At 69.2% G+C, this 230,686-nt stretch carries 201 protein-coding genes, 8 tRNA genes and 2 pseudogenes (1 of these 211 cut by a window edge); 81 read left to right on the top strand and 130 right to left on the bottom strand.

Features of this window, described 5'->3' with window-relative positions; genetic code table 11:
- On the bottom strand, positions 1-422 hold the start of the coding sequence (dinB, locus tag ABEU20_RS01055) for a DNA polymerase IV (protein WP_420162551.1). It extends 841 nt beyond the left edge of the window; 422 of the gene's 1,263 nt are visible here — the first part of the coding sequence; its start codon is at positions 420-422; its stop codon lies off the left edge, out of view.
- Between the two features lie 102 nt (positions 423-524).
- On the opposite strand from dinB, the gene ABEU20_RS01050 reads away from it, so the two are divergent.
- Positions 525-1,346 carry a DUF1542 domain-containing protein gene (locus tag ABEU20_RS01050; protein ID WP_420162550.1) on the top strand — a complete coding sequence of 274 codons (822 nt, stop codon included), beginning with the start codon at positions 525-527 and terminating at the stop codon, positions 1,344-1,346.
- Here the strand turns inward: ABEU20_RS01050 and ABEU20_RS01045 are convergent.
- From ABEU20_RS01045 to ABEU20_RS01035, 3 genes are all read right to left on the bottom strand, one after another.
- Positions 1,343-2,140 carry an Fpg/Nei family DNA glycosylase gene (locus tag ABEU20_RS01045; RefSeq protein ID WP_420162549.1) on the bottom strand — a complete coding sequence of 266 codons (798 nt, stop codon included), beginning with the start codon at positions 2,138-2,140 and terminating at the stop codon, positions 1,343-1,345. The genes ABEU20_RS01050 and ABEU20_RS01045 overlap by 4 nt on opposite strands.
- A 19-nt stretch (positions 2,141-2,159) precedes the next feature.
- Positions 2,160-2,642, bottom strand: a complete 483-nt coding sequence (locus tag ABEU20_RS01040; RefSeq protein ID WP_031936551.1) for a ribose-5-phosphate isomerase — start codon at positions 2,640-2,642, stop codon at positions 2,160-2,162.
- 78 nt (positions 2,643-2,720) lie between these two features.
- Positions 2,721-3,362: a mycothiol-dependent nitroreductase Rv2466c family protein gene (locus ABEU20_RS01035; protein WP_420163115.1), complete on the bottom strand. Its 642-nt coding sequence runs from the start codon at positions 3,360-3,362 to the stop codon at positions 2,721-2,723.
- A 120-nt stretch (positions 3,363-3,482) separates the two neighbouring features.
- On the opposite strand from ABEU20_RS01035, the gene ABEU20_RS01030 reads away from it, so the two are divergent.
- Positions 3,483-4,763: an NAD(P)/FAD-dependent oxidoreductase gene (locus ABEU20_RS01030; protein ID WP_420162548.1), complete on the top strand. Its 1,281-nt coding sequence runs from the start codon at positions 3,483-3,485 to the stop codon at positions 4,761-4,763.
- 131 nt (positions 4,764-4,894) lie between these two features.
- The gene (pepN, locus tag ABEU20_RS01025; RefSeq protein ID WP_420162547.1) at positions 4,895-7,480 is read left to right on the top strand and encodes an aminopeptidase N; all 2,586 of its coding nucleotides are present in this window, start codon (positions 4,895-4,897) and stop codon (positions 7,478-7,480) included.
- Positions 7,481-7,553: 73 nt separating this feature from the next.
- On the opposite strand, the gene ABEU20_RS01020 is transcribed toward pepN, so the two are convergent.
- From ABEU20_RS01020 to ABEU20_RS01010, 3 genes are all read right to left on the bottom strand, one after another.
- Entirely contained in the window at positions 7,554-8,030 is a 477-nt protein-coding gene (locus ABEU20_RS01020) for a DUF5130 domain-containing protein (RefSeq protein WP_420162546.1), read from the bottom strand.
- Complete coding sequence (ctaJ, locus tag ABEU20_RS01015) at positions 8,017-8,265, bottom strand: aa3-type cytochrome oxidase subunit CtaJ (RefSeq protein WP_225021625.1); 249 nt, start codon at positions 8,263-8,265, stop codon at positions 8,017-8,019. The genes ABEU20_RS01020 and ctaJ overlap by 14 nt, the downstream gene beginning before the upstream one ends.
- A gap of 61 nt (positions 8,266-8,326) precedes the next feature.
- Positions 8,327-8,992 (bottom strand): HNH endonuclease, encoded by a 666-nt coding sequence (locus ABEU20_RS01010; protein WP_420162545.1) that lies wholly within the window; start codon positions 8,990-8,992, stop codon positions 8,327-8,329.
- A 154-nt stretch (positions 8,993-9,146) separates the two neighbouring features.
- Here ABEU20_RS01010 and ABEU20_RS01005 point away from each other — a divergent pair, with 154 nt between their 5' ends.
- The 12 genes from ABEU20_RS01005 to ABEU20_RS00950 all read left to right on the top strand — a co-directional run bounded on the left by ABEU20_RS01005 (position 9,147) and on the right by ABEU20_RS00950 (position 22,067).
- On the top strand, positions 9,147-9,566 hold the full coding sequence (locus ABEU20_RS01005) for a globin (protein ID WP_420162544.1): 420 nt from the start codon (positions 9,147-9,149) through the stop codon (positions 9,564-9,566).
- A 61-nt stretch (positions 9,567-9,627) separates the two neighbouring features.
- Positions 9,628-11,232, top strand: coding sequence for a glycoside hydrolase family 13 protein (locus tag ABEU20_RS01000; protein ID WP_420162543.1), 1,605 nt, complete (start codon positions 9,628-9,630; stop codon positions 11,230-11,232).
- 134 nt (positions 11,233-11,366) lie between these two features.
- Positions 11,367-13,058: an FAD-binding protein gene (locus tag ABEU20_RS00995; protein WP_420162542.1), complete on the top strand. Its 1,692-nt coding sequence runs from the start codon at positions 11,367-11,369 to the stop codon at positions 13,056-13,058.
- A gap of 28 nt (positions 13,059-13,086) precedes the next feature.
- Complete coding sequence (locus tag ABEU20_RS00990; RefSeq protein ID WP_420162541.1) at positions 13,087-13,860, top strand: glucose 1-dehydrogenase; 774 nt, start codon at positions 13,087-13,089, stop codon at positions 13,858-13,860.
- Between the two features lie 6 nt (positions 13,861-13,866).
- Entirely contained in the window at positions 13,867-15,003 is a 1,137-nt protein-coding gene (locus ABEU20_RS00985; RefSeq protein ID WP_420162540.1) for an esterase-like activity of phytase family protein, read from the top strand.
- A 92-nt stretch (positions 15,004-15,095) separates the two neighbouring features.
- The gene (locus ABEU20_RS00980) at positions 15,096-15,809 is read left to right on the top strand and encodes an IclR family transcriptional regulator (RefSeq protein WP_420162539.1); all 714 of its coding nucleotides are present in this window, start codon (positions 15,096-15,098) and stop codon (positions 15,807-15,809) included.
- Positions 15,810-16,037: 228 nt separating this feature from the next.
- A complete protein-coding gene (mhpA, locus tag ABEU20_RS00975) occupies positions 16,038-17,762 on the top strand; it encodes a bifunctional 3-(3-hydroxy-phenyl)propionate/3-hydroxycinnamic acid hydroxylase MhpA (RefSeq protein ID WP_420162538.1) in 1,725 nt (574 codons plus the stop codon).
- An 11-nt stretch (positions 17,763-17,773) separates the two neighbouring features.
- Positions 17,774-18,637, top strand: coding sequence for an alpha/beta fold hydrolase (locus tag ABEU20_RS00970; RefSeq protein WP_420162537.1), 864 nt, complete (start codon positions 17,774-17,776; stop codon positions 18,635-18,637).
- A 16-nt stretch (positions 18,638-18,653) separates the two neighbouring features.
- The gene (locus tag ABEU20_RS00965) at positions 18,654-19,613 is read left to right on the top strand and encodes a 3-carboxyethylcatechol 2,3-dioxygenase (protein ID WP_420162536.1); all 960 of its coding nucleotides are present in this window, start codon (positions 18,654-18,656) and stop codon (positions 19,611-19,613) included.
- Between the two features lie 31 nt (positions 19,614-19,644).
- Complete coding sequence (locus ABEU20_RS00960) at positions 19,645-20,877, top strand: cytochrome P450 (protein WP_420162535.1); 1,233 nt, start codon at positions 19,645-19,647, stop codon at positions 20,875-20,877.
- Positions 20,878-20,879: 2 nt separating this feature from the next.
- A complete protein-coding gene (locus ABEU20_RS00955) occupies positions 20,880-21,461 on the top strand; it encodes a TetR/AcrR family transcriptional regulator (protein WP_420162534.1) in 582 nt (193 codons plus the stop codon).
- 84 nt (positions 21,462-21,545) lie between these two features.
- Positions 21,546-22,067: an FAS1-like dehydratase domain-containing protein gene (locus tag ABEU20_RS00950; protein ID WP_420162533.1), complete on the top strand. Its 522-nt coding sequence runs from the start codon at positions 21,546-21,548 to the stop codon at positions 22,065-22,067.
- Positions 22,068-22,074: 7 nt separating this feature from the next.
- On the opposite strand, the gene ABEU20_RS00945 is transcribed toward ABEU20_RS00950, so the two are convergent.
- From ABEU20_RS00945 to ettA, 5 genes are all read right to left on the bottom strand, one after another.
- Positions 22,075-22,755, bottom strand: coding sequence for a hypothetical protein (locus ABEU20_RS00945; protein ID WP_420162532.1), 681 nt, complete (start codon positions 22,753-22,755; stop codon positions 22,075-22,077).
- The gene (locus ABEU20_RS00940; RefSeq protein ID WP_420162531.1) at positions 22,748-23,215 is read right to left on the bottom strand and encodes an acyl-CoA thioesterase; all 468 of its coding nucleotides are present in this window, start codon (positions 23,213-23,215) and stop codon (positions 22,748-22,750) included. The genes ABEU20_RS00945 and ABEU20_RS00940 overlap by 8 nt, the downstream gene beginning before the upstream one ends.
- Positions 23,212-28,077: an NAD-glutamate dehydrogenase gene (locus ABEU20_RS00935; RefSeq protein WP_420162530.1), complete on the bottom strand. Its 4,866-nt coding sequence runs from the start codon at positions 28,075-28,077 to the stop codon at positions 23,212-23,214. The genes ABEU20_RS00940 and ABEU20_RS00935 overlap by 4 nt, the downstream gene beginning before the upstream one ends.
- A gap of 110 nt (positions 28,078-28,187) precedes the next feature.
- Entirely contained in the window at positions 28,188-28,610 is a 423-nt protein-coding gene (locus tag ABEU20_RS00930) for an acyl-CoA thioesterase (RefSeq protein ID WP_420162529.1), read from the bottom strand.
- A 4-nt stretch (positions 28,611-28,614) separates the two neighbouring features.
- Complete coding sequence (gene ettA / locus ABEU20_RS00925; protein WP_348604803.1) at positions 28,615-30,294, bottom strand: energy-dependent translational throttle protein EttA; 1,680 nt, start codon at positions 30,292-30,294, stop codon at positions 28,615-28,617.
- A gap of 128 nt (positions 30,295-30,422) precedes the next feature.
- Between ettA and ABEU20_RS00920 the strand changes: the two genes are divergently transcribed.
- The 3 genes from ABEU20_RS00920 to ABEU20_RS00910 all read left to right on the top strand — a co-directional run bounded on the left by ABEU20_RS00920 (position 30,423) and on the right by ABEU20_RS00910 (position 34,117).
- Entirely contained in the window at positions 30,423-30,974 is a 552-nt protein-coding gene (locus ABEU20_RS00920) for a TetR/AcrR family transcriptional regulator (RefSeq protein WP_420162528.1), read from the top strand.
- A 199-nt stretch (positions 30,975-31,173) separates the two neighbouring features.
- Positions 31,174-32,769, top strand: a complete 1,596-nt coding sequence (locus tag ABEU20_RS00915; protein WP_456300322.1) for a GMC oxidoreductase — start codon at positions 31,174-31,176, stop codon at positions 32,767-32,769.
- A 37-nt stretch (positions 32,770-32,806) separates the two neighbouring features.
- Complete coding sequence (locus tag ABEU20_RS00910; protein ID WP_420162527.1) at positions 32,807-34,117, top strand: lipase family protein; 1,311 nt, start codon at positions 32,807-32,809, stop codon at positions 34,115-34,117.
- A 30-nt stretch (positions 34,118-34,147) separates the two neighbouring features.
- Here ABEU20_RS00910 and ABEU20_RS00905 read toward each other — a convergent pair whose 3' ends face one another.
- The 12 genes from ABEU20_RS00905 to ABEU20_RS00850 all read right to left on the bottom strand — a co-directional run bounded on the left by ABEU20_RS00905 (position 34,148) and on the right by ABEU20_RS00850 (position 47,426).
- On the bottom strand, positions 34,148-35,290 hold the full coding sequence (locus ABEU20_RS00905) for an alpha/beta hydrolase family protein (protein ID WP_420162526.1): 1,143 nt from the start codon (positions 35,288-35,290) through the stop codon (positions 34,148-34,150).
- A 100-nt stretch (positions 35,291-35,390) separates the two neighbouring features.
- Positions 35,391-35,867, bottom strand: a complete 477-nt coding sequence (gene ssb / locus ABEU20_RS00900) for a single-stranded DNA-binding protein (RefSeq protein WP_420162525.1) — start codon at positions 35,865-35,867, stop codon at positions 35,391-35,393.
- Between the two features lie 193 nt (positions 35,868-36,060).
- The gene (locus ABEU20_RS00895) at positions 36,061-38,091 is read right to left on the bottom strand and encodes a cytochrome c oxidase assembly protein (protein WP_420162524.1); all 2,031 of its coding nucleotides are present in this window, start codon (positions 38,089-38,091) and stop codon (positions 36,061-36,063) included.
- Positions 38,092-38,161: 70 nt separating this feature from the next.
- Positions 38,162-39,379 carry a vWA domain-containing protein gene (locus ABEU20_RS00890; protein ID WP_420162523.1) on the bottom strand — a complete coding sequence of 406 codons (1,218 nt, stop codon included), beginning with the start codon at positions 39,377-39,379 and terminating at the stop codon, positions 38,162-38,164.
- Positions 39,376-40,035: an SRPBCC family protein gene (locus ABEU20_RS00885; RefSeq protein WP_420162522.1), complete on the bottom strand. Its 660-nt coding sequence runs from the start codon at positions 40,033-40,035 to the stop codon at positions 39,376-39,378. Before ABEU20_RS00885 ends, ABEU20_RS00890 begins: the two co-directional genes overlap by 4 nt.
- Positions 40,036-40,045: 10 nt before the next feature.
- A complete protein-coding gene (locus tag ABEU20_RS00880; RefSeq protein ID WP_420162521.1) occupies positions 40,046-40,945 on the bottom strand; it encodes an AAA family ATPase in 900 nt (299 codons plus the stop codon).
- Positions 40,942-41,532, bottom strand: coding sequence for a nucleotidyltransferase family protein (locus ABEU20_RS00875; protein WP_420162520.1), 591 nt, complete (start codon positions 41,530-41,532; stop codon positions 40,942-40,944). Before ABEU20_RS00875 ends, ABEU20_RS00880 begins: the two co-directional genes overlap by 4 nt.
- On the bottom strand, positions 41,523-42,404 hold the full coding sequence (locus tag ABEU20_RS00870) for an XdhC family protein (RefSeq protein WP_420162519.1): 882 nt from the start codon (positions 42,402-42,404) through the stop codon (positions 41,523-41,525). Before ABEU20_RS00870 ends, ABEU20_RS00875 begins: the two co-directional genes overlap by 10 nt.
- A 13-nt stretch (positions 42,405-42,417) precedes the next feature.
- On the bottom strand, positions 42,418-44,814 hold the full coding sequence (locus tag ABEU20_RS00865) for an aerobic carbon-monoxide dehydrogenase large subunit (RefSeq protein ID WP_420162518.1): 2,397 nt from the start codon (positions 44,812-44,814) through the stop codon (positions 42,418-42,420).
- Positions 44,811-45,308, bottom strand: a complete 498-nt coding sequence (locus ABEU20_RS00860; RefSeq protein ID WP_420162517.1) for a (2Fe-2S)-binding protein — start codon at positions 45,306-45,308, stop codon at positions 44,811-44,813. Before ABEU20_RS00860 ends, ABEU20_RS00865 begins: the two co-directional genes overlap by 4 nt.
- Before the next feature lies 1 nt (position 45,309).
- Positions 45,310-46,194 (bottom strand): FAD binding domain-containing protein, encoded by an 885-nt coding sequence (locus tag ABEU20_RS00855; protein ID WP_420162516.1) that lies wholly within the window; start codon positions 46,192-46,194, stop codon positions 45,310-45,312.
- Positions 46,195-46,301: 107 nt separating this feature from the next.
- Positions 46,302-47,426 carry an XdhC family protein gene (locus ABEU20_RS00850; protein WP_420162515.1) on the bottom strand — a complete coding sequence of 375 codons (1,125 nt, stop codon included), beginning with the start codon at positions 47,424-47,426 and terminating at the stop codon, positions 46,302-46,304.
- An 88-nt stretch (positions 47,427-47,514) separates the two neighbouring features.
- Here ABEU20_RS00850 and ABEU20_RS00845 point away from each other — a divergent pair, with 88 nt between their 5' ends.
- Together ABEU20_RS00845 and ABEU20_RS00840 are read left to right on the top strand one after the other, a co-directional pair.
- On the top strand, positions 47,515-48,471 hold the full coding sequence (locus ABEU20_RS00845) for a LysR family transcriptional regulator (RefSeq protein WP_420162514.1): 957 nt from the start codon (positions 47,515-47,517) through the stop codon (positions 48,469-48,471).
- A gap of 48 nt (positions 48,472-48,519) precedes the next feature.
- Positions 48,520-48,596, top strand: a tRNA-Arg gene (locus ABEU20_RS00840).
- 8 nt (positions 48,597-48,604) lie between these two features.
- Here the strand turns inward: ABEU20_RS00840 and ABEU20_RS00835 are convergent.
- Together ABEU20_RS00835 and ABEU20_RS00830 are read right to left on the bottom strand one after the other, a co-directional pair.
- Positions 48,605-49,566 (bottom strand): annotated as a pseudogene (locus ABEU20_RS00835) (esterase/lipase family protein).
- Positions 49,567-49,703: 137 nt separating this feature from the next.
- On the bottom strand, positions 49,704-51,119 hold the full coding sequence (locus ABEU20_RS00830) for a DUF4185 domain-containing protein (RefSeq protein ID WP_420162513.1): 1,416 nt from the start codon (positions 51,117-51,119) through the stop codon (positions 49,704-49,706).
- A 355-nt stretch (positions 51,120-51,474) separates the two neighbouring features.
- Here ABEU20_RS00830 and gdhA point away from each other — a divergent pair, with 355 nt between their 5' ends.
- Complete coding sequence (gene gdhA, locus ABEU20_RS00825) at positions 51,475-52,818, top strand: NADP-specific glutamate dehydrogenase (RefSeq protein ID WP_420163113.1); 1,344 nt, start codon at positions 51,475-51,477, stop codon at positions 52,816-52,818.
- Between the two features lie 67 nt (positions 52,819-52,885).
- Here gdhA and ABEU20_RS00820 read toward each other — a convergent pair whose 3' ends face one another.
- The 3 genes from ABEU20_RS00820 to ABEU20_RS00810 are packed head-to-tail and all read right to left on the bottom strand — an operon-like array spanning position 52,886 to position 55,416.
- Positions 52,886-53,098, bottom strand: coding sequence for a hypothetical protein (locus tag ABEU20_RS00820; RefSeq protein WP_420163112.1), 213 nt, complete (start codon positions 53,096-53,098; stop codon positions 52,886-52,888).
- A gap of 14 nt (positions 53,099-53,112) precedes the next feature.
- Positions 53,113-54,297: a fatty acid desaturase family protein gene (locus ABEU20_RS00815; protein ID WP_420162512.1), complete on the bottom strand. Its 1,185-nt coding sequence runs from the start codon at positions 54,295-54,297 to the stop codon at positions 53,113-53,115.
- Positions 54,298-54,330: 33 nt separating this feature from the next.
- Positions 54,331-55,416 carry a ferredoxin reductase gene (locus tag ABEU20_RS00810; RefSeq protein ID WP_420162511.1) on the bottom strand — a complete coding sequence of 362 codons (1,086 nt, stop codon included), beginning with the start codon at positions 55,414-55,416 and terminating at the stop codon, positions 54,331-54,333.
- Between the two features lie 151 nt (positions 55,417-55,567).
- On the opposite strand from ABEU20_RS00810, the gene ABEU20_RS00805 reads away from it, so the two are divergent.
- Positions 55,568-56,197, top strand: coding sequence for a TetR family transcriptional regulator (locus ABEU20_RS00805; protein WP_420162510.1), 630 nt, complete (start codon positions 55,568-55,570; stop codon positions 56,195-56,197).
- A gap of 21 nt (positions 56,198-56,218) precedes the next feature.
- The gene (locus tag ABEU20_RS00800; protein ID WP_420162509.1) at positions 56,219-57,064 is read left to right on the top strand and encodes an alpha/beta fold hydrolase; all 846 of its coding nucleotides are present in this window, start codon (positions 56,219-56,221) and stop codon (positions 57,062-57,064) included.
- Positions 57,065-57,071: 7 nt separating this feature from the next.
- On the opposite strand, the gene ABEU20_RS00795 is transcribed toward ABEU20_RS00800, so the two are convergent.
- Positions 57,072-57,641 carry a TetR/AcrR family transcriptional regulator gene (locus ABEU20_RS00795; RefSeq protein ID WP_420162508.1) on the bottom strand — a complete coding sequence of 190 codons (570 nt, stop codon included), beginning with the start codon at positions 57,639-57,641 and terminating at the stop codon, positions 57,072-57,074.
- A gap of 91 nt (positions 57,642-57,732) precedes the next feature.
- Between ABEU20_RS00795 and ABEU20_RS00790 the strand changes: the two genes are divergently transcribed.
- The gene (locus tag ABEU20_RS00790) at positions 57,733-58,560 is read left to right on the top strand and encodes an acyl-CoA thioesterase (RefSeq protein ID WP_420162507.1); all 828 of its coding nucleotides are present in this window, start codon (positions 57,733-57,735) and stop codon (positions 58,558-58,560) included.
- A 61-nt stretch (positions 58,561-58,621) separates the two neighbouring features.
- On the opposite strand, the gene ABEU20_RS00785 is transcribed toward ABEU20_RS00790, so the two are convergent.
- Positions 58,622-60,496 carry an MFS transporter gene (locus ABEU20_RS00785; RefSeq protein ID WP_420162506.1) on the bottom strand — a complete coding sequence of 625 codons (1,875 nt, stop codon included), beginning with the start codon at positions 60,494-60,496 and terminating at the stop codon, positions 58,622-58,624.
- A 50-nt stretch (positions 60,497-60,546) separates the two neighbouring features.
- Here ABEU20_RS00785 and ABEU20_RS00780 point away from each other — a divergent pair, with 50 nt between their 5' ends.
- From ABEU20_RS00780 to ABEU20_RS00750, 7 genes are all read left to right on the top strand, one after another.
- Positions 60,547-62,235 carry a sodium:solute symporter family protein gene (locus ABEU20_RS00780; protein WP_420162505.1) on the top strand — a complete coding sequence of 563 codons (1,689 nt, stop codon included), beginning with the start codon at positions 60,547-60,549 and terminating at the stop codon, positions 62,233-62,235.
- A gap of 31 nt (positions 62,236-62,266) precedes the next feature.
- Complete coding sequence (locus ABEU20_RS00775) at positions 62,267-62,398, top strand: putative transporter small subunit (RefSeq protein WP_420162504.1); 132 nt, start codon at positions 62,267-62,269, stop codon at positions 62,396-62,398.
- A 100-nt stretch (positions 62,399-62,498) separates the two neighbouring features.
- Positions 62,499-63,053 carry a PadR family transcriptional regulator gene (locus tag ABEU20_RS00770; RefSeq protein WP_420162503.1) on the top strand — a complete coding sequence of 185 codons (555 nt, stop codon included), beginning with the start codon at positions 62,499-62,501 and terminating at the stop codon, positions 63,051-63,053.
- Between the two features lie 19 nt (positions 63,054-63,072).
- Positions 63,073-65,103 carry an FAD-dependent oxidoreductase gene (locus ABEU20_RS00765; protein ID WP_420162502.1) on the top strand — a complete coding sequence of 677 codons (2,031 nt, stop codon included), beginning with the start codon at positions 63,073-63,075 and terminating at the stop codon, positions 65,101-65,103.
- 45 nt (positions 65,104-65,148) lie between these two features.
- Positions 65,149-65,952, top strand: a complete 804-nt coding sequence (cmrA, locus tag ABEU20_RS00760; protein WP_420162501.1) for a mycolate reductase — start codon at positions 65,149-65,151, stop codon at positions 65,950-65,952.
- 139 nt (positions 65,953-66,091) lie between these two features.
- On the top strand, positions 66,092-67,435 hold the full coding sequence (gene lysA / locus ABEU20_RS00755) for a diaminopimelate decarboxylase (RefSeq protein WP_420162500.1): 1,344 nt from the start codon (positions 66,092-66,094) through the stop codon (positions 67,433-67,435).
- A 97-nt stretch (positions 67,436-67,532) separates the two neighbouring features.
- Positions 67,533-68,651, top strand: a complete 1,119-nt coding sequence (locus ABEU20_RS00750; protein ID WP_420162499.1) for an NDMA-dependent alcohol dehydrogenase — start codon at positions 67,533-67,535, stop codon at positions 68,649-68,651.
- A 19-nt stretch (positions 68,652-68,670) separates the two neighbouring features.
- On the opposite strand, the gene ABEU20_RS00745 is transcribed toward ABEU20_RS00750, so the two are convergent.
- Positions 68,671-70,278 (bottom strand): helicase HerA-like domain-containing protein, encoded by a 1,608-nt coding sequence (locus ABEU20_RS00745; protein WP_420162498.1) that lies wholly within the window; start codon positions 70,276-70,278, stop codon positions 68,671-68,673.
- An 83-nt stretch (positions 70,279-70,361) separates the two neighbouring features.
- Here ABEU20_RS00745 and orn point away from each other — a divergent pair, with 83 nt between their 5' ends.
- Complete coding sequence (gene orn, locus ABEU20_RS00740; RefSeq protein ID WP_420162497.1) at positions 70,362-70,961, top strand: oligoribonuclease; 600 nt, start codon at positions 70,362-70,364, stop codon at positions 70,959-70,961.
- Positions 70,962-71,044: 83 nt separating this feature from the next.
- A tRNA-His gene (locus ABEU20_RS00735) sits at positions 71,045-71,117 on the top strand.
- 636 nt (positions 71,118-71,753) lie between these two features.
- Here the strand turns inward: ABEU20_RS00735 and ABEU20_RS00730 are convergent.
- Positions 71,754-71,981 (bottom strand): hypothetical protein, encoded by a 228-nt coding sequence (locus tag ABEU20_RS00730; protein WP_420162496.1) that lies wholly within the window; start codon positions 71,979-71,981, stop codon positions 71,754-71,756.
- A gap of 52 nt (positions 71,982-72,033) precedes the next feature.
- A complete protein-coding gene (locus tag ABEU20_RS00725; RefSeq protein WP_420162495.1) occupies positions 72,034-73,278 on the bottom strand; it encodes a L,D-transpeptidase in 1,245 nt (414 codons plus the stop codon).
- Between the two features lie 273 nt (positions 73,279-73,551).
- Between ABEU20_RS00725 and ABEU20_RS00720 the strand changes: the two genes are divergently transcribed.
- Together ABEU20_RS00720 and ABEU20_RS00715 are read left to right on the top strand one after the other, a co-directional pair.
- Positions 73,552-73,624: transfer RNA gene (locus tag ABEU20_RS00720), tRNA-Lys, on the top strand.
- A gap of 40 nt (positions 73,625-73,664) precedes the next feature.
- A tRNA-Lys gene (locus tag ABEU20_RS00715) sits at positions 73,665-73,737 on the top strand.
- A 150-nt stretch (positions 73,738-73,887) separates the two neighbouring features.
- Here the strand turns inward: ABEU20_RS00715 and ABEU20_RS00710 are convergent.
- A complete protein-coding gene (locus ABEU20_RS00710) occupies positions 73,888-74,109 on the bottom strand; it encodes a DUF3618 domain-containing protein (RefSeq protein WP_013416562.1) in 222 nt (73 codons plus the stop codon).
- 144 nt (positions 74,110-74,253) lie between these two features.
- On the opposite strand from ABEU20_RS00710, the gene bcp reads away from it, so the two are divergent.
- Positions 74,254-74,724, top strand: coding sequence for a thioredoxin-dependent thiol peroxidase (gene bcp, locus ABEU20_RS00705; protein WP_420162494.1), 471 nt, complete (start codon positions 74,254-74,256; stop codon positions 74,722-74,724).
- A gap of 12 nt (positions 74,725-74,736) precedes the next feature.
- Here the strand turns inward: bcp and ABEU20_RS00700 are convergent, their stop codons facing one another.
- The 3 genes from ABEU20_RS00700 to ABEU20_RS00690 all read right to left on the bottom strand — a co-directional run bounded on the left by ABEU20_RS00700 (position 74,737) and on the right by ABEU20_RS00690 (position 78,643).
- Positions 74,737-76,104, bottom strand: coding sequence for a dipeptidase (locus ABEU20_RS00700; RefSeq protein ID WP_420162493.1), 1,368 nt, complete (start codon positions 76,102-76,104; stop codon positions 74,737-74,739).
- 81 nt (positions 76,105-76,185) lie between these two features.
- On the bottom strand, positions 76,186-77,880 hold the full coding sequence (locus ABEU20_RS00695; RefSeq protein ID WP_420162492.1) for a DEAD/DEAH box helicase: 1,695 nt from the start codon (positions 77,878-77,880) through the stop codon (positions 76,186-76,188).
- Position 77,881: 1 nt separating this feature from the next.
- A complete protein-coding gene (locus ABEU20_RS00690; protein ID WP_420162491.1) occupies positions 77,882-78,643 on the bottom strand; it encodes a TetR/AcrR family transcriptional regulator in 762 nt (253 codons plus the stop codon).
- Between the two features lie 111 nt (positions 78,644-78,754).
- On the opposite strand from ABEU20_RS00690, the gene ABEU20_RS00685 reads away from it, so the two are divergent.
- From ABEU20_RS00685 to ABEU20_RS00675, 3 genes are all read left to right on the top strand, one after another.
- The gene (locus ABEU20_RS00685) at positions 78,755-79,708 is read left to right on the top strand and encodes an ATP-binding cassette domain-containing protein (RefSeq protein WP_420162490.1); all 954 of its coding nucleotides are present in this window, start codon (positions 78,755-78,757) and stop codon (positions 79,706-79,708) included.
- A complete protein-coding gene (locus ABEU20_RS00680) occupies positions 79,705-80,490 on the top strand; it encodes an ABC transporter permease (RefSeq protein ID WP_420162489.1) in 786 nt (261 codons plus the stop codon). The genes ABEU20_RS00685 and ABEU20_RS00680 overlap by 4 nt, the downstream gene beginning before the upstream one ends.
- A 107-nt stretch (positions 80,491-80,597) precedes the next feature.
- Complete coding sequence (locus ABEU20_RS00675; protein ID WP_420163111.1) at positions 80,598-81,251, top strand: TetR/AcrR family transcriptional regulator; 654 nt, start codon at positions 80,598-80,600, stop codon at positions 81,249-81,251.
- A gap of 104 nt (positions 81,252-81,355) precedes the next feature.
- Here the strand turns inward: ABEU20_RS00675 and acpS are convergent, their stop codons facing one another.
- A complete protein-coding gene (acpS, locus tag ABEU20_RS00670; protein ID WP_420162488.1) occupies positions 81,356-81,769 on the bottom strand; it encodes a holo-ACP synthase AcpS in 414 nt (137 codons plus the stop codon).
- Positions 81,769-91,071 (bottom strand): fatty acid synthase subunit beta domain-containing protein, encoded by a 9,303-nt coding sequence (locus tag ABEU20_RS00665; protein ID WP_420162487.1) that lies wholly within the window; start codon positions 91,069-91,071, stop codon positions 81,769-81,771. The genes acpS and ABEU20_RS00665 overlap by 1 nt, the downstream gene beginning before the upstream one ends.
- Before the next feature lie 435 nt (positions 91,072-91,506).
- Between ABEU20_RS00665 and ABEU20_RS00660 the strand changes: the two genes are divergently transcribed.
- Positions 91,507-92,172, top strand: coding sequence for a hypothetical protein (locus ABEU20_RS00660; RefSeq protein WP_420162486.1), 666 nt, complete (start codon positions 91,507-91,509; stop codon positions 92,170-92,172).
- A 77-nt stretch (positions 92,173-92,249) separates the two neighbouring features.
- Positions 92,250-92,334: transfer RNA gene (locus ABEU20_RS00655), tRNA-Leu, on the top strand.
- Between the two features lie 21 nt (positions 92,335-92,355).
- On the opposite strand, the gene ABEU20_RS00650 is transcribed toward ABEU20_RS00655, so the two are convergent.
- A complete protein-coding gene (locus tag ABEU20_RS00650; protein WP_420162485.1) occupies positions 92,356-92,964 on the bottom strand; it encodes a TetR family transcriptional regulator in 609 nt (202 codons plus the stop codon).
- A 73-nt stretch (positions 92,965-93,037) separates the two neighbouring features.
- On the opposite strand from ABEU20_RS00650, the gene ABEU20_RS00645 reads away from it, so the two are divergent.
- Positions 93,038-93,973, top strand: a complete 936-nt coding sequence (locus ABEU20_RS00645; protein ID WP_420162484.1) for an aldo/keto reductase — start codon at positions 93,038-93,040, stop codon at positions 93,971-93,973.
- Between the two features lie 36 nt (positions 93,974-94,009).
- Here the strand turns inward: ABEU20_RS00645 and ABEU20_RS00640 are convergent, their stop codons facing one another.
- Positions 94,010-94,519 carry a hypothetical protein gene (locus tag ABEU20_RS00640; RefSeq protein WP_420162483.1) on the bottom strand — a complete coding sequence of 170 codons (510 nt, stop codon included), beginning with the start codon at positions 94,517-94,519 and terminating at the stop codon, positions 94,010-94,012.
- 27 nt (positions 94,520-94,546) lie between these two features.
- On the opposite strand from ABEU20_RS00640, the gene ABEU20_RS00635 reads away from it, so the two are divergent.
- Positions 94,547-95,254 (top strand): hypothetical protein, encoded by a 708-nt coding sequence (locus ABEU20_RS00635; protein ID WP_420162482.1) that lies wholly within the window; start codon positions 94,547-94,549, stop codon positions 95,252-95,254.
- Positions 95,255-95,275: 21 nt separating this feature from the next.
- Here ABEU20_RS00635 and yidC read toward each other — a convergent pair whose 3' ends face one another.
- Together yidC and ABEU20_RS00625 are read right to left on the bottom strand one after the other, a co-directional pair.
- Positions 95,276-96,226, bottom strand: coding sequence for a membrane protein insertase YidC (gene yidC / locus ABEU20_RS00630; protein WP_420162481.1), 951 nt, complete (start codon positions 96,224-96,226; stop codon positions 95,276-95,278).
- A 124-nt stretch (positions 96,227-96,350) separates the two neighbouring features.
- Positions 96,351-96,671 (bottom strand): DUF6412 domain-containing protein, encoded by a 321-nt coding sequence (locus ABEU20_RS00625; RefSeq protein WP_420162480.1) that lies wholly within the window; start codon positions 96,669-96,671, stop codon positions 96,351-96,353.
- Between the two features lie 156 nt (positions 96,672-96,827).
- Between ABEU20_RS00625 and ABEU20_RS00620 the strand changes: the two genes are divergently transcribed.
- Complete coding sequence (locus tag ABEU20_RS00620; protein WP_420162479.1) at positions 96,828-97,820, top strand: ester cyclase; 993 nt, start codon at positions 96,828-96,830, stop codon at positions 97,818-97,820.
- 1 nt (position 97,821) lies between these two features.
- Here ABEU20_RS00620 and ABEU20_RS00615 read toward each other — a convergent pair whose 3' ends face one another.
- From ABEU20_RS00615 to ABEU20_RS00565, 11 genes are all read right to left on the bottom strand, one after another.
- Complete coding sequence (locus tag ABEU20_RS00615) at positions 97,822-99,051, bottom strand: winged helix DNA-binding domain-containing protein (protein ID WP_420162478.1); 1,230 nt, start codon at positions 99,049-99,051, stop codon at positions 97,822-97,824.
- Positions 99,052-99,121: 70 nt separating this feature from the next.
- Entirely contained in the window at positions 99,122-100,978 is a 1,857-nt protein-coding gene (locus tag ABEU20_RS00610) for a lipase family protein (RefSeq protein ID WP_420162477.1), read from the bottom strand.
- Positions 100,979-101,106: 128 nt separating this feature from the next.
- Positions 101,107-102,201 carry an amidohydrolase family protein gene (locus ABEU20_RS00605; protein ID WP_420162476.1) on the bottom strand — a complete coding sequence of 365 codons (1,095 nt, stop codon included), beginning with the start codon at positions 102,199-102,201 and terminating at the stop codon, positions 101,107-101,109.
- Positions 102,202-102,207: 6 nt separating this feature from the next.
- Entirely contained in the window at positions 102,208-103,788 is a 1,581-nt protein-coding gene (ffh, locus tag ABEU20_RS00600; RefSeq protein WP_420162475.1) for a signal recognition particle protein, read from the bottom strand.
- Positions 103,789-103,910: 122 nt separating this feature from the next.
- Complete coding sequence (locus ABEU20_RS00595; RefSeq protein ID WP_420162474.1) at positions 103,911-106,448, bottom strand: [protein-PII] uridylyltransferase; 2,538 nt, start codon at positions 106,446-106,448, stop codon at positions 103,911-103,913.
- Positions 106,438-106,776: a P-II family nitrogen regulator gene (locus tag ABEU20_RS00590; protein ID WP_005512103.1), complete on the bottom strand. Its 339-nt coding sequence runs from the start codon at positions 106,774-106,776 to the stop codon at positions 106,438-106,440. Before ABEU20_RS00590 ends, ABEU20_RS00595 begins: the two co-directional genes overlap by 11 nt.
- Positions 106,777-106,779: 3 nt before the next feature.
- Positions 106,780-108,105: an ammonium transporter gene (locus ABEU20_RS00585; RefSeq protein WP_420163110.1), complete on the bottom strand. Its 1,326-nt coding sequence runs from the start codon at positions 108,103-108,105 to the stop codon at positions 106,780-106,782.
- A gap of 290 nt (positions 108,106-108,395) precedes the next feature.
- Positions 108,396-109,850, bottom strand: a complete 1,455-nt coding sequence (ftsY, locus tag ABEU20_RS00580; RefSeq protein WP_420162473.1) for a signal recognition particle-docking protein FtsY — start codon at positions 109,848-109,850, stop codon at positions 108,396-108,398.
- A gap of 116 nt (positions 109,851-109,966) precedes the next feature.
- Positions 109,967-110,500 carry a glutathione peroxidase gene (locus tag ABEU20_RS00575; RefSeq protein WP_420162472.1) on the bottom strand — a complete coding sequence of 178 codons (534 nt, stop codon included), beginning with the start codon at positions 110,498-110,500 and terminating at the stop codon, positions 109,967-109,969.
- 67 nt (positions 110,501-110,567) lie between these two features.
- Positions 110,568-114,170 carry a chromosome segregation protein SMC gene (smc, locus tag ABEU20_RS00570; RefSeq protein WP_420162471.1) on the bottom strand — a complete coding sequence of 1,201 codons (3,603 nt, stop codon included), beginning with the start codon at positions 114,168-114,170 and terminating at the stop codon, positions 110,568-110,570.
- A gap of 22 nt (positions 114,171-114,192) precedes the next feature.
- The gene (locus ABEU20_RS00565; RefSeq protein ID WP_420162470.1) at positions 114,193-114,474 is read right to left on the bottom strand and encodes an acylphosphatase; all 282 of its coding nucleotides are present in this window, start codon (positions 114,472-114,474) and stop codon (positions 114,193-114,195) included.
- Between the two features lie 414 nt (positions 114,475-114,888).
- Between ABEU20_RS00565 and ABEU20_RS00560 the strand changes: the two genes are divergently transcribed.
- Positions 114,889-116,190 (top strand): HNH endonuclease signature motif containing protein, encoded by a 1,302-nt coding sequence (locus tag ABEU20_RS00560; RefSeq protein ID WP_420162469.1) that lies wholly within the window; start codon positions 114,889-114,891, stop codon positions 116,188-116,190.
- A 71-nt stretch (positions 116,191-116,261) separates the two neighbouring features.
- On the opposite strand, the gene ABEU20_RS00555 is transcribed toward ABEU20_RS00560, so the two are convergent.
- From ABEU20_RS00555 to ABEU20_RS00515, 9 genes and pseudogenes are all read right to left on the bottom strand, one after another.
- Positions 116,262-116,696, bottom strand: coding sequence for an OsmC family protein (locus ABEU20_RS00555; RefSeq protein ID WP_420162468.1), 435 nt, complete (start codon positions 116,694-116,696; stop codon positions 116,262-116,264).
- Positions 116,689-118,131, bottom strand: coding sequence for an alanine/glycine:cation symporter family protein (locus tag ABEU20_RS00550; RefSeq protein WP_420162467.1), 1,443 nt, complete (start codon positions 118,129-118,131; stop codon positions 116,689-116,691). Before ABEU20_RS00550 ends, ABEU20_RS00555 begins: the two co-directional genes overlap by 8 nt.
- Before the next feature lie 58 nt (positions 118,132-118,189).
- Positions 118,190-118,870, bottom strand: coding sequence for a response regulator (locus tag ABEU20_RS00545; RefSeq protein WP_420162466.1), 681 nt, complete (start codon positions 118,868-118,870; stop codon positions 118,190-118,192).
- A complete protein-coding gene (locus ABEU20_RS00540; RefSeq protein ID WP_420162465.1) occupies positions 118,867-121,407 on the bottom strand; it encodes a sensor histidine kinase in 2,541 nt (846 codons plus the stop codon). Before ABEU20_RS00540 ends, ABEU20_RS00545 begins: the two co-directional genes overlap by 4 nt.
- 7 nt (positions 121,408-121,414) lie before the next feature.
- Positions 121,415-122,065, bottom strand: coding sequence for a potassium-transporting ATPase subunit C (locus ABEU20_RS00535; protein ID WP_420162464.1), 651 nt, complete (start codon positions 122,063-122,065; stop codon positions 121,415-121,417).
- 7 nt (positions 122,066-122,072) lie between these two features.
- The gene (kdpB, locus tag ABEU20_RS00530) at positions 122,073-124,199 is read right to left on the bottom strand and encodes a potassium-transporting ATPase subunit KdpB (protein ID WP_420162463.1); all 2,127 of its coding nucleotides are present in this window, start codon (positions 124,197-124,199) and stop codon (positions 122,073-122,075) included.
- Positions 124,196-125,896 carry a potassium-transporting ATPase subunit KdpA gene (gene kdpA / locus ABEU20_RS00525; protein ID WP_420162462.1) on the bottom strand — a complete coding sequence of 567 codons (1,701 nt, stop codon included), beginning with the start codon at positions 125,894-125,896 and terminating at the stop codon, positions 124,196-124,198. The genes kdpB and kdpA overlap by 4 nt, the downstream gene beginning before the upstream one ends.
- 20 nt (positions 125,897-125,916) lie before the next feature.
- Complete coding sequence (kdpF, locus tag ABEU20_RS00520) at positions 125,917-126,015, bottom strand: K(+)-transporting ATPase subunit F (protein ID WP_420162461.1); 99 nt, start codon at positions 126,013-126,015, stop codon at positions 125,917-125,919.
- Between the two features lie 346 nt (positions 126,016-126,361).
- Positions 126,362-127,002, bottom strand: a pseudogene (locus ABEU20_RS00515) (pyridoxamine 5'-phosphate oxidase family protein).
- Positions 127,003-127,081: 79 nt separating this feature from the next.
- Here ABEU20_RS00515 and pdxR point away from each other — a divergent pair.
- The gene (gene pdxR / locus ABEU20_RS00510) at positions 127,082-128,554 is read left to right on the top strand and encodes a MocR-like pyridoxine biosynthesis transcription factor PdxR (RefSeq protein ID WP_420162460.1); all 1,473 of its coding nucleotides are present in this window, start codon (positions 127,082-127,084) and stop codon (positions 128,552-128,554) included.
- On the opposite strand, the gene mutM is transcribed toward pdxR, so the two are convergent.
- The 10 genes from mutM to ABEU20_RS00460 all read right to left on the bottom strand — a co-directional run bounded on the left by mutM (position 128,490) and on the right by ABEU20_RS00460 (position 140,614).
- Complete coding sequence (gene mutM, locus ABEU20_RS00505; protein WP_420162459.1) at positions 128,490-129,356, bottom strand: bifunctional DNA-formamidopyrimidine glycosylase/DNA-(apurinic or apyrimidinic site) lyase; 867 nt, start codon at positions 129,354-129,356, stop codon at positions 128,490-128,492. The two genes, pdxR and mutM, sit on opposite strands and share 65 nt — an antisense overlap.
- A gap of 24 nt (positions 129,357-129,380) precedes the next feature.
- A complete protein-coding gene (gene rnc / locus ABEU20_RS00500) occupies positions 129,381-130,160 on the bottom strand; it encodes a ribonuclease III (RefSeq protein ID WP_420162458.1) in 780 nt (259 codons plus the stop codon).
- Positions 130,161-130,176: 16 nt separating this feature from the next.
- Positions 130,177-130,359 (bottom strand): 50S ribosomal protein L32, encoded by a 183-nt coding sequence (rpmF, locus tag ABEU20_RS00495; RefSeq protein ID WP_081880878.1) that lies wholly within the window; start codon positions 130,357-130,359, stop codon positions 130,177-130,179.
- 2 nt (positions 130,360-130,361) lie between these two features.
- Positions 130,362-130,979, bottom strand: a complete 618-nt coding sequence (locus ABEU20_RS00490) for a YceD family protein (RefSeq protein WP_420163109.1) — start codon at positions 130,977-130,979, stop codon at positions 130,362-130,364.
- 127 nt (positions 130,980-131,106) lie between these two features.
- Positions 131,107-131,862 (bottom strand): DivIVA domain-containing protein, encoded by a 756-nt coding sequence (locus tag ABEU20_RS00485; RefSeq protein ID WP_420162457.1) that lies wholly within the window; start codon positions 131,860-131,862, stop codon positions 131,107-131,109.
- A 116-nt stretch (positions 131,863-131,978) separates the two neighbouring features.
- A complete protein-coding gene (gene coaD / locus ABEU20_RS00480) occupies positions 131,979-132,473 on the bottom strand; it encodes a pantetheine-phosphate adenylyltransferase (protein WP_420162456.1) in 495 nt (164 codons plus the stop codon).
- Complete coding sequence (rsmD, locus tag ABEU20_RS00475) at positions 132,470-133,036, bottom strand: 16S rRNA (guanine(966)-N(2))-methyltransferase RsmD (RefSeq protein ID WP_420162455.1); 567 nt, start codon at positions 133,034-133,036, stop codon at positions 132,470-132,472. The genes coaD and rsmD overlap by 4 nt, the downstream gene beginning before the upstream one ends.
- 27 nt (positions 133,037-133,063) lie before the next feature.
- Positions 133,064-136,471, bottom strand: a complete 3,408-nt coding sequence (locus tag ABEU20_RS00470) for a pyruvate carboxylase (protein WP_420162454.1) — start codon at positions 136,469-136,471, stop codon at positions 133,064-133,066.
- Positions 136,472-136,668: 197 nt separating this feature from the next.
- Positions 136,669-138,924: an ATP-dependent DNA helicase RecG gene (gene recG / locus ABEU20_RS00465; RefSeq protein ID WP_420162453.1), complete on the bottom strand. Its 2,256-nt coding sequence runs from the start codon at positions 138,922-138,924 to the stop codon at positions 136,669-136,671.
- A gap of 40 nt (positions 138,925-138,964) precedes the next feature.
- A complete protein-coding gene (locus ABEU20_RS00460) occupies positions 138,965-140,614 on the bottom strand; it encodes a DAK2 domain-containing protein (RefSeq protein ID WP_420162452.1) in 1,650 nt (549 codons plus the stop codon).
- A gap of 313 nt (positions 140,615-140,927) precedes the next feature.
- Here ABEU20_RS00460 and rpmB point away from each other — a divergent pair, with 313 nt between their 5' ends.
- Together rpmB and ABEU20_RS00450 are read left to right on the top strand one after the other, a co-directional pair.
- Positions 140,928-141,119 (top strand): 50S ribosomal protein L28, encoded by a 192-nt coding sequence (gene rpmB / locus ABEU20_RS00455; RefSeq protein WP_005519049.1) that lies wholly within the window; start codon positions 140,928-140,930, stop codon positions 141,117-141,119.
- A 168-nt stretch (positions 141,120-141,287) separates the two neighbouring features.
- A complete protein-coding gene (locus ABEU20_RS00450; protein WP_420162451.1) occupies positions 141,288-142,082 on the top strand; it encodes an enoyl-CoA hydratase-related protein in 795 nt (264 codons plus the stop codon).
- Positions 142,083-142,279: 197 nt separating this feature from the next.
- Here ABEU20_RS00450 and ABEU20_RS00445 read toward each other — a convergent pair whose 3' ends face one another.
- The 3 genes from ABEU20_RS00445 to ABEU20_RS00435 are packed head-to-tail and all read right to left on the bottom strand — an operon-like array spanning position 142,280 to position 144,510.
- Positions 142,280-142,957 carry a uracil-DNA glycosylase gene (locus tag ABEU20_RS00445; RefSeq protein WP_420162450.1) on the bottom strand — a complete coding sequence of 226 codons (678 nt, stop codon included), beginning with the start codon at positions 142,955-142,957 and terminating at the stop codon, positions 142,280-142,282.
- Entirely contained in the window at positions 142,957-143,478 is a 522-nt protein-coding gene (locus ABEU20_RS00440) for a gamma carbonic anhydrase family protein (RefSeq protein ID WP_420162449.1), read from the bottom strand. Before ABEU20_RS00440 ends, ABEU20_RS00445 begins: the two co-directional genes overlap by 1 nt.
- A 9-nt stretch (positions 143,479-143,487) precedes the next feature.
- Positions 143,488-144,510 carry a thiamine-phosphate kinase gene (locus tag ABEU20_RS00435; protein WP_420163108.1) on the bottom strand — a complete coding sequence of 341 codons (1,023 nt, stop codon included), beginning with the start codon at positions 144,508-144,510 and terminating at the stop codon, positions 143,488-143,490.
- A gap of 179 nt (positions 144,511-144,689) precedes the next feature.
- On the opposite strand from ABEU20_RS00435, the gene ABEU20_RS00430 reads away from it, so the two are divergent.
- Positions 144,690-144,938: an Lrp/AsnC ligand binding domain-containing protein gene (locus ABEU20_RS00430; protein ID WP_420162448.1), complete on the top strand. Its 249-nt coding sequence runs from the start codon at positions 144,690-144,692 to the stop codon at positions 144,936-144,938.
- Positions 144,939-144,940: 2 nt separating this feature from the next.
- Positions 144,941-145,528 carry a DUF3515 domain-containing protein gene (locus ABEU20_RS00425; protein WP_420162447.1) on the top strand — a complete coding sequence of 196 codons (588 nt, stop codon included), beginning with the start codon at positions 144,941-144,943 and terminating at the stop codon, positions 145,526-145,528.
- Positions 145,529-145,571: 43 nt separating this feature from the next.
- Here ABEU20_RS00425 and ABEU20_RS00420 read toward each other — a convergent pair whose 3' ends face one another.
- Complete coding sequence (locus ABEU20_RS00420) at positions 145,572-146,678, bottom strand: D-alanine--D-alanine ligase family protein (RefSeq protein WP_420162446.1); 1,107 nt, start codon at positions 146,676-146,678, stop codon at positions 145,572-145,574.
- Between the two features lie 81 nt (positions 146,679-146,759).
- A complete protein-coding gene (locus tag ABEU20_RS00415) occupies positions 146,760-147,758 on the bottom strand; it encodes an NAD(P)H-dependent glycerol-3-phosphate dehydrogenase (RefSeq protein WP_420162445.1) in 999 nt (332 codons plus the stop codon).
- Between the two features lie 155 nt (positions 147,759-147,913).
- Here ABEU20_RS00415 and cofC point away from each other — a divergent pair, with 155 nt between their 5' ends.
- The 3 genes from cofC to ABEU20_RS00400 all read left to right on the top strand — a co-directional run bounded on the left by cofC (position 147,914) and on the right by ABEU20_RS00400 (position 151,904).
- Complete coding sequence (cofC, locus tag ABEU20_RS00410) at positions 147,914-148,627, top strand: 2-phospho-L-lactate guanylyltransferase (protein WP_420162444.1); 714 nt, start codon at positions 147,914-147,916, stop codon at positions 148,625-148,627.
- Between the two features lie 60 nt (positions 148,628-148,687).
- A complete protein-coding gene (locus ABEU20_RS00405) occupies positions 148,688-150,910 on the top strand; it encodes an RNA degradosome polyphosphate kinase (RefSeq protein ID WP_420162443.1) in 2,223 nt (740 codons plus the stop codon).
- Between the two features lie 61 nt (positions 150,911-150,971).
- The gene (locus ABEU20_RS00400; protein ID WP_420162442.1) at positions 150,972-151,904 is read left to right on the top strand and encodes an NUDIX hydrolase; all 933 of its coding nucleotides are present in this window, start codon (positions 150,972-150,974) and stop codon (positions 151,902-151,904) included.
- A gap of 86 nt (positions 151,905-151,990) precedes the next feature.
- On the opposite strand, the gene ABEU20_RS00395 is transcribed toward ABEU20_RS00400, so the two are convergent.
- The 3 genes from ABEU20_RS00395 to leuC form a co-directional block, all read right to left on the bottom strand.
- Entirely contained in the window at positions 151,991-152,719 is a 729-nt protein-coding gene (locus ABEU20_RS00395; protein ID WP_420162441.1) for an HU family DNA-binding protein, read from the bottom strand.
- 156 nt (positions 152,720-152,875) lie between these two features.
- On the bottom strand, positions 152,876-153,487 hold the full coding sequence (gene leuD, locus ABEU20_RS00390) for a 3-isopropylmalate dehydratase small subunit (protein ID WP_420162440.1): 612 nt from the start codon (positions 153,485-153,487) through the stop codon (positions 152,876-152,878).
- Between the two features lie 26 nt (positions 153,488-153,513).
- Entirely contained in the window at positions 153,514-154,947 is a 1,434-nt protein-coding gene (gene leuC, locus ABEU20_RS00385; protein ID WP_420162439.1) for a 3-isopropylmalate dehydratase large subunit, read from the bottom strand.
- 119 nt (positions 154,948-155,066) lie between these two features.
- Between leuC and ABEU20_RS00380 the strand changes: the two genes are divergently transcribed.
- The 3 genes from ABEU20_RS00380 to ABEU20_RS00370 all read left to right on the top strand — a co-directional run bounded on the left by ABEU20_RS00380 (position 155,067) and on the right by ABEU20_RS00370 (position 156,624).
- Positions 155,067-155,768, top strand: a complete 702-nt coding sequence (locus ABEU20_RS00380; RefSeq protein WP_225021912.1) for an IclR family transcriptional regulator — start codon at positions 155,067-155,069, stop codon at positions 155,766-155,768.
- A 91-nt stretch (positions 155,769-155,859) separates the two neighbouring features.
- On the top strand, positions 155,860-156,357 hold the full coding sequence (locus ABEU20_RS00375; protein WP_420162438.1) for a pyridoxamine 5'-phosphate oxidase family protein: 498 nt from the start codon (positions 155,860-155,862) through the stop codon (positions 156,355-156,357).
- A gap of 99 nt (positions 156,358-156,456) precedes the next feature.
- A complete protein-coding gene (locus tag ABEU20_RS00370; RefSeq protein ID WP_420162437.1) occupies positions 156,457-156,624 on the top strand; it encodes a DUF5302 domain-containing protein in 168 nt (55 codons plus the stop codon).
- 82 nt (positions 156,625-156,706) lie between these two features.
- On the opposite strand, the gene ABEU20_RS00365 is transcribed toward ABEU20_RS00370, so the two are convergent.
- From ABEU20_RS00365 to ABEU20_RS00345, 5 genes are all read right to left on the bottom strand, one after another.
- Positions 156,707-156,779, bottom strand: a tRNA-Glu gene (locus ABEU20_RS00365).
- A gap of 67 nt (positions 156,780-156,846) precedes the next feature.
- A tRNA-Glu gene (locus tag ABEU20_RS00360) sits at positions 156,847-156,922 on the bottom strand.
- A gap of 119 nt (positions 156,923-157,041) precedes the next feature.
- A tRNA-Gln gene (locus ABEU20_RS00355) sits at positions 157,042-157,113 on the bottom strand.
- Positions 157,114-157,302: 189 nt separating this feature from the next.
- Positions 157,303-158,775 carry a glutamate--tRNA ligase gene (gene gltX, locus ABEU20_RS00350; protein ID WP_420162436.1) on the bottom strand — a complete coding sequence of 491 codons (1,473 nt, stop codon included), beginning with the start codon at positions 158,773-158,775 and terminating at the stop codon, positions 157,303-157,305.
- An 81-nt stretch (positions 158,776-158,856) separates the two neighbouring features.
- Positions 158,857-159,630, bottom strand: coding sequence for a fumarylacetoacetate hydrolase family protein (locus ABEU20_RS00345; protein WP_420162435.1), 774 nt, complete (start codon positions 159,628-159,630; stop codon positions 158,857-158,859).
- A gap of 127 nt (positions 159,631-159,757) precedes the next feature.
- On the opposite strand from ABEU20_RS00345, the gene ABEU20_RS00340 reads away from it, so the two are divergent.
- Complete coding sequence (locus tag ABEU20_RS00340) at positions 159,758-160,960, top strand: MFS transporter (protein WP_420162434.1); 1,203 nt, start codon at positions 159,758-159,760, stop codon at positions 160,958-160,960.
- A 62-nt stretch (positions 160,961-161,022) separates the two neighbouring features.
- Here ABEU20_RS00340 and ABEU20_RS00335 read toward each other — a convergent pair whose 3' ends face one another.
- From ABEU20_RS00335 to ABEU20_RS00315, 5 genes are all read right to left on the bottom strand, one after another.
- Positions 161,023-162,036: a 3-isopropylmalate dehydrogenase gene (locus tag ABEU20_RS00335; RefSeq protein ID WP_420162433.1), complete on the bottom strand. Its 1,014-nt coding sequence runs from the start codon at positions 162,034-162,036 to the stop codon at positions 161,023-161,025.
- A gap of 114 nt (positions 162,037-162,150) precedes the next feature.
- Entirely contained in the window at positions 162,151-163,743 is a 1,593-nt protein-coding gene (gene serA, locus ABEU20_RS00330; RefSeq protein ID WP_420162432.1) for a phosphoglycerate dehydrogenase, read from the bottom strand.
- Positions 163,744-164,008: 265 nt separating this feature from the next.
- Positions 164,009-165,010 carry a ketol-acid reductoisomerase gene (gene ilvC, locus ABEU20_RS00325; protein WP_206612274.1) on the bottom strand — a complete coding sequence of 334 codons (1,002 nt, stop codon included), beginning with the start codon at positions 165,008-165,010 and terminating at the stop codon, positions 164,009-164,011.
- Positions 165,011-165,086: 76 nt separating this feature from the next.
- The gene (gene ilvN / locus ABEU20_RS00320) at positions 165,087-165,590 is read right to left on the bottom strand and encodes an acetolactate synthase small subunit (RefSeq protein ID WP_420162431.1); all 504 of its coding nucleotides are present in this window, start codon (positions 165,588-165,590) and stop codon (positions 165,087-165,089) included.
- Positions 165,587-167,536: an acetolactate synthase large subunit gene (locus tag ABEU20_RS00315; RefSeq protein WP_420162430.1), complete on the bottom strand. Its 1,950-nt coding sequence runs from the start codon at positions 167,534-167,536 to the stop codon at positions 165,587-165,589. Before ABEU20_RS00315 ends, ilvN begins: the two co-directional genes overlap by 4 nt.
- Before the next feature lie 285 nt (positions 167,537-167,821).
- On the opposite strand from ABEU20_RS00315, the gene ABEU20_RS00310 reads away from it, so the two are divergent.
- Positions 167,822-168,325 (top strand): PH domain-containing protein, encoded by a 504-nt coding sequence (locus ABEU20_RS00310; RefSeq protein WP_420163107.1) that lies wholly within the window; start codon positions 167,822-167,824, stop codon positions 168,323-168,325.
- Positions 168,326-168,512: 187 nt separating this feature from the next.
- On the top strand, positions 168,513-170,354 hold the full coding sequence (gene ilvD / locus ABEU20_RS00305) for a dihydroxy-acid dehydratase (RefSeq protein WP_420162429.1): 1,842 nt from the start codon (positions 168,513-168,515) through the stop codon (positions 170,352-170,354).
- Between the two features lie 80 nt (positions 170,355-170,434).
- Here the strand turns inward: ilvD and ABEU20_RS00300 are convergent, their stop codons facing one another.
- Positions 170,435-171,349, bottom strand: a complete 915-nt coding sequence (locus ABEU20_RS00300; protein WP_420162428.1) for a DoxX family protein — start codon at positions 171,347-171,349, stop codon at positions 170,435-170,437.
- Positions 171,350-171,460: 111 nt separating this feature from the next.
- Here ABEU20_RS00300 and ABEU20_RS00295 point away from each other — a divergent pair, with 111 nt between their 5' ends.
- Positions 171,461-172,606: a PQQ-dependent sugar dehydrogenase gene (locus ABEU20_RS00295; RefSeq protein WP_420162427.1), complete on the top strand. Its 1,146-nt coding sequence runs from the start codon at positions 171,461-171,463 to the stop codon at positions 172,604-172,606.
- Between the two features lie 3 nt (positions 172,607-172,609).
- Here ABEU20_RS00295 and ABEU20_RS00290 read toward each other — a convergent pair whose 3' ends face one another.
- The 5 genes from ABEU20_RS00290 to ABEU20_RS00270 all read right to left on the bottom strand — a co-directional run bounded on the left by ABEU20_RS00290 (position 172,610) and on the right by ABEU20_RS00270 (position 178,294).
- Positions 172,610-173,818: a cation:proton antiporter gene (locus ABEU20_RS00290; RefSeq protein ID WP_420162426.1), complete on the bottom strand. Its 1,209-nt coding sequence runs from the start codon at positions 173,816-173,818 to the stop codon at positions 172,610-172,612.
- An 11-nt stretch (positions 173,819-173,829) separates the two neighbouring features.
- A complete protein-coding gene (gene gatB / locus ABEU20_RS00285; protein WP_420162425.1) occupies positions 173,830-175,341 on the bottom strand; it encodes an Asp-tRNA(Asn)/Glu-tRNA(Gln) amidotransferase subunit GatB in 1,512 nt (503 codons plus the stop codon).
- A 22-nt stretch (positions 175,342-175,363) separates the two neighbouring features.
- Positions 175,364-176,395 (bottom strand): ATP-dependent 6-phosphofructokinase, encoded by a 1,032-nt coding sequence (locus tag ABEU20_RS00280; RefSeq protein WP_420162424.1) that lies wholly within the window; start codon positions 176,393-176,395, stop codon positions 175,364-175,366.
- Positions 176,396-176,476: 81 nt separating this feature from the next.
- Positions 176,477-177,139, bottom strand: a complete 663-nt coding sequence (locus ABEU20_RS00275; RefSeq protein WP_420162423.1) for a response regulator — start codon at positions 177,137-177,139, stop codon at positions 176,477-176,479.
- 9 nt (positions 177,140-177,148) lie between these two features.
- Complete coding sequence (locus ABEU20_RS00270) at positions 177,149-178,294, bottom strand: sensor histidine kinase (RefSeq protein WP_420163106.1); 1,146 nt, start codon at positions 178,292-178,294, stop codon at positions 177,149-177,151.
- A gap of 205 nt (positions 178,295-178,499) precedes the next feature.
- Between ABEU20_RS00270 and ABEU20_RS00265 the strand changes: the two genes are divergently transcribed.
- The 3 genes from ABEU20_RS00265 to ABEU20_RS00255 are packed head-to-tail and all read left to right on the top strand — an operon-like array spanning position 178,500 to position 181,024.
- Positions 178,500-179,108 carry a hypothetical protein gene (locus ABEU20_RS00265; protein WP_420162422.1) on the top strand — a complete coding sequence of 203 codons (609 nt, stop codon included), beginning with the start codon at positions 178,500-178,502 and terminating at the stop codon, positions 179,106-179,108.
- Entirely contained in the window at positions 179,105-180,454 is a 1,350-nt protein-coding gene (locus tag ABEU20_RS00260; protein WP_420162421.1) for an alpha/beta-hydrolase family protein, read from the top strand. The genes ABEU20_RS00265 and ABEU20_RS00260 overlap by 4 nt, the downstream gene beginning before the upstream one ends.
- Before the next feature lie 45 nt (positions 180,455-180,499).
- Positions 180,500-181,024 (top strand): mycothiol transferase, encoded by a 525-nt coding sequence (locus tag ABEU20_RS00255; RefSeq protein WP_420162420.1) that lies wholly within the window; start codon positions 180,500-180,502, stop codon positions 181,022-181,024.
- Between the two features lie 88 nt (positions 181,025-181,112).
- Here the strand turns inward: ABEU20_RS00255 and gatA are convergent, their stop codons facing one another.
- Together gatA and gatC are read right to left on the bottom strand one after the other, a co-directional pair.
- A complete protein-coding gene (gene gatA, locus ABEU20_RS00250; protein ID WP_420162419.1) occupies positions 181,113-182,597 on the bottom strand; it encodes an Asp-tRNA(Asn)/Glu-tRNA(Gln) amidotransferase subunit GatA in 1,485 nt (494 codons plus the stop codon).
- Positions 182,594-182,893 (bottom strand): Asp-tRNA(Asn)/Glu-tRNA(Gln) amidotransferase subunit GatC, encoded by a 300-nt coding sequence (gene gatC / locus ABEU20_RS00245; protein ID WP_225021965.1) that lies wholly within the window; start codon positions 182,891-182,893, stop codon positions 182,594-182,596. Before gatC ends, gatA begins: the two co-directional genes overlap by 4 nt.
- Positions 182,894-183,079: 186 nt before the next feature.
- Between gatC and ABEU20_RS00240 the strand changes: the two genes are divergently transcribed.
- Positions 183,080-183,730 carry an ACT domain-containing protein gene (locus ABEU20_RS00240; protein WP_420163105.1) on the top strand — a complete coding sequence of 217 codons (651 nt, stop codon included), beginning with the start codon at positions 183,080-183,082 and terminating at the stop codon, positions 183,728-183,730.
- A gap of 10 nt (positions 183,731-183,740) precedes the next feature.
- Here the strand turns inward: ABEU20_RS00240 and ABEU20_RS00235 are convergent, their stop codons facing one another.
- The 7 genes from ABEU20_RS00235 to ABEU20_RS00205 all read right to left on the bottom strand — a co-directional run bounded on the left by ABEU20_RS00235 (position 183,741) and on the right by ABEU20_RS00205 (position 191,776).
- Positions 183,741-184,229 (bottom strand): GNAT family N-acetyltransferase, encoded by a 489-nt coding sequence (locus tag ABEU20_RS00235; RefSeq protein WP_420162418.1) that lies wholly within the window; start codon positions 184,227-184,229, stop codon positions 183,741-183,743.
- 344 nt (positions 184,230-184,573) lie between these two features.
- Positions 184,574-186,634 (bottom strand): NAD-dependent DNA ligase LigA, encoded by a 2,061-nt coding sequence (ligA, locus tag ABEU20_RS00230; RefSeq protein WP_420163104.1) that lies wholly within the window; start codon positions 186,632-186,634, stop codon positions 184,574-184,576.
- Positions 186,635-186,732: 98 nt separating this feature from the next.
- Positions 186,733-187,764, bottom strand: coding sequence for a methionine synthase (locus tag ABEU20_RS00225; protein WP_420162417.1), 1,032 nt, complete (start codon positions 187,762-187,764; stop codon positions 186,733-186,735).
- A complete protein-coding gene (gene mnmA, locus ABEU20_RS00220; protein ID WP_420162416.1) occupies positions 187,761-188,849 on the bottom strand; it encodes a tRNA 2-thiouridine(34) synthase MnmA in 1,089 nt (362 codons plus the stop codon). Before mnmA ends, ABEU20_RS00225 begins: the two co-directional genes overlap by 4 nt.
- Positions 188,850-190,067, bottom strand: coding sequence for a cysteine desulfurase family protein (locus ABEU20_RS00215; protein ID WP_420162415.1), 1,218 nt, complete (start codon positions 190,065-190,067; stop codon positions 188,850-188,852).
- Between the two features lie 54 nt (positions 190,068-190,121).
- Positions 190,122-190,919, bottom strand: a complete 798-nt coding sequence (locus ABEU20_RS00210; RefSeq protein WP_420162414.1) for a lysophospholipid acyltransferase family protein — start codon at positions 190,917-190,919, stop codon at positions 190,122-190,124.
- 41 nt (positions 190,920-190,960) lie between these two features.
- Positions 190,961-191,776 (bottom strand): GNAT family N-acetyltransferase, encoded by an 816-nt coding sequence (locus ABEU20_RS00205; RefSeq protein ID WP_420162413.1) that lies wholly within the window; start codon positions 191,774-191,776, stop codon positions 190,961-190,963.
- A gap of 219 nt (positions 191,777-191,995) precedes the next feature.
- On the opposite strand from ABEU20_RS00205, the gene ABEU20_RS00200 reads away from it, so the two are divergent.
- Complete coding sequence (locus ABEU20_RS00200) at positions 191,996-192,952, top strand: hypothetical protein (RefSeq protein ID WP_420162412.1); 957 nt, start codon at positions 191,996-191,998, stop codon at positions 192,950-192,952.
- A 141-nt stretch (positions 192,953-193,093) separates the two neighbouring features.
- Here ABEU20_RS00200 and ABEU20_RS00195 read toward each other — a convergent pair whose 3' ends face one another.
- Positions 193,094-194,050 (bottom strand): electron transfer flavoprotein subunit alpha/FixB family protein, encoded by a 957-nt coding sequence (locus ABEU20_RS00195; protein ID WP_420162411.1) that lies wholly within the window; start codon positions 194,048-194,050, stop codon positions 193,094-193,096.
- Positions 194,051-194,095: 45 nt separating this feature from the next.
- The gene (locus tag ABEU20_RS00190; RefSeq protein WP_420162410.1) at positions 194,096-194,896 is read right to left on the bottom strand and encodes an electron transfer flavoprotein subunit beta/FixA family protein; all 801 of its coding nucleotides are present in this window, start codon (positions 194,894-194,896) and stop codon (positions 194,096-194,098) included.
- A gap of 240 nt (positions 194,897-195,136) precedes the next feature.
- Here ABEU20_RS00190 and ABEU20_RS00185 point away from each other — a divergent pair, with 240 nt between their 5' ends.
- Genes ABEU20_RS00185 through ABEU20_RS00175 form a run of 3 tightly spaced genes read left to right on the top strand, consistent with a single transcriptional unit; the run spans position 195,137 to position 198,776 of the window.
- The gene (locus ABEU20_RS00185) at positions 195,137-195,952 is read left to right on the top strand and encodes a class I SAM-dependent methyltransferase (RefSeq protein ID WP_420162409.1); all 816 of its coding nucleotides are present in this window, start codon (positions 195,137-195,139) and stop codon (positions 195,950-195,952) included.
- 41 nt (positions 195,953-195,993) lie between these two features.
- Positions 195,994-197,532 carry a 1,4-alpha-glucan branching protein domain-containing protein gene (locus ABEU20_RS00180; protein WP_420163103.1) on the top strand — a complete coding sequence of 513 codons (1,539 nt, stop codon included), beginning with the start codon at positions 195,994-195,996 and terminating at the stop codon, positions 197,530-197,532.
- Positions 197,532-198,776 (top strand): glycosyltransferase family 4 protein, encoded by a 1,245-nt coding sequence (locus ABEU20_RS00175; protein WP_420162408.1) that lies wholly within the window; start codon positions 197,532-197,534, stop codon positions 198,774-198,776. Before ABEU20_RS00180 ends, ABEU20_RS00175 begins: the two co-directional genes overlap by 1 nt.
- A 23-nt stretch (positions 198,777-198,799) precedes the next feature.
- Here ABEU20_RS00175 and ABEU20_RS00170 read toward each other — a convergent pair whose 3' ends face one another.
- The 3 genes from ABEU20_RS00170 to ald form a co-directional block, all read right to left on the bottom strand.
- Positions 198,800-199,585, bottom strand: coding sequence for an acyltransferase (locus ABEU20_RS00170; protein ID WP_420162407.1), 786 nt, complete (start codon positions 199,583-199,585; stop codon positions 198,800-198,802).
- Between the two features lie 52 nt (positions 199,586-199,637).
- Positions 199,638-200,117: a hypothetical protein gene (locus ABEU20_RS00165; protein ID WP_420162406.1), complete on the bottom strand. Its 480-nt coding sequence runs from the start codon at positions 200,115-200,117 to the stop codon at positions 199,638-199,640.
- A 113-nt stretch (positions 200,118-200,230) separates the two neighbouring features.
- Positions 200,231-201,355, bottom strand: a complete 1,125-nt coding sequence (gene ald / locus ABEU20_RS00160) for an alanine dehydrogenase (protein WP_420162405.1) — start codon at positions 201,353-201,355, stop codon at positions 200,231-200,233.
- A gap of 127 nt (positions 201,356-201,482) precedes the next feature.
- Here ald and ABEU20_RS00155 point away from each other — a divergent pair, with 127 nt between their 5' ends.
- A complete protein-coding gene (locus ABEU20_RS00155; RefSeq protein ID WP_420162404.1) occupies positions 201,483-202,790 on the top strand; it encodes an outer membrane protein assembly factor BamB family protein in 1,308 nt (435 codons plus the stop codon).
- Positions 202,791-202,793: 3 nt separating this feature from the next.
- On the opposite strand, the gene ABEU20_RS00150 is transcribed toward ABEU20_RS00155, so the two are convergent.
- The 8 genes from ABEU20_RS00150 to ctaD form a co-directional block, all read right to left on the bottom strand.
- Positions 202,794-203,951, bottom strand: a complete 1,158-nt coding sequence (locus ABEU20_RS00150; RefSeq protein ID WP_420162403.1) for a THUMP-like domain-containing protein — start codon at positions 203,949-203,951, stop codon at positions 202,794-202,796.
- A 17-nt stretch (positions 203,952-203,968) separates the two neighbouring features.
- Positions 203,969-204,943: a class I SAM-dependent methyltransferase gene (locus ABEU20_RS00145; protein WP_420162402.1), complete on the bottom strand. Its 975-nt coding sequence runs from the start codon at positions 204,941-204,943 to the stop codon at positions 203,969-203,971.
- A 140-nt stretch (positions 204,944-205,083) separates the two neighbouring features.
- Positions 205,084-205,863, bottom strand: coding sequence for an enoyl-CoA hydratase/isomerase family protein (locus ABEU20_RS00140; protein ID WP_420162401.1), 780 nt, complete (start codon positions 205,861-205,863; stop codon positions 205,084-205,086).
- A gap of 9 nt (positions 205,864-205,872) precedes the next feature.
- On the bottom strand, positions 205,873-206,691 hold the full coding sequence (locus tag ABEU20_RS00135) for an NUDIX hydrolase (RefSeq protein ID WP_420163102.1): 819 nt from the start codon (positions 206,689-206,691) through the stop codon (positions 205,873-205,875).
- A 147-nt stretch (positions 206,692-206,838) separates the two neighbouring features.
- Positions 206,839-207,669, bottom strand: a complete 831-nt coding sequence (locus ABEU20_RS00130) for an ABC transporter ATP-binding protein (protein ID WP_420162400.1) — start codon at positions 207,667-207,669, stop codon at positions 206,839-206,841.
- 59 nt (positions 207,670-207,728) lie between these two features.
- Positions 207,729-208,478 carry an aminoacyl-tRNA hydrolase gene (locus ABEU20_RS00125; protein WP_420162399.1) on the bottom strand — a complete coding sequence of 250 codons (750 nt, stop codon included), beginning with the start codon at positions 208,476-208,478 and terminating at the stop codon, positions 207,729-207,731.
- Positions 208,475-209,701 carry a phosphoserine phosphatase SerB gene (serB, locus tag ABEU20_RS00120; RefSeq protein WP_420162398.1) on the bottom strand — a complete coding sequence of 409 codons (1,227 nt, stop codon included), beginning with the start codon at positions 209,699-209,701 and terminating at the stop codon, positions 208,475-208,477. The genes ABEU20_RS00125 and serB overlap by 4 nt, the downstream gene beginning before the upstream one ends.
- Before the next feature lie 144 nt (positions 209,702-209,845).
- Positions 209,846-211,582, bottom strand: a complete 1,737-nt coding sequence (gene ctaD, locus ABEU20_RS00115; RefSeq protein ID WP_420162397.1) for an aa3-type cytochrome oxidase subunit I — start codon at positions 211,580-211,582, stop codon at positions 209,846-209,848.
- Positions 211,583-212,004: 422 nt separating this feature from the next.
- Here ctaD and ABEU20_RS00110 point away from each other — a divergent pair, with 422 nt between their 5' ends.
- Genes ABEU20_RS00110 through ABEU20_RS00100 form a run of 3 tightly spaced genes read left to right on the top strand, consistent with a single transcriptional unit; the run spans position 212,005 to position 214,490 of the window.
- A complete protein-coding gene (locus ABEU20_RS00110) occupies positions 212,005-212,949 on the top strand; it encodes an ABC transporter substrate-binding protein (protein WP_420163101.1) in 945 nt (314 codons plus the stop codon).
- A 47-nt stretch (positions 212,950-212,996) separates the two neighbouring features.
- Positions 212,997-214,004 carry an ABC transporter substrate-binding protein gene (locus ABEU20_RS00105; RefSeq protein ID WP_420162396.1) on the top strand — a complete coding sequence of 336 codons (1,008 nt, stop codon included), beginning with the start codon at positions 212,997-212,999 and terminating at the stop codon, positions 214,002-214,004.
- A gap of 9 nt (positions 214,005-214,013) precedes the next feature.
- Positions 214,014-214,490, top strand: coding sequence for an NUDIX hydrolase (locus tag ABEU20_RS00100; RefSeq protein ID WP_420162395.1), 477 nt, complete (start codon positions 214,014-214,016; stop codon positions 214,488-214,490).
- Between the two features lie 22 nt (positions 214,491-214,512).
- Here ABEU20_RS00100 and ABEU20_RS00095 read toward each other — a convergent pair whose 3' ends face one another.
- The 5 genes from ABEU20_RS00095 to nrdH form a co-directional block, all read right to left on the bottom strand.
- Positions 214,513-214,899 (bottom strand): VOC family protein, encoded by a 387-nt coding sequence (locus tag ABEU20_RS00095; protein ID WP_420162394.1) that lies wholly within the window; start codon positions 214,897-214,899, stop codon positions 214,513-214,515.
- Positions 214,900-215,113: 214 nt separating this feature from the next.
- A complete protein-coding gene (gene nrdF, locus ABEU20_RS00090; RefSeq protein ID WP_420162393.1) occupies positions 215,114-216,121 on the bottom strand; it encodes a class 1b ribonucleoside-diphosphate reductase subunit beta in 1,008 nt (335 codons plus the stop codon).
- Between the two features lie 46 nt (positions 216,122-216,167).
- Positions 216,168-218,354 (bottom strand): class 1b ribonucleoside-diphosphate reductase subunit alpha, encoded by a 2,187-nt coding sequence (gene nrdE / locus ABEU20_RS00085; protein ID WP_420162392.1) that lies wholly within the window; start codon positions 218,352-218,354, stop codon positions 216,168-216,170.
- Positions 218,312-218,770, bottom strand: coding sequence for a class Ib ribonucleoside-diphosphate reductase assembly flavoprotein NrdI (gene nrdI, locus ABEU20_RS00080; RefSeq protein ID WP_420162391.1), 459 nt, complete (start codon positions 218,768-218,770; stop codon positions 218,312-218,314). Before nrdI ends, nrdE begins: the two co-directional genes overlap by 43 nt.
- A gap of 55 nt (positions 218,771-218,825) precedes the next feature.
- A complete protein-coding gene (nrdH, locus tag ABEU20_RS00075) occupies positions 218,826-219,059 on the bottom strand; it encodes a glutaredoxin-like protein NrdH (protein WP_420162390.1) in 234 nt (77 codons plus the stop codon).
- A 621-nt stretch (positions 219,060-219,680) separates the two neighbouring features.
- Here nrdH and ABEU20_RS00070 point away from each other — a divergent pair.
- A complete protein-coding gene (locus tag ABEU20_RS00070) occupies positions 219,681-220,508 on the top strand; it encodes a siderophore-interacting protein (RefSeq protein WP_420163100.1) in 828 nt (275 codons plus the stop codon).
- A gap of 79 nt (positions 220,509-220,587) precedes the next feature.
- Here the strand turns inward: ABEU20_RS00070 and ABEU20_RS00065 are convergent, their stop codons facing one another.
- The gene (locus tag ABEU20_RS00065) at positions 220,588-221,151 is read right to left on the bottom strand and encodes an NADPH-dependent FMN reductase (RefSeq protein ID WP_420162389.1); all 564 of its coding nucleotides are present in this window, start codon (positions 221,149-221,151) and stop codon (positions 220,588-220,590) included.
- A gap of 96 nt (positions 221,152-221,247) precedes the next feature.
- Here ABEU20_RS00065 and ABEU20_RS00060 point away from each other — a divergent pair, with 96 nt between their 5' ends.
- Together ABEU20_RS00060 and ABEU20_RS00055 are read left to right on the top strand one after the other, a co-directional pair.
- On the top strand, positions 221,248-221,871 hold the full coding sequence (locus tag ABEU20_RS00060; protein ID WP_420162388.1) for a TetR/AcrR family transcriptional regulator: 624 nt from the start codon (positions 221,248-221,250) through the stop codon (positions 221,869-221,871).
- Between the two features lie 9 nt (positions 221,872-221,880).
- The gene (locus ABEU20_RS00055) at positions 221,881-222,693 is read left to right on the top strand and encodes an META domain-containing protein (RefSeq protein ID WP_420162387.1); all 813 of its coding nucleotides are present in this window, start codon (positions 221,881-221,883) and stop codon (positions 222,691-222,693) included.
- 12 nt (positions 222,694-222,705) lie between these two features.
- Here ABEU20_RS00055 and ABEU20_RS00050 read toward each other — a convergent pair whose 3' ends face one another.
- A complete protein-coding gene (locus ABEU20_RS00050; protein WP_420162386.1) occupies positions 222,706-223,260 on the bottom strand; it encodes a nucleosidase in 555 nt (184 codons plus the stop codon).
- Positions 223,261-223,365: 105 nt separating this feature from the next.
- Here ABEU20_RS00050 and nadE point away from each other — a divergent pair, with 105 nt between their 5' ends.
- A complete protein-coding gene (nadE, locus tag ABEU20_RS00045; RefSeq protein WP_420162385.1) occupies positions 223,366-224,211 on the top strand; it encodes an ammonia-dependent NAD(+) synthetase in 846 nt (281 codons plus the stop codon).
- Between the two features lie 30 nt (positions 224,212-224,241).
- The gene (locus tag ABEU20_RS00040; RefSeq protein ID WP_420162384.1) at positions 224,242-225,009 is read left to right on the top strand and encodes an SDR family oxidoreductase; all 768 of its coding nucleotides are present in this window, start codon (positions 224,242-224,244) and stop codon (positions 225,007-225,009) included.
- 6 nt (positions 225,010-225,015) lie between these two features.
- On the opposite strand, the gene ABEU20_RS00035 is transcribed toward ABEU20_RS00040, so the two are convergent.
- Together ABEU20_RS00035 and moaA are read right to left on the bottom strand one after the other, a co-directional pair.
- Positions 225,016-225,276 (bottom strand): MoaD/ThiS family protein, encoded by a 261-nt coding sequence (locus tag ABEU20_RS00035; protein WP_420163099.1) that lies wholly within the window; start codon positions 225,274-225,276, stop codon positions 225,016-225,018.
- 1 nt (position 225,277) lies between these two features.
- Positions 225,278-226,354: a GTP 3',8-cyclase MoaA gene (moaA, locus tag ABEU20_RS00030; protein ID WP_420162383.1), complete on the bottom strand. Its 1,077-nt coding sequence runs from the start codon at positions 226,352-226,354 to the stop codon at positions 225,278-225,280.
- 73 nt (positions 226,355-226,427) lie between these two features.
- Here moaA and ABEU20_RS00025 point away from each other — a divergent pair, with 73 nt between their 5' ends.
- From ABEU20_RS00025 to ABEU20_RS00015, 3 genes are read left to right on the top strand one after another with little or no spacing between them, the layout of a single operon-like run.
- Complete coding sequence (locus tag ABEU20_RS00025; protein ID WP_420162382.1) at positions 226,428-227,624, top strand: molybdopterin molybdotransferase MoeA; 1,197 nt, start codon at positions 226,428-226,430, stop codon at positions 227,622-227,624.
- 14 nt (positions 227,625-227,638) lie between these two features.
- Positions 227,639-228,634 (top strand): bifunctional molybdenum cofactor biosynthesis protein MoaC/MoaB, encoded by a 996-nt coding sequence (gene moaCB, locus ABEU20_RS00020; RefSeq protein WP_420163098.1) that lies wholly within the window; start codon positions 227,639-227,641, stop codon positions 228,632-228,634.
- On the top strand, positions 228,627-229,040 hold the full coding sequence (locus tag ABEU20_RS00015) for a molybdenum cofactor biosynthesis protein MoaE (RefSeq protein ID WP_420162381.1): 414 nt from the start codon (positions 228,627-228,629) through the stop codon (positions 229,038-229,040). Before moaCB ends, ABEU20_RS00015 begins: the two co-directional genes overlap by 8 nt.
- 101 nt (positions 229,041-229,141) lie before the next feature.
- Here ABEU20_RS00015 and ABEU20_RS00010 read toward each other — a convergent pair whose 3' ends face one another.
- On the bottom strand, positions 229,142-229,315 hold the full coding sequence (locus tag ABEU20_RS00010) for a hypothetical protein (RefSeq protein ID WP_420163151.1): 174 nt from the start codon (positions 229,313-229,315) through the stop codon (positions 229,142-229,144).
- On the opposite strand from ABEU20_RS00010, the gene ABEU20_RS00005 reads away from it, so the two are divergent.
- Positions 229,278-230,686, top strand: a 1,409-nt coding sequence (locus ABEU20_RS00005) for a DEAD/DEAH box helicase (RefSeq protein WP_420162380.1), incomplete at its 3' end; no start/stop codon positions are given. The two genes, ABEU20_RS00010 and ABEU20_RS00005, sit on opposite strands and share 38 nt — an antisense overlap.

The raw sequence follows: 230,686 nt of genomic DNA, 5'->3' as shown, positions 1-230,686 counted from the left end.
CGGCGCAATTGTGCCGCGATGCGCGTCGGGCTCCCGGAGATCTTCCGGAGCCCGCCGACATCGAGGAAGGCCTCGTCGATGGAGATGCCCTCGACGAGAGGCGTCGTCTGGCGGAACACCTCGAAGACCGCCCTACTGGCCTCCGCGTAGGCGGACATCCGGGGCGGCACGACGATCGCGTCCGGGCACAGTCGCCGTGCCAGCGCGCCGCTGCTGGCGGTACGGACGCCACACGCCTTGGCCTCGTAGCTGGCGGCGAGGACGACTCCCCCACCGACGATGACCGGCCGCCCGCGCAGTCGCGGGTCGTCGCGCTGTTCGACCGACGCATAGAACGCATCGAGATCGGCATGCAGGATCGACGCCTCGAAACCCTGCGGGTTCTCGGGCCCGGATGCAGCACCGACGTCGGACACGAACATATGTTCGCATCGACCACCGACAGGAATTCGTGTCCGAGTCGCGCGACACCCGGTCCCGGTATCCTGGAGGTTGTCCGATTTGTCGCCTCCGGAAGGCACCCCGTGGAACTCCTTCTCATCGTCGCCGTACTCGGCGCCGTCGTATTTCTGGTCATGAAGAGCCAGAACAAGAACAAGGGCCACTCGGCGAACCAACTCGAAGACGCCAAGGCGGATGCACGCCAGGCGATCGAGCGGTTGGGTGGCCAGGTCTACAACCTCGTCGGCAGCGACGAGGCCTCCAAGCAGGCGCTCGCCGACGCGTCCGAGCGCTACACCGCCGCCGGCTCCCAGATCGAGCAGGCCACCACCCCGGTGCAGGCGCGTCTCGCGAAGCAGACCGCGCTCGAGGGCCTGTACTACATCCGCGCCGCGCGCACGGCGATGGGCATGGACCCGGGTCCCGAGGTGCCGAGCATCGACGGCCAGAAGGCGGCCGGTTCGGTCACCGAGGACCGCGAGGTGGAGTTCGAGGGCCGTCAGGTGTCGGCCTCGCCGAACCCGTCCGCCCGCACGCCCAACTACTACCCGGGCGGTCGCGTCGCCGGACGTCCGGTTCCGGCGGGCTGGTACTCGGAGCCGTGGTGGAAGCCCGCGCTCGTCGCCGGCGCGTGGGGCATCGGTTCGATGTTCCTGTTCTCGGCGATGTTCTCGGGTATGGCTGGAGTGCCGTACGACGCGCAGGCGTTCGAGGACGGTGCCGGTGACGGCTCCGATGCCGGCGGCGACGCAGGCGGAGACGCTGGTGCCGACGGCGGCGACGGCGACTTCGGCGGCGGCGATACGGAGTTCGGCGCGGACGGTGGGGACTGGGGCGGCGACTTCGGTGGAGGAGATTTCGGCGGAGGCGACTTCGGCGGCGGAATGGACTTTGGCGACTTCTAGTCCGGCTGGCAGCCGGGGCACCAGAACAGGTTGCGCCCCTTCATGACAGCGTGAGCGATCGGCGTGCCGCAGACGCGGCACGCCGATCCTGCTCTGCGGTAGGTGTAGGTGCGCGGCCGATCCTTCGCGTACGCCGGGTCCCCGTGATCGTCTTCGGGCCGCACGACGTGCATCTTGCCGCGGCGCACCCCGATGTTCATGAGGTGGACGAGGTCGGCCCACATCGCGTCGAACTCGCCGCGGCCGACCTTCTTCCCGGGCCGGTCCGGATGGATGTTGTGCCGGAACAGGATCTCTGCGCGATAGACGTTGCCGACGCCGGCGAGCACCGCCTGATCCATGAGCAGCGCGCCGATCGGAGTCTGCGACTTCGAGATCCGCGCCCACGCGCGGTCGGGGTCGGCGTCCGTGCGGAGCGGATCCGGGCCGAGCCGGGCCTCGATCGCCGCGACCTGCGGCGGGTGCAGCACCTCACAGGCCGTCGGCCCCCGCAGATCGGCGCCGTACTCCGTCCCGACCATGCGCATCCGGACCTGGCCGACCGGCGCCTGCAGCGGCACCTCGGCCTCGGTGAACTTCCCGTAGAGGCCGAGGTGGACGTGCACCACCAGACCGTTCTCGTAGTGGTGCCACAGGTGCTTGCCCCACGCGTCGGAACGCACGAGGACGCGGCCGTCGATCAGGGCCGCGTCCTCGGCGAAACGTCCTTGCGGGCTGGACACCCGCACCGGCGATCCCGCGAACCGTCGTTGATGCAGACGCGCGAGACGGTGCAGGGTGTGTCCCTCGGGCAAGGTGGTCTACCGGTGTCCGTCAGGCCTCGGGAGCTGCGGGCACAGCGGGTGCGACGCCGGTCTTCTCGTACTCGGCGAGAATGTCGATGCGGCGCTGGTGACGCTCCTCGTCGGACCACTCGGTGGCCAGGAACGCGTCGACGATCGCGAGCGTCTCCTCGAGCGAGTGCATGCGGCCGCCGATGCCGATGAGCTGAGCATTGTTGTGCTGACGTGCGAGCTGCGCGGTCTCGACGCTCCACGCCAGCGCGCAACGGGCGCCGGGAACCTTGTTCGCGGCGATCTGCTCGCCGTTGCCGCTGCCGCCGAGGACGAGGCCGAGGCTGCCCGGGTCGGCGACGACGCGGCGCGCCGCCTCGATGCAGAACGCCGGGTAGTCGTCGACGGCGTCGTAGACGTGTGCACCGCAGTCGATGGCCTCGTGGCCGTTCGCGGTGAGGTGTTCGATGATCTGGTTCTTGCGTTCGAAGCCGGCGTGGTCGGCACCCAGGTATACGCGCATGGTCTTAATTCTGACAGGCCACATCGTCGCGGCGCCCCGCGGGGACGCCGCGACGGGTGTCGCGTGCGGCCGGAGACCTCAGTCGAACTGCGGGTCTTCCGTGCGGGTGCGCTTGAGCTCGAAGAAGTGCGGGTACGACGCCAGCGCGACGGTGCCGTCCCACACCCGGCCGGCGTCCTCGCCGCGCGGGATGCGGGACAGGACGGGGCCGAAGAACGCGGTGCCGTTGACGTGGATGGTCGGGGTGCCGACGTCGTCGCCGACCTTGTCCATGCCGGCGTGGTGGCTGCGGCGCAGTTCGGCGTCGTACTCGTCGGTGTCGGCGGCCGCGGCCAGCTCCGCCGGCAGGCCCAGTTCCGCGAGGGCCTCGACCACCACGTTCGTCAGGTCCTGATCGCCGCCGTTGTGGATGCGGGTGCCCATCGCGGTGTACAGCGGCAGCAGGATCTCGTCACCGCGCTGCTGCGCCGCGGCCATGAGGACCCGCACCGGGCCCCACGCCTGGGCCATCCGCTCGCGGTACTCCTCGGGCAGTTCCCGGCCCTCGTTGAGGACGGCGAGGCTCATGACGTGGAAGTTGGCCTCGATGTCGCGGACCCTCGTGACCTCGAGGATCCAGCGCGAGGTGATCCAGCACCAGGGGCACAGCGGATCGAACCAGAAATCGACGGTGTCCGTCGCGTCGTCGGCGCCGGGGGTGGTCTGTGCGCTCACTCGCATCTCCTTGTCCGGGGTGCGGCGACGTCCACGCAGCACCTCTCGGTTCAAGAGAACCACGACGACGCGTGAATGCTTCCCGAGCACGCCGAGACCCGGTTAGGGTCGGATGCGGACAGCGAAATGACAGATCCAGTCGCGACACTGGAACGGAGCATTCACGTGACTTCCCCCGAGCCATCGCAGCGCACCTTCGTCATCGTCGGCGGCGGCCTCGCCGGTGCCAAGCTCGCAGAATCCTTGAGAGCCAGGGATTTCGACGGCACCGTCGTGCTCCTGAGCGCCGAGGACCATCTGCCGTACGAGCGACCACCGCTCTCCAAGGAACACGTCGCGGGCAAGAAGGCCCTGCCGGACTTCACGGTGCAGAACGGCGACTGGTACCGCGACCATCACGTGGATCTGCGCCTGGGCACCAGCGCGGAGGCGATCGACCGCGACAATCGACGCGTCGTGCTGCCCGACGGTTCCACGCTCGGCTACGACAAACTCGCGCTCGCGACCGGATCCCGCTCCCGCCGCCCACCGATCCCCGGCGCGGACGCCACCGGGGTGCACTACCTGCGCACGATCGACGAGTCGGACGCGTTGATCGCCGCGTTGACCCCGGGATCGCGCCTGGTGATCGTGGGCGCCGGGTGGATCGGGCTCGAAATCGCCTCGGGCGCTCGGGGCAAGGACGTGGCGGTGACGATCGTCGAGGCGGCAGAGCTGCCACTGCTCGCGGCCCTCGGCCGGGAGATGGGCGCGGTGTTCGCGGACCTGCATCGCGAACACGGCGTCGATTTCCGGTTCGGCACGAAGGTCGAGGAGATCACGGTCTCGGACGGTCACGCCGACGGTGTGCGCCTGGGCGACGGGACCGTGCTGCCCGCCGACGCGGTGCTGGTGGCGGTGGGCGCGCAGCCCAACATCGAGATCGCCGAGGCCGCGGGGCTTTCCGTGGACGGCGGTGTACTGGTGGACGGCACCCTGACGACCAGTGATCCGCACATCGTCGCGGTCGGCGACATCGCAGCGCAACAGCATCCGCTGCTGGCCGCGCGGATTCGCGTCGAACACTGGGCGAACGCCCTCAACCAGCCCGCGATCGCAGCCGCGACGATGCTTGGTCATCCCGTCGAATTCACGAATCTGCCCTACTTCTTCACCGATCAGTACGACCTCGGGATGGAGTACGTGGGTTGGGCGCCCGAGTACTCGAAGGTGGTCACCCGCGGCGACGTCGGCGGCCGCGAGTTCCTGGCGTTCTGGCTCGACGAGGAGAACCGCGTCCTCGCGGGGATGAACGTCAACATCTGGGACGTCACCGACGACATCAAGGCACTGGTCGCCTTCTCCGGCCCGGTCGACCCGGATCGCCTCGCCGACCCCGCCGTTCCCCTCCCCGATCTCCTCCCCTGACCCTCGCGTTTTGCGCACTTGTCGCGCGCCGCGGCCCCACACCACCGCGACAAGTGCGCAAATCGCGAGAGAGGTGGAATGCGTGATGGGATAGCAGGAAGTGTTCGTCCACCCGTGATGAGGAGTTCTCCGTGGCCCCACCGAATCTGACCCGCACTCAGGCCGCCGAACGGTCGGCGGCGGTCGCGGTCGACAACTACCGCATCGACCTCGATCTCACGGACGGCTCCGGGCGTCCGGGCGAGACCACCTTCCGGTCCCGGACCACCGTGACGTTCCGGGCCACGGCGGGGGCGTCCACGTTCATCGACATCATCGCCGCCACAGTGCATTCCGCGGTCCTCAACGGCACACCGATCGACGTGTCGTCGTACGACGAGTCCACCGGCATCGCGCTCGACGGCCTGGCCGAGGCGAACGAGCTGGTGGTCGACGCGGACTGCATGTACACCAATACCGGTGAGGGCCTGCACCGGTTCGTCGACCCGACGGACGACGCGGTGTACCTGTACTCCCAGTTCGAGACGGCGGACGCCAAGCGAATGTTCGCCTGTTTCGATCAGCCGGACCTCAAAGCCACCTTCGACATCTCGGTCACCGCGCCCGAGGACTGGGCGGTCGTCTCGAACGCCGAGACCGTGCAGACGCTGGCGGCCACCCCGGGACGGCACGTCTTCCGGACGACGCCGCGCATGAGCACGTATCTGGTGGCGCTGATCGCCGGACCGTACGCGCAGTGGACCGACTTCTACACCGACGAGCACGGCACCATCCCGCTCGGCATCTACTGCCGCGCCTCACTCGCCCCGCACATGGACGCCGACCGCTTGTTCACCGAGACCAAGCAGGGATTCGGCTTCTATCACCGCAACTTCGGGATGCCGTACGCGTTCGGAAAGTACGACCAGCTGTTCGTGCCGGAGTTCAACGCGGGCGCGATGGAGAACGCGGGCGCGGTGACGTTCCTCGAGGACTACGTGTTCCGGTCCAAGGTGACCCGCTACTCGTACGAGCGTCGCGCCGAGACGGTGCTGCACGAGATGGCGCACATGTGGTTCGGCGACCTCGTCACGATGCGGTGGTGGGACGATCTGTGGCTCAACGAGTCGTTCGCGACGTTCGCGTCGGTGCTCTGCCAGAGCGAGGCCACCGAGTACACCAACGCGTGGACGACGTTCGCGAACGTCGAGAAGTCGTGGGCGTACCGACAGGACCAGTTGCCGTCGACGCATCCGATCGCCGCCGACATCCCCGACCTGGCCGCGGTCGAGGTCAACTTCGACGGCATCACGTACGCCAAGGGCGCGAGCGTGCTCAAGCAGCTCGTCGCGTACGTGGGCCAGGAGCCGTTCATGGCGGGCCTGCGCGACTATTTCGCCGAGCATGCGTTCGGCAACGCCACGTTCGACGACCTGCTGCGGGCGCTGGAGAAGGCGTCCGGCCGCGACCTGTCGAGCTGGGGCGCGCAGTGGCTCAAGACCACCGGCCTGAACATCCTGCGCCCGGATTTCCAGATCGAGCCCGACGGCACCTTCCGGAACTTCGCCGTGCTGCAGGACGGCGCCGAGCCGGGTGCCGGCGAGACCCGCGTACACCGGCTCGCGGTCGGCGTCTACGACGACGACCCGGCCACCGGCAAGCTCGTCCGCACGCACCGCGTCGAGCTGGACATCGAGGGCGCGAGCACCGACGTCCCCGAACTTGTCGGCGTGCCGCGCGGCAAGCTCATCCTCGTCAACGACGACGACCTCACCTACTGCTCGCTGCGCCTGGATCGGGATTCGCTCGACACCCTCGTCGGCCGCATCGGCGACATCGCCGAACCGCTCCCTCGCACCCTGGCGTGGTCGGCGGCGTGGGAGATGACCCGCCAGGCCGAGATGCGGGCCCGCGACTTCGTCAGCCTCGTGCAGCGCGGCATCGGCGCCGAAACGGAGGTGGGCGTCGTGCAGCGACTGCTGCTCCAGGCGCAGACGGCGCTGTCCGCGTACGCGGAGCCCGGCTGGGCCGACGCGTTCGGCTGGCCCGCGTTCGCGGACCGGCTGCTCGAGCTGGCTCGCGAGGCCGAGGGCGGCTCCGATCACCAGTTGGCGTTCGTCAACGCGCTGACCGGCTCCCAGCTGTCGGCCTGGCACACCGAGATCCTGCAGGAACTGCTCGACACCACCGATCCGGCGACCGTGGGCCTGGCCGGTCTGGTGGTCGACACCGATTTGCGCTGGCGGCTCGTGCACGCACTCGCCGCGGCCGGCGAGATCGACGCCGACGGCCCCGCGACGCCCGTCATCGACGCCGAGGCCCAGCGGGATCCGACCGCGGCGGGCGCGCGTCAGGCGGCGTCCGCGGCCGCGGCCCGCCCGCAGGCTGCCGTCAAGGAGCAGGCGTGGACGACGGTGACGGGCGACGACACCGTCCCCAACATCACCGCGCGCGCGGTGATCGGCGGCATCGTGGCGCCCGGACAGTCGCAGCTGCTCGAGCCGTACGTGGCGCGCTACTTCGCCGAGATCCCGGCGGTGTGGGAGCGGCGGTCGAGCGAGGTGGCGCAGACCGTCGTCGTCGGGCTGTACCCGTCGTGGTCGATCACCGAGCAGTCGGTGGCCGCCGCGGACGCGTTCCTGGCGGGCGAGCATCCGCCGGCGCTGCGTCGCCTGGTCGTCGAGGGCTGCGCCGGGATCGTCCGGTCGCTGAAGGCCCGTGCTTTCGACGCCACCTGAGAAGGTCTGCAAACGCCGGTGACCCGGTGCCGTGCGGCACCGGGTCACCGGGGGTGGAGCGTGAGTGCAGGGACTACTTGGCGGCGATCGCCGCGCTCATCACCCGCAGCGCGGAGACGAGACCGTCGACGAGGTCGCCCTCGCCGAAGGACGCGAGCGCGGCGGTGACGCCGAGCTGGGCGACCCGGTCCGTGACCCGGTTCTGCACGGCCCGGCCGCCGCGGATCTCGATCGTCCGCTGGTTGGGCGAGACCGCGATGAGGACCGAACGCTCGGCCTCGGGGGTGTGCGGGAAGACCGCGTCGGCGCCGATGGCGGGGTTCTCGCCGAGGTCGCCGACGTAGATGTTGAATCGCACCTTGGTGGAGCGGGTCGCATCCGTGAGCGCGTCGTCGAGGCGCACCAACTGGTCGGTCGTGAAGGGCAGAAGGTCGTCGAACGCCTCGCCGATGCGGTGCACGCCGGAGAGGCGTCCGCTGGTCGTCACTACGGTGCCGACCGGCAGATCTGCCGGGGCCACCGAGGTCTGGATAACGTCACCACTTGCCACTTGCCGAACCTCCGATCACGTCTGCACCCGCGGCGTGCGCCGCGTGATGACCGTGCGTGGTCACCTCGTCGACGGCGCTCCACAGGACCGGCTGATGGGTCCAGCGCTCGCCGAGGCGGTACTCGGTCGGCACGAAGCCGGGCGACTTCTTGGTCATGAAGGACAGACCCGCGACGATCGCGATCACCAGGACGGGTATCCCTACGAATATCAGCACTGTCTCGAGAATGCTCACGACGCAAACCGTAGCCGAGTCCTGCCGAAATGGAAGCGTCGGGGCCGAATCGAGTCCCGGCTCAGGCGGCGCCCTCGCCGAGATACGGTAGCCACGTCGGATGCAGCTCGGTGGTGCTGGACAGCAGCCTCCAGTGCGGACCCGACGGGGGCACGAGCGCTGTGCGGAGCGTCCACCCCAGTTCCGCGAGCAGTCTGTCCGCTTTGCGGTGATTGCACGGCGCGCAGCACGCGACGCAGTTCTCCCACGAATGGCCGCCGCCGCGACTGCGCGGCACGACGTGATCGATCGTCTCTGCCTTGTCGCCGCAGTATCCGCAGCGGAAGCGGTCGCGGTGCATGAGCGCCGCCCGGGTCATCGGAACCCGGGAGCGATACGGCACCCGGACGTAGTTGCGGAGGCGGATCACCGACGGCACCTGCAGAGAGGATCCCTCGGAGTGGATCACCGGACCGTGCGGATCCTCGTGGACGGCGTCGGCCTTGTCGCAGACCATCAGTACGACGGCTCGGCGTGCGGGCAACGCGGTCAGTGGTTCGAATGTGGCATTGAGCAGCAGCACGCGGCGCTTGTTCCAGCCCGGCTGCGGGCTCCGGCCCGGCAGAACGAGCCCGGACACGCCGGGCTCGGGAATGACATGCAGCGGAAAAGCCCCCGACGTGCGATTACCCCGCACATCAGTGGGCACGAGTTGTCGATGCGCTCGCGCGCCCTGTCGGTGTGCCATGCGACCTCCGCGAAGACTGACCCAAGTTGACCACGGATGATGCGGTCACGCACACCCATTTCCGTGAAAAAGTTGCTGCACGATCGGTGAACGCGGGGTGCCGGGCACCACACCGCGACCGGGCTCGGGCACCTTCACTGCGAGAACGGGCACAATGGGACACGCCATGACTGACACGAACCCCACGACGCAGCAGACCTTCTACGACGCGGTCGGCGGAGCCGAGACGTTCCGCAAGCTCACCGCCCGGTTCTACGAGGAGGTGGCGAAGGACGAGATCGTCCGGCCGCTGTACCCCGAGGAGGACCTCGGGCCGGCGGAGCGCCGTATGCGCATGTTCCTCGAGCAGTACTGGGGCGGCCCGCGCACGTACTCGGAGGAGCGCGGGCACCCGCGCCTGCGGATGCGGCACAACCCGTTCAAGATCGGCCCGATCGAGCGGGACGCCTGGCTGCGCTGCATGCACGTCGCGATCGCGTCCATCGACGAGCAGACTCTCGACGAACCCCATCGCCGCGCTCTCGTCGACTACATGGAGATGGCGGCGGCATCGATGGTGAACTCGCCGATCTAGGACGGCGACACAAGCGCATACGCGCGCTCCCGACGCCACCGATGCGGCACTATGAATCACTGTGACCACCGGTGAGGATCAGTCCGCCGCACACGAACCGGCCGATTCGCGTTCCTGGTGGACGAATGCCGTCTTCTACCAGGTCTATCCGAGGTCCTTCTCCGATTCCAACGGTGACGGCGTCGGCGATCTGGGTGGTGTGATCGACCGCCTGGGTTACCTCGAACTGCTCGGGGTGGACGCGATCTGGCTCAGCCCGGTGATGCGTTCCCCGATGGCCGACCACGGCTACGACGTCTCCGACCCGCGGGACATCGATCCACTGTTCGGCGACCTCGCGACGATGGACACGTTGATCACCGAGGCGCACGCTCGCGGTATCCGGGTCACGATGGATCTGGTCCCGAACCACACGAGCGATCAGCACCCGTGGTTCCGGGAGGCGCTCGCCGCCGGCCCCGGCAGCCGCGCCCGCGAGCGTTATCTCTTCCGGGACGGCCGCGGGCCGGGCGGCACGGAGCCACCGAACAACTGGCCGAGTGTGTTCGGAGGCCCGGCCTGGACGCGGGTGACGGAACCCGACGGCTCCCCCGGCCAGTGGTACCTGCACATCTTCGCCGCCGAGCAACCCGACCTGAACTGGGACGACCCCGAGGTGTTCGACGACCTCGAGCAGACGCTGCGATTCTGGCTGCACCGCGGCGTCGACGGCTTCCGGATCGACGTCGCGCACGGTATGGCGAAGCCGGAGGGCCTGCCCGACCACCATTGGGACACCAACGCGCTGCTGCGCAACGAGGACGACGACCCGCGGTTCGACAATCCGGCGGTGCACGAGATCCACCGCGGCATCCGCCGGGTCGTGAACGAGTACCCGCACGCGATGTCGGTCGGCGAGATCTGGGTGCGCGACAACGCACGGTTCGGCGAGTACATCCGTCCGGACGAGCTCCACCTCGGCTTCAACTTCCGCCTCGCCGAGACACCGTTCGAGGCCGACGCGGTGCGGGCCGCGATCGAGAATTCGCTCGACGCCGTCGCCCGAGTCGGTGGGACGCCCACGTGGACGCTGTCGAATCACGACGTCGAGCGTGAGGTCACCCGATACGGCGAAGGCGGCCGAGGGACTGCCCGTGCACGCGCCATGGCGCTCGTCGAACTCGCGCTACCTGGGGCGGCGTTCGTCTACAACGGCGCCGAACTGGGCCTGCCGAACGTCGCCCTTCCCGATACTGCTCTGCAGGACCCGGTGTGGGAACGGTCGGGGCATACCGAACGCGGCCGGGACGGGTGCCGGGTACCGCTGCCGTGGGAGGGGACACGACCGCCGTTCGGATTCTCGACGGAACCCGACACGTGGTTGCCGATCCCGGCGAACTGGGCACACCTGACCGTCGAATCACAGCTCGAGGACGTCGGTTCGACGCTGTCGCTGTACCGCGCAGCCCTCGAGCTGCGGACCACTCTCCAGGAGTGCTCCGGCGACGAAATCGATTGGTACGGAAGCCCTCCGGGATGCTTCGCCTTCCGTCGCCGGGGCGGGCTCATCTGCGTCCTCAACGCGACCGACGGCTCGATCCAGCTGCCGCCGGAGACCGTCGTGCTGTCGAGCCTGCCGCTCGCCGACGGACTGCTCCCCGCCGATTCGGCAGCCTGGCTGGTGTGACCGCCCGTCCTCCCGCCCAGCGGGAGAGACGATGTCGCCGCCCTTCACGCGCTTCCTAGGGTCATGGACGCGACGCGACCGGGCACACCTGCCTCGGGTCGTCGTCTCCCCCACGCACCCCGAGGAGTTCCGCGATGCCCGCGACCGAACCCAACCAGACCGAGCAGTCCGCCGAATCCCAGTGGGACCACGAGGTGGACCTGCTCGTCGTCGGCAGCGGTGCGGGTGGCTTCACTGCCGCTCTCGCCGGCGCGGCAGAGGGCCTGGAAACCCTGCTCATCGAGAAGGCCGACGTCTACGGCGGCGCCACCGCACTGTCCGGCGGCGGCGTGTGGGTACCGAACAATCCGCTGCTGGTCCGCGAGGGGCTGGGCGATTCCCGCGCGGACGTCCGCCGCTACCTCGATGCCATCCTCGGCGACCGGGTTCCGTCGGCCAACATCGACGCGTTCATCGACGAGGGCCCCACAACCCTGGTGTTCCTCGAGACGTCGAGCCCGCACATGCGATTCCAGTGGTGCACAGGCTATTCCGACTACCACCCCGAGCAGCCCGGCGGCCGCCCCGCCGGCCGGACCATCGAGCCGCTGCCGGTGGATCTGAAGAAGCTGGGCGCGGACGAGTCGCTGCTGCGCCCCGCGGCGCTGGCGACGCCTCCGGGATTGTTCATCACGTCCAAGGACTTCGTGCAGCTCAACATGGTGATGCGCACGTGGAAGGCCAAGTTCACGGCCCTCAAGACGGGGTTCAACGCCGTCAAGTCGATCCTGTTGCGCCGCCACATGGACACCCTCGGCCGCGCCCTGATCGCCCGGCTTCGACTGGCACTGAAGGATGCCGGCGTGCCGTTGTGGCTGAACACCCCGATGCAGTCCCTCGTCACCGACGAGTCGGGTGCCGTGATCGGCCTCGTCGCCGAGCGCGCCGGTCGCACCGTCCGGATCCGTGCACGACGTGGTGTTCTGCTCGCCACCGGCGGCTTCGAGTTCAACCAGGACATGCGCAAGCAGTATCTGCCCGAGGGCGGCCGCGACAACTTCAGTGCGGCGTCGAAGCACAACACCGGCGATGGCATCGTCGCGGGCCAGAACGTGGGCGCCGCAGTCGATCTCATGGACGACGCATGGTGGATGCCGTCGTTCCAGCGACCCGACGGCGTCGTTCAGGTGATGGTCGCCGAGCGCTCCGTTCCGCGCTCGATCATCGTCGATCAGCACGGCAAGCGGTTCACGAACGAGGCGGCGCCGTATGTGACGTTCGTGCACGACCAATTGGCCGGTGGTCACGAGCCCACATGGTTCGTGTTCGACGAGCGCGCGAAGAAGCGTTACCCGATCGGCGGCATCATGCCGGGCCAGAAGTTCCCCTCGGCGTGGATCGACGGCGGCCTGATCGTCGTCGCCGACACCATCGAGGAACTCGCCGGCAAAATCGACGTCCCGGCCGCCGGGCTCACCGAAACTCTCTCCCGCTTCAACGGATTCGCCCGAAACGGACGCGACGCCGACTTCCTTCGCGGTGAGAGCGCGTACGACAACTACTACGGCGACCCGAGCCTGCCGCACCCCACACTGGACGTGATCGACACCGCGCCGTACTACGCGCTGCGGATGCGCGCGGGCGACCTGGGCACCAAGGGCGGACTGGTGTACAACGAGAACGGTCAGGTCCTGCGCGCGGACGGCTCCGTGATCGACGGCCTCTACGCCACCGGCAACACGTCGGCGGCGGTCATGGGGAACGACTACGCAGGTGCGGGCGCCACCATCGGACCCGCGATGGTCTTCGGCTACATCGGCGCCCGCCACGCCGCCCGAGGCAAGTGACGATTCGAATCACTGGAAGGTGAGCCACATGAGTGAATCCGCAATGCTGTCCGACAAGGTCGTTCTCGTCACGGGCGGCGCCCGCGGCCTGGGTGCCGCGTTCGCGCGCCGCATCGTCGACGGCGGCGGCAAGGTGGTGATCGCCGACGTCCTGGACGACGACGGCCGCGCCACCGCCGCCGAATTGGGCGACGCCGCCCGCTACGTCCACCTCGACGTCACCGACGCCGACGCGTGGCGGTCGGCGGTGGAGTTCGCGGTCGCCGAGTTCGGTGCTCTGACGGGCCTGGTGAACAACGCCGGCGTATCGACCGGCCAGTACATCGAGCACGAACCGGTCGAGCACTTCCGCCAGGTACTCGAGATCAATCTCGTCGGTGTCTTCAACGGCCTGCAGGCGGTCATCGCGCCGATGCGCGCCGCGGGCGGCGGGTCGATCGTGAACATCTCGTCCGCCGCCGGGCTGATGGGGCTCGCGCTCACCGCGGGCTACGGCGCCTCGAAGTGGGGCGTGCGCGGACTGACGAAGATCGCCGCCGTCGAACTCGGCACGGACCGGATCCGGGTCAACTCGGTCCACCCGGGCATGACCTACACCCCGATGACTGCGGGTGTCGGCATCCAGCAGGGCGAGGGCAACTACCCCAACACCCCGATGGGCCGGGTCGGCGAGGCGGACGAGATCGCCGGCGCGGTGACCTATCTGCTGTCGGATGCGGCGTCGTACGTCACGGGCGCCGAGATCGCGGTCGACGGTGGCTGGACCGCCGGGCCGACCGTGAAATACGTGATGGGACAGTAGGAAACGATGGCCACTGCGCAGCTGCTCACGGCCGGCGCGGTGGCACTCGCGGGACTGACCGGACTCCTCCCCGGCACCGGATCGCTCGGTGCCGGGTCAGTGGAGGTCGGCTCGCTCGCGAGTGCCACGCCCCCGCCCCGCGTCGACTACGTCAACGCGATCACCTTGCCCACCGATCTCGAATTCGGCGGATCCCGCGTGGGCGGGCTGTCGGGCATCGACTACGACCGAGCCTCGGGCGAGTTCGTCGCCATCAGCGACAATCGGGGCGAGCAGGGTCCGGTCCGCCTGTACACGCTCGGACTCCCGCTCGACAACGGCCGTCTCGCCACCGCACGCTTCGACGAGGTCGTGCACCTGCGGGACACCGACGACGCGCCGTATGCGCCGCGGACCGCTGACACCGAGTCCGTTCGATGGCTGCCGGGTCGTGCCGGCTACGTCTACACCAGCGAGGGCGAGGCCAAGGTCGCCCGGCCCGGCTTCATTCGTGAGGCCTCCCCCGACGGCGGCTTCGTCCGGGACGTGCCCTTGCCGGACCACTTCACGCCGCGCCTCGACCGGGACGGGGCACTGGTGTCGGGCATCCGCGACAACCTCGGCTTCGAGGCGATGACGTTGTCGCACGCCGGCTCCCGGGTGACGGCGGTGTCGGAGAACGCCCTGGCCCAGGACGGCCCGGCCGCGTCACTCGACGGGACGTCACCATCGCGACTGGTGATCCTCGACCGCGCGTCGGGCGCCGACCTCGGCGAGTACGTCTACCCGGTGGACCCGGTGCCGGCAGGTGGCCTGGCCCAGGCCACCGGTGTCGCCGAGATCCTCGCGGCCGACGACGACTCGTACCTCACGCTCGAGCGGACGATGATTCCCGGTCAGGGGTTCACCGGCAAGATCTACTGGACGACCACCGACGGCGCCGACGACGTCAGTGGCACGCCCGCGCTGACCGGCAGCGAGCGACCGATGCGCAAGGAACTCCTGTTCGACTTCGGCACGGTCACCCCGGACTCCGACTGCATCGAGGGCATCACGTGGGGGCCCCGACTGCCCGACGGATCGCGGTCGCTGGTCGTGGTCGCCGACGACAATTTCGGCCTCGCGGGACGCACCACCTTCCACCTGCTGTCGGTGTCGCGCTGACGTCACGTCGACCGGTTGCGGCGATCGTGCAGTCGATCGCCGCGACCCCACGCATGTGCACATTGCGCACACCGCGCGGCATAGGGTGAGTCGTGGCCACCTCCGATCCCCCACCGCAGACCACATCGACACCCACCCGCGCCGCCGGCACCCAGACGCTCGCGCGGGGGCTGGTCGCACTGGAGTTGGTCGCGAACTCCGCCGGCGGGCTGACCATCCAGGACGTCGCCGATCGGCTGGGCGTGCACCGCAGCATCGCAACCCGCCTGCTGGCCACCATCGCCGACCGCCGGCTCATCAGCCGCGGACCGGACGGCCGCTATCGTGCGGCCGGCGGACTGGCCGCCCTCGGCCGCGAGGTCTACTCCGGCCTGCGTGAAGTCGCGACGCCACTGATGCAGAACCTCGCGGACCGACTCGGTGCGAGTGTCGCGCTGTTCGTGGCCGAGGCCGAGGACGCCGTCGCCGTGGTCGTGACGGAGCCCGCGAACTCCACTGTGCGGGTTTCCTTCCGGCAGGGCGGCCGGCATCCCCTCGACCGTGGCGCAGCCGGATATGCGCTGCTCACCGCGCTCCCCCCGCGCCCCGGCGAGGATCCTCGCGTCACCGAAGGGCGCCGCACGGGTTACGTGATCAGCTTCGCTGAGGTCGAACCGGGCTACTGGGGGCTCGGCGTCCCCCTGTCGCACGTGGAGAACGAACCGGCAGCCTGCCTGACGATCATCAGCGCCTCGAAGGAACTCATCGAGGGCGCCGTCGACGCGACCCTCGACGCCGTCGCCCAGCTCCGCGAATACACCTCGTGATCTGACGTCAGCCTCGGGCACCGCGCCCGATTCCCGCACACGAAACCCGCACCGAGACCGCTCGGTGCGGGTTTCGTGCGTGTCGCCGCGGAACGGCCGGGCGTGCGCCACTTGCGGCGGGCGGCGTGCCCGTGTTCACATAGTGACTACGAACGTGCAACTAACGGTCATGGTCGCGCGCTCAGCGCACACACGACTCAGGGCCGGCGCAGCCGCAGTGAGGAACCCATGGACACCACCCACCACGACAGCGACGTGATCATCGTCGGCGCCGGGCCCGTCGGTCTGATGCTCGCGAACATCCTCGGCATGTACGGCCGGTCGGTCACCGTGCTCGAGGCCCTCGACGACCTCATCGACTACCCCCGTGGCGTCGGACTCGACGACGAGTCCTTCCGGACCATCCAGACCGTCGACCTGGTCGACACCGTGCGCCCGCACACCAATCCGCAGCACATCATGCGACTGGTCAACGGCGCCGGGAAGGTGATCCTGGTGAACAACCCGCAGACCGTCGAGTTCGGCTGGGAGCGCAAGCACGGATTCATCCAACCGGAAGTGGATCACGCACTGCACGAAGGGCTCTCGCGGTTCGATACCGTGCAGGTGCGGTTCGGCCACCACGTCGAGACGGTCGAGGAGGACGCCGACTCGGTCACGGCGACCGCCCGCGTCACCGGCCCCGACGGCACGGTCGAGGAGCACCGGTTCCGCGCCCGCTACCTGGTGGGTTGCGAGGGCGGAAAATCGCCGACCCGCAAGCGCCTGGGCGTCACCTTCGAGGGTGAATCCCCCTCGACGCGTTGGCTCGTCGTGGACGTGAACAACGATCCGCTCGGTACCCCGAACGTGTTCCTCGGCGCCGACCCCCGGCGCCCCTACGTCTCGATCGGTCTGCCGCACGCGGTGCGGCGCTGGGAGTTCATGCTTCGCGACGGCGAAACGGAGGAACAGGTCACCGACCCCGACTTCGTGAACCAGCTTCTCGCCGAGCATGTTCCGGATCCGTCGAAGCTCGAGTTCATTCGCCGACGGGTGTTCACCCATCACGGCCGGGTCGCGTCGAGCTTCCGCAAGGGACGTCAGATCGTCGCCGGCGACGCCGCGCACCTGATGCCGGTATGGATGGGCCAGGGCTGGAACTCCGGCATGCGCGACGCGACGAATCTCGGCTGGAAACTGACGACGGTGCTGTCCGGCCAGGCCGGCGACGCCCTGCTCGACACCTATACAGACGAGCGCAAGGACCACGCGCAGGCGATGGTCGACCTGTCGCTGACCTTCGGCAGATTCATCAAGATCACCAACCCGGCCGCCGCCGCGCTGCGCGACGCGGCATCGTCCGCGCTGAACCTCTTCCCCCAGGTCAAGAGTTATTTCGCGGACATGCGGTTCAAGCCGATGCCGCGCTACACCCGCGGGGTGCTCGCCGATCCCACGACGCAGGCGTCCGGCCGGGCCACGGCCCGCCTGACCAGCCGGCTGGTCCCGGTCCGAACCGCGAACAGCACGGTGTCCCCCGTGGGGGTGCAGTTCCCGCAGCCGCGGGTGACCACCCGGGGCGCCGCCGACATCCTGCTCGACGACGCGATCGGCAACTGGTGGTCGGTGCTGGTGTGGGGCAACAATCCCCGCGACCTGCTCCCCCAGGAGTCGCTCGACAAGCTCGACGCACTGGGCGCCCGGCTGGTCGCGATGGTTCCGGAGACCCAGCGCGAGTGGGCCGAGAAGTACATGGACGACGGCGTCGTCGTCCTCGGCGATCACACCGGCCGGCTGAAGAAGTGGTTCGACGACCGCCCCACGCCGATCGTCTTCCTGCGCCCGGACCGTTTCGTCGCCGGCGCCTGCCTGGCTCAGCACGCTCCCGCCACCCTGGACGCCATCCTGGCAGCGATGTCGTTCACCGGCCGCCCCGCGGCGGTCACCGCCCAGCCGTCGCTCGCCCACTGAAGGAGATCTCCATGTCCGTCCCGACCCCCGCCTACACGACCGACGCCTTCTTCGGCCTCGAGGACAGGTGGCTACCGACCGCCGAGGGCGAGCTGACCCACTACCACGACCTCGGCGAGGGCACCCCGATCCTGTTCCTCCACGGCTCCGGCACCGGTGTCACCGCCGCCGCCAACTGGTGGCTCAACCTCCCCGAGTTGAGCCGCCACGGCCGCTGCATCGCCATCGACTCGATCGGCTACGGACAGACCGTCGTCGCCGGCGGCACCGCGTACGGCATCAAGGAATGGGTCCGCCACGCCGTCCGCGTCCTCGACGCCCTCGGCATCGACAAGACCTGGATCGTCGGCAACTCCCTCGGCGGCTGGCTCGCCTTCCAGTTCGCGATCGACTACCCCCAGCGGCTACTCGGCATCGTCTCGATGGGCACCGGCGGCGCCACGCTCACCGGAGCACTTGCCGCGCACTCGAATCCGAACCTCACCGAAGACGGCATCCGCAAGACCCTCGAGATGTTCGTGGTCGACACGTCGCTGGTGACCGACGAACTGGTGTCGCTGCGCTACCAGTCGGCCCTCAACGACACGGCATCCGATCGGCTCGCCGACGTCGTCGCGGCCCGCGACCGGGACCGGCACGCGCTGCCGCTGGACTTCGACGTCCTCGCCCGCCTCGACGTCCCGGTGCTGCTGATCCACGGCGTCCAGGACGTCGTCATCCCCGTCTCGCGCACGTGGGATCTGCTGAACGTGATCCCACACGCCGACGCCCACATCTTCAGCCAGTGCGGCCACTGGTCACAGGTCGAGCGCGCATCCGAGTTCAACGAGGTCGTCGGCAGCTACCTGGCCCACCACGCCGACACCGAGCGCTGACGAAAGGAGAATCGTCATGACACAGGCCCTGCTGTGCATGTCCCACAGCCCGCTGCTCGACCACGCCGACCCGCCCGCCGACGTCGTGGCGTCGGTGCAGGGCGCGTTTGGGCACGCCCGCAACTTCGTCCGGCACTTCGATCCGGACCTGGTCGTGAACTTCGGCCCGGATCACTTCAACGGGTTCTTCTACGACCTGATGCCGCCGTTCTGCCTCGGTTACCGCGCGCACGGCACCGGCGACTACGACTCGTTCGCCGGTGACCTCGACGTCCCGGAGGACATCGCCGAGGACCTCGCGCAGTTCGTCATCGACCGCGGCATCGACCTGGCCATCTCCCGGCGCATGGAGGTCGACCACGGCGCCGTGCAGCCGATGGAGCTCCTGCACGACGGCGACGCCGCCGCCCGGCCGGTGCTGCCGATCTTCGTGAATTCCGTCGCCCGGCCGTTCGTCCCGATGTCCCGCGTGCGGGCGTTCGGACAGGCCGTCGGCGAGTACTTCCGCACCACCGACCGCCGCGTCCTGTTCCTCGGCTCCGGCGGCCTCTCCCACGATCCCCCGGTACCCCAGTACGCGACGGCCACCGACGCGCAGCGCGAGTTTCTCACCGCGGGAAGACATCCCACAGCGGAGGCGCGCGCAGCGCGCCAAGCGAACACGATCGCCACCGCGCGCCGGTTCGCGGCCGGCGAGGCCGACATCATGGACCTCAACCCCGACTGGGACCGCGCGTTCCTCGAGGTGTGCCGGTCCGGACGCGTCGAGGACTTCGACCGCTACACCGCCGACGACATGGACGCCGTCGCCGGACACTCCTCACACGAGGTCCGCACCTGGGTGGCCGCCTACTCGGCGCTGCACGCGTGCGGCGACTACGACGTGACCTACGAGTTCTACCGGCCGATCCGGGAGTACATCGCGGGCTTCGCGGTCACCACCGCGGTTCCGCGCCGACCCTCGCCCCGGGGTTGACAACTTCGGTGATCTGTCTCACAGTCGAGACATGACGACGACGATGTCAGGCAAGGCGTCCTACGTTCCCCGCTCCGGCGAGTCGTGGCGGGATCCGTGGGGCATGTACGCCGCGCTGCGCGATCACGACCCCGTGCACCACGTCGTGCCCGACGGTTCCCCCCAGGACGACTTCTGGGTACTCACCCGGCACGAGGACGTGTACACCGCGGCGCGCGATGCCGAGACGTTCTCGTCGGCCGAGGGCCTGACGATGACGTACGGCGAACTCGACAAGATCGGCCTGCGCGACAATCCACCGCTCGTCATGCTCGACCCGCCGGTGCACACGCAGTTCCGTCGCCTCGTCGCGCGCGGTTTCACACCGCGCCAGGTCGAGGCCGTCGAACCCGAGGTGCGCCGGTTCGTCGTCGAACGACTCGAGGGGCTGCGCGCCGCCGGCGAGGGCGACATCGTCACCGCTCTGTTCAAGCCGCTGCCGAGCATGGTCGTGGCCCACTATCTGGGTGTGCCGCCGGAGGACCGCGGCCGGTTCGACGGCTGGACCGACGCGATCGTCGCCGCGAACGCGACCGGCGATCCGCTCGCGGCCCAGACCGCAGTGGTCGAGCTCATGACGTACTTCGGTGGGCTGATCGAACGACGGAAAGCCGAGACCGAGTCCGGCAATGCCGGCGACGACACCATCTCGCACCTCGTCGCCGCGGGCATCGGCGCGGACGGCGACGTCTCCGGCCTGCTCTCGATCCTCGGGTTCGCGTTCACCATGGTGACGGGTGGCAACGACACGACCACCGGAATGCTCGGCGGTGCAGTGCAACTGCTGACACAGCGCCGCGATCAGCGGGACCTGCTGCTCGCCGACCCGGGACTGATTCCGGGGGCCATCGAGGAACTCCTGCGACTCACCTCGCCGGTGCAGGGCTTGGCACGGACCACCACGTGCGACGTCACGATCGACGACGTCACCATTCCCGCGGGTCGCAAGGTGCTGCTGGTGTACGGGTCCGCGAACCGCGATCCGCGCGCGTTCGGCGAGAACTCCGAGGAACTGGATGTGCGACGGAACCCGAAGCAGATCATGACGTTCAGCCACGGCAACCACCACTGCCTCGGCGCCGCGGCCGCACGCATGCAGGCCCGGGTCGCGCTCGAGGAACTGCTCGCCCGCTGCCCCGAGTTCGAGGTCGACATCGACGGCGTCGAGTACGCCGCCGGCAACTACGTCCGGCGTCCCACGCACGTCCCGTTCCGCGCCGGATGACCATGTCCACCAGCACATCCGGCTCCTGGCTCAGCGACGAACGCAGCGAGGCAGCCGCCGAGAGGATCCTCGACGCGGCCGCCGAACTGTTCGTCGTGCGCGGGGTCGCGTCGACCGGCATGGCCGACGTCGCGAAGGCGGCCGGATGCTCGCGCGCGACGCTGTACCGCTATTTCGACAACCGCCGCGCCCTGCACCGGGCGTTCGTGCACCGGGAGGCCCGTCGGCTCGGCGACCGCGTCGCGGCCGCCGTCGCTCCGATCACCGACCCCCGCGAGCGGGTGACCGAGGCGGTCCTGCTGGCGGTCCGTCAAGTGCGCTCGGCGCCCACGCTCGCCGCGTGGTTCGGTCTCGGCGACGCGGGCCTGGCGTCGGAGCTCGCGAGCACGTCGGAGGTGATCGAGGTGGTCGGCACCGCGTTCCTCGCCGACATCTGGCACGCCGACGACGTCGAGGTCTCCCGCCGCGCGCGATGGTCGGTGCGGGCGATCGTCTCGCTGCTCACCGTGCCGGGCGTCGACGACGCCGACGAGCGCGCGATGGTCGAACAGTTCCTGGTGCCGGTGCTGCTGCCACCCCCGTGAGGCCGAACACTGTAACGCTCCACCTCGCACCGGCGGATACACGAACGGAAAGTCGGTCGGGGACTCGAGGGAGCACACATGTCCATGGGCACACGGAACACCACCCGTCAGGGATCGATCACCGGGGTGATCCAGCCGGGTCTGGTGCTCCGGTCGTCGGACGTCTACGTCGTCGGACGGGAGAAGGTGCGCGAGTTCGCCCGCGGCATCCTCGCGATGGATCCGGCGCATCACGACGTCGACGCCGCCCGGCAGGCCGGGTACGCGGACATCGTCGCCCCGCCCACCTTCACCGCGGTGGTGACGGCGACGCTGATCCGGGACATGCTGACCGATCCGGACTCCGGGATCGACCTGAGCAGGCAGACGCCGATCCACGTGAACGAGAAGATCACCCTCGCAGCGCCGATCCTGGCCGGTGACGCCCTCACCGCAGCACTGGCCGTCACCGGCGTCAGCGAGCGGGGCGGCGCCGTCTTCCTCGACACCGAGACCACCCTGCGCACCGCGGCGGGCGAGCTGCGGTCGACGGTGCTGTCGTCGATCCTGCTCACCCCCAACAGCGAGCCGGTCAGCCCCGAACCGGAACTGGCCGCCGTCCGGTGATCCGGGCCTACGCCGGGAACAGCGGGATGGCGGCCGCGCGGCGGGCGTAGACCGCGCCGAAACGAGCATCGAGGCGCAGCCACGACGCCGTGGCCCGCACCCGCACGATCTCGCTCGCGGCGATCGCGTCGAGGTCGGTGTCCGCGGTGGCCGGTCGGCCGTCGGCCAGTGGCACGAAGCCCATTCCGGTGAGTGCGAACACCGTTCGCATCGACACCGCGACGTCGGTACCGCCGCCCGCCACCTCGAGCACCTTCTGGTCGAGCAGCGACGTCGGCGGGCCCTGCGCGCTGCCGTGTTCCTTGGCCAGCGCCGCGCCGCGCTGCGCCAGCCCCAGCAGGACCCGGGCCGGCACGTCGTCCACGTGGACGAAGCCGGATTCCGGGGGCAGGGCGCCGCGCCACGCCGAGTCCATCGCGAAGCCGGGATCGATGTCGGCGGAGCTTCCACCCAGTGCCTGCAGCAGCACGTCGCCGGCCGCGGTGGTGTCCGCCGGGCGAACCTCGCCCGCCACCACCCGGGTCGCCAGGGCGTCGAATCCCGTTGGCGCCCACACCGCCACGCGGCCGTCACCTCTGCGCTTCAACCGGATGACGGCGGCCTCGTCGAGTCGGATGGCCCGCCCGACGAACACCGCGAGGTCCGCGCGATCGGCCGAGGAGGGAATGGTGAGAACCCGCTCAAGCACGCTTCCACAGCTCCAGGTAGCCGCGCTCCGCCGGCGTCAGCCGCCGCAGCCGCTGCGTGCCGATGTCGAATGCCGCTATCTGGGTCGACGCGACGATCGACGGCAACGTCGACGGCGCCGCTCCCCCGGGCCGCACCTCGTACGCGATCGTGAAGTCCACGGCCCGGATCTGCTCCACCCACATCAGCACGTCGAGCGGGCTGTCCTCGTGGCGGAGTTGTCCGCGGTAGCGCACGCGCAGATCGGCGATCACCGCGCCGTCCCGCAACGTCACGGTCGGCGCGCCGTCCTCGAACAGCCACGGGATCCGCGCCTCCTCGAGCAGCGTCACCATCCGTGCGTGGTTGATGTGCTGGAACGCGTCCATGTCCGACCAGCGGACCACGACCCGCGTGTGGAAGCCCACCGGCTCCGCGCCGACGGCCTTCCCGTTGTGCACGGTCTCCTGGGAACCGGTCACCTTCCGACCTCCGATCTGGTGCCCACACCGCGCACCATGCTGCGTACCTGACGCGCCGCCACCGACAGCGTCGCGAGGTCCAGCGTTCCAGACTCGAAGATCTCCGCGAGCGCGGACCTCGATCGCCCGAGCCTGGATGCGTTCGTGGACTCCCAGTAGTCGATCTTCTCCTCGGGAGTCTCGTCGGGTTCACCGCCGACGAGAACCTCGAGGGTGAGCGAACGCAGCGACCCGTACAGGTCGTCGCGCAGCGCCAGCCGGGCCAGCGAATGCCACCGGTCCCCGCGGGCGAGGTCGGAGACGGCCGTGAGCAGCCAGTCGATTCCCAGGTGCGCGTCGAGCGCGAAGTACAGTTCCGCCACCTCCTCGCCGTCGCGCTCGCAGATGTCGGCGATGTCGATGATGTCGAGCAGGCAGAACAGGTCCAGCAGCCGGTACACCTCGAGGGCGAGTTCGCGCGGGGCGCCGTCGGCGATCGCCGACCTCGATCGCCGCTCGAGATCGCTGACGTGGTGCCCGCGGAGCCACCCGGGCACCATCGGGGCGAGCCGGCGGAACTCGCTCGCGTAGCGACTGGTCTCGGCGCCCACCGCGATCGGCTGCGGCCGGTTCGACAGGAACCAGCGCGACGCGCGGTCCAGCACCCGCCGAGACTGCAGCATGAGGACGTCCGAAACCTCCGACGGGATGTCGGCCGTGCCGACCCGCGACCACACGTCGTGGAGTTCGAAGATCCCGGTGACGGCGGCGTAGGCGCGGATCGCGTCGGTGCTCGACGCACCCGCATCCTCCGCGAGCCGGTACGCGTAGGTGATCCCGCCGTTGTCGATGGCCTCGTTCGCCAGCATCGTCGCCACGATCTCGCGCCGCAGCGAGTGCCCCCGGATGGCCGCGCCGAACGGGCCCCGCAACGGCTCCGGGAAGTAGCTCGGCAGGCGCGCCGCGAAGAAGTCGCTGTCCGGCAGTTCGGTGTCCAGGAGATCCTGCTCGAGAGCCAGCTTGACGTGGGCCATCACCGTGGCCAGTTCCGGCGAGGTGAGTCCGCCCCCGGCCTGCGCCCGCCGGTTGAACTCGGCCTCGGTGGGCAGCGCCTCGAGCTTGCGGTCGAGCCCGTGGTGGGTGACGAGGGTGGCGATGAGCCGCCGGTGCACACCCAGCATCTGGGGAGCGCTCGCGCGCGACATGCCGAGCTGGTCGTTCTGGGCGATGTTGTCCGCCAGGACCAGTCGCGCCACCTCGTCGGTCATCGATGCGAGCAGGGGATCGCGCTCCTCCACTGCGAGGTCGCCGCTGCTGACGACCGAGTCGAGCAGGATCTTGATGTTGACCTCGTGGTCGGAGCAGTCGACGCCGGCCGAGTTGTCGATCGCATCGGTGTTGATCTTGCCGCCGCTCAGCGCGTACTCGATGCGGCCCAGCTGGGTCACGCCGAGGTTGCCGCCCTCACCGATCACGCGGGCGCGGACATCCGCCCCGTGCACGCGCACCGCGTCGTTGCTCTTGTCCCCCACCGACGCGTCGGACTCCGACGCCGCCTTGACGTACGTGCCGATGCCGCCGTTCCACAGCAGGTCGACCGGCGCCTGCAGCACGGCCTTGACCAGCTCCGGCGGCGACATCTCGGTCACGTCGTCGCCCAGCCCCAGCGCCGCGCGCACCTGCGGGCTGACCGGCACCGACTTCGCCGTCCGCGCGTACACGCCGCCCCCCTCACTGATCAGCGAGCGGTCGTAGTCGCCCCACGAGGAGCGCGGCAGTGCGAACATCCGCCGGCGCTCGGCGAACGAGCGCGCTGCATCCGGGGTCGGGTCGAGGAAGATGTGCCGGTGGTCGAATGCCGCCACCAACCGGATGTGCTCGCTGAGCAGCATCCCGTTGCCGAACACGTCGCCGCTCATGTCACCGATCCCGGCGACCGTGAAATCGTCTGCCGCCACGTCGATTCCGAGTTCGCGGAAGTGCCGCTTGACGCTCTCCCACGCGCCACGGGCGGTGATGCCCATCTCCTTGTGGTCGTAGCCGGCGGAGCCGCCGGAGGCGAATGCGTCGCCGAGCCAGAACCCGTATTCGGCCGCGACGCCGTTGGCGATGTCGGAGAAGGTGGCGGTGCCCTTGTCCGCCGCGACGACGAGGTATGTGTCGTCGCCGTCCCGCCGGACCACCCGCTCGGGCGGCACCACCGCTCCGGTGAGCCGATCGACGTTGTCGGTGACGTCGAGCAGTCCGGAGATGAACGTGCGGTAGCAGGCCACGCCCTGGTCGCGAACCGCTTGCCGGTCGACGGCCGGATCGCCGGTCGGTGCCACCGGCTGCTTGACGACGAAACCGCCCTTCGCGCCCACCGGGACGATCACCGCGTTCTTGACGGCCTGAGCCTTGGCCAAACCGAGGATCTCCGTGCGGAAGTCCTCACGCCGGTCCGACCAGCGCAGTCCGCCGCGCGCCACCGGCCCGAACCGCAGGTGCACGCCTTCGACGTCGGGCGAGTACACGAACACCTCGAATTGCGGGCGCGGCTTGGGCAGTTCCGCGATGCGCGCGGGCTCGAACTTGAGGGAGAGGAACCCCCGCGAGGCTCCGTCGGCATCCAGCACGAAATGGTTGGTGCGCAGCGTCGCCCGCACGAGTCCGAACAGCGCGCGCAGGATGCGGTCGACGTCGAGGCTCACCACCTCGTCGATCGCGGAACGCAGTTCCTGCTCCAACGCCGTCGAGCGCTCCGGTGACGCGGAATCGGGGGCGAACAGCGACTCGAACAACTCGACGAACAGTCGGGCCACCTCGGGGTGCGCCAGCACCACCGACTCGATGTGCCCCTGGCTGTAGGCGAATCCCGCCTGGCGCAGGTACTTCACGTAGGCGCGCAGCACCGACACCTGCCGCCAGTCCAGGCCGGAGCGCAGCACCAGTTCGTTGAACCGGTCCGCCTCGCACCGTCCGTACCAGACCGCGGCGAACGCCTCGGTGACGCGATCGCTCAGTTGTTCGTCGGGGCCGTCCGCGCCCACCCCCGCCGCGGCGCCCAGCGACAACTCCGGGGGAACCGCGATGCCGAACTCGTACAGCCAGCATTGGAGTCCGTCCGGGCGCCGGACCGCGTACGGCCGCTCGTCGAGCACCTCGAACCCGAGGCTGTGCAGCGCCGGCAGTATGTGGGACAACGAGATTCCCTCACCGGCGAAGTAGAGCGCGAACTGCCACCGGCGCGGCGAAGCGGGCAGGTCGTGGTGAATCCGCATGTCGATCGAATCGGCATCGAGGCCCTCGAACCGGCTGATGTCGACGAGCGCCTCCGCGGCGTCGAAGTCCTCCTTGTAGGCCTCGGGCAGCTCGGCCGCGTACCTCGCGGCGACGGCGGGGTCCACGTCGGGATCGGCCGCGACCGCATCTGCGAAGTGGTCGTCCCAACTGCGACTCGCCTCGGCCAGCAACCCCTGGATGCGGAGCCGATTCGCCTCCGACGTGTCCACGTGGCCGTCACGAGCGCCCGGTGGCTTCCGGATCGTCACGTGCAGCATCGCGAGGTCGCCCTCGGACACCCGGGCCGTGTAGTCGAGCAGTCCACCGCCCAGCTCGTCGAGCAGGATCTGCTGCATCGCCAATCGCACGCGGGTCGTGTACCGGTCCCGCGGCAGGTACACCAGGCACGACACGAATCGTTCGAAGGCGTCCTCGCGCATGAACAGCCGCACCTGTCGGCGCAACCCGATGTTGAGCACCGCGGTCATCGTCTCGAGCAACGCGTCGGCGTCGATCGAGAACAGTTCGGTGCGCGGAAACGACTGCATCACCTCGAGCATCGCCTGACCCGAGAAGGAATCGATACCGAACCCGGCCCGCTCGATCGCGGTGCGCACCCGCCGCGCGATCACCGGGATCTCCAGGACGTTCTCGTGCAGCGCCGTCACCGTGAACACCCCGAGGAACCGATGCTCACCGACGATCGCGCCGTCGTCGTCGAGAATGCTGACGCCCACGAAGTAGGGATACACCGACCGGTGCACCGTGGCGGGCGCCGAGCCCTGCGTCAAAACCAACAGCGGACGATCCGGAATATCCACTGTCAGTGGGATTTTGACGTGCTCGTCGGCGTGAGCGTCCGATCGCAACACGCCCAGTCCGCTCTCCGGGACCCGCCGGGTGCGTTGATCCGCTCCGCGTTCGTAACGGCGGTAGCCGAGGACCGTGTAATGACCGTCGGCGAGCCAGCGCAACAGATCGGCGCAGTCACACAACTCGTCGGCCGACCTCCCGGGCGGCGGATTCTCCGCTCGGACGTCGAGTTCGGCGGCGAGTGCGAGCTGCAGCGCGCGCATGGCATCGGTGTCCGCGACGACCTGCCCGACATCCGACAGCACATCGTCGATGGACGATTCGAGGGAATCGAGCACCTCGTCCTCGGTTGCGGGATGCAATTGCACGTGCATCCACGACTCCGCGCGGGCGTCCCTCGGCAGGTCCCGGATCGGGACGTCGGCCAGCACCTGGTCCAGCGTTCCGTCGGGACTCCTGCGCACGCCCAGGACCGGGTGGACGACCTCGCTGATCGAGGCGTCGAGGCGGCGCAGCAGCGCGGTCACGGACTCGACCAGCAACGGCATGTCGTCGGCGACGATCTGCAGGGCCGCGCCGACGCCGGTGCCGTCGGAGGGGCGGTGGACACGGGTGACCGCGGCGCCCGGTGCGCGCCGGTACGCGAGCAGCAGGTGCTCCCGGATGATCGCGTCCGCGTGCCGGTCCAGGACGCTGTCCGGCTCACCGGCGGAGGTGTGACGGAAGTAGACGGCCGCCACACCCGGTAGACCGTCCCGCAGGCCCGTGGGCAGCGCGCGAGACCAGTCGGAATCCACAGAATCCGTCATCGCGACGCTCCGTCCCTGTTCGAGGTCACCGCGGTTGGCTCAATGGCGAGCCTAACCGCGGCGACCCCGAGTCGCGCGGAACTACGACACGGTCGGGTCCTACCGGGCGACTATGCGGGCGTCGTGGCCGGCAGGTAGCGACCGAGCACGTCACGCTCGGCGTCGGAGAGAACGCGGGACACCTCGGCCCGCGCGTCGAATCCCACCATGACCGCGTCGCCCTTGGCGCAGACGTTGCCGGCCGTGTCCTTGACGACGTGTCGCAGCGTGAACGACGACGTTCCGACGTGGACCACCGACACCTCGATCCGGACCGGGCCGGAGGCATCGGTGATGGGACGCAGGAACTCCGCATCCATCTTGCGGACCACGACCGCCCGGGGTGCGGCGCCCACGGACGCCGCACCCTCGATCAGGAAGAGCGAACGCGCTTCCTGCATGTACTCGACGACGCGGGCGTTGTTGACGTGCCCGAGCCGATCGGAGTCACCCCAACGAACCTGCACGTCGCAGCTGTAGACCTGATTCGACACGTGGTCAGTCGCGGGTCAGCTTGCGGTGCGTGACCCGGTGCGGACGCGCCGCGTCGGCACCGAGGCGCGCGACCTTGTTCTCCTCGTACGCCTCGAAGTTGCCCTCGAACCAGTACCAGGCGGCCTCGTTGTCGCCGAAGGCGCCTTCCCACGCGAGGATGTGCGTGCAGGTCCGGTCCAGGAACCAGCGGTCGTGGGAGATCACGACGGCGCAGCCCGGGAACTCCTGCAGCGCGTTCTCGAGCGAGCTGAGGGTTTCGACGTCGAGGTCGTTGGTCGGCTCGTCGAGCAGGATCAGGTTGCCGCCCTCCTTGAGGGTCAGCGCCAGGTTGAGGCGGTTGCGCTCACCACCGGAGAGCACGCCCGACGGCTTCTGCTGATCCGGGCCCTTGAAACCGAACGCGCTGACGTACGCGCGCGACGGCATCTCGTTCTGGCCGACCTCGATGTAATCGAGTCCGTCGGACACGACCTCCCACACCGTCTTGGTGGGATCGATGTTGGCGCGGTTCTGGTCGACGTAGCTGAGCTTGACCGTCTCGCCGACCTTCACGGTGCCGGAATCGGGCTCCTCGAGCCCGACGATGGTCTTGAACAGCGTGGTCTTACCGACACCGTTGGGGCCGATCACGCCGACGATGCCGTTGCGCGGCAGCGTGAACGAGAGGTCCTTGATCAGCAGGCGGCCGTCGAAGCCCTTGTCGAGGTTCTCGACCTCGACCACCACGTTGCCGAGGCGCGGCGGGGTCGGGATCTGGATTTCCTCGAAGTCCAGCTTGCGGTGCTTCTCGGCCTCGGCGACCATCTCGTCGTAGCGGTCGAGGCGCGCCTTGTTCTTGGACTGGCGGGCCTTGGCGCCGGAGCGGACCCAGGCCAGCTCCTCCTTGAGGCGCTTCTGCAGCTTCTGGTCCTTCTTGCCCTGCACCTCGAGGCGGGCGGCCTTCTGCTCCAGGTAGGTGGAGTAGTTGCCCTCGTACGGGTACAGGCGACCGCGGTCGACCTCACAGATCCACTGCGCGACGTGGTCGAGGAAGTAGCGATCGTGGGTGACGGCGAGGATGGCGCCGGGGTAGGCGGCCAGGTGCTGCTCGAGCCACAGGACGGACTCGGCGTCGAGGTGGTTGGTGGGCTCGTCGAGCAGCAGCAGATCGGGCTTGCTCAGCAGCAGCTTGCACAGCGCGACGCGGCGCTTCTCACCACCGGAGAGGTGCGTCACCGGCTCGTCCGGCGGCGGGCAGCGCAGCGCGTCCATCGCCTGCTCGAGCTGCGAGTCGATCTCCCACGCGTCGGCGTGATCGAGCTTCTCCTGCAGCGTGCCCATCTCCTCCATCAGCTCGTCGGAGTAGTCGGTGGCCATCAGCTCGGCGATCTCGTTGTAGCGCTTGAGCTGCACCATCGTCTCGCCGAGACCCTCCTCGACGTTCTCGCGAACCGTCTTGGTCTCGTCGAGGTGCGGCTCCTGCATCAGGATGCCGACCGATGCGCCGGGAGCGAGGAACGCCTCGCCGTTGCCGGGCTGGTCCAGACCGGCCATGATCTTGAGGATGCTCGACTTACCGGCGCCGTTCGGGCCCACCACACCGATCTTGGCGCCCGGGTAGAAGCTCATGGTGACGTCGTCGAGAATGACCTTGTCGCCATGCGCCTTGCGCACCTTTTTCATCGTGTAAATGAACTCAGCCACCCAAAGGCTCCAATCTGGACTGGAAATGCGCAGCTCACCGGCTGCGAGAACGTACGACTCGACAGCCAGCCTACCGCGCCGGTCCCGCGGTTCTCCCGCGCGCGCGACCGGTGCCCGATAATGGCGCGGTGCGGTCGCGGAAGAAGATCTTGGACGCCACCCTCGGACTGATCGGCAGCGCCGGGTTCGAGGGTGTCAACATCGCCGCGGTGGCCGCCGCGTCGGGTGTCACCCGGCAGACCGTGTACTCCATCTTCGGCACGCGCGAAGACCTGGTCTCGCAGGCGATCGCCGGCCTCGCCGTGGAGGTGCTCGGCGACATCCGTGCCCGGCTCGCGACCACGCAGTCGGCAGTCGAGTACGTCGTCGAACTCGTCGTCGCCGGCCGCGCGGCGGTCCGGGACACTCCCGTCCTGCGCGCGCTGCTCCGCGCCGGCGACGGCAATCCGCTGTTCGATCCGGGCATGATCACGCGCGCCAAACCGGTTGCCCGCGAACTTCTCTCACCTCTCGTCGAGCGCGAACCCCGACTCGCCGACCGTGCCGACGACATCGCCGAGATCACCCTGCACCTCGCGCTCTCGGTCGTCTTCTTCGACGACGAGACGCTGCACGCCGACGGCGAGCTGCGCCGGTTCCTCACGCGCTGGCTCGCGCCGGCTCTGGCACTGGACCGGTAGATGCACGCCCATCCTCAAGTTCTTGACAGTCGGACCGACAAGTGTCTAGTTTTAGCTCGCTCTCCGGAGTGAGTCGGATCACTCCGCGCGGCTGACCACCCGTCCGCCGAGGGCTGAGGGGACCCTTCCTACGCGTACAGCGCACCGACGGACCCTTCGACTGCTGCCGACCACTGTGTTCGAGCTGGGGGGATGAGCTGTGCCCGACATCAAGAGAAGGTCCTTTCTGACCGCCGCCGCTGCCGCGGGGATGGCGCTCGCGGCGCCGGGGGCCGCCGGGGCCGTCACCGGCATCGCGGCCCGGGTCGACCGGATCCCGGTCACCCGCGAGAAACATCGAGTGATCGTGATCGGCTCCGGGTTCGGCGGCGGCGTGACCGCGCTGCGACTTGCGGAGGCGGGCGTACCGGTCACCGTCCTCGAACGCGGAATCCGTTGGCCCACAGGACCGAACGCGACGACGTTCCCGAGCCCGACCGCTCCGGACAAGCGTGCGCTCTGGTACCGGTCCGCACCGCAGCTGTTCGGCCGGCCGATCCTCGTGGAGCCCTTCACCGGTCTGGTCGAGGCGGTTCCGGGCGACAACATCACCGCGCTGTGCGCGGCGGGCGTCGGGGGCGGCTCCCTGATCTATCAGGGCATGTCGCTGCAGCCGTCGGAGGCGGTGTTCACCACGCACTTCCCGGGCGGCATCGACTGGGCCGAGATGGACCGCGTCCACTACCCCCGGGTGGCCCGCATGCTGCAGCTCGCCGTCGCGCCCGACGAACTGGTCGACAGCCCCAGCTACCTCGCCCCGCGGACGTTCGCGCAGAACGTCGAACGCGCCGGGCTGCCGCTGTCGAAGATCCCGATGCCGATCGACTGGAACTACGCGCTCGACGAAGTGCGTGGCGTGATGCGGGCGTCGTACACCAACGGTGACGGTGCGCTCGGCGTCAACAACGGCGGCAAGCACTCCGTCGACGTCACCTACCTCGCCGCCGCCGAGGCCACCGGGAGGGTGTCGGTGCAGACACTGCACGAGGTCACCGACGTCGAACGTGCGCCCGACGGCCGCTGGACCGTGTACGTCGACCGGATCGACACCACCGGCCGCGTGCTCGAGAACAAGATCCTCACCACCGACGCGCTCGTCATGGCCGCCGGCAGCCTCAACACCACCAAGATGCTGGTGCGGGCGGCGGCCCAGGGGCGGATCCCCGATCTGCCCGACGGACTCGGCCGCGGCTGGGGCACCAACGCCGACCGGATCTACGTGTGGACCACCCCGGACCGCGAGTTCGGTCTCGCCCAGGGCGGACCGGTCGTCTACGGCAGCCTCAACTGGGACGATCCGGCGACCGCCCACACCGTCATCCAGGCCTCGATCCCGTCGCTGTCAGTCGACATGCGCAGCACCATGCTCGTCGGCTACGGCGTGAGCGACGGCCGCGGCCGGTTCGAGTACGACCCGGCCGTGAACGACGCGGTGCTGCGCTGGCCGCACGAGGGCGACCGGGCCGTCCAGACCGGTCACATCGATCGGACGGTCCGTGCGATCGCCGGCCCGGCGAGCATCGTCACCGACACCAACGCGATCGTGCCCTCCACGTGGCACCCGCTGGGCGGGGCGTGCATGGACACGGTCTGCGACCTCGAGGGCCGCGTCCACGGCCAGCGCGGGTTGTACGTGCTCGACGGCGCCCTCATGCCCGGCAACACCGCCGCGTGCAATCCGTCGATGACGATCGCCGCCGTCGCCGAACGCGCGCTCGACCGGATCGTCGCCCACGACGTCGGCACCGTCGTCTGACCCGTCCGCCCACATCCCCCGACCGGAAGACCACCCCATGAACACGTCTCTCGAGAAGCGCGGTCGGGCCGCGGTCGCCGCGCTGGTGAGCATCGCCGCGGCGGCGCTCGTCCTCGCCGCACCGGGCCCCGCCGCGGCCGGACCCGCTCCCGATTTCTACACACCGCCGGCGCAGTTGTCGGACGCTCCCGGCGACATCGTCCGCAGCGAGCCGATGCCGATCTTCGCCACCGTCCCCGCAGCGGACGGGTCCTGGCCTGCTGCAGCACAACTCGTGATGTACACCTCACGCCTGCAGGACGGCACACCGACCGCGGTCACCGGTACCTTCATCGACAGTGCGCATCCGTGGCGCGGCACAGGCCCGCGTCCGACGGTCGTCATCGCGCCCGGCACGTCCGGACAGGGTGACCAGTGCGCGATGTCCCGCGCCTTCTCGACGGGACTGAACGCAGGTCTCGATCCGCTGTTCCTGTCGGCCAATCAGGAGGCGGTCTCGGCCGGCGTGTGGTCGGCGCTCGGGGCGCGGGTGTTCGTGACCGACTACATCGGGCTCGGCACGCCCGGAGTTCACACCTACGTCAACCGGGTGGAGCAGGCGCACGCGGTGCTCGACGCGGCGCGGGCGGCGAATGCACTGTCCGGCGGCGACGCGACACCGCTTGCGCTGTGGGGCTATTCGCAGGGCGGCGGCGCCACCGCCGCCGCCGCGGAACTCGCGCCGTCGTATGCACCGGAACTGAGCATCAAGGGTGTGTGGGCCGGCGGTCCGACCGCGGATCTCGAGCAGGTGCTGGCGCAGATCGACGGCAACCTCATCGGCGGTGCGATCGGGTTCGCCGTCAACGGGTTCGTCGCCCGCTACCCGGAGCTGAGCTCGGTTGTGCAGGAACGTCTGACACCGGAGGGCCGGACCGCGCTCGACGGCATCGGGACCGAATGCATCGCCGACATCATCGCCAAGCGCCCGTTCCTGCAGACGCGCAGCTTCACCCGCGACGGCCGGCCCCTGATCGACAACCTCCGCGAGGTGCCCGAGGCTCTCCAGGTTCTGCGTGACCAGCGCATCGGTACCGTCGCCCCGCGGGTCCCGGTGCTGGTCTCGAGCGGCCGCAACGACGACACCGTCCCCTACGCTCAGGCCCGCCAGTTGGCGGTCGACTGGTGCGATCGCGGCGCGGACGTCACGTTCCGCACCAACGAATTGCCGCCGCTCGCACCGGGTACCACGTTCGGCAACCACTTCGGGCCGCTGATCGCCGACGCGTACCTGGACGGCGAACCCGTCCGCTACCTGCTCGACCGGTTCGACGAGGTGCCGGTCGCGCCGGGCTGCAGCGTCACCTGATCGAACCGCAGTAGCCGATCGAACGACCGATCACAGTCGCTGCCGGACGAACGGCGTCGAGTCCGGCAGCGACGCGGCCATCGTTCCGTCGTGGTTGGTCGGGTAGGTCAGGTAGGTGGCGTCGACCCCGGCCAGTCGCAGGTCGGCGATGAGCTTGAACGACAACGGCGCCGGAACCACCGTGTCGAGCAGGCCCTGCGCGATGAACAGCGGCCTGTCGTAGCCGCTGGTGGGCACACCCAGATACTCGGTCATCGCGGCGTGCATGGCGGGCTCGCCGAGCGACCTGGTCAACAACTCTCCCACCGACACACCCGCCACGGCCTCGGACTGCTCGTCGTAGCAGAGGGTTTCGGCGGCGTCGACGAGTTCCTGTCCACGCGGGGTCAGGTAGCTGTTCACGTCGACCTGCGGCATCGTCGCGCGCATTCCCGCCAGGATGTACGTCGCGAAGACCGTCAGACCGTCCAACCCGAGCGGCGGAATCCACGGGCCGCCGATCGAGAACGCCGTCTCGAGGTTCGACGGTGCACCGGTCGTGACCGCGCCGCGGAAGTCGAGTTCGGGCGCGTAGCGCGTCGCGTCGTGCGCGGTGAACAGCGCCGCGTGGCCGCCCTGCGACTGACCGATCGCCATCCACCGCGGTGACAGCTCCGGCACCACCGCGCGCCCGGCTCGCACCATGTCGATCACCGCGGTCGCCTCGGACGCCCCCTGCAGGTACGGGTGGACGCCGGGTGTGCCGAGCCCGATGTAGTCGGTCGCGACGATCGCGTACCCCTGGGACAGCCAGTGCCCCAGATAGTTCGCATCGCGCTGGCTGCGCGGGTTCTGCGACGGTGCGCAAGCATCGCCGAGGCCGACCGTGCCGTGCGCCCACGACAACACCGGCCACCCGCCTTCGGGCGGTGTGCCCTGCGGCACGAACACGACGCCGGAGCTCTCCGCGGGACGCCCGGCGGCGTCACGCGTGGTGTACGTGATCCGGTACTCCCGGGCGGTGCCCGCCAGGCCGAGACCGGCCGGCAACGCCTCGACGGACTGCACGTCGCCCGCCACGGCGTCTGCGGGTACACCGCCCGCCGACGCCGTGGCGGGGACCAGCGCGGTGAGGGCGAACACCGCCCCCACCGCGATCAGCCGACGCAGTGGCCTTCCGTTCGATCGACGCATGTTCTCTCCCTCGGGCATTCGTTCCGTTCGGCCTGGGCGGTGAAGTCACTGTCGCAGACCACGGAACGGTTCGCCCGGCGAAACGTCGAACCCGTCCGACCTATCCGACGAGAGCCTCGACCCGTTCGTCGAGGGCGCCGTCCTCGCCGTCCGGACCTTCGGATTCGGCAGCCGTCTCCCCCTCGGCGTCGTCGGCGGCCGTCGCGGATCGGGTTCGCGCCGACCGGTCGAGCCGGGCGCTGCACCGAGCGAGGTCCGGACCGATCGCGGCGGCCCGCATCTCGAGGTCGGAGCGCGGCTCACCGTCCCGGGTCCGGTACTCGTTGGTGCGCAGTTCGCCGTGCGCGATGATCGGGTCGCCCTTCATCAGCGACGCCCCCACTCCCTGGACGAGCCGGCGCCAGCAGCTCACCGTCAGGTACAGCGTGCCGCCGTCCACCCACTCGCCGGATTCGCGGTCGCGCCGACGGACGTTGCTCGCCATCCGGAAGCTCATGACCTCTTCGCCGGACGCCGTCTCGCGCTTGATCGGGTCGGTGATCACGGTGCCCACCACCGTGCCGTGCGTCTCGTACATCGCCATCCCCCTGGGTCGGCCGCCTCGGACCCGAGACGGCGAATGCACCGCCCCGGTCGGGACGGTGCATTCGACTGTGCCGTGGATCGCGCACGGAATCGGTCCGTCGAACCGATCTGTGGATGAACCGGAATCGCATCCACAGGCCTGCGTCGGACGGCGCCGGACGGCCCTGCTGTGTCGGCGGCGTGTGTTACCGGCCGGCCTCCCGGTCGCGCCGGGCGAGCTCGGCGAACATCGCGTTGTGCGCGGCCAGGTCCGCGTCGTCGTCGCGCTCGGCCGCTCGGTCGACGCGCTTGGCGACCTTCTGATCGCTGCGCGACCACTGCACCAGCAGCGCGAGCATGACGAGCACGAGCGGCACCTCACCGGTGGCCCACGCGATCGACCCGCCCAACTGCTGGTCGTTCAGCAGGTCGCTGTTCCATTCGAGCCCGAGCGAACGGTAGAACTGGGCGCCCATGACCTCACCCATGCTCATCAGTGCGATGCCGAAGAACGCGTGGAAGGGCAGCGATCCGAACACCATCGCCAGCTTGGTGATGGGCTGCAACTGGCGCGGGGACGGGTCGACGCCGATCACGACCCAGTAGAACAGGTAGCCACTGAGGATGAAGTGCACGTTCATCAGCAGGTGCGCAGTGTGGCTGTCGACGTTGGCCCCGAAGATTCCGCCGAGGTACAGCGCGTAGAAGCCGCCGACGAACAGCACCGACGCCACCAGCGGATGGGTGAGGAACCGCGAGATCGGGCTGTGCAGGAACGCCAGCAGCCATTCGCGCGGTCCGGGGACGCCGTCCTTGCCGGCGGGGCGCATGGCCCGCAGCGCGAGAGTGAAGGGGCCGCCGAGAACCAGCAGGACGGGAGCCAGCATGGACAGCGCCATGTGGGCGCCCATGTGGACGCTGAACATCGCCGGCGCGTAGCGACCGACACCCGACGACGTACCGATGAGCAGCACCAGGCAGCCGGCGAACCACGCGATGGTGCGTCCCACCGGCCAGCTGTCGCCGCGCTTGCGCAACGTCCGGAGACCGACGAAGTACAGCACCGCGAGGACGATCGCGGCGGTGCCGAAGATGAGGTCGAAACGCCAGTCGAGCATCAGCTTCGCGAAGGTGGGCGGGCCGTCGAGGTTGTACCCGAGCTCGACCTCGGTGATCGTCGGCACCGACGACGGCGGGGGCGGCGGGGTGCGGCCGAGGCCGACGGCGATACCGATCGTCGCGGCGAACACCAGCGCCTCCGCGCCCGCGAAGCGGACGAGTGCCCCCCGCGACTCCGGGTCGGCGGCGAGCGCGGGCAGCGCGCGCCGGCGCTGGAGGAAGCCGAAGACACCGAGCAGCACCAGGGCCACGATCTTCGCCACGATCAGGCGGCCGTAGGTGGTGGAGAACAGGTCGTCGAGCGGAACCCGGACGAGCGCGTTGACGACACCGCTGATCGCCATCGCCACGAAGCAGATGGTCGCGACGAGCGAGAAGCGCCGGGCGGCGACGTCGGTGTGGGCGCCGCGGCGGCGGGCGTGGGCCAGCAGCGCGAACAGTCCGCCCGCCCAGAGGGCGGCGCCCACGAGATGCCAGATGAGGCTGTTGGTGGCGACGTCGTGCGAGCCGCCGGAGGACGAGTGTCCGGTCAGGGCCAGCGGCATCATCGTCGCGACGCCGAGCGCCAGCAGGAACGGCGTCCAGGACCAGCGCAGCGCGATCCGGCACAGGACCGCCAGGACGACGGCCATGATCGCGGTCCACTGCCACGCGACCGCGGTCTCCACCTGCCCGATCGCCGAGAACAGGTTCGACGGCTTGACGGCCTCCGAGAACGGCTGCCCCGACGTGTCCGACAGGGTCAGCGGGATCAGCACCACCGCACTCACCGCCCACACGAACGCGGCGTGCGACGCCGTGCGGATCGCGCGGTAGCCGTCGACGTCGAGTACGCCCGTCTTCTGCGGCGGCACCATGAACGCCGCGAACAGCAGCGAGCCGATCGCGATCACCGCGGCAACTTCGCTGACGGCGCGCAGGGCCGGCAGGCCGTAGGTGGTGAGCGGGCCCGGATCCGGGATGCCCATCAGCACCAGCGCCTGTGACGCCGACATGGCGACCACCAGCGCGGCGACGAGGCCGGCGAGGACGCCGCTGACCGCGAAGAACAGGCCGGAACCGGGACGGGACGAGGGAACGGGAGCGTGCTCGGTCTGCTCACGCACGGGTGCTGCCATGCCTACCAGGGTAGGACCTACGACAATCCGTCGGACTTGTGCCTCACCCCGGTCGGGGCGCCCGCCGCGATCACGGTCCGCCGACGATCTCGAGCATCTCGGCCAGCGCCCGCACGGTGTGCGCGGGCAGGAAGTCGTCGCAGTACGGCAGCGCCGCCGCCATCGGTCCTGCAACCGGCTCGAAACCTGGTTGGGCGGCGCGGGGATTGAGCCACACCAACCGGTGCGCGCGGCGGCCGACCCGCGCCGCCGCACGCGCCAGTTCGGCGGGGTCGTCGCTGTCCCAGCCGTCCGACGCGATGATCACGACGGCGCCGCGCAACGCCGAACCGTGTGGCGAGGACAACAGTGCGCCGAGGCTCTGCGCGATGTGAGTGCCACCGAATCGGTCGACGACGCGCTCCGTCGCCCGCTCTGCGGCCGCCTCGGCGCTGCGATGCGCGAGCGTCGGCGTCAGTCGCGTGAGCCGGGTCGAGAAGGCGAACACCTCGGCGTCCCCGGGGCGCGACCGCAGCACTGCGGCGCGCATCAGGTGCAGGTAGGCATCGGCGTATCCGCGCATGGAACGACTCACGTCGCACACCAGCACGATCCGGCGGGGGCGCGGGCGCGGCCGGTTCCGCACCACCCGGATCGGTTCGAACCCGGTGCGGCGGGCGCGGCACATCGTCGCGCGCAGATCCACCCGGCCGTGCCGGTGCGGTTCGCGGCGGCGACTCGGCCGGGTGGGCCACCCTCGTCGGGCTTGCTCCAGCCCGCGTCCGAGCGCCCTCAGATCGGCGTCGTCGAACGCGCCGAACGCCTCGCCGGCGAGATCCTCGCGCGGGCTCGGCCACCCCCTCCACGCCCCGACCGAATCGGCCGCGGGGCCTGTCGCGGTCTCCGGCACCCCCTGCCGGGTGACCCACGGCGGGGCCGTCCGGGCCGCCTGCGCGTCACGCACGGGTGCCGACGCCCCGGAGTCGGATCGACGGGGCCGGGGTCTCGGCGCACCTCCGGCGGCGCGGGCCGCCGGGTCGAGCGCGAGTACCGCGTCGGCGAACACTGCGGCGAAGACGGCGTCGAACCGGTCCAGATCGAGCTGGCGGCCGACCAGCGTGATGCGGGCGGTCCAGTAGAGCCGACGTCGATCGGTCGGCGGAAGCACCCGCAGCGCTTCGGTGAACCGAGCCGCCCCACTCGCCGACACCGCGATCCCCGACGCGCGCGCCCGAGTCACCAACGCGACGGCGAACGCGGCGAGGTCCACCCCACGGAACAGGGGTGCCGGGGCGCTGGGCGCCGTCACCGCCGCCGCGAGCGCAGGACCGTGAAGACGACGGCCGCCGCGATCGCCGCCGCCAGCCAGGGCAGTAGCCGGCGGGCGGCGCCGACACCGGACAGGGCGACGAGGTCGATGGGCTCGACCTCCGATTCGACGACGTCCGCGCCCGGCGGGACGACCATCGGAGCACCGGGCATGTCTGCCGATTCCGGGACCGGCGCCGCGGTCTCTCGGGTCTCCGCCGCGAGCCTGTCCTCGAGCGACGACGCGAACTGGCCCATCAGCTTCGCGGACACCTGCGCGATCATGCCGCTGCCGAACTGGGCGAGCTTGCCGACCACCTTCATGTCGGTGTCGACGGTCACCCGCGTCGCATCGCCCTCGCCGTGCAGGCGCGCGGTGATCGTGGCCGACGCGTTGCCGCTGCCCCGCTTCTCCCTGCCGCGCGCGTCGATCACCGCGGTGTGGGACTGCGCGTCCTTCTCCGTGAAGGAGGCGCGGCCGGCGAACTCGGTCGTGACCGGACCGACCTTGATCTTGACGGTGCCGAGGTAGTCGTCGCCCTCGCGGCCCGTCATCCGGGCGCCCGGCAGCAACGGTGCGATGCCCTCGAGATCGGTGAGCACCTCCCATGCCCGATCGATCGGGGCGTCGACCGTGAACTGGTCTGCAATCTTCATCGTCGTCCTCTCATCCTGTCTCTCCGCTCGCGGCGTACGTGCCCACCGCGTCGGCCAGCACGGTCCGATCGTCGGGGGTCTTCGCGATCGCGCCGAGGCTCGCGAGCGCCTCGGCGGGCACGAGATCGGCGGCACCGAGCGCGGCGAGGGCCGAGACCCAGTCGATGGCCTCCGCGACCCCCGGGGACTTGTCGAGGTCGAGGGTGCGTGCCGAGCCCAGGAAGTCGGTGACGCTCGCGATCAGTGGGGCCGCCGCCCCGGGGACGGTCCGGCGCAGGATCGCCGCGGCCCGCTCCGGCTCCGGATAATCGATCCAGTGGTAGAGGCACCGGCGGCGCAACGCGTCGTGCAGGTCCCGGCTGCGGTTCGACGTGAGCACGACGATCGGCGCCCGGTCCGCGGCGAAGGTGCCGATCTCGGGCACCGTCACCGCCGCCTCGCCGAGGAATTCGAGCAGCAGCGCCTCGAATTCGTCGTCCGCGCGGTCGATCTCGTCGATCAGGAGCACCGGCGGGATCGCTCCGCGATGCCGCACACAGCGCAGGATCGGGCGTTCGAGCAGGAACGGTTCGGTGAACAGGTCGGCTTCCTGCAGCCGCTCGCCGCGGGCCTCGGACACCCGGACGGCCAGCAGCTGCCGCTGATAGTTCCAGTCGTAGAGGGCCTCGTCGGCGCCGAGGCCCTCGTAGCACTGCAGCCGCACCAGTGGGGCGTTCAGCGCCGCGGCGAGCGCCTTGGCCGCCGTCGTCTTCCCCACCCCCGGTTCGCCCTCGAGCAGCAGCGGCCGACCCAGCTGCAGCGCCAGGAACAGCGCGGTGGCGGTCCCCTCGTCGAGGAGATAGTCCCGCGCATCGAAACGTCGGATCAGCGTGTCGACGTCGGGGACGATCGCGGTGACGGCGTCGGTCACGAGGCGTCCCGGTCCTGGTCGAGCAGCGCCCGGTACTCGTCCCACGTGTCGACGTCGAGCGGGATCCGCCCCTCCACCGGCACGTCGAACACGTCGATGTCGTCGCGGTCGAACAGCTTCCACACGGCCTTGTCGCCGTACAGTGCGGCGAGGTCACCGAACACGCCCCGCCCCAGCCACAGCGGATGTCCCTCACCGTCGCGGTAGCGGCACAATCCGATGGTCTCGAGGCGACCCCGCTCGATCAACGCGCGGACCGTGGACGGGCGGACCCCGGGCTGGTCGCCGAGCATGAGTACGATCCCGGAGGCGAGCGGATCGATCTCCGGCAGTGCGGCTTTCACCGAGTTCGAACATCCGCCCCCCGCGTCCGGGCAGTGCACCACGGTGCACCCGCCGAGGTCGACGAGATCCTCGATGGCCTCCGCGGATCCGGGCACCGTCACCAGCAGCTGGTGGAAGCGGCACGCGCGGGCCGTCGCGAGCGTCGCGTCGAGCAGCGTCGCTCCGCGGTACGGCAGCAACTGTTTCGGCCGGCCCAGTCGCCGCGACGATCCGGCGGCGAGGACGAGTCCCGTCACGAACATCGCGCACGCTCCTTCTCGTAGGCGCGGCGGCATCCCGGTGCGCAGAACCAGTAGTCCTCGCCGTCGATCTGCAGGTGTGGCGTCTCGGAATCGACGACCACCGTCATGCCGCACACCGGGTCGACCACGGTGAGGGCCGCGCCCCACGTCCCCGCCGGGACGGAACCCAGCTGCTCGATCCGGATCGTCCGCACCAGCTCCGCCGCGATCGACACCGCGATCTCCCCCGGCGTGCGGGCACCGATCGGCAGCCCCGCGGGGGTGTGCACGACGGCCCGTTCGGTGTCGTCGAGTTCGAGCTCGTCGACGATCGCGGGACCGCGCCTGTCGCTCGCGACCAGGGCGACGTACCCGACACCGGAGTCCAGCGCCTCGCGGATCACGGCCGGCTCGTCACCGCCGAGACTCGCGACGATCACCGCCGCCTCGCCGTCACCGGCGGCCGATCCGCGTCGGACGTCGACGTCGAGCACCGCGAGCACGCGGGCGACGGCGTCGGCCACGGGCGTGGCACCGGCCACCCGCACGATCGGGGCGGGCAGGCACGGTTCGAGGAAGATCTCCATCGCCCCACCGGACAGGCACGGGTTCACGACGACGTCGGCGCCCGGAACGTCCGGATACGCGGGCCCGCCGTCGGGCAGGATCCGCAGCAGCACGCTCTCCCCCGACGCCACCGCGCCGATCGCCGCCCGCCGCACCGAGTCGTGCGCACAGTGCCCGCCGACGAAACCCTCGATGGTGCCGTCCGGCAACACGATCGCCCGGTCCCCCGGCCGGGTCGACGTCGGCTGCTGGGCGCGCACCACCGTCGCACGCACGAACGGTCTCCGCTCGTCCGCCAGTTCCGCGGCGCGCGCTGACAGGTCCATGCGAACTCCTCGGTCAGATCGGCGGGGTCGTGCGACCCTGCATCGCCTCCCACACCCTCGACGGCGTCAACGGCATGTCCGCGTGCCGCACCCCGAACGGCTTCAACGCATCGACGACGGCGTTGACGACGGCCGGCGGCGACCCGACGGTCGCGCTCTCCCCGATCCCCTTGGCGCCGATCGGGTGGTGCGGCGACGGCGTGACGGTGAAACCGGTCTCGAGGTGCGGCACCTCGACCGCCGTCGGGATGAGGTAGTCCATGAGCGAGCCGCCCAGGCAGTTGCCGTCCTCGTCGAACGCGACGATCTCCATGAGCGCCATGCCGATTCCGTCGGTGATGCCGCCGTGTACCTGCCCCTCGATGATCATCGGGTTGATGCGGGTGCCGCAGTCGTCGACGGCGAGGAAGCGGCGCACGCCGACGTGTCCGGTGCCGGGGTCGACGTCCACGACACAGAAGTACGCGCCGTACGGGTACGTGAGATTCTCCGGGTTGTAACAGATCTGGGCCTCGAGCCCACCCTCGATGCCCTCGGGCAGATCCCCGGCCCCGTAGGAACGCATCGCGATGTCCTGGATCGTCACCGCCGCCGACGGGTCGCCCTTCACGTGAAAGTTGCCCTTCTCCCACTCCAGGTCGGCGACGGATACCTCGAGCATGCCCGACGCGATGATCCGCGCCTTGTCGCGGACCTTGCGCGCCACCAACGCGGCGGCGGCTCCCGACACCGGCGTCGAGCGGCTGCCGTACGTGCCGAGCCCGAACGGGGTGTTGTCGGTGTCGCCGTGCACGACGTCGATGTCCTCCGGCGGGATGCCGAGTTCCTCGGCGACGATCTGCGCGAACGTCGTCTCGTGCCCCTGCCCCTGCGTCTGCACCGAGATCCGGACCACGGCCTTACCGGTCGGGTGCACGGTGAGTTCGCAGCCGTCGGCCATGCCCAGACCGAGGATGTCCATGTCCTTGCGCGGTCCTGCCCCGACGGCCTCGGTGAAGAACGACATCCCGATGCCCATGAGTTCGCCGCGCTCGCGCCGCTGGGCTTGTTCGCGGCGCAGGTCGGCGTAGCCGATCATGTCCATCGCCTTGCGCATCGTGGTCGCGTAGTCGCCGGAGTCGTACTGCCACCCGGTCTTGGACGTGTACGGAAACTGGTCGGGGCGCAGCAGGTTTCGCAACCGCAGCTCCGCCGGGTCCAGGTCGAGGTCGAACGCGAGACAGTCCACCAACCGTTCGACCAGGTACACGGCCTCGGTGATCCGGAACGAGCACGCGTAGGCGACGCCGCCGGGCGCCTTGTTCGTGTAGACGGCGGTCATGTGGCAGTACGCGGCCTCGAGGTCGTAGCTGCCGGTGAACACCCCGAAGAACCCCGCCGGGTACTTCACCGGGGCCGCGGTGCCGTTGAAGGCGCCGTGGTCGGCCAGGACGTCGGTGCGGATCGCGAGAATCTTCCCCTCGCGGGTCGCGGCGATCTCGCCGACCATGATGTAGTCACGCGCGAAGCCGGTGCTGGTGAGGTTCTCGCTGCGATCCTCCATCCACTTGACGGGTTTGCCGGTGAGCAGCGACCCGACGATCGCGCACACGTAACCCGGGTAGATGGGCACCTTGTTGCCGAAGCCGCCGCCGATGTCCGGCGAGACGACGCGGATCTTGTGCTCGGGCAGGCCCGCCACCAGTGCGTACAGCGTGCGGTGCGCGTGCGGCGCCTGGCTGGTCGACCACAGGGTCAGCTTGCCGTTCACGGCGTCGAAGTCGGCGACCGCGCCGCACGTCTCCATCGGTGCGGGATGCACCCGGGGGTAGACGATCTCCTGCCGCACCACCACGTCGGCCTTCGCGAACACCGCGTCGGTGGCTGCGGAATCGCCCGTCTCCCAGTCGAAGCAGTGGTTGTCGTTCTTGCCGTCGAGGTCGGTGCGGATGACCGGCGCGTCCGCGGCGAGGGCCCGGCGGGCGTCGATCACCGGGTCGAGGATCTCGTACTCGACGTCGATCAGCTCGAGCGCGTCACGGGCCGAGTACCGGTCCTCGGCGACGACGAAGGCAACCTCCTGTCCCTGGAAACGCACCTTGTCCGTCGCGAGCACCGCCTGCACGTCGTTCGACAACGTGGGCATCCACGCCAGCCCCTTTTCGGCGAGGTCAGCGCCGGTGACGACCGCCGCGACCCGCGGGTGCGCCTGCGCTGCCGTGGTGTCCACCCGCACGACGCGCGCGTGCGCCACCGGCGACCGGAGGATCGCCAGGTGCAGCATCCCGGGCAGCTGCACGTCGTCGACGTAGTGGCCCTGGCCGCGGATGAACCGCGGATCCTCCTTGCGGAGCATCCGGCCGTGTCCGCAGGGTCTGCCGTCGTTGGGGGTGGAGCCGGGGTCCGTCTGCTGGTCGTCGAGCGCGGTCACGACGCGCCTCCCGTCCTCACGGTGTCGGTGGCCGCGCCACCGTGCTCGGCCGCCCACTGGACCGACCGGACGATCGTGGTGTACCCGGTGCATCGGCAGATCTGGCCGGAGATGGCCTCGCGGATCGTCTGCTCGTCGGGGTCGGGGTCACGGTCGAGCAGTGCGCGGGCGGTGATCATCATCCCGGGCGTGCAGAATCCACACTGGAGCCCGTGGCACTGCATGAAGCCCTCCTGAATCGGGTCCAGGACGCCGTCCGCGGCCAGCCCCTCCACGGTGCGGACCTCGTGCCCGTCCGCCATCACCGCGAGCATGGTGCACGACTTCACCGGCTCCCCGTCCACCGCGACCACACAGGTGCCGCAGTTGCTGGTGTCGCATCCCCAGTGGGTTCCGGTCAGGCGCAACCGGTCACGCAGGAAATGCACCAGTAGCATGCGTGGCTCGACGTCGTCGGTGACCTCGTCGCCGTTGACCGTGATCGTCACCTGCATGTCACGACTCCGTCCGTCCGGTCCGTGCCCGGTCGACGGCGGTCCGCAGCGATCGGACGGTCAGTTCCTCGGCGAGATGCCGCTTGTAGGCGGCGGTGCCGCGCGAGTCGGTCACGGGTTCGCAGGCCTGCCCGGCCAGTTCGCCCGCTCGCCGGAAGTTCTCCTCGTCGGCGGGCTGCCCGCGCAGCGCGTCACCGATGTCGGCCAGCCGGTCGGCGGCCGGAACCACCGCGGTGAGCCCGAGGCGCGCCGCACCGATCCGGTCACCGTCCAACCGGACCGCGGCTCCCGCGGCCGCGATCGCCCAGTCCCCTACGCGTCGTTCCACTTTCGTGTACGCACTCGATCCCGACGGCACCCGGGGAATCCACACCTCGGTGAGGATCTCGTTGCCCCGCACCGCGGTTTCGTACGGACCGACGAGGAACTCGTCCATCGGCACCTCCCGCACCCCGGTCGGTCCCCGGATCACGCAGACGGCGCCCACCACCGTGCACACCGTCGTGAGGTCCTCGGCCGGATCGGCCTGGCACAGCGACCCGCCGATCGTGCCGCGGTTCCGCACCACCGGGTCCGCGATGACCCGCTCGGCGTCCCGGAAGATCGGCAGCAACCGGGCCAGATCGTCGGACTCGAGGATCTGCCGATGCCGGACCATCGCGCCGATCCGCACCGCGTCCGCCTCGACGGTGATGCCACCGAGTTCGTCGGCGAGATCGTTGATGTCGATGAGGTACTCGGGGTTCGCCAGTCGCAGTTTCATCATCGGCAGCAGACTGTGGCCACCCGCGACGATCCGCGCCTCGTCACCCAGCCGATCCAGCAGCGCGATCGCATTCTCGACGTCGGTGGCGCGCTCGTATTCGAACAGTCCCGGAACCTGCATGTGGCACTCCTCACAGCCCGGACACCTTCCAGCGTGTGCCCGGTCGGGCGAGGCGTCAAGCGCGATTCAGCGAATCCTTGATCTCCACCCCGACACGGCCGCCCCGATCATCCGGTTTGCTCGTGGTGGATGCGTCCGTGCAGGTCACGTAGCGGCAGCCCGCCCCCGCCCCAGCGCCGCGCGATGATCTCCGCGGCGATGGACACCGCCGTCTCCTCCGGTGTGCGGGCCCCGAGGTCCAACCCGATCGGGCTCGCCAGGCGGGACAGCTCCGTCTCCGTGAGCCCGGCCTCGCGCAGCCGGTCCAGGCGATCGAGGTGGGTGCGCTGCGATCCCATCGCCCCCACGTACCCGACGTCCGGCAACCGGAGCGCGACCGCGAGCAAGGGAACGTCGAACTTGGGGTCGTGGGTGAGCACGCAGATCACGGTGCGGCCGTCGATCCCTCCTGCTTCGGCCTGAGCGGTGAGGTAGCGGTGCGGCCAGTCGACCACCACCTCGTCGGCGGTCGGGAAGCGCGAGGCGGTCGCGAACACCTCGCGCGCGTCGCACACCGTCACCCGGTAGCCGAGGAAGGCGCCCTGGCGGGCCACCGCGGCCGCGAAGTCGATCGCGCCGAACACCAGCATCCGCGGCGGCGGGGCGTAGCTCGCGACGAACACCGCCAGGCCCTCACCGCGGCGCTGGCCGTCCGGCCCGTACCCGAGCACCGCGGTCCGGCCCGCAGCGAGCAGGCCGCGGCCGTCGTCCGCGACCGCAGCATCGAGCCGATCGGATCCGAGCGTCCCGGCCGCGTGGTCGGACCGAATCACGAGATGGTGTCCGATGCGGCCGGCCACATCGTCGACGACCGTCGCCACCGCCACCGGCCGACGCGCCTCGATGTCGGCGGCGACGTCGCCCAGCGCGGGGAACGTGGAGCGCGAGACCGGTTCGACGAACACGTCCAGGATGCCGCCGCACGTGAGCCCGACCGCGAACGCGTCGTCGTCGCTGACGCCGTACCGTTCGAGCGCCGGGACCCCCGATCGCACCACCTCGGACGCGAGGTCGTACACCGCGCCCTCGACGCACCCACCGGAGACCGACCCGGCCACGCGGCCGTCGGGGGCGACCACCATCGCGGCCCCCGGGGCGCGGGGTGCGGAGTGGAAAGTGGCGACGACGGTGGCGAGTCCGGCCGTCTCGTCCGCGCGCCAGATAGCGAGCAGATCGGACAAGACGTCGCGCATGGCATCAGCCTCCAGCCCCGGCCGTCGCCGCAGGTGAGGCCGGTCCATTCGCAGATGTCGATCTTTCTCGGCCCGTACCCTCGAGGGCGTGACACCCGCTCAACTGCGAGCCTATTCCGCGGTGGTGCGGCTCGGATCGGTTCGAGCGGCAGCGCGTGAATTGGGCATGACCGATTCGGGTGTCTCCATGCATATCGCCCAGCTCCGCAAGGAACTCGACGACCCCCTGTACTCTCGCCGGCCGTCCGGGCTCGCTTTCACCCCCGGCGGGCTGCGTCTCGCGAGCCGGGCCGTCGAGATCCTCGGACTGCAGCAGCAGACGGCGCTCGAGGTGAGCCAGGCCGGCAACGGGCGACGCCTCCTACGGATCGCGGCGTCACCGCTGTTCTCCGAACACGCCGCCCCCGGGCTGATCGACCTGTTCGCCGGGCGCGCGAAGGATCTGTCGGTCGAGTTGAGCGTCCACCCCGTCCGGCAGTTCGCGAATCTGATCTCCTCGCGAGCCGTCGACGTCGCGCTGGGGCCGCGGACCCTCGGTGAGCGGCAGCCGCTGTGCGTGCACCCGTTCCTGCAGTACGAGGTGCTGACGGTGTGCGCTCCCGAGCACCCGCTGGCGCGTACCCGGCCGTCACTACGGCAGCTGCGCGAGCAGCAGTGGTTCCTGGGGCCGTCCGCGGCCGGCGGCGACGGCGTCATGCGGCACATGCTCCGCGCGCTCGACATCCCCCACGAGCGGCAACGGATCTTCCAGAGCGACGCCGCCGCGGTCGAGGCGGTCCGCCGGTCCTCGGCGCTGACGCTCGGCCTAGGCTTCGCGATCGACGACGAACTGTCGGCCGGCTCGCTCGGCCTCGTGGAGGGCCCGGAACTGCGTGCGGCCGGCGAATGGTGTGCGACCACGCTGCATCACCAGCACCTCCAGCCCGCCGCCACCGAACTGCTGCACTTCGTCAGCACACCGCGCTGCATCCAGGCGATGATCCGCGGCTCCGGCGTCGACGTCACCCACTTCAAACCCAAGGTGCACGTCACACTCTGGAGCTGACCCCGGATGCGCGAATCACCCCGATTCAGCAGGTATGCTCTTGGCCGCGCCTCCGTAGCTCAGTTGGATAGAGCAAGAGCCTTCTAATCTCTAGGTCGCAGGTTCGATTCCTGCCGGGGGCACCACAAAAGTGCTACCCGATCGGCGAGCCGGTGAACGGCGAGATCAACATGCACGGCACCGGATGCGGGTGCTGCGGATCGAGAGCGTTGAGCACATGACCGGCCGCGACCGGCGATGCCGCCAGCGCCGCATGCTCCGAGTAGTCCTGCGGGCACTGGTCCTGGACGACGATGTTGGTCGCGTCGGGGCCGGGGACCAGACCGCTGGTGTACGGCACGACGAGTTCGTCGTATCGGGTGGCGATGTTCGTGTACGCGACTCCGGGCGCATACGGACTGCCGCCCTCGTTCATCTTCTCGACGAAATCGGCGCCCGGGGCCATGTCCAGGCACGACGCGCACAGTTGGCCGAACGTCTGCTCCTGCAACGGCTTCAGTCCGAACTGCTTCACGAGGGCCGTGATCTCACCGGCGCCGAAGGAGCCGGCCCCACCCCACAGCGGGGCAGTGACACATATTTGTCCACCTTCGCCGCGCCCCCGAGGAACTTCACGTAGTAGTTCGACATCAGCGTGCCCTGCGAGTGACCGACGACGTCGACCTTGCTCGCGCCGGTGGCCGCGAGCACCTCGTCCACGAAGACCGCCAACTCCTCCGCGCTCTGCTCCAGCGGAGTGAGTGCGCCGAAGGCGCTCATCGGCCATGTCGCGCCCGGCCGCGTGCCGTACGTGGGCGCGAAAACGCAGTAGCCCTCGTTCTTCAGCAGCGGAACGTATGTGGCCCAGTTGGTTTGCCGATTCGCGCCGGTGCCGTGAACGAGGATCACCGGATTCGGGTGGGCCACGGTCGGCTTACAGGTCCAATCGTTGGAACCCGGAATCGAACCACCCGGATTCGCCGTCTCGAGCCCGATCCCGTCGAAGAAGTTGTGCGGCACGGGTAGCGGGGTGGTCCCGGCGCCTTCCGCAGTTGCTACCGGCAGGGCGACGGCACACAAGGCAAGCGCAACGACCGCGGCGAAAATGGCGCGCATGACGATCCCCCTCGGCTGTTCCACCAGAACCCCCGACTGACCGAAACCTAGCACCCCCGAAAGGTTTCGGTTGCTAATCGCGAACGACCCGCCCCCGGGTTACCGGGGACGGGCCGATTGCTACGAACCGCGATCGATCACTCGACTTCGTCGGGCGCGACGAAGCCCTCGGGCGTCTGGAAGCCCTCGAGCCTCTGTTCGCCGGTTTTCGCCGGGTCCGGCCGGTCGAACGTGTCGGTGGATGCCACCCGCATGCCGCTCAGGTCGGTCTTCATGTAGATCACGTTGTAGCGATCCCACGTGGTCAGCACGAAGTAGAGATTCTTGTCGGTGCCGTTCTTGTTCGTCCACGGATGCATGAAACCGCCGTACAGCGACGGCAACGCAGTCGAGCCGATCAACGTCTGCGTGCCACTCCAGTTGATCAGGTCCGACGACTGCCGGATCTTCAGACCGCCCATGTCGGTGTACATCGCGACGTACTTGCCCAGGTACGGATTCCATTGCACCGACAGTTCGCTGACGTTGCCGCGGATCACCGGAACGGCGTCGGCGATGTCCTGGCTCCACCCCGAACCGGCTCGGTACTCGTAAGCGCTGAGGTTACGAATGTCCGCCTTCGGTACACGGGCGAGGCGCGCCTCCCCGGATCGACCGGAGGGCGTTCCGAACTCGTAGACGTAGCCGTCGCCCCGATCCGGCACGAACGCACTCATCTGCCAGTTCTTGTTGCTGGTCGCCAGATTCGGGACGCCGGGCAGGTCGAGACCGTCCAGCACGCCCTCGCGGTTGAGGCGGACGGTGGCCGGATCCGTGGTCCAGTTCTCACCGTTGTCGGTGGAGAAGGCCAGGCCCGAGTAGTTGGTGGTCCACTCTCCCGGCACGTCCCACGAACGGACCGACATCCAACGCACGTACTGCACGCCGTCGACCGCGACGCCGCCGGTCGGGATCACCGTGAACTCCGGCATCGTTCCCGGAGGCAGATTCAGCAAACCCTTGATGACCTGTCGCGAGAAGTTCCCGCCAGGGGTGTCGAGCGGAGAACTGTCGATGCGCATGCCGTCGGCCAGGTTGGCGTCATTGCTGCGGAACAGCACGTTGCTGCGCCACTGGTCGCCGTCGATGCCGCAATCGCCGACGGTGTCACCGAAGGCCATCAGCACCTGGCCGGCCCCGTTGTCCCACATGATCCCGAGGTCGGTGCCGGCGACGCTGAAGCGGTCGATCGTGTCGTTGGGGCTACCCGGTCCCGTGACCATCTCGAGCGCCTTGGTCTTGCCGGACAACACCGGCAGGGCGCCGTTGGGCGCACCGGTGATCCACGGCAGCGAGTTCGCCAGCGATCCCGTCGCGCTGCCGAGACTGCCGGCGCCCAGGCTACCCATGAGGCTTCCTGTCAGGCCGGAACTTCCGAGACTGCCCAGGCTGCCGCCGCCCTGACCGCAGGGGCCACCGACGGCTGCAGCGGGCGTCGCCATCGCGACCGACAGACCCGCGGTGACCGCGGCCGCCGACAGGGCTGCGGCCCACCTTCGATTCGCTTCTCTCACAGACCTTTGTCCCCTTCAACAGGTCGAGGGAGACAACCCGAAGCAGGCCCGACCGCCGATTCCCCCGAATACGTTCGTCGATCCCCGATCAAACCACGGAAATGCCCCGATCACGGCGTTTCCTGTGTGACTGCTGGGAAAACAGGGACTCCGCCGACCTCGCGAACGCGGGCCCCGACGATCGCCGCGAGCGGCCCCGACCTGGAGGCGCCTAGCAATCTTCGCAACCACGTAACACGATGTTCACACGTGGCTAATCTCACTTTCCGCAGGTAACCGTCGAAGTCGTGCACCCTCGCGGACTATCGTGTAACGGAAAGATTAATAAGTTCTCACGGAATCAGGTAGGTGAATGTTGTCTGTACGCGACCGCGTCGAGGAGATCTACAAGCAGGTACTCCTTCGCAATGCTGGCGAGCCGGAGTTCCACCAGGCGGTCGCCGAGGTCTTCGAGTCGCTCACCGTGGTTCTCGATCGGCACCCCAACTACGCCGACGGCGCCCTGATCGAGCGTCTCTGCGAGCCTGAGCGGCAGATCATCTTCCGCGTGCCGTGGCAGGACGACAACGGCAACATCCACGTCAACCGTGGTTTCCGCGTGCAGTACAACAGCGTCCTCGGCCCCTACAAGGGCGGCCTGCGCTTCCACCCGAGCGTCAACCTCGGCATCGTGAAGTTCCTCGGCTTCGAGCAGATCTTCAAGAACTCCCTCACGGGCCTGCCCATCGGTGGCGGCAAGGGCGGCTCGGACTTCGACCCCAAGGGCAAGTCCGAGTCCGAGATCATGCGTTTCTGCCAGTCGTTCATGACCGAGCTGCAGCGCCACATCGGTGAGTACACCGACGTCCCGGCCGGTGACATCGGCGTCGGCGGCCGCGAGATCGGCTACCTGTTCGGCCAGTACAAGCGCCTCAACAACTCGTACGAGTCGGGCGTTCTCACCGGCAAGGGCCTCACCTGGGGCGGTTCGATGGTCCGCAAGGAGGCCACCGGCTACGGTGCCGCCTACTTCGTCGCCGAGATGATGGCCGCCAAGGGCGACTCCATCGAGGGCAAGAAGGCCGTCGTCTCCGGTTCGGGCAACGTCGCCATCTACGCCATGGAGAAGATCCACCAGCTCGGCGGCACCTCCATCGCGTGCTCCGATTCCTCCGGCTACATCGTCGACAACAACGGCATCGACCTCGAGCTGCTCAAGGAGATCAAGGAGGTCCGTCGCGGCCGCATCTCCGAGTACGTCGACGAGCGTCCCGACGCCCAGTACTTCCCCGGTGGCAACATCTGGAACGTGCCGTGTGACATCGCGCTCCCGTGCGCCACGCAGAACGAGCTGGACGACGTCGCCGCGAAGTCGCTGGTGAACAACGGCGTCAAGGCCGTCGCCGAGGGTGCCAACATGCCCACCACCCCGGGCGGCATCGCGGTGTTCCGCGAGGCCGGCATCGCCTTCGCGCCCGGCAAGGCCGCCAACGCCGGTGGCGTCGCCACCTCCGCTCTGGAGATGCAGCAGAACGCCTCGCGCGATTCCTGGAGCTTCGACTACACGGACGAGCGCCTGTCGAAGATCATGCGCGGCATCCACGAGCGGTGCTCCACGACCGCCGAGGAGTACGGCAAGCCGGGCGACTACGTCCTGGGCGCCAACATCGCCGGCTTCGTGAAGGTTGCCGACGGAATGTTCGCCATGGGCGTCATCTGACGGACCCACACACGGGATCGGGCCCGGCACCTGTCACAGGTGCCGGGCCCGATTTCTCTGTCCCGGTTCAGCTCTCGTCGTGTTCCGACGGCTCGCCGTCCTCGCGGGCCTTCCGCGCGGCCTCGCGCATCTCGATGCCGTCGGTGATCCACTCCCCCACTTCCCGCGTGACGTCCCGGACGGCCCCGGCGATGATCACCGCGATCGCGCCGACGTGTGTGGCCGCGGACTCCGTGAGTTCCTGCACCGTGTCCTTGCCTCGCTCGAACTTCCCCACCATGTTCGACGTGCCTCTCATGCAGCGGTCTTCCGACGCTCGACGATAACACCACGCACGGGAGCCCGGCCGATGAGCGACGGCGGGAGCGCAAATCGGAAGATCTTGGCCCACACGGTCCCGATCTGACGAAAGAATCCGCCGGTGTTGTACGGCAGGTCGTAGCGTTCGCACAGCTCCCGCACGCGCGGCGCCATCTCCGGGTAGCGGTGTGCCGGGATGTCCGGGAACAGGTGATGCTCGATCTGGTGCGACAGATTGCCGGACATGATGTGGAACAGCGGGCTGCCGGTGATGTTGGCGCTGCCGAGCATCTGCCGCAGGTACCACTGGCCGCGGGTCTCGTCGGCCGTCTCTTCTTCGCTGAAACTCTGCACCCCCGAAGGGAAGTGGCCGCAGAAGATGATCGAGTACGCCCACACGTTGCGGACCACGTTCGCGGTCGCGTTTCCGAGGAGCGTCGAGACGAACAGCGGTCCGGTGAGCGCCGGGAACAACACGTAGTCCTTGAGCACCTGGCGTCCGGCCTTGCGCCACCACCCCTGCACCAGCGGTTTGACGTCCGACCACCTCCGCTTGCCCTGGATCACGTTCTCCGCCTCGAGGTCGTGCAGCATCACACCCCACTCGAACAGGAACATCAGCGCAGTCGCATACAGCGGATTCCCCAGGTAATAGGGGTTCCAGCGCTGAGCCTCGTCCATCCGCAGGATGCCGTAGCCGATGTCCCGGTCGCGCCCGACGATGTTGGTGTAGGTGTGGTGCAGGTAGTTGTGCGAGTGCTTCCACTGGTCCGCGGGGCACACGGTGTCCCACTCGAACACCCGCGAGTTCAGGCCGGGCTCACGCATCCAGTCGTACTGGCCGTGCATGACGTTGTGCCCGATCTCCATGTTGTCCAGGATCTTCGAGATCGACAGCGCCCCCACGCCCGCCAGCCAGAACGGCGGCAGGAAGCCCAGATACATGAGCCCGCGGCCGGCCACCTCGAAACCGCGCTGCGCCTTGATGATCCGGTAGATGTACTCGCGATCGGCGGCACCGAGATCGGCGACGACCTCGTCGCGAAGCGCATCGAGTTCCCGGCCGAGCGCCTCGACCTCGTCGTAACCGATGACCGTGACCTCGGGCTCGGGGTCGCGACCACCGAATTTCAGAAAACCGGGCAGGGCCAGGAACCCGGGAACGCTCAGTCCGAACATGGGATTCTCCTCTGATCGTGGTGACCGGTGGGGTCAGACGTCGATCTCGACGTCGCCGACCGGTGCCGAGATGCACAGTTGGATGGGCTGGTCCGGGTCGTCGTGGGTATCTCCGGTACGAAGGTTGCGAGTGCGCCCGGACCGTTTGACCGCGGTGCACGAGAAGCAGATCCCCATCCGGCAGCCGTGCTCGGGTTGCAGGCCCGCGGCCTCGGCCTGCTCGAGCAGGCTGGCGCCGGTGTTCGCGGAGGTGACGCCGCTGCGCGCGTACGACACGACACCGCCCACGGGCCCTGCGGGCGCCGGCGGGTCGATCCGAAACCGTTCGGTGTGCATCTGTTCACCGAAACCTTCGGACTCGAGCATCTCTTGGACCGACGCCGAGAGCGTGTCCGGGCCGCACACGAACACCTCCGATTCCGGCCCGAACCATGGCGCCACGGCGTCGAGGTGCTCGCGCCGCAACCGCCCGTCGACCGATGTCTCGACGACGCGGACAGCCACGTTGTCGTGCGCCTCGTCGATCGCCCGCAGCTCACCGAGGACCGGAACGTCGTCGAGCGTGCGCGTGTAGTGCAGGAACGCGACAGACCCGGCGAAGCCCTCGCCGACGAGCGTGCGCAGCATCGACAGCACCGGGGTGATGCCGCTGCCACCACTGACGAGGACGACCTGCTCCGGCCGCCGGGCAGGCAGCATGAATTCGCCTGCTGCCGTGGACAGGTCGACGACCATGCCCACACTCGCCTCCCGGACCAGATACTGCGAGACGAGCCCGTCGCGGTGCGCCCGAACGATCAGCCTGATCGAGTCGCGCGAGCCGCACTCGGCGTCGGTCGGCGAGTAGCACCGCGTGTGTCGCACACCGTCGATCACGACGCCCACCTGGACGAACTGTCCCGCGCGGCATCCTTGCCAGTGCCGGGTGGGGCGCAGCTCGATCACCACGGAATCCGGCGTGGGGCGGTCGACCCGCACGACCCGGGCGCGCATCTCGCGGGCGGTCGCCATCGGATCGAGAAGTTCGAGATAGCGGTCCACCGCGTGCGGGGTGGCCAGCGCCTCGAACAGCGACAGGAACGGCCGCGCCGGCGACCGCCCAGGGGAACTCGTCGTCATGATCATCTCCTCACGAGAGATTTTCAGTGCACACTCGTACACTGATTAGTGTGAACGCGATTACCCCCTACCTGTCAATCCCGGGGAAACGTGATGCCGGTCACCTCGACGATCGTCCGGGCCGCGGGATGCGCTGCCTAGACTCGACGACGTGACCGAACCGGTGGAGACGCGCGCGCAGCGCAAGGAGCGCACGCGTCAGGCCCTGCTGGACCGGGCTCTCGAACTCCATGCGGACCGCAGTTTCGCGAGCGTGAGCCTGCGCGAGGTGGCGCGCGCGGCAGGAATCGTTCCCACGGCCTTCTATCGGCACTTCGCTTCGATGGACGATCTCGGCGTGGCCCTGGCCGAGGACAGTATGCGCGTGCTGCGCCGGATGCTGCGCGATGCCCGGCGGACCCCGAGCGCGAAGAACGCCCGCGACTCCCTCGACATCCTGGTGCGCCAGGTGCGCGCCCACGAGGCCGAGTTCCGGTTCGTCGCCCGTGAACGCTACGGGGGCGTGCCGGAGGTCCGGCGCGCGATCGCCACGGAGCTGCGGCTGTTCGTCAGCGAACTCACCATCGACCTCGGGCGCATGCCGGCGCTGGGCGACTGGGACATCGAGGATCTCGAGATGGCCGCGGATCTGATCGTGCAGGCGATGCTCGCCGCCGTCGTCGACCTGCTCGAGGTCGATCGCCCCGGATCGGCCGACGAACGGGCGGTGATCGCCCGCGCCGAGAAACAACTGCGCCTGGTCGTGATCGGCATCGGCGGCTGGAAACCCACGCACCGGTAACGATTCCGCTACCGTGGCGCAATGACCGACGACTCACGGACAGATCGAGTTCGCGTGGGCGAACTGACCTTCGACGTCACCGTCGCGGGCCCCGACGACGGAACTCCGATCGTCCTGCTGCACGGCTTCCCGGAGAGTTCGGCGTCGTGGCGCCCGGTCACCCCGCGCCTGGTGGCCGCGGGCCTGCGGGTGATCGCCCCGAACCAGCGCGGCTACTCCCCCGACGCCCGCCCGCAGCGCGTCGAGGACTACCGCTCCGACCACCTCGTCGGCGACGTCGTCGGCCTGCTCGACGCCTACAGTCTCGAGTCGGCGCACCTCGTGGGCCACGACTGGGGCGCCGCGGTCGCGTGGCAGGTCGCGGGCACCCACGCGGACCGCATCCGTAGCCTCACCGCCGTCTCCGTCCCCCACCCGGCGGCCTTCGGGTGGGCGCTGCGTGAGGACGCCGATCAGCAGCGTCGGTCCGGGTACATCGGGCTGCTGCGCCAGGAAGGGAAGGCGGAAAGCGTTCTCCTCGAGGACGACTCGCGCCGTCTGCGGGCGATGTTCGGTGACGGCAACGACCCCGAACTGGTCGAGGAGCACGTACGTCTGCTGTCGGAGCCCGGCGCCCTCACCGCCGCGATGAACTGGTACCGCGCGATGTCCCGCGAGTTCGGTGATCTCTCGCCGGTGCGGGTGCCGACCACCTACGTGTGGAGCACCGCCGATCCCGCGCTCGGGCCGGCCGGGGCGAAGCGGTGTGCCGAATTCGTCGATGCGCCCTACCGTTTCGTCGTCCTCGACGGCGCGAGCCACTGGATTCCGGAAGAGCATCCGGACGTGCTGGCCGACGCGATCCTCGCCCGCGTGGCGCAGGCCTGAGCCGGCCTCACGCGCGCAGCAGCACCTCGAGTTCGTCGACGACCGCGTCGAGCGGCGCGGAGGTGCCCTGGGCCTGGGCCATCACGAGCGCACCCTCGAGTCCGCTGACCACCAGTACCGACAGCGACGCCGACCGGTCCGGCGCGACTCCGTCGTCGACGAGACTCGCGGAGATGAGATCGCACCACTCGGTGAAGGTCACCGCGGCGACCTCGCGCGCACCGCGCTCGGTGCCGAGGGCCGCGGCGACGATGGGGCATCCGGCCTGGTAGTCGGTGGCCTCGAGGCCGCGGCGCCACAGATCGACGAGTGCCCGCAGCGCGGAGACGGTGTCACCCGTTTCGAGCACCCGAGCCACTCCGCGGCCCAGGTAGGCGGCGGCGGAGCGGGTGGCCTCCTCGACGAGTTGCGACTTGCCGTCGGGGAAGTGGTGGTAGATCGAGCCGCGGGGCGCACCGCTGTGCGCGAGGACGTCGGCGAACGACGTCGCCGCCACCCCCTGCTCGCGGATCAACGCGACAGCGCTGTCGATCATCGCAGCGCGCGGGCCGCTTCCGGGGTCCTGCCGCCTCGCCATGTCCTCGCCCTTTCCGCCCTCGCACGGTTGCCGCTCGGTTCTATGTATGTTGTCATACTTAGAACCCGATCGTCACCCGTCAGGAGTTGTCGTGACCCAGATCGTCGCACCCCCGCACCCCTTCGACGCCGCCGTCGAACTCTCTCCCGAGTTGGGCGCACCCGGCGTCAGTCTGGGCCACACCTCCCCGGCGTACGCGAACATGGTGGGCCCGTTCGGTGGCATCACCGCCGCGACGCTGCTGCGCGCGGTCCTGCAGCATCCCGAGCGTCTCGGCGATCCGCTCTCGCTCACCGTGAACTTCGCGGGCCCGATCGCCGACGGCGCGTTCGAGGTCGCGGCGCGTCCCACCCGCACCAACCGGTCGACCCAGCACTGGAGTATCGAACTCGCACAGGACGGCGTCGTCACGACGACGGCCACCGCGGTGTTCGGCGTCCGACGCGACACCTGGGCGTCGACCGAGATCGAGGCGCCCACGGCACCGCCGGTCGGCGACGTCGCCGTTCAGGGCTTCCCCGAGTTCATCGCGTGGGCTCGGAACTACGAGATGCGGTTCGTCGCCGGTGAGATCCCCGATCCCGAGGCCGGTGCCCAACCGGATTCGACGACCACGATGTGGGTTCGCGACAATCCGCCGCGACCGCTCGACTTCCCTGCGCTGACCTCGCTGTGCGACGTGTTCTATCCGCGCGCGTTCCTCCGGCTGGGCCGCTACCTGCCGGCCGGCACCGTCTCGCTCACGGTGTACTTCCACGCCGACGCGACGCTGCTGGCGGCCCAGGCCGACGACGCGGTCCTCGCCACCGCCCGCGCCCAGCGGTTCGGGAAGGGCTACTTCGACCAGTCCGGCGAGATCTGGGGACGCGACGGCGCCCTGCTCGCCACCACCCACCAGCTGGTGTACTTCAAGGACTGACCCTGCTGTGGCCGAATGTCACACACGTTCAGTCGGACTGGGCGCGTGTGACATTCGGTCGTCATGCCGGTAGCTGCTCGGCGGCGTCCCGCTCCGGCGGCCGCACCGCGAGCAGCGCGGCCAGTCCGATGCCCAGTACGACCATTAGCCCGACGATGCCGGCCCGGTCCGCACCGAACCACCACGCGAAGAATCCGAACAGCGTCGGCGCGAGGAACGACACCGCCCGGCCCGTCGTGGCGTACAGACCGAACAGCTGCCCCTCCCTGCCGGGCGGGGTGATCCGGGCGAGGAACGTGCGCGCCGACGACTGTGCGGGTCCGACGAACAGACACAACAACAGTCCGAAGACCCAGAAGAGCAGCGTCCCCGAGACACCGATCAGCACGACCCCGACCACGATCATCGAGATCAGCGACGCGACGATGACGGACTTCGGGCCGACGCGGTCGTCGAGGCGCCCCGCGACGATCGCGCCGAGTGCGGCCACGACGTTGGCGGCGACACCGAACAGCAGCACGCTGTCCGACGCCATGCCGTACACGTTGACCGCGAGCACGGCACCGAACGTGAAGACCCCGGCCAGCCCGTCTCGGAACAGAGCACTCGCGATCAGGAACCAGACGGTCCGACGGTCGGTGGCCCACAATTCCCGGAGATCCCGCCACAGCACGCGATACGACTCGACGAAGCCGGCCTTCGCGGCACCCGGGTCGGCTGCGGTGCGCGGCAGTTCGGGGACCGAGAAGAGCACGGGCAGGGCGAACACCGCGAACCACACCGCCGCCAGCAGCGCGACCAATCGGATGTTCAGGCCGCCGTCGGTGCTCAGGCCCAGGAGTCCGCGGCTGTCACCGTCTCCGGCGATGAACCCGAAGTAGCACACCAGCAGCAGCACGATGCCACCGAAGTAGCCCATCGCCCAGCCGAACCCGGAGACCCGGCCGATGTTCTCCGGCGTCGAGACCTGCCGCATCATCGCGTTGTACGGCACGCCCGCGAGTTCGAAGATCACCGATCCGAATCCGAGCAGCACGAGGCCGAGCCACAGGTAGTGGTAGTCGTCGACGACGAAGAACATGCCCGCCATCGCCGCGACGGTGAGGAAGGTGAGCACCGCGAGCGAGCGCTTACGACGTCCCGTCGCGTCGAAACGTTGCCCGCTCACCGGGGCCAGCACCGCGATGAAGAAGCCCGCGATTCCGAGCGACCAACCCAGCCACGTGCTCGCCGAGACCGATCCGGGTAGGTCGTCGCCGACGGCGTCGGTGAGATACACCGAGAAGACGAACGTGACGATGACGGCGTTGAAAGCCGCACTGCCCCAATCCCAGAGTCCCCACGCCGCGACCTGACGACGGGACGCGGCCTGCCCGATGCCCGCCTCCCCAACCACTTCCGCACTCATGGCGGTGAGCCTACGTAGTCGGACGGGATCCGCAGGGTGACGTGCGCGTCCGTGGCGCGGCGTCCGCGGGGCCGGCCGGGACGGCGCCGAGAATGCGCCCACGAAAACTAAATCCACCCTTCTATCAAATTTCTCGGACGCATTCAATTTCGCGGCAGGATATCGGTCGGACAATTTTGTCCGTGTTACACTTCTCGGCGACTGATGGGAATGCGTCGACGATTCTGCGCACAAACCGCGCGGACCACCGATCCGGAACACGTCGACCCTCGTGCGCGACCTGCGTATACCCGCATTTCGTGTGCATCCACACGCCCGTCGACGTAGGCAACTCCTGCGCCGACGGGCGTCGTGCGCCGTCTCGGCCCCGTCGGTCCACGAGCCGCGTCGAGGGACATGACCCGCTCGGACCGAACAGCTTTCGCGCTCGAAGAGTTGCGGGCCCCCGCCACGACGCGGGACCGGTACGGCACTGTGCGCACCGCCGACGAGCGGCACACGGCACCCCTCGACGCCGCCGGCTCGCATCGATATTTCGCGACCCGTTTTTGCGCGAATAAGTGTCAAGGAGGTAACGAATGGACGTTCCCGAACTCGTCCAATTCAGTGCCGTGGCGATAGTCCTGCTACTGGTGTTCTTCTACGGAGGAACATTTCTCATATCCCTCCGTATCGGCAGGAAGAACGAGAACGCCGACAACTTCATGACCGCCGGAAACCAGGTCGGTTTCGGCATCTCCGCCGCCAGCATGACGGCCACCTGGATCTGGGCGTCGTCGATGTACGCGTCGGCGACCTCGGGGTACACCTACGGGATCTCCGGCCCCATCCACTACGGGCTGTGGGGCGCGCTGATGATCCTGTTCATCTACCCGTTCGGTCGGCGGATCCGGAAGCTGGCGCCGCGGGCACACACCCTCGCCGAGATCATGTACGCCCGTCACGGACGCTCCAGTCAGCTCATGCTGGCCGGCTCCAACGTCGTCGGCAGCCTCATCAGCCTGATGTCGAACTTCATTGCGGGCGGCGTGCTGATCTCGCTGCTGTCGCCGCTCAACTTCATCCAGGGCGTGCTCATCATCGCGGGCGGTGTGCTGCTGTACACGCTGTGGTCCGGCTTCCGCGCGTCCGTGCTGACCGACGTGATCCAGCTGCTGGGCATGCTCGGCGCCGTCGTCGTGCTCATCCCCATCGTGTTCTTCGCCGCCGGGTTCCCGGCCGCCTTCGAGACGGGCGCCGCGAATCTGACCCCGGCCCAGGGCAACTTCTTCTCCAGCGAGGCCTTCTTCAACCAGGGCGCCCCCTATATCGCCGCCGTTCTCGCCTACGCCATCGGCAATCAGACGATCGCCCAACGGCTGTTCGCGGTCCGCGAGGACCTCATCAAGCCGACGTTCGTCACCGCCGCCGTCGGCTACGGCTCGACGGTGATCGGGATCGGCATGTTCGGCGTACTCGCGCTCTACCTCGGCATCGATCCGCTCGACGGTGACGTGAACAACCTCATCCCGCAGATGGCCGGCACCTACCTGCCCGCGATCCTCGTCGCAGTGTTCTTCCTGCTCATCCTCGGCGCGCTGTCGTCCACCGCCGACTCCGACCTGGCGGCACTGTCCTCCATCGTGATGACCGACGGCTACGGCCACACGGTCGCCGGCCGGGCCGAGGCCGATCCGCGCCGGATGCTGCTCGTCGGCCGAGCGACCATGATCGTCGCGACCGCACTGGCCGTCGCGTTCGCCAGCATGCGGCTCAACATCCTGGACCTGCTCGTGTTCGTCGGCGCGCTCTGGGGCGCGCTGGTGTTCCCGGTCATCGCGAGCTTCTACTGGAACAAGGTCTCCAACAAGGCGTTCACCGTGGCCACGATCGCCGCCGTCGCCGCCTTCCTGCCGGTGCGGTTCGGCTGGCTGCCCACCGACGGCGTGTCCGGGTTCCTCATCGACATCGCGTCCGTCATCGGTGTCGGTGTCGTCGCCGGCCTGATGACCTTCGGATTCTTCGGGCTGCGGGTGGCCAAGATCGTCGGCGTGACCGCGATCGTGGTCACCGCGCCGATCGGAATCGGGTTCCTGCACGACTACGCGACCCTCAGCGGCTCGCTCGTCGCCTACGCCGTGAGCACCGTGGTCTGCTTCGCGATGTCGGTGCGCAACCCCGATTCGTTCGACTTCGCGACGATCGAGCAACGCGTCGGCGACTTCGACAGGCAGGGCGTCGCCGACGACGACCGCCCCACGCTGGACGAGACGCCCGCGCGGAGCTGACCCACCTTTCACCGACCCGAGGAGAACTTCCATGAATGCGGTAGTCCTGACCGCGTACGTCCTGATCTGGCCGGTCCTCGTGGCCGCCACGCTCTTCGTGATCACCCGCGGCGCCGTTCGCGAGTGGGTCGCGGCCCGCCGCTCCGGCGAGGACCTCGTCTGACACGTCCGCGAGGAGAACGGGTGTCCCGGAACGTTCCGGGACACCCGTTCTGTTTATACGTCTGATTGCATATTCACCTCGTTGCATAAACAATGGACGCGTGGCACTCGAACACGCGATCCTCGTGTCCCTCAGCGAGCAAGCCGGCTCCGGGTACGAACTCGCGCGCCGGTTCGACAAGTCGATCGGCTTCTTCTGGAGTGCCACCCACCAGCAGATCTACCGCGTACTCAAGCGGATGGACGACGCCGGATGGGTCACGGGCGAATCGATCGCACAGGACAGTCGCCCCGACAAGAAGGTGTACCGCGTCTCGACTGCCGGACGGGCCGAACTGGCCCGCTGGATCGCCGAGCCCACCGAACCGGGACACCTGCGCAACGAACTCGCCGTGAAGATCCGCGGCGCCTCGTACGGGGACACGGGCTCTCTGCTCGCCGAGGTGCGCCGGCACCGCGACGAGCATGTCGCCCGCCTGGACCTGTACCGCAGCATCGCCGACCACGACTTCCCCGAGTCCCGTCGCCGCACGGGCCGCGCCCTGCATCAGTACCTCGTTCTGCGCGGCGGTATCCGCGTCGAGGAGGGGTTCGTCGACTGGTGCGACGAGGTGCTCGCCGCCCTGGCCGCCGAAGCGGACTCCGAACAGCCTTGACCCGCCCGAAAGGCCTGGTATGTCTTCACAGTTCCCGCACCTGTTCGAACCCCTGGACCTCGGCTTCACGACGTTGGAGAACCGCGTGATCATGGGGTCGATGCACACCGGTCTCGAGGACCGCGCGAAGAACACCGCGCGCCTGGCCGAGTTCTACGCCGAGCGTGCCCGCGGCGGCGTCGGCCTCATCGTCACGGGTGGCTACGCACCCAACCGCACCGGGTGGCTGCTGCCTTTCGGCGCCAAACTCACCAACCGCTTCGAGGCCCGTCGGCATCGCACGATCACCCGGGCAGTGCACGATGCCGGCGGCAAGATCGCGCTGCAGATCCTGCACGCCGGGCGCTACAGCTACCAGCCGCTGAGCGTGAGCGCGTCGTCGATCAAGGCGCCCATCAACCCCTTCCGGCCGCGCCGACTGACCGGTCGCGGCGTCCGGTGGCAGATCCGGAACTTCGTGCGCTGTGCGCGACTGGCCCGCGCGGCCGGCTACGACGGCGTCGAGATCATGGGCGGCGAAGGCTACTTCGTCAACCAGTTCCTGTGCGAGCGCACCAACAAGCGCACCGACGAGTGGGGCGGCAGCCCGGAGAACCGCCGCCGCATGGCCGTCGAGATCGTGCGTCGGACCCGGGCCGCCGTGGGACCCGACTTCGTGATCCTGTTCCGGCTGTCGATGGCCGATCTGGTGGAGGGTGGACAGAGCTGGGACGAGATCGTCTCGCTTGCACAGGAAGTCGAGGCGGCGGGCGCGACGATCATCAACACCGACATCGGCTGGCACGAGTCGCGGGTGCCCACGATCGTGACGTCGGTGCCCCGGGCCGCCTTCGTCGACGTCACCGAGAAGCTCGCGAAGCACGTCTCGATTCCCGTCGTCGCCTCGAACCGCATCAACATGCCCGAAACCGCCGAGGAGATCCTCACCCGCGGCGAAGTGCAGCTGATCTCGATGGCGCGGCCGATGCTGGCCGACCCCATGTGGGTTCGCAAGGCCGCGGCCGGCGCGCCCGACGAGATCAATACGTGCATCGCCTGCAATCAGGCCTGCCTCGACCACGCCTTCGTCAACAAACACGTGTCGTGCCTGCTCAATCCACGTGCGGGCCGCGAAACCGAACTGACGCTGCTGCCCACCCGCCGCAAGAGGAACCTCGCCGTCGTCGGCGCCGGACCCGCGGGCCTGTCGGCCGCGCTGAACCTGGCGCAGCGCGGCCACGCCGTCACGCTGTTCGAGGCGCGCGAGGAGATCGGTGGTCAGTTCGGTATCGCGCAGAAGATCCCCGGCAAGGAGGAGTTCGCCGAGACCATCCGGTACTACCGGCGCCAGCTCGACCTGGCCGGCGTCGACGTGCGCCTGGGCACCCGCATCGCTGCGGTCGATCTCGTCGATGCCGGTTACGACGAGGTGGTGATCGCGACGGGCGTCGTCCCGCGCGTGCCGGACATCCCCGGCATCGATCATCCGAAGGTGCTCTCGTATGCCGAAGCGGTCCGCGACGGCAGGCCCGTCGGTCGGTCCGTCGCGGTGATCGGCGCCGGTGGCATCGGCGTCGATGTGAGCGAATTCCTCACCCACGAGCACTCCCCCACCCTCGACCTTGCGGAGTGGAAACGCGAGTGGGGTGTGACCGACCCCGAGGCAGCGCCGGGCGCGCTCACCACCCCGCGGCCTGCGCCGTCGCCGCGCGAGGTGTTCCTGCTGCAGCGCAAGGCGGGACGGATCGGCTCCGGACTCGCGAAGACCACCGGCTGGGTGCACCGCGCCGCGCTGAAAGCCAAGGGCGTGCAGGAACTTTCCGGCGTCAACTACGAACGTATCGACGACGCCGGCCTGCACATCAGCTTCGGCGAGAAGCGCGAACGACCGCGCACGCTGAACGTGGACACCGTGGTGATCTGCGCGGGTCAGGAGTCGGTGCGCGACCTGGTGGACGAGTTGACCGTGGCCGGCGTCACGACGCACGTCATCGGTGGCGCCGACGTCGCCGCCGAACTCGACGCCAAGCGCGCGATCGAGCAGGGCACGCGTCTCGCGGCGAGGATCTGAGCGCATGACCACCGCGTTTCCGGCGACCCGCTACGCTGCACTGTCGTGAGCCTGCCGAATCCCCACCCTGACGCCCGCGCGGTCGTGACCGGCGCCTCCTCCGGCATCGGCGAGGCCCTCGCCGCCGAACTGGCCGCGCGCGGACACTCGCTGATCCTGGTCGCCCGCCGCGGCGATGTGATGGAGAAGCTCGCCGCCCGGTTGCGCGAGAAGTACGGCGTGGAGGTCGAGGTCCGCGCCGTGGACCTGTCCGACCGCGACGGTCGCGCCCCGCTCGTTGCCGAACTGGCCGAGCGGGAGATCTCGATCCTGTGCAACAACGCGGGCATCGCGACGTTCGGTCCGGTCGTCGACCTGGACCCGAGCTACGAGCGTGACCAGGTCGAGCTCAACGCCGTCGCCGTGCACGACCTGACGCTGGCGGTCCTGCCCGGCATGGTCGCCCGGAAGTCGGGTGCCATCCTCATGGTCGGCTCGGCCGCCGGCAACATGCCGATCCCGAACAACGCCACCTACGCCGCGACCAAGGCGTTCGTCAACACGTTCTCGGAGTCATTGCGCGGCGAACTGAAGGGCAGCGGCGTCAACGTCACGCTGCTCGCCCCGGGCCCCGTCCGCACCGAGACCCCGGATCCGGCCGAGGCGTCGATCGTCGACAAGCTGGTTCCGGACTTCCTGTGGATCTCGAGCGAATACGTCGCGAGGGTCTCGCTCGACGCGCTCGCCGAGAACAAGATGCGCATCGTGCCGGGCATCCTCAGCAAGGGCATGTCGGTGGCGGGCCAGTACAGCCCGCGCGCCGCGATCGCCCCCATCGTCGGCACCTTCTACAAGAAGCTCGGCGGCTGACCGCGGCGTCAACCGCGCGTCAGGGCTTGCACGGTACCCGTCAAGTCCCCGTCAGGAACCGACCGCCGAGCAGGGCGTCGGCGTAGTCCTGAAGGTGAACCCGCTCCGACCGGAACGCGGGCGCCCTCAGGAGACGCCGGTGACCCTGCTCGACCTATTCCCCTCGCTCCGCGCGGCCATGGCCCCGCGCCTGGACCCGGCGCTCTGGCCGGTCACCACGAACCATGACGATCACGGCCGGATCCGCGTCGGCGGTGTCGCGCTCGACGACATCGCCGACCAGTACGGCACTCCGACATACGTGCTCGACGAGGACGACGTCCGCCACCGCTGCCACGCCTATCGCACGGCTTTCCCCGACGCCGAGATCGCCTACGCCGCGAAGGCACTGATGATCCGGGCCGTCGCCGGCTGGGTGACGAGCGAGGGCCTGTCGCTCGATGCCTGTTCCGAGGGCGAGCTTGCGCTCGCACAGGCGGCGGGAATCGATCCGCGCCGAATCATTCTGCACGGCAACGCCAAGACAGCAACTCTGCTCCGCACCGCCGTCGACGTCGGAGTGGGGCGGATCGTCGTCGACTCGCACACCGAGATCCGGCTGCTCGCCTCCCTCGCGCAGGGTCGGCAGAAGGTGCTGATCCGCGCGACACCGGGCATCGCCATCCACGGCCACCCCGCCCTCGCGACCGGCGTCGACGACCAGAAGTTCGGCTTCCCGATCGCCGAGGGGCACCTGGACTCCGCCGTCCGCCTCGTGCTCGAGCAGTCGAATCTCGAATTGGTCGGCCTGCACTGTCACCTCGGTTCCCAGATCACCGACAGCAGATTCTTCGCGGCGGCGATCGACCGGATGATCGGGCAGATGGACCAGATACGACGCGACCACGGGGTGCTCGTCAGCAACCTCGACCTGGGCGGCGGGCACGCCGTCCCCTATCGCCCCGGCGATCCGGAACTCGACCCCGCAGCCCTCGCCCGTGTCGTCGAAGCTGCCCTCGACGACGCGTGCGCCCGCAACCGCTTCCCCCGACCCACCGTCACCCTCGAACCCGGGCGCGCGATCGTCGCACGGGCCGGCGTCACGCTCTATCGGGTGGTGTCGATCAAGACCGTGCGCGACGGCCGGACATTCGTCGCCGTCGACGGCGGCATGAGCGACAATCCGCGGGTCGCGCTGTACGGCGCGCGGTACGACGTCGCGGTGGCGAACCGGCATCCAGCGGGCGCCCACACCCCGATGACCGTGGTGGGACGGCACTGCGAGGCCGGGGACGTCCTGGCCCACGACGTCCCACTGCCGTGCGATCTGCATCCCGGCGACGTCCTGGCGGTGCCGTGCACGGGGGCGTATCACCACAGCCTCGCATCGACGTACAACTGCATCGGTCGCCCGCCTGTCGTGGCCGTCCGTGGAGGTACGGCGCGCGAACTGATCCGCCGGGAGACGACCGCGGACCTACTGACCCGCGACGTCGGACTGTAACCGGGTTCCAGTGAGTGAGACCGCTCACACCGAAACAGACCACCCGGGCAGATAGTGATGCGCACCACAACATCGCTGTCCAGCCAGGAGGAACCCCGTGAAGACCCGCGCCGCCGTCATCACCGAAGCGCCCGGCACCTACAAGGTGGTCGATCTCGAACTCGAAGGTCCCCGCCAGAACGAGCTCACCGTCAAGATGGTCGCCTCCGGGCTGTGCCACTCGGACGATCACATCGCCAAGGGTGACCACGGCGTGGGCCGCTACCCGATCTGTGGCGGCCACGAGGGCGCCGGCATCGTCGTCGAGGTGGGGCCGCACACCGTCGGCTGGGAGGTGGGCGACCATGTCGTCTTCTCGTTCCTCGCCGGCTGCGGCCGCTGCCGGTGGTGCGCCAAGGGCCTGCAGAACCTCTGCGACCGCGGCGCCGCCATCATGACCGGTGGCCGCCCGGACGACCCGAACAGCTACCGCCTGACGCTCGACGGCGCACCCGTCGCGCAGACCTGCGGACTCGGCACCTTCAGCGAGTACACCACCGTGAGCACCGACTCCGCCGTCAAGGTCGACAAGGATCTCCCCCTCGAGACGCTGTGTCTGCTCGGCTGCGGCGTCGGCACCGGTTGGGGTGCGGCCGTGAACTCCGCCGAGGTCTACCCCGGCCACACGGTCATCGTCATGGGCATCGGCGGTATCGGCATCAACGCCGTCCAGGGCGCCGCGCACGCGGGGGCATCGCACATCATCGCCGTCGACCCCGTCGAGTTCAAGCGCAACGCCGCCCTCGACTTCGGCGCCACCCACGCGGTGGCCACGATGGAAGAGGCGACCGAGATCGCGCGGTCCTTCACCAACGGGCAGGGCGCGGACGCCGCGATCGTCACGGTCGGTGTCACGACGGGAGAGCATGTCGCGCAAGCCTTCTCGTCGATCCGCAAGGCAGGGACGTGCGTCGTCACCGGCCTCGGCAAGATGGAGGACGTCGGGCTGCCGATCAGCCTGCTCGAACTGACGCTGTACCAGAAGCGCATCCAGGGCTCGCTGTTCGGCGCCTCCGCACCGAGCGCCGACATTCCCTGGATGATCGAGCTGTACAAGGCCGGCAAGCTCGAACTCGACAAGCTCGTTACCACCACCTACAAGCTCGACGACATCGCCCAGGGCTTCATCGACATGCACGAGGGCAAGAACATCCGCGGCGTCGTGCTGTTCGACTGATCGCGTTCGGTACCGGGCGTCACCGCCGTCGGCGGCGCCCGGTACCGAAGATGCTCCGCGAGATCTCCCGGCCCGCCGCCGAGGCCGCCGAGCGCAGGAAGCTCTTCACCGCCGCGTTCCCGAGGATCTGCTCGGTCACGCTCGGCCCCTCCGGAGCCGGCGGCAGATCGGGAAGGTCCGGCAGCGGCGGCACGTCCAGCGCCGGATCCGTGTTCGGCGCCCCGGCCACCTTGGCGGTCAGAAGTTCGTACGCCGACTCCCGGTCGACGGTCTGCCCGTACTTCGGCTGCAACGTGCTCGACCCGGCGGCGGTCCGGATGCCGTCGTCACCGATCGTGTCCATGAGCGACCGCGGCGGCCGGATCCGGGTCCACGCGACGGGCGTCGGCGCCCCCTTCTCCGACAGCACCGTGACGATCGCCTCGCCCGTGCCCAGCGATGCCAGCGCCTTCCCGAGGTCGTAGTGCTCGGTCGTCGGATACGTGCGCACCGTCTTCGTCAGCGCCTTCTGATCGTCCGGGGTGAACGCGCGCAGCGCGTGCTGCACCCGCGCGCCGAGCTGGGAGAGCACCGGGTTGGGCACATCCGTCGGCAGTTGCGTGCAGAAGAACACCCCGACGCCCTTCGACCGGATCAGCTTCACGGTCTGCTCCACCTGCGCCAGGAACGCCTTCGACGCGTCGGCGAAGAGCAGGTGGGCCTCGTCGAAGACGAAGACGAGCTTGGGCTTGTCGAGATCGCCGGCCTCCGGCAGCGTCTGGAAGAGGTCGGCCAGCACCCACATCAGGAACGTCGAGAACATCACCGGGCGCGCAGCCTGCGCGCCGAGTTCGAACAGCGTGACGATGCCGCGGCCGTCGTCGGCGAGGCGCAGCAGGTCCTCCGTCTCGAATTCGGGCTCACCGAAGAACGTGTCACCACCGTCCGCCTCGAGGTTCACCAGAGCCCGTAGGATCACGCCCGCGGTCGCCGCCGACACTCCCCCGATGCCCTTCAGGTCGGCCTTGCCCTCGTCCGACGTCAGGTGCGCGATAACCGCCCGCAGATCCTTCAGATCCAGCAGTGCCAGCCCCCGTGTATCGGCCCAGTGGAAGATCAGCCCGAGGGTCGACTCCTGGGTCGTGTTGAGCCCGAGCACCTTGCCGAGCAGTATCGGGCCGAAACTGGTGATCGTCGCGCGCACCGGAACGCCGATGCCGTCGGTGCCGAGCGAGAGGAACTGCACCGGGTAGCCAGTGGGTGTCCAGTCCGGGTCGCCGGTCTCGCGGGCACGCGCCACGACCCTGTCGCTCGCCGCCCCGGGCGCAGCCAACCCCGACAGATCACCTTTCACGTCGGCCATGACGACGGGAACCCCGGCGGCCGAGAGCTGTTCGGCGATGCCCTGGAGCGTCTTCGTCTTGCCGGTGCCGGTGGCCCCCGCGATGAGCCCGTGCCGGTTGACGGTGGCGAGCGGAATGCGCACGCGGGCGGACGGATCCACCACGTCGTCGACGACCACCGTCCCCAGCTCCAACGCCGCGCCGTCCGCCTCGTAGCCTGACGCGATCTCGGCGGCGGCCTCGGCGATTCGGGGGCCGCCCGCCTGCGACCGCGAATCGTCGGCGGCACTCGGATCATGCGTCATGAGCGTCCTCCTCGAGCACACAGCGTGAGGGAAGTTCTCCACCGTGGACAATATCCCGACGGCGCCTGACTACTGTGTTTCTCGTGCAAGACAAATTGGTATGGATCGATTGTGAAATGACGGGGCTGCGACTCGGCACCGACAAGCTCATCGAGATCGCGGCCCTCGTGACCGACAGCGACCTCAACATCCTGGGCGAAGGTGTGGACATCGTGATCCACGCCGACGACGCGGCGCTGGCGGACATGCCCGACGTCGTGACCCAGATGCATGCGAGGTCGGGGCTGACCGACGAGGTGCGCGCCTCGACGGTGACGGTCGCCGAGGCCGAGCAGATGGTGCTGGCGTACATCCGTGAGCACGTTCCGGTCGCGGGCACGGTGCCGCTCGCCGGCAACTCGATCGCGACAGACCGCGGCTTCATCGCCCGCGACATGCCCGAACTCGACTCCCACCTGCACTACCGCATGATCGACGTCAGCTCGATCAAGGAACTGTGCCGGCGCTGGTACCCACGGATCTACTTCGGCCAGCCCGAGAAGGGCCTGTCGCACCGCGCGCTCGCCGACATCAAGGAGTCGATCCGCGAACTGCAGTACTACCGGCGCACGGCCTTCGTTGCCGATCCCGGACCGTCGACTACCGAGATCGCGGCCGTCGTGGAGGCTCTGGGACCCGCCTGACCTGGCGATTGGCCCTTTCCTCGATCGACAGGCTAATATTCATCTCGCTGAAGCAACCGGCCCCGCCGGAAGCGACAGTGATGGTGACTGTAGTTCAGTTGGTAGAGCACCAGGTTGTGATCCTGGCTGTCGCGGGTTCGAGTCCCGTCAGTCACCCCGAAGAAAAGCCCCGGCATCCGCCGGGGCTTTTCTCGTTTCCGGCCTTTCCCTGGTCTCCATCTCGGACCCTGCCCGGACCCCTTCCCGCACAACGGACGCCATCGCCGCCGCCTTTACCCCACTCCCGCGTTCTGCGCACTTGTCGCGCGCGCGGGAGACCCCATCGCGCGATAAGTGCGCAAAACGCGAGGTAGAACAAGAAACATGACCTATTTCACGAGTCGTTACCGGACAGTAAGGTGCAAACCCGTCTGACCAGGAAAAACACGCAAGTCCCACTCAGTGAGACCTGTTCTTAACCGTTTGTTCATCCGTTCTCTACTGTGACGCGCAGCATCTTCGATGCACGGCAGTGACTTTCCTCACTGACGCAGCCCGACAGCATCAACAACAGGAGAAAACATGCCTACCTTCGGCTCCTCGACCCCCGAGATCCGCAACTACTTCGGCATCGGCGCCGGCCTCGTCAGCGGCATCGGCGGCGTCATCGGCCTCCTCGCCCTGCTGGGCGTCATCTGATCTCGTCCTGACGGATCAGAACCGCAGACAACGAAAGTGGCCGGCACCATGTGGTGCCGGCCACTTTCGTGTCGCTGGAGCGACGGGTCGGGCATCCGACTCGTCGCGTCCCTTCTAGTCGAACAGCGTGGGCGACTCACCGTTACTGTCGGCCGACTCGGATGACGCGGCGGCGGCGCCTGGCTCCGCCTTGCGCACCACCGTGAGCGACGTCGTCCGACGCGACAGCCGGTGGCCGTCGGCGTGTTCGAGGAGTGCCATGCCGTGTCGGACCTCGAGGACAGTCCACGGACCTGCATTTCCCGCGGCCTGAACCAGGTCCCCGACTCCCACCGATTCCACGTTCAGCTCCCGTTCCTTCGGACGATTCGGTCACACCCAGAATAATCGGAGATCACGCGTTCCCGGCGCGCCAGGTCTCCCACGGGATGTTCCAGTCGCCCAGGCCGTCCGTGCCGGACAGCGTTCCGCCCACGGTGTTCTCCACGATCACGATGTCGCCGCGCTTGGTGTTGTCGTAGATCCACTTCGCGTTCGACGGACTCAGGTTCAGGCACCCGTGGCTCGTGTTGGTGTTCCCCTGTTCGCTCAGTGACCAGGGCGCGGAATGGAAGAAGATGCCGCTGTACGACATTCGGGTGGCCCAGTCCACCGGCGTGCGGTAGCCGTCCGCGGAGTTCACCGGCACGCCGTACGTCGACGAATCCATCACCAGGTGATCGAACCGGTCGCCGATGATGTAGACGCCGTTGTCGGTGGGGGTGCTGTTCTTGCCCATCGACGTGGGCATCGTCTTGACGTCCCTGCCGGCCACGTTCACCGTCACCTGCTTGGTGTCGTCGTCGGCGGTGATGACGACAGCATCGCCGATCGTGAACGACGAGTGGACGTCCTCCTGCCCGAACATTCCCTTGCCGAGATCGCGGCCGTAGACCTTGACGTCGACCGTCACCGCGGTGCCCGGCGCCCAGTAGTTCTGCGGACGCCAGCGGACCTCGCGGTTGTTGAGCCAGTAGAAGGCGCCCTCGACGGGCGGCACGGTGACGATCTCGATCGCGGCCTCGGCCGCCTTGCGGTCCGGGATGTTCTCGTCGAACTGGACCGCGACGGGCTGACCGATACCGACGACACTGCCGTCGCCCGGCATCACGTACGGCTTGGTGAGGTTGCCCGGCGCACTCGTGGTGAAGGTGAGGGTGGTCGACGTCGACCCACCGAGCCCGTACGCGTCGGCCCGCAGCGTGTACGTGCGGTTGTAGCCGAGGGGTTCGGTGTTGGCCCAGGACAGTCCGTCCGGAGCGACGACGCCTTCGACGACCTTGCCGTCGGGGTTGCGCAGTTCGACGTCGACCAGTCGGCCGTCCGTGACCCGCACCGCGACCGGGTCGCCGGGCGAGAGACCCACGGCCCCGTCGGCGACGGTGGTGGTGACCACCGGCTTGATCAGCGACAGGAGCGGATTCGAGTCGATGGGCGCACCGGAAGACGACGACGCCCCTGCCGACCCGGTCGAGATGGTGCACCCGGTGACGAGCATCACCACCCCGAGTGCTGCGGCCAGCGCCGCGACTGCCACCGGACCCTTCGACCGTCCGATGTACCCGCCGCGCCGACTCTCGATCCCGCGACCGACCTTCATGAAAACCCCACTTCACACACCACAACAACCACGACACACCCGCCTGGCGCGCCCGCCCCGGCACCGGAACCGCACTCGGTCCGGCACTCGCGCACCTGCATGATGCCAGTCGCGAGAGGCCGCCTCCGGCGACGTGCCGGAGGGTCGAGTAACGGTCGAATACCAATCGCTACCTGCGCCGCAGCAGTTACAGAGGGGCAGATTTGCGTTCGCCGGAAGCGGTCCGCTAATGTTCTCATCGCACCGAGCGAGGGACACCTCGCGACGAGCAATGCGCCTATAGCTCAGTTGGTAGAGCAAGTGACTCTTAATCACTGGGTCCGGGGTTCGAGTCCCTGTGGGCGCACGCTAGTTCACTAGCAGCCGGTTCTCCGGCAAATGGGCATGCGCCTATAGCTCAGTTGGTAGAGCAAGTGACTCTTAATCACTGGGTCCGGGGTTCGAGTCCCTGTGGGCGCACCGAGAAGGCCCCCGCACATCGTGCGGGGGCCTCTTTCGTGTCTGGACGTCGATGCGCGCAGCATGCCGAACGACGAACGGGACACCGGCTGCACACCGCGAAGCGGACGTGTGCCCCGATGTCCCGTTCGACGATCGAGTGCCGATCGATCAGCGGAAGATCTTGCGCAGCACCAGGAGCCCGACGACGGCGCCGGCACCGATGAGCGCCGCTTTGACGGCCGGCTCGTTCAGCTTCGCGAGCACGGTGTGCTTGGTGGTCTCGACCAGCCGCTTCGGGTTGGTGCGGACGGCCAGCACGTCGAGTGTCTGCGCGAGCTGATTGCGGGCGTTCTCGATGTCCCGCTCGATGGCCTCGGTGTCCCTGGGCACGTGTCCTCCAACTGGTTCGAATGATGTGGCTGTCATGCTGCTGTGCCGGTCACGCTACCGGCACAGCTCGACACAACCGTAGATCAGAAGGGCCGCCGCGGCGCAGACCGCACCCGTCGTGCCCCTTCGGTAGCCTCACTCGCTGTGACCGACAACAGGCTTGCCCCCGGAGACATCGCTCCCGAGTTCACCCTGCCCGACGCCGACGGCAACGAGGTGTCCCTCGCGGACTACCGCGGCCGCAAGGTGATCGTGTACTTCTACCCGGCGGCGAGCACGCCGGGCTGCACCAAGCAGGCGTGCGACTTCCGCGACAGCCTCACCGAACTCAACGGCGCGGGCCTCGACGTCATCGGCATCTCCCCCGACAAGCCGGCCAAGCTCGCGAAGTTCCGGGACAACGAGGGACTGAACTTTCCGCTGCTGTCGGATCCGGAGAAGACGACGCTCACCGCGTGGGGCGCCTTCGGCGAGAAGAAGATGTACGGCAAGGTCGTCCAGGGCGTCATCCGCTCGACCTTCCTGGTCGACGAGGACGGCAAGATCGAGGTCGCGCAGTACAACGTGCGCGCCACGGGCCACGTCGCCAAGCTGCGCCGCGACCTGTCCGTCTGACCACTACGCCAGTCACTTCTCCCCGTCGCCGAGGCCCAGGAGGAACAGGGCCTCGGCGACGGCGAGATTCTCGATCTCGGACGGGTCGACGCTCTCGTTCGGCGCGTGGATGAGCGCCTGCGGCTCCTCGACGCCCATCAGCACGATCTCGGCGTCGGGGAACTGCTCGGCGAGCACGTTGCACAGCGGGATCGTCCCACCCTGCCCCGCCACCTCGAGCGGATGACCGTACGCGGACTCCAGCGCCGTCTGCAGTGCCGTGTACCCCGGCCCCGACGTCTTCGCCTGGAACGGCGCACCGACGGCCTCCCGCTCGACCCGTACGTGCGCGCCCCACGGGGCGGCCCCCTCGAGATGCGCGACGAGCGCGTCCTGCGCCCGGTGCGGGTCCATGCCGGGCGACACCCGCAGATTCAGCCGGGCCGACGCACGCGGCTGGATCGCCGCCGCCGAGCCGACCACAGGCGGTGCGTCGATACCGAGGATCGTGAGCGCAGGCCGCGCCCACACGGCGTCGGCGACCGAGCCCGACCCGGTGAGACGCACGCCGTCGAGCACGCCGGCGTCCCTGCGGAACTGCTGTTCCGGATACTGCGCGCCGTCCCAGTCCTGCGCGGTGTCGAGTCCGTCGACGACGGTGTTTCCGCCGTGGTCACGCAGCGTCGACAGCATCTGCACGAGCGCCGCGAGCGCGTCCGGCGCCGACCCGCCGTACATTCCCGAGTGCAGTTCGCCCTCCAGCGTCTCCACGTGCACCACGACGTTCGCGATCCCGCGCAGACTGGTGGTGACCGTCGGCCGTCCGACGGCGACGTTGCCGGTGTCGGCGATCACGATGACGTCGGCCGCGAACAGTTCCGGCCGATCCTGCACCAACTGCTCGAGACCACCCGTGCCCATCTCCTCCGAGCCCTCGGACACGACTTTGATGCCGACCGGGAACGTGTCCGCCACCGCCGCCAGCGCGCGCAGCGCCAGCAGGTGCATCACGACGTTGCCCTTGCAGTCGGCCGCGCCGCGCCCGTACCAGCGGCCGTCCCGCTCGGTGAGCTCGAACGGCGGTGAGTGCCAGAGCGCCTCGTCGCCGGCGGGCTGGATGTCGTAGTGGCTGTAGAGCAGGACCGTCGGCGCGCCGTCCGGGCCCGGCTGGTGCCCGACGACGGCCTTCGACCCATCGGACGTCTCGACCAGCCCCACGTGCTCGATGCCGACCGAACGGAAGGCGTCGGCGACCCACTTGGCCGCCCCCGTGCACTGTTCCGGTGGCGCCTGTCGAGGATCGGCGATGGAGCGGAACCCGACGAGCGTCGCGAGTTCGTCCCGCGCGGTCGGCATGAGCTGGCGCACCCGCGCGCGGATCCGATCCGACTGTTCCACCACTGCAACCTCCCCAACCCGCGACGACGAATCCCCCCGAGCCTACGAGCCTCGGCGGGTGTCCGTGGGTATCCGAGTGTTCCGCTAGCCGAGGGCGTCGGACGGCAGCCATTCGGCACCGAACAGTTCGGCGATCGCTCCGAGTGTGCTCGTATCGCCGTCGACGGACGCCGCGGCCACCAGCAGCCGCTGCACCATCGTCGCGGCGGCCTGCTCCTCTACGGTGCCCTCGCTGTACAGCAGGAACCACGGGCAGATCTGGTAGTCGCGATGCGCACGACCGACCGTCTGGCGTGCGGCGATCCCGGAGTACCGCGGCTGGTGGAACAGGCCGATCCGCGGCGTCGACGTCGCAGTCGTCCCGTCCGAGAGCTGTTCGTTCGCGTGCAGGCTGATCGCCGTGGTGGTCGTGAATACGCAGACCTCCGCCTGCCCGCGCTGGAACCGCAGCCGTTGCTCCTCGGCGTCGGGACGGCCCCCGAAGATCCGCGCGACCGGGATGCCGCGGGCCTCGAGGGCGTCCGCGATCGGAGCGGCCGCGGTGGAGACCATCTCCGCGGCGACCAACACCTGATATCCCCGCGCCACGTAGGCCGCGGCGAGATCGACGGTGTGCGGCACCCGGATCATGCCGGCCTTCTGCCGGAACCGGAGCAGCGCGGCCAGGCCTCGCGCGGTGTCGGATCCGGTACGCGCCAGGCCCATCTCGCGCCGGAACTCTCCCCATTCCAGGTCGTACTGCTCCTGCTCGGCGGGCGTCAACTCGACACCGAGCCCGTCGATCGGGGCCGGCCCCCACGGGGAGTCGCGGTGCAGCATCAGGGGCGGATCGTGCTCGGTGAGCCAGCCGCGTACGGCGGCGACGGCGTCGGCCTGCAACGACACCCGCTCGACGGCCTCGGGCGACCACTGCCAGGTACCGAACTTGCGGGCCAGTGGGAGCCCGGCGCGGGCGAGCCTCGCTCCGAGGTCGTCCCACTCGGACGGGTCCTCGCCGTGGATCTGCGCCAACAGCGACGACAGGTATCGCCACTCGCCGGGGTGATGGCCCGGGGTCGCCGTGACCGCGATGAGGAACGGCGCCTTGTCCGGCGGGGCGAGCATCCTCGTGATCCGGCGCATGTAGTCGGTGCGCTGCGAATCGTGGCGAAAGTTCTGCGCCTCGTCCGCGATGACGACGTCGAAGGAGAACTTCGGTCTCCCGTTGCCGGCGATCAGCTTCTTCAGCTGATCGGGCGAGCAGATCAACCATCGGTATCCGCCGTCGCCGACCGCGGCAATCGTCGAACGCCACGACGGGATCGTGATCGCCGTCGGCCGATCGACGATCACCAGGACGCTCGTGCCGCCGCGTCGGGCGAGAACTTCCTTCGCACCCAGGACCGCGGAGATCGTCTTGCCCATGCCGACGTCGTCGAACAGAGCCATGCCGCGCATCCCGTGTCGTGCGGCGGCGTCGATCGCGCGGCCCGCCTCGAGCTGCTCCGGCCGCGGCGTCTTGGGAGTGGAGGTCGCAGAAGGGCCGCGTGTCCCGTTGAGATCGTCCGCGAGCCACTGCTGATAGCTGTACGGCTTGGCGGCGAACGGTGCGAGCGCCGCCGGGAGCTCCCGCCCGACGTGGATGTGGCAGCGCAGCTTCTTGTTCCACGTCGCGCCCGGTGCGCTGACGCGGTGGGGGACGTCGAGCATCCACACCTGTTCCCCCGGCGCGGGAGCAGGAAGGGCCTGGGCGGGCGCGGTCTTCTTCGCCGGTCGCCGGCGAGCGGTGCGGTCGGCCACGTCAGTTGTCCGAGCCCGCGTCCTCGGCAGCGCTCCCGGACTCGTAGCACGAGACGATGCGTTCGACGCCGTCGAGGAGGAGGCCCAGCGCGAACCGGAAGTCCGCGTCCTCCCAATCGACGTCGTCCGCTGCGAAAGCGTCGCCGGCGAGGGCCGCGGTGAGCGCGGGAAACCGCACCGGATCGATCAGTCGCGGCAGGATCGCCGCATAGTTGTCCGATTCGGCGTCCACGACGAGGTCTGCGGTGAACCGCGCCCGGCCGATGACATGGACCGAGACGTTGAGCGCCACCTGCACCTTGAGCGCCTCGGGCAGCGGCGTCGGCGCGAGGCAACCGAGAGCGGTCTCGAGCCAGGCCATGTTGTTGGGCCCCAGGGGCGCACCGCTGATCGGCAGGCGCAGCCACCACCGGTGCCGCATGAGGGCGTCGTACTCGGCGCGCGCCCACACCTCGAGGCCCGTGCGCCACGGCAGATCGGACGGGATCTCCGGGGGCGTGCCGATGACCCGGTCGGCGATCAACTCGAGCAGTTCGTCCTTGCTCTCGACGTAGCGGTACAGCGACATCGTGGTGAACCCCAACCGCTTCGCCACCCGGGCCATCGAGAGTGCGGCCACACCGTCCTCGTCGGCGAGTTCGATGGCGGCGTCGAGGATCTCGGCGAGCGTCAGCCCGCGCTTGGGCCCGCGCCTGCCGACTTCGTTCAGGCCCCAGGCCAGCTCGACGAACCGCGGCAGCGCCGAATCCTCCGTGGTGTCCATCCCGCGTCACCGCTCCTGCCTGTCGTACCAATCAACTCTTGCGCTCATCCTAAAACTGCGTATGGTCTAAACAGTTGTGTATTGCATACGCAGTTTTGGAGAGGAGAGGACATGACCCTGTACGAACCCGGCGACGCCATTTCGGTGACCGGTCTACGCAAATCCTTCGCGGGGCGGCCGGTGCTCGACGGGGTGGACCTGAAGGTCCCCGCGGGCACCGTGTTCGCCCTGCTCGGAGCGAACGGGGCCGGAAAGACCACCACGGTCCGCGTGCTGTCCACACTGCTGCCGTTCGACGAGGGAACGGTCGAGGTGGCCGGGCACGCGCTACCGGCGGCGGCCCGCGCTGTCCGCACCGAGATCAGCGTCACCGGCCAGTACGCCTCCGTCGACAAGCTCCTGACCGGACGCGAGAACCTCGTACTGATGGGCGAACTCCACCATCTGGGCCGACGCCGGGCCCGGGAGCGCGCAGGCGAACTGTTGCAGCGATTCGACCTCGTCGACGCCGCCGACCGCCGCGCCGACACCTACTCGGGAGGCATGCGCCGACGCCTCGACCTCGCGATGAGCCTCGTCGCCCGCCCGAAGGTGCTGTTCCTCGACGAGCCGACCACGGGCCTCGACCCGCGAAGCCGCCGGGACATGTGGGACATGGTCAGGGAGCTGGTGCGCGAGGGCACCACGATCCTGCTCACCACCCAATACCTCGACGAGGCCGACGCACTCGCCGACCGCATCGCCGTGCTCGACAGCGGCCGGATCGTGGCGGAGGGGTCGGCGGACGAACTGAAGCGCCTCGTCCCCGGCGGTCACGTCGAGCTCCGACTCCACGACGAGGCACAGGCCGCCGCGGCCGCCGCCGCGCTGCCCGAGGCGGCCCTCGACCCCGAGACGTCGACGCTCACGATCCCCACCGACGGCAGCATCGGATCCCTCGAGAGCCTCCTCGATCGCCTCGGTGATCGGACGCTGTCCGTCGAACGATTCGCCCTGCACTCCCCCGATCTCGACGACGTGTTCTTCGCCCTGACCGGCTCCGAACGGAAGGAAGAGGTCCGATGACGACACTCGCACCCCGGCGCGACGATTCGACCGTGCTCGCGGATTCGTGGGCGATGTTGCGGCGCAATCTCACCCACATCACTCGCAGCCCGGACACCATGATCACTGCGCTCGCCCTGCCGGTCATGCTGATGCTGCTTTTCGTGTACGTCTTCGGCGGCGCGATCGACACCGGCAGCGCGTACATCGACTACGTGGTTCCCGGAATCATTTTGTTGTGCGCCGCATTCGGCTCGGCAACGACGGCAGTGAGCGTGTCGGCGGACATGACGGACGGGATCGTCGATCGCTTCCGGACCCTGCCCATCGCGCGTTCGGCGGTGCTCAACGGCCACGTCCTCGCGAGCGTCGTGCGCAATCTGATCACCAGCGCCCTCGTGGTGGCCGTCGCGCTGCTGATGGGGTTCCGGCCGACGACGGACCCGCTGCGCTGGCTGGGTGTGGTCGGCGTGCTCGCACTGTTCGTGTTCGCGCTGTCGTACCTGTCGACCGCACTCGGCCTGCTCGCGAAGAATCCGGAGGCCGCCAACGGATTCACCTTCGTGATCCTGTTCCTCCCGTACGTGAGCAGTGCGTTCGTGCCGGCCGAGACCATGCCGACGTGGCTGCGGTGGTTCGCGGAGAACCAGCCGGTCACGCCGATCATCGAGACCGTGCGCGGACTGCTCATGGATACCCCGATCGGCAACAGCGCATGGCTCGCCGTCGGGTGGTGCATCGCCATCGCCGCGGTGGGATACGCGGCCGCCACGACGCTGTACCGCAGGCGCACCGCGCGGTAGGCGGTACCGGAGGAAACACCAGAAGCGGGAACCTCGTCGAATCCGAACGAAAAGACAGATAACCTGTGCTCGTGGAGTCCACTACCAGCCGCCGTCCCCCTCGCCGGGTGGACCCCGCGCTGGAGGTCCAGAGCGACCCCCAGGAACTGATGCCGCGCAAGCGTCCCACTCAGGAGCGCAGCCGCCGCAAGTTCGACGCATTGCTCAACGCGTCCCGCGAGTTGCTCGTCGACGTCGGGTTCGAGTCGTTCACGTGCGAGGAGGTCGCGGCGCGCGCGGACGTCCCGATCGGCACCCTCTACCAGTTCTTCGCGAACAAGTACGTGATCGTGTGCGAACTCAACCGGCAGGACCTGGTGGGGGTTCAGCAGGAGCTCGAGGCGTTCGGCGGCGAGGTGCCGTCGCTCGACTGGCTGCGGTTCCTCAACACATTCGTCGATCACATGGCCGGGCTGTGGACATCGGATCCGTCGCGCCGCGAGGTGTGGCTGGCGATGCAGTCGACGCCGTCCACCCGCGCGACCGGCGTGATCCACGAGAAGCAGTTCGCCGAGCGGGTCACGCGTCTGCTGGCACCGTTGACGCCGCACACACCGCGCGAGCGCCGCACGATGATGGCCGAGGTCCTGGTCCACGTCGTGTACTCGATGCTGAACTTCTCGGTGCAGGACGGCCAGAGCCACGCCGACGCCGTCGCCGAACTCAAGCGGCTGATGGTCGCGTATCTGCTTGTCGCCGAAAAGGAATCCCGCTCCAAGTAGCCCGCGGCGCGGCGCCCCGCCCCGCGCGGTGCCACGGTGAAACGGAGAACGAGGCCGGCCGACGGATTGTGTCCGTCGACCGGCCTCGTGTTTTCCGTGCTCGATCAGCCGATGGGCTGGATCGGGTCAGGTTCTTCGATGACGACCATCGCGCCCGCCACGTCCCCGTCGTGCGTCAGCGACAGGTGGATCCTGGCACTCGGCAGGAACTCCGCGGCCTCACCGTGCAGCTTGATGGTGGGTCGTCCCCAGGCATCATTGACGACCTCCACCAGCTCGTAGGCGTTGTCGCCCACGGCCGGCGGCCGGGCGAACCGCGACGCCGCCCACGCCTTGATGACGGCTTCCTTCGCGGCCCAGCGGACCGCGTAGTGCCGGGCCGGGTCGGTACTGCGGGATTCGCAGTACCGACGCTCGGCCGGCCGGAAACTCGACAGCATCGCGGTGCCCGGACGCTTCATCTGCTCTTCGAACTCCGAGATCGTGACGACGTCGAAGCCGATTCCGAGGACTGCCATCACTGGCACCCGGGCTTCCCGGCGCGGTACACGTCGTCGGAGCCCAGACGCGCATCCTCGGTGAGGAGCATGTCCGCCTCGAGCTGACGAGCAGCCTTGGCGGGCACCGCATCTCCGCCGAAGCGGCGGTCCGCGGGACGCTCGTACAGGCTGTCGCCGCCGCACATCGCCGACGCCAGGCGACGCTGGCCGTCGATGGTGCGCTGCTGCGCCTGCGCCTGGTAGGCCGCACGCTGATCCGCCGGGATCGACTCGACGAACGCCTGCGGGTGCACCACCGCGATGAGGCCCGACACGTGACCGAAGCCGAGGCTGGTCAGCAGACCGGCCTTGAGCGCGAACTCGTTACCGAAGCGCAGCGGCGTCCGCGGCCACACCAGGTGGGAGAACTCCGCCATCTTGTCGTCGACGCAGTCGAGGCTGCGGTTCGGCGGGATGACGCCCTGGCTGAGGACCTGGCACAGGCCGATCAGCTGGAACGCCGCCGCACCGCCCTTGGCGTGACCGGTGAGCGTCTTCTGCGAGATGACGAACAGCGGGGCGCCGTCGCTGCGGCCCAGTGCCGCGGCCAGACGCTCGTGCAGCTCGGCCTCGTTCGGATCGTTCGCCGCCGTCGAGGTGTCGTGCTTGGAGACCACCGAGATGTCGTCGGCGGTGATTCCGAGCGCGTTGAGCGACAGCGCGAGCTGCGAGTCCTGTCCCCCGCGACCGGCGCCGAGGGCACCGATGCCGGGAGCCGGGATCGAGGTGTGCACGCCGTCGGCGAACGAGCCCGCCCAGGCCACCACGCCGAGGACCGGCAGGCCCATCTCGAGCGCGAGGTCACCACGCGCCAGCAGGATCGTGCCGCCACCGGCCGACTCGACGAAGCCGCCGCGACGACGGTCGTTGGCCCGCGAGAACCGGTTGTCGGCGATGCCCTTGGCGGACATCTCGTCCGACTTGGCGGTCGCGGACATGTCACCGAAGCCGACGATGCCCTCGATGCCCAGGTCATCGAAGCCGCCGGCCACGACCAGCTTGGCCTTGCCGAGCTTGATCTTGTCCACGCCCTCCTCGACGGAGACCGCGGCCGTGGCGCACGCCGCGACCGGGTGCACCATCGCGCCGTAGCCACCGACGTACGACTGGACGACGTGCGCCGCAATGACGTTCGGCAGGGCTTCCTGCAGGATGTCGTTCGCGCGGGACTCGCCGAGCAGCGTGTCGATGTACAGCGAGCGCATCGACGTCATGCCGCCCATGCCGGTGCCCTGCGTGTTGGCGACGAACGCCGGGTGCACCCAGCGCAGCAGCTCGGACGGGGTGAAGCCACCGGTGAGGAACGCGTCGACGGTGGTGACGATGTTCCACAGGCCGACCCGGTCCACGGATCCGGCCATGTCGGCGGGGATGCCCCACTTGGTGACGTCGAATCCGGTCGGGATCTGACCGCCGACCGTGCGGGTCAGCTTCGCCTTGCGCGGCACACGGATCTCGGTGCCCGCCTTACGGGTGACCGTCCAGTCGCCGCTCTCCGGATCGACCGCCGCGGTGGTGTTCTCCGGATCGGAGTCGACGAACGCGCGGGCCTCGGCCTCGGAGCCGACGACGAAGGACAGGTCCTTGTCGATGAACACCGACGTCAGCAGCGGCGCGGTGTTGTCCACCATCGCGCCCTCGTCGCCGTAGGTGCGGATGCCGCAGCGCTCGACGACGGTGTCGTGGTAACGCTCGGCGATCTCCTCCTCGGGAACCAGATCACCGGTCGCGGCGTCGTACCAGCCCGGCTTGGGGTCGTTCTCCCACGCCACCAGCCCGGTGTTCCACGCCAGTTCGAGCACGCCGGCCGCCGAGAGCTGCTCGTCGACCTCCATCTCGAAGCGGGTACGCGCGGAACCGTAGGGGCCGAGCTCGCCGGCGCCGACGATCACGACCAGGTCGGCGGGATCGACGTCCAGCTCGGGCCACGACGGGGCATCGAGCGCGTCGACGATCCGCGGCGGAGCGGGCAGGGCCGCAATGGAATTCGCGTCCTTCGACGCCTCGTCCGCGGTCTTGCCTGCGTTCTCCGCGGCCTCGGCTGCTTCCTTCGCGAGCGCCGGGAGGTCCAGGTCGACCTCGGCGAGTCCGCCGGTGAGGTCCACCAGGCGCGGCGCCTGCGCGGCGGCACGCTTGACCTCGGCCGTGCACGAGCTCAGCAGTTCGGTGGCCATCTCGTCGGTGGACCAGGTGCGTACGCCCTTGGCCTCGACGGCCTCGACCATCGGGTCGTTGCCGCCCATGAGGCCGGTGCCGCGCACCCAACCGATCAGCGCGTGCACCAGGGTGACCCGCTCGGCCCATGTGCGCTCGGCCGACCAGCGTCCGACGACCGCGTCGAGCGCGGCCTTCGACTCGCCGTAGGCACCGTCGCCGCCGAACAGGCCGCGGTTCGGGGAACCGGGCAGCACGACGTGCAGGTGGGTGTCGACGTCACGGTCGTAGCCGATCTGCGACAGGCCGCCGATGAGGCGCTCCACCGACCACAGCAGGACCCGCATCTCCATCTCGGCGCGGGCACCCGCATCGGACAGCTCGCCGGCCACTCGCGGTGCAGCGAACGGGAACAGCATCGTCGGCGTCATCGCCTCCTTGACGAGCTTCTTTGCGCCACCGGCAGTTTCGGTCTGAACGCCCCCGACCCACTCGACCAGTGCATCGACGTCGGTGTAGGACGCCATGTTCGCGGGCACCACCCACAGGGCGGCACCGGCGCGGGCGTTAGCGCTGTAGAGCTTGCGGTAGAAGCCGAGACGGTCGCTGTCGAGACGCGACGTGGTCACGACGACCGTCGCGCCGCCGCCGAGCAGCTTGCCGGCGACCGATGCGGCGATCGAGCCCTTGCTGGCGCCCGTGACGACCGCGATCTCACCGGTGTACTGCCCGGCCTCGTCGGCCGGGGCGAGGGCGACCTGCGCGATGCGGCCGTAGATTTCGGCCAACGTCGTGCGGCCGTCCGCGGTCGCGCGCTGCTGCCACCACTGGGCATGAGCGGCCACGGCGGCACCGGCACCGTCGAAACGCTCGACGGTCAGGTCGAGCTCCCCGGTCCAGCCGCGCGCCAGGTCCTCGCGAGCGGTGGCCCAGCGGTCGTCGATGAGGACGGCCTTCTTGGCGTCGAACGCCGGGGCGACCAGGCGCGGCCAGTCGGAGCCGAGCTCGGCCGACACGAGGTCGACGAGTGCGGTGTCGTCCGCGGCGACCGCCGCGGCAGCCGAGTCGCTGAAGCCGAGCTGCTCGAGCACCAGGCGCGCGGCCGAGGCCAGCACGCCGTTGCGGCCGGTGATGGCCTCGGTGAACTCGCCGAGCGCGGCCGCATCGACGGTTCCGCCCGCTCCACCACCGGTGGCCGGCATGGAGACCGCGACACCGCGGCGCGACGCGACCGACTGGACGGCGGCGTCGACGAGCGCGTCGACGGCGGCACCGTCGGCGATAGCGCCCTCGTGCAGGCCTCCCATCGCGCCACCACGGACGCTGGAGCCGTCACGGGTGCCGAGCGCGACCTCGGCGGTCACGTGGTTGGCCCAGCCGTCGCCGAGCTCCCAGACCTTCTTGACGCGATCCGCGATGGCTCCCGGGCGCTTGCCGGAGGGGCCGAACACCTTGCGCAGGTGATCGTTGATCGAGTCGGACAGCACCGGGCCGAACGGCTTGTAGGTGCGGGCCAGGCGATCGACCGTGACCGCGAGAGAGCCCATGTCGGCGTCCGCGGCACCGTCGATCGCGCCGAGCGACAGCTCGGAGCCGAGGTCGACGAGCAGCTGGTTGCGGCGCGAGGACACGCCGTCGCACAGTGCCTCGATGGTGTCGGCGGGACCGATCTGGTCCGGGCGCAGCTTCGTCCACAGCGCGATGAGCACCTTGGTGGCGTCGGCGGCCTTGAACGCGATGTCGTCCGGACGCGGGCCACCGGTCGGCGCGGCCGGGGCCGCGACGGGTGCAGCGGCGGCCGGAGCCGCGGCGACAGAGGCCTCGGGCGCTTCCGGTTCATCATCCTCGACCGGCGCCGGATCGACGTCGGTGCTGTAGACGATCGACGCCTCACGCTCGATGTTGAGCACCTCGACCTTGGTGTTCGAGTGCTCGTCCAGCTTCAGGGTCTGCGACGCGAGGTTCGCGACGGTCGGGGTGGCACCCAGACCGATCTCGACGAAACGCTCGACGCCGAGGCCACCGTCGGCCTCGTCGGTGAACAGCAGGTCCTGCGTCTCGATCCAGCGGACCGGGCTCGCGAACTGCCATGCGAGCAGTTCCAGGAGGATCACGCGGGTCAGCGCCACGGGACGCGCCGCCCAGTTGTCGAAGTCCGCCAGCACGGGCTGCAGCTGCTCGGACGGCACCAGGTCCGCGATCTCCTGGACGAAGTCGCGGCCCAGGTTGAACAGCCGCGGCACCAGGTTCGGGATGTACCGGCCGATCAGCAGCGCCGGGTCGATGTCCTGCGGCAGCAGCTCGTCGAGCTTGGCGCGGAAGTCGTCGACGCCGCCGCGCAGCACGGTCGAGTGGAACGGCACGTCGATGCCGGGCACCAGGATGAACGCACGCTTGCCACCGAAAGCCTCACGGCGGATGTCGATCTCACGCTCGAGCGCCTCGAGGCCCTTGACAGTGCCGGCGATCGCGTACTGCGAACCCTTGAGGTTCAGGTTGACGATCTGCAGGAATTCGCCGGTCGCGTCCGCGACACCACCCACGAACGCCTGCAGCTCGTCGTCGGCGACGCCGATCTGCGACGGACGGATCGCGGCCATGCGGTAGTCGCTGCGGCCCGCGGCATCGCGGGGCACCAGCTCGTGCATCGCCGAGCCGCGCTGGAAGACCACCTCGAGGAGAGCCTCGAGCGGCAGCACACCGGCGACCGCGGTGAGGGCGTTGTATTCGCCGACCGAGTGACCGGCCAGGTAGGAGCCCTCGACGAACGCACCGGACTCACGGAGTTCGGCGACCTGCGCGACGCCGAGCGTCGCCATCGCGACCTGCGTGAACTGGGTCAGGTGCAGCACGCCGTCCGGGTGACGGTGCTCGACACCACGGGCACGGACCAGCGTCGGGTTGTCGCGGACGACAGCGAGGATCGAGAAGCCGAGGGCCTCGCGGGTGTGCTTGTCGGCGCGCTCCCAGATCTCGCGGGCAGCCTTGCTGCGCGACCGGGCGTCGAGGCCCATGCCCGGGCGCTGGATGCCCTGGCCCGGGAACGCGTAGACGGTCTTCGGCGCGGCGGTGCGGCCGGTCGCGACCATCACCAGGTCGCCGTCGACGCGGCAGCCGACTTCGACGATCTCGTCGCCGCGATCGGTGGCGACACGATCGACGCGCACGTCGATCTCGGCGCCGGGGCGCACCATGCCGAGGAAGCGGGCAGTCCATGCGGTCAGGCGACGCGACGGCGCCTTCGCCGCCGGATCGAGCGCGACGACGGCCTGCTGGGCCGCGGCCGACAGCCACATGCCGTGGACGATCGGGCTGCCGAGCCCGGCGAGCAGCGCCGCGGCGTCGGAGGTGTGGATGGGGTTGTGGTCACCGGACACGCGGGCGAACGCGGCCATGTTGCGCGGCGCCACCATCTTCAGGTCGCGGCGGCGACGACGCGGGGTCTCCGCGACGTCCGCGCTCAGCGAACCGCCGGCGCGAGCCGGGTCGGCCAGTTCGCCCTTGCCGGTGCGGCCGCGGATCGCGAAGCGCTCGGTCAGCGTCGCGACAGCGGGAGCCTCGAGGCCCTCGCCCAGCATGGCGCCGACCTCGACGCGCACCTCGACGACACGACCCATGTCGGTGTCGACGACGTCGCCGGCCTCGGCCCGGACCACGAGAATGCTGGTCTCCGAGGGAAGTTCACCGACGAGGTCGACCGCGTGGTCGAGGTGGACCAGGTCGAGCATGCCCTCGATGACGTGCACGCCGGACTCCGTCGTGGCGGCACCGAGCGCCGCGAAGACGGCCGGCCAGCAGGCGCCGACGACGACGTCGGGTACCGCCTTGCCGCTGGTGCTGACGGTCTCGGGCAGGCCGACACCGGTGACACCGGCGTGGTCGGCGATCAGGTCCGGGGTCCACGCCAGGTTGATGTGCGCGACACCGCCCTTGACGGCCGGAAGCTCCTGCCCGGCAGCGACACCGAGCAGCGCCGACATCGACGCCTCGGCATCCGCCTCGGTGATGACCGGGGCGCCGCCGTCGCGGACGGTGGCGGGCACGGTGATCCGGATCTCGACGGCCTTGCCCTGCGCGAGCGGCACGGTCAGGTCGACGTGCTCGGCGTCGGCGACGACGAGGCGGGCGCCGGTCTTGTCGTGGCTCGCGACGGTGTCGGACTCGATCGTCCACTCGGCGACCGCGCCGAGGCGGCGGACCGGGTTCTGCGTGAGGCGGGCAGCCCACAGCACGTCCGGAGCGCTCAGGACGGCGTCGAGCAGACCGGCGCCGAAGCCACCGTGGCGGCGACCGGCGATCGGGGTCGGGGTGGCGCCGCCGGCGACCAGCTCGTCGGCGGTGGCCTTCTCGAAGCGGTCGAGGAGCTCACCGACGGGCTCGTCGACGCGGGTGATGCCGGCGACCGCGACGGTGCCGGGGATGATGCACACCTGGTCGGCGGAGTAGCGCGCGTCGTGGGCCTGCCACAGCGAATCGGAGCGCCACCAGCGGCGGACGTCACCGTCGACGACGGGCACGAAGTTGACCGGCTTGCCCGGGCTCTTGCACAGCGCGACGAAGAACGGGACGTCGGCCGGGTGCAGAACCGTGGTGGCGTAGTCCGGGTACGCAGCCTCGAGCGCGCACAGCGCCGCGAAGGGCCGGTCGAGCGTCGCGGCGTCGGCGAACAGCGTCTCGATCGGGCCGCGGTCGTTGCGGTGCAGGCGCGCCTCGGCGCGCTGCAGCATCTCGCCGAAGCGATCCCGCCACGACACATCCAGCCACACCGACTGCGTCGCGTCGGCGATCGCGTCCTGCACGTCGCCGCCGCAGTCGAACGCCTGCGCGGAGTCGACTCCCACGGCCAGTTCCAGGTAGCGGCGCAGCCACTGCTGGTAGGTCATCGACGCGACGTCGCCGAAGTACGGCTTGGCGGTCACGTCGAGCGCGGCGACGATCTCGTCGCGGCGGGCGGCGACGGCGTCGGCGTCACCGGCGACCTCGTCGAGCAGACGGCCCGTGCGCGAGGCGGCATTGTCGATCTCGTGGATGTCGGCGCCGAGCTGGCTGCGGCCGGAGGCCATGCCGCCCTGCGCGGTTCCCGCACCGACCCAGTCGGGGGTGCCGGGGGTGTCGACGAGCATCTGCTTGACGTCGGCCGACGTGGTGGCCTCGAGCGTGGCCATCGCGGCGGTACCGACGAGGATGCCGTCGAGTGGCATCGCCGGGAAGCCGTACTCGGTGGCCCAGCGGCCGGTCAGGTAGTCGGCAGCCCGCTCGGGCGTGCCGATGCCGCCGCCGACGCACAGCACGAGGTTGTCGCGGGTGCGCAGCTCGGCGTAGGTCGCGAGCAGCAGGTCGTCGAGGTCCTCCCACGAGTGGTGGCCACCGGCGCGGCCGCCCTCGATGTGGACGATCACCGGGAAGTCCGGCACCTCGTTCGCGATGCGGATCACCGAGCGGATCTGCGCGACGGTGCCCGGCTTGAACGCGACGTAGCTGAATCCGGCCTCGGTCAGCTCGTCGATGATCGTGACGGCTTCCTCGAGCTCGGGGATGCCGGCGGTGACGACGACGCCGTCGAACGGCGCACCCGCGGCGCGGGCGCGGGGCACGAGGCGCTTGCCGCCCACGTGCAGCTTCCACAGGTACGGGTCCAGGAACATCGAGTTGAACTGGACGGCGCGGCCCGGCTCGAGCAAGCCCTTCAGGCCCTCGACGTTGTCGGCGAAGATCTGCTCGGTGACCTGACCGCCGCCGGCGAGCTCGGCCCAGTGGCCGGCGTTGGCGGCCGCCGCGACGATCGCGGGATCGACGGTGGTGGGGGTCATGCCGGCGAGCAGGATCGGCGAGCGTCCGGTGAGCTTCGTGAACGCGGTCTCGACGGCGACACGGCCGTCCGGCAGCGCAACGGCCTTGGGCGCGAACTCGGTCCAGGCGCGGGCGACCTCGGGGGTGGCACCCGGCGTCAGAAGGTTGCGGTGTCCGCCACGAGTGGACGCGGCGAGGATGCCGACGCCGTGGCCACGCAGGCCGGCCGACGTCATGCGGGTGAGCAGGTCACCGGGGCCCAGGTCCAGGATCCAGCGGGCGCCGGACTCGACAGCACCCTCGACGGCGTCGACCCAGTCGACCGGGTCCACGAGGACGGCCTGCGCGAGAGCGCGCACCTGGTCGGCGTCGAGGCCACAGCGGGTGGCCCATCCACCGATGATGTCGACGGCCTCGGCCAGTGCGGGGTGATGGAATCCGATCTCGACCGAGAGCGACTCGAAGACGGGCGCGAACACCGCGCCGCCACGGGTCTTGGCGTCCCGCTCGCGGGCCTCGTCGGCCGCGATCTGCTCGCAACGCTGCTGCACGCGTGCCAGCTGCGCGGGCGGGCCGGACAGCACGACGCGCCGACGACCGTTGCGGATCGCCAGGACGGCGGCGCGCTCGGGCTCCTGGCCCTCGGCCAGCTCGGCGACGATCGCGCTCAGGCGCTCGGGGTCGACGTTGGAGATTGCCAGCATCGGCGAACGATCGGCGGCAGCGATGATGCCGCGGCGACGGCCGACGAGGCCGGCAGCGGCACCGATCAGCTGCGCGGTCGCGAGCAGTGCACCGTCCGCAGCACCGCCGCCGGCGACGGCAGCGGCGGCGATCAGGCCCTGCGAGTGACCGATCGTGGCGACCGGCGCGGTCACCGCGGGATCGAGGCCCTGCTGCTGCAGGGCGCGCAACGCGGCGAGCTGGGTGAGGAAGACGCCGGGCAGCGACACGGCCGCGGAGGTGAGGGCGGCGGCCGACGGGCCGGCGGGTGCGGCATCGTCGTCGGCGAGTTCCTCCTCGAGGATCCACGCGATCGGATCGAACCCGACAGGACGAACGACGAGAAGATCCTGCGCGACCGGTTCGAGCATCGCGGCGGCCTCGTTCACCAGGTCGGTGAGCGTCGGCTCGAGTCCACTGTCACGGGTGAGCTCGGCGAGAGCGCTCAGCCACGGCGCGCCCTGGCCACCGAACGCGAGCGCATACGGCTCGCCGGCACGCAGGCGGTCCACGAGCGGCCCCTGCGCCGCAGACCGGACCGGCGCCCGATCAGCACCGAACTGGCCCTGCTCCTTCGAGGTTCGTCCGTTTCCTGCAGTGTCGTCAATCGTCACTGAAGTTATGTCCTCTCCTGGTTCCCTGACGGGAAGTAGGTCTTGGTCGGCCGCCCTCGGCAGAGCTGACGCGCGATATCGCGAGATACCCACGGCACCCCTCGAATCCACTTCGGAACTCAGCGAATCCGGGCGTGTAAAGGTTGGCACAGAATCATGAGGAAAGCCTCACGTTTGCCGACGGGCGTCGTTCCTACCAGCGAGTATCGAGTGACATTGCGCACACGAACGTCAATAAGTGACTGGCGAGTAGACCTCGTAACCGCGGGTCAGGCCGCATGCGAGGACGTCCACAAACCTGAGGAAACCCTCACGTTGATTGTTACCAATTCGTGACCTCCTTGACTGTGGGGCGCAGACGTGCGGCACGGCCCGCGGCGTGTCGGAGGTCGCCGCTACCGTGCGTCACGTCATCCGAAATCCAGGGGGGAATTCATGACCGCACAGCAGATTCGCGCACTCGCGCGACACATCGACACCGCGCTGCCAGGCGATCGATCGCGATTGCCGTCCGGTTGGCCGCACGAGGCCGAGGCGGCGCTGCTCGACGCGATCTTCTCGGCGCGCGCCACGTACGGCACCCCGACGTCCGGCGTCCGTCGAGTCGTCGCGAACTGGCGGGCGCACCGCGCGAGCGACCTCGACGACCTCACAGCACTGGAGGCCTTCACCGACGCCCCCGACCACCTCGCCGAGATCCTCGACAACCGCCAGCGAGTACCGGGGAACTACACCACCAAGGCCGAGGCCGCGGCTCTCGCGGCAGCGGCGCTCGCCGACGTCGGCATCGCCGGCAGCGGACAGCTCGGGGACGGCCGCACCGCACAGGAAGCGCTCTACTCGGTACCGGGGCTCGGCGGCGCCACGTGGGAGACGTTCGTCCTGCAACTCGGCCTCATCGGTCCGGCGGCGCTCGACACGATGCGCGGGTTCGTCGCGGAGGCGCTCGGCCCCGCCGAATCACCGGTCACCGAGGCCCACGCGCTCCATCTGCTCGCCGCCGCGGCCGAGACCGAGAACATCCCGCCGGCTGCCCTCCTCAACGCCGCGTGGCGGCACGGACGAACCCGGGCAATCGCACCGAAACCGTTGTCCGCGTAGCCGAATCACCGCACGCATACCGGTGTCCGGTCCTGCGGTTCAGGACCGGACACCGGTGGCGTAGGCTGACAACGCTCGCGCGAGTGGCGGAATTGGCAGACGCGCTGGATTTAGGTTCCAGTGTCTCAGGACGTGGGGGTTCAAGTCCCCCCTCGCGCACCACGGCCGCCGTGTCGGCGCCCTCTAGGCCGCACTCTCTTCGGCAAGTGTGGCGAAGGACCGGCGCAGGAATTCCACCGCGTCCACGCCCTCGGATTCGGCCCAGGTGCTCAGGGCGATGTCGAAACAGGCGAGTGCGGACTGCACGAGTGTCTGCGCCCGAAGCTCCGCGTAGTCGCCGGTCAGACGTGCCTGCACAACGGGCACCAACATCTTCGCCCAGCCCAGATGCTTCTCGAGATTTCGGGCACGAAGTGACGCGGTGCTCGTGAGCACCCGCATGGTCCGCTTGCTCCGCTCTTCATCCTCGGCGTTGCGGGGGCGAGACAGCAAGGCTTCGAACGAGATTCGCAACGAGACCAGGGGCGGCTCGTCGACCGGCCGGGAAGCGAGGCCGCCCCGGACGAACTCTCCCCAGCGAGTCAGGTCGCCGATGACCGCATCCTCCTTCGCCGGGAAGTACCGATGGAAGCTTCGCGCGGAGATCCCGACCTCACCGGCGATCTGCTCGACGGTGACCGAGTCGAACCCGTACTCGGCGAACAGGTCGACCGCGACCTCGGAGATGCGCGTGCGCACAGCCTCACGGGTGATGTCGCGCAAGCCCGGGGCCGGAGTCGAGGAACTGTCCACGTCGGCAGCGTACATGGACAAACTTGTCAGTCTCTGACACATTGGGCTGAGACTGACAATCCTGGAGGGCGCCATGGAAGAACGCACACTCGGCACGCAAGGACTCGCTGTTTCCGCGCTGGGCTACGGCGCGATGGGCACGGCCATCGGCTACGGCCCGACCGACGACGACGAGTCGATCGCCGCCATCCGCACGGCGCACGATCTCGGCGTGACAATGTTCGACACCGCCGAGATGTACGGCTGGGGTGAGGGCGAGAGGTTGCTCGGCCGCGCCTTGGCTCCGGTGCGTGACGACGTCGTCATCGCCACGAAATTCGGACTCACCCGGTCGTTCGGGGTCGACTCGCGCCCCGAGCACCTTCGCGAGGTCGTCGACGCCAGCCTGCGCAATCTCGGCATCGACACCATCGACGTGCTCTACCAACACCGCCCCGACCCGAATGTGCCCATCGAGGACGTGATCGGCACGATGGCGGAGTACGTCGCGGCAGGCAAGGTTCGGTATCTGGGGCTGTCCGAGGCCGACGAGACCACCATCCGCACGGCGCACTCGGTGCACCCGATCTCGGTCCTGCAGAGCGAGTATTCGATCTTCGCCCGTGAGGTCGAGTCGCTCTTCCCCGTGCTGGAGGATCTCGGTATCGGTTTCGTCGCCTACTCGCCGCTGGCCCGGGGGTTCCTCAGCGGCGCCGTCGCCTCACGAGAGCACTACGACGCGAACGACTTCCGTCGACACGTGCCGTGGTGGGACTCGGAGAACTTCGCCGCCAACCTCGAGATCGTCGACGAACTCACCGCACTCGCCCACGGTAGAAACGCAACTCCGGCGCAGCTGTCGCTGGCATGGCTCCTCGCTCGCCGCGACTACATCGTTCCGATTCCGGGTTCCCGCAACCCTTCCCGGGTCGAGCAGAACATCGCGGCCGCGGATCTGCGCCTGACGGCCGGCGACCTTGCCGCGATCGACCGTGTCGCACCCACAGGCGCTGTCGGCAACCGCATGTAGGTCGACGATCGGCGCCGCCGCGCCACGCAACCTGCGCTATCCGCCGACGACCTCGGGCCAGCGATCGGTGTGCCCGCACAGCTGCCCGATGCGGCCGATCGTCACGTCCCCGTGTGGATCCACCCACGCAGGTTCGCCCGAGATCAGTCGGGGGGCGAGGAGATGACGTCCCCGACTGGGCCACTGGACGAAGTCGTAGCCGGCCAGCTCGCCCTGCACCGTGTCCGCAACCCACACCGCGGCTTCGCCGAACGTCGCATCCATGGTCAATCCCTGGCCGCATGCGAAGCCGCTCACGCCGCCCGAGCCCTCCCAGCCGATCGCGACCCGATACTCGGAGTCGATGACGAGGTTCCATTCCAGTCGGTCGACAGGCACGCCCCTACCGAACGTCAGGCATCGAAGGTCCCGCGCGACAGCGGCCAGGGCCTGTACCCACGATTCCGGTGGGTCGAGCCCCGGTCCTGCCACTGCCCCGGAGAAGCTGTCGGCCAGCGGGATTCGCCAGGACAAGCTGTCGTGGTTCCAGTGCTCCGCAAGCCGCATACCGCCATCCTTCCCTACGATGTGCCCATGGCACGGACACCGGACATCGCGTCCCCACAGGTGGTGACCTACGACGGTCTACCCGCGTCCGCAGGCGGCGCACACTCCCTTCGAGTCAAGCACCCCGACAAGGCGTTCCAGCGGGTACTGACCTTCGCCGACGCCTGCACCGAACCGGTGTCGGCGCCGTCGTGGGTGTTCCGGGTCGTCGCCGGTGGACCACCCGCGTCGACGGAGCACCTGGTCTCGCTCGCCACCGAGCGCTTCGGCGGCCCCCGCCATCGCGCGCGCACCCACACGGAATGGAACGTCGCATCCGACGCCGTGAACGACGCGCTCGATGCTCTCGGAACCGCCGGCCCCGACGCGGTCACGAGTCACGGGCATTCGCTGGCGGCACTGACCTGCGCCATGCGCGTCGACCTGCTGGACCCACACACCCGTGCCCCGCATTCCGATATGAACCCCGACGCGTTCGGTCGCTTCGCCGTGGACGGGTACGGCCGCCTGCTCGGCGCGTCCGGCGTGCGTGCGACCGTCGGCACCGCGGCGTCGTCACTGTCGCTGTGGCTGAATCTGCCCGCCGACGACCGCCTGTCCCCCACCGCGGGTCATGTGCAGGCCCATCTACCGTTCCGGCTGTCCGCGAAACACTGGAGGCTCTGGCGCCCCACACGCACCGGTGACGCCGACCGTTCGACGAAGATCCCCTCACCCGTGCGCGCCGGGGCTTGATCGACGCCGGGGCACGACCGGTCAGCGCCGGTTCGCCCTCTTGCGGTTCTGGTTCCGCTTCCGATCCACCGTCGGGCGAGTACCGGGTGCGGGCGCGTGGGCCTTGCGTTGCTGCGCGAGCGCGCGCTCCTTGGCCGCCTGTTCCCGATCCAGACGGGCGAACACGAGATGTTGCTGCACATACGTCCAGGTGTTGTTGCTCACCCAGTACAGCAGGATCGCGATGATCAGGAACGGCCCTCCGACGAGGACGCCCAGCGGGAAGACCCACAGCATGAGCTTGTTCATGATCGCGGTCTGAGGGTTGGCCGAGGCGTCCGCGGTCTGCCGAGCCACCGAGGCCCGCGCATTGAAGTGCGTGGCCAGGGAGGCGATCACCATCAACGGGATCGCCACGGCGGCGATCGTCGCCACCGTCGGGACACCGCCGTGGGAGGCGAACGACGCCAGGACGTCGTCCGGGGAGGTGATCGCGACGGAGATCGGCGCCCCGAACAACCGTGCGCTCAGGAACGACTGCACGTCGGTGGCGCTGAAGACGTAGTTCGCGGTGTTCGCGTTGTCCTGCGCCGTCATTCCGAGCCCGCCGTGGCCGGTCCCGGTGCGGTTGAACGATCGCAGCACGTGGTAGAGCCCGATGAACACGGGCGCCTGCACGAGCACCGGCAGGCATCCCATCAACGGGTTGAAGCCGTGTTCCCGTTGCAGCTTCTGCATTTCCAGCGCCATCTGCTGACGGTCGCCGGCGTGCTTCTTCTGCAGTGCCTTGATCTGCGGCTGCAACTCTCGCATCTGCAGGCCGGTGCGTATCTGGCGGATCGCCGGCCACAGCAGGAGCAGACGCAGGCTGAAGACGAGGAATACCACCGCCAGACCCCAGGCGAATCCGTTGTCCGGGCCGAGTACCGCGCCGAACACTGTGTGCCAGAACCACAGGATCGCGGACACGGGATAGTAGATGAAATCGAGCATCGAGCACCTCTTCGCTGCACGATGCGGCCGGGGCAACACCGTGCGGACAGTGAACGCCGCTCAGGTCGGAAGGACCGCGGCGCAGATGGACAGGGCGACGGACGCACCGCGCAGCGGAGAAGCGCTACGCGGCGGCCGGAACCTGCCCGGGTGCTCGGGGACGACGGGGACGGCCGGGAGTGTTCGGCGCACTCTGCCGGCGGAAGGCGCCACGCAGGTGCCGCTCCTCGTGCGGAGGTCCGGCGGCCGGTGCTGTCAGGCGCCGCAGCCCGGACAGCGAACCGTGACCGGTCACGGCGAAGATCAGCGCGATCGCCACCGCGGTGCCGGCGATGGCGGCGGGCCCGTCGACCGCGGTCGTCGCGATCACCAGGGTCAGCACGCCGACCCACGTGAGCTGAACAGTGTTCAGCTTCTCCGCGAGCGCTGACCGGAACGGTGCCATGACAGGCAGCGTACCGACACGACGCTCACCCGGTGTCGATGCTGCAACCATTCCGTCGACTCACGAACCCCTCGCGGGTGCGTCGGGCTAGCGTTCGGGAATGTCGCGGCGGCTCGTCGTCCGCGACCCCGTTCCGCGGCAGAGAAGGGGACGACGGTGTCCACACGTGTTCTCTCGGACTCGACCTGCACCCACGTCGTCGACGCGGCCTCCGACCGGGTCGACATCGCCGACTGGCTGTTCTCGCTGCCCGAGGCGGAGTACCGACGGTGCTGTCCCCCGGACCACATCACGATCGGCATCGGGACTGCCGACGACGGGCAGCCCCTGTCCATCGGCGTCGAGACGATCGGCGACGCTCTCCTGATCCACCACTTCGTCGGCGAGGTCGCCGAACCACACCACTGCCGGATGGTGTCGACGTCGGAGGTCGTGTCCGCGGATGGCCGGACGACGGTGGACGTGACGTGGGAGTTGCGGGCAGAGTCCACCGGCGACGGGCGGTGCACCGTGACCGACCGGATCCTCATCTCCCCCACCGGCGACTACTTCGCCTTCCTCGACGAGCACGGAATCGTCTTCGAGGACGCGGCCGCCTCGTGCCACGCCGCGTGCGGGGACCACGTTCGCCGGGAGACCCCGCTGCTCGCGGACAGTATCGCCCGACGGGCTTCGCACTCGAACGGCCGTCATGCCGCCGGCTCCCCTACCGCCGTGCGCCTTCCGGGCACCTCGTCGACCGGAACCGACGGGGCTGCCGCGACGGCCGTCGTCCGTCGGAACACCGAGGAGGTGCAGAGCGGAGGCGACTTCTCAGTGTTCGACGAACTGTTCGCCGACGACTACGTCGACCACACCCCGCAGCCCGGGCTCACCCCGGACAAGTCCGGCACCAGACTCCTCTACCAGTCGCTGCGCGGGGCGTTCCCCGATTTTCACGCCGAGATCCACTGGCAATCGGTCGACGGCGACCTGGTGACCACCTACAAGACATACCGCGGCACCCACCGGGGCGCGTTCCTGGGCGTCGAACCCACCGGTCGCACCGCCTCTTTCGAGACCGTGGATGTGATGCGGGTGCACGACGGCAGGATCGTCGAACACTGGGGTGTCGCGAATTTGCTGTCGCTGATGGAGCAACTCGGCTGATTCAGCGCCCGGCCGCGTCCGCGAACTCGATCTGCGCCGTCGACGCCCCGCGCAGCACGGCGACCTGCTCGGCCTCCACACGCAGCTGCTCGCGGACCGCCGCGCTCAGGGGTGCGAACGCGTCGAACGTCAGTGTCAGCGTGCGTCCGCACTTGCGGGGCCGCCAGGTTCCGACGATTCTTCCGTCCGCCAGCACGGCACCGGGGTCGCCGACCGTTTTCCACACCCGGGCATGACGTTTCTTGTCGACGATGAGATCCCGGTCGCGCATCTGCAGATAGGGGTCGTGCGGCGGCAGCAGTCGCACCCCAGCCGCCGGGAGCGGCGACCGCACGGCGTCCAGATCGCCGGCGCGCATCCATGCCGCTCGGCCGTCGACGTCGACGTGGATGAGCTCGTCAGCCAGCGTCGCCCACCACGGTTCGACGTCACCGGTGTGCACACCGAGCCAGGCGGCGAAGTCCTTGCGTGTGGACGGGCCGTAGCAGTGCAGGTAGCGGCGCAGCAGGTCGGCGCGGGCGCTGTCGGCATCGACGGGCGGCAGCGGCCGTCCCAGCCACTCCTCGACCAGGACGAACGGCGCCTTGTTCCCGCTCCGCGGTGCGAGGCAGACGATCCCACGCAGCGTCAGAATCCGAAGACAGAAGTGCACGACAGCCTCTCCCAACGGCTGGTGCGTGCCGTAAGGTCCGTCCGCCAGCCACTTTTCGCGTCGCTTGGGTGTCAGCGTAGGTGCGATGCGCTCGGCCAGTTCCTTGCCGAGCTCGTTGATCGCCAACTGCCTGCCCGACAGTACGGTCGCGATCTCGTCGGCGACGAGGGCGACGGTGTCGTCCAGTCCCAATCCGAGGGTGTCGAGCGCCTGCTCCACGCCGCTGATCAGGTGCAGCCGCGCCTCCTCGGCGGCCGGCAGAACGCCCGCGGTGAAGACCTGCGCGTCGGCGGTCGGGAAAAAGAACGGTGCACCGCGCACGGACCACGACTGCAGCACACTGCGCTCCTCGGAGACCAGGTGGTCGACGAGTTCCCCCGTCACACCTTCGACGCGGGCGTGCAACGCGAGCAGCGCCGACCCGGGCGGGCTGTTCTGAATGCCGCAGGCACTCACCACCTGATGCAGATCTTCGGGCGGACGCCGGGCGGTCAGGTGGTGCGCGTTCAATCGAAATGCGACGACGTCGTCGGGCCGTACCGTGACGGCGGGACCGCCGCAGTTCGAACGAGCTGTCACCGGTTGCCCTCCCGTCGGTCGTTCCGTGTGCGCCTAGTGGCTCGCCCCGACGAACTGATAGATCACATACTCAGCCGCTGATGGCGGGGAGCATGTCGACCTCGTCATCCCCCGCTCCGATCTCCGTCGGTCCGAGTCCGTGTTTCGTCATGAAAGTCAGCAAGCGCTCCAGCACCTCATGCCCGGTTCGCAGCTGAGTCAGCCTGACGGACTTCTCGTCCACGAACGGTTCGAGACGACGAATCTCGGCATTGATCTGGTTGTCCATCCCAGTGATTCGCCACCACAACATCACGTCGTGTCGCAGGTGCAACTTCTTCAACGCATGTTCGGCGGCGACCCGGGCCACCAGTGTCCGAGGGTCGTCGGCGATCTGCGTGGTCGTTCCAACCGTCGCAGCAACCGTCGCCATAAGCGTCCCGGTAGACGCGAGCCCGCCGACGGCCGCAAGCCCGCCGACCATGCCGCCAGGGCCGAACGCCGCGAGCATGCTGGTGAACGCTGCGGCACCGGCTAGACCGACGGGCGCAGCCACCATCAGCCCGATCGGGGCGGCAGCCACAAGAGCCAGGCCCGCCGCTCCGATGAGCCAACGGCTCTTGGCTGATTCACCGAATCGATCTCGGAGGCTGCGGGATTCGAGGGCCTCCTTCCGCACCTCGATGATCGCCTCCTTGACGGCCTCACCGAAATGACTGGTCAGCCCGAGATCCATGGCGATATGCGGTAGGGCGTCGAGTTGGGCATCGCTGCAATCGATCTCGTACGGCGCGGTGTTGTCCGATGTCGCCAGTACCGCCATGTGGCGCACCGATTCGACCTCGGACCACCGGAACGGCAGCGTGGGCATACGCCCCTGCACGAGCGTCAACAGTTCGGTCGGCACCGGACGGCCATCCTCGATCCTCTGACGAGCACTGGCGACGTCCGCTTCGCGGAGAAGCTGCGCCACGTCACCGAATCGCTGCTTGGAATCCTTGTCCGTAATCTGCAAAGCGACCTGGCGGTTGAACTGCATGACCAGTAGGCGAAGTGCATCGGCGTCATCGAGGTGCACCGCAATTGCGGAGTCTCCGTCATAGGTGGGCTGGGGCGCGAGCCAAACGGCTTCGCCGATCAACCGCGCGATCGTGTCATGCCGCAGATACCGAACACTGTCGTGGGCCCCGATGGCAGCCACTTTCACGGCGTTGAGGTCGTCGAGTTGGACCACGAAATCCTGGGCTGCGGGGAACAGAGCGGTGAGCCCGCGACCTGCAGTGACCGGATCCCACGGCGACAGGAAGTTCGACCAGTCGTCGACCCGCGAGTACGGGAACTTTTTGAGAAGGCGTTCGGCGCCCTTGTGTAGTGCTTCCGAGTGCGCCGGGCTGCCGATCGTGACGAATCGTCGCACGTGAATCGACTCTGGAAGGTGGTCCAGGAGGTCGATGGCAATAACGCTACCCAAGCTGTGCCCGATGAGCACGATGTCACCACTGACACCCTCGAGCTCCCCGAGGATCTTCCGCAGGACAGCGCCCCGAGTGCTCTCGCTGGTTACATAATTGGGCACTGCCTTCAGCTGGCCAGGAGCGGCCTTCGCGATGGCAGCGCCACCTACCTGGGCGACAGGATCCGGGAGCTTACCGAAACCGTAGGTCTTGACGGTCGGATCCTTGTCGAGCAGTCGCTGAATCCGAGCCTGGCGCAGTTCGTACTGGCGCCGCGATGGGGCCTCGTCTTTCGGCTTGTATGTCAGCGGAGGCACCGAGCCACGGCTGGCGCTTGCCATGAGCAGATCGTTGTAACGCGGCGCGATCACATCGCGCCTGTCTACAGACCCGAACCCGCACCGAAAGAGCCCGTCGTTGAGCGCGCTCAGCCAATCCATCTCAGGATCGCCGCCGCCGACCCCGTGGAGATAAACAACTTTCGGTGAGGACACTGAGATTCCTTCCGCCCCTCGCGATGCGCGGCCGATCCACGCGAGACGGATTCTGGCACAGGGGGCGGACAGTTCGGGGCAGGAACGATCAGGTCCCCCGCAATACGGTGTTGCGCCACGGCGCCGGCTCAGGCGAACGAACCCCGCGCCGTCACGACCTCGCCACCGACCACCACGAGCGACGGCTGCGACAGCACCTGCGGACCGGTTCGCGGATCCTGTTCGTAGACAATCAGATCCGCGGGTGCACCCGGAGCCAGTCCCCCGCCGCCGAGCCAACTCTGCGCGTTCCAGCACGCGGCGCCGAGGGCTTCGGTGGGTGTCATGCCGACCTTGCCGAGCGAGGTGACCTCGTCGGCGACGCGGCCGTGCCGGACGTGCCCGCCGGCGTCGGTGCCCGCGTAGATCGGGATGCCGGCGTCGCGGGCGGCGCCGATGGTGTCGTTCACCCGCGCGTACAGGTCGCGCATGTGCGCCGCGTACACCGGGAACCGCGTTGCGCCGTCGGCGATCTCCGGGAAGTTGTCGATGTTGATCAGTGTCGGCACCAGGGCGGTGCCGCGTTCGGCCATCATGGCGATCGTGGCATCGGTCAGGCCGGTGCCGTGCTCGATGCAGTCGATCCCGGCATCGATCAGTCCGGGCAGCGCGTCCTCGCCGAACACGTGCGCGGTGACCCGGGCGCCCTCGCGGTGCGCGGCCTCGATCGCCTCGACGAGGATGCCGTCGCTCCACAGCGGCGCCAGGTCGCCGACCTCGCGGTCGATCCAGTCCCCCACCAGCTTCACCCAGCCGTCACCGGCGCGGGCCTGTCGCACCACCTCGTCGGGCAGCTGCGACTCGTCCTCGAGGTCGACGGGCAGACCGCGGATGTAGCGCTTGGGGGCAGCGATGTGCCGTCCGGCGCGGATGATCCGCGGCAGTCCCGCGACGTCGTCGAGCGAACGCGTGTCCACCGGCGATCCGGCGTCGCGGACCAGCAGCACACCGGCATCCCGCTCGATCCGCGCCTGCGCGAGCGCACCGTCGAGGTCCTCGGCACCGCCGCCGTAGCGAATCCCGATGTGGCAGTGCGCATCGACGAGACCGGGCAGGATCCAGCCCTCGGTGCACAGCGTCTGCGCGTCCGGCACCGCCTCGTCGGTGATCTTGCCGTCCCGGATCCACAGTTCGAATGGCTGCTCGTCCGGCAGACCGGTGCCGCGCAGGTGGAAGGACGTCACGCAGGCCTACTTCTTGGGGAGCTTGAGCTGCGACAGGTCGATGCCGTCGAGGCCCGGGGGCAACTGGTCGAGGCCCTTGGGCATCTTCGACAGGTCCGGGAAGCCGGCAGGCATCCCGCCCGGCATGCCCGGCAGACCGCCCGGCATTCCGGGGAAGCCGCCCTTGATCTTCGGCTGCGTCGGGCCCTTGCCGCCCTTCTTGCCCTTCTTGCCCTTCTTGCCACGCACCTGTTTGCGCGCGCCGGGCATGCCCATGCGTCCGGCCATCGCGGCCATCATCTTGCGGGCCTCGAAGAAGCGGTCGACGAGCTGGTTGACGTCGGAGACCTTGACGCCCGAACCGTTGGCGATACGCAGACGGCGCGAGGCATTGATGATCTTCGGGTTCTCGCGCTCCGCGGGCGTCATGCCGCGGATGATCGCCTGGATGCGGTCGAGCTGCTTCTCGTCGACGTTGGCGAGCGCGTCCTTCATCTGACCGGCGCCCGGCAGCATGCCGAGCAGGTTGCCGATCGGACCCATCTTGCGCACGGCCATCATCTGCTCGAGGAAGTCCTCGAGGGTCAGCTCGCCCGAGCCGATCTTCGCGGCGGTGGCCTCGGCCTGCTGGGCATCGAAGACCTGCTCGGCCTGCTCGATGAGGGTGAGCACGTCGCCCATGCCGAGGATGCGGCTCGCCATGCGGTCGGGGTGGAAGACGTCGAAGTCCTCGAGCTTCTCACCGGTCGAGGCGAACAGGATCGGTTCGCCGGTGACCTCGCGGACGCTCAGCGCCGCACCACCGCGGGCGTCGCCGTCGAGCTTGGTGAGCACGACACCGGTGAAGCCGACACCCGACTTGAACGCCTCCGCGGTGTGCACCGCGTCCTGGCCGATCATGGCGTCGAGCACGAAGATCGTCTCGTCGGGCTGGACGGCGTCGCGGATGCCCGCGGCCTGCGCCATCAGCTCCTCGTCGATGCCGAGGCGGCCGGCGGTGTCGACGATCACGACGTCGTACTGCTTGTTGCGGGCCTCTTCGACACCTGCACGCGCGACCTCGACGGGGTCGGCGGCCGAGATGCCGAGCGGGTTCTCGCCGCCGCCGATGGAGGTGCCGGGGTGCGGCGCGAACACCGCCGCGCCCGCGCGCTCACCGACGACCTGCAGCTGGGTGACAGCACCCGGACGCTGGAGGTCACACGCGACGAGCAGCGGCGTGTGTCCCTGATCCTTGAGCCACTTGGCCAGCTTGCCGGCGAGGGTGGTCTTACCGGAACCCTGCAGACCGGCCAGCATGATCACGGTCGGCGGCGTCTTCGCGAACTGCAGGCGACGCGTCTCACCACCGAGGATGCCGACGAGTTCCTCGTTGACGATCTTGACGACCTGCTGCGCCGGGTTGAGCGCCGCCGAGACCTCGGCGCCCTTCGCACGCTCCTTGATCTTGGCGATGAAGGTGCGAACGACGGGGAGCGCGACATCGGCCTCGAGGAGCGCGAGACGAATCTCGCGGCACGTGGCGTCGATGTCGGCTCCGGAGAGTCGACCCTTGCCACGCAGATCCTTGAGGGCTCCGGTCAACCGGTCGGAAAGGGATTCGAACACCGAATGCGCTCCTGAGCTCTGTGCTGGTCCGGCCGCAGGCCGTGAATAATTCTCCGAACCAGGGTAACCGTTCGAGCGGCCACATCCGCGCGGCAACCCCGGCGGGGCGCGACCTGTACGGCTCACTCCGCCACGGGCTCCTCCTTCTTCGGCTCCGGAGCGGGGACGACCGACAGGATCGCGTTCTCGAGCTGCTCCCGCCGGGCGCGCGTGCCGCCGCCCTCCATGCTGATGCAGAACGCATCGACCACCGACGATCCGAGCGTGCTGACCCGCGCCCAGCGCACGTCGGCGCCGTTGCGTTCCAACACCCTGGCCAGGCGGCTGAGCATCCCGAGCCGGTCCTCCGCCCGGAGTTCGACGATCGCGTCGCCCTGGGCATCGTCCCCGCCCATCACGTCGAACCAGATCACCCGCGGGGGCGCCAGCGCGTACTGCACCGGCACCGCGGCGGCCGTCCGATCCTCGAGCACCTGGTTCTCGCGCGCCTCACGTTCCTTGGTGTCGAGCTGCTCGAGGACGTCGATCTCCCCGGCCATCGCCCGGACGAGTTCCTGGCGCAGCAGCCCGGCCTGGGGCGGTGCACCGAATCGCGGGGCCACCACGAACGAGTTGATCGCCGAGTCCCCGTGGCTGCCGAGCGACGCCGACAGCACCCGCAGCGAGCTCAGCGCGAGCACTCCCGCCTCGTGTGACAACAACCCGGGGGTGTCGGGTGCGACGATCGTCACGACGTAGGTGTGCGCGGCAGTGCCCGGATCGAGAGTGACGTGCACACCGCCCTGCATCGCCACGTCGACGAGCGCCGGATCGACGGGGTCGGGCACCGGTAGCTTGTCGCCCGCCATCGCGAGCCGGCAGCGGCGCACCAACTCGCCGATGAGCGAGGACTTCCAGTCGCCCCACACACCCGGGCCGGTGGCGAGCGAGTCCGCCTCGGCGAGCGCGCTCAGTAGTTCGAGCAGCACCGGATCGCCGCCGAGCTTGTCGACGACCATCTGCACGGTGGCCGGGTCGTCGAGGTCGCGGCGGGTGGCCGTCTGCGCCAGCAACAGGTGGTGGCGCACCATCCCGGTCAACAGCGCGATGTCCGACGGCCACAGCCCGAGCCGCGCCCCGATCTGGGCCGCCAGTTCGGCGCCGACGACACTGTGGTCGCCGCCGCGGCCCTTCCCGATGTCGTGCAGGAGCGCACCGAGCACCAGCAGGTCGGGCCGCGAGACCCGCGTCGTGAGCGCGCCCGCCTGCGCGACGGTCTCGACGAGATGCCGGTCGACCGTCCACGTGTGCACGGCGTCGCGCGGCGGCAGGTCACGCACTGCGCCCCACTCGGGCAGCAACCGGCCCCACAGTCCGGTGCGGTCGAGCGCCTCGATCGTCGGGATCGCTCGGTGGCCGGAGCCGAGCAGCACCAGCAGGTCGCCCAGCGCGCCCTTGGGCCACGGCTCCCGCAGCTCGGGCGCACTGTCGGACAGTCGGCCCAGCGTGGACGCCGAGATCGGCAGCCCGGTCGAGGCCGACGCCGCCGCGACCCGCACCACCAGGCCGGGATCGCGCTTGGGCCGGGCGTCGCGCGCGAGCACCAGTTCGCCCGACTGCTCCACCACGCCCTCGTCGATCGGCCGGCGTAGCGGCACCCGGCGCAGCTTCGACAGTCCCTTCCGGGGCAGCGAGTTGCCGGCCGTCCGCAGCCCCACATCCACCGAGTAGCCGATCGTGCGGGCGCAGTCACTGAGCGTGCGCGCGAGGTCGAAGCGGTCGCCGATCCGCAGGGCCGCACCGATCTCGTCGGCGTCCTGGGCCCGCAGCTGATCGCGTGAGCGCCCGGCCACCCGATGCAGTTCCGTGCGGACGTCGAGCAGGCGCCGATGCGCCAGCGCGAGGCCGCCACCGGGAGTGTCCGGTCCGAGCCCGGGCATCCCGTCGGTGAGCTGAGCGATGGACAGCGCGTTGAGGAGTTGGACGTCCCGCAGCCCACCACGTCCGTTCTTGATGTCCGGCTCGGCGCGGTGCGCGATCTGCCCGCTGCGGGCCCAGCGCGCCTGCGCCTGCTCCACGAGTTCGTCGAAGCGGGAACGGATCCCGGTGCGCCATTGCCGGCGCACACCACCGACGAGCAGGTGGCTCAGCTCGATGTCGCCGACGATGTGCCGGGCCTCGAGCATCCCGAGCGTGGCGGTGAGGTCGGTCGCGGCGACCTGCAGCGCCTGCGGCACCGTCCGCACGCTGTGGTCGAGCTTGATGTGCGCGTCCCACAGCGGATACCACAACTGGTCGGCGACCTGAGCGACCTGCGCGGGATCGACGTCGTCGTGCAGCAGGATCAGGTCCAGGTCGGAGTAGGGCATCATCTCGCGGCGGCCCAGGCCCCCGACCGCCACGATCGCGAAGCCCGAATCGGGCCGGATCCCCAGCTCGTGTCCCTTTGTGGTGAGCCAGAATTCGTGCAGATCGACCAGGGCGTGCCGCAGCGACGGTGCGTCGAGGCGATGGTTCCGGGTGCCGCCGGCCAGTAGCTGTTCGCGCGCCCGGGCGAGATCCCGGGCGTCGTCGGGCTGGTGGTCGTCGGGTCCCTGAGACCCGGACGGCCCCGACCCCGCCGCCGTGACGGCGACAGGATCAGGGCCGTCGAATCCGGACCCGCGAGGGTCAGATCGCATCCCCGCCCCGTTCGCCGGTACGGACCCGGACGACCGATTCGACCGGGGTGACCCAGACCTTCCCGTCACCGATCTTGCCGGTGCGCGCGGCCTCGACGATGACCTCGACGACCTTGTCGACGACCGAATCCTCGACAACGACCTCGACGCGAACCTTGGGAACGAAGTCGACCGAATACTCGGCGCCGCGGTAGACCTCGGTGTGACCCTTCTGCCGCCCGTACCCCTGGACCTCGCTGACCGTCATACCGAGAACACCGGCCTGTTCGAGTCCGGTCTTGACGTCCTCGAGCGTGAACGGCTTGACGATTGCGGTGATCAGCTTCATGACTCATGCCTCCCTGGCGGCAACAGTTGCGGGCGCCGGTACGCGCCCCGGGACCGGGCTACCTGCAAGTGCGACGAAGTCGTAGGCACTTTCGGCGTGTTCGGCCTCGTCCACACCACGAGCCTCGGCCTCGGCGCTGACCCGCAGTCCGATCGTGACCTTCACGATAAGCGCGATGACGGCCGTTGCGATGCAGGAGTACACGAGCACGGCGCCCGCGCCGACCGCCTGGCGCCACAGCTGGTCGAGTCCGCCGCCGTAGAACAGGCCGTTCACGCCGGCCGGTGCGGCCTCGGTGGCGACCAGGCCGACCAGCAGGGTTCCGACGAGACCACCGACGAGGTGGACGCCGACCACGTCGAGCGAATCGTCGTAGCCGAAGCGGTACTTGAGCCCCACAGCGAGGGCACACAGTGCACCGGCGACGACACCGATCACGATCGCGCCGACCACGTCGACGGACGAGCAGGCGGGGGTGATGGCAACCAGGCCGGCGACGATGCCCGACGCACCACCGAGGGTGGTGGCGTGGCCGTCGCGGATCTTCTCCACCAGCAACCACGCGAGCATTGCGGCGCAGGTCGCGACGATCGTGGTGACGAACGCGGCACCGGCGACGCCGTTGGAGCCCACCGCCGAACCCGCGTTGAAGCCGAACCAACCGAACCACAGCAGCGCGGCGCCGAGCATCACGAACGGCAGGTTGTGCGGCCGGAAGGGCGTCTTGGGCCAGCCGCGGCGCTTGCCGAGCATGACGGCGAGGACCAGGCCCGCGACACCGGCGTTGATGTGCACTGCGGTGCCGCCGGCGAAGTCGATCGCGCCGAGCTTGTTGGCGATCCAGCCACCCGTCTCCGCGGTGACCCCGTCGAACGAGAACACCCAGTGCGCGACCGGGAAGTAGACGACCGTCGCCCACAGTCCGGCGAACAGCAGCCAGGCGCCGAACTTCATGCGGTCGGCGACCGCGCCCGAGATCAGGGCGACGGTGATGATCGCGAACATCGCCTGGAAGGCGACGAACACGAGCGCCGGGATGGTGCCGACCAGCGGGATCGCCGCGGCGGCGCCGGCCTCCGCATCGCCGAGGTAGTCACCTCCGAACAATCCCTTCAGCCCGAAGAATTCCGTCGGATCCCCGATCAGTCCGCCCTTGTCGTCACCGAAGGCGATCGAATAGCCGAAGAGCACCCACAGCACGCCGACGACGCCCATCGCGCCGACGCTCATCATGATCATGTTCAGCACGCTCTTCGCACGGACCATGCCTCCGTAGAAGAACGCGACGCCCGGAGTCATCAAGAGCACCAGCGCGGCGCTCATGAGCATCCACGCGGTGTCCCCGGTGTCCGGGGCTCCGATAGTGGGAAAGTCCACGGTGAGCCTCCTCGTCAGTCTTGTCGTTCTGATCAGCAAGACTGCTCACCTGGTGTTTCATCCGTGGTTGCACAGCGTTTCGGATAGGTGAACGGATCGGCCAGTTGTGTTGCAGTCGGGTTTCGCGGTTGCGCGCAGCGGTGCCCGGAACGCCGCGAACCGTCAGGAACGCCCCGAAACGCCGACGAAACGCCGCGGCCCGGCCCCTCCGAAGAGGGACCGGGCAGCGGGGGCGGGAACTGTCAGCCGAGCAGCGCGTCGACGAAGGCCTCGGGCTCGAACGGAGCGAGGTCGTCGGCGCCCTCACCGAGTCCGACGAGCTTCACCGGCACACCCAGCTCGTGCTGGACCTGGAAGACGATGCCACCCTTCGCGGTGCCGTCGAGCTTGGTGAGCACGACACCGGTGATGTCGACGACCTCCGCGAACACGCGGGCCTGCATCAGACCGTTCTGTCCGACGGTGGCGTCGAGCACCAGCAGCACGTCGTCGACGGCGGCCTTCTTCTCGACCACGCGCTTGACCTTGCCGAGCTCGTCCATGAGACCGGTCTTGGTGTGCAGACGGCCGGCGGTGTCGATGACGACGACGTCGACGCCGTCCTCGATGCCCTTGGCGACCGAATCGAACGCGATCGCGGCCGGATCGCCGCCCTCGGGTCCGCGAACCACCTCGGCGCCCACGCGCTCGGCCCACGTCTGCAGCTGGTCGGCGGCGGCGGCCCGGAAGGTGTCGGCGGCGCCGAGCAGGACGCGACGGCCGTCGGCGACGAGGACGCGGGCGAGCTTGCCGGTCGTCGTGGTCTTGCCGGTGCCGTTGACGCCGACGACGAGCAGGACGGCGGGATGATCGCCGTGCGGCAGGGCGCGGATCGAACGGTCCATCTCGGGACGCAGTTCGTCGACGAGCACCTCGCGCAGCAGGGCCCGGGCCTCGGCCTCGGTGCGCACGCCGCGGGATGCCATTTCCGACCGCAGGCGCTCGACGACCTTGACGGTGGTGGCGGTGCCGAGGTCGGCGATCAGCAGCGTGTCCTCGACCTCCTCCCACGAATCCTCGTCGAGGTCTCCACCGCCGAGCAGACCGAGCAGACTCTTGCCGACGGCGTTCTGTGAACGAGACAGCCGCCCGCGCAGGCGGTCCAGCCGACCCTCGGTGGGGGCGATCTCCTCGATCGCGGGGGCGGGCTCCGGTTCGACCACGGGCTCCGGCTCGACCACGGGCTCCGGCTCGACCGCGGGCTCGGCTGCGGGGGCCGGCTCTTCGACGACGGGCTCGGGCGCAGGTTCGACGACCGGCTCCGGCGGAGCGACAGGTTCGGGTGCGACGGGTGCGGGTGCTGCCGGCGCCTCGGGCTCGGCAACCGGCTCCGGAGCGACGGTGGGCTCTGCCTCGGGGACGGGCGTTGTCGGCGGAACCGGCGGCGCGACCGGCGGCACCGGCGGGGCAACCGGTGGCTTGGGCGCGGCCGGTGGCACCTTGGGAGGGGCGGTGGCGGACGGCCCCTGGCTGAAGTTGAAGCCGCCACCGGCCTGATATCCGCCCGAACGGTCCTTCGGCTGTTCCGTCAGCTCGGGCTTCTCGGGCGCCGCGGTGAGGCTGATGCGGCGACGCCGGGCCATGGTCAGGCCGACGACGAGCGCCACGACGAGGACGGCCAGTACGGCCGCTATTGCTATCCAGGCTCCGGTAGTCACACCGACATCCTGTCAGGCTGCCCGCGTCCGTGACGCCTCCGGGCAAGACCGGCGGGGCGGGCCGAGATCGGTCCGTGACACCCGAGGAGCGGATCCTCGGGTGTCACGTCGGGCCGTCAGAGCAGGGCGGCGATCTCCTCGGCGATCTGCTCGGGGGTGACGGTCGGCTCGAAGCGGCGAACGACCTCGCCGTCGCGGTCGACGAGGAACTTCGTGAAGTTCCACTTGACCTCGTCGGTGCCGATCGCCTCGGGGCGGGTCTTGCTGACGTGCTCGTAGAGGAAGCCGTGGTCGGGACCGAAGTCACCGGGGGCCTGCGCGCGCAGGTACTGGTACAGCGGGTGGGCGCCCTCGCCGTTGACCTCGAGCTTCGCGTACACCGGGAAGGTGACGTTGTAGTTGACGCTGCAGAACTGCTGGATCTCGGCGTCGTCCCCCGGCTCCTGGTCCCCGAACTGGTTGCACGGGAAGCCCACGATCTGCAGCCCCTTGTCCTGGTTGGCGCGGTGCAGCGCCTCGAGGCCCTCGTACTGCGGCGTGAGTCCGCACTTGCTCGCCACGTTGACGATCAGCAGCAGCTTGCCCTTGTGGGCGCTGAGATCCTCGGTGGCCCCATCGGCGGTCTGGACGGGGAAGTTGTGGGCGTTCATCGATGGTTCTCCCATGTAGTTCGGTGGGGTCGTGCGGGGTGCACGCACGTGAGTGACGGTGCCGGGTTCACCCGGCAACCAGGTCCTGACCGCGCAGGCGCTGCGAGATGACGGTGGTGATGCCGTCGCCGCGCATGCTGACGCCGTAGAGCGCGTCGGCGACCTCCATCGTCGGCTTCTGGTGGGTGATCACGATCAGCTGCGATTTCTCCCGCAACTGCTCGAACAGCCCGATCAGGCGCCGCAGGTTCGTGTCGTCGAGCGCGGCCTCGACCTCGTCCATGACGTAGAACGGCGACGGCCGCGCCCGGAAGATCGCGACCAGCATCGCGACCGCGGTGAGCGACTTCTCGCCGCCGGACAGCAGCGACAGCCGCTTGACCTTCTTGCCCGGCGGGCGGGCCTCCACCTCGATGCCGGTGGTGAGCATGTCCGACGGATCGGTGAGCACCAGGCGGCCCTCGCCGCCGGGGAAGAGTTTCGCGAACACCTCGACGAACTCGCGTTCGACGTCCGCATACGCCTCCGTGAACATCTGCAGGATGCGGGCGTCGACGTCGGCGACCACCCCGAGCAGGTCCTTGCGCGCGTTCTTGACGTCCTCGAGCTGGGTGGAGAGGAAGTTGTATCGCTCCTCGAGCGCCGCGAACTCCTCGAGCGCGAGCGGATTGACTTTGCCGAGCGTCGCCAGGTCCTTCTCGGCGCGCTTCGCCCGGCGCTCCTGCGAGGCCCGGTCGTACGGCACCGGCGCGGGCCGGGTGACCTGCTCGCCGCGCTCCCGGGCCTGCTCGTATTCCGCGATCTCGAGTTCCGACGGCGGCAGCGCGACGTCGGGACCGTACTCGGCGATCAGATCGTCGAGGTTGACCGCGTACTGCTCGAGAATCGTCTGCTCGAGCTGCTCGATCCGCAGGGCCGCCTGCGCCCGCGCCACCTCGTCCCGGTGGACCGCGTCGGTGAGCGCCGCCATCTGGGCGGTGAGCTGCCGGACGCGCTCTTTGACGGCCTCGACCTGTTCGGTATGTGCGGCGCGCCGACGGGTCAGCTCGTCGCGATGCGCCGCGGCCGCCACCACCACGCCGTCGAGGCGGTCGGCCACCTTCTGTCCGGCGGCGGCCACGGCGGCCGCCACCTCGGCGGCCGTGCGACGCGCCCGCCGTGCGCGTTCCGCTCGCGCGCGGGCCTCTCGTTCGGCCTGGGCCGCACGCCGCAGCGAATCCGCTTTGCCGCGTACCGATTCCGCTCGCTCCTCGGCGGTGCGGACCGCGAGCCGGGCCTCGACCTCGACAGCACGCACCTCGGTGAGTGCGGCCGCGGCGGCCTCCCGTTCGAAATCCGTAGGCGCGCTGCTGCCCGAGTCGGTCGCGGCGCCGGACTGTTCGTCCTCTGCACGGTGCAGGCGTTCCTCGAGTTCGGCGAGGGAGGCGAGCGTCTCCTCGCGGCCGCTCTCCGCCTTCACCCGCTGCGTGAGCAGCCGCTCCGACTCGGCGTGGGCTGCCCGGACCACCTGGCCCAGGCGCCCCAACTGCTCGTAGACCGCGGACATGTTCGCATCGGACTCGTGGAGGGCGGCCAGCGCCTGCTCCGCGACCTCGGCACGATCGGTCTGCTCGGCGACGGCGCCGGCGAGGGCCGCAGTCAGTTCCTCGGAGCGGCGTTCGGCCGCCTCCAGCGCCGTCGTCGACGCGTCGATCGCGGCCTGCACCTCGATGGTGCTCGGCCGGCGGTCGGATCCGCCGGTGATCCAACCGGCTCCGACCAGGTCGCCGTCCCGGGTCACCGCCCGCACCGACGGCCGCGCGCCCACGAGTTCGGTTGCGGCATCGAGCGAATCGACGACGGCGACGCGGTCGAGCAGGGCCTCGACGGCGGCGCGCACGGACTCCGGGCAGTGCACGGCGTCGGCGATCCACGTCGCCGACTCGGGGAGGTCGGGGCGCTGCGTGTGGTCGGTCCGCTCGGCGGTGAAGAGGATCGCGGCCCGGCCGCCGTCGGCAGTCCGCAGCGCGTGCACGGCGGCCGACGCCGCCGCGGCGGATTCCGCGGCGATCGCGTCGGCCGCCGGGCCCATCACCGCGGCAACCGCGGCCTCGAATCCGGCGTCGACGCGGAGCAGTTCGGCGACGGGGCCGGTGAGCCCGCGATCGGTGTGGTGCTCGAGCAGCCAGGCGCCGCCGTCCTTGCGTTCGAGCCCCATCGACAGCGCGTCGATGCGCGCTCTCAGCGACGCCACCTCCTGGCCGGCATCGCGTTCGGCGGCCTGCAGTTCGGCGACCCGCGCGGTGATCAGGTCGAGTGCCTCGACCGCACGCTCGTGGTGGCCGTCGAGCCCGAGTTCGCCGGCGTCGAGGTCGTCGACCGTCGCCTCGACCGTGTCGAATTCGCGTTGCGCGGCCTCCCCGCGCTCCCGGGCTTCCGCGATCGCGACGTCGAGCCGGGACACCTCGGCATCCACCGATTCGGCGCGGGTCCGCAACGTGTCGACCTGCCCCGACAGCCGGGCCAGCCCCTCGCGGCGATCCGCGATCGCCCGGACCGCCGCGAAGTGGGCACGCTCGGCCTCGGCGGCCGCCTCCTCGCGTTCGGCGAGTTGTTCCCGCGCCGCGTCGAGTGTCGCGCGTGCGATCTCGACGGCGGCGATCAATTCGGTCTCCTCCGCCGCGATCCGCTCGGCGCGCGCCTCCATCTCGTCGGGGTCCTGACCCCGACCGGTCTCGGGCTCGCTGTCGAGGTGCCGCGCGCGTTCCTGCGCGATCCGGATGGTCGCGCTCACCCGTTCGGCCAGCGCCGACAGCTGGAACCACGTCTGGCTCGCCGCCTCGGCCTGCGGCGTCAGACGGGCCAGCGCCTGCTCGTGACCGCCCAGTTCCGCGGTGGCCGCCTCGAGCGCCGCCTGCACCGTCTCGTGCTGTTCGCGGGCGAGTTTCTCGTCGTGCGTCTGGTTGGCGAGTTCGGCCCGGCGGGTGACGAGATCGTCCGCGGCCAGGCGCAGCCGCGCGTCCCGCAGGTCCGCCTGGACGGTCTGCGCACGTCGCGCGACCTCGGCCTGGCGACCGAGCGGCTTGAGCTGCCGGCGCAGTTCGGCGGTGAGGTCGGTGAGCCGCGCGAGGTTGGCCTGCATCGCGTCGAGCTTGCGGACGGCCTTTTCCTTACGCTTGCGGTGTTTGAGGACGCCGGCGGCCTCCTCGATGAAGGCGCGCCGGTCCTCGGGACGCGATTCGAGGATCGCGGACAGACGGCCCTGCCCCACGATGACGTGCATCTCGCGGCCGATGCCGGAGTCGCTGAGCAGTTCCTGCACGTCCATCAGGCGGCACGAGTTGCCGTTGATCTCGTATTCGCCGGCGCCGTCGCGGAACATGCGCCGTGTGATCGACACCTCGGAGTACTCGATCGGCAGCGCACCGTCGGAGTTGTCGATCGTGAGCGTCACCTCGGCACGGCCCAGCGGTGCCCGTCCGGCGGTGCCGGCGAAGATGACGTCCTGCATCTTGCCGCCGCGCAGCGCCTTGGCGCCCTGCTCCCCCATCACCCAGGTGAGGGCGTCGACGACGTTCGACTTGCCCGACCCGTTGGGACCCACGACGCACGTGATGCCCGGCTCGAACTTCAGAGTCGTCGCGGACGCGAAGGACTTGAAGCCCTTCAACGTCAGACTCTTCAGGTGCATGACGGCGAACTCTACCGGCGGATCAGCGCTCGACGAACCCGGAAAGGCCTCCGCGCGCCGCGTCGAAGTGCTCGACGACGAGCGTCACGTTTCCCGGGGTCTGCCCCGATCGCAGCAGCTCCAGCAGCCGCTCCAGCTCCGGTCTCGCGCCCTCGGCGATCACCAGCACTCGGCCGTCGGCGTGGTTGGTGGCGTGCCCGACCAGTCCGAGCTCGAGCGCCCGCGCCCGCGTCCACCACCGGAAGCCGACGCCCTGGACGTACCCGTGGACCCAGGCGGTGAGGCGTTCGGTGTCGGCAGTCATGGCTGCCATTATCCGACGGGCGGGGTCAGCTTCCGGACGGCGCCGTCGAAGCCCACCGTGTACAGGGCGCGGCTGTCCCACGATCTCAGAGTCCCGGGCTTGGCCCGGATCCCGGTCGATCCCGGGCGACCCGAACGCGTACGCTCCGACCCGGCACCCGTGGTGCGCAGGTCTCCGCTACCTAGAGGCGCGAGCCTGTTGGGCATCACGAGGCCTCCCGCGACGGTTCCGCGCGCGGCTCGTCCCGGTCGACGGCGACGGAGCCATCCGCAAGGCCCAGCGGAACCGCGTCCGTCGTCGAACACCTCAGCTGCACATGCACAAGCTATGTGAACCGGTCGGCTTGCGTCGAAGTTCAGATCCGGACGTAATGCCGCCGTTGACTCGAACACCAGTTCGAAGTAGGCTGGTGTCATGAATCCGGGGGGACTCAATAATTCGGCAATCGCAGCCACCGAGCTGCAGCCCGACGACGCGCGCAGCCTCCCCGAGATCTCGCTGCTGCAGGGCATGCTCGACGTGTCCCGTGAGATCGAACGCCTCGAGGCGTTACGTGTCGCGATGGTTGCCGAAGTCGATGAGCGTGCGGTCTCGTTGGACACCCTCGGATTCCGTAGCGTCAAGCAGTGGCTGGCTGCGAACACATTGTTGGAAGTACCGGCCGCGGCACGGATCCTAGCGTTGGGCAGGATGCTGAGTCGGCAACCCGAGATTGCCGACGCCTTCAACACCGGTGATATTTCGGCGGAGCATGCCGCGTTGATCGGTAAATTCTGCGAAACCCCGCCGCGCGGCATGCCTGTAGAGGCGTTGGGTGCGTGCCGGAAAGTGTTGCTGGACGCCGCCACTGGCCCGGCCGCGACCACCATGACCGTGCGCACCTGCATCGCGAGGCTCGAGCGGATCTTCGAATCCGACGAACTCCCACCCAGCGAAGACACCGAACGCAACGAATTCCACGCCTCCAAAACCCTGAACGGACGCGTCGCCGTGAAGGGCGATCTCGACGCCGTCACCGGCGAGATGCTGCTGACAGCGTTGTCTGCCTTGACCAAGCCGAGGAATCCGGTCGACGACCCCGCCGGCTCGCACACCCCGGCGCAGAAGCGCGCGGACGCGTTCGCCGAGATCCTGCGCCGCTACCTCGACTCCGGCGAGGCGCCGGTCGAGGGTGGCGAACGGCCCCACCTGTCCCTGCACGTGAATGCCGCCGACCTTGCGTGCAGCGAAGCGGATCACGAGTCGGCCCATCCGGATGGTGAGCCGGACCTGTTCGGAGACAAAGACGTTGCCACTATGCCCTGGATGGGACCACTGTCGATCGCCACCGCCCGCAGACTCGCCTGCGACTGCCACCTCACCCCGATCGTGATGCACGACGGCGTCCCCATCGACCTCGGCCGCACCAGCCGAACCGTCTCCAAGAAGCAGCGCAGGGCGTTGGTCGCGCGCGACCACGGCTGCGCATTCCCCGGCTGCGGCGCACCACCCGCCCACTGCGAAGGCCACCACGTCAAGCACTGGGCCGACGGCGGACCCACCGACCTCGACAACCTCGTCCTACTCTGCCGCTACCACCACAGGCTCCTCCACCACAGCCACTGGCAAGTGAAAATCGGTGCCGACCGCCACCCGTGGTTCACCCCACCAAGCACGGTCGACCCGTACAAGAAACCCATCCTCGCCAATGGGAGGGCAGGACCACACGCGGCGTAGGGCCTGCACAGCGATAGGTGCCATCGACGCCTGCCGTCACCGAATGGCGGCAGGCGTCGACGAGCAGTGTCCTAGTCGCGCTTGATCGACAGCGTCACCTTGGCGCCGGCCTTGAGCGTGCGGCCGACGGTGCAGACCTTGTCGACCGAACGCTCGACGAGCGCTACGAGACGCTCCTGGGCATCGGCGTCGAGCTCACTGAGGTCGAGTTCGAGCACCTCGTCGAGCTGCGGGTACACCTCGTTCTCCCGATCCGCCGCACCCGACACCCGGATGGTGGCGTCGTAGTCGTCGCCGAGGCGACGCGACAGCGGGAAGTCCGAGCTCATCCCCGAGCAGGCGGCCAGAGCGATCTTGAGCAGTTCGCCGGGGGTGAAGACGCCCTCCACCGACTCCGATCCGATCAGGACCTCGGCGCCGCGCGAACTGCGTCCGGTGTAGAGACGGGTACCGGTGCGCTCGACCCAGAGCTCGGTGGGTGCGGGGGCAGGAGTCTGTTCAGCCATGAGTGGAGATCCTGCCATCCTCCGGCGCCGCATCCCACACCTGGATGCCCGTGATCTCCGGCATCTCGTCGCGGTGGAACGTCGAATCCTTACCCTCGGCCCGCTGGCGGCGGTAATGGGCGAACAGCAGGAAGGCGACTCCCGACAGCGGCAGCAGGGCGGCCAGGTTGACGGTGGCCATAACGCCCATCACCAGATCGGCGAGCGCCCAGATCAGCGGCAGCGATCCGACGGCACCGGCGAACACACACACCACGACGAGCGCCCGGAAGCCCTGCAGCACCCGACGGTTGCCCGTCAGGAACTCGATGTTGGATTCGCCGTAGTAGTAGTTGCCGATCACCGAGGTGAAGGCGAGGAAGAAGATCGCGAAGGTCAGGAAGTGCACGGTCCAGCCACCGAGTTGCGCGCTGAGCGCGTTCTGGGTGAGCGACGCTCCGGCTTTCGTCCCGTAGTCCGGATTCGACAGCAGGATGATGAATGCCGTTGCGGAGCAGACCAGCAGCGTGTCGAAGTAGACGCCCAGGCTCTGCACCAGTCCTTGCTTGACCGGGTGCGAGACGGCGGCGGTCGCGCCGGCGTTCGGCGCCGAACCCATGCCCGCCTCGTTCGAGAACAGGCCGCGCCGAATGCCCTGCATGAACGCCGCAGCGAAGCCGCCGCTCACCACCTCGCGGATGCCGAACGCGTTCTCCACGATCAGCCGGACCATGCCGGGAACTTCGGTGATGTTGAGCGCCACCACAACCAACGCGAGAACCAGATAGGCACCCGCGACCACCGGGACCACCACCTGCGACACCGCCGAGATCCGGCGCACCCCGCCGAAAATGACGGCCGCGGTCAGACCGGCGACGACCAGTCCGACCACGACGCTCAGCACGCGGGACTCCTCACCGACCGAGGTGGACACCGCGTCGACGATCGAATTCGTCTGCACCGCATTGAAAACGAAGCCGTAGGTGACGGTGATGACGACGGCGAAGATCACGCCCATCCAGCGGCGCCGGAGTCCGTACAGCATGTAGTACGCCGGACCGCCGCGGAACCCGCCGTCCTTGTCGCGGATCTTGTAGACCTGCGCGAGCGTCGACTCGACGAACGCGGTGGACGCGCCGATGAGCGCCATCAGCCACATCCAGAACACCGCGCCCGGCCCGCCGACACTGATCGCGATCGCGACACCCGCGATGTTGCCGGTGCCCACCCGTGAGGCCGCCGAGATCGAGAAGGCGCGGAAGGCCGAGATTCCCTTCTGCCCGTCGGGCAGTGTCTCGGCAGGCTCGGTGACCGACCGGAGCATGTCCGGCAGCAACCGGATCTGGACGAACCGGGACCGCACCGTGAAGTAGAGGCCCAGGCCTACCAGGATCGCGATCACCGCGTACCAGTACGCGTCGTTGATGTCGGTGACCAGTTCCACTAGCGAGTCCACATCAGCGACTATGCGGGACGCGCGTCCAGTCCGCCACTTCCGAACCGACCGTTGGTTCCTACACCTGGAAGCGATATCCCATGCCGGTCTCGGTCAACAGATGCTTCGGTTTCGACGGATCTGCCTCGAGCTTCCGGCGCAGCTGAGCGAGATAAACCCGCAGGTAGTGCGTCTCGGTGGCGTATGCCGGCCCCCACACCTCGCGGAGCAGTTCCTTCTGCCCGACGAGCTTGCCCTTGTTCCGGACGAGCATCTCGAGCATGCCCCACTCGGTGGGGGTCAGGTGCACCTCGGCCCCATCGCGCGTGACCTTCTTCGCGGCCAGATCGACCGTGAACGAATCGGTCACGACGACGGGTTCGCCGGTCTCCGCGGCCGCCGCACCGCGACGGACGGCGGCACGCAACCGCGCGAGGAACTCGTCCATCCCGAACGGCTTGGTGACGTAGTCGTCGGCTCCCGCGTCGAGTGCCTCGACCTTGTCCGACGAATCCGTCCGCGCCGACAGCACGATCACCGGCGCGGTGCACCACCCGCGCAGACCGGCCAGCACCTCGATGCCGTCGATGTCCGGCAGACCGAGATCGAGGACGATCACCTCGGGGTGTCGCTCGGCGGCCGCACGCAGTGCCGCCGCCCCGGTCGACGCGGTCGTCACCTCGTAGCCGCGGACACTGAGATTGATCCGCAGTGCCCGCAGGATCTGCGGCTCGTCGTCCACCACCAGCACCCGCGTCATGGGGCCCCTTTCGCTTCCTCGGCACCCGTGGGCGCCGCATCCAGTTCCACGATCATCGTCAGCCCACCACCGGGGGTGTCCGTGACGCCGACCGTGCCGCCCATCGCCTCGACGAAGCCTTTGACCACCGACAGCCCGAGGCCGACACCCACCGTGTTGTCGCGGTCGCCGAGACGTTGGAAGGCGTCGAGGACCTGCTCGTGGGAGCCACGGGCCAGTCCCGGGCCGGTGTCGGCGACGGTAATCGTCATCCGGTCCCCCGCCCGCGCCGCACCGATGCGGACGGGTTGGTCCGGTGCGTAGCGCAGCGCGTTGTCGACGAGGTTGGCGATCACCCGTTCGAGCAGACCGGCGTCCGCCATCACCGCGGCGTCGCCCACCTCGACCTTGACCTGGTCCCGAACCCGGCGTGCGGAGCCGGGCCCACCGAATCCCGCACCGACCAGCGCGCGGTGCACCACTTCCTCGAGGTAGACCCGGCGCAGCGTCGGCTTGACGACGCCGGCCGCGAGCCGCGAGGAATCGAGGAGATTGCCGACGAGTGCGGTCAGCTGATCCGTGGACTCCTCCACGGTCGCGAGCAGTTCCGCGGTGTCCTCCGGCGAGAACTCGACATCGTCGCTGCGCAGGCTCGACACCGCGGCCTTGACGGCGGCGAGCGGGGTGCGCAGATCGTGGCTCACCGCGGAGAGCAGCGAGCGTCGCAGGCGGTCGGCCTCCGCGAGGGCCTGCGCCTTGCTGGCCTCGGCGGCGAGTTGCCGTTGCCGGATCAGGCCCACGGCCTGGTTCGCCACCGCGTACAGGACCTTGCGGTCCCGGGCGCCCAGTTCCACCCCCGCGAGCAGCAGCGCGTACTCGCCGTCACTCACCTCGCACACCGTGCCTGCCTCGTCGATCGTGCTCGGCGCCGACGGCCCCGCCGCGCTCACGACACCCTCTCCGCGCCGCACGACGCTGACCCCGGTCTGCGAGTAGGTTTCGCGCACCTTCTCGAGCAGCGCGGGCAGATCCGCGCCGCGCAGCACCGAGCCGGCGAACAGCGCCAGCAGTTCGGCCTCCTGCGATGCGCGCCTCGCCTCCCGCGACCGCTTGGCCGCCGCGTCGACGAGGATGGCGACCGCGACCGCCACCACCAACAGCACGACGGTGGTGATGAAGTTGTCCGGCTGAGCGATGGTGAAGCTGTAGAGCGGCACCGTGAAGAAGTAGTTGAGCAACAGGCCCGAGATGAGCGCGGACAGAATCGCGGGTCCGACGCCACCGAGCAGTGCGACGAGCAGCACGACGACGAAGAACAGCGCGTTCTGTCCGCCCACCCCCGCGAATCGATCGATCAGCCCCATCAGAGCGGCCGCGAGCGACGGCACTATCACCGCGGCCAGCCACGACACCACGCGGCGCTCACCGCGGCCGAGGAACGAGATCCGGTGCCGGGTCGCGGCCTCGTCGTGCGTCACCATGTGCACGTCGATCTTTCCGGACTGCTGGACTGTCGCCGCGCCGATTCCCTCGTCGAGGATCCGGGCCCAGCGCGACCGTCGGGACGTTCCGATGACCAACTGCGTGGCGTTGACCTCGCGCGCGAACTCGAGCAGCGTCGTCGGGACGTCGTCGCCGACGACGCTGTGCAGGCTGGCGCCGATGCTCGTGGCGAGCTTGCGCACCTTCCCCATCTCGGCGGCGGAGACTCCTTCGATGCCGTCGCCCCGCACCACGTGCACCACCATCAGTTCCGCACTCGCCTTGCCGGCGATGCGGCTCGCGCGACGTACGAGGGTCTCGGACTCGGGTCCCCCGGTGACAGCGACGACGACCCGTTCGCGCGCCTCCCACGTGTCGGTGATCTTGTTCTCGGCGCGGTACTTCGCGAGTGCGGCGTCGACCTGGTCCGCGACCCACAGCAGCGCGAGTTCACGAAGGGCCGTGAGATTTCCGCGCCGAAAGTAGTTTCCCAGCGCGGCATCGACCTTCTCGGCGGAATACACGTTGCCGTGAGAGAGCCTGCGCCGCAGTGCCTCCGGGGTGATGTCGACGAGCTCCACCTGCGCGGCGGCGCGCACGACCGCGTCCGGCACCGTCTCCTGCTGAGTTACCCCGGTGATCTGCTGGACGACGTCGTTGAGACTCTCGAGATGCTGGACGTTGAGCGTCGAGAGCACGTCGATCCCGGCGTCGAGCAGTTCGTAGACGTCCTGCCAGCGCTTCTCGTTGCGGCTGCCGGGGGTGTTGGTGTGCGCGAGTTCGTCGACGAGCACCACCGCCGGCCGCCGCGCGAGCACCGCCTCGACATCCAGTTCCGGCATCGCCGTGCCGCGGTACTCGACGAGCCTCGGTGGAATCAGCTCGAGACCGGCGGCCTGCTCGGCGGTGCGGGCGCGGCCGTGGGTTTCCACCACGGCCGCGACCACGTCACCGCCACGCTCCAGGCGCCGGTGCGCCTCCCCGAGCATCGCGTACGTCTTGCCGACGCCCGGCGCCGCACCGAGATAGATCCGCAACTCGCCGCGGCGCGCGCGGGACTGCTCGGGACTGCTCACACCGCCATCATTCACCCGCGGACGCCGCCTCGCATCCAGGTGCGGTCAGTCCGAGCGCGACGTTGAGTTCGAGCACGTCGACCCGCTCGACACCGAGAAACCCGAGTTGGCGGCCCTCGGTGTGCTGCGCGACGAGATCCCGGACGCGGTCCTCGCCCAGCCCTGTGACCTTCGCGACTCGCGGTACCTGCAGTTCTGCGTAGGCGGGCGAAATGTGCGGATCGATGCCGGAGCCCGATCCGGTCACGGCGTCGACCGGAACGTCCCGCGGCGCCACGCCCTCCCGCTCGGCGACCGCCGTGCGGCGCGCCTCGACGAAACCGGCGAGCACCTCACTGCTGGGCCCCTGGTTGCTCGGCAGTGCCGCCGCGGGATCGCCGGGCGCGAACGGGTCCTCGTCGGCGACGGAACCGACGACCCGGTTGTGGAAGAAGGGATCCGGCTCGCCGGCCGCGACCTGCGGATCGACACCGATCCAGCGGCTGCCCACGACGCACCCGGCGGCGTCGGTGACCGGGGAGCCCTCCGCGGACCCCGAACTGATGCGTCCCACACCCCACACGGCGGCTGGGTACAGCACCCCGAGGATCGCGGTGAGCGCGAGGAGGACGAGGAGTCCCGCCCACACCTGCTTGAGAAAACCGACAGCGAATCTCATTGCTACCTCACCCGATTCCAGGAACGAGGCGAACGACCAGGTCGATCAGCCAGATACCGATGAAAGGGGTGACGACACCGCCCACACCGTAGATCAACAGGTTCCGACCGAGCAGCTTCGAGGCCGCCGCGGGTCGGTAACGAACACCTCTGAGCGCCAACGGGATCAGCCCGACGATGACGAGTGCGTTGAAGATGACCGCCGAGAGGATCGCCGACTGCGGAGTCGCCAACTGCATGATGTTCAGCACTGCCAACTGCGGATAGATCGCACTGAACAACGCCGGCAGGATCGCGAAGTACTTCGCGAGATCGTTCGCGAGCGAGAACGTCGTGAGCGCCCCGCGAGTGATCAGCAACTGCTTGCCGATCTCGACGACCTCGATGAGCTTGGTGGGATCCGAATCGAGGTCCACCATGTTGCCGGCTTCCTTCGCGGCCGACGTGCCGGTGTTCATCGCGACGCCCACATCGGCCTGCGCGAGAGCCGGGGCGTCGTTGGTGCCGTCGCCCGTCATCGCGACCAGACGTCCACCGTCCTGCTCCTGACGGATCCGCTCGAGCTTGTCCTCCGGCGTGGCCTCGGCCATGAAGTCGTCGACACCGGCCTCCTCCGCGATCGCCCGCGCGGTGAGCGGGTTGTCGCCGGTCACCATCACGGTGCGAATCCCCATCGCGCGCAAGTCCGCGAAGCGCTCGGCGATCCCGGGCTTGACGACGTCGGTCAGTGCGATCACGCCGAGCACCGTCGCCGTGCCGCGTTCGGCGACCGCCACGACGAGCGGGGTGCCGCCTGCGAGCGCGACCTTCTCGACCGATTCCGACACGGCCGGATCGACCGCTGCTCCGAACCCGGACACCCACGCCAGCACGGCGTCACCGGCGCCCTTGCGGATCTGCTGTGGTCCGGCAGGCGTCGTGATGTCCAGTCCGCTCATGCGCGTCTGCGCCGTGAACGGGACGAACTCGGCGGCTCGCTCGTGGTCGGTGGCGTCGGCCCCGAGCCCGAACCGCTCGGCACACAACTCGACGATGCTGCGCCCCTCGGGAGTTCCGTCGGCAAGACTGGACAACCGTGCGGCGGCGGCCAATTCGTCCTCCGGGCGACCCGGTGCCGGATACAGCGCGGTGGCACGGCGGTTACCGAACGTGATGGTGCCGGTCTTGTCCATGAGCAGCGTGTCGATGTCGCCGGCTGCCTCCACCGCGCGGCCCGACATCGCCAGCACGTTGCGCTGCACCAGTCGGTCCATGCCGGCGATACCGATCGCGGACAGCAGTGCACCGATCGTGGTCGGAATCAGACAGACCAGTAGCGCGATGAGTTTGATCGGGTCCTGCTCCTGGCCCGCGTACTGTCCCATCGGCCCGATCGCGACGACCGCGAGCAGGAAGATGATCGTGAGCGACGCGAGCAGGATGTTCAACGCGATCTCGTTGGGCGTCTTCTTACGCGACGCCCCCTCGACGAGCGCGATCATCCGGTCCACGAACGAATGGCCCGGCGCGCACGTGATCCGCACGACGATCCGGTCCGACAGGACGGTGGTGCCGCCGGTGACGGCGCACCGGTCGCCGCCGGATTCGCGCACCACGGGGGCGGATTCGCCGGTGATGGCCGACTCGTCCACGGTCGCGATGCCCTCGACGACGTCACCGTCGCCGGGGATGACCTCCCCCGCCTCGACCAGCACGGTGTCGCCGACCGCGAGCGCGGTGGCCGAGATCTCCTCGACCGCACCGGACGCCGTGAGCCGTCGGGCCGGCGTGTCCTGTTTCACTTTCCGCAGGCTCGCGGCCTGCGCCTTGCCGCGCCCCTCGGCGACCGACTCGGCCAGGTTCGCGAAGAGCACGGTGAACCAGAGCCACGCGGTGATGAGCCACGCGAACATCGTGGGCTGCGCGATCGCCATGACCGTGGTCACGACGGACCCGACGAGGACGACGAACATCACCGGGTTGCGGGCCTGGTGCCGTGGGTCGAGTTTGCGCACCGCGCCGGGCAGCGACGTGAGCAGCTGCCGGGGGCTGAAGATGCCGGCCTTGACCGGCGAGTGGCCGTGCGCGGCATCCGCGTCGGGCCGATCGGTTGGGACGTCGGCCGCGGGGACCGTCGTGTGGGTCTGAAGACTCATTGCAGGGCCTCCGAGATGGGCCCGAGAGCGAGGGCCGGGAAGAAGGTGAGGGCGGCGACCAGCACGACCGTGCCGGTGAGCAGTCCCGTGAACATGGGGCCGGACGTGGGCAGGGTGCCCGCTCCGGCGGGTGTCCGGCGTTGCGCGGACAGCGATCCGGCGAGCGCGAGGACGAACAGGATCGGCAGGAATCGGCCCAGCAGCATGCACACGCCGAGAGAGGACTGGAACCAGTCGCTCGTGACCGTGAGCCCGCCGAAGGCGCTGCCGTTGTTGTTGGACGCCGACGCGTACGCGTACAGGACTTCGGTGAAACCGTGGATCGAGCCCGGGGAGCCGGGATCGCCGCTGTTGCCGAGATACCCGACGGTGGAGCCGAGGATCACGGTGATGCCGGTGCCGATCAGTACCAGTGCGGGCATCACCAGCACGGACAGTGCCGCGAGCGTGATCTCCCGTTGCCCCAGCTTCTTACCGAGATACTCGGGTGTGCGGCCGACCAGCAGGCCGCCCACGAAGACCGCGATGAGGGCGAGCACGAGGATGCCGTACAGGCCGGTGCCGACGCCGCCGGGCGCGATCTCGCCGAGCAGCATGTTGAGCAGCACCGCGCCGCCGCCCAGCGGCGACATGCTGTCGTGTGCCGAGTTCACGGCACCCGTGCTCGTGCCGGTCGTGGCGACCGCGAAGAGCGCCGAACCGGGGATGCCGAAGCGAACTTCCTTGCCCTCCATCATCGATCCGGCCGCGGTCGCGGCGGCGCCGCGCGCACCGGATTCGGCGGCGAGGGTTACCGCGAGCAGTCCGAAGAACAGCGTCGACATGACCGCGAGCAGCGTCAGGCCCTGTCGACGGTCGCCGACCATCGTGCCGAACGTGCGGGTCAGGCTCACCGGGATCAGCAGGATCGCCAGGATCTCGACGACGTTGGTGATCGGAGTGGGATTCTCGAACGGGTGCGCCGAGTTGGCCGCGAGGATGCCGCCGCCGTTGGTGCCGAGTTCCTTGATCGCCTCCTGCGACGCCACCGGAGCGAGCGCGTTGGTGACGGCGTTGCCGTCGAGTCCGGTGGACGTGAACCCTGTTCGGAACGACTGGATCACGCCCTGGCTCAACAGGATCAGCGCGATGACGAACGCGAACGGCAGCAGGATGCGCAGGCAACCGCGGGTGAGATCGACCCAGAAGTTGCCGATCTCTCCGCCCCGCGAGACGCGGACGAAGCCACGGATCAGGGCGGCTGCCACGGCGATGCCGACCGCGGCGGACACGAAGTTCTGCACCGCCAGGCCGGCAGCCTGCGTCAGGTGGCTCATCGTCGTCTCCGGGACGTACGACTGCCAGTTGGTGTTGGCGACGAACGATGCCGCGGTGTTGAACGCGACGGCGGGACTCACACCGTCCAGACCGCCGCCGAGCGGAAGCACTCCCTGGATCCGCTGCAGGAAGTAGAGCAGCAGCACGCTCGCCGCCGAGAAGCCGAGCAGGCTACCGGCATAGCCGTACCAGGTCTGCTCGGTGCGGGGGTTGATCCGGCAGAGCCGGTACAGCAGGGATTCGATGCGCAGATCGCCGGATCGGAGATCTGTGTCGGTGGTGTAGACCTTCGCCATGTAGTCACCGACGGGGACGTACAGAATCGCTAGCACGGCCACGACCAGTGCTATCTGTAGTCCCGCTGCGAGAGCGGGATTCATGTGTGCAGACCTCTCGAGGACTAGAACCGCTCAGGGTTCAGGAGCGCGATGAGCAGGTAGACCACCAGCGCGGCGGCGATCACGACGACGGCGACACTGACCGTCCCGGCGACCGTCACCGAGCGCTCCTCGTCTGCAGACCTCGCAGCACCAGCGCACACACGGCGAACACTCCGATGATCAACCCGACGTAGGCCAAATCAGCCATGACGTTCCTCTTCCGACTTCCTCGTAGGGCGCGCCGGACGGCGCGACGTGGAGCGCCGCAACTCGGGCGCCTACTGGAGGGTGCCCCCGTTTCGCGGGTGAGAACGTGGCCCTGACACTCTGCTGATGCCGGGATCTGAGCGCATTGACGCGATCTTTACGCGTCGTCCACTCGGCATGCCGCACGCGAATCGACCTCGCGCGGACGCGATCGCGTCCGCGCGAGGTCAGTCCGGGCGCGGCGTCACCCCGGACGCGTCACCGGGTGGACTCCTCCAGCAGCGTCTGCACCGACGCGGGAACCGGCACACCCTCGCTCACCCACGGAGCGCGGATCGGTTCGCCCACAACCGTTCGCATCGGCACCACCCCCGCCCACGCCTGCGGATCCGCGTCACCCTCGCTCGGTGGCGCGGCGCGCACCTTGACCGTCCAGCGCCCGGGCTCGATCGGCAAGGCGATCGTGAGGGTGGCCGCCAGTTCCTTGCGGGTCGACGGACGTACCTCGGTGCTGCGGCCCGGGATCAGCGAATCCGACAGTTCCACGAGCGCGGACGCCGCCTCCTCCGACCCGAGCGGCGTGAGACGACCGTGGACCACCGCGGAGCGGTAGTTGGCGGAGGAGTCGAAGAGGTTGTCGGCCACAACGATTCCGTCGAGGAGCGTCACACACAGCGAGGCGGGTGCTCCCGCCGCCACATGCCGTAGCGCTCCGGCCCCCGTCGGATCCGATTACCGACACGGGCGTAGAGCATGGGCACCGCCCACGGGTTCCCGTCGACGACGGTGGCCAGCGTCCCGAAGGCACAGGCGTCGAGTACCGAGTCCAGGTCGGTGCGGGAATCGCGGGAGCGCTCGGACAGTCGTCCGATGCGATGGGTGGCGGTCGTGTTCGTCATACCGACCACCTTCCCGGGATACCGGCCTGGATAACAGGGCCACATTCGTCCACTTCCCCAGACCAGTATCCTGCACGGTGTGGCCCGGATCTCACGCGCGTCGACCCTGCACCTGACACTGCCCGACACCGAGGAACCGCTCCGGCAGAGGATCGCCGGCGCAGTGGTCGCTGCACTACGCACCGGCACACTTCGACCAGGAGACCTTCTCCCCTCCAGCCGGATCCTCGCCACCGAGCTGAGCGTGTCCCGTTCCGCCGTCGTCGACGCGTACGACGAACTGGCCGCCGCCGGGTTCGTCGACTCGCGACCCGGGTCGGGCACCCGGGTCGCGGCCGGGGCCGACGTCGCAGCCCACGCCGGTGTGACTCCGCACGTCGCCCCGGCGCCCGCCTCGACGGCACACTCCCGCACCACTCGCCCCGCCACCACACTCGATCTCTCCCCCGGCTACCCGGACACCGACCTGATCTCTCCTCGCGACTGGCGGTCCTCGTGGCGCGTGGCCACCGCCGGACCCGTCCCGAACATCCCGCCCGTACGCGGTGGACATCGACGACTTCGGGTGGCACTGGCGGTACACCTGCGCCGCACCCGCGGGATCGTGGCAGACCCCGACGAGATCGTCGTGGTACCCGGCGCACTCGCTGCGTTGAGAACTCTCGTCACCGCCGCGGACCTGTCCGACAGCCAGATCGCATTCGAGGACCCCGGCTATGCGAAGGCCCGAGCCGCGCTCGCGGCTGCCGGCGCCCGTATCCGTCCGGTAGCGGTCGACCGCGACGGCATCGATCCGGCGGCCCTCCGCTCCACCGATGCTGCCGTGTACTGCACTCCGGCGCACCAGTATCCGATGGGGTCACGGCTGTCGGCGGTCCGTCGGGCGACGCTCGTCGCCGATGCCGCCGCGACCGGCCGGCTGATCGTGGAGGACGACTACGACGGCGAGTTCCGGTACGGCGTCGCGTCACTGCCCGCACTGCGCGCGATCGAGGGCGGACGCGAGCAGGTGGCGTACGTCGGCACGGCGTCGAAGATCCTCTCGCCGTCGCTGCGGCTCGCGTGGCTCGTCCCCCCGGCAGCCCTGCTGCCCCGCGTGCAGGACGCCCTCGCGGTGAGCGGTGAGACCGCCTGCGCCGTCACGGCGAGCGCATTCGCCAGTTTCGTGGAGTCGGGCGCTCTCACCAGGCATCTCGCCCGAACGTCACGAACCTACGCGGCGCGCAGGCAGTCCTTCGTCGATGCGCTGCGAACGCACCTGCCCGACGTCGAACCGCTGGGAGTGGAGGCGGGACTGCATGTGGCACTGCGCCTTCCGGACGGCACCGACGACGCCGCGATCGCCGACGAGATCGGCCGGCGGGGCGTCGTCGTCCGCGGCCTGGCCGCCTACCGGGCGGACCCGAAGGGCCCGCGCGGGCTGCTGTGCGGCTACGCGCGGCTTCCCGAATCCCGTGCGGGCGACGCGGCGCGGGTGATCGCCACCGTCATCCGCGAACGAGTCGCGGACGCGGCTGGCACCGGGGACAGCTGTACGACGAGCGGTTCATGAACTTCTCGCGCCGGATCGGCGACCCGCAGCGGCGGCACGGCAGATCCTCCTGCCCGTAGGCGTCGAGGGAACGGTCGAAGTAGCCGGACTGGCCGTTGACGTTGACGTACAACGCGTCGAACGACGTGCCGCCCTGGTCGAGTGCCTCGGTCATGACGTCCCGGGCCGCGTCCAGGAGTCGTCGCAGCCGCGGGCCGCTGAGCTTGTCGGTGGGACGGTTGCCGTGAATCTCGGCGCGCCACAACGCCTCGTCGGCGTAGATGTTGCCCACCCCGGAGACCACCGTCTGGTCGAGGAGTGCGCGCTTGATCTCGGTCTGCTTGGAGCGCAACGTCTTCACGACGACGTCGGGGTCGAAGCGCGGATCGAGCGGGTCGCGGGCGATGTGCGCGACCGAGTCCGGCACGACGGTGCCGTCGACGGTCACGAGGTCGGCCAGTGCCCATCCGCCGAACGTCCGCTGGTCCACGAAGCGGAGGTCGATGCCGGACTCGAGGCGTGCCCGGATCCGGAGGTGCTTCTCGTCGGGCACCGTCGGATCCTGCACGAGCATCTGCCCGCTCATCCCCAGATGGACGACGATCGCAACGGAACTCGGTTCGAGGACGAGCCACAGGTACTTGCCGCGACGCTCCGCCGACACCACGGACTGACCTTCGAGGCGACCGGCGAGGTCGATGGAGCCCGGCAAGTGCCGACGCACCGCGCGTGGATGCAGGACCTCGACGTCGGCGATGGTGTGACCGACGACGTGGGCTTCGAGGCCCCGTCGGACGACCTCGACCTCAGGAAGTTCCGGCACGCTGCGTCCTCGATCTGTCCGGAGTCAGGACTCGACGACGGTCTCGCCGACGTCGGCGGACTGTTCCACCGACTGCGCGGCCTCGGACAGCGCGCTCCACGCGGTACTGGCGGCCTTCTGCTCCGCTTCCTTCTTCGAACGGCCCACGCCGACACCGAAGGCGTCGCCACCGACGACGACCGTCGCGGTGAACTCCTTGTCGTGGTCGGGACCGGTCGCCGTGATCTCGTACGACGGGACACCGATACCGCGTTCCGCCGTCAATTCCTGGAGGCTTGTCTTCCAGTCCAGGCCGGCGCCCAGCTTCGGGGCCCGCGAGAGCAGATCGGCGAACAGGTCGAGTACCACCCGCCGGGCAGTGTCGATTCCGTGCTCGAGATGGATCGCACCGAGCAGCGACTCCATGCCGTCGGCAAGGATGCTCGGCTTGTCGCGGCCACCCGTCATCTCCTCGCCCTTACCGAGGAGCAGGTGCGCCCCGAGGCCACCGGGCCCCAGGCCGCGCGCCACTTCGGCGAGGGCGTGCATGTTGACGATGCTGGCGCGGATCTTCGCGAGTTCGCCCTCGGACTTCTCCGGGTGAGCCGTGTAGAGCCGTTCGGTGATCGTCAGCCCCAGGACCGAGTCACCGAGGAACTCGAGACGCTCGTTGGTCGGCAACCCGCCGTGCTCGTACGCGTACGAGCGATGGGTCAACGCGAGGGTCAGCAGATCGTCCGTCAGAGGTACGCCAAGGGCGGCGAGGAGAGATCCATGATCTTCCTCGCCGCCGGCGTAAGCTGTATTGCTTTTTTTGCTGGTCACAGCGCGACTTAGCAGACTAGACCGCTGCGGTAACCTGACGGCCCTTGTAGGTGCCGCACGACGGGCACGCAACGTGGGGCAGCGTCTTCTCGCCGCAGCCACGGTTCGGGCAGGTGATGAGGGTGGGCGCAGTGGTCTTCCACTGGCTCCGTCGCGACCTCGTGTTGGACCGCGACATTCTGCGCTTGGGAACAGCCACGTCTACTTCTCCTCGTTGATCTTGCTGGCATCAGCAGTTGCATTGCTGGCGTCGGATCCTGCACCGAATTTGGCTGCGAGCCCAGCCCAGCGAGGATCCATTATTTCATGACCGTGCCCGGATTCCGCAATCGCCAGGCGAATGCCACATTCGGGGCACAATCCCTCACAGTCGTCGCTGCACAACGGCTGGAGCGGAAGCTCCAGTCCGACCGCATCGACGATCACCGGCTCGAGGTCGATCTCGTCGTCCACGACCCGGTAGACCTCATCCTCCTCGGTGGTCTCCTCGGTGGTGCTGTCCGGGTAGGCGAACAGCTCCGTGAGATGGAGAGTGACCGAGTCGGCAAACGGCTCGAGGCACCGCGAGCACTCACCCACCGTGTCCGCAGCGACGGTTCCGGTGACGAGCACCCCCTCGGACACCGATTCGAGCCGCAGATCGAGTGCCACGTCCGTGCCCTTCTCGATCGCGACCAGGTCGAGACCGATCCGAGAGGGAGCCTGCAGCACCCGCGACACCGTACGCATCGAACCCGGACGACGGCCCAGTGAGAGCGTGTCCAGCACGAAACCCTCGTCCCGGGTGGGGCGAGATGAACGGTGATGACGGGATGACAACTGAAGTCTCTTTCGGAAAACACTTGGAACGGGCAACCACTCCACGGTACGCGATCAGGTACCCCGGAAGGAAATCAGAGGTGCGTCAGCGGAGGAAAACGGACACGGCCCGCATCGCGCGGAAGGGTCAGCGCCGACGATCGCCGTAGCCGGCGTCGTAGTCCGGCACGCCGGTGCCGGTCCGCAACTGCTGACGCCCACGCCCGACGGATCGAATGGTGCCGTTGAGGAAGTCCTCGAACTCCGCGAGCTTGGTGTCGACGTACAGATCGCATTCCGAGCGCAGGCGGTCCGACTCGGCGTGGGCGGCGTCGATCACGCGTGCCGACTCCGCATTGGCGGCCTGGACGACCTCGGCCTGTGACACCAGTCGCTCCTGCTCGGCGATGCCGTCGGCCACCGAACGCTCGTACGACACCTTGCCCGTTTCGATCATCCGATCCGACTCGGCCCGCGCGCGACCGGTCAGCGAGTCGTACTCGCGCTGTCCCTCGGCGACCGTCGCATCTGCCTCGGCCCGCGCCTCGTGGACCAACTGCTCGGCATGCGAACGGGCCTCGGCGACCATGCGGTCGGCCTGAGCCTTGGCGTCGGCGAGGATCCGGTCCGCGTCCTCGCGCGCGACGGTGACCGTCTCGTGCGCCTGCGCGTTGGCGGTCGTCACCATCTGCTCGGAGCTCTGGCGGGCGTCGCCGACCAACTTGTCACGGTGATCGAGGACGTCCTGCGCGTCGTCGAGCTCGCCGGGAATTGCATCCCGGACGTCGTCGAGCAACTCGAGGACGTCGCCACGCGGCACGACGCACCCCGCGGTCATCGGAACTCCACGCGCCTCCTCGACGATCGCGACAAGCTCGTCGAGTGCCTCGAATACCCGGTACACGCACAACCCCAATCGTCGAATGCCATCGCTGGTGCTGAAAGACAGTTTGCCCCAGTCCCGGCACACGCGCCGTCGCGGCGCCGGTGTGTCGGACGAAGGAGTTCGTCAGCCCTTCGTCAGCCCTTCTCCTGGGCCCGCTCGGCGAGGCGCGCGACGAGCCGCGCGTACACCTTCTCGGGAACCATGTCCGCCACGTCGCCACCGAACGTCGCGACCTCCTTGACCAGGGAGCTGGAGAGGAAGCTGTAGGTGGGATTGGTGGGGATGAACAGCGTGTCGACGCCGGAGAGCTTCTGGTTCATCTGCGCCATCTGCAGTTCGTAGTCGAAGTCGTTGGCGCCGCGCAGGCCCTTGACGATCGCCGAGATTCCTTGGGACTTGGCGTAATCCACCAGCAGCCCGTGCCACGACGCGACCCGCACGTTGGGCAGGTCGCTGGTGGCGTCCTCGAGCATCTCGATGCGTTCCTCGACGCTGAACAGACCGCGCTTGCTCTTGTTGATCATCACGGTGACGACGACCTCGTCGAACAGCGCCGCGGCACGTCCGATCACGTCGAGGTGACCGTTCGTCACGGGGTCGAAGGATCCGGGGCAGACGGCACCAGTCATGAGTCCAGACCGTAGCAGGTGGCGACCTCGATTCTGGTCTCGCCGTAGCGCTTCACCCGCTCCGGGCGCATACCGTCGGGCCACGTCGTCTCGGGTGAGCGTGACGACCGTTCGACGACGACCACCGAGCCCTCCCCCACCCAGCCGTGTGCGACCAGATCGGTGAGCGCGGCGGTCACCGCCTCCTCGGTCACCGCGTACGGCGGATCGGCCAGCACGATGTCGAATTCGCGTTCGGCGGCACCGCCCACGACCGCCGCGACGGACGCCGTGCGCACTACCGCACCGGGCAGGCCGACCGCCGTCACGTTCTGCTTGACGACGGCGGCGGCCTTCGTGTCCGACTCGACCAGCAGCACGTGGGCGGCGCCCCGCGAGAGCGCCTCGAGCCCGAGGGCGCCGGAACCTGCGTACAGGTCGAGCACGGCGGCGCCCTCGAGGTCGATGCGGCTGTCGAGCGAACTGAACAGGGCCTCACGGACTCGTTCGGACGTCGGACGGGTCCCGCTCGCGGGCACCTTCAAACGCCGGCCTCCGGCACGGCCGGCGACGATTCTTGTCACGCTGCAGTCCTGTTCACTCGCCCACTGTCACTCGTTGCCGGTGGTCTCCCGCGTCGAGACGACGGCGAGGAGATCGCCACCCTCGACCTGCTGGACGCCGGCGATGGCAACTCGCGAGACGATACCGCTGCGCGGCGCTGTGATCGCCGCCTCCATCTTCATGGCCTCGATCGTGGCGACGGTGTCACCGGCGGACACCTGCTGTCCCTCGGTCACGACCAGGGTGACGGCACCCGCGAACGGGGCGGCGACGTGGCCGGGGTTGTTCTTGTCGGCCTTCTCCGCCGCCGGCACCTCGCTGGCGATGGACTTGTCGCGTACCGACACCGGCCGCAGCTGGCCGTTGAGGATGCACATGACGGTGCGGTAGCCGCGCTCGTCGGGCTCGGAGATCGCCTCGAGTCCGATGAGCAACTCGACGCCCTTGTCGAGCTTGACGCGGTGCTCCTCGCTGCGGCGCAGGCCGTAGAAGAACTGGTTGGCCGACAGCTGCGACGTGTCACCGTACTTGTCCCGGTGCTCCTCGAACTCCTTCGCGGGCCCGGGGAACATCAGCCGGTTGAGGGTGGCCTGACGCTCCTTGGACGAGCCGGACAGGCCCTTCTCGTCCTCGGGCGTGAGCTGCACCTCGGGCTTGGCGGCGCCGCGCCCCTCGAGCGCCTTGCTACGGAAGGGCTCCGGCCAGCCGCCGGGCGGGGTGCCGAGCTCGCCGCGCAGGAACCCGACCACCGAATCCGGGATGTCGAACCGGGCCGGGTCGGCAGCGAACTCGTCGGCGGGAACGTTCGATCCGACGAGGTGCAGCGCGAGGTCGCCGACGACCTTGGACGACGGCGTCACCTTGACCAGACGGCCGAGCATGCGGTCGGCCGCGGCGTACTTCGCCTCGACCTCCTCGAAGCGGTCACCGAGGCCGAGCGCGATCGCCTGCTGGCGCAGGTTCGACAGCTGGCCACCGGGGATCTCGTGGGTGTAGACACGTCCGGTCGGCGCGGGGATGCCGGACTCGAACGGCGCGTACACCTTTCGCAGCGCCTCCCAGTAGGGCTCGAGGTCGCACACGGCCTGCAGGTCGATGCCGGTGTCGAACTCGCTGTGCGCTGCGGCGGCAACGATCGCCGACAGAGCCGGCTGGCTGGTGGTCCCGGACAGCGGGGCCGCGGCGCCGTCGACGGCGTCGGCGCCCGCCTGCCACGCGGCGAGGTAGGTCGCGAGCTGGCCGCCGGGGGTGTCGTGAGTGTGCACGTGCACCGGCAGGTCGAAGTTGGCGCGCAGTGCCGTCACGAGCTTGGTGGCGGCGGGGGCGCGGAGCAGACCGGCCATGTCCTTGATGGCGAGGATGTGCGCGCCGGCCTCGACGATCTCCTCCGCCAGGCGCAGGTAGTAGTCGAGGGTGTAGAGCTTCTCGTCCGGGTTCGCCAGGTCGCCCGTGTACGACATCGCGACCTCGGCGACGGTCGTACCGGTCTCGCGGACGGCCTCGATCGCGGGACGCATCTGGTCGATGTTGTTGAGCGCGTCGAAGATCCGGAAGATGTCGATGCCCGTGTCGGCGGCTTCCTGCACGAACGCGCGGGTGACCTTCTCCGGGTACGGCGTGTAGCCGACAGTGTTGCGGCCACGCAGCAGCATCTGCAGGTTGATGTTCGGCACGGCCTCACGCAGCGCCGCCAGCCGGTACCACGGATCCTCGTGGAGGAATCGCAGCGCCACGTCGTAGGTCGCTCCGCCCCATGCCTCGATCGAGAGCAGTTCGGGCGTCATCCGTGCGACGTGGCCGGCGACGTCGAGCAGGCCGGACGTGCGCACGCGGGTCGCGAGCAGCGACTGGTGGGCGTCACGGAAGGTGGTGTCGGTGACCGCCAGGGCCTTCTGCTCGCGCAGCGCCTTCGCGAAGCCCTCGGGACCGAGCGCGAGCAGCTTCTGTCGCGAGCCGTCCGGGGGCGCGACGCCGAGGTCGATCTTCGGGAGCTTGTCGTGCGGGTAGACCGCGGTGGGACGTTCGCCGTGCGGCTTGTTGACCGTGACGTCCGCGAGGTAGTTGAGGATCTTGGTGCCGCGGTCCGCGGAGCTGCGCAGCGTCAGCAGGTGCGGCCGCTCCTCGATGAACGAGGTGGTCACGCGTCCCGCACGGAAGTCGGGGTCGTCCAGGACTGCCTGCAGGAACGGGATGTTCGTCGAGACACCGCGGATGCGGAACTCGGTGACCGCACGACGGGCACGCGCCACGGCGGCCTCGAGGTCGCGGCCACGGCAGGTGAGCTTGACGAGCATCGAGTCGAAGTGGGCACCGACCTCGGCGCCGAGATTGGCGCCACCGTCCAGTCGCACGCCCGCGCCGCCCGGGGTGCGGTACGCGGTGATGCGTCCGGTGTCCGGGCGGAAGCCGTTGGCAGGATCCTCGGTGGTGATGCGGCACTGCAGTGCGGCGCCACGGATCGTGATCGAATCCTGGCTCAGCTTCAGGTCTTCGAGGGTCTCGCCGGACGCGATCCGCAGCTGGGCCTGCACCAGGTCGACGTCGGTGATCTCCTCGGTGACCGTGTGCTCGACCTGGATGCGCGGGTTCATCTCGATGAAGACGTGGTTGCCGCGGGTATCGAGGAGGAACTCGACAGTGCCCGCGCAGCGGTACCCGATCTGCTTCGCGAACGCGACCGCGTCCGCGCAGATCCGATCGCGCAGTTCCGGATCGAGATTCGGGGCCGGCGCGAGCTCGATCACCTTCTGGTGGCGGCGCTGGAGCGAGCAGTCGCGCTCGAACAGGTGGATGACGTTGCCCTCGCCGTCGGCGAGGATCTGTACCTCGATGTGCCGCGGGTCGACGACGGCCTGTTCGAGGAACACCGTCGGATCACCGAACGCCGACTCGGCCTCACGCGAGGCCGCCTCGATCGACTCCCGCAACTGGGCGCGCTCGGCGACGCGCCGCATGCCGCGGCCGCCACCACCGGCGACGGCCTTGACGAAGATCGGGAATTCCATGTCCTCCGACGCCGCGAGCAGCGCCTCGACGTCCGAGGACGGCTCCGACGACGCCAGCACCGGCAGACCCGCGGCCTTCGCTGCCGCGATCGCGCGCGCCTTGTTGCCGGTCAGCTCGAGTACCTCGGCGGACGGGCCGACGAACGTGATGCCCTTCGCCTCGCACGCCGCGGCCAGGTCCGGATTCTCGGACAGGAAGCCGTAGCCCGGGTAGATCGCATCGGCGCCCGCGCGCTCGGCAGCGGCGAGGATCTCCTCGACCGACAGGTACGCGCGGACCGGATGCCCGACCTCACCGATCTGATAGGCCTCGTCCGCCTTGAGGCGGTGCACCGAGTTGCGGTCTTCGTACGGGAACACCGCAACCGTTCCGGCACCCAGTTCGTAGGCGGCACGGAACGCGCGGATGGCGATTTCGCCGCGGTTGGCGACGAGGACTTTGGTGAACATGGGAAGCAAAGTACCTTGCCGCGCGTCGTGCCGTGAGCGCAACGTCCCACGATGCGGAATGCTTCGCAAACTTCACAAACAGGCCCGCTGACGTGCGAAATTGGCAAGTTTGCAAACCGGAGAAGAAGTGCCCTGCACAGACCGTACGGAGCGTTCCGATCCGGTTCCCGACGCCGGCCCGGGCCCGCCCCGGGGCCCTAGGATTTCTCCAGGAACTCGATCCGGTCGGAGTCGAGAGCCGCGGCCACCATCGCCGCCAGTCCGGGGTGCCGGGACAGATCCGGGTCGTCGTCGAGGACGCCGCGCGCGAACTCCTGCGCGGAGGCGATCACGTCCTCGTGCTCGAGCAGCGACAGCAGCCGCAGGGTCGTCGCGCTCCCCGACTGGGCCGAGCCGAGGACGTCGCCCTCGCGCCGCTGACGCAGATCGAGCTGAGCCAGTTCGAAGCCGTCGTTGGTGCCGGCGACCGCCGTCAATCGCTCGAACGCCGTCGATCCCGGCATCATGTCGGTGATCAGGATGCACAGTCCCTGATGGCTGCCGCGGCCCACCCGACCCCGCAGCTGGTGGAGCTGACTCACTCCGAACCGATCCGCGTCGACCAGCACCATCACGGTGGCGTTGGGGACGTTGACACCCACCTCGACCACCGTGGTGCAGATGAGCACGTCGATGCCGCCGGCGGTGAAGTCGCGCATCACCGCGTCCTTCTCGTCCGACGGCAGTCGCCCGTGGAGCAGGCCGAGCCGCAGATCGTGCATGGGGCCGGACCGCAGCTCGTCGAACAGGTCGACCGCCGACTTCGTCTCCGGCGGCTCCTTACCGGCTTTGATCAGGTCGGCGTCGCTGTCCCCGTCGCCGATTCGCGAGCACACGACGTACGCCTGCCGCCCGGCCGCGACCTCCTCCCGGATCCGCTCCCACGCGCGCGCGACCCACTGCGGGGTCTGCCGGGCCGCGACGACCTTGCTCACGATCGGCGCACGCCCCTGCGGCAACTGGCGCAGCGTCGACGTCTCGAGATCGCCGAGGACCGTCATCGCGATCGTGCGCGGGATCGGCGTCGCGGTCATCACCAGCACGTGCGGGCTCAATCCTTCCTTGGCCCGGTTCCTCAGCTCGTCACGCTGCTCGACGCCGAAGCGGTGCTGCTCGTCGACCACGACGAAACCGAGATCGAAGAACTCCACCCTGTCCTGGATGAGAGCGTGCGTGCCGATCACGATGCCCGAGTCGCCGGTCACGATGTCGAGCAGCGCGGCCCTCCGCGCCTTCGTCGACATCGAACCCGTCAGCAGTGTCACCTTGGTCGCCCGATCGTCCGCCCCGAGCTCACCGGCAGTGCCGAGCCGGCCCAGCATGTCCCGCAGCGACCGTGCATGCTGCGAGGCAAGCACTTCCGTAGGCGCCAGAAGCGCGCACTGGTAGCCCGCGTCGATCGCCTGCAGCATCGCCCGGAGCGCCACGATGGTCTTGCCCGAACCCACCTCGCCCTGCAGCAGACGGTTCATCGGGTGCGGTCGGGAGAGATCGCTCGAGATCTCCTCGGCCACCTCCTTCTGACCCTCGGTGAGCTCGAACGGCAGCATCTCGTCGAATGCCGCGGCGATACCGTCCGGCTTCGGCGGGCACTGCGGCGCCACCCGCGCCGCGATGTCCCGCCGGCGTCGCGCGAGCACCAACTGCAGCGCGGCCGCCTCGTCGAAGCGCAGCCGCTCCTGCGCCCGGCCGATGTCGTCGCGGGTGTCGGGCAGGTGCACCAGGCGCAGAGCCTCGTCCAGGCCGATCAGGTCGTGTTGGTCGCGAACGTCGCTCGGGAGCGGATCCTCGACGACGTCGAGTTGGTCGAGTACCTGGCGCACGCAGCGGAGAATCGTCCAACTCTCGACCTCACGGGTCGCCGGGTACAGCGGAATCAGCTCGCGGTCGAAGATCGACATGTCGATGCCCGACCCGGAATCCTGTGTGGCGCGAGCCATTCCGGCGAGCGAACCCGCTCCCTGAACGTGCGCCATGGAGACGACGGGATCCTCGCCCTCTGCGGGTTCGGGCAGGATCAGGTAACTCGGGTGCGTCAGGCTCCACTTGCCGCGGAAGTACTTCACCGTGCCCGAGAACATCGCCCGGACGCCGGTGCGCACCGCGTGCTTGACCTTGTGCGGGTTGAAGAACGTGACGTCGACGCTCTGCGACTCGGCCGCGAGTACCACCTTGAGCATCTGGCCGCGGCGGCTCTTCATGTTCACGACGTCGGCCTTGACGACCCGCGCGATGATCGTGACGTGCGAGCCTTCCTCCGGCTCCTTCTCCGTCAGCTCCCGCCCCTGCGCCGCGTACCGGTGCGGGTAGTGCCGCAGCAGGTCCTCGACCGTGTGGATGTCGAAGGCTTCGACGAGCGCGTCCGCCGTCTTCGTCCCCAACAGGTGGTCGAGGCGATCCGTCAGCGTCGCCATGTCGGGCCTCCCGTCGCCGTGCTCACTATCGACTCGCCTTCTACTCGACGCCGAACTGCAACAGGTCGCGGCTCTGCCCACCCCGATAGACCATCACCTCGACACCTGGATGGCGGGAGGTGATGTAGTCGGCGACCCGCTCCCCCAGTCCCTCGGTGGCCTGCGCGCCGAGGAGAACCGTCACGAGCTCGCCACCGGCACCCAGGACGAGGTCCACGAGCCGGCATCCGGCGGCGACGACGTCCCGTTCGATGACGACGACCTCGTGCCCGACCAGCCCCAGACCGTCGCCCGGCTCGCACGTCCCGACATAGGTGAGGGCGCGTTCGTCCGCGATCCGCAGCGAACCCCAACGCGTGGCCGCCGCGGCCTCCGACATCGCGAACGCGTCGTCGACCGCCAACCGCCCGGTGTCGTGTACCGCGAGTGCCGCGAGCGCCTGCACCATCGACGAGCTGGGCAGGAAGACGACGTCCCGCGCATCGGCGCGGGCCTGCGCGCCGACCGCGATCAGATCCTGGGCCGGCAGTGCGCCGTTCGGCAACACCACGACCTCACGGCGGCCGGTGCCGCGGATCGCCGTGAGCAACTCGTCGGGGGTGACCGCGCCGTCGGACCGCAGTACGTGTGCACCCTCCTGTTCGAACAGTTCCGCGGCCTCCGGCCCCTCGACCACCGACAGGACCGCGCGCGGCGGGGTGACGTCCGGGATCTCGGCGCGCGCGGCGTCGAGCACGAAACAGGTGATCCGCACGTCGTGCAGTCGACCGGCCTCGAGCCCCGCCTCCACCGCTCCACCCGCGTCACTGCAGTGCACATGGACCGACCACGTGGGTGCCTCGTCCGAGCCGTCACCGACGATCACGACGGAATCCCCCAGCGAGCACAGCCGAGCGCGCAGGTCCGCGATGCGCTCCCGGTCGGACTCGGCGACGAGATACATCACCTCGTAGTCCTGGCCGGCCACTTCGTGGACGACGTGCGCGGGACCGCACGTGTGCTCCGACCCGGTCGCCGCGGTCTCGCCCGCCGGGGGGAGGAAGGCTTCCCTCGCGGGTGCGGCGCCGCAGACCACTTCGACCAGGGCATCGAGGATGACGACCAGCCCCCGGCCCCCGGCGTCGACCACCCCGGCAGCCCCGAGAACGGCGAGCTGCGACGGAGTCCGGAGCAGCGCTTCGGCCGCTGCGTCGGCCGCCGACGTCGCGACACGGGACAGCGGTGCGGTCGCGTCCTCCCCGGCCACGGTGTCCGCGGCGGCCGCGAGGACCGTGACGATGGTCCCCTCCATCGGGACGCTGACGGCCTCGAGCGCGAGATCCGACGCACGCCGCAGCGCCGAACGCAGCACGTCGGCGTCGAGCCGGCGCGATGTCGTCGTCTCGGCGAAACCGCGCAGCACCTGGGAGAGGATCGCCCCCGAGTTGCCCCGCGCGCCCGTGACCGCGCCACGCGCGAGCGCCCTCGCGACGGCGGACGCGTCGGATCCGCGCTCGTCGGTCGAGAGGGGCTCGGCGGCCCGGACCGCAGCACGCAGCGTCGCGAGAAGATTGGTACCGGTGTCGGCGTCCGGAACGGGGAACACGTTGAGATCGTTGATCTCCTCGCAACGCTTCTCGATTCCCGTCACGCAGGCGTGGGCCCATCGGTACAGCGCGGAGCCGTCGACCGCCTCCAGGACCTCGCGCACCCGTGTCGTCCTCTCCCTGCGTCGGTAACACCACCAGCGGGACGCGGCCACTGGAGTGGCCGAGCCGTCCCGGACCGCCAGCCTATCGGTGGCATCCGACGGACCCCCCGCACACGGCCGAAGCGCGACCTGTACCGTCATTCCAGTCTTCGACGCGCCCCGAACCGCGCTCTGTTCGTCTCGGGCCGGTGATTTGGCCAATCCATGCGGATGCGGTTACCCTTGCAGGGTTGCCTCGCACGGGTCGTTCCACTTCGCGTGTTCGCAGGCAAGCAACAAGACAATGTTTGACTATCACAAGGAGTTCGCGACTATGGCTGCCGTCTGCGACGTATGCGCCAAGGGGCCCGGCTTCGGTAAGTCGGTCTCGCACTCGCACCGGCGTACCAACCGTCGCTGGAACCCGAACATCCAGCCCGTTCGTGCTCAGGTTGCCCCGGGCAACACCAAGAAGCTGAACGTCTGCACCTCTTGCCTCAAGGCCGGCAAGGTCGTGCGCGGCTGATTCAGCCTCACAGCACGGTTCTTCGACTGAGCCCCTCGACACTTCGGTGTCGGGGGGCTCAGTCGTTTGCACAACTCTCCGGGAGTTCTTCCGGACCCCTTCCGAACCGTCGCGGTGGATGGGACCGGACTACCGAACTGCACCGCTCCAGCGGCTAGTGTGCTCCACGTGACTGCAACAGACGCACCCAGCAATGTCCGGATCGAGGACGGCGTCCTCCGGGTGGCCGTGGCCACTGCCGCGAACGGAACCTCCCTCGACATCGACGGCATCACCGAGGCGACCGCCGCTCTGCGCGCGGCCGGCAGCGACGTGGGCGCGGTCCTCCTCGTCGGTGACGGTGCCAACTTCTGCGCCGGCGGCAACGTCCGGGCCTTCGCCTCGGCCGAGAACCGCGGCGAATTCGTCGGCGAGATCGCGACGGCGTTCCACGAGTTCGTGCGCGCACTCGACGCGGTCCACGTCCCGGTGGTCGCGGCCGTTCACGGGTGGGCGGCCGGAGCCGGCATGAGCATCGTGTGCCTCGCCGACATCGCGATCGGCGGAACCTCCACCAAGCTGCGTCCCGCGTACCCGTCCATCGGATTCACCCCGGACGGCGGCATGTCGTGGACGCTGCCGCGCATCGTCGGCGCCTCCCGCGCACGCGAGATCCTGCTCACCGACGCCGTCCTGAACGGTGAGGAGGGCGTACGCCTCGGCCTGCTCAGCCGGATCGTCGAAGACGATCAGGTGCAGGACGAGGCCCTGCGCGTGGCCCGGACTCTCGCGGCCGGGCCGAGCGCGTCCTACGCCGGCATCAAGAAGCTCTTCACGAGCAGCCGGTCCAACTCGCTGTCCGAGCAGCTCGACGCCGAGACCGCGTCGATCTCCGCGGCAGCCGACGGCCCCACCGGTCGTGAGGGCGTCGACGCGTTCGTCGAGAAGCGGCGCCCCGACTTCTCGTCGGTCCGCAACGCGTAAGCGGCAGCCGCGGATCCCGGTCGCTCGTCAGGCCTCCACGGTCACGGCGACCGGGGTCCGGTCCGCACGGAAGTGCACCTTCGGCCAGTGGCCGTCCATGAAGGCCTGTTCGAACAGACCCCGGGCGTCGTCCTGCAGCACCTCGGCGATCCGGAATATCCGAGGGTGCTCGTACCCGCCTTGTCGACAGCCAGGCGTCAGGGCAGGCGCCAATCCACCTGGTCCGCACCGAGTTCCGCGAGAAGCGCGTTGGCGCGGCTGAACGGCCGCGACCCGAAGAAGCCTCGGGACGCCGACAGCGGCGAGGGGTGCGCCGACTCGATCGTCGGAACGTCTCCGAGCATCGGCTTCAGCGTAGCTGCGTCACGTCCCCACAGGATCGCGACCATCGGCGACTGCCGCTCGACGAGCGCGCGGATGGCCTGTTCCGTGATCGCCTCCCAGCCCTTGCGGCGGTGCGATCCGGCCTCCCCCGGCGCGACCGTCAGCACCCTGTTCAGCAGCAGTACCCCGTTCTCGGTCCAGGGCGTCAGGTCACCGTTCGACGGCGTCGGGTATCCGAGGTCCCGGCTGTACTCGGCGAAGATGTTGTTCAGGCTCCGCGGCACCGGGCGGACGTCGGGCGCCACCGAGAAGCTCAGGCCCACAGCGTGTCCCGGGGTCGGGTAGGGGTCCTGTCCGACGATCAGGATGCGCACGTCCTCGAACGGGTGCGTGAACGCACGCAGCACGTTCTCCCCCGCGGGCAGGTACTGACGACCGGCCGCGACCTCGGCACGCAGGAAGTCACCCATTTCGGCGATCCGGCCCTCGACGGGCGCGAGGGCCTTGGCCCAGCCGGGATCGATGAGGTCGGCCAGTGGCTGCGCCGCCATCAGTCGAGCCTGCGCAGCGCGTCGCGGTAGTACGCGGCATTCGCCTGGTACAGCTTCACGTTGAGCTCGAGGTGCCCCTCGGGGACCTCGTACCCCTCGCGCACCTTGGCCGGTACCCCGAGCGCCATGCTCCGCGGCGGCACCTCGAACTTGAACGGCACGACGGCGCCCGCCCCGATCACCGATCCGGACCCGACGACCGATCCGTTCAGCACGACGGCGCCGGACGCGATGAGGCAGTCGTCGCCGATCTGCGCCCCCTCGATGTGGGCGTTGTGCCCGACGACGCAGCCCGCGCCGATGACGGTCGCGTCGATCGACGTGCAGTGGATGACCGTGCCGTCCTGGATGTTCGTGCCGGCGCCGACGCTGATCGTTCCGTAGTCGCCGCGCAGGACCGCCTGTGGCCAGATCGAGGCGCCCGGCCCGAGGGTCACCGCGCCGATCACGACGGCGTCGGGATGGACGTAGGCGTCCGGTGCGATGTCGGGTTCGCGATCACCGAGTGCGTAGATAGCCATGCGTGCAACCTATCCCGCGTCGAAGCTCTGCCAGCCACCGGACGCCGCCCACGGCCGGCCGTCGACCAGGACGCTGCCGCCGCCGCCCGCCGTGCCGGAGACCACCTCGCCGATCACCGACCAGCCGTCCGGAACGTCCGTCCCGGGCGGGAACGTCGCCGCGAGCGCGTGATCCTCACCGCCCGCGAGGATCCATTCCCAGGGATCGCGGTCCAGGTCGCGCGCCGCCTCCAGCAGTGCGGGGGCGGGCTCGATCCGGCTCCGCTCGATCCGGATCCGGACGCCCGAGGCCGCCGCGATGTGTCCCAAGTCGGCCACGAGACCGTCGGACACGTCGGTCATCGCACTCGCGCCGGCAATTGCCGCCGCGACCCCCTGCTCGTACGGCGGACTGGGAACGCGGTGCGCGTCGATCAGCTCGGCGGCGCCGGGTGCCGACGAGCCGACGTCGGCGAGCAACAGTGCGAGCCCCGCCGCGGACCGTCCGATCGCCCCCGCGACCGCGACGACGTCGCCCTCCCGCGCACCCGAACGCAGCACCGGATCCCGGCCCTCCAGGTCACCGAGCACCGTCACCGACACGACGATCTGATCGGCCTGGACCAGATCACCGCCGACCACGCCCGCGCCGAGCGCCTCGGCGGCGCTGCCCAGGCCGTCCGAGATGCCGGCAGCCACCGCGAGCGGAGTGTCGGCCGGGCAGCCCAACGAGACGAGGAACGCCGACGGACGTCCGCCCATCGCGGCGATGTCCGCACCGTTCTGAGCCACTGCCTTTCGGCCGACCTGCTCGGGTGTCGACCAGTCCAGGCGGAAGTGTCGATGCTCGACGAGCATGTCCGCCGACACCGCGGCCCGACCGTCCGGCGTCCGCACCACGGCAGCGTCGTCGCCCGGCCCGAGCAGCGTCGTCGGCGGTTGCCTGCGGCCCTCGACGGCCCGCCCGATCACCGCGAACTCCCCCACCGAGGCCACGGTGGGATCGTCGTCGTCCTGCTGCGGTCGCGCGGTTTCGATGGCGGGCCTCCCAATACTGATGTGCGCACCGATGTGCGTCGGCGGTCTCCCGGTCCCGGGATTCGACTCCCGCGACTGCGGTACCTTTTAGTGTGCGGCCGGGCATCCCGGTGCGGGGCGCCGGGACCGGAGTCCCGCGGGTCTCCGCGACTCTACCGAGACGACGGCGCACGACGACGGGAAGGACGGACCCCGTGGTGCAGGCTTACGTACTGATCCAGACCGAGGTCGGCAAGGCCGCGGCGATTGCGGCGACGCTCTCCCGGATCTCCGGCGTCGACTCGGCCGAGGACGTGGTGGGACCGTACGACGTCATCGCCCGCGTCGGTGCATCGGCCGAGACCGGACTGTCCGACGTCGTCGACGACATGAAGAAGGTCCGCGGGATCACCCGCATCCTGACCTGCCAGATCGCGGCGCCTGCCGCACCGACAGAGAACTGAAGATGTCCGAACCCGAAAACCCCGTCACCGATCAGACCGAACCGCATCCGTCGGAGAAGCGCAGCCCCGCGCTGATCGCGACCGCGGTCGCACTTCCCGTCGCACTCGTCATCGGCGTCATCGTCGCGGCGGCGATCGCCGGACGTTCGCCGGCCAAGGAACCCGTGGGGCTCGGCCCCGTCGAGTCACCGGCCGCGCAGTCCGCGGAATGCACCACGCTGATGGACGATCTGCCCGAGAACCTCGGCGACTACACGCGCGCCGAACTCCGCGACCCCGCGCCCGAGGCGACCGCCGCATGGCAACCCGACGAGGGCGAGCCCGTCGTGATGCGGTGCGGGCTGCCCCGGCCCCCGGAGTTCAACCAGGCGTCTCCGCTCAGCGTGGTCGACGGCGTCCAGTGGTTCGAGATCTCGGGCGCCGCACAGGGCATCGAGGCCAGCACGTGGTACGCGGTGGACCGCGGCGTGTACGTCGCGTTGACCGTGCCCAACGGATCGGGCCCGACGCCCCTGCAGGACGCGTCGGCCGCGGTCTCGAAGGCCCTGCCGCAGAAGCCGCTCGACCCCGCGCCGGTACCCAACCCGTAGCACGCCGCGCGTGCGGGCCGGGTGCACCGGCGCCGGAGTCAACTCAGCGCAGCCCCGCCCCGCGCGCCACCGCGGTGTCGACGAGAGTCGAGACGAGCGTCGCGTACTCGACCCCGGCCGCCTGCCACATGCGCGGGTACATCGAGATGGACGTGAAGCCCGGCATCGTGTTGATCTCGTTGATCACGGGGCCGTCCGCAGTGACGAAGAAGTCGACGCGGGCCAGTCCCTGGCAGTCGAGCGCACGGAATGCCCGCACCGCGAGTGCGCGGATCTGCTCACTGACGTCGTCGTCGAGCTTGGCCGGAACGTCGAATTCACAGACGTCGTCGAGGTACTTGGTGTCGAAGTCGTAGAACGCGGACTCGTCACCGTCGGTGTCCGGCATACGGATCTCGGCGACCACGCTGGCTCGCACGTCGCCGTCCGGGAACTCGAGGACGCCGCACTCCACCTCGCGTCCGACGATGCCCGATTCGACGATGACCTTGGGGTCGTGCCTGCGCGCCTCGGCGACCGCGTCGTCGAACTGCGACCAGTCCGCCACGCGGGTGATTCCGATGGAGGAGCCGCCGCGGGCCGGCTTCACGAACACCGGGAGGCCGAGCTGCTGCTTCTGCTCGTCGGTGAGGCCGGACGTACCCGGGCGGAGCACCACCTGGAAGCCGACCGGCAGGCCCTCGGCCGCGAGCAGCTTCTTGGTGAATTCCTTGTCCATGCCCGCCGCACTCGCGAGCACGCCGGGACCGACGTAGGGAATCCCGGCCAGCTCGAGCAGACCCTGGATGGTGCCGTCCTCGCCGTAAGCGCCGTGCAGGACCGGGAAGACGACGTCGACCGACGCGAGCGCCTGACCGGCCTGCGAATCGTCGAGCGCCACGAGGGCACCCGAACGGGTGGGATCCGCGGTGAGCGCGAGTGCCCTGCCGTCCGCGTCGACGGTGGGCATGGTCCGGTCACGAATCGCGAGGTCGGCCGGATCGGTCGAGCCCAACACCCACGCGCCGTCGGTCGTGATGCCGATGGGTACCACTTCGTAGCGATCCGGGTCGAGGTTCCTCAGGACGCTGCCGGCGGAGACACAGGACACCGAATGCTCGTTGCTGCGGCCACCGAAGACGACGGCGACCCTGGTACGCGGATTGTTCACGCCCCAAACCGTACCGTTGCGAGCGCCCTCCCCACGAACCGACCGAACAGCTCCATTCGATACCGCCCGAACTGCCCGGAACTACTCGGGCTTGATGCGGCGCCCCAGCAACATACCGACCGCGTCGTGGACCGACATGCCCTCGTGGCACACCCGGTGTACGGCGTCCGTGAGCGGCATCTCGACGCCGTTCGCAGCGGCCAGCGCCCGCACCGACGTGCAGGACTTCACGCCCTCGGCGATCTGTCCGTTGGTCGCGGCCTGGGCGCTCTCGAGCGAACCTCCGAGCCCCAGGCGCTCACCGAAGGACCGGTTCCGGGAGAGCGGCGACGTGCAGGTGGCCACCAGGTCGCCGACCCCCGCCAGGCCGGCGAGTGTGGCTGCGTTGCCCCCCAGTGCGACTCCGAGTCGAATGATCTCCGCGAGCCCCCGGGTGATCAGGCTCGCGATCGTGTTCTCCCCCAGCCCGATGCCGGACGCCATGCCGCACGCCAGCGCGATCACGTTCTTGCACGCGCCGCCGATCTCGCACCCGATCACATCCGTATTCGTGTACGGACGGAAATAGCTTGTCGCACAGGCCTTCTGGACAGCGAGTGCCCGCGCCTCGTCGGCGCAGGCGACGACCGTGGCGGCCGGCTGACCGAGCGCGATCTCGCGCGCGAGATTCGGTCCGGACAGCACCGCGACACGCGAGGGGTCCACCGACGCGACCTGGGAGACGACCTCGCTCATCCGGAGCAACGTCACGCTCTCGATCCCCTTCGCGAGGCTGAGCAGGGTCGCGTCCGGGCCGATCGCCCCGGCCCACCGTTCGAGATTTCCGCGTAGCGACTGGGACGGCACGGCGAGCACGACGATGTCGGCGCCCGCGAGCGCCTCCTCGTGATCGTCGGTGGCCGAGAGTGTCGGCGGCAGCACGATGCCGGGCAGGTAGTCCGGATTCTCGTGCCGGGTCACGACAGCCTCGGCGATCTCGGACCGCCGGGCCCACAACGTGACGTCGGTTCCCGCGTCAGCCAGTACTTTCGCGAACGCCGTCCCCCACGACCCGGCCCCCAGAACCGCCGCCTTGCTCACGCCGCCCCCTCCGTTTCGCGCTCACCCGAGTTGTTCACTGCCCACACCGTTCCGCCGCCGACCTGCCCGCTCCCATGCCTGCGAACACGATATCCCCCGCACCTACCGGTCGCCGGTCGCGTCGCATCGACGGCGCGGCTGGCAAGATTGGCCGCATGAGGGGTGCGCACGGGCCGGGTCACGCAGCGCACACCCATGTCATCGTCGCGGTGAAGGACTTGAGCCGCGCGAAGACCCGCCTCGCCGAATCACTGTCGACCTCGGACCGAACCGACCTGGTCGTGGCGATGCTGCGGGACACGCTGACGGTGCTCGCGGATGCCCGCGACTCGGCCCCCCTGGGCCGCATCACCGACGTCACGGTCGTGACCCCCGACCCGGTGGTCGCGTCGATCGCCGTCGAGTGCGGTGCCCGCCACCGACCGGACCCGACCCGACCAGCGGGCGGCGAGTCCGGCCTCAATGCGGCGCTCGCCGATGCAGAGCAGGCGCTCGGCGCCGCCCGAGGCGCGACCGACGTCGTGGCGCTGCAGGCGGACCTGCCTGCGCTACGGACGCACGAACTGCTCGACGCCCTCGCACAGGCCCGCACTGCCGGACGCTCGATCGTCGTGGACCACACCGGCACGGGCACCTCGGCGCTGTTCGCCTGCGGCCCTTCCGCCCGCCTCGAGCCGAAGTTCGGGACCGACTCCGCGCGATTCCACTCGGCGTCGGGGGCCCGCATCCTCGACGGCCCCTGGCCGGGGCTCCGGCAGGACGTCGACACGCTCGACGATCTGTTCGCGGCGGCGAGACTCGGCCTCGGGCCTGCGACCCGGGCCGTGTTCGAGCGCCTCGGATGTACGTCGGGTGTCCGGCAACACTGACAGCTGTGAACTCCGTGTGATCGATTGTCCTGCCTGCGAATCTCGAGGGATGATCGTGGGGTGAGCAACGGGAGAGCACTCGAGCGACGCACGGACTCCGACCGATCCGCGGAGGACGGCTCCGACTCTGATCGAACGCGACCGCCGGGCGCCGCGGCCCACTCGGCCATCATCCCGACCGCCCCGCCGGCGGCCACTCCCATGGGCTCCCCCGACGGCGGCCTTCCCGCGGCCCGCTACCTCAACCGCGAACTGAGCTGGCTCGACTTCAACTCCCGTGTCCTGGCCCTGGCGGAAGACACCTCGCTGCCGCTGCTCGAACGCGCGAAGTTCCTCGCGATCTTCGCGTCGAACCTCGACGAGTTCTACATGGTTCGCGTCGCCGGTCTCAAGCGCCGCGACGAAACCGGCCTTTCGGTGCGATCGGCGGACGGTCTGTCGCCCCGTGAGCAATTGGCGCTCATCGGATCCCGCACGCAGGAGATCTCGTACAAGCACGCACGGGTGTTTCTCGACTCCGTGCGCCCGGCATTGGCCGAGCAGGGCATCTCGATCATCGGCTGGTCCGACCTCGATACCGAGGAGCGTGCACGCCTGTCGGCGCACTTCCACGAGCAGGTCTTCCCGGTGCTGACGCCACTGGCCGTCGATCCTGCGCACCCCTTCCCCTACATCAGCGGATTGAGCCTCAACCTCGCGGTCACGGTGAAGGATGCCGCGACCGGCGGCGAGCACTTCGCACGTGTGAAGGTGCCCGACAACGTCGACCGGTTCGTGCGCGTGACCCGCACCGGCCAGACCCCGGGCGCGATCGCCGCCTTCCTGCCCACCGAGGACCTCATCGCGGCCCACCTCGGCGTGCTTTTCCCCGGCATGGAAGTGGTGGAACACCACGCTTTCCGGGTGACGCGCAACGCCGACTTCGAGGTGGAAGAGGACCGCGACGAGGACCTCCTCCAGGCGCTCGAACGCGAACTGGCACGACGACGGTTCGGTTCCCCGGTCCGTCTCGAGGTGGCCGACGACATGACCGACCACATGCTCGAACTGTTGCTGCGCGAACTCGACGTCGATCCCGGTGACGTCATCCAACTCCCTGGCCTTCTTGATCTTTCGTCGCTCTGGCAGGTCTACGGTGTGGACCGCCCGAATCTGAAGGATGCCCCGTTCGTTCCCGCGACACACCCCGCCTTCGGCGAGCGGGAGACGCCCAAGAGCGTCTTCTCGACGCTGCGCGACGGCGACGTTCTCGTTCAACACCCGTACGATTCGTTCTCGACGAGTGTCCAGCGGTTCATCGAGCAGGCCGCCGCCGACCCGCAGGTCCTCGCCATCAAGCAGACGCTGTACCGCACCTCCGGCGACTCTCCGATCGTCAACGCGCTCGTAGCGGCCGCCGAGGCCGGCAAGCAGGTTGTGGCACTCGTCGAGATCAAGGCTCGGTTCGACGAACAGGCCAACATCAAATGGGCGCGCAAGCTGGAACAGGCCGGCGTCCACGTGGTCTACGGACTGGTCGGTCTCAAGACCCATTGCAAGACATGCCTGGTCGTTCGGCGCGAGGGCTCCACCATTCGCCGCTACTGCCACATCGGGACGGGCAACTACAACCCCAAGACGGCACGCCTCTACGAGGACGTCGGCCTGCTGACCGCGGCACCCGAGATCGGTGCCGACCTGACAGATCTGTTCAACTCCCTCACCGGGTACTCGCGAAAGTCGCAGTATCGCAACCTTCTCGTCGCCCCCTACGGCGTGCGTGCCGGGATCATCGCGCGCATCGAATCCGAGATAGAGCGCCGGAAGGCCGGTCAGGACGCGGGAATCCGACTGAAGGCCAACGCGCTCGTCGACGAACAGGTGATCGACGCGCTGTACCGGGCATCCCAGGCCGGTGTCCCGGTCCGGATCGTGGTTCGCGGGATCTGCGCGCTCAAGCCCGGCGTTCCCGGGCTGAGCGAGAACATCGAGGTGCGTTCGATACTCGGACGTTTCCTCGAGCACTCGCGGATCATGCACTTCCAGGGAGCCGACGAGTTCTGGATCGGCAGCGCCGACATGATGCATCGAAACCTCGATCGCCGCGTCGAGGTGATGGCACAGGTCAAGGATCCGCGCCTCACCCGACAACTCGACGAGATCTTCGAATCCGCACTCGATCCCACCACCCGCTGCTGGGTCCTCCAGTCCGACGGCAGCTGGCAGGCCGCGCCGGCCCGCGGCGAGAAGGTGCGCGAGCACCAGGAAGAGATGATGCGCCGGCGCAGATCCACGAGCTCCTGACGCGGAGTCCGCTCCCATCCGCAGTTCGATCCACCCCCGGTCGAGGGAAGGAACCACACCCTTGAGTCCTGATAAACCGGTCAAAGCCAACATATTCGCGGCCGGCGCAGTTCTGTGGCGCAAGTCACCGGACAACCCGTACGAGATAGAAATCGCACTCATTCACCGCCCGAAGTACGACGACTGGTCATTTCCCAAGGGAAAACTCGACCCCGGCGAAACATCGATTTCGGCTGCGGTACGCGAGATCCACGAAGAGACCGGAATTACAGCGCAATTGGGGCGGCACCTCTCAGGTGTGACATATCCGATACCGGGCCACCGCAAGCTCAAGCGTGTCGAATATTGGGCGGCGGAGGCGGCGGCAGGGCAGTTCACGCCGAACGACGAGGTGGACGAGATGCTGTGGCTGCCACCGGACGAGGTTCCCGACCAGCTCTCCTACCCCATGGACCGCACCATCCTGCGCCGGTTCATGCAGATTCCGCCCGACACCACCACAGTGTTGCTGGTCCGCCACGCAAAGGCGGGGAGCAGGAGGAAGTACGAGGGCGACGACAACTGCCGACCACTCGACGAGAAGGGCCGCCTGCAGGCGGAAGCCCTTGTCGCCCAGCTTCGAGCCTTCGGCGCATCCGAGGTGTCGTCGGCGGACCGAACCAGATGCACGCAGACGGTGGAACCGATCGCCGAATCGCTCGGAGTTCCGATCCACATCGAGCCCCTGCTCTCCGAGGAGCAGTACGCGGCCGATCCGGCAAGCGCTCGCGCGCGAGCCCGCAAGATCGCTGCACGGGGCGGCGTTCAGGTCATCTGCAGCCAGGGCGGGGTGATCCCCGATCTCCTGGAATGGTGGGCGAAGCGGGACGGCATCACCCTTCCCCCTGCGCGAAACCGCAAGGCCAGCACGTGGGTGCTGTCACTGTCGGGCGGCCGGCTGGTGGCGGCGGATCACATCGACAGCCCGCTTCCGGTGCCCCGCACCGCCGATTGACCTTCGGACACACGGCAAGGCGGCCACGGGATTCCATCCCATGGCCGCCTTGTCGGTTACGGAGTATTCCGCCGAAGTCGCGCGACTTACTTGCGTGCGGTGCGCTTGGCCGGAGTCTTCTTGGCCGCGGTCTTCTTCGCGACGGTCTTCTTGGCTGCGGTCTTGGCGGGAGCCTTGGCCGCAGTCTTCTTCGCGACGGTCTTCTTCGCTGCAGTCTTGGCCGGGGCCTTGGCGGGAGCCTTGGCCGCGGTCTTCTTCGCGACGGTCTTCTTGGCTGCGGTCTTGGCGGGAGCCTTGGCCGCAGTCTTCTTCGCCACGGTCTTGGCGGGAGCCTTGGCCGCGGTCTTCTTCGCCACGGTCTTGGCCGGGGCCTTGGCCGCGGTCTTCTTCGCCACGGTCTTGGCCGGGGCCTTGGCCGCGGTCTTCTTCGCCACGGTCTTCTTGGCTGCGGTCTTCTTGGCCGCAGTCTTCTTGGCTGCCTTCTTCACGGGCTCTGCTGCGCCGCGCTTGACGGCCGGACCTGCGCTGGGCAGCTTCTGACCACCGGCGATGAGCGCCTTGAACTGAGCACCGGGTCGGAACGCCGGAACCGACGTCGGCTTGACCTTGACGGTCTCACCCGTGCGCGGGTTACGTGCGACGCGAGCTGCGCGACGACGCTGCTCGAAGACGCCGAAGCCCGTGATGGTGACGCTCTCGCCGGCGTGGACGGCACGCACGATCGTGTCGACCACGTGCTCGACGGCCTCGCTGGCAGTGCGCCTGTCAGTGCCCAGCTTCTCGGTCAGAACATCGATGAGCTCTGCCTTGTTCATGGAAATTCCTCCGCAAGCTAATGGTCCACCGTCGGACCGACTACGAACTACGGTAAACCCGAAATCGGCAAGAGTCTATGTGCCACGCCAATTCTCATCAAGCGCGGCCCCCCGATCTGTGATAGATCGAGGGGCCGAACCAGTTATCCGATTACGTCAATTGTCGTTCGCGACTCGGGCGGGGAGGGTCTCAGGTTTCCAAGACGGCCTTGACTTTTCGAACTCGGAAATCGCCTCTACCTGGCGCAACGTGAGGCCGATGTCGTCCAGACCCTCGAGCAACCGCCACCGCGTGTAGTCGTCAATCTCGAACGGCACCACAGTCGTTCCGGCAGTCACCGTCTTGGTTGCGAGATCCACCACCAACTCGAGACCCGGCTGCTCCTCGAGCAACTTCCACAGCATCTCGACGTCGCTCTGCTCGACCTGAGCGGCGAGCAGACCGGCCTTGCCGGCGTTGCCGCGGAAGATGTCGGCGAATCGCGACGCGATGAGGACGCGGAAACCGTAGTCGGACAACGCCCAGACCGCGTGCTCGCGAGACGAGCCCGTGCCGAAGTCGGGACCTGCGACGAGGACGCTGCCCTTGTCGTACGGCGCGACGTTGAGGATGAACTCCGGATCCGCCCGCCATGCCGCGAACAGCCCGTCCTCGAAACCGCTGCGAGTCACCCGCTTCAGGTACACCGCGGGGATGATCTGGTCGGTATCGACATTGGACCGGCGCAGCGGAACACCGATTCCCTTATGAGTGGTAAAGGCTTCCATCGTTTTTCTCCTAGTTCCCTTGCGCCCTATGCCAGGTCTGCCGGTGCCGAGAGCGTGCCCCGCACCGCCGTCGCGGCCGCGACGGCCGGAGAAACGAGGTGCGTACGCCCACCCTTGCCTTGGCGGCCTTCGAAATTGCGGTTGGAGGTCGACGCCGAACGCTCACCGGGCGCCAGCTGGTCCGGGTTCATACCCAGACACATCGAGCAACCGGCCTGACGCCACTCCGCACCTGCAGTGGTGAAGATCTCACCGAGACCTTCGTCCTCGGCCTGCGCGCGTACCCGCATCGAGCCCGGAACGACCAACATCCGAACGCCCTCCGCGACCTTGCGCCCCTTCAGGACCTCGGCCACGGCCCGCAGGTCCTCGATGCGCCCGTTGGTGCAGGACCCGACGAAGACGGTGTCCACGGGCACCTCGCGCAGCGGGGTGCCGGCCTCCAATCCCATGTACGCCAGAGCCTTCTCTGCCGCCAGCCGCTCGCTCTCGTCTGCGATATCGGCAGGATTCGGAACCGAATCACCGAGCGGGGCACCCTGTCCGGGGTTCGTCCCCCAGGTGACGAACGGCGTCAGGGACGCGCCGTCGATGTGTACCTCCGCATCGAAAACCGCGTCGTCATCGGTCTTCAACTGATCCCAGGCCGCAACTGCCGCATCCCAATCGGCCCCCTGGGGCGCGTGTGGGCGGCCCTTGATGAACTCGTAGGTGATCTCGTCCGGTGCGATCATGCCGGCGCGGGCACCCGCTTCGATCGACATGTTGCAGATCGTCATCCGGGCTTCCATCGAGAGCTTGCGGATCGCCTCGCCGCGGTACTCGAGCACGTAGCCCTGTCCCCCACCGGTGCCGATCTTCGCAATGACGGCGAGGATCAGGTCCTTGCTCGTGACGCCGGGCGCGAGTTCACCGTCGACGGTGATCGCCATGGTCTTGAACGGGCGCAGCGACAGCGTCTGCGTCGCCATCACGTGCTCGACCTCGCTGGTGCCGATTCCCATTGCCAGAGCACCGAAAGCGCCGTGCGTGGACGTATGGCTATCACCACACACGACGGTCGTACCCGGCTGGGTCAGACCGAGCTGAGGGCCGACGACGTGCACGATGCCCTGATCGAGGTCGCCCATGGGGTGCAGGCGAACTCCGAACTCCTCGCAGTTCTTGCGCAACGTATCGACCTGGGTCCGCGAGACCGGGTCCGCGATCGGCTTGTCGATGTCGACGGTGGGGACGTTGTGGTCCTCCGTCGCGATCGTGAGGTCCGGGCGGCGCAGCTTGCGTCCCGCGAGCCGCAGACCGTCGAAGGCCTGCGGGCTGGTGACCTCGTGAACGAGATGCAGGTCGATGTAGATGAGGTCCGGCTGACGCGCCGCACCCTCACCTTCACCGCGCACGACAACGTGCTCGTCCCACACCTTCTCGGCCAGAGTGCGTCCTCTGTCAGCCATCTTCTCCACCTCTGTCTCGGGATGTCGCGCCGACGGGTTCCTGGGCTGCCCCGCTGTCGCGCGCCGTGTCGAACCACCTGTCACGCAATCGGCTATGATCCCAATATGCGAGAAGGGAGTATCGATCTATGAGACAGCATAGCGGTATCGGGGTACTCGACAAAGCAATGGGCGTGCTGCACGCCGTCGCCGAACAGCCCTGCAGCCTCACCGAACTGTGCAACCGGACCGGACTCCCCCGCGCCACCGCACACCGACTCGCAGTGGGACTCGAGGTGCACCGGCTCCTCACCCGCGACGCGGACGGACTGTGGTGCACCGGACCGGGCCTCGGCGAACTCGCCGCGACCGCGAGCGACGCCCTCGTCGACGCCGCGGCGCTGGTCCTGCCCCGGCTACGGGAGATCACCGGCGAGAGCGTTCAGCTCTACCGGCGCGAGGGCACGCATCGCGTGTGCATCGCATCGATGGAACCCCCCACGGGTCTGCGCGACACCGTCCTCGTCGGCGCGCGGCTGCCGATGACGGCCGGCTCGGGCGCCAAGGTCCTTCTCGCATGGGCGGACGCCCAGACCCAGCGCGCCATCCTGCCCGAGGCGTCGTTCGGCGAACGGGTGCTCGTCGAGGTGCGCCGGCGCGGTTGGGCGCAGAGTGCAGCCGAACGCGAGTCCGGAGTCGCCAGCGTCGCCGCACCCGTCCGCGACGCCGCCGGGAACGTCGTCGCGGCGATCTCGGTGTCGGGACCGATCGACCGCATGGGACGACGCCCCGGGGCGCGCTGGGCGGCCGACCTGCTCGCCGCCGCGGATGCCCTCCACAAGAGGCTGTGAGGGTATAGCAGACCCCACTCGAGTGCCGCGACAGTGATTCGTGGCACAGTCGTTCGCGGGAACGAATTCCGATTCGAGTGGAGGAACGGCTGTGGGGACCAACCAACGCGGACAGATCACGATGTCGGACGCCGAGATCACCGAATTCATCGAGCGGAGCCGCGTCTCCACGATGGCGACCGTCGGAGCGACCGGCACCCCCCACCTCGTCGCGATGTGGTACGCCGTGATCGACGGTGAACTGTGGTTCGAGACGAAGGCCAAGTCCCAGAAAGCGGTCAACCTCCGGCGCGACGACCGCCTGACGATGATGATCGAGGACGGCGACACGTACGACACCCTCCGCGGTGTCGCGATCGAAGGCCGCGGCGAGATCGTGGACGACCCCGAGGCCCTCTTCAAGGTCGGAATCAGCATCTGGGAGCGCTACACGGGCCCGTACTCCGAGGACGTCAAGCCCGCGGTCGAGATGATGTTGCACAAGCGCATTGCCGTCAAGGTCGTCCCGGAACGGGTGCGGTCCTGGGATCACCGCAAGCTCGGGCTTCCCGAGATGCCGGTCGGCGGGTCCACTGCGGCCTTCCTCTAGGCCGCCGCACGCTCTCCGGAAAAACGACGCGACGCACACCCTGCCTCGGCGGTACATTCCGAGACGAACGAGCCACCACCGAGGCAGGAGGAGGACGACGTGAGCGAAACCGCCGACAACGAGACCAAGCGCAAGTTCCGCGAGGCGCTCGACCGCAAGAATCACCGGCAGTCGAGTGCGACGGCGCATCTGGACGGAGGATCGAAGGTCCACGATGCCCACAGCAGCGCCGATCACAAACGCGAGTTCCGCAGGAAGAGCGGGTAGCCACCGGATCGGCCGATCACGGCGCCCGGACCCCGAAACGGGAAATACCCTCCGATCGATGATCGGAGGGTATTTCTCTTTGTAGCCCCGACGGGATTCGAACCCGCGCTACCGCCTTGAGAGGGCGGCGTCCTAGGCCGCTAGACGACGGGGCCAGGACTGACACTCGATTGCAAATTCACTTCCGTAGAAAAACCCTCCGCGTGACGGAGGGTCTATCCGTGGTAGCCCCGACGGGATTCGAACCCGCGCTACCGCCTTGAGAGGGCGGCGTCCTAGGCCGCTAGACGACGGGGCCAGGAACTTGCATCGAACGCTGTACTGCTATGACTGCGAAGCAACACATCCGCAGTGTAAATGGAAGCCGGCGAGTAGAACTCACCGAAGCTCGACGACCTTTCGGCCTCCGAACTTCCGCTGGGGTACCAGGACTCGAACCTAGAATGGCTGAACCAGAATCAGCTGTGTTGCCAATTACACCATACCCCAATGGTTTGTTCCTTCGGCCTGCCCTGCGGGCGTCCTGGCCTCTGTTCCGAACCGAGAAGAAGATTAGCACCAACCCTCCTCCCAACTACAAATCGGCTGGTCAGGAACGGTAAATCGCATCGACGTCGTTCACGAAAGCACTCGGCCCGCCCCCGGAGAACGGGAGCGGGCCGAGATTCGCGGGCCGGATCAGGCGATCTGTGCGCGGGCCGAGCGCAGGCGCGCCACGGTCTTCTCACGCCCCAGCAACTCCATCGACTCGTACAGCGGTGGGCTGATGTGCGAACCGGTGAGCGCCACGCGCACCGGAGCGAAAGCCTTACGCGGCTTGAGTTCGAGCTTCTCGATCAGCGCGGACTTGAGCGCCTCCTCGAGATCCTCGGTCGCCCACGTGGGCAGCGCCTCGAGGGCGGCGATCGTCTCGTCCAGGACCGGCGCGGCGTCGGCCCCCAGATTCTTCGCCGCAGCCGCCGGATCGATCGCGAAGTCGGCGTCGTCGACGAGCAGGAACTTCAGCAGGTCCCACGCGTCCGACAGCACGACGATGCGGGTCTGAACGAGATCCGCAGCCACGTCGAACTGCTCGGCCGTGAGCGCATCGACGGGATGTCCGTGCGTCGTCAGGTACGCACGCAGGCGGGCGGAGAAGTCGGCCGGTTCGAGCAGGCGAATGTGCTCGGCGTTGATCGCGTCGGCCTTCTTCTGGTCGAAGCGGGCCGGATTGGAGTTGACCTTGGAGATGTCGAACGCCGCCACCATCTCGTCGAGCGAGAAGACGTCATGGTCGTCGGCGATGCTCCAGCCCAGCAGCGCCAGGTAGTTGAGCAGGCCCTCGGGGATGAAACCGCGATCGCGGTGGATGAAGAGGTTCGACTCCGGATCCCGCTTGGACAGCTTCTTGTTGCCCTGGCCCATGACGAACGGCAGGTGCCCGAACTCGGGTGTGAAATCGGCGACACCGATGCGCTGGAGAGCCTCGTACAGTGCGAGCTGACGCGGCGTCGACGACAGCAGGTCCTCACCACGCAGGACGTGCGTGATCTTCATCAGCGCGTCGTCCACCGGGTTGACGAGCGTGTACAGCGGGATGCCGTTGCCGCGGGTCAGCGCGAAGTCCGGCACCGTGCCGGCCTTGAACGTCGTCTCGCCGCGCACCAGGTCGTTCCACGTCAGGTCGTGATCGGGCATCCGCAGGCGCACGACGGGCTTGCGGCCCTCGTCCAGGTACGCCTGGATCTGCTCGGGAGTCAGATCGCGATCGAAGTTGTCGTAGCCCAGCTTGGGATCACGTCCGGCGGCCTTGTGCCGCTCCTCGACCTCCTCGGGCGTCGAGAAGGACTCGTACGCCTCACCGGCCTCGACGAGCCGACGCACCACGTCGAGGTGCTGGTCGCGCCGCTGCGACTGCCGGTACGGCTCGTACGGGCCGCCCACCTCCGGGCCCTCGTCCCAGCTCAGCCCGAGCCAGCGCAGCGCGTCCAGGATCGCCTGGTACGACTCCTCCGTGTCACGGGCGGCGTCGGTGTCCTCGATACGGAACACGAAGGTGCCACCGTGGTGACGCGCGAACGCCCAGTTGAACAGGGCAGTTCGGACGAGCCCGACGTGCGGGGTTCCGGTGGGTGACGGACAGAAACGGACGCGTACTTCGCTGGTGGTCATGGCTCACTTCGATGGGCACTGCTAGGCGCGTGGACAGGACCACTACAGGCTAGTCCCGTGCCCACCGGGAGCGGTATCCGATCAGCGCTTGGCGGCAACCGGATTGGTCAGCGTGCCGATGCCCTCGACGGTGACGCTCACGGTCTGACCGTCGACGATCGGGCCCACACCCTCGGGCGTTCCGGTGAGGATCACGTCGCCGGGCAGCAGCGTCATGACCGCCGACACCCACTCGATGACCTTCGGAATGTCGTGCAGCAGTAGCGAAGTGCGGCTGCGCTGCTTGACCTCGCCGTCCACCTCGGTCCTGACCTCGACATCCGAGACGTCCAGATCGGTCTCGATCCACGGACCCAGCGGGCAGAACGTGTCGTACCCCTTCGCGCGGGTCCACTGACCGTCGTGCCGCTGCTGGTCGCGCGCGGTCACGTCGTTGGCGACGGTGTAGCCGAGCACGACGTCGAGCGCCTTTGCCGCGGGGACGTCCTTGCACGGACGGCCGATGACGACGGCGAGCTCGCCCTCGTAGTGCACCTCGTTCGACGACGGCGGCAGCAGGACCGGCGCGCCCGGACCGACGATGGAGGTGTTGGGCTTGATGAAGATGACGGGATCCTCGGGCGCTTCGCCGCCCATCTCGGCCGCGTGTGCCGCATAGTTCTTGCCGACGCAGATCACCTTGCTGGCCAGGATCGGAGCGAGCAGGCGCACGTCCGCCAGCGGCCAGCTACGGCCCGTGAAAGTCGGTGTGCCGAAGGGATGTTCGGCGATCTCCTTCGCAGTCTGCGCGTCGCCCTCCCCCTCGATCGACACAAAGGCAACTCCATCGGGACTGGCAATTCGACCAAGGCGCATGAGCCCGAGTCTATCGAGTCACGTCACATCGGTCGGGCGTACCCGTCGCGCCCGCCGCCGCGAAGGGTCTACACTTCGATCCGTATCCACATTCTAGGACATTCATTTCACATATTGGGACGGCATCATGAGCGCAACGGTAGACGAGGAAGTTCGGGTGAATTCGGCGAAACGCTGGTCGATGCTGGGACTGGGCGTGCTCGCACAGGCCGCCGGCGCCGTGTTCGCGAACGCACCTGCGTTCCTCCTGCCCACGCTGCACGACACCTACGGCATGGAGTTGTCCCGCGCCGGCCTCGTGGTCGCCGCGCCGACCGTCGGCTTCCTCGTCAGCCTGATGGCCTGGGGTGCCGTGGTCGATCGCATCGGCGAACGCCGCGTCCTCGTCGCCGGCATGGCCGCCACGGCGCTGGCGAGCGCCGGCGCCGCACTCAGTTCGTCGTTCGCGATGCTGGGCATCTTCCTGCTGATCGGCGGCATGGCGGCCTCGAGCGCCAACGCGGCCAGTGGACGCGTCGTCGTGGGATGGTTCCCGCCACACCGACGCGGTTTCGCGATGGGAATCAGGCAGATGGCGCTACCACTGGGCGTCGCGGTCGCGGCGCTGACGGTGCCACGCATCGCCGAATCCCACGGCATCGGTTGGGCATTGGCACTGCCTCTCGCTGTGACAATTGTCGCAGCAATCGGTTGTATGTTCGTCCTCGACCCGCCGCGGCCGGACCGCTCGGCCGCACAGCAGACGGGACTGCTCGACAATCCCTACCGGAAGTCGGGCGCGCTGTGGCGGATTCACGGCGTCTCGGTTCTGCTGGTCGTTCCTCAGTACCTGGTATGGACCTTCGCGCTGCTGTGGTTGATGACGGATCGGAACTGGTCCGCAGCCTCGGCCGGCCTGCTGGTCACCGTCACCCAATTACTCGGTGCTGCAGGACGGATCGCGGCCGGGGCGTTGAGTGATCGAGTGGGCAGCCGGATGCGCCCGCTGCGCTGGGTCGCTATCGCGGCCGCGGTGTCGATGGGTGCGCTGGCGGTGACCGACTGGCTGGACTCCCCCGTGTCGGTGGCACTGTTGGTCGTGGCGTCCGTGATCACGGTGGCGGACAACGGATTGGCGTTCACCGCCGTCGCCGAGATCGCCGGACCGTACTGGAGTGGCCGCGCGCTGGGCGCCCAGAACACGAGCCAATACCTCGCGGCGTCGTTGGTACCGCCTCTGTTCGGGGCACTGGTTGCGGCGGTGAGCTTTCCCGTGACCTTCGCGGTCGCCGCCCTGTTCCCGCTGGCCGCGGCGCCCCTGGTGCCCCACGACCACCCCGAACGCCGCTGAAACGACCGTGACCGCCGCCCGGATTCCGGGCGGCGGTCACGATTTTCGAGAGTTCGACGCGCCTAGACGGCAGCGGCGATACGGTCGCCGACCTCGGTGGTGACGATCGCGGCGTCGCCGCGCGAGGCCAGATCGGCCTCGACGGCGGCCTCGATGCGTGCGGCGTCGTCCTCGCGGCCGAGGTGACGCAGCAGCATCGCGGCCGACAGGATCGCGGCGGTCGGGTCGGCGATGCCCTGGCCGGCGATGTCCGGCGCCGAGCCGTGAACGGGCTCGAACATCGACGGGTTGGTGCCCGACGCATCGATGTTGGCGCTCGCGGCCAGACCGATACCACCGGTGACAGCGCCCGCGAGGTCGGTGATGATGTCGCCGAACAGGTTGTCGGTGACGATCACGTCGAAGCGAGCCGGGTCGGTGACCATGTAGATGGTCGCCGCGTCGATGTGGCAGTACGCCGTCTCGACGTCCGGGTACTCGGCGCCGACGGTCTCCATCGCGCGCGTCCAGATGCGACCGGCGTTGGAGAGCACGTTGGTCTTGTGGATCAGCGTCAGGTGGCCCCGGCGCTTCTGCGCCAGTTCGTAGGCGGCGCGCACGACGCGCTCGGCGCCGAACCACGTGTTGACCGAGACCTCGGTCGCAACCTCGTGCGGGGTGCCGATGCGGATCGAGCCACCGTTACCGGTGTACGGGCCCTCGGTGCCCTCACGGACGACGATGAAGTCGATGTCCGGGTTCGCGGCCAGCGGCGAGCTCGACTGCGGGTAGGTGCGCGCCGGACGCAGGTTCACGTGGTGGTCGAGCAGGAAACGCATGTTCAGCAGCAGGCCACGCTCGAGGATGCCCGGAGCGACGAACCGCGGGTCGCCGATGGCGCCGAGCAGGATCGCGTCGTGCTGACGGATCGCGTCGAGGTCGGCGTCGGGCAGCAGATCGCCGGTCTCGTTGTAGCGCTTGGCACCGAGGTCGAACTCGGTGGTCTCCACGTCCGGAACCAGCTTCCGCAGAACCTTCAGCGCTTCCGCCGTGACCTCGACACCGATGCCGTCACCGGGGATGACCGCAAGCTTCATGGGACACACTCTCTTTCGACTGAGAATCCACCGGTGGCATGAGGCACCCCGGTAGCGCCGGCGGCCGCGACCGTCCTCGACGATCGCGGCCACCGGGTAGGGATATGGGGAGGATCAGGACAGGTCGACCTGCGCGACCCGCGCGTCGAGCTGCTCCACGATCTGTGCGACCTCGGCGTCGCCGACGAGACGGTCGACGCGCAGGATGACGGTGGCACCCTCGCCCTCGACGTCCTGGCTCAGCGCGGCGGCCTGGATGTCGATACCGGCGGTGCCGAGCACGGTGCCCAGGATGCCGAGCACGCCCGGACGGTCCGTGTAGTGCACGACGATGTTGTGGCCCTCGGCGCGCAGGTCGAAGCTGCGGCCGTTGATGTTGACGATCTTCTCGACCTGCTGCAGGCCGGTCAGCGCGCCCGCGACCGTGGTCACGGTGCCGTCGGCGGCAACCGCGCGGACCTCGACGGCGCTGCGGTGCGTCTGTGCCTCGCTGTGCTTCTCGACCTCGACGCTCACGCCGCGCTGCTCGGCGAGCTGCGGTGCGTTGACGAACGTGACGGCCTCGTCGCTGCTCGCCGAGAACAGGCCGCGCAGTGCGGCCAGACCCAGGATGTCGACCTTCTCGGCCGACAGCTCACCGCTCGCGACGACCTGGACGTTCTGGACGGCCTCGGGCGACAGGGTGCCGGCGAGCAGGCCCAGCTTGCGGACCAGCTCGAGCCACGGGGCGACCTCTTCGCCGACCGGTCCACCGGAGACGTTGACGGCGTCCGGCACGAACTCGCCGGCCAGGGCCAGCAGGACGCTCTTCGCGACGTCGGTACCGGCGCGGTCCTGGGCCTCCGAGGTGGATGCACCGAGGTGGGGGGTGACGACGACGTTGTCGAGGTCGAACAGCTTGGAGTCGGTGCACGGCTCGGTTTCGAACACGTCGAGACCGGCGGCGCGGACCTTCCCGTTCACGAGTGCGTCGTACAGCGCGTCCTCGTCGATCAGGCCACCGCGCGCGGCATTGACGATGATGACGCCGTCCTTGGCCTTGGCCAGACGCTCGGCGTTGAGCAGACCCGCGGTCTCCTTGGTCTTGGGCAGGTGCACCGAGATGAAGTCGGCGCGCTCGACCAGCTCGTCGATGTCGACCAGCTCGATGCCCAGCTGCGCGGCACGGGCAGCCGGCAGGTAGGGGTCGTACGCGATGATGTCGGTCTCGAACGCGGCGAGGCGCTGCGCGAACAGCTGGCCGATGCGGCCGAGGCCGACGACGCCGACGGTCTTGCCCAGGATCTCGGTGCCGTTGAAGCTCGAACGCTTCCAAGTCTTCTCGCGCAGCGTGCGGTCGGCGGCCGGAATCTGGCGCGCGGTCGACAGCAGCAGCGAGACGGCGTGCTCGGCGGCCGAGTGGATGTTGGAGGTCGGTGCGTTGACGACCATGACGCCACGCTCGGTGGCGGCCGGGATGTCGACGTTGTCGAGCCCGACACCCGCGCGGCCCACGATCTTCAGCTTCGTGGCTGCGGCGAGCACCTCGGCGTCGACCGTCGTGGCCGAACGGACGAGCAGGGCGTCGGCCTCGGGCACGGCCGCGAGCAGCGCGGGGCGGTCCGGGCCGTCGACCCAGCGCACCTCGACACCGTCACCGAGCGCATCGACGGTCGATTGTGCGAGCTTGTCGGCGATCAGGACAACGGGACGGCCATTCTGGCTCACGAGGAACTCTCCTGTGTTTCGGTGTCTGGGTGTGTCGGGTCGAGCGATTGTCCGCGGCCGGGCGCCGCGGCGGGCGCGCACGGGTCGCGGTCGTGATCAGTTTAGTTGGCAGGGCGCCACGATTCCGCAGTGCGGGTACCGGCTACCACATAGTGGACACCGGTGTCGGCACTTCGGAGATTCTCGCCACAGCCCGGAACCACCTCGGCCCGGGGGCCGCGCGTACCGGACGCGCGGCCCCCGGGCCGAGTGCAGAGGCTGTGGATCAGGCCGTCTCGGTGATCGGACGATCGACCCAGCTCATCAGGTCGCGCAGCTTCTTGCCGGTGACCTCGATCGGGTGCTCGGCGTTCTCCTTGCGGAGAGCCTCGAGCTCCTTGTTGCCGTTCTCGACGTTGGCAACCAGGCGGCGGGTGAACTCGCCGGACTGGATGTCGGCCAGGATCGCCTTCATGCGCTCCTTGGTGCCGGCGTCGATGACGCGGGGACCGCTCAGGTATCCACCGAACTCGGCGGTGTCGGACACCGAGTAGTTCATGCGGGCGATGCCACCCTCGTACATGAGGTCGACGATGAGCTTGAGCTCGTGCAGAACCTCGAAGTACGCCATCTCGGGCGCGTAGCCGGCCTCGACCATGACCTCGAAACCGGTCTTGACCAGTTCCTCGGTGCCGCCGCACAGCACGGCCTGCTCGCCGAAGAGGTCCGTCTCGGTCTCTTCCTTGAACGTGGTCTTGATGACGCCGGCGCGGGTGCCGCCGATGCCCTTGGCGTAGGACAGAGCCAGGGCCTGGCCCTCACCCTTCGGGTCCTGGTGGACGGCGATCAGGGCCGGAACGCCCTTGCCGTCGACGAACTGACGACGGACCAGGTGGCCCGGGCCCTTCGGCGCGACCATGCCGACCGTGACGTTCGCCGGGGGCGTGATCAGGTCGAAGTGGATGTTGAGGCCGTGGCCGAAGAACAGCGCGTCGCCGTCCTTCAGGTTGGGCTCGATGTCGTTCTTGAAGATCGATGCCTGAGCGGTATCGGGGGCGAGCACCATGATGACGTCGGCCCACTCGGCAACCTCGGCCGGCGTGCCCACGGTCAGGCCCTGCTCCTCGGCCTTGGCGCGAGACTTCGAACCCTCCTGGAGGCCGATGCGCACATCGACACCGGAATCGCGCAGGCTCAGCGAGTGCGCGTGGCCCTGGCTGCCGTAGCCGATGACCGCGACCTTGCGGCCCTGGATGATCGACAGGTCTGCATCGTCGTCGTAGAACATCTCGACTGCCACAGTTCTTACCTTCCCTCTGGGTTCTATGAACGCTTGATTGTCTGTTGTCGGCTGGTGAACGGTTCTAGCGGGTCGCCGTGATCGACTTCGGCCCGCGGCCGACCGCCACCACACCGGACTGCACGATCTCGCGGATGCCGAACGGATCGAGCATGCGCAGGAGCGCGTCGAGCTTGGAACGGGTACCGGTCGCCTCGATCGTGAGGGCCTCCGGCGAAACGTCGATCACCTTGGCGCGGAACAGGTTCACGGTCTCGATCACCTGTGTGCGGACGCTGGCGTCGGCCCGCACCTTGATCAGGATCAACTCACGCGCCACCGACGCCTCGGTGTCCTGCTCGACGATCTTGATGACGTTCACCAGCTTGTTGAGCTGCTTGGTCACCTGCTCGAGCGGGAACTCGTCGACCGTGACGACGATCGTCATGCGCGAGATGTCGGGAACCTCGGTGCCGCCCACGGCGAGCGACTCGATGTTGAATCCCCGGCGGGAGAAGAGTGCAGCGACACGGGCCAGCACGCCCGGCTTGTCCTCGACGAGAACACTGAGGGTGTGGCTGGTGCTCACTGACGTTCCTCTCCGGAAGCGGCCTCACCGGCACGCTGCTCGCGTTCCATGGCCTCGTGAATGGTTGCAGGCTCGTCCGCCGCTTCGTCCTCGTCGAACAGCGGACGGATTCCGCGGGCGGCCATGATCTCGTCGTTGCTGGTGCCGGCGGCGACCATCGGCCACACCTGGGCGTCCTTGCCGACGATGAAGTCGATGACGACGGGCTTGTCGTTGATCGACTGCGCGGTGCGGATCGCGTCCTCGACGTCCTCCTCGCGCTCGACGCGGATGCCGACGCAGCCCAGCGCCTCGGCCAGCTTGACGAAGTCCGGGATGCGCACGGCGCCGTGCGTCCCGAGGTTCGTGTTCGAGTAGCGCTCGTCGTAGAACAGGGTCTGCCACTGGCGGACCATGCCCAGGTTGCCGTTGTTGATGAGCGCGACCTTGATCGGCACACCCTCGACCGCGCAGGTCGCGAGCTCCTGGTTGGTCATCTGGAAGCAGCCGTCACCGTCGATGGCCCACACCTCGCGGTTCGGCAGACCCATCTTGGCGCCCATCGCGGCCGGCACGGCGTAGCCCATCGTGCCGAGGCCACCCGAGTTGAGCCACGTGCGCGGCTTCTCGTAGTTGACGAACTGCGCCGCCCACATCTGGTGCTGACCGACGCCGGCGCAGTAGATGGCGTCCGGGCCCGCGAGCCGGCCGACGGCCTGGATCACGTACTCGGGCGACAGCGCGCCGTCCGAGGGACGGTCGTACGCCAGCGGGTAGGTGCGACGGATGCCGTCGAGGTACGCCCACCACTCGGTCAGGTCGAGGGTCGTGCCCGTCGCCCGGTCGGCGCGGATCGCCTCGAGGAGTTCGGTGATGACCTCCTTGCAGTCGCCCACGATCGGGACGTCCGCGTGGCGGTTCTTGCCGATCTCCGCGGGATCGATGTCCGCGTGGATGACCTTGGCGTCGGGCGCGAAGGAGTCCAGCTGACCGGTGACGCGGTCGTCGAAGCGGGCGCCCAGGGTGATCAGCAGGTCGCTCTTCTGCAGTGCGGCAACGGCCGCGACCGTGCCGTGCATGCCCGGCATACCGCAGTTGAGCTGGTGGCTGTCGGGGAACGCGCCACGCGCCATCAGGGTCGTGACGACGGGGATGCCGGTCAGCTCGGCCAGTTCGAGCAGCTCGGCGGACGCCTCCGCCTTGATGACACCGCCACCGACGTACAGCACCGGGGACTTGGCGTCGGCGATGAGCCGGGCCGCCTCGCGGACCTGCTTGCCGTGCGGCTTGGTGACCGGACGGTAGCCCGGCAGGTGCATCTCCGGCGGCCACGAGAACGTGGTCTGCGCCTGCAGGATGTCCTTCGGGATGTCGACGAGGACCGCGCCCGGGCGGCCGCTCGACGCGAGGTAGAACGCCTCCGCCAGGATCCGCGGGATGTCGACACCGTCGGTGATGAGGAAGTTGTGCTTGGTGATCGGCATCGTGATGCCGGAGATGTCGGCTTCCTGGAAAGCGTCCGTGCCGATCAGTCCGCGGCCCACCTGGCCGGTGATCGCGACGACCGGGACCGAGTCCATCTGCGCGTCGGCGAGCGGGGTCACCAGGTTGGTCGCACCGGGGCCGGAGGTCGCCATGCACACGCCGACCTTGCCGGTCGCCTGCGCATAGCCGGTCGCGGCGTGACCCGCGCCCTGCTCGTGGCGAACCAGGACGTGGCGCACCCGCTTCGAGTCGAAGAGCGGGTCGTACACGGGCAGAACGGCACCGCCCGGGATACCGAACACGGTGTCGACCTCGAGCTCCTCGAGGGCGCGAACCACGGACTGCGCGCCGGTGACGCGCTCGGGCGCGACCTGACGACGGTTACCGGGCTGCGTGGCTGCCGCCCTGCTGTCTCCCGCGGTCGGGCCGGTAGCTCCCGACTTGCGCGGCGTGGGTTGAGGCCGTGCGGTTGGTGCGCTCACTGGAGAAATCCTCTGCGATTCTGGCTCTGCGGTTCTGGGTCCGGGCAACAAAAAACCCTCGTCAGCATCAGCTGTACGAGGGTGGCGCGTCGTTATCTGGCGAGTTGCAACAACCGGCTCAGGCGACGACGCGCCGGCCGATTACGAGCAACTCATTCTGCTTCACGCGCTCGACGGTAGGCGCGCTAATGGTAGACAGTCAACTTTGGTGAGTGCGCTGTCCCAGAATGTAAGATGCCTCGGCTGCAGTGCGAAGATGTAGAGGTGTCATCTCCTCAGCAGCCCGTGCCACCACAGTCATCATCCCATACGCCCGCGGACAGCCGACAGGTCATCCGGATTTCGCCGCTCGCCCTGATTGCGTGCATCTTCCTGCTGTTCTGCCTCAGCTTCCCCGTTCTGGGTTGGCCGGCGGCGTTCGGCTGGACGCTGGTGATCCCGTTCCTCGTCGCGGCGTGGGTGCTGCGAGTGCGCACCACCGTCTCCCCCGACGGGCTCGAACTGCGACGCGCGTTCTCGTCGCAGTCCATATCGTGGGATGAGATCAAGGGCTTCCGTTTCCCCAAGCGGGGCTGGGCGCGGGCGGACCTCGTCGACGGCACCGAGGTGTCGCTGCCGACGGTGACGTTCGGTCGGCTGCCCCAACTGGCGTCCGCGAGCGGAGCCCGGGTCACCGACCCGTACGCGGCCGCACGCGAGGCAGAGGAACGCAAGCGCGCCGCCGAGGACGAGGCGACCGAGTCCGATCGGGCCGGGACCGCCGACGTGCCGGAGCCGAATGCCGACTGACCCGGTCGCGGGAGTAGCGTCGCACCAGGACGTCTCCCACTCCCACCGGAGATGACGAGGCAGTACTACCAGCCGATATCGGGTCCAGCCGACCAGCACCCCACGGGCCCACCTGTTTACGTATTTCGCCGCGCTCGGTGTGCACAGCCCGCCGCCGAGAACCGCTGATCGACGAAGGAATCCGCCCATGCCCCCGCTGAGGTCACGCACCACCACCGTCGGACGCAACGCTGCCGGAGCTCGCTCGCTGTGGCGGGCCACCGGTATGACGGACTCCGACTTCGGTAAGCCGATCGTCGCGATCGCCAACTCGTACACGCAGTTCGTTCCGGGCCACGTCCACCTCAAGGACGTCGGCGATATCGTCGCCGAGGCCGTCCGCGCCGCCGGTGGCGTGCCGCGCGAGTTCCACACGATCGCCGTCGACGACGGCATCGCGATGGGCCACGGCGGCATGCTGTACTCGCTGCCCAGCCGCGAGATCATCGCCGACTCCGTCGAATACATGGTCAACGCCCACACCGCCGACGCACTGGTGTGCATCTCGAACTGCGACAAGATCACCCCCGGCATGCTCAATGCCGCGATGCGCCTGAACATCCCGACGGTGTTCGTCTCGGGTGGGCCGATGGAGGCCGGCAAGGCCGTCGTCGTCGGCGGTGTCGCGCAGGCCCCCACCGACCTGATCACGGCGATCTCCGCGAGCGCCAACGACTCCGTGTCCGAGGAGGGCCTGGACGAGGTCGAGCGCAGCGCCTGCCCGACCTGCGGTTCGTGCTCGGGTATGTTCACCGCGAACTCGATGAACTGCCTCACCGAGGCGCTGGGCCTCGCCCTGCCCGGCAACGGCTCCACGCTGGCCACCCACGAGGCGCGTCGCGCCCTGTTCAGCCGGGCGGGCACCACCGTCGTCGAGGCCGCCCTGCGCTACTACCGCGACGAGGACGAGTCCGTTCTGCCGCGGAACATCGCCACCCCCAAGGCCTTCCGCAACGCGATGGCACTGGACGTCGCGATGGGCGGCTCCACCAACACCGTCCTGCACACGCTCGCCGCCGCGCAGGAAGGCGAGGTCGACTTCGACCTGGGCACGATCGACGAGATCAGCCGCCGGGTGCCGTGCCTGTCCAAGGTCTCCCCCAACTCGGACTACCACATGGAGGACGTTCACCGCGCCGGCGGCATCCCCGCTCTGCTCGGCGAGCTGCGCCGCGCGGGCCTGCTCGAGACCGACGTTTCCACCGTGCACACCAAGAGCTTCGACGAGTGGCTCGACACGTGGGACATCCGCTCCGGCAAGGCGTCCGACGAGGCGATCGAGCTCTTCCACGCGGCACCGGGCGGCGTGCGCACCACCGAGCCGTTCTCGACGAACAACCGCTGGAGCGCACTCGACACCGACGCCGAGGGCGGTTGCATTCGCGACCTCGAGCACGCCTACACCGTCGAGGGCGGCCTGTGCGTGCTGCGCGGCAACATCGCCGTCGACGGCGCGATCCTCAAGACGGCCGGCATCGACGAGGAACTGTTCTCGTTCCAGGGCCCGGCGGTCGTCGTCGAGTCGCAGGAGGCCGCCGTGTCGGTGATTTTGCAGAAGCAGATCAAGCCGGGCGACGTCATCGTCGTTCGCTACGAGGGCCCCAAGGGCGGCCCGGGCATGCAGGAGATGTTGCATCCCACCGCCTTCCTCAAGGGCGCCGGGCTGGGCAAGGAGTGCGCCCTGATCACCGACGGCCGCTTCTCCGGTGGCACGTCGGGCCTGTCGATCGGCCACATCTCCCCCGAGGCCGCGTCGGGCGGTGTGATCGGACTCGTCGAGGACGGTGACCAGATCCGCATCGACGTCGCGACCCGCACGCTCGAGGTCCTCGTCGACGACGAGACCCTCGCCGCGCGGCGCGCCAAGATGGAGGCCTCCGAGCGTCCGTGGCAGCCGGTCGATCGTCAGCGCACCGTCACCACCGCGCTGCGCGCGTACGCCGCCCTGGCCACCTCGGCCGACAAGGGCGCCGTCCGCCAGGTGCCGTAACACCGCCACAACGGCTGAAGGGTCCCTTCACGCGCTCACAGCGCGTGAAGGGACCCTTCAGCCGTATCGGGGGGGGTGGCTCAGATGACGGGATTGGCGCCGTTGACGACGAACCACACCGTCAGACCGACGGCGACCCCGACGAGCAGGATGACGACCGACCCCACGTGCGGACGGGTGGCCCACTTGCGGCGGCCGTCGAGCGCGATCCGCCCCGGCCCGGTGAGGACGATCGCCGCCGCCGCGGCGCCGATGAGCGTCTCGTACTCGACGCCGCCGGGTGCGAAGTACTCGAGTCCGGGTAGCGCCGACTGCTTCAGGCACCACGCGTTGATCATCACGGCCAGCACCGCCGCACCCGCGAAGGGGGTCAGCAGTCCCAGGATCAGGAGCGCACCACCGGCCACCTCGCCGACCGCACCCGCCACCGCCAGGGCGCGCGCATGGTCGAACCCCGCGGTGACCAGGTCATCGCGGTATCCGCCGAGGCCCGGGCCGTTCCACCACCCGGTCAGTTTCTGGAGTCCGTGCGCGAGGAGCGTGCCGCCGACGGCGAGTCTCAGGACGAACAACCCGACGTCGAGGGTGCCGCGACCCGGATTCGCACCGGACGGCTCGCCCTGTGCCGGCACCGCGACCGGCGCGGCCACCGCCACGGGCTCCGACACGATCGGTTCGGACACGATCGGCTCGGAGACCGTCGGCTCGGACATGATCGGCTCCGGCGCCGTCGACGCGGGACGCGTGATCACTTCGGTGACCTGTTCCTCGACCACCGGCGGCCGCGCCGAGGCGTCCGGCGCCGGACGGAAGACGGGGATCTGCTCGGTCGGCAGACTGCTCAGATCGTCCGCGCCGGGGTCGAAGTCGTCGTCGGTGCGCGGGATCGACGGCCGGACGGACTGTGCAGGGAACCGCTCCGTCGGCTGGTCGAACGGGCTGGGCGCGGTTCCCTGGCCGGTGGACGCGGGGTGCTCTCTCGGCTTGTCGGTCACGAAAGGCAGCCTAGGTCGGATCGCGGTGGGCGACCGGATTGGCGCTCCGGCGCGCCGGTCACACCGGGCGACGTGGCGACGACACCGCCCCCTTCCGTAACGTCGTGCAGCATGAGGATGGGTGTACCGAGCCTGCGGGCCCGTCGTGCGACGGCGGCCGCATTCTGTTCGATGGCCGTGATCACGGCCGCGGGGTGCGCCCGCTTCGACGACACCGCGTCTTCCCCGTTCACCCCGGAGCCGACGTTCGGTTCGGGCGCCGAGGTACAGCCGAAGGAGCCGGCGCCGTCGTCGGTGGCGCCCCAGCCGTCGGTGCCCGACGATCCGTGCTTCGACCGCGATCCCAACGTCGTGGCGACGTGTCTCGACAGCACCGGCGGGCTGGTGATGCTCCCCGACGGGACGTCGGCGCTGGTGACCGAGCGGCGCACGGGGCGCATCCTGCTGGTCACGCCGGGCCAGGCTCCCACCGAGTTCGCCTCGGTCCCCGTCGATTCCGGGACCGACGGTGGGCTGCTCGACATCGCGCTCTCCCCGACTTTCGGCGAGGACCGGCTCGTCTACGCCTACATCACGACGGCGACCGACAACCGCGTCGTGCGCGTCGCGCCCGGTGACGTCCCCAAGGACGTGCTCACCGGCATTCCGCGTGGCCCCGAGGGCAATGCCGGAGCGCTGACGTTCGCGAGCCCCGGCGAGCTCATGGTCCTCACCGGCGATGCGGGCAACCCCGCCGCCGCGGCCGACCCGGGCTCGCTGGCCGGCAAGCTTCTGCGCGTCACCTCTCTGTCGACGGCGCCCGCCCCCCCGCGGCCGGCGGTCGCGCTGTCCGGCCTCGGGCGGGCCGGCGGCGTATGCACGGACGTCGACGGCGGCGTGTGGGTGACGGATCGGACGGCGACCGAGGACCGCCTGCAGCGGCTCCGCCCGGACGGCTCCGTCGGCGCAGCACCGGTATGGACGTGGCCCGACAAGCCCGGCGTCGCGGGGTGCGCGGTCGCGGCCGGAGCCGTCGCGATCGCACTCGCCGACGGGCGGGCCGTGTCGGTCCTGACGACCGATCGCGAGACGGGTTCGGTGTCCTCCGCCCCCGCTCTGCTCGCGCAGAACCTCTACGGCCGGCTCGGCGACGTCACGATCAGCGGCGAGGGCCAGATCTGGGCGTCGACGGTCAACAAGTCCGGCGGCGAGCCCGGCCCTACCGACGATCGCGTCGTGAAGATCCCGCTGCCGTCCGGCGGCGGCGGATTCGACTGACGCTCAAGCACTCACGCCCTCGGGGGCTTCGCCCGCCGCCGACGGCGTGCGTTTGACGAGAAACCCCGCGAGCATCGGCAGGACCAGCACCGAGATCGCACCCGCGGCGACGAGGATCGACGCGGTGGCGTTCGACATCTGCCCTGCCGCCACCGCGACTCCGGTGACCGCCACGATGAGCGGCAGCCCGGTGGTGGAGTACAGCGCGATCTGCAGACTGTCGCGCGTGTCGAAGCGCGCGCCACGGTCGTAGCGCGACGCGACGAACACGGGGAGGCCGCGGACAACCACAAGGAGGGCGAGGAAGGCCACCAGCACCAACGGTTCTCCGGCGACTGCGGACACGTCGATCGCCATGCCGGACGTGACGAAGAAGATCGGGATGAGGAGGCCGAAGGCGAGGCCCTCGAGCTTGTGTTCGAGCTGTTCGTTGCCGTCCGGCACGGTCCGCCGGAGGATGAAGCCCGCGGCGAAGGCACCGAGGATGATGTCCAGGTCGAAGACCGCGGCCACCGCGATCAGTGCGACGAGCAACAGCATCACCAACCGGACGGTGGTCTGCGCGGTGGTGTCCGATCCGCGGCGGATCACGGCCAGCAGGTCGGTGCCCTCCCGGAGGATCCGGGCCGGCAGTAGTGCGACCACCACCGCGACGGCGGCGAAGGCCGCGAGCACGACGAGCGAGACCACCGCACCCCGTGCACCCAGCAGCACCGCCATCGCGATGACCGGGCCGATCTCACCGATCGCGCCGTGGTTGAGTACCGCGCGCCCGATCGGCGTCGCGACGAGACCGCGATCCTTGAGGATCGGCAGCAGCGTGCCCAGCGCCGTCGACGTCAGCGCGATCGCGACCGCGATCTCGGAATGGACCAGTCCCGCCGCGGCCAGACCGCCGACGGTCGCGAATGCCAGAGCCAGACAGATCAGCCACGTGACCAGGGCGCGGCGACCGCCACGCCCCGTCAGTTCGTCCTTGTCGATCTCGTAGCCCGCGAGCAGGAACAGCATGCCGAGCCCGAGTTCCCGCAGCAGCTCGATCTCGGTGTCGACATTCGCCAGGTCCAGCGCATACGGACCGATCACGATGCCGGCCACGAGTAACAGCACGACTTCGGGAATCAGCTTGCGCCGCAACGACCCCGCAATCAGTGGCGCGATCGCTGCGGCGACTGTGATCCAGAAGAGTGACGTGGCTACGGCAGCGCTCATGCGCCGCTACATTAGCTGCACGCGGCGATGACGAGTTCCTTGACACGCGCCGGATCTGCTTGTCCGCGAGTGGCCTTCATGACGTCGCCGACGATCTTGCCCGCCGCGGCGACCTTGCCGCTGCGGATCTTGTCGGCGATGTCGGGGTTCGCGGCCAGGGCCTCGTCGACCGCGGCCTGCAGCTTGCTGTCGTCGCGCACGACGACCAGCTCGGGATGCGCGGCGAGGATCTGCTCGGGATCACCCTCGCCGTCGAGCACGTAGTCGACGACCGTGCGGGCCAGCTTGTTGGTGAGCTTCCCGTCGGTGACGAAGGAGATGACCTGGGCGACCTGGGCCGGGCTGATCGGCAGCTCGGACAGCTCGACACCGCGGGTGTTGGCCTGCTGGCTGAGGTACGCGACCCACCACGAACGAGCGTCGGATGCGGGTGCGCCGGCCTCGGTGGTCGCGATGACGAGCTCGAGGGCGCCGGCGTTGACGAGGTCGCGCATCTCCTCGTCGGAGACACCCCACTCCTCCTGGATGCGGGCGCGGCGGAGCCACGGCAGCTCGGGCAGCGTGCCACGCAGTTCCTCGACCCAGGCGGCGTCGGGGGCGACGGGCTCGAGATCGGGCTCCGGGAAGTAGCGGTAGTCCTCGGCAGTCTCCTTGCGGCGACCGGCGGACGTGGTGCCGTCGCCCTCCTGGAAGTGCCGGGTCTCCTGGATGATCTCGCCACCGGAGAGGAGCACGGCGGCCTGGCGGCGCATCTCGTACCGGACTGCCGTCTCGACGCTCTTGAGCGAGTTGACGTTCTTGGTCTCGGTGCGGGTGCCGAACACGTCGGCGCCGATCGGCATGAGCGAGACGTTGGCGTCGCAGCGCAGCGAACCCTGATCCATGCGGACGTCGGACACGTCGAGGGCCTTGAGCAGGTCGCGCAGTGCGGCGACGTAGGCGCGGGCCACCTCGGGGGCGCGCTCACCGGCACCGGTGATCGGCTTGGTCACGATCTCGACGAGCGGGACGCCGGCGCGGTTGTAGTCGAGCAGCGAGTGGCTCGCGCCGTGGATACGACCGGTGGCCCCGCCGACGTGCAGCGACTTGCCGGTGTCCTCCTCCATGTGCGCGCGCTCGATGTCGACGCGCCACGTGCTGCCGTCGTCGAGCACGACGTCGAGGTAGCCCTCGGTGGCGATGGGCTCGTCGTACTGCGAGATCTGGTAGTTCTTCGGCTGGTCCGGGTAGAAGTAGTTCTTCCGGGCGAACCGGCCCCACGGGGTGATCGAGCAGTTCAGCGCGAGGCCGATGCGGATCGCCGACTCGACGGCGGCCTGGTTGACGACGGGAAGCGCTCCCGGCATGCCGAGACACACGGGGCACACCTGCGTGTTGGGCTCGGCGCCGAACGCAGTGGGGCACGGGCAGAACATCTTGGTGGCGGTGTGCAACTCGACGTGCACTTCCATGCCCAGTACGGGCTCGAACTTCGCGAGGACGGCGTCATAGTCGAGAAGGTCAGCGGACACGGCGGCAGTCATGGCCATGAGTTTATGCGCCTCGTCACCCGAAGAACGCGGCCGCCTCCCGGTAGCGCTCGACGGGCACGGTCTTGAGTTGCTTGGTCGCCTCCGACAGCGGCACCAGCTCGATGTTCGTGCCGTGCAGCGCCACCATCTGACCGAACTTTCCGTTGTGCGCGGCGTCGGTGGCGTGGACGCCGAATCGGGTCGCCAGCACGCGGTCGTACGGAGTGGGCGTGCCGCCGCGCTGCACGTGCCCGAGCACCGTGGTGCGCACCTCCTTGCCGATCCGTCGCTCGATCTCCACCGCCAACTGCTGCGCGACACCCGTGAAGATCTTGTGGCCGAACTCGTCGATGCCACCCTCACGCAGCGTCATCGACGACGGGTCCGGCGTCGCCCCCTCGGCGACGACGCAGATGAAGTGCGAGTCGCCGCGCTGGAACCGCTTCTTGACCAGGGCGCACACCTCGTCGACGTCGAACGGCTCCTCCGGCACCAGCGTCAGGTGCGCGCCGGACGCCATGCCGGACTGCAACGCGATCCAGCCGGCGTGCCGGCCCATCACCTCGACGAGCATCACCCGCTGGTGCGACTCGGCGGTGGTGTGCAGCCGGTCGATCGCCTCCGTCGCGATGGTCAGTGCCGTGTCGAATCCGAACGTGACGTCGGTGCAGTCGATGTCGTTGTCGATCGTCTTGGGCACCCCCACCACCGGGACGCCGCTCTCGGCGAGCCAGCTGCCGGCGGTGAGCGTGCCCTCGCCGCCGATCGGGATGAGGACGTCGATGCCGTTGTCGTCGAGTGTCTGCTTGATCCGGTCGAGGCCGTCGTGCAGCTTCTGCGGGTTGACGCGGGCGGTGCCGAGGATCGTCCCGCCGCGCGCGAGGAGACGGTCGATCCGGTCCTCGTTGCGCATCTGGACCTTGCGGTCCTCGAGCAGGCCGCGCCAACCGTCCTGGAATCCGACGACGGTGCTGCCGTATCGACTGTCGGCGGTACGCACGACGGCGCGGATCACGGCGTTGAGACCGGGGCAGTCGCCGCCCCCGGTGAGTATTCCGATGCGCATCACGGCACCTCTCGGCGGTCAGTTGCAGAGCGGTCCCTGTTCATCTTGCCGCTCCTGCGCCGATCAGGCACGCCGAGTCGGTCAACCGGGTGTGACCAGACCCGACTCGTACGCCACGACGACGGCCTGCGCGCGGTCGCGCAGCGACAACTTCGACAGCACCTTGCCGACGTGGGTCTTGACGGTCTGTTCCGCGACGAACAGCCGTTCCGCGATCTCGACGTTCGACAGGCCGGCGGCGATCAGTTCGAGCACCTCGCGCTCGCGGGGCGTGAGGGCGTCGAGTTGCCGGTCGCGCCGGCGCGGGGTGGCCCGACGCCGGGTGACGTCCTCGATCAATCGTTTGGTGACGCTCGGCGCGAGCAGCGCCTCCCCCGCCGCGACGACGTGCACCGCGCGGATCAGCTCCTCGGCCGGCGCATCCTTGAGCAGGAAGCCGCTGGCACCGATCCCCAGCGCCTCGTACACGTACTCGTCGATGTCGAACGTGGTGAGCATCAGCACCCGCACCGGCGGTTCCATTGCCGCCGCGAGGATCTCGCGTGCCGCGTCGAGCCCGTTCATCTCCGGCATCCGCACGTCCATCAGCACGACGTCCGGACGCAGCCGTTTGACCTCGGTGACCGCGGTACGACCGTCGGGGGCGTCGCCGATGACGCTGATGTCGGGCTGCGCGCCCAGCAGCGCCCCGAAGCCCTGCCGCACCATCGCCTGGTCGTCCGCAATGAATACCGTGATCGCCACCGCCACAGCCTAGGCGAGCGGGGTGTTCGGGATGTGCGCCCTGACCTCGAATCCGCCGTCGTCGCGCACCAGGGTGTCGAGGGTGCCGCCCATCGCGGCCGCGCGCTCGCGCATGCCGGCGATGCCGCTCCCGCCCGACGACTCCGGTCGCGGCGAGGCCCCCGAGAAGGCGAGCGCGGGCCCGTTGACCACCAGCAGCGAGGTGACGGCCGGACCGTAGTCGAGGGACACCGTCACGTGCGCGCCGGGACAGTGCCGGGCCGCGTTGGAGAGCGACTCCTGCAGCACGCGGTACACCGTCAGTCCGGCCATCTCCGACAGCGCCGACCGATCACCGCTCACGTTCCACGACAGCGGGATACCTGCCCGGCGGGTGCCCTCGAGCAACTCCTGGACCTGTCCGACGCCGGGCTGCGGAGCCCGCTCGGTCGTCTCGGCGTCGCTGCGCAGCACGCCCAGCAGACCGCGGATCTCGTTGAGCGCCTCCCGCGCGGTGGCGCCGATGGACTCGAACTCCGCCCGCGCCTCGTCCGACACCGAGGAAATCCGGTACGGCGCGCTCTGCGCCTGCACGACGACCATCGACATGTGGTGTGCCACGACGTCGTGCAGGTCGCGAGCGATGCGCGCCTTCTCCTCGAGGATCGCCCGCCGTGCGCGTTCGAGTTCACCGGCCTCCTCCTCGGCGGCGAGCTGTCGGCGCGAGAGCACCAGCCAGCGGACGAGCAGACCGAAGACGACCAGCGCGCTCAGTCCCACCGCCCAGCCGATGCCGTCGTCGCCCGGCGCGTTCGCGAAGAACAGCAACGCCGTCGAGATCCACGCCACGACGACGGTCGGCGGCCCGGCGACCAGGCTCACCGCCAGCAGCAGCGTCATGATCACGATGATGTGCACGACCTGCCACGGGTAGACGTAGCCCGAGTCCGGGACGAGGTCGAACACCCACGGGATCACGAGCGCCGACACCGCCGAGACCGCCCATCCGAGAGCCGGATTGGCCCGGACGAGGATGAACGGCCACGCCGCGAGAGCCGCGATGATCGGCTGCATCGGATACGACACCTGATGCGTGAGGTGCAGCGTCGGCCACGCCACCGCGTAGAGGATCACGGTGACGAGACCGATGAGGATGTTCACCCCGTGCCCATGCATCCGATTCGTCGCGCCACGGACCACTCGCTTCCCACTCACGGCTCCGACTCTAGGAACTCGGGTCTCGTCCGGCGTCATACCTGAGAGTGAGATCGCCGTGGTTCCGCGGTATCAGGAAACCTCACCGGTCCCGCCGGGGACCCGGTCGCGATCCGCACTTCGGGGTGATGTCGCAGCGCAAGGCCGATTTCTAGCGTCGTTCGGTATGCGAACCAGAATGTGGGCCGGCGCGGTCCTGGCCGCCACCTCGATCGTGACCGCGACGTCGTACGCCCCGGCAGCCGACGCGGACACCCTGCGGGAGGACGCCGTCGCCGCGCGGGCGGTGACCGCGCTGACGGCCGACGTCCGGTCACCGGATGCCGTGCCGCACGACTTCGCGGCGGTCATGGGCTACCGGCCCTCCGTGGAGGAGGGGATGCTCGTCAATCCGGACGGAGCGTGCTCGTCACCGGTTCCGCTGCCGGCCGAGTTCGACACGGCGTGCAAGGCGCACGACTTCGGCTACGACCTGTTGCGGTACGCCCACGTCGGCGGCGGTGACCTGGGGCCGTGGGCGCGCAGCGGGATCGACGCCCAGCTGGACCGGCGCCTGCACGACGCGTGCGACGAGCGAACCCGGGACCGGGCACAGTGTTTCGTGATGGCCGACACCGCCGCGACCGCCGTCGGATGGAACTCGCGGCGACAGGGGTACGGCGCACCCGTCGACGAGCCCTGGATCCGCTACACGCTCGGTGGCGCGCTCGGTGTCGCCGGAGTGCTGCTCACCGCGTTCGTGATCCGCCGCGTCCGGATCGGGGGTGCGGCATGAGCGTCGTCAGCACCTCCCGCGCCGCCGTCACGAGCTCCCTCGCGCTCCCCCGCGTCGCCACGACGCTGGCCCTGACCGGTGGCGCCGTCACATCCCTCGCCCCGTCGCTGCTGCCCCGCGGGCCGGTCGTACAGGGCGTGCTGACCGGGATCCTGGTGGCCCTCTGCTGGGGCGTGGCGACGGTCGCGCGCCGACTGCGGTCCGGCGCGCCGACGCCGCACCGGGACGCCCGGGCCGTCGCACTCGTCCTGGCGGGCGTCGCGCTCGTCTGGTCGGTTGCGACCGCGAACCACTGGCAGAACGCGGTGCGGGCCGCGATGAGCGCACCGCCGATCGGGGCCGGGCACTGGGCCGAGGCGACGGCGTGGGCCGGCGCCACGTGCCTCGCACTGTACGCGATCGCCCGAGGAATCAGCAGTGCCGCGCGACGTCTCGGCCTGCTGCGCGTCGTCGCACTGACCATCGTGGCCGGTACCGTCCTGATCGCCGGTGCCGCTCCCGCGGCGGCCGACGTTGCGACGCAACACTTCCGGAGCACCAGCGCGCGGATCGACCCGACGCTGGGATCGGGCGATCCGCAGTCACTCGTCCCGTGGTCGACTCTGGGCGCAGAGGGCCGCCGATTCGTCGCCGGCGCGTCGGATCCGCGCGGTGTGCGGACGTACGTCGGCCTCGACTCGGCTCCGGACACGGCGGCGCGGGCGCGCCTGGCGGTCGCCGAACTGGATCGCGCGGGTGGCCTGCACCGTTCGCACGTGGTGATCGCCGTCCCCACCGGGTCCGGATGGATCGACGGCGAAGCCGCGCGGGGCCTCGAACGCCGCTTCGCCGGAGACGTCGCGATCGTCGGTATGCAGTACTCGTACGCGCCGAGCTGGGCCACGTTCGTCTTCGGCCGGGCCGACGCGGAAGCGTCCGCCCGGGCACTGTTCGCCGCGGTGTCGGACCGGATCGCCGAGTTGCCCGCCGCCGAGCGCCCGGCCCTTCACGTGTACGGCCAGAGCCTGGGCTCGGTCGGCGGCAGCGCGATCTTCGGCAGCACCGCCGATCAGCGCGCGCGGACGTGCAGCGTGGTGTGGGCCGGACCTCCGGCCGGCGCGGTCCGCAGCGACGGTGCGACCGTCCTCGCCAACAGTTCCGATCCCGTCGTGTGGTGGTCCCCCGCCCTGCTGACGCAGGCCCCCGACCTCTCCACCGCCCGCACCGACGCCCCTGTCCCGCAATGGCTTCCCGTGATCAGCTTCGTCCAGACCGGAGTCGATCTCCTGTTCGCCCTGAATGCCCCGTCCGGGCACGGGCACCGCTACGGCGACGACCAGGGCCTGTCGATGCGCGACTGCGGCTGACCCCGATCCCCGGACACATCAGCCTCACCCACCTACCGTGGAGGCATGAGTACAACGGACACGGAAGCAGCGCGGGCGATCCTGCGGGACAACTTCGAACGGATCCGCGAACTCGTCGTCGGCATCACCGACGGGCTGACCACCGAGATGTCCGACTATCGCCCCGGCCCACAGGCGAACTCGATCGCGTGGCTGATCTGGCACCTCACCCGCGTCCAGGACGACCACGTGAGCGACGCCGCGGACGTCGACCAGGCGTGGACGTCACGCGGCTGGCAGGAGCGGTTCGGCTTTCCGTTCCCGGCCTCCGACATCGGGTACGGCCACGACAGCGCCGACGTCGGGAAGGTCCACGCAGACGCGCAGCTACTCGCCGACTACCACGGCGACGTGCACCTGGCGACGCTCGAGTACCTCGACGAACTGACCACCGACGAACTCGACCGGGTCGTGGACCGGCGGTGGGATCCGCCCGTGACCGTGTCCGTGCGGCTGGTCAGCGTGATCGGGGACTGTCTGCAGCACCTGGGACAGGCCGCGTACGTGCGGGGGTTGTTCGAGGCGGGCTGATCTCGCGTTGCCGCCCCGAAAGCCCGTTCCGCCTCACACGCCGACAGCCCGGATCCGATGTGGATCCGGGCTGTCGTGGTGGAGCGGGTTACGCGACGGGCGACGCGATCGGCCCGCGGGCCGCCTCGTAGGCCGCGCCGACGCGGTACAGGCGCTCGTCGGCCAGGGCCGGCGCCATGATCTGCAGACCGACGGGCAGGCCGTCGTCCGCCGACACCCCCGACGGCACCGACATCGCGCAGTGGCCGGCCAGGTTGGTCGGCAGCGTGCACAGGTCGGACAGGTACATCGCCAGCGGATCGTCGACCTTCTCGCCGAGCTTCCACGGCGTGAACGGGCTCGTCGGCGACACCAGCACGTCGACCTTCTCGTACGCGGCGTCGAAGTCGCGGGCGATCAGCGTGCGGACCTTGAGCGCCGAACCGTAGTAGGCGTCGTAGTAGCCGGACGACAGCGCGTAGGTGCCGATCATGATGCGGCGCTTGACTTCCTTGCCGAAGCCGGCGGCGCGGGTGGCGGCCATGACCTGCTCCGCGCTCATGTTGCCGTCGTCGACGCGCAGGCCGTAGCGCATGGCGTCGAAGCGGGCGAGGTTCGAGGACACCTCACTCGGCAGAATCAGGTAGTACGCGGCCAGCGCGTGCAGGAAGTTGGGGCACGACACCTCGACGACCTCGGCACCGAGCGCCGTCAACTGCTCGACGGCGGCGTCGAACGACGCGATGACTCCGGACTGGTAGCTGTCGGAGTGCAGTTCCTTGACGACGCCGACCCGCACGCCCTTCAGGTCACCGGTGGCACCCTGACGGGCGGCCTCGACGACCGGACGGACCGGCTCGTTCACCGACGTCGAGTCGCGCGGGTCGTACCCGGCGACGACCTCGTGCAGCAGTGCGGTGTCGAGGACCGTGCGGCCACACGGGCCACCCTGGTCGAGCGACGACGCGCACGCGACCAGACCGAAGCGCGAGACGGTGCCGTACGTGGGCTTGGTGCCGACGGTCGCGGTGACCGCGGCCGGCTGGCGGATCGAGCCACCGGTGTCGGTGCCGATCGCCAGCGGTGCCTGGTACGACGCGAGCGCGGCCGCGGACCCGCCGCCCGAGCCGCCCGGGATGCGCGTGGTGTCCCACGGGTTCCGGGTGGGTCCGTACGCGGAGTTCTCGGTGGACGAGCCCATCGCGAACTCGTCCATGTTGGTCTTGCCGAGGATCGGGATGCCCGCCTCGCGCAGCTTGGTCGTCAGTGTCGCGTCGTACGGCGACACCCAGTTCTCGAGGATCTTCGACGCGCACGTGGTGGGCATGTCGGTGGTCGTGAAGACGTCCTTGAGCGCGATCGGCACACCCGCGAGGGCCGACACCGGCTTGTCGCCGGCGGCGATCGCGGAGTCGACCTCCTTGGCCGCGACGAGCGCCTGCTCGCCCGCGACGTGCAGAAACGCGTGCAGCTCGCCGTCGACCTGGGCGATCCGGTCCAGGTGGGCCTGCGTGGCCTCCACCGACGAGACCTCGCGCGAATGGATCTTCGACGCCAGCTCGGAGGCGTCGAGACGGATCAGATCGGTGCTCATTCGCCCTCTCCCAGGATCTGCGGAACGGCGAACCGGTCCTCTTCGACGGCCGGTGCGCCGGACAGCGCCTGCTCGGGCGTCAGGCCCGGAACGATGACGTCGGGCCGGGTCACGTTGACGACGGGGTTGGGGTTCGCCGTGGGCGGGACATCATCTGCCGCGACCTCGGACACCGCCTTCACATGGCTGAGAATCGAATCCAGCTGACCGGCGAACTCGTCGAGTTCCGCGTCGGTCAGGGCAAGCCGGGACAGCCGGGCGAGGTGGGCGACCTCGTCACGGGAGATGGCAGGCACCTTCGGTGACCCCTTTCAGGTCGGAGTGAACGTTCCCACCAGCCTAGAGCGTGACCGTCGCGGGCCGTGCAGCCCGTCACCCGAGCAGCAGCACGACCGGGGTGAAAGGATGGAGGAGGCGGGGGCTCACACCGTGTCCCTATCTCGGTGTCGAAGCCAGACTTCGATCGAATGGAAAGGCCGCACGTGTCGTACCTGCTGCGAGTCCAGCTGCCCGATCGTCCCGGCAGCCTCGGCGCTCTCGCCGTCGCGCTCGGCTCGGTCGGCGCGGACATCCTCTCCCTCGACGTCGTCGAGAGGGGCTCGGGATTCGCCGTCGACGATCTCGTGGTGGACGTCGCGAGCGGCTCGCTGCCCGACACACTCATCACCGCGGCCGAGCACCTTCCCGACGTCCGGGTCGACTCGATCCGCCCGTACGCCGGAATCCTCGACACGCATCGCGAACTCGAACTCATCGACAACGTCGCGGCGGCACATTCCGACCGGCTGCAGGTCCTCGTCGACGGCGCGCCGCGCGTGCTGCGGGTCGGCTGGTCGACGGTGATGGACCTCGGTCCGCACGGCGCGTTCCGCGTCGTCGGCAGCCCCGGTGCCCCCGAGACCCACGCCGGCGACGCCCCGTGGATGCCGCTCGCGAAGGCGACCGTCCTCGACGGCCAGGCCGACTGGGTTCCGCAGTCGTGGCGCGACATGGACACCACCCTCGCCGCGGCCCCACTCGGACACAGCGGGAAGGTTCTCGTGCTGGGCCGCCCCGGCGGACCCGAGTTCCGCCCGTCCGAGGTGGCCCGGCTGGGCTACCTCGCGGGCATCGTCGCGACGGTCCTGGGCTGAGGCTGCGCCGCTAGACCAGTTCGCGCACGAGTGCGGTGAGCTCCATACCGGGCACCGGCTCCCAGTTGCGCTCGGGCGCGGGCACGAAGCCGTTCCGGTCGTAGATCCGGCGGGCGTCGACCATGTCGGCCTGCGTCGAGATGACGACGGCGCGGTCGCCGCGGTCGTAGGCGACGTCCAGGACGTGCCGGACGAGGGCCGAGCCGACGCCCTTGCCCCGCGCGGACGGCGCCACCGCCAGCATGCGGAACTCGAGCTCGCCCTGCTCGGCGACATCCGCGAACTGCGATTCGGGTGCGGCGATCGTGACCGATCCGACGATCTCGTCGCCCACGACAGCGACGACGACGTCGGCGTGCTCGGCCCGGGCCGCGGTGTCGCGCAGACGTTCCGCGTACATGTCGGACCCCGATACGAAACCGCCGTCGATGTAGACATCGGCGGTCAGGGTGCCGACGGCGTCGTAGTCGGCGGGAGTAGCGCTCCGGATATCGATCATGGGCGTCACTATGTCAGCCACTCCCCTCCGTCAGAAAACCGATTCAGATGCCCCGAGCGGCGGAAATGAGACGCCCGCCACACTCGGACCACCCGGTCCGGAAAGGTGGCATCGCTGCTGCCGCCGCCTCCGCGAAGTGCGCCGTGCCACAACGGAACCGACTCCCACCAGGATCGATGGGCCGAGGCGAGCGGGGCCGACCGGCCCCCCGAACGTCCGTTCGCTCCGCCCGCCGGCAGCCCCACTCCAACGACACCACGTCGTAGAGTGGCATTCATCACGTAGACAACGTGCCCGATTCGGTGTGAATGTTCGTGTCGCGCTGCGCTTCTGCCACCGACGCGTCAGACGCCGTCGGGCCCGTGCTCGAGAAGACGACGGAAACCGGCCTCGTCCAGAATCGGCACGCCCAACTCCTCGGCCTTCGCGGCCTTGGATCCCGGAGCGTCCCCGATCACGACGAAGGCCGTCTTCTTCGACACCGATCCGGCCGCCTTGCCGCCACGGACCAGGATCGCTTCCTTCGCACCGTCGCGGGTGAAGCCCTCGAGCGAACCGGTGACCACGATCGACAGCCCCTCGAGGTTCCGCACGATCGATTCGTCGCGCTCGTCCTCCATCGTCACGCCCGCCGCACGCCACTTCTCGACGATGTCGCGGTGCCAGTCGACGGCGAACCAGGCCTCGACGGCGGCCGCGATGGTGCCACCGACGCCGTCGACCGCGGCGAGTTCGTCGACGCTCGCGCTCTCGATCCGCTCGAGGCTGCCGAACTCGCTCGCCAGCGCCCGGGCCGCGGTGGGTCCGACATGTCGGATCGACAGGGCGACCAGCACGCGCCACAGCGGCTGCTGCTTGGCCGACCCCAGATTGTCGAGCAGCCGTCGGCCGTTCGCGGACAGGTTACCGGCCTTGGTGCGGAACAGCGGCGCCTCGAGCAGATCGTCCTCGGTAAGTGAGAACAGGTCACCCTCGTCGCTGATCACACCCGCCTGCAGCAGCGCGGTGGCGGTCTCGTAGCCGAGCACCTCGATGTCGAACGCGCCGCGGCCCGCGACGTGGAACACCCTCTCCCGCAACTGCGCCGGGCACGAACGCTGGTTGGGGCAGCGGATGTCGGCATCGCCCTCCTTGGCGGGCGCGAGCGTGGTTCCGCACTCCGGGCACTCGGTCGGCATCACGAATTCGCGCTCGGTACCGTCGCGCACGTCGACGACCGGGCCGAGCACCTCGGGGATGACCTCGCCGGCCTTCCGGATCACCACGGTGTCGCCGATCAGCACACCCTTGCGCTTGACCTCGGACGCGTTGTGCAACGTCGCGAGCGACACCGTCGACCCCGCGACCAGCACCGGCTCCATGTACGCGAACGGGGTGACCCGTCCGGTGCGGCCGACGCTGACCTTGATGTCGAGCAGTTTGGTGGTGGCCTCCTCCGGCGGGTACTTGAACGCCACCGCCCAGCGGGGGGCGCGCGAGGTCGCACCGAGGCGGCGATGCAGCGCCATCTCGTCGACCTTCACGACCAGCCCGTCGATCTCGTGCTCGACGTCGTGCCGGTGCTCGTCCCAGTACTTCACCTTCTCGACGACGGCGTCGACGCCGACGACCCGCGAGGTGTGGGTGGAGACCGGCAGGCCCCACGCCGCGAGCGCGGTGTACGCCTCGTACTGTCCGGCGGGGTCGAAGCCTTCCGTGCGGCCCAGACCGTGACAGATCATGCCCAGCCGCCGGCGAGCGGTGACCGCCGGATTCTTCTGCCGCAGTGAACCCGCCGCCGAGTTCCGCGGATTCGCGAACGGCGCCTTGCCCTCCTCCACGAGGGACGCATTGAGGGCCGCGAAGTCCTCGAGCCGGAAGAACACCTCGCCGCGCACTTCCAGCAGCGCTGGAATGGGGTATTCGTCACTCGGCGTGAGGGTTTCGGGGATGTCCGAGATGGTGCGCGCGTTGAGCGTGACGTCCTCACCGGTGCGGCCGTCACCACGCGTCGCGGCGCGGACGAGTTTGCCGTTCTCGTAGACCAGATTCAGTGCGACGCCGTCGATCTTGACCTCGCACAGGTAGTGCAGGTCCGGTCCCGTCTCGCTCTCCACGCGGCCGGCCCAGGTGCGTAGTTCGTCGTAGTCGAAGACGTTGTCGAGGCTCAGCATTCGCTCGAGGTGGTCGGCGGCCTTGAACTCGGTGGCGAAGCCGCCGCCGACGAGTTGAGTCGGCGAATCGGGCGTCCGCAGATCCGGATGCCGTTCCTCGAGAGCGTTCAGTTCGCCGAACAACTGATCGAACTCGCCGTCGGAGACGATCGGCGAATCGAGCACGTAGTAGCGGAACTGGTGGTTGCGTACGACCTCGGCCAGCTCCTGCCAGCGCTCCCGATCCTCGGCGCTCGCGGGCACGACCTCCACGTCGGGCTGACTGGTCACGGAGGCGGGGGCTTCGTTCTGGTCCACCTGGGAAGGTTATCGCAGCCAGCCGACAAGTTTCGGCCGCCGAGAGCACCCCGTCAGCGGGTCTCGTCGGGGTCCGCCCCGTCCGCGAAAGCACGGGTCAGTTCGTTCGCCGACCGCAACGCGGAGCGCGCCCAGTCCAGGCTTGCGCCGGCCAGTCCGCACGCCGGGGTCACGGTGACGCGCGACGACAGCATCTCCCGCGAGAAGCCGAGGCGGTCGAACAGCCGGGTCGCCGGCTCGGCCAGCTCGCGCCAACCGGGCATGCGCTCGGGCGCGGCGGTGGGAACCAGACCCAGCGCGAGGTCGACGCCCGCGTCGAGCAGTTCGCCGATGCCGTCGAGATCGGGGGTCCGCACCGTGTCGACGTCGAACCCGACCATCGCGGCGCCGCTGCGGCGCAGCAGCCCCCACGGGACGTCGGACGCACAGCAGTGCACGAGGACGGGCGCGTCGATCCGCGCGATCGTCTGCTGCAGGACGTGGAGGGCCTCGGGCTCCGGCAGAGCGCGGGGGGTCTGCAGGATCGAGACGCCGGACAGCGAACCGGCGAGCACCGCGGCCAGGCCCGGCTCGTCGAGCTGGACCACGACCGGCGACCCGAGCCGTCGGGCGGCGTCGGCGGCGTGGTTCGCGATGCCCTCGGCGAGCGACTCGGCCATATCGCGCAGCGCGCCGGGATCGGTGAGGACGCGATGGCCGCCGTGCAGTTCGAGCTGCGACGCCAGGGTCAGCGGCCCGACGGCCTGCACCTTGACCGGCTGGTCGGTGCCGCGGCGTCCGGCCAGCTCCCAGGCCTCCTCGAGCGCGTCGAGGTCACGGGCCAGCAGGTCCCGGGCGGTGCGGGTGGCGGCGCCGACGCGCTGTGTGAGGCGGTACCCGGTGGTGGAGGTGTCGACCGGCATGTCGACGAGCAGTGCCCCGGCCCGGCCGATCATGTCGGCGCCGATGCCCCGCGCCGGCAACTCGACCAGATGCGGCAGCGCCGCGAGTTCACCGACGACGACCTCCGCCGCCGCACGCGGGTCGGTGCCGGGCCACGAGCCGACACCCGTCGCAACGCCGACGGGAACGCGGAGATCCGTCACGTCCGATCCGACGAGGTGCCGGCGATGGTGCCGCTGCCGATCACGATGTCGCCGGCGACGTCCGGCCGGTACAGCACCACGGCCTGTCCCTTCGCAACGCCCGTCAGCGGCTCGGACAACTGCACGACGATGCCGCCGTCGACTTCCTCGGCCACCGCCCGCGCTGTCCCGCCGTGCGCACGCACCTGCACGACGCACTCGACCGGACCGGCGGGTGCCTGCCCCGACGTCCAGATCGCGCGGTCGGCGGTGATGGTCCACACCTCGAGCCGCGCGGCCGAGCCGACCCGCACGGTGCCGGTCTCGGGCTCGATCGCCGTGACGTAACGGGGCTGACCGTCGGCGGCCGGACCCTGCACTCCGAGACCCTTGCGCTGGCCGATCGTGAACCCGTGAACGCCCTCGTGCTGCGCGAGCACCTCACCGGTGTCGGCGTCGACCACCGCGCCGGGACGGATCCCGATCTTCGCTCCGAGGAACGCCCGCGTGTCGCCGGACGGAATGAAGCAGATGTCGTGACTGTCGGGCTTGTTCGCGACTGCGAGCCCCCGCTCGGCCGCCTCGGCACGGATCCGGTCCTTGGGGGTATCGCCGACCGGGAACATCGCGCGCGACAGCTGCTCCTCGGTGAGCACCGCGAGCACGTACGACTGGTCCTTGTCGGCGTCCACCGCGCGGCGCAGCACGCCGTCCTCGAGACGCGCGTAGTGCCCGGTGGCGACGGCGTCGAAGCCCAGTGCGTACGCGCGGTCGGCGAGGGCCGCGAACTTGATCTTCTCGTTGCAGCGCAGGCACGGGTTGGGCGTCTCACCGGCGGCGTAGGACTCGACGAAGTCGTCGATCACGTCTTCCTTGAAACGATCCGCGAAATCCCAGACGTAGAACGGAATTCCGAGCACATCGGCGGCCCGCTTGGCATCGCCGGCGTCCTCTTTGGAGCAGCATCCGCGCGAACCCGTGCGCAGCGTGCCGGGTGCGGTCGACAGGGCGAGGTGCACGCCCACGACGTCGTGACCGGCCTCCACGGCGCGGGCCGCGGCCACCGCCGAGTCCACTCCGCCGCTCATCGCAGCCAGAACTCGCATCTAACGATTCCCTCCTCGAGCACCCGCACTCGCCAGTCCGGCGGCGCGGGCACGTTCGATCACCTGCGGCAGAGCGGACAGCAACGCCGCGACGTCCCGCTCGGTCGACGTGTGCCCCAACGAGAAACGGAGCGATCCGCGGGCGACGACGGGGTCGACGCCCATCGCGGTGAGCACGTGGCTGGCGCTCGCGACGCCGGCCGTGCAGGCCGACCCGGTGGAGCACTCGACGCCCGCGACGTCGAGCAGCATCAGCAGCGAATCACCTTCGCAGCCGGGAAAAGTGAAGTGGGCGTTCCCCGGGAGGCGGGCCGATCCGGTGGCGCCGTTGAGGATCGCGTCGGGCACGACACCGCGCACGCCCTCGATCAGACTGTCCCGCAACGCGATCAGCTCGGCGCTGCGCGACTCCATCTCGGACGTCGTGATTCGAACTGCGGAGGCGAGGCCCACGATCGACGCGGTGTCCTGAGTGCCGGAGCGCAGATCACGCTCGTGGCCGCCGCCGTGCGACAGCGGCACGCACGGCACCTGCCGGCCGAGCAGCAACGCGCCGACGCCCTGCGGACCGCCCAGCTTGTGACCGGCGATGCTGAGCGCCGAGAGTCCGCTGGCCGCGAAGTCGATCGGCAGATGCGCCGCGGCCTGGACGACGTCGGAGTGGATCGGGACGCCGTACTCGGACGCGATCGCGGCGATCTCGGCGACGGGGTTGATCGTGCCGATCTCGTTGTTGGCCCACATGACGGTGACGAGGGCCGTCTCCTCGGCGTGCAGCGCCAGTTCGGCCCGCACGACGTCGGGGTCGACAGCGCCGTCGGCATCGACGGGCAGCCACGTCACCTGAGCGCCCTCGTGCGCCACCAGCCATTCGACGGCGTCGAGCACGGCGTGATGCTCGACCGCGCTCGCGAGGATCCGGGTGCGCCGGGGATCGGCGTCCCGCCGCGCCCAGTAGATGCCCTTGACGGCGAGATTGTCGCTCTCGGTGCCGCCGGAGGTGAAGATCACCTCGGACGGACGGGCCCCGAGGCATGCCGCGATGGACTCGCGGGCCTCCTCGATGCGGCGTCGCGCCGACCGGCCCGATCCGTGTAACGACGAGGCATTACCCACCGTGGCGAAGACCTCGGTCATCGCCTCGATCGTGGCCGGATACATGGGTGTGGTCGCGGCGTGGTCGAGGTAGACCGCTGAGCTGGTGGCAGGCGAGATCATGACCCGACAAGGATAGCCCGTCGCCCGCAGTCACCGTCCGGCCGGAGACTGCAGTCACGCAGCGTGCGCGTGGTCCGGCTCGTCGAGCCGCGCCAGGAGCCGGTCGATCGTCGTCCGGGAGCCGTCCCGCACCTGTCGCGAGCAGCGGTCCGCGAGCTCGCGCCGATCGCTGCCGGGGTATTGCATCTCCCCCGCGGTCACCCGCACGCGCAGGCCCCGGGCCCGGAGGACGCGGCGCATCGACGCGCCGATCGTGTCGGCGCCGACGAACGCCGGCACCGTGGTGCCGTCGCCCGCGGCGTCGAGGTAGTCCACCGACAGCGGCAGTATCGGCCTCTGCGCGTCGATCGCCGACTGGAACAGTGCGGGACGGAAACGCCCGAACGCCCGACCACACCACGTGGTCCCCTCCGGAAAGGCGATCACCGTCTCCCCCGCGCGCAGGCGGTCCCGGACGGCGGCGACCGTGGCCGGCAGGCAGCGCAGTCGGTCGCGCTCGATCGTGATGACTCGCGCTCGCCTCGCGACCGCGCCGAGCAGCGGCCAGGACACCAGGTCGGCCCGGGCGACGAACCGGCCGGGCACGACCGCGGCGAGCACCAGCACGTCCAGCCACGACACGTGACCCGCCACCACCAATGTGCCGTGCGGGACCCGCAGGTCGGTATCTCCCTCGATTCGGATCCCGATGCCCCGCAGCGCGAACCGTGCCAGGCGCCGATGGCATCGTGCCCGGGTGGAGGCAGGGAGGGCGCGCAGCAGCGGGAACAGCACCATGCTCGACGCGGCGAGGACCAGCGCGGACCACCGAAGGCATGTCGTCGGCGCCGATACCCGACCGATCCCGCTCACGCAGAGCTCGCCGCACGGACTCGCCGGCGCCCAGGGGTGGCTCACGCCGCCGCCTCGAAGGTCGCGGCCGCTCGCTGCAACCGTTCGAGGTAGCGGGTGTCGGCGTCGTGCAGGCTCTGCAGCGCCACGAAATCCGCGACACCGAAGTCCGGGTCGTGTGCGGGCTCCCCGCAGATCTTTGCGCCCAGTCGTAGGTATCCACGCAGCAGCGGCGGCACCGACGGCCGCAGGGGTGCGGCGATGTCGTCGAGCGGTCGGCCGTCCACCCGCACCGGTCGCAGCGGCCGCACCCACGACGACGGGTCGGCGGCGTGCCGGCCCAGCAGAAAGTCCCGGACGCCACGCACGTTCGCGCCGGCGACGGCGTCGGGCCGGTCCTGCATCGGCACCGACACGCAGCCCATGACCGTGTCGTGGCCGGTGAGCTGCAGGTAGTGCAGGATTCCGGCCCACATGAGCGCGAGCACCGAACCGGAACGGTGCTCGGCGTCGACGCAGGCCCGTCCCATCTCGACCACGCGGCGGCCCGCGGGATCCAGTGCGGCCACATCGAACTCGGTGGCCGTGTAGTAGCCCCCGGCCGCGATCGCCGCGTCGGGTGGGAGCATCCGGTAGCAGCCGACGAATTCGTCGGTCGTGTTGTCGCGGACCAGCAGGTGGTCGCAGAAGTCGTCGAAGCGGTCGGCGTCCAGACGGTCGTCGGACACGGGGATCACGAAGCCGGGTTCGGAGGCGAACACCCGATAGCGCAGGCCCTGCGCGGCCAGGCGGTGCTCGCGATCGGAGGACACCAGGAGGGAGTAGCGCGAGGTCTCTCGCGGGGAACAGACGGTCTCGACAGTCGACGAAGTTGTCATGCCAGAGGTCTATCGAGCCGGTACGGCGACCAGGCGTCGGCGATGTGTCGCGTCGATGCAGCTTCGGTGAACGCGGCGCGCGCGCATTGACGCCCCGCGCGCCCGATCGCGCGCGCGGGAGGCAAGTCCGCGCGCGGCACGCCTGTGGAGAACTCGGGTTGTCCACAGATCGGTCTCGCGGCATCCCACCGGTGCCGTCCGACCACCACGATCGGAGTCATGGCCGAACCCACACCACATGCGCTGCGGCGCCGCGACGCGCTCGCCCGCGGCTACACGGACTCCGAGATCCGCACACTCTGCCGCAACGGTGGACTGCGCCGACTGCGGCCAGGCACGTACCTCCGCGACCGGACCGAACTCGATCCTCTGCAACGCCACGGGGAACTGATCCGCGCGACCCTGCCCGGAGTCAGCTCCGACGCCGTCGTCAGCCACCAGTCGGCCGCCGTCCTGCACGGCCTTCCGGTGTGGGGAATCCCACTCGATCGCGTCCATGTCACACGGGACAAGACCGGCGGCGGACGCCGCACCCGTCACCTCCACTCGCACAGTGCACCGCTTCCGGCTCCGGAAGTGGTCGTTCGCAACGGGATCCGGTTGACATCTCTCGCCCGCACCGTCGCTGACCTGTGCCGCACCGTGTCGTTCGAGGCATCCGTCGCCGTCGGTGATGCGGCCCTCCACACGGCCCTCGTCAGCCCCGAAGAGGTCACTGATGCAGCGGCGTACGCAGCGGGGCGCCCCGGATACCCCGCCGCCCTTCGTGCACTGAGTTTCCTGGACGGACGCAGCGAGAGCGTCGGCGAGTCACGCAGCCGAGTCGTCGTCGCGTCGCTCAACCTGCCGACTCCGGATCTACAGGCGTCGCTGCTCGACGTGGACGGTCTCCTGATGGGACGCGTCGATTTCCTGTTCGTCGAGGCGGGCGTGGTCGGCGAGTTCGACGGAAAGGTCAAGTACGGCAAGTACCTACGCGACGGCCAGGATCCGGGCGACGCGGTGTTCGCGGAAAAGCAGCGTGAGGATCGGATCCGCGACACCGGATGGGAGGTCGCCCGATGGACCTGGCGTGACCTCGACACCCCGCACGCGATCGGTGCCCGACTCCGCCGGGCGATGCAGCGGCACGCTGGTCGTCCTCGACCGCTCGGCGCCGTGATGCGCGCACATTGACGCCCCGCGCGCCCGATCGCGCGCGCGGGAGAACAATTCGCGCGCGGCGTCAACCCGAACCGGCGTGAACCCCAGGCGCGCAACGCAACGCCCCCGCCACCGGAAACGGTGACGGGGGCGTTGCGAGCGTGGAGCCGGGTGTCAGCCCTTGTGAGCCTTCACGGCCTCGGTGAGCTGCGGGGCGACGTTGAACAGGTCGCCCACGACGCCGAAGTCCGCGATCTCGAAGATCGGGGCCTCTTCGTCCTTGTTGACCGCAACGATGGTCTTCGAGGTCTGCATGCCGGCGCGGTGCTGGATGGCACCGGAGATGCCGAGCGCGATGTACAGCTGCGGCGAGACCGTCTTACCGGTCTGACCGACCTGGAACTGTCCCGGGTAGTAGCCGGAGTCGACCGCGGCACGCGAGGCGCCGACGGCGGCACCGAGCGAGTCGGCGAGCTCCTCGACGACCGAGAACTTGTCGGCCGAGCCGACGCCACGACCACCGGAGACGACGACGGACGCCTCGGTGAGCTCCGGACGGTCGCCACCGACGATGGGCTCACGGGAGACGACCTTGACGGCGCCCTCGTCCTGAGCCGGAACCTCGACGGTGACCTGCTCGCCGGCAGCAGCCTGCGGCTGGGCCTCGACGGCACCCGGACGGACCGAGATGACCGGGACCTCGCCGTTGGCCTTGGCGTCGACGGTGTAGGCGCCACCGAAGATCGAGTGGACGGCGCTGCCGTCGGACTTGACCTCGACGACGTCGGACAGCAGGCCGGAGCCGATGCGGGCCGCCAGGCGACCGGCAACTTCCTTGCCCTCGGTGCTGGCGGCGAGGATCACGGCGGCCGGGCCGGCGGTCTCGACCAGGCCGGCGAGGACGTCGACCTTCGGGGTCACCAGGTAACCGTCGATGTCGTCCGACTCGGCGACGTAGATCTTGGCGGCACCGGCGGCGGCCAGGGCCTCGGCCAGCTTCGCGGCGGTGCCGGCGGGACCGGCGACGACGGCGGCCGGCTCACCGAGAGCGCGGGCGGCGGTGATGAGCTCGAGGCTGACCTTCTTGAGTGCACCCTCGGCGTGCTCGACGAGCACGAGTACTTCTGCCATTGCTTACTTCTCCCTGTCTTGTCTGCTGGTCTCGAGGGGGCCGAATCAGATGATCTTCTGGCCCACGAGGTACGAGGCGATCTTGGTGCCGCCGTCGCCCTCGTCGGAAACGCGCTCGCCAGCGGTACGCGGGGGCTTGGGGGTGGAGCCGGTGACCGTGGTGCCGGCGTTCGCCACACCGACGGTCTCGGGGTCGACACCCAGGTCGGCCAGGGTGAGGACCTGAACTTCCTTCTTCTTCGCGGCCATGATGCCCTTGAAGGAGGGGAAGCGCGGCTCGTTGATCTTCTCGGTGACCGAGACGATGGCCGGCAGGCCGGCCTCGAGGCCGAAGACGCCCTCGTCGGTCTCACGCTCGCCGGTGACCTTGCCGCCCTCGACCGTCAGCTTGCGCAGCTGGGTGAGCTGCGGCAGGCCGAGGTACTCGGCGATGATGGCCGGGACCGCGCCGATACGGCCGTCGGTGGCCTCGTTGCCGGCGATGACGAGATCGGCGGCCTCGCCGTTCTCGAAGCTGATCTGGCCCAGAGCGGCAGCGAGCGTCCAGCCGGTCTGGACGGCGTCGGAGCCGTGCAGCGCCGGGTCGTTCACGTGAACGGCCTTGTCGGCGCCCATGGACAGCGCCTTGCGGATGGCATCGGTGGCGCGGTCGGGACCGGCGCACAGGACGATGACCTCGCCGCCGTCGCGCTCCTTGATGAGGAGGGCTTCCTCGACGGCGCGCTCGTTGATCTCGTCGAGCACGGCGTCGGCGGCCTCACGGTCGAGCGTGAAGTCGCCGTCGGACAGCTTGCGCTCGGACCACGTATCAGGGACCTGCTTGATCAAAACGACGATGTTCGTCATGGGTCTTCGTCGACCTCCTGTGTGTAGCCGGCTGATAGTCGCGAGAAACTCCGCGACATGCCGAGCTCTCGTAAGTAATTTCGTCGCACGTTGGCTGTGCGACAGATTACCTCACGCTAAGTTACCGGCGGGTAACTTAGGCGAAATCCGGTCTCACCATAACCGCCGAAGCGACCATTCGCGGCTGTGATGTGGACCACCCCGACAACTGTCCCCCGCGGTGCCACTAACCTCGCTGGGGTGAGCGAATCCACAGTCGGTTCCACAGCCGGGTCCCTCGACGCCGGGACGACTCCCCCCGACGACACCTCGACGCTGCCGTTGACAGGCGAGCGGACGGTGCCCGGAATCCCCGAGGAGAACTACTGGTTCCGTCGGCACGAGGTGGTCTACCGCGACCTCCTCCCCCGCTGCGCCGCGCGCCGGGTCCTCGAGGCCGGATCCGGAGAAGGCTACGGCGCCAACATGATTGCCGACGTCGCCTCGAAGGTCACGGGTGTCGACTACGACGTCTCGGCAGTCGAGCACGTGCGCGCCCGCTACCCGCGGGTGGAGATGCTGCACGGCAATCTCGCCGAGTTGCCCCTCGCTGACGGCTCCGTCGACACGGTCGTCAACTTCCAGGTGATCGAACACCTGTGGGACCAGGCGCAGTTCCTGCGCGAGTGCCACCGGGTACTGGCGCCGGGCGGCGAACTGCTCGTGAGCACCCCCAACCGAATCACGTTCTCCCCCGGGCGCGACACCCCACTCAACCCGTTCCATACACGCGAGCTGAACGCCGCCGAACTCACCGAACTTCTCGTCGAGGCCGGCTTCCGCGTCGAGGTCATGACCGGCGTGCACCACGGCGAGCGCCTGCGTGCGCTCGACGCCAAGCACGGCGGCTCGTTCATCGACGCCCAGATCGAGCGTGCCCTGGCCGGCGAACCGTGGCCGGAGGACCTCACGCGCGACGTCGCGGACATCGGCGTCGCCGACTTCGAGCTGCGTGAGGCCGACATCGACGCGAGCCTCGACCTCGTGGCGATCGCCATCAAGGACCCCGTGACGTGACCGCGGCTCAGGGGGAAACCGTGACATCACGCGAGCCGGGCATGTTCTGCCTGGTCCTGCACTCGCACCTGCCGTGGCTCGCCAACCACGGCCGCTGGCCGGTGGGCGAGGAGTGGCTGTACCAGTCGTGGGCAGCCACCTATCTGCCCGTGACGGCGGTACTGCGCCGCCTCGCCGCCGACGGGTACTCACGGATGCTGACGCTCGGCATCACCCCGGTGCTCGCGGCCCAGCTCGACGACCCGCACTGCCTCGACGGGATGCACCACTGGCTCGGCAACTGGCAGATCCGCGCACACGAGGCCGCGGGGATGCCGTCGGCGTCGCACCGGGAACTCGGCGCACGCGAGCACCGCGCCTCCGCAGCCGCGCTCGAGGACTTCGAAACACGTTGGCGCCACGGCGGTTCCGCCGTCCTGCGGGAGCTGATCGACGCCGAGGCGATCGAACTGCTCGGAGGCCCGCTCGCGCACCCGTTCCAGCCGCTGCTCGACGAGCGACTGCGCGCGTTCTCCCTCACCGAGGGCCTCGCCGACGCACGCGCCCGCTGGGGCCACACCCCGGCCGGGATCTGGGCGCCCGAGTGCGGCTACACGCCGGGCATGGAACGCGGCTACGCCGCCGCGGGCGTGTCGCACTTCATGGTCGACGGTCCCGCGCTGCGCGGCGACACGTCCGCCGGACGGCCCGTGTGGGACTCCGACGTCGTCGCGTTCGGCCGCGACCTCGAGGTGAGTTACCGCGTGTGGTCACCGAAGACCGGGTATCCCGGTCACGCGGCCTACCGGGACTTCCACACCTACGACCACGACACCGGGCTCAAACCGGCCCGCGTCACCGGGCGCTCGGTGCCGTCGGAGAAGAAGGCGCCGTACGACCCCGACCTGGCGGCGGCCGCCCTCGACAAGCACGTCGACGACTTCGTCGAGACCGTGCGACGACGGCTGCGCAGCGAATCCGAGCGCGTGGGCCGCGACGCCCTCGTCGTCGCTGCCTTCGACACCGAACTGTTCGGGCACTGGTGGTACGAGGGCCCGCAGTGGCTCGAGAAGGTGCTGCGCGCCCTCCCCGAGGCAGGTATTCGCGTCGGCACCCTCGCCGACGCCCGCGCCGCCGGCTACGTCGGCGAACCGGTGGAACTGCAGGACTCGTCGTGGGGGTCGGGCAAGGACTGGCGGGTGTGGGCCGGCGACCAGGTGCAGGACCTGGTCCAGCTCAACGCGGAGGTGGTGCAGACCGCGCTGGACACCATCGACAAGTCCCGCGACGCCAATCCGGGCAGACCGGAACTTCGCAATCGGGTCCACGACCAGATGTTGCGTGAGACGCTGATGGCGGTCTCCAGCGACTGGGCCTTCATGGTCAGCAAGGACTCGGCGGCCGGGTACGCCCGCGACCGAGCCCACAAGCACGCCCACGCGCTGCGGGAGATCGCCGACGCCGTCGCGTCCGGCCGCGACGACCTCGCACGACGTCTCGCGGACGGATGGAACGCCGCCGACGGCCTGTTCCCCGCACTCGACGCGCGACGCCTGCCCGGTCGCCGGACCGAAACAGCCGCATTCGCTGGGAGCGTGTGATGAAGATCCTCATCGTGTCGTGGGAGTACCCGCCGGTCGTCGTCGGTGGGTTGGGACGGCACGTCCACCATCTGGCGACGGAACTCGCCGCGGCCGGCCACGAGGTGGTCGTGCTGTCGCGGCGTCCGTCGGGCACCGACCCGTCGACGCATCCCACGGTCAGCGAGATCGCCGACGGCGTGCTCGTGGTCGCGGTCGCCGAGGACCCGCCGCACTTCATCTTCGGCGAGGACATGTTGGCGTGGACGCTCGCGATGGGCCACGCGATGGTCCGAGCCGGCGTCGCCCTGTCGAAGGACGGCATCGGCGAGGGCTGGCAGCCCGATGTCGTGCACGCCCACGACTGGCTGGTGGCGCATCCGGCGATCGCGCTGGCCGAGTTCTACGACGTCCCGCTGGTCTCGACGCTGCACGCGTCGGAGGCCGGACGGCACAGCGGCTGGATCTCGGGGCGGATCAACCGTCAGGTGCACTCGGTGGAGTGGTGGCTGGCCAACGAGTCCGACTCGATCATCACGTGCTCGGCGTCGATGCAGGACGAGGTCACCGAGCTGTACGGCCCCGAACTGCCACCGATCGCGGTGATCCGCAACGGCATCGATGTCACGACCTGGAGTTTCCGGCCGCGCGCGCCGCGCTCCGGTCCCGCGACCCTGCTCTACGTGGGACGGCTCGAGTACGAGAAGGGCGTGCAGGACGCGATCGCGGCGCTGTCGAAGATCCGGCGCAGCCATCCCGGTACGACGCTGGCCGTCGCCGGGGAGGGCACCCAGTTCGAGTGGCTGCAGCAGCAGGCTCGCACGCACCGGGTCGCGCGTTCGGTGACGTTCCTCGGCAACCTCGACCACGAGGAGCTGCTGGGCTGGCTGCACGGCGCCGACGCGATCGTGCTGCCCAGCCGGTACGAGCCGTTCGGAATCATCGCCCTCGAGGCCGCCGCCGCGGGTACCCCGTTGATCGCGTCCACCGCGGGCGGGCTCGGCGAGGCCGTCGTGGACGGCGTCACCGGCCTGTCGTTCGAGCCGGGTGACGTCGACGGACTCACCCGCGCGGCACGAGAGGTGCTCGACGACCCGGCGGCCGCACAGCAGCACGCGAGGGCCGCACGGGAGCGTCTCACCGCGGACTTCGACTGGCACAAGGTCGCCGAGGAGACCGTGCAGGTGTACGCCGCCGCCAAGCGACGGGTCCGGCATCCGCTGGCCCGCCCGCAGATCCCGGAGCGCCCGCTGCCCGGCCGGTAGCGGACGCTCCGTTCACCGAGCGATCAGGACTGGGCGCCGTTCCCGTTCACCGCGGGGGCGGCGTCAGCGCCGTTCGAGGCGAGCTTCTTGCGCGCGATGTCCTCGAGCGCGGCGATGTACTTCGCGCGATCCGCCGCACCCGACTCCCAGTCGGCCCTGCGATTCTTGACGGCCTTGGCCGGCGAGCCCACGGCGATGCTGAAGTCGGGGATCTCGCCCTTGACCACCGCGTGGGCGCCGAGCACGCAGCCACGGCCCACGCGGGTGTTGCGCAACACCGTGACCTTCGCGGCGATCCAGGTGTCGGGGCCGATCCGGACCGGGCCCTTGACGATGCCCTGATCCTTGATCGGCACGTTCACGTCGTCCATGCGGTGGTCGAAGTCGCAGATGTAGCACCAGTCGGCGACGAGGGTGGACGCGCCGATCTCGATGTCTATGTAGGTGTTGACGACGTTGTCCTTACCGAAGACCACCTTGTCGCCGATCCGGAGGGACCCCTCGTGGCAGCGCAGCGCGTTGCCGTCACCGATGTGCACCCACTTGCCGATCTCCATGCGGGACAGGCCGGGAGTGGAGTGGATCTCGACATTCTTGCCGAGGAAGACCATGCCGCGGGTGATGATGTGCGGGTTGGCGAGCTTGAACTTCGCCAGGCGGTAGTAGCGGACCAGGTACCACGGTGTGTACGCCTTGTTCGCGATGACCCATTTCAGCGAGGCCACCGTCAGGAAACGGGCCTGCTCACTGTCCCGACGTCGAGATCCGCGCCACCTCGAGCGCAACGGTGCGCCCCACATGCTCGTCATGACACGTAAGCCTACGGACCACCACTGTGCGCCCGGTCACGTGCCCCGCAGGTCAGGTCGCCGCGTGCCGTCCCACGCCGTGCCCGGCCTCCCAGGAGTGCCGGGTCCACCGGGGTGCCACGAGCACCTGACGCCGGCGGGCGCGCCGTCGGCGCATCGACCGCACCCACTGGTCGTCGTGGGCGACGACGTAGGCGATGAGGGTGCCGACCAGTGCGGTGACCAGCATGGCGACCACCGAGACCATCACGATTCCGACGGCGGCGGCGATCCCCACGACGAGGCCGCCGGTCACCACGCGTCCCGCAGCGGGCGTGCCGAGGAGGTAGTCGTCGGGACCCGCGGTGCCGGCAGCGGCGGCGGTGTCGGCGGTGTCGAGATCCTCGCCTCTGGGATCGGAACAGCTTTCTGCGACAACGGAATCGGGTGTCGGAATCGAGTCCTCCCGGAGGTCCGATGCCGGCGGGTCGGCCTCGATCGTGATGGTGTGCCGCACGTCGACTTCGGATTCTGTCCGCGTTCCCGGCTGCATGAATCCATTAGACACAATTCCCCACCGCGTGTCGCGACCGAATTCGATAAACGATCTGCAACGATCGTCACCCGATCGAATTGCACGCATGATGTTTACCGCTATCGGGCATTTCAGCCGTTCAGGGCACTTTCCACAGTCACATACGGGAGGGCGTGCGCGGCCGCGACCGGGGCGTGCGCCACCTGCCCCGACCAGGTGTTCAACCCCGCAGCCAGGGAACTGTCGGCCCGCATCGCCGTCCGCCAGCCTTTTTCCGCGACAGCGGAGACAAACGGCAGCGTTACGTTTACCAAAGCCCGGGTGGACGTATGGGGAACAATGCTGGGCATATTGGGGACCGCATAGAAAATTGAATCGTGAACCACAAAAGTCGGGTCGTCGTGCGTAGTCGGGCGCGAATCCTCGAAGCAACCACCCTGATCGATCGCGATGTCGACCAGCACACTGCCCGGGAGCATCCGCCCCACCTGTTCGGACGTGACGAGGCGAGGCGCCCGCGCACCGTGCAGGAGGACCGCACCGATCACCAGATCCGCGTCCGCCAGGGTCTGTTCGAGTTCGGTCCGGGTCGACACGGCCGTCGAGATGCGAGATCCGAAGCGGGCGTGCATCGCTCGCAGCCGATCGACGTCCTTGTCGAGGACCGTCACCCGCGCACCCATCCCCACCGCGACGGCCGTCGCGTGGGTGCCGGCGCTACCCGCCCCGATCACGACCACCCGCCCCGGCGGCACCCCCGGCACCCCGCCGAGCAGGATTCCCCGTCCCGCGCCGGCCGATGTTGCCTGCAACGCATGTGCCCCCACCTGGGTGGCGAGGCGTCCGGCGACCTCGCTCATCGGGGCGAGCAGCGGCAACGAGCCGTCGGCCCGCTCCACGGTTTCGTACGCGATCGCGGTCACCCCGCTCGACAGCAGCGCCTCGGTGCACTCCAGCGAGGCTGCCAAGTGCAGATAGGTGAACAGCACCTGTCCGCGGCGCATCGATGCGAATTCCGGCGCCAACGGCTCCTTCACTTTCACGACCATGTCGGCCTCGGCCCACACGTCCTCGGCCCGGTCGAGGATGCGGGCGCCCGCCGCGACGAACTCGCCGTCGGGCATCGACGATCCGATTCCCGCGCCCCGCTCGACCAGGACGTCGTGACCCCTCGCGCGTAACTCGTTGACGGCCAGTGGGGTCAGAGCCACCCGCAGCTCACCGCTCTTGATCTCCTTCGGCACACCAATTCGCATGATGTCTCCTCCGCCGCGACGGATCCGTTCTTCGAGGGTCCCACGATTCGGCGTGGGGCGGTTGGCCGACGGCGAATCGGGGCCGGGATAGTCTCGCTCCGGACGGATTCCGATTCGAGGAGATGTGATGCGGCGTGCCCTTCGGTCGTCGGCGGCGGCGCTGACGGCGATCTCGGCTCTCCTTCTCGCAGGGTGCAGCGGGGACTCCGGCGCCGAGGACGTCTTCGGCGCGGGTGGGTGGCCCGGCATGCACTCCGACGCCCGCAACAGCGACACCGGTGCGGTGACGGGATCACGCTCCCTCGACTTCCAGTGGTCGCGCCCGCTCGGAGGCCCGACGACCACGCCTGCCTCCGTCGCGGCCAACGGGCAGATCTTCCTGACCGCTCGCACCGACTCGGGCTGCAACCTCTTCTCGTTCCAGAGCGATACCGGCCGCAAGCGCTGGTGCACCCGCGTCGGAGCGGGGTCGGCCCTGTCGACGCCCGTCGTGGACCGCGCCACCAACATCTACGTGGGCGAGGACGGCGCGATGCTCTCGTTCGACGAGCGCGGCCAATTGCGCTGGCGGACACCGGTCACCGGCACCCCGCTCTCCGCACAGTTCACCGGCGACGGAAACCTGCTGTTCGTGACGCAGCTCGGGCAGGTCAGCGTGCTCGATCCGCAGACCGGCCGCGGCGTCGCGGCACCGTACGACCTGATCCCGCCGGCGTCGTACACGCAGGGCGCGAACATCGATCCGCTCCCCAACGATCTGGGCATCGACGACTGCGTCGCAGGAGGGCCGTTGTGCCCCGTCGCGACCTCACCCGCGATCGACCTCGCGACCGGGCGCATCATCCTCACGTTCTGGCGCCGCGGCGCTCCACAGGCAGACCTGGTCGCCCTCCGGTACGACGGCGGCGAGAGCCCCCGGATCAGCGAGGAGTGGTCCACCGCCCTGCTCGCCGACGGCAGCGCGTCCGGCCCTGTGCTGTCGCGTGACGGAAAGAGCGTGTACGCCAACGACAATGCCGGTCACCTCTGGGCCCTGGACACCGAATCGGGCAGCCTGAACTGGACCTACGACCTCGGCTACGGGGCGCGCGGCGGGCCGTCCGTCTCCGACCGTGGGGTGATCATCCCGGCCGGCGCCGAGAACGGACGCCTGCTGGCACTGCGCGACCGCGGCGACCACGCCGAGGTGCTGTGGGAACGCGCCGACGTCGTCCAGCGCGGCGCGACCGCGCAGACGCCCGGATCGACCGCCTACACCGTCGTCCGGGACGGCGAGAAGGGCCTCGCGCTCCTCACGTTCGACTCCACGACCGGAGAGACGCTCGACCAGGACGGCCTGCCCGGTGCGTCCGGATCGACCGCCGGCACCTCCGTGGGGCCCGACGGCGAGATCCTCACCCCGACACTGATCGGCGAACTGTTCGTCCTGAAGTAGCGGTCAATCCCGCGCGGCGCACACGAACGCGACGGGCGTGCGTCCGATCCTGGTGAGCACCACCGACATCGGCGTGGTGCCGCGCAGCTTCAGGCGCGGTCGCAGCACGGCCGGATCGATGTCGAGTCCGCGGACCAGGATCTCGACCGACCCGCAGTCACGGGCCGCCAACTCCTGACGCAACGCCTTCTCGGTGTACTTGAGCCGGGCCAGCACCCGGAATCCGCGCACACCGTCCGGCACGCTGTCGCCCGTGAGGTACGCGATCCGCGGGTCCAACTGCCACAAACCGTGCCGCGCCGCGTAGTGACGCACCAGGCCCGCCCGCACGACGGCACCGTCCGGATCGACGATCCACTCCCCCGGCTCGCGCTCGGGGATGTCGTCGGGTTCGGCGTCGGTGAGCTCCCACGACGTCCCGTCCGACCGCAGGACACTCGCCCGGCGCCGCACACCCACGCCGGACAAGCCCGGTGACCACAGGCACGCCTCACGGACACCGCCGTCGAGCGAGACGATCTCCACCTCGCCGTCCCAGTCGAGCCGATCGAAGTCCAGGCCCGGCGCGCACTTCACCGCGAGATCTCGGCCGGCGTAGACGTCGAGCAGGTCGGGCAGCGGCGGCATGAGCGCCGCCGGGTCGTGGGTGCGTTTGCCGCCGGAACGTCGGGCCGGGTCGGCGATGACGACGGTGTCGCGGGTGCAGGGCTGCAGCGCGTCGGCCCGGACCAGCGACGCACCGGGAACGTTGTGCGCGGCCATCGCGAGCCGCACCGGATCGAGGTCGCTGCCGATCACGGTGTCCGCCACCGGCACCAGCGCCGACAGTTCGGCGCCGATCGAGCAGGTCACGTCGTGGACCCGACGTCCGGCCAGCCGCTCGCCGCGGTGCCGGGCGACCGTGATCGGGGTGGCCTGCTGCAGCGCGTCGTCGGTGAACAACCACGAGTCGGCGCCCGACAGTTTGGCCTCGGCCTTGCGCCGCAACAGGACGGTCTCGACGAGAAGGCCCACGCGGTCGCCGAAACGCGCACGCGCCCGGCCGATGTCGGCCAGGCGCGTCCGCGTGGACAGCTCCGACTCCGCCGTCTGCGTCAGCGCCGCAATGCCCTCGGTGCTGCGCAGGTAGTCGACGTCGTCGATAGTGAAGTCGTATCCCAAAGCTCGTTCGACTCGGCTCAGTCGGTGGTGCCCGGCTTCACGCCGGTGATCATCACGTTGTAGAAGAAGTTGCGCGGGACCACGTGCTGGAGCACCTTGTCGTCGACCCAGCTCAGCGTCTTGAAGCCGCCGAACGCGAACTTGGCCCAACCCCAGCCCAGCTTCTCCGGCGGCACGGCGGCCTCGAAGGTGCGGACCGGCCAGCCGAGCAGCGCCGCGGCGAACTCCTCCGTCTTGGCCTGGACCCCGACGGCACCGGCCGACTTCGCGATGTTCTCGAGGTCGGTGGGATCGAACGTGTGCAGGTCGACGACGGCCTCGAGCGCCGCAGCCCGCGACGACTCGTCGAGCTCGGCCTGCGGACGACGCCAATCGGACAGGAACGGCAGCTTGGTGACATTGGTGGTCGCCGCCCACGTCGCGCGTCCGAGCCAGCGGGCGTAGAAGTTGCCGATCGTGCTGGGCTCACCGGCGAAGACGAATCGGCCACCCGGCTTGAGCACGCGCAGCACCTCGCGCAGCGACTGCTCGACGTCCGGGATGTGGTGCAGCACCGCATGCCCGACGACGAGGTCGAACGTGTCGTCCTCGTACGGGATCGTCTCGGCGTCGGCGACGCGGCCGTCGACCGGCAGACCGAGGTGCTCGGCGTTGCGGAGCGCAACCTTCACCATGCCCGGCGACAGGTCGGTGACCGAACCGGTCTTCGCGACGCCGCCCTGCATCAGATTGAGGAGGAAGAAGCCCGTGCCGCAGCCCAGCTCGAGCGCCCGCTCGTACGGCAGCGGCTGATCACCCGCGACGGCGTCGAAACGCCCGCGCGCATAGTCGATGCAGCGCTCGTCGTACGAGATGGACCACTTGTCGTCGTAGGTCTCCGCTTCCCAGTCGTGGTACAGGACCTGGGCGAGCTTGGTGTCCTGCAGCGCAGCCTCGACCTCTTCGGCCGTGGCGTGCGGGTTGGGCGCTGGGTCTTGGGGGCTTGCGGTCATGCCGGGAATCCTACCGAATGGTAAGGAATGAACAAGTTCTAGTTTTGCGGTCCTTCCCTCCGCGTTTTGCGCACTTGTCGTCGTTTCCCGGGGCCGGGGAGCGCGACAAGTGCGCAAAACGCGAGAGGTGGGGGACGCGGCTACTTGCCGGTGAACTTCGCCTTGCCGGGACCGTTCTCGACGAACGACTCCATGCCGATGGTGCGGTCGGCGGTCGCGAACAGCGACGCGAACAGGTGCTGCTCGATCTTCAGGCCCGTCGCCAGATCGGTGTCGAGGCCCTGGTCGATCGCGGCCTTCGCGGCGGCGATGGCCCGACTCGCGGCACCGGTGAACTGCGACGCCCACGTGCGCGCGGCGTTGTAGACCTCGTCCGGCGCGACCATCTCGTCGATGAGACCGATCGCCAGAGCCTCCTCGGCACCGACGAAACGACCCGTGAAGACCATGTCCTTGGCCTTGGCCGGGCCCACCAGGCGGGCCAGGCGCTGCGTACCACCACCGCCGGGGATGATGCCCAGCAGGATCTCCGGCACACCGAGCTTGACGTTGTCGCCGGCGATGCGACGATCGGCGCCGAGCGCGACCTCGAGGCCGCCGCCGAGCGCGTAGCCGGTGATCGCGGCGACCGTCGGCTTCGGGATGTCGGCGATCGCGCCGAGCGCCGACTGCAGGTCGGCGATGATCTCGCTCATCTGGACGAAGTCGAGCTCCGCCATCTCCTTGATGTCGGCACCGGCAGCGAACACCTTCTCGCCGCCGTAGACGATGACGGCCTTGACCTCGGGGGCGACGGTCGCCTGACGGGCCGCCGCCCGGATCTCTTCCTGCACCTGGCGGTTCAGGGCATTCATCGGGGGACGCGCCAGACGGATCGTGCCGATACCTTCGGAAACCTCGAGGGTCACAAACTCAGCCATGTGACCAACTTACTTGTCGGTACCCCAGGGCAGCGCTCCGGTGTCGTAGTAGCCCCCGTCACCGGGGAAGGAGACGCGCGGATTGCCGTCCACGAAACTCAGCTCCGGCAGGATCGGCGAGATCTCCTGCTCGGCAGCGAGAATCGCGTCGACGCCGTCGAACTCGCCCAGCGTGGCGAGCTGACGCCACGTCGGCGGCAGCAGGACGCTGCGGCGCTCGCGCCAGTCGTCGACGGCTGCGGCCGGGGTGCGCCACGCGACCTCGGCGGCCTCGGACGTCTCGCCGTCGGCGTTCTGTCCCTCGGGCAGCACGGCGACGAAGAAGCGGGTGTCGTAGCGGCGCCCCTCCTGGACCGGGGTGATCCAGTTCGCCCAGGGGCGAAGAAGATCCGCACGCAGCACCAGGTTCTCGCGCGCCAGGAAGTCCGCGAAGGACAGCTCCCGTGACTCGAGCTGTCGACGGGCCTCGGCGTACCCGGCCGTGTCCGCGACGACGCTGTCCTCCGTCGGGCCGGCGAGCAGCACTCCGCACTCCTCGAACGTCTCCCGCACCGCCGCGCACACGAGCGCCTTGGCGCGGGCCTCGTCGACGCCGAACCGCTCCGCCCACCACGCCGGCGACGGGCCGGCCCAGCGGACGTCGGCGGTGCCGTCGGACGGATCGACGCCGCCGCCGGGGAACACCGTCATGCCACCGGCGAATGCCATGCCTGCCACCCGGCGCAGCAGGAAGACCTCGACGCCGTCGTCCCCGTCACGCACGAGCATGACCGTGGACGCGTCCTTCGGCTCGGGTGCGGTCGCCGGGGTCTGCGCCGAGTCGAACATTCCGGCCTGCTGCGGGGCACCCGCGGTGGGTGCGCCCGACTCTCGAGAAGTTCCCATACCGGGAACTTACGCCCCGAGTGACGGACGCCTCACCACCAGTCCCACCGGGCACGTCGGCCGCGCGTGTCGCGGGCGGCCGGGGCCGCCTCAGGCGCGGTGCCGCCCGGGATGCCGTGTCCGACGGGCGAAGTAGCGGCCGTCGACGCGGTCGAGCGTGATGGACTGGCTGAAGGCCTCGCTGAGGTTCTCGGCGGTGATGACGTCGTCGAGCAGTCCCTGCGACACGACCCGCCCCTCGGAGAGCAGCATCGCGTGCGTGAAGCCCGGCGGGATCTCCTCGACGTGGTGGGTGATCAGTACGGTCGCCGGCGAATCCGGGTCGGCCGCCAGATCACCGAGGCGTGCGACGAGTTCCTCACGGCCGCCGAGATCGAGTCCCGCGGCGGGCTCGTCGAGCAGCAGCAGCTCCGGATCGGTCATCAGCGCACGGGCGATGAGGACCCGCTTGCGCTCGCCCTCCGACAGGGTGCCGTACACGCGGTTCGACAGGTGCTCGGCGCCCAGGCTCTCGAGCATCTCGACCGCGCGCTCGGTGTCCATGTCCTCGTAGCGTTCCCGCCAGCGACCGAGCACCGAGTAGCCCGCCGACACCACCAGATCGCTCACGATCTCGTCCGCCGGGACGCGGTGTGCCAACGCCGACGACGACAGCCCGATCCGGGGTCGTAGTTCGGTGATGTCGACGCGGCCGAACGTCTCGCCGAACAGGCGCGCGACGCCGGCCGTCGGGTGGACCTCGGCGGCGGCCATGCGCAGCAGCGACGTCTTGCCCGCGCCGTTGGGGCCGAGCACGACCCACTTCTCGTCCAACTCCACTTTCCAGGAGACCGGGCCGACGAGGGTCGCTCCGCCACGGCGAATCAGGACGTCTTCGAAATCGATGAGGAGATCAGGATCTGGTTCCGACACAGCGACCATCTTCGCGTACTGCCCGTCGGGTGGTCCGATCGGACCGGACCTGCGTGTCGGCGGCCCGATCAGGGGATGGGCGCGATCACCGTCATCGAACCGGGCGCCACCTCGGTGAACCCGGCGTCGCGCACCGCAACCGCCGCCCCCCGAGCGACTTCGTCACACAACTGCGCCCACCGCTGCGGGTCGGCGTCGCGCACCGCGCAGCGGTAGCCGTCCGCGGCCCACTGTCTCACCCGGTCCACCGGCATCGCGCCGGCCAGGATCATCGACGCATGCCCCACCTGCGCGGCGGCCTTGCCGACGCTCATGCCGAGCGCCGCGTTCACCCACAGCGTCGGGACGCCCTCCGGGACAGGCCCGGGCTCGTCGTGCTCGAGGTCCGTGCCGCCGATCTGGAGTTTGCGGATGCGCGGGTCGAGTGCGCCCACCCGACCGGGCACCAGTGCCCGGGCCTGCGCACCGGAGACCTCGACGGTCACGCCGTCGACGTCCTGCGCCGCGAGCCACTGTGCACCGCGGGCCCGCCGAGCCACCTTGCGGATCCGCGCGTCGGTCCACTCCCGGAACGCGTCCTGCCACGGACCGGGCTCGCCGTCCTCATCTGGCCCGACCCGGTCGTCGAGGCACAGCGCGACGGTCGCCGACGCCGCCGCGGCCAGCAGGTCGCTGCGCGCGGGCGGATCGATCTTGGGGATGTGCAGGACCATCGGCATCGCGAGGACCTGCGCCGGATCGTCCGGGTCCGGACGGCTGCCGTACCCGGCGGCCAGGACGCCGTGCCGAGCCGCGAACCCGTCCCCGGTGAGGGTCATGCGATCGGCACGCGCCGCACGACGCCGTCGACCGCGTCGGCGGCCTCGACCTCGTTCCGGGTGACACCGAGCACGAACAGCACGGCGTCGAGGAACGGGTGCGACAGCGCGGTGTCGGCGACCTCGCGCAGCGCCGGCTTGGCGTTGAACGCGACGCCCAGGCCGGCGGCGTTGAGCATGTCGATGTCGTTGGCGCCGTCACCGACCGCGACGGTCTGCTCCATCGGCACGCCCACGTCGGCCGCGAACTTGCGCAGGGCGACGGCCTTGGCGGCACGGTCGACGATGTCCCCGACGACGCGTCCGGTGAGCTTGCCGTCGACGATCTCGAGTGTGTTGGCCTGGACGAAGTCCAGTTCGAGCTCGTGGGCGAGGCCCTCGATCACCTGACGGAATCCACCCGACACGACGCCGCAGTGGTAGCCCAGACGACGCAGCGTCCGGATCGTGGTGCGCGCGCCGGGGGTGAGCTGCAGGTCGGCGGCGACGTCGTCGATGACCGACGCGTCGAGCCCGGCGAGCGTCGCGACCCGCTGGTGCAGCGACTCGGTGAAGTCGATCTCGCCGCGCATCGCGGCCTCGGTGACGGCGCGGACCTCGTCCTCGACGCCGGCACGAGCGGCGAGCATCTCGATGACCTCGCCTTGGACGAGCGTCGAGTCGACGTCGAACACGATGAGACGCTTGGCGCGCCGCGCGAGACCGGCGTGCTCGACGGCGACGTCGACGTTCGCGCCGACCGCAACCTCCGCGAGCCCGGTGCGCAGCTGCTTGTCCGCCTCGGCGCCGGTGCTCGACGCGGTGACCATGAGCTCGAGACCGGTAACCGGGTAGTCGGCGACACCGCGGATCGAGTCGATGTTCGCGCCCTGTCGGGCCAGCTCACGCGACAGCGAGCGGAACGCCCGTGCGCTGACCGGGCTGCCGAGCACCACGACGGCGTGCGTGGAAACCTGCTGCCGACCGGCCGGGTCGGCACCGATCTCGACGTCGACATTCATGCCGACGGTGTCCATCGCCTCTTCGAGCTCCTCCTGGAGCGCCTCCGGGTCGGTGGGGCACGCCACGAGCACGCCCAGCGTGAGCCGACCGCGGATCACGACCTGCTCGACGTCGAGCAGGCTGACGTCGTGGCGCGACAGCGCCGCAAAGAGCACCGACGTCACGCCGGGCCTGTCCGGACCAGTAACCGTCACCAGAACCGTGGCGTCTGACGCACCCACCGAGAGAACTCCGTTCGTTCGGGCTCGAACAACTCGACAATGAAATACCGCTCCACATTCTGCCAAGTCGGCGTGGGAGCAACGGAAAGGCCCCGCCCGAGGTACGGGCGGGGCCTTCCGGTAGTGCAGGGACCCTCCGGTCCGCTAGGACTTGTTGTCCTCCAGAACGGCGGTGGCGTGCTTGCCGCCGTGTCCGATGCCGACATGGGCCTCGTCGCGCATGCGCTCGACCATGTGCGGGTAGTGCAGCTCGAACGCCGGACGCTCCGAACGGATGCGGGGCAGCTCGGTGAAGTTGTGGCGCGGCGGCGGGCAGGTGGTGGCCCACTCGAGCGAGTTGCCGTAACCCCACGGATCGTCGACCTTGACGACCTCGCCGTAGCGGTAGCTCTTGAAGACGTTCCACAGGAACGGCAGCGTCGAGGCACCGAGGATGAACGAGCCGACCGTGGAGATCGTGTTCAGCGTGGTGAAGCCGTCGGTGGGCAGGTAGTCGGCGTAGCGGCGCGGCATGCCCTCGGCACCGAGCCAGTGCTGGACCAGGAAGGTGGCGTGGAAGCCGACGAACGTGGTCCAGAAGTGCCACTTGCCGAGGCGCTCGTCCATCATCCGGCCGGTCATCTTCGGGAACCAGAAGTAGATGCCCGCGTAGGTGGCGAACACGATGGTGCCGAAGAGCACGTAGTGGAAGTGGGCGATGACGAAGTACGAGTCCGTGACGTGGAAGTCGATCGGCGGGCTCGCGAGCAGGACGCCCGACAGACCACCGAAGAGGAAGGTCACGAGGAAGCCGACCGAGAACAGCATCGGCGACTCGAACGTCAATTGGCCCTTCCACATCGTTCCGATCCAGTTGAAGAACTTCACACCGGTCGGGACCGCGATGAGGAACGTCATGAAGGAGAAGAACGGCAGGAGCACGGCGCCGGTGGCGTACATGTGGTGCGCCCACACGGCGATCGACAGGGCGGCGATGGCCATCGTGGCGTACACCAGGCCGCTGTAGCCGAAGATCGGCTTACGCGAGAAGACCGGGAAGATCTCCGAGACGATGCCGAAGAACGGCAGCGCGATGATGTAGACCTCGGGGTGACCGAAGAACCAGAACAGGTGCTGCCACAGCAGGACGCCGCCGGTTGCCGGGTCGAAGATGTGGCCACCCAGGTGGCGGTCGACGAACAGACCCATGAAGGCAGCGGTCAGCAGCGGGAAGGCCAGCAGCACGAGGATGCTGGTGATCAGGATGTTCCAGGTGAAGATCGGCATCCGGAACATGGTCATGCCCGGTGCGCGGAGGCAGACGATGGTGGTGATGAAGTTGACGCCACCGAGGATGGTGCCGAGACCCGCGACGGCGAGACCCAGGACCCAGAGGTCGGCGCCGACGCCCGGCGAGTGCAGCGCGCTCGTCAGCGGGGTGTAGGCGGTCCAACCGAAGTCGGCAGCACCACCCGGGGTGATGAAGCCGGCGGTGGTGATGATGGCACCGAACAGGTACAGCCAGTAGCTGAACGCGTTCAGGCGCGGGAACGCCACGTCGGGGGCACCGATCTGCAGCGGAACGATGTAGTTGGCGAAGCCGAACACGACCGGGGTCGCGTACAGCAGCAGCATGATCGTGCCGTGCATCGTGAACAGCTGGTTGAACTGCTCGTTCGAGAGGAACTGCAGACCCGGCACCGCGAGCTCGGTACGCATCAGCAGCGCCATGAGGCCACCGATGAGGAAGAACGCGAAAGAGGTGACCAGGTACATGATCCCGAGCACCTTGGGATCGGTGGTCGTCACCATCTTGTAGATGAACGAGCCCTTGGGTCCCTGCCGCGGCGGGTAAGGCCTCGCTGCTATCTCCGGGACTGGCTGGGGCGCTACGGCAGTCACTGATCCTCCTGAATGTGCCCTTGGTCGCTCCGCAGGCCGCGCTCTGAGCGCCTACCCCGGACTGGCGGATGAGGCGTTCGCTGGCTTGCGCTCATCGAATCGTAGACGGTGCTTTCGGGCACCGCGGACCGGGTCCTACTCCCTGTCGTACTCGGGCCTTACGACCTTGCGGCCTCGAGGCCACGAACAGGGCTTTAGTCCCCGATCGGACCTCTCGACCACCATGCCGCGGCGTGTCGGCACGATCCCGGGTCCGTCGCCGGGCGCCACCCGGCTGTCGAGAGCAACGACACATTCATGCTATGAAGGTTCCCCTTACCTAACCACCTCGGTCCTGCCGTTCCACCCGCTTGGAGTTCCATCTCGTGTACACACCGACTCGCCGCCGCACGCTCAGTTCGCTCGCTGCCGTAGGCGTGGCCGTGAGCCTCGCCCTCACCGGCTGTTCCTCCACCGAGAGCACCGCCGATACAACGGCCACCGAGTCGACGGGGTTCCCGCGCACCGTCGAACATTTTCGGGGCGTGACCAACATCGACTCCGAGCCGCAGCGCATCGTCACGTTGGACAACAGCTACGCCGACGCCGTGCTCCTGCTCGAGTCGCCACTCGTCGGCTTCGTCGACTACCGCGAGCAGGGACTGCCCGACTACCTCGGCGAGGCCCGCGACCGGTACGCCGCGGACGCCGTGTCGGTGGGCAAGGTGCAGGACGCGAGCCTCGAGAAGGTCGCCCAACTCGAGCCCGACCTGATCCTGTCCGCGGAGGTGCGTGACGGAAAGAACTACCAGGCCCTGTCGGCACTGGCGCCGACGGTGTTCTCGCAGTCGACCGGTCCGACGTGGAAGGACAACATCCGGCTCGTGGCGAAGGCCCTCGGCAAGGAGGACCTCGCCGAGCAGAAGATCGGCGACTACGAGGCCCGCGCCAAGGCGATCGGTGACGAGATCAACGCCAAGGCCGACAACCCGAAGGTGTCCGTCGTGCGCTTCGCCGGCGAGCCGACCGCCCGCCTGTACCGCACGACGTCCTTCAGCGGCATCGTCCTCGCCGACGCCGGGCTCGCCCGCCCCGACAGCCAGCAGGCCGATCCGGCCGATGCCGGCAGCATCATGAACTCGATCAGCCCGGAGCGGCTGGGCGACGCCGAGGCCGACCTCATCTTCGTCGCGACATACCAGGATCCCGAGGGCAAGTCGATCAAGGCCGCGGAGGCCTTCCGCCAGAACCCGCTGTGGGGAACGCTGAAGGGCCGCATCGTCGAGGTCGACGACGCGATGTGGATGACGCCGGTCAGCATCCAGGGCGCGCACAAGATCCTCGACGACCTCGCCGAGGCCTTCGGGGTGGACCCGCACAACGGCTAACCTGAGTCGGCCCGCACGCAGCGCTCGCCGAACAGGAAGTCGTCGCATTGCACAGTTCCCAGCCCGCAGGACCCGTCCGCCGGATCGCCGTCACCGCGCTCGCGGCGGGGGCGCTCGTCGGACTCGTCGGCTGCGGCAGCGCGACGGACGACGACGCGAGCACCGTCGTGCGGACGACGACCAAGATCGCCGGGGCCGGTGTCGTGAACGTCGAACGCGACACCGGCGCCGCGTGTGCCGAACCCTCCCCCGCCGACCCGGGTGCCGCCGACCCGCAGCGGATCGTCGTCCTCGACACGGCCGCGCTGGACGCCGTCTGCGCGCTGGGCCTGCAGGGTCGGGTCGTGGGCGCCGTCACCCCCGGGGGCACCGACCGGCAGCCGTCGTACCTGGGCCCCGGTATCGCGGCGCTGCCCGGCATCGGGGTCGCCGGCGCCCCGGAGGTCGATCTCGTCGCGCAGTCCGGCCCCGACCTGATCCTCGGGGCGGCACCCGCCGACCCGGCGCTGGCCGATCGGCTCCGGGCACTCGCGCCGACCGCGTTCGTCGGCGCGGATGCCGTCTTCTGGAAGGACCGTTTCCTCGCGACGGGCGAGGCGCTGGGACGCTCCGGCGCGGCCCGGCAGGCCCTCGACGCCTACACCGCGGACGCCGCACGGATCGGAAACGAACTGGGTGCCCGGCAGACGCAGGCGTCGGTGGTGCGGTTCGGTGCCGATTCGCTCGCGATCATGGGGCCGGGCAGCTTCTCGGGCCAGGTCCTCGCCGACGCCGGTGTCCAGCGGCCGCCCACCCAGCGACTCGAGGTGGCGTCCGAGGACGTCGACGATCTCGGCCGAGCCGAGGGCGACCTGATCTATGTCGGCTTCGACGGTCCCGCGGGTCTCGAGCACGGCAAGTCGGTGATGGATTCCGACGACTGGTACGCCCTCGGCGCCGTCCCCGACAAGCGCGTCTTCGCTGTCGACGACGAGATCTGGAACGGCGGCAACGGCGTCGTCGCGGCGCGGGCCGTCCTCGCCGATCTGCAGCCGAGCCTCAACGGCTACGCGTAGAAGTTCACCGTGCCGGTACCGGAATTCGTTGCGGCGCTCCGCGAACACGTGGGAAACGCGCCCCTGTGGCTGCCCGGCGTGAGCGCCGTCGTGGTGGACGACGCCGGACGGCTCCTGCTGACCCGGCGGGCCGACAACGGGAAGTGGGCCGTCGTCTCGGGCATCCTCGAGCCTGGTGAGGAACCCGGTCCGGCGGCGCTGCGGGAGATCCGTGAGGAGACGGGGATCGACGCCGAACTGGTCCGGGTGAGCAGCGTCGACACCGCAGGGCCGATCACGTACCCGAACGGCGACGTCGCCAGCTACCTGGACGTCTGTTTCGTCGCGCGCGCCGTTGCGGGCGAGGCGCGGGTCGCGGACGACGAGAACCTCGAGGTGCGCTGGTTCTCCCCCGACGCGCTGCCGGCGGATCTCACGGAGTCGTCGCGGCGGCGCCTCGACGCCGCGCTGCGCTGCGACGAACACGCCTGGTTCGCGCGCGACTGACCCCGGTCAGTCCTGAACCGAATCAGCCCTGCGCTGTCTCCCACAGACCCATGATGTTGCCTTCCGGGTCACGGAAGTATGCCGCGAATCCCATTGTGCCCACGGGCTGTTTCGCCGCGACGGTCGCGCCGCCGAGTGCCTCGATCTTCGCCAGTGCGGCGTCGATGTCGGCGACGTCGACCGTGATCACCGGACCGCGTGGAGCCTCGTCGGATCGCTGGAACATGCCGCCGCCGATGTAGCCGGGTTCGGCCGGCATCCCCGATTCCTCCACGGGCCCGGTGGACACGCCGGTGTACTCCAGCTCCGGCATCTCGGTGACGTTCCAGCCGAACGCCTGCCGGTAGAAGTTGCGGGCCCGGTCACCGTCGTCGAACGGGACCTCGAAGTGCACTACTCGACCGGTCATCGCCGTCTCCTCGATCGTCGTCGGGTGTGTCGGTCTACGGTCTCGACAGTAGGCCCGGCCCGTCCCGCATCACAACGGTTCGCTCGGAACCCCGTTCGAGGCAGGGCTTCCGGGATGCGATCCGCCGCACTTCTCCGGAAACGCCGACGGCCGAATGTCACACCCGTTCAGTCCTGAACGCGTGTGACATTCGGCCGCGGAGAGTGCGGTGGAACTAGAAGTCCCAGTCGTCGTCCTCGGTGTTGACGGCCTTACCGATGACGTAGCTCGAACCCGAGCCCGAGAAGAAGTCGTGGTTCTCGTCAGCGTTCGGCGACAGGGCCGAGAGGATCGCCGGGTTGACGTCCGTCTCGTCCTTCGGGAACAGGCCCTCGTAACCGAGGTTCATCAGCGCCTTGTTGGCGTTGTAGCGCAGGAACTTCTTGACGTCCTCGGTGAGCCCGACCTCGTCGTACAGGTCCTGCGTGTACTCGACCTCGTTGTCGTACAGCTCGAACAGCAGCTCGAACGTGTAGTTCTTGAGCTCCTCACGCTCGGCCTCGGTGACGCGCTCGAGTCCGCGCTGGTACTTGTAGCCGATGTAGTAGCCGTGCACGGCCTCGTCGCGGATGATGAGGCGGATCACGTCGGCCGTGTTGGTCAGCTTGGCCCGCGACGCCCAGTACATCGGCAGGTAGAAGCCCGAGTAGAACAGGAACGACTCGAGCAGCGTCGAGGCGACCTTGCGCTTGAGGGGGTCGTCGCCCTTGTAGTAGTCGAGGACGATCTGCGCCTTGCGCTGCAGGTTCGGGTTCTCCTCCGACCAGCGGAACGCGTCGTCGATCTCACGCGTGGTGCACAGCGTCGAGAAGATCTGCGAGTAACTCTTCGCGTGCACCGACTCCATGAACGCGATGTTGGTGAGCACGGCCTCCTCGTGCGGCGTGACCGCATCGGGGATGAGGCTCACGGCGCCGACGGTGCCCTGGATGGTGTCCAGCAGCGTCAGACCGGTGAACACCCGCATCGTGAGCTGCTGCTCGTTGGGCGTGAGGGTGGCCCACGACTGGATGTCGTTGGACACCGGCACCTTCTCGGGCAGCCAGAAGTTGCCGGTGAGACGGTCCCACACCTCCGAGTCCTTCTCGTCGGGGACGCGGTTCCAGTTGATCGCCGAGACGCGGTCGACCAGCTTGATGCGAGTGCCGTCGGCCGGAGAATGCGCGTTGGGAGCGGAGGTCATCGTTCTTCCCTGTTCGAGTTTCGTTGCGGGGTTCCGGAATTGGCGATCACAACATGCACGAGACGCAACCCTCCACCTCGGTCCCCTCGAGGGCCATCTGACGCAGGCGGATGTAGTACAGCGTCTTGATGCCCTTGCGCCACGCGTAGATCTGCGCACGGTTGACGTCGCGCGTGGTGGCGGTGTCCTTGAAGAACAGCGTCAGCGACAGGCCCTGATCGACGTGCTGCGTGGCAGCCGCGTAGGTGTCGATGATCTTCTCGTACCCGATCTCGTACGCGTCCTGGTAGTACTCCAGGTTGTCGTTGGTCAGGTAGGGCGCCGGGTAGTAGACGCGACCGATCTTGCCTTCCTTGCGGATCTCGATCTTCGCGGCCACCGGGTGGATCGAGCTGGTGGAGTTGTTGATGTACGAGATCGAGCCGGTCGGCGGGACCGCCTGCAGGTTCTGGTTGTAGATGCCGTACTGCTGCACGGACGCCTTCAGCTCGCGCCAGTCGTCCTGCGTGGGGATGTGGATGTCGGCGTCGGCGAACAGCTGCCGCACCTTCTCGGTCTTGGGCTCCCACACCTGATCGGTGTACTTGTCGAAGTACTTGCCCGACGCGTACTCGGACTGCGGGAAGCCCTTGAAGTGGGTGCCGCGTTCCTTCGCGATCAGGTTCGACGCCCGGATGGCGTGGTACACGACCGAGTAGAAGTAGATGTTGGTGAAGTCGATGCCCTCTTCGGAACCGTAGAAGATCCGCTCGCGCGCGAGGTAGCCGTGCAGGTTCATCTGCCCCAGACCGATCGCGTGAGAGTCGTTGTTGCCCTGCTCGATCGACGGCACCGAGTAGATGTGCGTCTGGTCCGAGACGGCGGTGAGCGCACGGATCGAGGTCTCGATGGTCTTCGCGAAGTCCGGCGAGTCCATCGTCAGCGCGATGTTGAGCGAGCCGAGATTGCACGAGATGTCCTTGCCGACATGGCTGTAGGACAGGTCGTCGTTGAACGTCGACGGCGTCGAGACCTGCAGGATCTCCGAGCACAGGTTCGAGTGCGTGATCTTGCCCTCGATCGGGTTCGCCCGATTCACCGTGTCCTCGAACATGATGTACGGGTAGCCCGACTCGAACTGCAGCTCGGCGAGGGTCTGGAAGAACTCGCGCGCCTTGATCTTCGACTTGCGGATCCGCTTGTCGTCGACCATCTCGTGGTACTTCTCGCTGACGTTGATGTCCGCGAACGGGACGCCGTAGATGCGCTCCACGTCGTACGGCGAGAACAGGTACATGTCCTCGTTCTTCTTCGCGAGCTCGAACGTGATGTCCGGGATCACGACGCCCAGCGACAGCGTCTTGATGCGGATCTTCTCGTCCGCGTTCTCGCGCTTGGTGTCGAGGAAGCGGTAGATGTCCGGGTGGTGCGCATGCAGGTACACCGCGCCGGCGCCCTGGCGCGCACCGAGCTGGTTGGCGTACGAGAAGGAGTCCTCGAGCAGCTTCATGATTGGGATGACGCCGGAGCTCTGGTTCTCGATCTTCTTGATCGGGGCGCCGTGCTCACGAACGTTGCTGAGCAGCAACGCAACTCCGCCGCCGCGCTTGGACAGCTGCAGGGCCGAGTTGATCGAACGGCCGATCGACTCCATGTTGTCCTCGATGCGCAGCAGGAAGCACGAGACGGGCTCGCCGCGCTGCTTCTTGCCGGAGTTGAGGAACGTCGGGGTGGCCGGCTGGAAGCGGCCGGCGATGATCTCGTCGACCAGCTCGGTCGCGAGCGTCTCGTCGCCTGCGGCGAGGGTGAGCGCCACCATGCAGACGCGGTCCTCGAAGCGCTCGAGGTAACGCTTTCCGTCGAACGTCTTGAGGGTGTACGAGGTGTAGTACTTGAAGGCGCCGAGGAACGTCGGGAACCGGAACTTCTTCGCGTACGCCCGGTCGATCAGCGACTTCACGAACTCGCGCGAGTACTGGTCGAGGACCTCGGCCTCGTAGTAGTTCTCCTCGACCAGGTAGTCGAGCTTCTCGTCCAGGTTGTGGAAGAAGACCGTGTTCTGGTTGACGTGCTGCAGGAAGTACTGCCGCGCCGCGGCGACGTCCTTGTCGAACTGGATCTCCCCGTTGGGACCGTACAGGTTCAGCATCGCGTTGAGCGCGTGGTAGTCGAGCTCGCCCGCCGACGCGTCGGGTCGTGCCGCAGCGCGCTCTACACTCCCAGCCGGGGCTGAATCTGTGATGGTCGGTGCCACTGTTCACTCTCCATGAATTGTGCGACGCCCTCGCGCACGGCGACGACGTCCTCGGCTGTTCCCATTAGTTCGAAGCGGTACAGGTACGGGACCCGGCACTTCTGTGAAATCACGTTCCCGGCGTAGCAGTACGACTCGCCGAAGTTCGTGTTACCGGCAGCAATCACGCCTCGGATGAGGTCACGATTGTGCTTGTTGTTGAGGAATCGGATGACCTGCTTGGGCACGTAGCTCGTGTCGCGTCCCGTCGACGTCGTACCGCCCCCGTAGGTGGGAAGGATCAGGACGTACGGTTCGTCGACCTCGAAGAGGCCTTCACGGTCATGTAGGGGGATGCGCGTCGCGGGGACACCGAGTCGTTCGACGAATCGGTGTGTGTTCTCCGACGCGCTGGAGAAGTACACCAGCGAAGCCATCGGCGTTCACCATTTCACTCGAGGTGGATCATCCCCGCGGCGCTGCCGCGATGGGTCAGGCAGCGTTTGCGGTGAGGTCCTTGATGCGGTCCGGACGGAAGCCCGACCAGTGCGCGTCGCCGGCCACCACGACGGGGGCCTGGAGGTATCCGAGGGCCATCACGAAGTCGCGCGCCTCGGGGTTCTCGGAGATGTCGACGATGTCGTATTCGAGACCGGCCTTGTCGAGGGCGCGGTAGGTGGCATTGCACTGAACGCAGGCGGGCTTGGTGTAGACGGTGATGCTCATGATGGTCCCTCTTTCCACGGCCTGGCGAGCTCTGGATGTGCACTCTGCTGCCGAGGATGGGGCCTGAATTTCAGCCCGGGATCCAGTTCGTTCCCGTTGTGCCCTCTCGGCTGTGTAGACACTACACCTTGTGGCCGACAGAAACCCACAACCCGATATCTTGCGAGTGACACGCTTGATATTCGCAGGTCGGCCCCTTCCGGCGGCCCCCACCGAACCCCGTTTCGGCGTGTCGCGGGTCACATTTTCGAGGGGTGGCCGGGGTGAGTTCGCTCACGTCCCCGGCCCGGGTCCACACAGTCGGGTAACCGGCGCCACAGTAGCGGCCCGACACCGGCTGCCGGCGCCCTCCCGTGGCAGCCCGCGACCGGATGGACGACCCACCGGAGACGCACCTCGGACGCCCGCGCGCGACACGCCGGGGAAGACACGCCGAACGCGGTCCCGACGCCTCGCCGGGCGGTCTGCCGACACCCCGACAGCCGCGTTAACTGATCGGTAACCGGCTGTCACGGGGTGCCCCACCGTCAGGCACCCTGTGCCAGGGTGAGAGCCGTGCCCGACACTCCGAGTCCGTACTACTTCGCGCCCGTGGCGAACGTCGCCCGCGTCACGCCCAACATGCAGAGGATCACCCTGCGCGGCGGCGACCTGCGGCACTTCACCTCGAGCGGGGATCCCGACGAGCGTCTGCTGGTCGTGTTCCCCGACGACGGGCAGGACGCTCCGCCGAGCCCGGTGCGGATGGGGTCGACTCTCGACTACCCGTCCGACGGGCCGCGTCCGGAAATGCGGAGTTACACGGTGCGGCGGTGGGACCCGACGGCGTGCGAGATGGACATCGACTTCGCCGTCCACGACGGCGGTGCGGCCGTCCGGTGGGCGCTGCAGGCCCGCCCGGGGCAGACGCTGGGCGTCACCACCGCCTCGGGTTGGTACCGCCCGCCCTCCGACACTGCGTGGCAACTGCTGCTCGCCGACATGACGGCGCTGCCCGCCGTGGGCCGAATCGTCGAAGGCCTGACTCCGGGCACCCGGGTGCACGTCGTCGCGGAGGTCACGACCGCCGACGACGAGCAGCGGTTCGAGACGTCCGGCGAGGTGACCTACACGTGGCTGCGCGGCAGCGGCAACGGCGTCGGCGCCAGTGCGCTCGCGTCGACCGCTCGACGATGGAGCCTCCCGGACGGCCCGGGCTACGTGTGGTTCGCAGGTGAGGCCGGGCTTTCTCGGACGGTGCGGCGGTGGGTGCGTCACGATCTCGGCTGGCCCACCGAGCGCTACGACGTCATCGGCTACTGGCGTGCCGACAAGGCGGCCTGGACCGCGCGCTACGAGCAGGTACGCGAGCGGATCGAGGCCGCCCAGCTCGGGGCACTCGAGGCGGGCGGCGACTTCGACTCGGTGCGGGACGCCGTCGACGCGGCCATGGACGACGCCGGACTCTAGCCCCCCGACACAGCTGAAGGGTCCCTTCAGACGCTCGGAGCGTGTGAAGGGACCCTTCAGCCGGGGGACCGCAGCGACGTCAGGCGCTGACGAGAGCCTGGGAAGCCTCGACCAGAGCGGCGACGACGCCACCGACCTGCTCGGCGACCTCGGCGTTCTCACGCGGGTGCAGCTCGCCGAACTTCTGGATGGTGCCGCCGATGGACAGCTCGGCCGCGAGGACGTTGCCGCCCGCGATGCCGAGGGCCTTGCGGGCGTCGTCGTGGGCCCACTTCGCGGCGTTGGGGCTCGGGGAGGCGCTGATCACGGCGACCGGCTTGTCCTTGACGGCACCGGCACCGTAGGGGCGCGAGAGCCAGTCGATGGCGTTCTTGAGGACGGCGGGGATGGTGCCGTTGTACTCCGGGGTGACCAGGAGCAGGGCGTCGGCCTGGGCGGCAGCGGCGCGCAGCTCGTCGACGCCGGCGATCGAGGCGCCCGGGACGTCGACGTCCTCGTTGTAGAAGGGCAGGTCTCCGAGGCCCTCGAAGATGGTCACCTCGACGCCCTCGGGGGCGACGGCGGCGGCGGTCTCGGCGACCTGACGGTTGACGGAGCCGGCACGGAGGCTGCCGACGAGGGAGAGAACGCGGGTCTCAGACATGACTGGGTGCTTCCTTCGGTGGTGCGATGGTTGACGCTGCAACAGGTATAGCAGCACAAACGGACCGTGGTCCACTTATGTTCCCGCTGGGCTACGATGCGTGACGTGAACAGCCCACTCATTCCGCTGGTGGACGCCGAGATCCCCGAGCGATGTGACGCTGCCCGCAATCGGAAACTGCTCCTCGATGCGGCGGCGGACCTCGTCGCGGAGCGGGGCGTGGACGCCGTGACGATGGAGGCCGTCGCCGCGAAGGCCGGTGTCGGCAAGGGCACGGTCTTCCGACGGTTCGGCAGCCGCTCCGGGCTGATGAACGCACTGCTCGACCACACCGAGCGCGAACTGCAGCACGCATTCATGTTCGGTCCGCCGCCGCTCGGGCCCGACGCTCCCCCGCTGGTCCGGCTGATCGCCTTCGGCCGCGCCCGCCTCGACATGGTGACCGTGCAGGGCGACGTGCTGCGCGCCGCCGAGGGCTCTCCCGAGTTCCGCTACTCGGGACCGGCCCGCGCGGTCAGTCTGCGGCACATCGTCACGCTGCTCCACGACGCGGGCGTCGACGGCGACGTGGATCTGCTCGCCGTCGTGCTCCTCGCCGCTCTCGAGGCGGGCCTCGTGCTGCATCAGATCCGCGCCCTCGGAATATCGCCCGAACGCATCGCCGACAACTGGGAAGACCTGGCCCACAGGATCACCCGAACCGGACCCGGTGTCCCCTAGGGTGTGGCCATGCGCACGCAGACCGTCCTTCTCGCACTCCTGGCCGCCTCGACCCTGAGTGCGTGCAGCAATGCCGACGGTGACACCGGCGAGCCCGCCACCACCTCCCCTTCTGCGACGGCGTCGGCGGCCGACGCCCTGTGGGGCCGGACGTTCCTGTCGACCGCGGTGGCGGGACCGGCGATCCCCGGCGGCGGACCGCTCGAGGTCGCCTTCCCGGAGCGGAACTCGATCGCGATGAGTGCGGGCTGCAATCGCGGCGTGAGCAGTGTCGAACTGACGGGCGGCATCGTGAAGACCGGCGCGATCGCAACCACGATGACGGCATGCGCCGGCGACGTCGCCGGCGCGGACAAGTGGATGACCGACCTGTTCGCGGCGCGGCCGGCCTGGGCACTGGACGACGGCGTCCTCACGCTCACGACGCCCGACACCACCGTCACGCTCGCCGACAAGAAGTCCGCGAACCCCGACCGTCCCGTCGTCGGCACCACGTGGGTGGTCGACACGCTGATCACGCCGCAGGCGGTGAGTACGTCGGCCGCACTCGAGACGTCGGCGCCGACGCTGACCATCGGCGACGGCGGCCAGGTCACCGGGACCACCGGATGCAACCGCTTCAACGGCCCCGCGACGGTCGACGGCGACACGATCACGTTCGGCCCGTTGGCGACGACGAGGATGGCCTGTCCCACCGACGTCGCCGAGGTGGAGCGCTCGGTCCTGCACGTGCTGGACGGTCAGGTGACGTACGAGGTGGACGGCGCCACGATGCGACTGATGCAGGCGGACGGCACGGGCCTCGGCCTGCGCGGTCACTGACGAGCAGGACAGCTACAGCGCGTCGCGCAGCCACCCGGCGAGCACCCGGGCACTGGCGTCCACCTGCGCGGGCCAGTCCATCGCGGAGTCGTCGGCGTGATCGCTCACGTGCTTGACCAGCCGACAGCGGGCGCCGATCCGATCGCACGCGAAGGCGATCGCGAAGCCCTCCATGTCGACGAGATCGGCCCGGGCCGCGAGCGCATCGCGAACCTCCGCGTCGGAGACGAAGGTGTCGCCGGTCGCGAGGACCGACCCGTCGCCGTCGGCGAGGTCGATCACGTCGCGCACGGGGTGTCCGAGCGAGCGCAGTACCTCGGCACTGATGTCGTGGTTGAGAACAGCCGACGGCACGTACAGGCCGGCATGGTGGCCGTGCAGCGCGCCGGCGGTGCCGATGTTGACGACGAGGGGCAGTCGCTCGGGGGCGAACCCGGCGAGGGCCTGCGTGACGGCGACCGCGGCCGCGACCTTGCCGATCCCCGTGACGACGACGTCGATGCCGTCGGGCACGTGGGCCGCTTCCTCCCGCGTGGCGCTCACCACGAGGATTCCGGTGCTACTCATCAACGTCTCCCGAGTTCCGTGACGCCGCCGATGACGCCCGGGCCACATCCTGCCGTGCCGGTTCGCCGTGCTGCGCACCCGACCCGCGCTCGCTACAGTTCTGCCATGGCAATTTCGCGTGCGCGCATCATCGCGGAACTCGGTGTGGAACCGACGATCGATCCGGCGGCTCAGATCCACAGTCGGGTGCAGTTCATCAAGGACTATCTGCTCTCGACGCCCGCGAAGGGTTTCGTCCTCGGGATCAGCGGCGGGCAGGACAGCACCCTCGCCGGGCGGCTGACGCAGTTGGCCTGTGAGGAACTGCGCGCCGACGACCACGCCGCCGAGTTCGTCGCGGTGCGGTTGCCCTACGGGACACAGGTCGACGAGGAGGATGCGCAGGTCGCCCTGAAGTTCATCGCACCCGACCGCTCCCTGGCCGTCAACGTCAAGCCCGGCACCGACGCGACCGCGGGCGAGGCATCCGGGGCGATGCGCGAGATCCTCGGCGACGGTGCGCAGCTGCGGGACTTCGTGCGCGGCAACATCAAGGCGCGCGAGCGGATGATGATCCAGTACGCGATCGCCGGCGAGCTCGGCTATCTCGTGGTGGGCACCGACCACGCCGCCGAGGCCGTCACCGGCTTCTTCACCAAGTTCGGTGACGGAGGGGCGGACCTCACCCCGCTCGGCGGGCTCACCAAGCGGCAGGGGGCCGCGCTGCTCGAGGAACTGGGCGCCCCCGACTCCACCTGGAGGAAGATCCCCACGGCCGACCTCGAGGACGACCGGCCGTCGCTGCCCGACGAGGTGGCGCTGGGCGTCACCTACCAGCAGATCGACGATTTCCTCGAGGGCAAGGACGTCGCCGACGACGTCGCTGCCAAGCTCGAACGGATGTATCTGAACACCCGCCACAAGCGCACGGTGCCCGTGAGCCCGGCCGACACGTGGTGGCGCGAGGACTGACGCGGGCGAGAGGACCAGGGGGGAACAACTGTGACGACGTATCTGGTCGCGGGCGGCACGGGAGTCGCGGGCCGGGCCGTGGTGGCCGAACTGGTGCGACGCGGGGAGACCGTGCGGGTGCTGAGCCGTCGCGGGGCAGCGCTGGGCGCCGGCGTCGAACACGTCGCCGGCGACCTGATCACCGGCGAGGGACTCGGGGACGTCCTCGAGGGCGTCGACATCGTGATCGACACGACCGACGGCAAGACGCGCCGGACACGTGCGGTGCTCACGACCGGAGCGGAGCATCTGCTGTCGGCGGCCCACGCTGCCGGCGTCTCCCGCGCGGTACTGCTGTCGATCGTCAACGTGGACCGCAGCACGTTCGGGTACTACCGGGCCAAGACCGAGCAGGAACGCCGCTACGCCGAGTCGCCGCTGCCGACGCAGGTGGTGCGGGCGACGCAGTTCCACGAGTTCGTCCCGATGCTCTGCGCGCCGACGTCGAAACTGGGACTGATCCCGGCGTTCACCGGTGCCCGCTTCCAATCGATCGACACGTCGGACGTCGCGCGCGCACTGGTCGACGCCGCGCAGCACGAGTCGGTGACGGCGGAGCCGGTCGTCGTCGCGGGTCCGCAGGTCCTCACGATGCGCGAGATGGCCGAGGCGTGGAAGGCCGCGACGGGCGCCCGCGGCCGGGTGACGAATCTGCCGATGCCCGGCGCTATGGGCGCGTTCTGGCGGAACGGCTGGAATTTGGTGCCCGACAACCGCTTCGGGACCGTCACGTTCGATCAGTGGCTGGCCGCGCAGTAGCCGCTGTCAGCCACCCGCGAACGGGGGCAGCACGTCCACCTGCGCCCCGATCGCGCTGTTCGGGTCGCGGGTGAGTTCGGAGTCGACGAGGTACGCGGCGACCCCGAGGATCTTCGCCATCCGCGCCCCGTAGCGCTCGGCCAGCAGCTCCCGCAGGTGTGCCAGATCTGCGGCGGCGGGCACCGTCAACGTCTCCTCGGTGCGGTCCGCAGCCTCGGCCGCCGCCGCGAAGTACCGCACCTGCACCGTGCGCACCGTCTCGAGAATGTCAGCCACCGATCGCTCCCATACTTCGCTGCGGCGGAACGAAACCCGCCGCATTGATCCCGTGTCCGGCCCACTTGTCCCACATCGCGGCCCGCCACGACTGCGCGAGTTCCTCGTCGTCGGCGCCGGAGCGCAGCGCGGCCCGCAGGTCCACCTCGCGGTCGCTGAACAGGCACGACCGGACGGTCCCCTCCGCGGTGAGGCGGGTGCGATCGCACTCCTCGCAGAACGATCTGGTGACCGACGCGATGATCCCGACCGTGGCCGGTCCACCGTCGACGAGCCACTCCTCGGCGGGCGCGGACGGGTCGTCGCGGCCGATCGCCCGCAGGTCGAAGCGTGCGCCGAGAACATCGAGCAGCGTCTGCGCGTCCACCATGTTCTCGCGCGCCCACTCGTGGTCGGCGTCGAGCGGCATCTGCTCGATGAACCGCAGTTCGCATCCCGCTTCGATGCACCACTGCAGCAGTTCGACTGCGCCGCTGAGCGTTTCCTGCATCAGCACCGCGTTGATCTTGAGCGGGGCGAGTCCGGCGTCCTGCGCGGCGCGGATTCCCGCCAGCACGGACCCGAGCCGGTCGCGGCGGGTCAGTTCGGCGAAGTGGGCGCGGTCGACGGTGTCGAGCGAGACGTTGATCCGGCCGAGTCCGGCGCGGGCGAGCGCCGCCGCCCGATGTTCGAGCCCCACGGCATTGGTCGTCATCGACAGTGGAACACCGGGCACATGTTCGGCACAGCCCGCGACGATGCCCTCGAGATCGCGCCGCATGAGCGGTTCGCCACCCGTGAACCGAACCTCCCGGACACCCAACCGATGCACCGCGATTCCGACCAGTCGGACGATCTCGTCGCCCGTGAGCAGCCGCGCGGACGGGATGGCGGGCAGGCCCTCGGCCGGCATGCAGTACGTGCACCGCAACGAGCACTTCTCGGTGATGGAGACCCGCAGGTCGCGGGCCGTGCGCCCGAAGGTGTCGATCAACTCCGGCACGTCGGGACGTCCGGCCGTCGACGGCGCGGTGCGCACGGTCGGGATACCGACGTCGATCGCCGTCCCGGTCCGTGTCGCGGCTGTCATGCCACCAGTATGCCGCCGCCGGGCCCTCCGAGTGCGGTGAAGAACGCCGTGGGGGTGCCTAGGATTGGCTGTCATGGCACAACGTCCGGGTGCGCGATCCGTCGAAGACCACGCCGCCGACGTGGCCCGACTGCTCGCGCCGATGCTCACGCGACCGTCCGAGACCGTCCGGCTGGGCGACGCGCTCGGCCGGGTGCTGTCCTACGACGTCGCCTCTCCGGTCGATCTGCCGCTGTTCCGGAACTCGCAGATGGACGGCTTCGCGGTGGACGCGGCGTCGGTGAGTTCGGTCCCCGCGACACTGCCGATCGTGGCGACTGTGCCCGCCGGACCGGCAGAACCCGCTCCGCACGTCCCGGCCACCGCGGTCCGGATCATGACCGGGGCGGTGCTGCCGGACGGTGCGGACGCCGTCGTCCCCGTCGAGGACACGGAGGTGTCGGACGGGAAGGTGACGGTTCTCCGCTCGCGCGGAGCCGGCGATTTCGTCCGCGAACGCGGGAGCGACGTCCGCACCGGAATGCAACTGCTCCCCGCCGGAACCCTGCTCGAGCCACGCCATCTCGGTGTGCTGGCCGCCGTCGGCCTGGCGTCGGTCGGGGTGCGGACCCGACCGCGGGTCGCGGTGATCACGACCGGCGCCGAACTGGTGGACGCCGGCGTCACCCCGCAGCCTGGGCAGATCTTCGACTCCAACGGGGCCGCGCTGTCGGCGAGCCTGCGCGCGAACGGCGCCGAGGTGTCGGTGGTGGACCGCAGCAGCGACGAACCGGACGCCTTCCGCGCCTGTCTGCGCCGCGCGGTCGCGCGCGCCGAACTGGTGATCACGTCGGGAGGCGTGTCGATGGGCGACTACGAGGTGGTCAAGGACGTCCTGACCGAACTCGGCGCCCGATTCGGGCCGGTCTCGATGCAGCCCGGCGGACCGCAAGGTCTCGCGCTGGTCGACGAGGTCCCGGTGCTGACGTTCCCGGGCAACCCGGTGAGCACGATGGTCTCGTTCGAGGTGTTCGTGCGCCCGCTGCTGCGCCGCGCCGTCGGCCTGCCCGGCATCCCGCACGAGGACGCGGTGCTCGACCACGCCGTGACGTCGGTCGCCGGGAAGCGGCAGTTCCTCCGTGGCCGCCGTACCGGCTCCGGCGTGGAGGTGGTGTCCGGTCCCGGCTCGCATCTCGTGGCGGCGCTCGCGTGGGCCGATGTGTTGATCGACGTTCCAGCCGACGCGGTGTCCCTCGCCGCGGGCGATCGAGTGAAGGTGTGGCCCCTGTAGTGAGCGAGCAGAACATGACCGAACTGAGCCATCTCGACGGCGAGGGCCGTGCTCGGATGGTGGACGTGAGTGCCAAGGCGGACACGACCCGGATCGCGGTCGCCGCCGGCGAACTCGTGACGACACCCGAGGTGGTGGCGCTGGTGCGCGCCGACGACATGCCGAAGGCCGACGTCCTGTCGACGGCACGGATCGCCGGCATCTCCGGCGCGAAGAAGACCTCGGAGCTGATTCCGCTGTGCCACCAGCTGGCGCTGTCGTCGGTGAAGGTCGAGTTCGGGTTCACCGAGTCGTCCATCACCATCGAGGCGACCGCAAAGACCAAGGGCCCCACCGGGGTCGAGATGGAAGCGTTGACCGCGGTCGCGGTGGCCGGTCTCACCCTGCACGACATGGTCAAGGCCGTGGACCCGGCCGCGACACTCGACGGCGTCCGTCTGCTGACGAAGGAAGGCGGCAAGCGCGGGCAGTGGCGGCGCGACGGAAGCCCGCGAGGAGCTTCCGAATCGACCGAGCCGCGCCGCGAGGTGCGCCCCGGTTCGGCGACGGTGCTCGTGGCGTCGACCGGTGGTGCGCGCGGCACCCGGCCCGACACGACCGGCCCGACGATCGCGGCGTGGCTCGAGTCGCGCGGCCACACGGTGCGGGGCCCCCTCGTCTACGCGGACGCCGACATCGCGGCCGGTCTGGCCGACGCGCTCGCCGACTCCCCCGCGCTGGTGATCACGACCGGCGGAACCGGCGCCTCCCCCACCGATGCCACCCCCGAGGCCACCCGTGCGGTGCTGGACCGGGAGTTGCCGGGCATCGCCGAGGAGATGCGCCGACTGGGCGCGCAGGTGACACCGCACGCGTCGCTGAGCCGAGGTCTCGTCGGACTGTCCGGCCGCACCCTGATCGTGAACCTGCCGGGTTCGCCGGGCGGGGTGAAGGACGGTCTGTCGGTGCTGGATCCGATCCTCGAGCACCTGCTGGCCCAGATCGCCGGAGGGGGTGCGCACGATGAGTGACGTGTTCGCCCACATCTCGTCCGATGCGCTCGATCCGGCCGTCGTCGACGCGGCCGTCGCCCGCCCCGAGCACGGTGCCGTCGTAGCGTTCACGGGTGTCGTCCGGGACCACGACGGCGGACGTTCGGTCTCCGCCCTCGAATACCAGGCCCACCCCGACGCCGAACGGTTCCTGCGTCGGTGCTGCGAGGAGGTCTCCGCGCGCACCGGTCTGCCGGTCGCCGCCGTGCATCGCGTGGGGTCGCTCGCGATCGGTGATCTGGCCCTGGTCGCCGCGGTGGCCGCACCGCATCGCGCGGAGGCCTTCGCGGCCTGCGCGGAACTGGTCGAGCGGATCAAGGCGGAGGTGCCGATCTGGAAGCGGCAGACCTTCGCCGCCGGCACGTCGGAATGGGTAGGCCTGTAGCCCCTGGGGTGATCGCCCCGACACTGCCGCCGATACCTCGAGCGGGTACGCTCACGTGTACTGGACGTTCGCTTGCGAGCCGTCCAGCGTCGTAGAACGCTTCATTTCGCGCCGGATCCGAGCATCTGCTCGAGGTGCACCAGCACAAGCATTTCTTGCGGCGATCGATCTTGCCTCCCGGCAATGTCGCCACCTTGTGCAGGCCGTGCACCGGGATCTTCCCGGCCGTAGGCGTGCATGACGAATGCCCGAAAGGCACCGACAAACTTGTCCACCAGCGTCACCACCTCGTCCGACGAATCCGCTACGGCCACCTTCGAATCGCTCGGCGTCCCTGCTCCGATCGTCTCCGCTCTCGCGGACGGCGGAATCACCGCGCCGTTCCCCATCCAGGTCGACACCCTTCCCGACACGCTCGCCGGGCGCGACGTTCTCGGGCGCGGCAAGACGGGTAGCGGCAAGACCCTCGCCTTCTCGATCCCACTCGCGACACGCCTGGCGGGCGGCAAGCGTCGTGCCGGTAAGCCGCGCGGCCTCGTGCTGGCTCCCACCCGCGAACTCGCGACGCAGATCACCGCGACGCTCGAGCCCCTCGCCGGCGCGCTCGGCCTGCGCGTCACCACGATCTTCGGCGGCGTCTCCCAGCACCGCCAGGTCAAGGCCCTCGAGAGCGGTGTCGACATCGTCGTCGCGTGCCCGGGGCGCCTCGAGGACCTCATGAAGCAGGGCTGCGTCACGCTCGACGCCGTCGAGATGACGATCCTCGACGAGGCCGACCACATGGCCGATCTCGGATTCCTGCCCGGCGTCACCCGCATCCTGACGGCGACGCCGAAGGGCGGGCAGCGCCTGCTGTTCTCGGCGACGCTCGACAACGGCGTCGACAAGCTGGTCAAGCGGTTCCTGCAGAACGAGGTGCTGCACTCGGTGGACGAGGCGAACTCGCCCGTCGCCGCGATGACCCACCACGTCTACGACGTCGCCGGGGTCGAGGCAAAGAAGGCCCTCGTCCACAAGCTGGCATCGGGCCAGGGCCGACGCATCCTGTTCATGCGCACCAAGCACCAGGCCCGCAAACTGGCGCGTCAGCTCACCGAGTCCGGCATCCCGTCGGTGGACCTGCACGGCAACCTGTCGCAGAACGCGCGTGACCGGAACCTGGCCGCATTTTCCGAGGGCACCGCACGCGTGCTGGTCGCGACCGACGTCGCGGCGCGCGGCGTGCACGTCGACGAGGTGGAACTGGTGGTCCACGTCGATCCGCCGGCCGAGCACAAGGCGTACCTGCACCGTTCGGGCCGCACCGCCCGCGCCGGCAGCGCCGGTGACGTCGTCACGATCGTGCTGCCCGAACAGCGCAAGGACCTCTCGGCCCTGATGCGCAAGGCCTCGATCAAGGTGACGCCGGTTCAGGTGACCGCGGACTCCGAGCATGTGGTGACGCTGGTGGGCGAGCCTGCACCGCACGTGGCGCCCTCCCCCAAGTCGGACAAGCCCGCGGGTGACGGTCGCCGTCAGGGACAGGGGCAGCGTCCGGGTCGCCGCGGCGGTCAGGGTGGTCAGGGCGGCCGCAGCCGTGGGCCGCGCACCGAGGGCGCCGGATCGGGCGGACAGGCCGGCGGCGGGCGGCGACGCTCGGGCGGACG

The organism is Rhodococcus parequi (assembly GCF_046042785.1).
Classification (GTDB): Bacteria; Actinomycetota; Actinomycetes; order Mycobacteriales; family Mycobacteriaceae; genus Prescottella; species Prescottella parequi.
The sequence above is the reverse complement of the archived record's forward strand: the minus strand, read 5'-3'. Positions and strand labels throughout refer to the sequence as shown.

Excerpts from the sequence above, each read along its gene's own strand:
- ABEU20_RS00775 (WP_420162504.1), top strand. The coding sequence starts at position 62,267 with ATGAATGCGGTAGTCCTGACCGCGTACGTCCTGATCTGGCCGGTCCTC.
- ABEU20_RS00055 (WP_420162387.1), top strand. The coding sequence starts at position 221,881 with ATGCGCACGCAGACCGTCCTTCTCGCACTCCTGGCCGCCTCGACCCTG.
- moaCB (WP_420163098.1), top strand. The coding sequence starts at position 227,639 with ATGACCGAACTGAGCCATCTCGACGGCGAGGGCCGTGCTCGGATGGTG.
- ABEU20_RS00535 (WP_420162464.1), bottom strand. The coding sequence starts at position 122,065 with ATGAGATTCGCTGTCGGTTTTCTCAAGCAGGTGTGGGCGGGACTCCTC.
- ABEU20_RS00280 (WP_420162424.1), bottom strand. The coding sequence starts at position 176,395 with ATGCGCATCGGAATACTCACCGGGGGCGGCGACTGCCCCGGTCTCAAC.
- ABEU20_RS00910 (WP_420162527.1), top strand. The coding sequence starts at position 32,807 with ATGAACACGTCTCTCGAGAAGCGCGGTCGGGCCGCGGTCGCCGCGCTG.
- ABEU20_RS00215 (WP_420162415.1), bottom strand. The coding sequence starts at position 190,067 with ATGATCTCGCCTGCCACCAGCTCAGCGGTCTACCTCGACCACGCCGCG.
- ABEU20_RS01035 (WP_420163115.1), bottom strand. The coding sequence starts at position 3,362 with ATGCGAGTGAGCGCACAGACCACCCCCGGCGCCGACGACGCGACGGAC.
- ABEU20_RS00905 (WP_420162526.1), bottom strand. The coding sequence starts at position 35,290 with ATGCGTCGATCGAACGGAAGGCCACTGCGTCGGCTGATCGCGGTGGGG.
- ABEU20_RS00155 (WP_420162404.1), top strand. The coding sequence starts at position 201,483 with ATGCGGCGTGCCCTTCGGTCGTCGGCGGCGGCGCTGACGGCGATCTCG.
- ABEU20_RS00875 (WP_420162520.1), bottom strand. The coding sequence starts at position 41,532 with ATGTTCGTGACGGGACTCGTCCTCGCCGCCGGATCGTCGCGGCGACTG.
- ABEU20_RS00015 (WP_420162381.1), top strand. The coding sequence starts at position 228,627 with ATGAGTGACGTGTTCGCCCACATCTCGTCCGATGCGCTCGATCCGGCC.
- ABEU20_RS01005 (WP_420162544.1), top strand. The coding sequence starts at position 9,147 with ATGGGACACGCCATGACTGACACGAACCCCACGACGCAGCAGACCTTC.
- ABEU20_RS00660 (WP_420162486.1), top strand. The coding sequence starts at position 91,507 with ATGACCGCACAGCAGATTCGCGCACTCGCGCGACACATCGACACCGCG.
- ABEU20_RS00815 (WP_420162512.1), bottom strand. The coding sequence starts at position 54,297 with ATGTTCGGACTGAGCGTTCCCGGGTTCCTGGCCCTGCCCGGTTTTCTG.
- ABEU20_RS00810 (WP_420162511.1), bottom strand. The coding sequence starts at position 55,416 with ATGACGACGAGTTCCCCTGGGCGGTCGCCGGCGCGGCCGTTCCTGTCG.
- ABEU20_RS00870 (WP_420162519.1), bottom strand. The coding sequence starts at position 42,404 with ATGGACCTGTCAGCGCGCGCCGCGGAACTGGCGGACGAGCGGAGACCG.
- ABEU20_RS00745 (WP_420162498.1), bottom strand. The coding sequence starts at position 70,278 with ATGACGCATGATCCGAGTGCCGCCGACGATTCGCGGTCGCAGGCGGGC.
- ABEU20_RS00070 (WP_420163100.1), top strand. The coding sequence starts at position 219,681 with ATGCAGAGGATCACCCTGCGCGGCGGCGACCTGCGGCACTTCACCTCG.
- ABEU20_RS00195 (WP_420162411.1), bottom strand. The coding sequence starts at position 194,050 with ATGGCAGAAGTACTCGTGCTCGTCGAGCACGCCGAGGGTGCACTCAAG.
- kdpB (WP_420162463.1), bottom strand. The coding sequence starts at position 124,199 with ATGAGTCTTCAGACCCACACGACGGTCCCCGCGGCCGACGTCCCAACC.
- ABEU20_RS00395 (WP_420162441.1), bottom strand. The coding sequence starts at position 152,719 with ATGAACAAGGCAGAGCTCATCGATGTTCTGACCGAGAAGCTGGGCACT.
- ABEU20_RS00235 (WP_420162418.1), bottom strand. The coding sequence starts at position 184,229 with ATGATCGATATCCGGAGCGCTACTCCCGCCGACTACGACGCCGTCGGC.
- ABEU20_RS00125 (WP_420162399.1), bottom strand. The coding sequence starts at position 208,478 with ATGACCCTCACCGGGGACGGGTTCGCGGCTCGGCACGGCGTCCTGGCC.
- coaD (WP_420162456.1), bottom strand. The coding sequence starts at position 132,473 with ATGACTGGTGCCGTCTGCCCCGGATCCTTCGACCCCGTGACGAACGGT.
- ABEU20_RS00850 (WP_420162515.1), bottom strand. The coding sequence starts at position 47,426 with ATGCGCGACGTCTTGTCCGATCTGCTCGCTATCTGGCGCGCGGACGAG.
- smc (WP_420162471.1), bottom strand. The coding sequence starts at position 114,170 with ATGCACCTGAAGAGTCTGACGTTGAAGGGCTTCAAGTCCTTCGCGTCC.
- ABEU20_RS00795 (WP_420162508.1), bottom strand. The coding sequence starts at position 57,641 with ATGGCGAGGCGGCAGGACCCCGGAAGCGGCCCGCGCGCTGCGATGATC.
- ABEU20_RS00560 (WP_420162469.1), top strand. The coding sequence starts at position 114,889 with ATGAATCCGGGGGGACTCAATAATTCGGCAATCGCAGCCACCGAGCTG.
- ABEU20_RS00140 (WP_420162401.1), bottom strand. The coding sequence starts at position 205,863 with ATGGCTGAGTTTGTGACCCTCGAGGTTTCCGAAGGTATCGGCACGATC.
- ABEU20_RS00205 (WP_420162413.1), bottom strand. The coding sequence starts at position 191,776 with ATGACAACTTCGTCGACTGTCGAGACCGTCTGTTCCCCGCGAGAGACC.
- nrdH (WP_420162390.1), bottom strand. The coding sequence starts at position 219,059 with ATGAGCATCACCGTCTACACCAAGCCCGCCTGCGTTCAGTGCAATGCC.
- nrdI (WP_420162391.1), bottom strand. The coding sequence starts at position 218,770 with ATGGCTTCGCTGGTGTACTTCTCCAGCGCGTCGGAGAACACACACCGA.
- ABEU20_RS00190 (WP_420162410.1), bottom strand. The coding sequence starts at position 194,896 with ATGACGAACATCGTCGTTTTGATCAAGCAGGTCCCTGATACGTGGTCC.
- recG (WP_420162453.1), bottom strand. The coding sequence starts at position 138,924 with ATGGCGACGCTGACGGATCGCCTCGACCACCTGTTGGGGACGAAGACG.
- ABEU20_RS01030 (WP_420162548.1), top strand. The coding sequence starts at position 3,483 with ATGACAGATCCAGTCGCGACACTGGAACGGAGCATTCACGTGACTTCC.
- gltX (WP_420162436.1), bottom strand. The coding sequence starts at position 158,775 with ATGACCACCAGCGAAGTACGCGTCCGTTTCTGTCCGTCACCCACCGGA.
- ABEU20_RS00295 (WP_420162427.1), top strand. The coding sequence starts at position 171,461 with ATGAGGATGGGTGTACCGAGCCTGCGGGCCCGTCGTGCGACGGCGGCC.
- ABEU20_RS00685 (WP_420162490.1), top strand. The coding sequence starts at position 78,755 with ATGACCCTGTACGAACCCGGCGACGCCATTTCGGTGACCGGTCTACGC.
- ABEU20_RS00255 (WP_420162420.1), top strand. The coding sequence starts at position 180,500 with ATGAGTACAACGGACACGGAAGCAGCGCGGGCGATCCTGCGGGACAAC.
- ABEU20_RS00965 (WP_420162536.1), top strand. The coding sequence starts at position 18,654 with ATGACACAGGCCCTGCTGTGCATGTCCCACAGCCCGCTGCTCGACCAC.
- rpmB (WP_005519049.1), top strand. The coding sequence starts at position 140,928 with ATGGCTGCCGTCTGCGACGTATGCGCCAAGGGGCCCGGCTTCGGTAAG.
- ABEU20_RS01010 (WP_420162545.1), bottom strand. The coding sequence starts at position 8,992 with ATGGCACACCGACAGGGCGCGCGAGCGCATCGACAACTCGTGCCCACT.
- gatB (WP_420162425.1), bottom strand. The coding sequence starts at position 175,341 with ATGACTGCCGCCGTGTCCGCTGACCTTCTCGACTATGACGCCGTCCTC.
- ABEU20_RS00800 (WP_420162509.1), top strand. The coding sequence starts at position 56,219 with ATGACCGACGACTCACGGACAGATCGAGTTCGCGTGGGCGAACTGACC.
- ABEU20_RS00135 (WP_420163102.1), bottom strand. The coding sequence starts at position 206,691 with ATGTTCGACTCGGCGCAGACCCCGGCGACCGCACCCGAGCCGAAGGAC.
- nrdF (WP_420162393.1), bottom strand. The coding sequence starts at position 216,121 with ATGACCTCCGCTCCCAACGCGCATTCTCCGGCCGACGGCACTCGCATC.
- ABEU20_RS00425 (WP_420162447.1), top strand. The coding sequence starts at position 144,941 with ATGTCCGAACCCGAAAACCCCGTCACCGATCAGACCGAACCGCATCCG.
- ABEU20_RS00200 (WP_420162412.1), top strand. The coding sequence starts at position 191,996 with ATGGCCGAACCCACACCACATGCGCTGCGGCGCCGCGACGCGCTCGCC.
- ABEU20_RS00270 (WP_420163106.1), bottom strand. The coding sequence starts at position 178,294 with ATGCATGGGCACGGGGTGAACATCCTCATCGGTCTCGTCACCGTGATC.
- ABEU20_RS00690 (WP_420162491.1), bottom strand. The coding sequence starts at position 78,643 with ATGGACACCACGGAGGATTCGGCGCTGCCGCGGTTCGTCGAGCTGGCC.
- ABEU20_RS00170 (WP_420162407.1), bottom strand. The coding sequence starts at position 199,585 with ATGACGAGCATGTGGGGCGCACCGTTGCGCTCGAGGTGGCGCGGATCT.
- ABEU20_RS00145 (WP_420162402.1), bottom strand. The coding sequence starts at position 204,943 with ATGACCGCAAGCCCCCAAGACCCAGCGCCCAACCCGCACGCCACGGCC.
- ABEU20_RS00645 (WP_420162484.1), top strand. The coding sequence starts at position 93,038 with ATGGAAGAACGCACACTCGGCACGCAAGGACTCGCTGTTTCCGCGCTG.
- ABEU20_RS00635 (WP_420162482.1), top strand. The coding sequence starts at position 94,547 with ATGGCACGGACACCGGACATCGCGTCCCCACAGGTGGTGACCTACGAC.
- yidC (WP_420162481.1), bottom strand. The coding sequence starts at position 96,226 with ATGCTCGATTTCATCTACTATCCCGTGTCCGCGATCCTGTGGTTCTGG.
- cofC (WP_420162444.1), top strand. The coding sequence starts at position 147,914 with ATGAGGGGTGCGCACGGGCCGGGTCACGCAGCGCACACCCATGTCATC.
- ABEU20_RS00765 (WP_420162502.1), top strand. The coding sequence starts at position 63,073 with ATGTCTTCACAGTTCCCGCACCTGTTCGAACCCCTGGACCTCGGCTTC.
- ABEU20_RS00970 (WP_420162537.1), top strand. The coding sequence starts at position 17,774 with ATGTCCGTCCCGACCCCCGCCTACACGACCGACGCCTTCTTCGGCCTC.
- ABEU20_RS00935 (WP_420162530.1), bottom strand. The coding sequence starts at position 28,077 with ATGACGGATTCTGTGGATTCCGACTGGTCTCGCGCGCTGCCCACGGGC.
- ABEU20_RS00725 (WP_420162495.1), bottom strand. The coding sequence starts at position 73,278 with ATGAAGGTCGGTCGCGGGATCGAGAGTCGGCGCGGCGGGTACATCGGA.
- moaA (WP_420162383.1), bottom strand. The coding sequence starts at position 226,354 with ATGACAGCCGCGACACGGACCGGGACGGCGATCGACGTCGGTATCCCG.
- ABEU20_RS00290 (WP_420162426.1), bottom strand. The coding sequence starts at position 173,818 with ATGAGCGCTGCCGTAGCCACGTCACTCTTCTGGATCACAGTCGCCGCA.
- ABEU20_RS00260 (WP_420162421.1), top strand. The coding sequence starts at position 179,105 with ATGAGCGTCGTCAGCACCTCCCGCGCCGCCGTCACGAGCTCCCTCGCG.
- mnmA (WP_420162416.1), bottom strand. The coding sequence starts at position 188,849 with ATGCGAGTTCTGGCTGCGATGAGCGGCGGAGTGGACTCGGCGGTGGCC.
- ABEU20_RS00445 (WP_420162450.1), bottom strand. The coding sequence starts at position 142,957 with ATGGCGGCGCAGCCACTGGCCGACCTCATCGATCCCGGCTGGGCCAAG.
- ssb (WP_420162525.1), bottom strand. The coding sequence starts at position 35,867 with ATGTACGAGACGCACGGCACGGTGGTGGGCACCGTGATCACCGACCCG.
- ABEU20_RS00180 (WP_420163103.1), top strand. The coding sequence starts at position 195,994 with ATGTTCTGCCTGGTCCTGCACTCGCACCTGCCGTGGCTCGCCAACCAC.
- ABEU20_RS00380 (WP_225021912.1), top strand. The coding sequence starts at position 155,067 with ATGAGACAGCATAGCGGTATCGGGGTACTCGACAAAGCAATGGGCGTG.
- ABEU20_RS00855 (WP_420162516.1), bottom strand. The coding sequence starts at position 46,194 with ATGCAGGTTCCGGGACTGTTCGAATACGAGCGCGCCACCGACGTCGAG.
- ABEU20_RS00995 (WP_420162542.1), top strand. The coding sequence starts at position 11,367 with ATGCCCGCGACCGAACCCAACCAGACCGAGCAGTCCGCCGAATCCCAG.
- ABEU20_RS00565 (WP_420162470.1), bottom strand. The coding sequence starts at position 114,474 with ATGACTGCCGACACCGAACGCCTCACCGCCTGGGTCCACGGGTACGTC.
- ABEU20_RS00960 (WP_420162535.1), top strand. The coding sequence starts at position 19,645 with ATGACGACGACGATGTCAGGCAAGGCGTCCTACGTTCCCCGCTCCGGC.
- ilvD (WP_420162429.1), top strand. The coding sequence starts at position 168,513 with ATGCCCCCGCTGAGGTCACGCACCACCACCGTCGGACGCAACGCTGCC.
- ABEU20_RS00860 (WP_420162517.1), bottom strand. The coding sequence starts at position 45,308 with ATGCAGGTGACGATCACGGTCAACGGCGACGAGGTCACCGACGACGTC.
- ABEU20_RS01040 (WP_031936551.1), bottom strand. The coding sequence starts at position 2,642 with ATGCGCGTATACCTGGGTGCCGACCACGCCGGCTTCGAACGCAAGAAC.
- ABEU20_RS00025 (WP_420162382.1), top strand. The coding sequence starts at position 226,428 with ATGGCACAACGTCCGGGTGCGCGATCCGTCGAAGACCACGCCGCCGAC.
- ABEU20_RS00895 (WP_420162524.1), bottom strand. The coding sequence starts at position 38,091 with ATGGCAGCACCCGTGCGTGAGCAGACCGAGCACGCTCCCGTTCCCTCG.
- ABEU20_RS00555 (WP_420162468.1), bottom strand. The coding sequence starts at position 116,696 with ATGGCTGAACAGACTCCTGCCCCCGCACCCACCGAGCTCTGGGTCGAG.
- ald (WP_420162405.1), bottom strand. The coding sequence starts at position 201,355 with ATGCGAATTGGTGTGCCGAAGGAGATCAAGAGCGGTGAGCTGCGGGTG.
- ABEU20_RS00780 (WP_420162505.1), top strand. The coding sequence starts at position 60,547 with ATGGACGTTCCCGAACTCGTCCAATTCAGTGCCGTGGCGATAGTCCTG.
- ABEU20_RS00990 (WP_420162541.1), top strand. The coding sequence starts at position 13,087 with ATGAGTGAATCCGCAATGCTGTCCGACAAGGTCGTTCTCGTCACGGGC.
- leuD (WP_420162440.1), bottom strand. The coding sequence starts at position 153,487 with ATGGAAGCCTTTACCACTCATAAGGGAATCGGTGTTCCGCTGCGCCGG.
- ABEU20_RS00095 (WP_420162394.1), bottom strand. The coding sequence starts at position 214,899 with ATGACCGGTCGAGTAGTGCACTTCGAGGTCCCGTTCGACGACGGTGAC.
- ABEU20_RS00130 (WP_420162400.1), bottom strand. The coding sequence starts at position 207,669 with ATGGTCGCTGTGTCGGAACCAGATCCTGATCTCCTCATCGATTTCGAA.
- ABEU20_RS00595 (WP_420162474.1), bottom strand. The coding sequence starts at position 106,448 with ATGCGATCTGACCCTCGCGGGTCCGGATTCGACGGCCCTGATCCTGTC.
- acpS (WP_420162488.1), bottom strand. The coding sequence starts at position 81,769 with ATGGCAGTCCTCGGAATCGGCTTCGACGTCGTCACGATCTCGGAGTTC.
- ABEU20_RS00820 (WP_420163112.1), bottom strand. The coding sequence starts at position 53,098 with ATGGTGGGGAAGTTCGAGCGAGGCAAGGACACGGTGCAGGAACTCACG.
- ABEU20_RS00785 (WP_420162506.1), bottom strand. The coding sequence starts at position 60,496 with ATGCGAGCCGGCGGCGTCGAGGGGTGCCGTGTGCCGCTCGTCGGCGGT.
- ABEU20_RS00885 (WP_420162522.1), bottom strand. The coding sequence starts at position 40,035 with ATGAAGATTGCAGACCAGTTCACGGTCGACGCCCCGATCGATCGGGCA.
- ABEU20_RS00585 (WP_420163110.1), bottom strand. The coding sequence starts at position 108,105 with ATGCTCATGAGCGCCGCGCTGGTGCTCTTGATGACTCCGGGCGTCGCG.
- nadE (WP_420162385.1), top strand. The coding sequence starts at position 223,366 with ATGGCAATTTCGCGTGCGCGCATCATCGCGGAACTCGGTGTGGAACCG.
- ABEU20_RS00575 (WP_420162472.1), bottom strand. The coding sequence starts at position 110,500 with ATGAACGCCCACAACTTCCCCGTCCAGACCGCCGATGGGGCCACCGAG.
- ilvC (WP_206612274.1), bottom strand. The coding sequence starts at position 165,010 with ATGTTCTACGACGACGATGCAGACCTGTCGATCATCCAGGGCCGCAAG.
- ABEU20_RS00680 (WP_420162489.1), top strand. The coding sequence starts at position 79,705 with ATGACGACACTCGCACCCCGGCGCGACGATTCGACCGTGCTCGCGGAT.
- mhpA (WP_420162538.1), top strand. The coding sequence starts at position 16,038 with ATGGACACCACCCACCACGACAGCGACGTGATCATCGTCGGCGCCGGG.
- ABEU20_RS00060 (WP_420162388.1), top strand. The coding sequence starts at position 221,248 with ATGCGTGACGTGAACAGCCCACTCATTCCGCTGGTGGACGCCGAGATC.
- gatA (WP_420162419.1), bottom strand. The coding sequence starts at position 182,597 with ATGAGCACCGATCTGATCCGTCTCGACGCCTCCGAGCTGGCGTCGAAG.
- ABEU20_RS00470 (WP_420162454.1), bottom strand. The coding sequence starts at position 136,471 with ATGTTCACCAAAGTCCTCGTCGCCAACCGCGGCGAAATCGCCATCCGC.
- ABEU20_RS00440 (WP_420162449.1), bottom strand. The coding sequence starts at position 143,478 with ATGGCTATCTACGCACTCGGTGATCGCGAACCCGACATCGCACCGGAC.
- ABEU20_RS00065 (WP_420162389.1), bottom strand. The coding sequence starts at position 221,151 with ATGTCTGAGACCCGCGTTCTCTCCCTCGTCGGCAGCCTCCGTGCCGGC.
- ABEU20_RS00950 (WP_420162533.1), top strand. The coding sequence starts at position 21,546 with ATGGGCACACGGAACACCACCCGTCAGGGATCGATCACCGGGGTGATC.
- ABEU20_RS00590 (WP_005512103.1), bottom strand. The coding sequence starts at position 106,776 with ATGAAGCTGATCACCGCAATCGTCAAGCCGTTCACGCTCGAGGACGTC.
- ABEU20_RS00335 (WP_420162433.1), bottom strand. The coding sequence starts at position 162,036 with ATGAAGCTTGCGGTCATCCCCGGTGACGGCATCGGTGTCGAGGTCACG.
- ABEU20_RS00345 (WP_420162435.1), bottom strand. The coding sequence starts at position 159,630 with ATGCGCCTTGGTCGAATTGCCAGTCCCGATGGAGTTGCCTTTGTGTCG.
- ABEU20_RS00340 (WP_420162434.1), top strand. The coding sequence starts at position 159,758 with ATGAGCGCAACGGTAGACGAGGAAGTTCGGGTGAATTCGGCGAAACGC.
- ABEU20_RS00545 (WP_420162466.1), bottom strand. The coding sequence starts at position 118,870 with ATGACGCGGGTGCTGGTGGTGGACGACGAGCCGCAGATCCTGCGGGCA.
- ABEU20_RS00175 (WP_420162408.1), top strand. The coding sequence starts at position 197,532 with ATGAAGATCCTCATCGTGTCGTGGGAGTACCCGCCGGTCGTCGTCGGT.
- ABEU20_RS00625 (WP_420162480.1), bottom strand. The coding sequence starts at position 96,671 with ATGGCACCGTTCCGGTCAGCGCTCGCGGAGAAGCTGAACACTGTTCAG.
- ABEU20_RS00265 (WP_420162422.1), top strand. The coding sequence starts at position 178,500 with ATGCGAACCAGAATGTGGGCCGGCGCGGTCCTGGCCGCCACCTCGATC.
- ABEU20_RS00050 (WP_420162386.1), bottom strand. The coding sequence starts at position 223,260 with ATGAGTAGCACCGGAATCCTCGTGGTGAGCGCCACGCGGGAGGAAGCG.
- ABEU20_RS00985 (WP_420162540.1), top strand. The coding sequence starts at position 13,867 with ATGGCCACTGCGCAGCTGCTCACGGCCGGCGCGGTGGCACTCGCGGGA.
- ABEU20_RS00165 (WP_420162406.1), bottom strand. The coding sequence starts at position 200,117 with ATGCAGCCGGGAACGCGGACAGAATCCGAAGTCGACGTGCGGCACACC.
- ABEU20_RS00955 (WP_420162534.1), top strand. The coding sequence starts at position 20,880 with ATGTCCACCAGCACATCCGGCTCCTGGCTCAGCGACGAACGCAGCGAG.
- kdpA (WP_420162462.1), bottom strand. The coding sequence starts at position 125,896 with ATGAATCCCGCTCTCGCAGCGGGACTACAGATAGCACTGGTCGTGGCC.
- ABEU20_RS00640 (WP_420162483.1), bottom strand. The coding sequence starts at position 94,519 with ATGCGGCTTGCGGAGCACTGGAACCACGACAGCTTGTCCTGGCGAATC.